Below are 162,295 nucleotides of genomic sequence, written 5' to 3' on the forward strand. Positions count from 1 at the left end.
ACTGCTGCCAAAATCCCGAGAATGATAATGGCCACTATCAGTTCGATTAATGTAAACCCTTTCTTTGATCGAACGTTCATCGTTAACCTCCTTTTGATATAAGAGTCTTGCTGTAAAGCTATCCTACCATCCCTTCCCAAACTGACCCGGTCTGTCCGTTCCTCCAGCTGTGTAGGTGAAGAGGTATGTTGAGCCGCCGACAGTTATTGTTCCACCCGTACCAGCACTGTGCCATGTGACAGAGGCACCTTCAACCTGTGCGGAAAGGACAACATCTCTTAAAGTATAGGTTGTGCCTTTGAGGAGATAGTTTGAAAAGAGTATAGTCTCCGCACCGCGAAGGGCTCCTAAGATAGCATCTGCCGTCGCATCTGCTGCATGTTTTCTTAGATCCAAATATCTGGGAATCGCAATGGCCGCAAGGATTCCGAGGATGATAATAATGATTATGAGCTCAATCAAAGTAAAACCCTTTGTGTTTCTCATGGAAACCTCCGTTTAGTTTTTTGTCTCTTACTTTGCAATTTTTATTCCCTCCTTGGAGCCTAATGAGTTAAACCTGTTACCAGTTTGACTACGAATTTTTGCCACAATTTTTTGAGACCGTCAACAAAAATTGTAGCTACGCTCTATTTTTCGGCCAAAAAAGCCATCTTATGATCCAAAGTGGCAAAAAATTTGAGATATAATATGGAACCATTGAAACCTTTTAGCCTTTTTATTCCCGTATTCAACGAAGAGGATCTATTAGAAACTAACACTGAGATCGTAAAATCCTACCTTTCAAGGAGACACTTCACCTACGAAATAGTCATAGTCGATAATGGTTCAACAGACAGTACATCTGAAATTGGAAGAGATTTAATGAAAAAGTATAAAGAGGTTAGGTTTTACACAGTCCCTAAAAGAGGACCTGGATACGCTTTAAAAAGGGCGCTTTTTGAGTTCAGATATGAAAATGTAGTGTTTATCGATATCGACCTTTCGATCAATCTTTCCTTCATAGAAGAAGCAGCAAGTCTTCTTGACAGTTATACGGTCGTTATAGGATCAAAGAAAAGGGGGAAAGACCAAAGAAATATCTTAAGAGTCTTTGCTGGGTCCTTATTTGTTCGGTTTGTCCAATTAATCCTCGGTCTCCCTTATAGCGATTATTCTATAGGAGGAAAGGCATTTAGAAAGAGCTTCCTTTTGGAGAATATAAGACTCATAGATGACCGCACAAACTACGTCCTCTCACTCATATATGCCGCCTATAAGAAGGGTGAAAGAATTATCGAGATTCCTGTTTTTTGCGACGACAAAAGGAAGAGCCGCTTCAGTCTCTTATCCGAAATCTTTTATAGATCTTACATGGTTTCAAAGCTGAGACTTGGTAAAGTTTTAAAAAAACCATAGTGCGGGCACGCAATTTACGTGCTAAAAAGCGCAAATCAAAAGAGGGGCTTTTTTGTAAGTTCCAAGTATTCAAGGATAGCTATAAGACAGAGAAGGCCCATTCCAATAAGTCCAAGAACGGTAAGAAGATCAATCCAATTAACCCTTTTTCCCATAAAAATGAGCAATTAACTTCCTAGCAAGTTTTGTGCCTTTTTTATTTCAGAAGATCAAATTCTGGTAGATGGATGGCCGTTTAATCTTGATGTGCGTTTTTTAAGGACTAAAATTACGAGAAAGCCGAGGGAGAGAAAAAAATATAGATCTCCCATCGTGTGAATCCAAGATCTGTCAAATTTTATAGATACGAAGCCACTTTCTGGAATAACAAGCATGAAGGATGGCGCGCAAAGATATACTTTTTTTGCTCCCTCCACCCGAAAAAGAGGATGGTAGCTTACCCTCACTAGATGTGGGTGGCCTATAAGAGGGGTCTCAAACTGAATCTCTTCCGGTCTCTGAGTGACCCTTATCGTGAATCGGCTAAGCGGAAAGCAAAGCGGTCTTCGCGGTATGTTTTTTATATCTTCTGTTTCGAGTCTAAACCTTACATCATCTTTTTCGGCGAGTATCAAGGGAACATCCAAGTTTTGAGGATCTTTAAACCATTCGTAAAAGTCCTTCTTCCAATTTTTACCCCTGTAAACTACAGGTTCCATCGTTACAGGCTTTACGAGAATGTAGTCTGTTGTCTTAACCTTGTATATCTCTATATCGCCGATTTTTGCCAAAGGCTCGTAGTAGTCCGGAAACTTCCTAATTTCCTCCTTTACTTTGTCGCTTTTTACTATGTAGTGGGTTACTCCAAACATCGATAGATGCATAGATGCGGTTTTTAAGTCGAGGTTTGCCACAGGATACTGCCAGAAAGGAGCGGATATTTCCTTTGATATCTCTGACTGGATGTAAAAGACGTAAGGCGAAGTGATGGAAGACTGCATGTAGAGCCCTTCAAGCGTATCCCTTCCCGTAAACATCTTCATAAGTTCAAATATGCGGACCGTGCCATACTTGTCGTAGCTTAAAGAGTGCTCGTAGACGACCCTTCCACCGTCGTGTAGTTCTTTGAGCTTTTCAAATATTCTCACAAGCTCAGGATATGCAGGTTTACTTTCAATTCCAGAATAGTTCCACTCGATCCATTTGGGTATGTAGGTCGTGTTGAACCTCAAAAAGACTGCAGTAAAAAGAAAAAACAGAATGACGTACTTCATCTTTGCGATGCCAAGTCTTTTTGTCCACAAAACAGAGGGCAAAAGCAAAAAGTACTGGGCAAAGGTCAAAAACCTTATGTCTCCGAGCCCTATTGGATACGCGATAAAATAGAGAAAAACTGAGACGGAAAAAGAATAAAGGAGGAAACGTACACTCTTTTCTTTAAAGAAGTAAAAAAAGGCAGCAAAAGACAAGGCAAAAAAAGGCACCATGTGTGGAGGAAGGACTTCCCTTATCGATCCAAAATGCCACTTAAACATAAAAGGTGTAGTGTAAGGCAAATTGTAAAGGAAGGGGATGAACCAGTACGCCATAAATCCGACTCCCAAAAGGTAGAACTTGAAAAGGTAGAGAAGCTCTTTAATAGGGGTCCTTTTTAGAAGAAAGAATGTGCTAATAAGAAGAAAGGTAAAAAGTGTGTAACCGTGACTGAGACCCATGATGGCGAAAAGAACTGAGTTAAGGATGAGGTGTCTTTCTTTTTCAATGCCGTAAAAGATAAAACCCAAAAGGGCCACAAAAACTGAAAAACTGAAAGAAAATGCGAATTCTCCGGCAAGGGTAGAAGGTATGTTTCCTCCCCACATCGTGTTTTCTTCGTTAAAGAGGAAATAAAGCGAAAGAATTGAGGAGAAAAGGCAGATCGACCTTTCAAACCCAAGAAGTGAAAATAAAAGATAAGTCGCAATCGGCAAAAAAAGCGAACCTAGAATCGTCGTAAGTTTAAAAGCAACTTGAGGAGGCAGAAATTCAGAAAGCATGGATGCTAAAAAAAATGGCAGAGGAAAGTAATGGTAAAATATCGGAAATCCAGCGTAATTACCCATAAAATAACCCATGATCTTACCATTCGGTAAAAGATACTCCTTCATGTACTTGAAAGCCATGTAATGGGAAGGCGTATCACCGCCTGCAGGGATAGTTTCTAAAAAGATAAGGTTCGGGTTAAACGTTGCAAAAAGGTAAGCAAAAATTCCCGCAAGAACGAAAAAACTAAAAACCATGACAAATGGAGTTCAAAAAATTTCAGGTGGCTTAGGTGGCGGTATTTCGGGAGGCGGTATAGGCCCAATCTGTGGACGACAAAACCAGCAGTTTCGATTGTTGCCACACTTCACAGGACTACAGAGACCGTCGCACAAATTCAGACATTCAGCAAGAGAGCTGTAATAGCCACAGTTCCTACAGGGTGTAAGGGTAGTCGTCGTCGTTGTCGTTGTAGTCGTTGTGGTAGTTGTTGTGGTTGTAGTCGTAGTTGTAGTAGTAGTTGTGGTTGTAGTCGTAGTCGTTGTAGTGGTTGTTGTGGTTGTAGTCGTAGTTGTTGTAGTCGTAGTCGTAGAAGTAGTTGTCGTTGTAGTCGTTGTCGGTACCTCTTCTACCGGACACTCTATATTTGGATAAGCCAAAGAAGATCCAGGTCGATCCATTCGATAAGCAAACGTGTATTTTTTTATCCTGACTTCCAGTGTTAGGTCACTAAAACTCACTATCTCCGCACCAAGATCGATCTGGGATAAAAGATCCCCCATCGTATAAGAGTAATTGGGACCCAAAAAAGCGGATCTGGCATAAAGGATTGAATTTGCACTCCTTAAGGCGGAACAGATCTTATTTGCCTGGGCGTATGCGGCACTTTTTGTGAAGTCCAAATACTTAATGAAAGCCACATAGGAAAGTATCCCAATGCTGACTATGATTATGAGAAGCTCTATTAGAGTTATTCCTCTTTTGTTAACCATCCGGACTTTACTTGGGTAATCTTTAAGCAATTTCTGTACCATTACAGGTTGGAAACGTCTATACCGTGCTTTTTTATTCTATACCAGATGCTTCTTTCCGAGATACCTAAAATGGAGGCTGCCTTTTTCTGATTCCCCTTTGTAGCCTTTAATGCCTCAATTATACGTTTCCTCTCCAGTTCTTCTATCTGCTCATCGAGGGAAGTCCCTTCCGTGTAATGTTTCTTCGTTCTTTCCCTCATGTGTATCGGGAGATCTTCTAGGGTGACATAGCCATCTTCAGATACCGAAACCGCGCTTTTTAAACAGGCCAAAAGCTCCCTTACATTTCCTGGCCACGCGTAGTTGAGAAGGTATTCTTTAGCCTCTTTTGATATTCCAAGCTTCCTCCCCAGATCCTTTTCAAGCTCCAAAAGAAAATGGTCGATCAACGGACCTATGTCTTCTTTTCTCTTCCGCAAAGGAGGCACATCTATCACAACACCTGAAAGTCTGTAGTAAAGGTCCGGCCTGAATTTTCCTTCGCCCATGGCTTCTATGAGATTTTTATTTGTGGCGGATATGATTCTCACATCAAGCTTAACTTTTTTCGTGCTTCCAAGCCTTTCTAGCTCCTTTGTTTCAACGACCCTAAGTATCTTTGCCTGCAAATTAGGACCCATCTCTCCGATTTCGTCTAAAAAGAGCGTACCTTTCTCCGCCAACTCAAATTTACCCTTTTTTTCACGGACCGCACCTGTAAATGCTCCTTTTTCGAAGCCGAAAAGTTCGCTTTCGAGAAGGGTTTCGGGGATGGATGCGCAATTTACCGGAACAAATTCCCCCTTCCTGTTAGACAGTTTGTGGATGAGTCTAGCTACAACTTCCTTTCCAACACCAGTCTCCCCCGTTATCAGAACGGGAACATCTGTCTCCGCAACTCTTTCGGCAAGCCTTATGACTTCTTTCATCATTTCGCTTTTAACAACTATACCGTGGTAAGTGGTAGCATCATGCCATTCCTTCTTTTTTAACTTTGCCTCCTTCTCAATTTCCCTTTTTGCGAGTGCCCTTTTTACAACTACTTTGAGCTCTTCAAGAGAGATGGGTTTCACAAAAAAGTCAATAGCTCCCTTTTCGATAGCAAGCATGGCGTTCTTTTTGGTTCCGTACGCTGTGATAACTATGATAGGAGCATCCGTAAACCTTTTTATCTCCTCTATCGCAGAAAGGCCATCTATACCAGGAAGCTTTATGTCGATGAGTACAAGATCCGTATCTTCTTTAATGGACGAACTTGCTTTCTCGTAGCTTTCGAAGGAGAGGACTCTATGGCCTTCCCGTCGTAACGCTTCCTCTATGAAGAACCTAACTCCGCTGTCATCCTCGATAAGTATGATCTCTTTCAATTGATCCTTACCTCTTCGGAAGCACTATTCTAAATTCAGTTCCTCCATCAGTATTGACCTCTATGTGACCATTGTGAAGCTTTACATTCTTTTCGGCAATAAAGAGGCCAAGCCCACGACCCTCTTTTTTTGTAGTATAGAAAGGTCGAAATAGAAGTTTTTTCTCCTCTTCGCCGATTTTTGAGCTTTGGTTATATACGGAGATAGAGATGGGATCACCGTCCTCTATTTTTACCTGCAGATACCCAGCATTCCTTTCAGCCTCAAACGCATTTTTTATAATGTTGTATACTGCTTGGTAGATCTTATTTTTGTCGCCTACGAAATGGGCATGTTTTTCAGCAAGAAAAGTTGAGCGGACAGTAGGAAATTCTCTCTTCAGAGATTCGTACGCCTCTTCTACTACATGAGTAAGATCAAATTCTTCAATTGAAGGCTCTGTGTCTGTAAAGTCTAAAAGCTCTTTCGTGAAGGCATCTATCCTTTTTGTGGCCTCAAGAATCCTTCTAAGATAGAGTTCCTCTTCGGGGTCCGCCTTCTCCAAAAGAAGCTGTGCCATTCCAACGACAGTACTTAGTGGATTTCTCACCTCATGGGCTATAACGAGTGCCATAAAGCCAAGGGGAATTATATATTCGAGTCTCTCGATGGTGGCAATCTTATGCTCGTTTTCGGTCTTGGATGCGTTTAGCTTTGCCTCTGCCACAAGCTTTTCGATCAATTCGTAAATCTCTATCATTCTTCCTTTCATCTTTTTCGGGCCTAGACCATATAAGCTATCCAATTTTCTCACCATGTCTTTTATGGGAGCTGTCATGGCAAAAAGGACAAGAAACACAAGAAAAGCACAAACTGCTGATATTCCTAGTAGAAGAATTTCGGGATACGAAACGTAAGCTGCTACATTTAGAGTGAAAAGGCCAATAAGAATGCAAACGAGAAAGACTAAGACAGGCACAAGGGTTGTTATGTTATATCTTAAATTTTTGGGGTCTCTAAAAAGCCGCAATCATCCTCCCGTCATCCTTACGGCCTGTATCATATTCCACCAGGGCATAAGCACTGCCAGAGCGAGAAAGAGAATCATAATAGATAAGGTTGCCGTCATAATGGGCTCTATCCATGCAGAAAGGCGGCTTATTGAGTATGTGACTTCACGATCGTAATGGGTCGATACCTCTTTTAGCATCTCCTCGAGGGCACCCGTTTCTTCTCCTGTTTGGACTAGATGAACAACGAGTGTGGGAAAGATCCCACTCTCTTTTAAAGGCTTGGAGATACCCCTCCCTTTCTCTATTTTCGTGCTTATCTCAGTTATCTTTTGGGCGATAAATTCGTTTCCAACTGTCTTTGAGACGACCTCAAATGTTCTCATTATGGGAACACCAGCCCTTATCATGTTCTCGAACATATAAGCAAACCTGCTCATGCAGATCTTCAATAGTATAGGGCCTATGATTGGAATTTTAAGTTTCAGCCTATCGAATAAGAGTCTACCAGTAGGAGTACGACTGTAAAAGTATAGGACGATCCCTAAAAGAACGAGAAGAGGAAAAATTAAGGGGCCGTAAGTCTGGACCAGACTGTTTATTAAAAGCATCATTCTCGTAGGAAGGGGAAGTTCCATTTTGAAGCCCTGAAAGAGTGCTGCAAAACGAGGAATTACAAAGGTTACAAGTACGAAAAAAGCAACTGCGATTCCTAAAGAGACCATTAAAGGATAGCGCATGGCACTTTTAAGCATCTCTTTGGTCTTCATCTGGAATTCGAGGATACCTGCAAGTCTTTCCAGTACGTCATCGAGGACACCCCCAACCTCTCCGGCTCTTACCATGCTTATATAAAGCTCGGAAAAGATATCCTTGTGCTTTGAGATGGCATCCGATAGACTCATTCCCCTGTCGATATCCTGAGAGATCTGTCTTATGGCTCTTTTCAGCTTCAAATTGGCCGTCTGTTCTTCGAGGCCCCTAAGACCGGAAATTAGAGGAATACCGGATCTTATAACGGTCTGAAGCTGTCTTGTGAAGAAGATAAGGTCATCGTCCTTTACTTTCTGAAAGCGGACCAAAACCTCCTTTAAGTCTAAAAAAGACCTCTCTTCAACAACTGACACAGGAATAAGACCCATGCTGTCAAGCTGAGAATACACAAGTACCTTTGTATCAGCCTCCATTGAGCCTACAATCAGACTTCCTTTTTCGTCTCTTGCTCTATAGAAGAATCTAGGCATAGTTTAATCCACCTGGACAGAGGACAGAGCTTCCTCGAGACTTGTAATTCCAAAGGCCACTTTCTTTAAAGCATCCTCCTTCATCTCAGTCATTCCCCTTTCTTTTGCCACATTTCTTATCGCATCGCTTGAGGCCTTTCTCATGACAAGCTCCCTTAAATGTTCATCCATGATCAAGATCTCAAAGATACCTATTCTTCCTCTGTACCCCGTATCTTTGCAGTTAGGACATCCCTTCGGTCTGAAGATAGAAATATCATCGGGAAGCCCGTGCTTTATGAGTACTTCTTTAGGCGGACTGTAAATCTCTTTGCATTCATTGCAAAGCCTGCGAATAAGCCTTTGAGCTATAACACATGTGACGGAGGATGCTACGAGAAAAGGCTCAATCCCCATCTCTATTAGTCTTGTCAGTGCGGATGGCGCATCGTTTGTGTGGAAAGTCGAAAGAACGATATGGCCAGTGAGCGCTGCATGAATCGCAACCTCTGCCGTTTCTCTATCCCTTATCTCACCTACCATTATTATATCAGGGTCCTGCCTTAAGATAGCCCTTAAGCCCTGGTCGAATGTAAACCCAGCTTTTACATTTATCTGAGCCTGCGTTATGTTTTCAATCGTGTACTCAACAGGATCCTCTATAGTTACGATGTTTTTTTCCTCGGTGTTCAAATAATTGAGAATGGCGTAGAGAGTTGTAGTTTTTCCGGAGCCTGTAGGACCTGTGGCCAAAATGAAACCGTAAGGCTTTTTGATGACCCTTTTTAGTCTTTCCACATCTTGGTCGAGAAGACCGATCCTATCTATTCCGTAAAGCGATGCTGTCTTATCAAGAAGTCTCATAACTACTTTTTCTCCGTAAATCGAAGGATAAGTTGAGACTCTGATACTCACCTCTTTTCCATCCTCTTTCACGTCGAACCTTCCATCTTGCGGAATCCTCGTCTTTGCTATATCCATGTTTGCCATGATCTTTATTCTCGAAACAATGGGAAGGTACATCTTCTTTGGAGGCGATGGTATCTCTCTAAGTTTCCCGTCTATCCTCATCCTTATTCTCATGAATTTTTCATACGGCTCTATGTGCACGTCCGAGGCATTATCGGATATGGCTTGCGATATTAGGCTATTTACGAACCTGATAACCGGTTCCTCCTCTGAAACATCAAGGACTTGTGTTTCAATTTCCTCTTTGATTTCTTCTACTTCTTCTTTTTTCGTTATCTCTTCCAGAGTCTCCTCAACCAATGTCTTAATCCCGTAATACTTTTGCAATGCCCTTTTTATCTGGGATTCAGTTGTGAGGAACACTTCAATCTCCATCTTCGTTATACGAGATATTTCGTCTAAAGCTGCAATATCAAGGGGGTCTGCGGTTGCAATTCTAAGCACGTTTGACTTTCTCCCTATCGGAATTATGGTGTACGTTTTTGCAAGATCTGGCGGCACAAGCTTTAGGACATCGGCGTCGATCTCAAGATCGTCCAAATTCACAACCGGAACTTTAAGCTGTTTTGTTAAGGCATCGACAATGTCTTTTTCAGTCAGAATCCCCATTCTAACAAGGATTCTTCCCAATTTTTCTCCGTATTTTCTTTGCTCCGAGATAGCCCTTGTAAGTTCTTCCTCTTTTAATTTTCCTGCATCAATAAGGATCTCCCCCAATCTCTTTCTTGGCATAATTTATGCTCTCACGTACTCGACTATCCTTGCAACGAAGGTGGCTTCTTCTTTAGTGATCTGTCTTTTCCGCAAAAGCTCACTTAAAGAGTCTTCCATCGTTTGCATACCATACTCCCTTCCAAGTTCCATGGCGGAGTACAGCTGATATGTCTTTCCCTCCCTTATCAAGTTCCTTATGGCAGGTGTACAGATAAGGATCTCACATGCCGGAATCCTTCCACCACCGACTCTTTTTAGAAGTCTTTGGCTTACTACTGCTTCAAGTGTTATCGAGAGCTGGGAGCGTATCTGCGCTTGTTGATGGGGCGGAAAGACATCGATTATCCTGTCAACAGTTTGGGGAGCAGAGGTCGTATGGAGTGTGGAGAATACGAGATGGCCTGTTTCGGCCGCGGTTATAGCCGCTTGCATCGTTTCAAGATCCCTCATTTCACCGATGAGAATGACATCAGGATCCTGCCTTAGGACATGCTTTAAGGCATTTGCAAAAGAATGGGTGTCCTCTCCAACCTCCCTTTGAGAGATGACAGACTTTTGGGGAATGTATACGTACTCTATGGGATCCTCAACCGTAACAATGTGGACAGACCTTTCCTCGTTTATTTGATTTATCATAGAAGCCAGGGTGGTGGACTTTCCAGAGCCGGTAGGACCGGTAACTAGAATAAGCCCGCTCTGTCTGCGCGTAAGATCTCTAAGTATGGGAGGTAGGCCTAAATCCTCAAGTCTCGGTATCCTATAAGGAATACAACGGATTGCTAAAGCGATACTGCCCCTTTGCATATAAACGTTTATTCTAAACCTGGCCCTCCCTTTGAATTCGTACGCAAAATCGAGCTCTTTTTCCTCAAAAAACTTCTTCTTTTTTTCTCTTGTCAGCAATTCCTCTAGAAATGAAGTAAGATCCGATGAAGTCAAAGGCCCCGATCGCATAGGTACAAGATCGCCATCAATTCTAAATGTAGGGGGCAGATTCTCAATAAGATGTAGATCCGAGGCGCCTTTCCTCACAGTTTCTTCCAGAAGCTCGATAATACTCAGTGCCAATCGGTACCTCCTCAGAAAAATCTCATATTCCTCAGAAAGATCTGCTTTATATCGCTATCGAAGTGGACTCCCACTATCCTCACTACCTGACCAGAAAAATTGCGGGGTATATTTATTGTGACGGAATGCCAGTCTTCATCCAGAATGAGCTCTAAAGGAGGATTCGGAAACTCAATTTGCTCTGATGTAGAAAAGGTTAGAAATATCCCAAAGGAATAGCCAGGCTTTACGACCCGGACATCCTTTATGAGATACTCCATTGAGAAAAAAGCTTTAAGTGTAAAACCGTCCTTTTTACCGTGTATTATTGAGTAATCGATTATGAAATTTCTGTCCACAGCTTTATAGAACTGACCTTCCATAAAAAGGAGGCCCGACGGGGTGTACATCAAAAAGCCAGAAGAATCCAAAAATTGCATTTCAGAAGAGTCGATCTGATAAAGAACGTTTTGCTTTTCTATACTTAGGGTTCCCCTCTTTCTATAAGAGGCGGATGTTGTGGGTCTTACCTCTCTTATCTTTTCTATGAAAACCTTTTCTTCTCGAGCCTGTTCTAAAGCTTCAGGAATGGGGATATAGCCTTTTTTCGCAAGTTCTAAGATAGAGTCGTCAAACTTTATCATGCCCTCTTTTTTTTGGGACTCCATGAGAGATGGAACCTGGTGAATCTTTCCTTCGCGGATGAGATTTCTAACCCCGTCAGTAACCGTAAGAACTTCACAGGCGCATACGTACCCTTTCTTGTCGATTCTAGGAATAAGCCTTTGGGAGCATATGCCTAAAAGGACATTGGCAAGTTGGGCATAAATGGCGCTCTTCTGTTCGTCTGGAAAAAAATCGATTATTCGATTGAGTGTCTGCACTGCGTCTCTCGTATGGAGCGTCGAAAAGACGAGATGACCAGTTTCAGCAAGCTCTATTGTTACCTTCATAGACTCTCTATCCCTTATTTCTCCGACAAGGATCACATCAGGATCTTCCCTCAATACCCTTTTTAGAGCTTCATTGAACGATTTTGTATCCCTTCCCACTTCCCTTTGGCTTATAATCGAGCTTTTTGGCTTAAATACGAATTCTATAGGATCCTCGATCGTGACTATGTGGCAAGCTCGTTCCCTATTTATTAACTCGATGAGAGAAGCAAGCGTTGTGGATTTTCCAGAGCCCGTAACTCCTGTCACTAAAAATAGACCCTGTCTTTTTTTAGCAAATTCCTTTAGAAACTCGGGAAGAAGTAACTCATCAAAGGAGGGAACCTCTTCCGGGATCAAACGTAAAACCAAACCGAGGGCTCCGGATCTTACAAATCCATTAACTCTCAGTCTCGAAGAACCGACCTCAATACTGTAATCTATCTCTTTTTCAGCGATGAACCTCTCCTTCTGCCATTGAGTCAGATTCTTTTCAAGAAATGACTCCAAATGGCGCCTCTCTAAGGGACGACCGTTCAGGCTTTTAAGTCCGTCAGCTTTTAGTATCGGAGGAAGTCCCTCGAAGAGAAAGATACTTTTTGCGGCTTCTTTTTTCGCCCTCTCAATTATTTCCAGAAACCCTCTCAAGATAGTTCAACCTCTCGATAACAGCCCTTTTTTGTTCCTTTGATTCCCCTTCCCTTAAATAGGCCCGATAATACCTTATGGCCTCTTTGTGTTCACCCCTTTCGTCTTTTATTAGGGCTAAAGCAAGATAAAGATTTGGATCCCTTACACCCTTTTCGATGAGTGGAAGTAGAACTCTTTCTGCCTCCGCATATTTCTTTTCGGATCTAAGTAAGTGCGAAAGATTTATGTACGGTTCAATCCCGCCTCCAAGTTCGATGGCTTTTTTGAAGTACTCTTCGGCTAGTTTCTTTTCCCCTTCTTGCGCAAGGACAATTCCTATATTGTTGTAAGCCTTGGGATAATCGGCCTTAAAGCTTAGACTCCTTCCAAAAAGGGAAAGGGCTTCTTTTTTTCTACCCTCTTTAAGATAGATGAGACCTAAATTGTTTAACGCTTCCACATGATCCTGCTTCTGTGCGAGAATCTCATAGTATATCCTCTTTGCCTCTTCTAACTTCCCTTTCTCAGCGAGAATCTGAGCCTCAGCAAAAAGTGTATTTAACCTTTCCATGTCGATTCTTTCCACGTTTAACTTCCTTGCCGTATCCAAAGAAGAACTTTCAGCGCTTTGAGGAACTAAAGCCTCCGCCTTTTCTGTTTTTGGAACCATCCGCGAAGGGGGTTTTTTGGATTTAGGAGAGGTCTTTATAGGTTTGGTTTTTGCGATCTCTCTCTTTTCGGGTTCAATTTTCTGAGCAGGAATTTCTTTTTTTTCTACTTTCTCTATTTCGACTTTAGGAGACGTATTAGGAGCCTTAGCAACTTCTGGAATGGTTCTAATCTCGCGTGTCTCTTCGATCCTTGTCTTCTCAATTGTGCTAAGCCCTTTATGAAGGAGAAAGAGTGCTGCCAACCCCAAAAATAGTAAAAGGAAGATCGATAAAGAAAGGGTTCTCCTTTTTTTCTCAGAGACACGACCCGAAAAGGGGATTCTGGCTTCTAGCTTTTTTCTTTCCTCTTCGGCCTTTTTTAACACATCAAGGATAAAACTCATAATGTTTCCTTTCCGTAAACTATCTTAGGCGTCAAAAGGATCACAAGCTCCGTCCGAACTCTTTCTTTAGATTTCGTTTTAAAAATCGGTCCAATAAGCGGGAGATTCATGGCCCCTTTTAGCCCAGTTTCGCTGTCTATAGTCTTGTCCTTTATAAGACCCCCAATAACGACGGATTCACCCTCTTTTACCCTAATTAACGTATCGACCTCCCTTACGGCAAGAATTGGAGCTGTGACCGTCATTCCAGCCTGGGTTGACTGTGCAAGTCCAACTTTTTCGGTAAGCACAGGATGGATATTCATCGTTATGTTTCCATCCCCGTCGATCTGAGGAATAACATCCAGTACAAGACCAACTGTTACGTATCTCGGCGTAGTTGTCGCCGTAGCCGGAGCCCCAGGAGTCACAACTATTGAGGATTCAAAAAAGACATCTTCAGTCGCAACTTTAATAACAGCTCTTTGGTTATTGAGGGTAGCTATCCTCGGATTGGAGATGATGTTTACCTTGCCGTAGGTCCTCAAAAGATCCACAAAAGCCTCAAACTTCGTTCCGGATATTATGCCAAACCTGAAATACTGGCTCGGTGGGGCAGGGAGTTGATCTTCCGGAACCCTGGGAATGTTGAAGTACCTGGTTTGAGGTGAAACTAGAATCTGTTCAGCATTCATCCTTATATCGTTCCATTTTGCGTTTATGTAAGCCCAGTTTACACCCTCCTTTGATGCCTCGTTAAGTTCAACCTCAATTATCCTTGCCTCAATCATAACCTGTCTTTGAATAGAGGCTTGTAAGGCCTCGAGAAAAAGGGCTATGTTTTTTTGGTTTCTAGGATAATCCATAACTATAACCAAAGATGCCTCTTTATTGAGGATCAGTTTTCCATCTGGGGACAAAAACTCTCTTAAGTTCGCTTCTAGTAACTTAAAAATGTCGGACTCTGTTTCGCTTTCTATTCGAATCGCCTCTTCTTTCGCCGTCCTTTCAGTTCCGGTCGTTCCCCTTAGTGTACTTAATCCCCTTTTTCTTAACGCTACGTAGTTTACAGGATAAACTTTCGTTTCTATCTGTGGTTTGGAGACGTAAAGTGTCCTCTCTTCTATCTTGAATGCAAAGTTTAAAGGGCCGAGAATGTATTCAAGAGCCTTCTCGAGAGTCACGTTTTTAAGATCGACAGTTATCTTTCCTTGAACCTCAGGAGAGATCACAACGTTAAAGTTCGTTTGTTTGCCTATCGCTTTGAGTACGTCTCTTACATCGGCCTCGCGGAGGGCAAAAGAGAAGACCTCCCTCGGTCCCTCTATGACTATCTTCTTTTCCCTTTCCGGTTGAGGAAGATAGGGGACAGAGATTTCGGGAGGCTGGATCTTGTCCCTTTCAACTCTTTCTTTTTTAGTTGTGGCGCAAAAAGAGAGGAAAAAAATTATAAAAAGGGTGATAAAAAGGCGCCCTGCCATGGTGCCTCCTATTCTTTTTCAAGTAAAATTGTTCTTCTCGACCCCTTACCCTCGAGACTCACGCTCTCTCTTCCTATGTCCACCACCTTCTCTCCGGTTTTTATTATATCACCTTTTGATACGATCTCATCGCCAATTATGGCCAGCCTACCTTTTTTCCCCTCGATTATCGCGTAAAGTTTGATGGGTACATCCGGGATCTTTCTTTCCTCTTCGGAACTTGTCTTTTTTTTCTCTTCCACGTAAAAGGGATCTCGCCCCCAGCTTTCAAAATAGGTTATTGAAACCTGTGTCTCAACTTTTGGCATCGCTGGCAGAGGACTGATGAGAGTTGTTATAGTTACAGGGTCTGGAACATTACCTACTTGACTTTTCTTCTGGACTTTTTTCGGCTCAGCAAAAACAAAAAGATAGACTGATAAAAGGACGGAGCCCAAAAATACAAATAGAACAGGCTTGCTTACCTTCATATTTCCCCTTTAAGCGCCTTTATTTCAAGAACCATCTGAGCCCTCACATATTTGCTGTCCTTTTCATCTACTGAAATTTTTCCCTTAACTACCCCTTTTATGGCAGGGTTTTTTTCAAGATTTTCCAAAAAGATTCCAACATCGAGGAATCTTCCCTTGACAGTTATCTCGAACGAGGGATAGATGAGCACCTTTCCTTCTAGACTCTTCAGGGAATTAAAAAGACCAGTAATACTTTCTACAACAAGCCCCCTTTTTTTTGCCTCCTGAGCTATTTCCCGGATTAAAAAAGGCGTCTGTCCGAATTCTGGAATTTTAGCCTTGACCTCCTTTAGCATACCTTCCATATCCTTTCTTTGACTAGTAAGTTTAATAATCACCTCCGTTTCCCTCTCTATCTTTGCTCTTTCATCTTTGAGCTCTTTGAGCTTTTTCTTACCCCCTTCGATCTTTGATGAGAAAGGGAAGTAGACTGTAACTAGCCATACGACTAAGAAGAGACAGGGAAAGAGAAGATAAAGATAAGCGGTCTTAAACTTCAATTCTTTCCTCCATAATCCCTGTAAGGGAAAACTCCAAAATTTTGTGGTCTTCACTCTCTTTCAGTCGTTTTTCAGAAACTTGAATGTCTTTCAGAATGCCGCGCTTCTCAAGGAGCATGATAAACCTAAAGAGGGATTCCTCAATGGTTGCGGGTTCGCCCACTGCGAAACCTTTTATAAGAACGGTGTACACGTTTTTGGTCTTATCCTTTTCGAAGGCAAGTTCCTTTAGATACACCCTTTCAGGCGTAAGATTTGAGATAGCCTTCAAAAGATAGACGAACGTTTTATTCTTTTTTTTTGCCTCAGATAAGATCTGCCCCATTTCACTGAGGTTCCCTGGCGTAATACCAGTATTCCTAAGAAGAAACTCCCGTTTTTCGTTTAGTAATTTCGTCTCTGCCTTAAGGTTAATTTCTAGGAATCTCAGTTTACTGTAGAGGCTAAATGAGAGAAAAAGAAAGACAGTAGCCAAAGCAACGGACAAGCCGATTCCAACCCTCTTTAGTCTCATATCTCTTTTCCATTCAGTTTTTTCGGGAGGAAGGAGATTCAAAACTTTCTCTGGCTTCTTTGTAAGGGCGACAAAGTATGCGGGCAAGAAAGACTCTTCCACATCAGCATATAAAAGAAGGGGTTCAACACTCATAGGCAACATTTCTTTGAATCGTTCTTCGAGCCCAGGTATCATGGAACCCCTGCCGGTGAGGTAGAGGTGTTCACACACTTCCGTAGGGTATCTCTGGTTATAAACGTTTATCGTCCTTTCGAGTTCTCCTGATAGCCTCTCCAGAGGGGGAAGGAGATAGGGTTCGGTCTCAGGCGTAAACCCTTTTTCAGTTTTGAGAGTTTCCGCTTCCTCGAAACTGAGACCGAGACCCATTACTAATGAATCCGTAAAGCTTTCGCCGGCTGTGAGTATCTCCCGGACAAAAGAGAGTCTGTTATTTCTAAAAATATACAGGCCTGTTAGCCTCCCGCCTATATCTATTATTCCGAAATTCTTTCTTTCCCTTTTTAGAGCCTTGGCAATCTCGGAATAAGGTGCAAGCGGATCGGTAATGAGAGAGATATTTTTAAAACCTTGCTCTTCAAAAATACCGATGAGTCTTTCAACGAACTCCCTTTTTACACCGACAAAGTACATCTCCTCCCTTCTTATTCCCTTTTCATCTACAGGACCGATTGAGCCGTAATGGAATATGTAGGTATCGAGGGGCTCACCGAGTACTTTGGGAAGGGACCACTTTACGGCTTCTTTGAGCTCTTCTTTAGGAAGAGGAGGAAGGGTGAAGGTTCTTTTGACGATCTCGGTTGTGGTGATCGTGAGCCTTATCTCAAAATCCGTACCCTCCTTCTCCTTTATATCCGCAAGTATGGATGGGAGATCGTCCAACGAGCCGGAATAAGGATATATGCCTTTTGCCCTGACTACACCTTTTTTCCTAATGATAACATACTTTACGGAAGTCGAACCTATGTCTATAGAGAGGATCTGCATTTTCTATCCTTTAATACTTCACTTTTCACAGGTCGGGATCTTCTCAGGATCGATAGTGAATCTCGAAACATAAAAGGTGGAGGATGCGAGATCGTCCTTCCAGAAAACCTTCAGATGATGGGCAACTTTGAAGTTCCAGCTTTTTAGATTTAGGATGATAGATATTCGGGTGTCAGTTGAAGCTGGCATCTCATAGTAAGGGACTATATTGAAAAAGAGGGTCGCATAACGCGTGTCCGGAATCCTTACACATTTATCTTTTCCCTCCTTACAGGGCGCCTCTTCACAACCTTTCTTTTCGCAGGGAGGACAGACGCCTTCTCTGCATCTTGTATCGTTTTCAGCACTGTAAACTAAAACCTGTCTTCCCGGTTTTTCCTCGAAGGCGATGCTTAAAAGACATGTGGAACAGTTTTTGTCCTCAATGCTTAAATCTATTCTCCATATGTAAATTTTTGAGCCGGTGTTATTGAGGATAGGGATTCTAAAGTCATCCTGACCCCGAATCTTACAGGGGAGATTGTTGGGAAATAGGCTTACCCCTCCTTGGAGGTAACCTGTAAATCCTTCAAGTCTCACTTCCCTCTTTCCAAGACCGGAAGAGGCTGTGCTCGTAAGAGAGTTACTATTCGGATCGTAATTTACCGTAACTACACCCCTTCCTAAGTTGATAGTCCTCGGAAATACCGATTGTGGATTTTCAATAAAGGAGTACCCCTTATCATGGGCGTACCTTATGGAAAACTCTATTCCTGCATTCGCAAGGCATAGGGCTTCGAAAGATCTGGCCTCTATTGGATATGATCTCATCTTAGAGCTCATAAAGGAGACGACCCCTGCGCCCAGAATTCCGCTTACGACAATTATGGCGATAAGTACTACTAGGGATATTCCTTTTTTATCTGATAACATCCTCGTATCCTCCGTGAAAACTCCTTCCCCTAAAATAGCGCGCATTTTTCACATTCTTGGGACATACCGTTGAAGCCACACTCAAAGAAAGATCTTCTTTTTGGAGCCTGATCGTTATTTCAAAGTAAGGATCCTGATTTGTTCCTCCCCCTTTGTATCTCACCCTGAAATCACTCACATTGCTCACAAGGACCTTTCCTTCGGGGTAAGGCGGTCTTGGAAACGTATCTGCCATGGAAGCCCTCATTAGCCGGTTGCCCCGAAAGTAAAATATAACGTATTTCTTTGTCTGACCCGGAAGAAGCGGGTCTTCTGGAGTGGGATGGGCTAGTTCAAATACGAGAGCTTGAGATTCTAGAACATTTGGGTTCGGCAAGAAGTTTGGCTCAAGGAGTGTGATATCTACTTTTGCGTCCCTTAGTTCCCTCGTTATCCTTTCTAAAGCGTAGGTAGCCTCTTCATGGAGCTCCCTCGCAGATCCTAAAGTTGCGTATGTCTTGGACTGGAAGTATAAAAAACCGAAGAAAAAGATCGAAAGGATGGAAAGTAGGAGAGCGGTAATAACAAGTTCAATAAGCGTTAAGCCTGTACTACTCTTCATCTAGGGGCCTTTTTGAAACGAGCGTGGTTACCAAAAATTCTACGCCCTTCGGTTCTTTAACGTAGAGCTCTATGAGTTTGTACTTTGTTTCCGTTTGGGATTCTACAAAGGTTATCGATTGTCCCGATTCGACGTATCTTACAAACTTGATAGAACACTTCCATCTGTACGTGGGCTCACCAGAGAAAGGCACGTAACCTGAGGGACAGTCATTGGCGGAGATACTGTCGAAGGACTTGCTCGTTATTTCTTCGAGTTTGGACTCCGCAAGGAATCTGGCTTTAACGATCGATTCGGGTTTTGCCGCGTCCTTTAGAACAGTATGGTACGCGATAAATGTAAAAGGCACAAAAATTCCCGCAACTACGATGAAGACTAAAAGCTCAGTGAGGCTCAATCCGGAACTATTCGATCTTTCCGGTGACGGCATAGATTCTTATGGCCTTGCCTCCTGAAAGATAGATGTATCGGTCATGGGAATCAGGAAAATCGGGTTCTCCCAATGTGTTAAAAACGAGCGCATTGCCCGGAAGCGTTGTTCTTTCAACTACCGTGCCCTCGGGAAGTCTTTTTCTCTCACCATCTATGAAGTACTCACCGGTGCCAGGGTAAAACTGAACAGTTTTTTTTGCCAGTTGGCCCATAGTGATTAACTGAACCGATCTTATGTCAGCAACGAGCTGATCGTAGGCTGTCTCTGCCAAATAGTCGGTTTTGGAGAAATACCTGTACCCGACCGCCAAAGAGAGTACCGCGACAGCAGCAATAAGAATCAGAAGTTCAGTAAGAGTGAATCCCTTCGTCAAATGAGTGATACAATTATAACAAAGTCTTGCCATTTTGAGAAACATTATTATAAGATTTGGGTGTGACTCAAGACTTTCCCATCTACTGCGAATACTTCGGATTCAAAGAGAAACCTTTTAGCCTCACGCCTGACGAAGAGTTCTTCTTCGAATCAAAAAGTCATAGGGATGTGATTGATTATCTTCGGTTCTTTTTGCGGCAGAGAGAGAGCGTGGCTTTAGTTTTGGGAGATGTGGGAACGGGAAAGACGATGACATCGAGGAAGTTCATAACGGGCCTCGACACAAGGACTTACAACACGGCTTTGATTCTAAATCCCATTCTTTCCGAACTTGAGTTTATGCAAGAGCTCATGAGGGAGTTTAGGATTCAGTTTTCTAAGGGCGAGTCATTGCGGGATCTCTACGAGAGGTTCCAGAATTTTTTGCTGAACGAGTTTAAAAATGGGAAGATGACGGTCTGCGTAATCGATGAGGCCCAGCTTCTTCCGGATAGCACACTCGATTTTATAAGGGTCCTTTCGAATTTTGAAACTGACAAAGAAAAACTGCTGCATGTCATATTCTTTGCCCAAAAAGAATTTATGGACCGGTTAAAAGACGAAGAGATGAGGTATCTTGCCCAGAGGATAACCGTTGCTACTGAACTTCGGCCATTGGACGAAGAGGAGGTTGGCTCTTATGTCACTTACAGGCTTTATAAGGCAGGGCTTACAAGGAATCTTAGGATCGAAAAGAGTGGGTCGAGAGCCATATATAGGTACACAGGCGGAAATCCGAGGCTCATAAATCTTTTGTGTGACAGAGTCCTTCTACTCCTTTATCTTCGCTCGAAGGATATAATAGACGAAAAGGTGGTACAGGAAGCAGCAAAAGAAGAGACGTTAAGGCACCTTATGTTACCAAGAAACGGAAGAAAAGTGGTTAGACTTCCGCTTATCATTATTCTCCTTCTTGCCATTTTCGGTTTAGTATACGCGTACCTTCCAAAGTTAAATGTGGTTTTCACGGCCCTCCTCAGGTAGCTGGCTATTTAGAGTTTCTTTACGAGAGCCTCAAAGCTTATTCTTGGACAGAAAGCTATAAGAGGATCAGAGAGCTTTCGATTTTCTTCTATTATCTTTGGTAAATAGTGAGATATACCTTGTTGCCGTATCGGCACATAATGCGACGATCATTTTGCCTTTGTTCTCTTTTAACTTCCCTATTTCACAGGCCGCATGCACTACTGCCCCGGAAGATATACCGGCAAGTATACCTTCTTCCCTTATTAGCCTCTTCATCATGCCGATTGCATCCTCATCCTTTACCTTCACTATCTGATCTATAAGCTCAATTTTTAGAACCTCGGGTACGAACCCAGCACCAATACCTTGTATGATGTGACTTCCGGGCAAACCTCCGGAGAGGACAGCGGAAGCTTCCGGCTCGACGGCGTATATTTTAATCGATGGTTTCTTTTGCTTTAAAGCCTCCGCAACCCCCGTTATTGTGCCACCTGTTCCAACACCCGCCACGAATATGTCAATTCTTCCATCCGTATCTCTCCATATCTCTTCTGCCGTAGTAATTTTATGTATTTCAGGGTTTGCTGGGTTTTTAAACTGATCTAGCATTATGTAGTTTGGGTTTTCGTTTACGAGCTCCTCGGCCTTTTCGATAGCGCCCCTCATGCCTTTGGAATTGGGTGTAAGGATTACTTCGGCGCCTAATAGTTCAAGAAGGGCGATCCTCTCTTTAGACATGTTATCCGGCATGGTTATAACGAGTCTTATCCCTTTCGCGGCACAGACAAAAGCAAGTGCAATTCCCGTATTTCCGCTTGTGGGTTCAACTATAACTGTATCTTTCTTTATAAGCCCTTTTTCTATAGCATTAAGAACCATAGAGAGGCCTATCCTATCCTTTAAACTCCCCGAGGGATTAAAAAACTCAAGTTTGGCAACTATCTCTGCATCGATCCCGTTTGTTATCTTATTTAGTCTTACAAGGGGCGTGTTTCCAACCAGGGATGTAATATCATTGGCTATACCTCGTCTGATTCCAAAAAGATCTGTACCTTTGTAATTTAGGGTAAGGACTGAATCTTCAGTTAATTTTCTTTTTCGTTTCATAGATCCTCAAAGACAGAAGGCGCATGTTCCTTTAAAATCTTCAACATTTCTTCAGCAACTTTTCTTATTTCCCACTGGGCAGATTCGGCCTTTCTAAGCGAGATTATGTGTCTTAGCTCCCTAAAGTTTGCGGTGAGCACTATCTCTGTTTCAGTCGCATTAGGAAGAACGAATCGTGCGTCTTCATTCTTTATACCTAACTCTTTGAGTCTTACATAGGTCTTCTTTGCGGTCTCCATGAACTCTTCAAAGACCTTTTTTGCTTCGGAATTTTCCTCTATAGATGGTGGGAGGACGTAGGAAAAATTCTTCTCGTCCACGTATCTTTGAGATTTTTGGGTAAACGAGCACAACCTGTGCCGTACGAGCTGGTGCGAACATGCCCTTGAAATTCCGGAGATTCTAAAAGTAGCATAAGCGTGTTCCAGAACCGAATGGTGACCACTCCTTCTTAACATTCTGACAAACTCTCTATGGGAGCCCTTTTTTATTTTACCGAATGACTGGTATGCGGTTCTACCTGCAAGTTCAATGAGTCTTTCCGCGTCAGGAGTTATAAATAGAAGTTCCACCTTCAAGGCTTTCTTCAAACTAAAAGAGAGAGTGCCCTAAGAATACTCTTCGTTGCCTCGTATCCAGTCTCGATATTCTCTATGGATATTCTCTCATTCACACCGTGCATCCTCATTATCTCATCTTTTGTCAAAACTATGGGGAAAAATCCATATGAAGGCACACCCCTTGATCTAAAGTACCTAAGATCGGTAGCCCCGGTTGTCATGTATGGAAGAACAGGAATTGGGCCAAAAATTTTCTTTATCTCGGATTCAAGTGTCTTAAAGTACCTAGTATTATAGTTCGAATAGAAAGCCTGAGCTGTTGATTCTCCAACCGGAACGACTTCAACGTTCTTTCCGACTATTTTTTTTATCTTTGCATAAAATTTATCTTGCCTCTCCTGCGGTAAAATACGGGCATCGAATGCGGCTTCTGCTTCTGTTGGTATTACATTCACCTTTTCCCCACCTCTAAGGATCGTACAGGTCACAGTGTTTTTAAGAAGGGCCGACATTACAGGGTTTTCATCTAAGAAATTCAAAAAACACCTTCTTTTGAGTGCACTTTTTATATCTTTGTAAACCATGCCGTTTATCGTTCTGCCTTTTAGTATTCCGTCTATGTAACGTCTGGCAACTGGATAGAGCTTTATCGGCCACTTATACGCGATTATTCTTGATGCAGCCTCTATGATCTTTTCATTCGGATTATCCTTGTGGGGTGTTGAACCATGCCCTCCAGTTCCTTTTGCCTTTAGGTAGAATTGGCTCACCTTCTTTTCAGTGACGGATATTTGAGCGTGAAAAGCCTCTCCTTCCTTTATTATGAAACCACCCTCACTCAGGACAAACTCAGCATTAGCAAGGGATTCCTTTTTTTCAAGAACCAACTTTACACCAAGTTTACCCCCTGTCTCCTCGTCGCAGGTTGCAAGGTAGACTATATCCCTTTCGGGTACGAGACCCTCTTTAGCAAATTCTATAAAGGCGAAAAGCTGACAGAGGGCAGGGACTTTCATGTCTATGGCGCCCCTTCCATATAAATAGCCGTCTTTTATTTCTCCGCCAAAAGGGTCGACTTCCCATTCTTCAGGTTTTGCAGGAACAGTATCGACATGGCATAAAATGACGATAGGCGTATCAGAACGCTTACCTCTTATTCTGGCATAAAGATTTGCACGTTTTGGGGCGGCTTTTAGGATCTCAGTCTCTATTCCTTCTTTCCTTAAAAAAGATTCGAGATAAAGGATGGACTCCTCTTCTTCTCCTGGAGGGTTTACCGACTTAAGGCAAAGAAACTCCCTGGCTCTTTCAATGAGATCACCACGTTCCATTGAGACGGAATTTAAAAGCTACTTCTTCTTCGTCTTTTTCGTAGAAGTCTTCTTCTCAGTCTGGCTCTTTTTGGAACTTTTTGCCTTGCAAGCCATCTTTGACCTCCCAAATTTTTCTTGCATCTTATTGGAAAAGGCGGACTTTGTCAATAGGAAATTTGCAATTTACTAGATTTGCTGAGTCATTTTGAGAGCTCGCGTTAAATGAGCCTAAGTCTTTCCACTATTTCTTCTATATCGGGGACCTCCGTTATAGGGTAAACTTTTATGAAGGCTAATTTTCCATCCTCGGATACAATCAGGTTTGCTCTTTCCGAAAAGCCTTCCTTAAGTCTTAGAAGACCAAGTCTCATTGCAAAACCACCGTGCGGCCAGAAATCACAGAGCATGCGAAGCTTTTTTATTCCTAGAGCCTCAGCCCAGGCCTTTTTACAAAAAACGCTGTCCACGCTTATTCCAACGGGTATTGTATTTAATTCGAGAAATCTGTCGTAGTTTTTTTCAAGTGAGAGCATCTGATCTCTGCAAACAGGCGTCCAGGCAAGGGGATGAAAGGAAAGTAAAAGCTTTTTGTCCCTGTGATCCGAAGTTTTAAAAATTTGATCGTTTTGATCTTTAAGCTCGAAATCCCCAATTATGTGTCCGACTTCTATCATATTTTACCTCCCTTTAGTGTATCTATCCATCCTGAGAAAAACTATAAAGCCTTTTAGCCTCTCTTTTGTCTGCTCGTCAGTTAAATTTCCCGACTCATCGAATTTCGTCTCGGCATTTGGAACCACAATTTCTGGCTGATTCGGGACGTGAGCATCAAAAAAGACAAAGACCTGCCTTAGATGATAGTGTACTCGTGCTGTCCCAAACATTCCTAAAAATCTTGAGGGCCAGTCTATAGCGTTTTTTAAGTCCCCAAAAGAAGAATAGTTGTATTCGAAAGTGGCAATCATGATAGCGTCACTTTCTTTTATTTTTTGCTTAAGTGTCTTGACTTTTTTCGAAATTTCTAGATCCATTTCCTGGTTAAACAATTGGATGCTTTAAAAGATCGAATATCTCCATTTTTGCCTCATGAGGTAATAGCCTAGATACTGCATCGAGAAGCCTCTTATTGCTTTTCCCCTCTTATGTTTTTTAGATTTTCTAGCAGAGACTCCCAGTTTTGAAAGCTCTGACATGTACTCTGTTTGCAGACTGTAATCCCTGGAATCCTTTTTCTAACTACAAATTTAAATGGCCAGAAAAAGCCAAGACTTTTATCGAAGAAATTTTCTGTTTCGATCTTTAAGATTCCTTCTTTATGCGAATAAAGGCCAAGGAGGTACGAATGAGAGAGAATAGGGTTTTTCGAAATTACCTCACTGAATGCCTCAAGACTTTTCTCAGCCATTTCATAAAAGAAGTAATCTCCCGTGAGAGCGTATAGAAGACCGAAAAGATACGGAGCTATCCCGTTTGCTGAGCGATTAGGTTGGTCCTGGATATCTTTTCTCTTTATGGAGAGTAGCCCTGTTCCTAGATTTTCCTCTGAATCGAAAAATCCGAAATCTTCGTTGTCCCAAAAGCGTTTTAAAGCTTCTTTGGTGACATTTATTGCATACTCTAGATACCTTTTCCTTCCTGTAACTTCGAAAAGAGAAAGGAGGGCCATCGCAAAAAAGAGATAATCCTCTGAAAATCCGAACACCCTGGGTGAGTGGAAAATTCTTTCGCTCTCTCTGTTCTCGTCTAGGATTCTTTGCACTGTTTTTTTTGCTGATTGAACTGCCCAGGGATCTTTAAAAACTTTATAGAACTCACATAACGCATCCACCATGAGCGCGTTCCATCCAGTATAGATGGTTTTATCGAAGGGTGGAATTTTTCGATACTTTTCCCTGTATGTTAACATCTTTGCCTTAAGAAGCCTTATCCTTTCTTTGAGATTCCTTTCATCGATTCTTAGCTCTTTGGCTAGATCTTCCTCTTTTATTGCAACATGAAGAACATTTTTTTTCGGATTTGTAGGCATCCTTCCTTTTGTCTCAAACCCGAAATAGGTTTTTGCTAGCTCAACTTCTTCCAAAGATAGACATGCTTTTAGATCATCTAGAGAGAAAGTGTAGTAGTTTCCCTGCTCGATCTCCCCAATGTCTGCAGCCTGCGATGCATAAAAACCACCTTTTCTACTTGACCCAAACCGCTTATAGTAATTAACGATGCCAAAAGCGACGTCTCTGTAAAGGTCCTTTTTAAAGATCTGATATGCTAAAGTATAGATTTTCAAAAGTTCTGCGTTATCGGGAAGCATCTTTTCGAAGTGTGGAAATATCCACTCTTCGTCCACAGAGTACCTAAAAAATCCCCCAAGAAGGTGATCGTAAATTCCGCCATAGGCCATCCGTTCAAGCGAAACCTCGAGAGCATTTCTCACTCTCTTTTTTATTTCTACATCATCCGTAAGAACGTAATGGTACATCAAAAGCTCTAAAGCCGATGCGTGATGGAATTTGGGTATGCCCAAAAAGCCGCCATTTACGTAGTCGATACTTTCAAGAGTCGCTGATATACCGGTCTCCAAAAGATTAGAAGTTATTTTTCCTGGCTTTTGACTCTTTGACAGATTTTCAAGCTGCTTCAAAATTTCCTTTGTTGATTCTTTGATATCCTCTCTTTTCTGTCTCCAAAGTGTAAGAATCACGGTTAGCAATGACCTAAACCCCATGATTCCCCATCTGTCGTGGGGCGGGAAATAAGTTCCACCGTAAAAGGGTTGCCCAGAGGGCGTAAGAAAGACTGTGAGGGGCCATCCTCCATTTCCAGTCGTAAGGACAACAAAATCCTGGTAGCGCTTGTCGATGTCTGGTCTTTCATCTCTATCAACCTTTATGGGGATGAAATTCTCATTTATAATTTTTGCTATCTCCGGGTCTTCAAAACTCTCTTTGGCCATAATATGACACCAGTGGCACCATGCCGCACCGATCGAAAGAAGGATCGGTTTGTCCTCTTTTTGAGCCCTATCGAAAGCGTCTTTGCCCCATTCGTACCAGGTAATGGACTCCGATGAACTCGTAATGGAATAAGGCCTACGAGGCTTTGAAGTTTGAATGTCTTTTGCTCTGCCTTTTATGGTAATCTCCTATTTTTTTTCAATTTTCTTACCATATCATAAACGCACTTTCATATGAACTATGTTTTGGATTCTAGCAAAAATCTTCTTACTCAAGGAGAACTGGAAAACACTGTGCATTTCAACGGTTTTTAAATCGTCACGATAGTTTAAAAAAGGCGATGTTTTCTCAGTCAACATTCTTTATCTTTCTCACAAGGGATTTGGCCATTTCGAAGTCAAATTTCTGTCTTACGAGTGGTTCATTTTTTAGGACAGGAATTTTCTCCTCTAAAGTCGGTTTTTCCTTCCTATAAAATATGCCTACTGGTATGCGATCTCCCCACTCTAAAGCCTTCTCAAAAGCCTTAATTCTGTCATGGACCGGATGACTTAACTCTATTTTGTACACTCTTTCTTTATACCAGCTATAAGTGTTCACCCGGTTGAAAGTAACACACGGTTGAAGGATATCGAGAAAGCTAAACCCTCTATGTTTTACTGCCTCCTTTATCAACTCCTTTAAATCGTCCGGTAAGCCGGCAAAACCACGAGCAACAAAGCTGGCATCAAGGGCAATTGCCAATGCCACCGGATTTAAAGGCTCGGAAAGAGTCCCGTATGGCTGCGCTTTGGTCAAAACACCTTGACTTGTTGTTGGTGAGGCCTGACCCTTTGTTAGTCCATAGACCTGGTTGTTGTGAACCATAAGCTTTATATTCGGATTCCTTCTTATTGCGTGAATTAAATGGTTCCCACCTTCCCCGTAACAATCCCCATCTCCTGCAACTGCAAAGACTACAAGAGAATGGTTTGCCAATTTTATTCCGGTAGCCACAGGCAAGGTTCTACCATGTAGACCGTTAAAAGTGTTACAGCGAGTGTAATGCGGAAACTTTCCGGCTTGACCTATGCCTGAGACTATGACGACCATGTGGGGCTCGATCCCTAGTTCCACCATTGCGGAGTTAAAGGCCTTAAGGATTGCGTAATTTCCGCATCCTGGGCACCACGCAGGCGTCTTACCTTTAAAGTCATTCAATGTGAGCATAGATACGTTCTACGAGATCTTCTACCCCAAATGGTCTTCCGTCGAAGCGATTGATATTTCTGTGAACAGCAAGGCCCGTCTCCATTCTTAAGAGTTTTGCGAATTGACTTGTGGCATTCTGCTCAACATTGATAAGTATTCTCTTCTTCTTTAAGAACTCCAGCCAGTGACCCTCGTAGGGCAAGGGATACATCTCTTTAAAATGGACCATAGAGATGGGAAAGTCCTTTAAGATCCTGTCTATAGCTTCTTTCACCACTCCGTAAGTGGATCCCCAGCATAAAACTGCGATGTCAGCCCCCACATCGCCGTATACCGTCGGTTCATCTATCTCCCGCCTAATTAAGGTCAATTTTTTAAAGAGTCTCTTCTCCACCATTCTCTTTCTCAATTCCCTGTCCTCTGTTATATGGCCTTCTTCATCGTGCTCGTCGCTATCAGTCACAACGAGATGTCGAGCATCGCCGGGGACCCCAAGAGGTGATACGCCGGTATCGGTGAATAGATGCCTTTTGTATCCTTTTTGATTCTCGAATGAGGCACCTCTAAGTCTCATGTCCATGTATCTTAGGCTTTCAAGATCGAGAGAGTCGAATGTCCACTGCGAGTCCGCAAGATACTGGTCAGAAAGGATTATTACCGGAACTTGATACTTTTCGGACAAATGGAAAGCTTTGTTTGTAAGGTAAAAAGCCTCCAGCGGAGTGCCGGGAGCAAAGATAATCCTTGAGAATTCGCCATGGCCGGCAAATAATGCAAAAAGTAAATCTGCGGCCTCAGTCTTTGTCGGTAGACCGGTTGCGGGTCCCGGCCTCTGAGCAAGTACTATAACAAGGGGGGTCTCTGTCATTCCGGCAAGGGATAGCCCCTCCACCATAAGTGCAAAACCACCCCCTGATGTGGCTGTCATTGATCTTACACCTGCGAAGGATGCCCCAATGACCATGTTTATGGCTGCGATCTCGTCCTCTGCCTGTTCGACTATACAGCCGAAGGTGAGCGAATGTTCGGCAACGTAATTGAGTATCCCAGTAGATGGGGTCATGGGATATCCAGAATAGAATTTGAGCCCTGAAACCAAAGCACCCAATGCTATGGCTTCGTTTCCTGAGATCAAGATCTTTCTTGGTCGTGGTTCTGGCAGACGAAAAGGGCACATAATGCAGGCTTTGATCGCGTAATCGTATCCTGCCTGGGCAGCCTCTACGTTTTTGGCAACCGTTTCGAATCCCTTTTTTGCGAAAATATTTGTTACGACACCTAAAAGAATCTCCCTTTTCACTCCCAGGATCCCACATACGGCCCCTATGGCAGCAATGTTAGAAGCTATATCAGGACCACCAGTTTCTCTCGCTATTTTTAGAAATGGAACATCTATGGAACGAGAGTCCGAAATTTTCGTTTTTAGGATTTGAGAATCATAAAGGATCTGACCTATCTCTGAGAGTTCTGGTGTGTGAAGTCTAACACTTTCATAATCGAACGCCAAAAGTATGTCGACTTTCTCTTTTGGACACATAACTGAGTCTTCGGAGATCCTTATCTGGTAAAAATTATGTCCTCCTCTGATACGGGATTCGTAATCCTGATGAGAAAAGACATGAAGGCCGGACGCAGCAAAAATCTGACAGAGCGTCTCGCCTACGGTCTGGACGCCCTGTCCGGCCTCACCCCCTATCTTGATCGAATAATTCATGATGAGCGAGAATAATCTTAATCTTAAAATTTTTCTAGTGTCAATCTTAATTTGTGGGGCTAAATCCTGGAAGCTTTCGAAGTCTATAGGTGAATTTTCCCAGAGAAAGAGTCTTCATGTAACTAAAAAAGCCAGGGACTTGATCCCTGGCTTTTTTAGTTACTCTATTTTGATCTTTATCTCTTTCCTTTTAGCCTCTTCTGCCTTAGGCAGAATTATTTTTAAAACACCGTCTTTGTAGGTCGCCTTGATCTTATCCGTTTGAACTTCCCCCGGTAGCTCGATAGACCTTACGAAGCTGCCGTAGGACCTTTCAACGAAATGATAGTTCTCAGTCTCCTCCTCCTTCTCTTGCTTTTTCTCTCCCTTCACTGTGAGCACATTTTCAGTAAGCGAGATGTCTATATTTTTCGGATCGATCCCAGGAAGCTCAGCCTTGACGACGTAATTGTTCTTTGTCTCAGAAAAATCTATTGAAGGCATCCATTCCGAAATTCCCGTCCTTCTTACGGGCTTTCTCTCGAAGAAGGATTCCCAAAGTTCATCCATCTCCTTCCGTATCCTTTCAAGCTCTCTGAAAGGTCTCCAAGGAGTTATTTCCCATGCCATACTGTCGCCTCCTTTCTTTATTTTTGTTTTTTTGTAAATCCAAGTAAATTCTAATTCGCCGATCTTTTTTGTCAAGAGGTCTTCGGATTTACACTTTTTTACAACGAAGAATTTAGACTAGACGGAAGGGTGGAAAGAGTCCGTAATTATACGCGAAAGATAGGATCGGGCTTTAATATCTATTCTTGGGAGCCTTTTTTTATGGCGTTATAGAGATCCTCTCCCAGACACTCTTTTGCGTACTGGCAGTACTCCACGCAAGAGTTCAAGTCGTTGTAAATAGTAAAACCGCACTTTCTGCACGTGGCCTTAAAATCGATGGAAGCTATCTCTATTTCTGCGCCACAGTTTGGACAATCCCTTATCTCCAGGGTTGGTGTTTTAATGTTGGCTACCCCAGGGCATTCGTAAACCATTTTTAACCTCCAGCTATATTTTGGGGAAATTATAATTGGAGATTCGTTCGATCTCCTTGACTTAAGTCAAAAATACCAAGTGCTATCTTTTCAAGTCCTGATGGGTCAAGAATCTCTATCTTATTACCCCGAACCTTTAGAAGCCGTGCTTTTGCCATTTTTGAGAATACTCTTGATAGAGTTTCTGGGATCGTTCCGAGAAAACTGGCTATTTCAGATTTTTTTACGTCGAGTGCCACGACATTCCCCTTTTTCTCTGCGATAAAAAGCAAATAAGTGGATAACCTTTGGGCTATATTTTTTAAAGCTAAACTATCTATCAAGCGTACAAACTCTTTTAACCGGTAGGCAAAAAGAGCCATGATGTTTAGTGCCATTTGGGGATCCTCTTGGATGAGTTTAAGAAAAGGTAACCTGGGCAGAAGGTAGATTATGGATTCGCTTAAAGATTCAGCATTTGCCGGAAAAGCCTCGCCCAAAAACGCTGCCACTTCCCCAAAGATCTCTCCCTCAGTTATGAAGTGGAGTACCTGCTCTTTTCCGTCCGGAGACAATTTAAATACCTTCACTTTCCCGCGGTTTAAGATGTAGACCCCGTTTGCCGTGTCTCCCTCCTTAAAAATCATCTGACCCTTTGCGAATCTTTTCACTTCCAATATCGGAATGACCCTTTCTATTTGGGAATCAGTCAAGTGTTTGAATAGGATGACCTTTCTTAGAAAGGTGGTGTCTACTGACACAGGCTTTTTATATCCGGTTTAGAATTTACAAGTCAATAGATTGTGAAAAACTAACGGAATCGTAACCCCTAAGAACTCCCTAATTGATCTTAGAAAGCTCCTCTTTGATGACGAAACCGTATTTGAAATTTGCACTGAATGGAACCCTTTTTTTTGATATACTATTCGTAAAAAAGGAAGGGGGTTAGAAGATGCTTTTTATGAATATATGCACATGGGCACCGGAAGATGAAAAAGAGGTAGAGAGGAGAAGAAAGAACTGGAGATGGCCAAAGAGCGTAAAAGTCATCTGCGAATTTTTGGATCTTCAAGGATGCAGGGCGATAAATGTGATCGATACCGATGCCAAAGGACTCATCGAAAGTAGAGCAGAATGGATCGATATAGTAGAGTTTGAGACGTTTCCCGTACTTCCCTTCGGCGAAAGCAAAGATCTTCTAAAGAGACTGGGGCTAGAATAACAAAAAGTGAAGATAGTTATAATAGGTGCGGGAGAAGTAGGGTACCAGATAGCTGATAAGCTATCGAAAGAGGGCCACGACATCGTTGTTGTTGAGAAAGACAGGGAGAGGTGTCAAAAAATCGAAGAGTCCATAGATGTCGCGGTAATACATGGAGATGGGGCAAGCCAGTCAACTCTTTATGAGGCGGGAGCAAAGTCTGCTGATATGCTCATTGCTGCGACATCGGTGGACGAAGTCAACCTCCTCTCCTGCCTTATTGCCTCCAAATTGGGCGTAAGAAGGAAGATCGCTAGAGTTAGAAATCCGGAATACTACAGCGAGTCTTCAGTTCTAAAGAAGGAAGATTTGGGTGTCGACCTCATGATAAACCCTGAATTTGAGGTGGCAGAGGAGATAACGAGGTTGCTTATAAGGTCCGTTGCTTCAGAGATCATAGAATTCGAGGACGGAAAGATTCTTATGGTAGGTTTGAAAGTGGACCAGGATGCTCCAATAATCAACAAACAGCTTAAGTCTTTGGGAACGGAAAACCAAAGGAAAAAATTCCGAGTCGTTGCCATATGCAAGAACAACAAGACCATAATCCCACACGGAGATGAATACATAAGTAAAAATGATCAGGTTTTCGTTGTGACAAAAAGGGAAGGACTCGATGAACTTTTGGAGATGGCAGGGAAAAAGGATAGCGCTTTGAAGAAGGTCATGATTCTGGGAGGGGGAAGGATAGGGAGAAAGGTAGCTGAAAACTTGGAAAAAAGAGATATAAAAGTGACCCTTTTGGAATCAGATAGGGAAAGGTCATTGGAAGTGGCAAGTGCCCTCAAAAAATGTACAGTGATAAACTTGAATGGAGCGGAGATAGATGCACTTGCAAGAGAGGGGATTACGAACATGGATGCCCTCGTAGCCACAACGTCAGACGATGAGACAAACATAATTACTTGCCTTTTTGCAAAGCATTTGGGAATAAAAAAGACGATAGCCCTTGTGAATAAGACCGTTTACATGCCCCTTATGCCTGTTATTGGAATCGACTCCACAGTTAACGTTAGATTATCTACCGCAAATGCCATTCTACGCTTTTTAAGAAAGGGGGATGTTGTTTCGGTTGCAACCTTCCACGGGATAGACGCAGAGGCGATCGAAATAAAGGTGGGAAGGGATAGTAAAATGGTAAATAAGCCATTAAAAGAATTGAAGTTTCCAGAAGGCTCGCTTGTCGCTGCAATAATAAAAGAGAATGAAGTTATTGTGCCATATGGAGATACAGTCATTGAGCCGGGAAATAGGGTTATCCTATTTGCCCTACCCCATGCAATTCATGATCTCGAAGAAAGATTCTGATTACAAGGAAAGGAATTGAAATTTTCTCGAGTCTTTTGCACTCTGGGAAGACTCTGGGTAGTTTTCAGCTGTTTTTTACTATTGCCTATCCCTTTCTCCCTTTACTATAACGAGGGTACAGCCCTTTCGTTTCTGCTTGTCGCTTTCTTAATCGCAGGAATGGGTTTATCGTTTTCCTTCATCTTTAGAACATCGGAAGAGATCTCGGTAAAAGAAGGGCTAGCAATAGTGGCTTTGGGATGGATTAGCATTTCCTTTTTTGGCGCAATACCTTTCATCCTTACCGGATCTATCCCTTCTTTGACCGACGCTTTTTTCGAAAGTATCTCTGGATTTACTACCACAGGAGCAAGCATTTTAAATGACATTGAATCTCTTCCTAAAAGCGTTCTCCTTTGGCGAAACCTCATCCAATGGCTCGGTGGAATGGGGGTTATCGCCATAGCCGTTGCAGTTTTACCCTTTATAGGGGTTGGTGGATTTCAGCTTTTCAAGGCTGAAGCTCCAGGACCGACAAAAGACAAGATATCTCCTAGGATAAGTCAAACCGCAAAGTTGCTTTGGGGTATATACCTTCTTTTCACACTGCTTGAGATCCTCCTCATCCTTGTTGGAGGGTTGGATCTTTTCGATGCTCTCTGTATAACATTTGGAACGATGGCAACTGGCGGTTACGCACCCTATAACGAGAGTATTGGTGCTTTTAATTCTCCATACCTACATTACATCATCACCGTGTTTATGTTTGTCGCGGCAACGAACTTCAACCTCCATTATCTTGCGCTTACGGGAAGGCCATCCTCTTACATAAAGAGCACAGAGTTCAAGTTCTACGTCTCCCTTGTCGGGTTGGCAACTTCTGGAACTCTTCTCATAAGATACTTGGAAGGCCATAAGTTCGACGAAGAATTAATACGACATTCCCTATTTCAGGTAATCTCTATATTGACAACAACGGGATTCGTAACAGAGGATTACGAATTGTGGCCTTTTAATGCTCAATTTATCCTTCTTATACTTATGTTTATCGGGGGATGCTCTAGTTCTACGGGTGGTGCGATAAAAAACATTAGGATATGCGTGATGCTTAAATTTCTTTTGGTCAGCTTGAAAAAAATATTTAGGCCCCACGGTATATTCCCAATAAGGGTCGACACAAAGGTGGTCGACGATAGAGTTGTACTAAGCATAATAGCCTTCATCCTGCTTTACATGATGCTTTTTATACTAGGAGTTTTGATCTTAACCTTTCAGGATGTGAACATAGATACAGCCATCGGTGCGGTTGCTGCAACCCTCGGGAACGTTGGGCCTGGGATTGGAAGCGTGGGACCTACAGAAAATTATTCCCATCTGCCTACCATATCCAAATGGTTTTTGTCATTTTTGATGCTCGCTGGCCGTCTCGAGCTTTATGCAGTGCTTGTGCTTTTTGTTCCAGATTTCTGGAGAGACTAAAGGTTTACCCGGTTTTCCCTGCCTTCCTTAAGTCTTCTTATATTCTCCCTGTGCCTTAAAAAGATAAGCGCGACAAAAAGAGAAGCCATAAAGACTACCTCTTTTCTTTCGCCCAACAAAAAGAGTATAAACGGAAAACTAAAGGAGGAGACAAGCGAAGCTAAAGAGACGTATCTCCAGAGAAAAAAAACGAAGACAAAAATAAAAATGGCATATAAAGTAGCGTGAGGATTGAAAAAGAGGAAGGCACCAAGGGCAGGTGCGACTCCTTTTCCTCCTCTGAATTTAAGCCATATGGGAAAAGAATGGCCCAAAAATGAAGCAAAGCCCATGGATATTGAGAAGAGCGGATCGAGATTTGAGATTCGCCCGAAAAGCACGGGTAGCCCGGCCTTCAAAAGATCGCAAAGAAGGGTCAAGAAACCGAGCCTTTTTCCTACTGCCCGCATGACATTTGTTGCACCTATATTTCCACTTCCGACCTTTCTCGGATCCACCCCCTTAAGTTTTGAAAGTATAAGACCGAAGGGTATTGAACCCAAAAGGTAAGAAAGGGAAAGATAAAAAACGTAAAGCTTCGGATCACCCATCCATCATCTAAGCCTTCCTTATGGCACAAAGAAGGGATTTAAGCTCGGGATAGCCCATGATAGGTTCTCTCACCTTCGTGTCCGTAAGTAGATTAACATTAGCCTCCTTAGGCCAGCCATGGGGAACACACACTACACCTTCCATCACCCTATCTGTGACCTGAGCTTTTAGCTTTATTTGACCTCTCGGAGTCTCAATAATTATGTCGTCTCCGTCCTCTATTCCATACTTTTTCGCCGTCTCGATCCCAATCTCAGCCTTAGGTTCTGGACTTTTCTCCCTAAGTTTTTTTACGTTTCTAAACTGGCCATGGGTAAAGTAAAGGTCCCTGATTCCGGTTGTGAGAATAAGCGGATACTTCTTTAGTAGCTCGGGTGTTGAGACGGGGCTTATGTGCGGCTCAATGTATACGGGAAGTGGGTCGTGACCAGCCTGTTCCATCGCAGTGCTATAAATTTCTATCTTCTTTGTGGGTGTTGCAAATTCACCTTCCTTTATCCCGTACTCCTTTTTTTGATAAAAATCACCTTCAGGCTTCACATTTAAGAGATAGTTAAAATCGAATCCCGATGGTCTAACCTCAAAATCCACAAGTTCCTCTTCACTCTGCCAAGGAAAATCCTTTTCCATGCCAAGTCTCTTCGAAAGTTCCTTAAAGAATTTCCATTCCGATACACTTTCTCCTAGTGGTTCTATGGCTTTTTTGCGCAGCATAAGATAAGGAAGGCAATGGCAGACGTTGTAAGAATATGCAAGCCCCCATTTTTCAAGATGAGAGGAGGCAGGAAGGAAATAGTGAGCGAGTTCTGCCGTCTCGGTCATAAACATGTCTAGTACAACGAGGAGTTCTAGTTTTGAGAAAGCCTCCTTAAAAGCGTTTGAATCGGGCATGGACACAACCGGATTTCCAGCAATTATTAAAAATGCCTTTATCTTTTCTGGTATGCTCTCAGGTACAAGGGTAATTACGCCGTAAGGACTCTTTCTTCCCCAAACCTCGTAAAAGAGAGGATACTCATCCGCACCAAGAGGTTTGTCATCTATCGTTGAGCCAACATTTCCCAACCTTAAGCGCGGACTTATGACCCAGCCTCCAGGAACATTGATGTTGCCTGTGATAGTCTGGAGGATTGCGAAGGCTCTGCTATTGTGTGTTCCGCTTGCCGTCTGATCCTGGGTGTTCGTACCCTGGTATATCCCAGCGCCCTTTGTTTTTGCAAAAAGCCTTGCCAGTTTAATTATGTCTTCGCTTTTGACCCCTGTGATCTTCTCCGCCCATTGAGGAGTGTAGCTTTTTATATGCTCTTTAAGTTTTTCAAAGCCAAAGGTGTACTTTTCCACAAATTCTTTGTCGTATAAGTCTTCGTTAATGATGACATTTATGAGAGCGAGTGCTAAAGCTCCGTCTGTCCCGGGTCTTATTGGAATGTACATGTGTGCTTGATCTGCAAATGGAATCCTCCTGGGGTCGATAACGACAATCTTTGCGCCCTTTTTTAGATTCTCTGTTATCGAGAGATAAAGAGGAAAATCGGAAGCATGGGGGTTATGACCCCATAAAATGTAAAGGTTCGAGTCGAGCTCCTCTGTAGGATACTTCCCGAATGTTATCTGCCTTGCCCTTATCCTCATCCTGTAACATATGCTTTCAACAGAGAAAAAGTTGGGAGACCCGAAAGTGAATGCAAACCTCTGAGTAAGCCCAGCTATCTCGTAGTTTTCAACACCCACCGAACCGCTAAAAACACCCAATGCCCTAGGGCCATACTTTTCCTTTATCTCCAATAACTTTTGAGATATCTCTCTCAATGCCTGATCCCACGATATCCTCTCCCACTTATTTCCAACCCTCTTCATTGGATAGAGGATCCTTTCGGGATGGTAAATAGTATCAAGCATCGCTTCGCCCTTCGGGCATAGTTTACCTCTATTCAATGGATGGGATTCGAGACCCTCCACCTTTTTTGCAACTCCATCTTCCACGTAGACTCTCACTCCGCAGCTGTGGTAGCACAATGTACAATCTGTAAGCACCTCTTTTGTGGTGGCCATTTTTACCTCCCGGTTATTTAACTTGAACGTGACTATCTTTTAACAGAATTCCTTGTACATGGCAAGCCTTTTAGGCGCATGTTGTTGACTTTTAGACTGTAATTGGGGAATATCTTTAGCTAATGACGAAAAAAGAGCTAGAAAGGCTAAAGAAAATAAGAAACATTGGGATCGTTGCCCACATAGATGCCGGAAAGACAACCGTTACTGAGAGGATCCTCTACTACACTGGAAAGACCTATAAAATGGGTGAAGTTCACGAAGGAACGGCGGTTATGGATTACTTACCTCAAGAACAGGAAAGGGGTATAACTATTACGTCGGCCTGTACCACGTGCTACTGGAAGGATCATGAGATTCAGCTTATCGATACACCTGGTCATGTAGATTTTACGATAGAGGTTGAGAGATCTTTGCGAGTACTCGATGGGATGATCGCTGTCTTTTGTGGAGTTGGCGGAGTCGAACCACAGTCCGAAACCGTATGGCACCAGGCGGACAGGTACCGGATACCACGTATCGCCTTTGTAAATAAGCTAGACAGGGTTGGATCCGACTTTTTTAACGTAATAGACATGATGGTTGAAAAATTGGGTGCCAATCCTTTACCTGTCCAGATCCCGCTAGGAAAAGAGGATAGTTTTTCGGGCGTTGTGGACCTTACATCAATGAAGGCCATAGTTTGGGATGAAGAGAGTCTAGGCGCAGTTTACCATTATGTTGATATACCAGAAGAACTTAAGGACCTGTCTTTCAGCTACAGGGAAAAGCTCATAGACGCGATATCCCTAATAGATGACAAAATCATGGAGCTTTATCTTTCGGGGGAGGAAATTCCGGAGTCTTTAATCCATGAGGCTATAAGGAAGGGGACCCTATCGATGAAACTCGTCCCGGTCTTTTGTGGAGCTGCGCTTAAAAACAAAGGTATTCAACCTCTTCTTGATGGTGTGGTGAGATATCTCCCTTCTCCGCTTGACGTACCGCCTGTGAAAGGGAAAAATCCAAAAACAGGAGAGGAAGAAACAAGATTGCCTTCACCGGATGAAGATTTTACAGCCCTTGCCTTCAAGGTAATTATGGAAGAAGGAAGAAAGCTTATATACATAAGGATATATTCGGGAGAAATAAAAACGGGGGACGATGTTTTAAACGTTAATCTCGGCAGGAAGGAGAAGATTTCGAGGATCTACAGGATCCATGCAAACCAAAAGGAAAGAATAGATTATGCAAAGGTCGGAGCGATAGTTGGAATTGTGGGTCCAAAAGACACATCAACCGGTCATACGCTCACAAAGAATAAAGAGATCTTACTTGAACCCATAAATGCCTATCAGCCTGTCATATCCATTGCGGTTGAGCCCAAAAAGAATGCGGACCAGGAAAAGCTTATTACGATACTAAAAAGGATAGCGGAAGAGGACCCCACTTTTTACGTCAAGTCAGACGAAGATTCTTTACAAACTATCGTCTCAGGTATGGGAGAGCTCCACTTGGACGTCATAATGAGGAGGGTTAGGGAGGAGTTTGGAGTTGACATACACGTTGGCAAACCTCAGGTCATATTTAAGGAGACGATAGAAAATGAGGTCTACATAGAGAACAGCTTCGAAAAGACTATAAATAACGTGCTTTACAGAGGGACTGTTAAGTTAAGAATCGCCCCCGACGAGAGAGGAAAGGGACTAAACGTTTTTTCTGGGATTGGAATGGACCACCCAGCTTATAACTATCTTGAGGCAATAGAAGAGGGAATTTATGAAGCAGCGAATACCGGTGTGCTTAAAGGTTATCCGGTTACGGACATAAGGGTGTACATTCTCGATGCGTCCTTCAACAACCCAGAATTTGCAAGGCTGACGCTTAAGATGGCTGCCCACGAAGGTTTTAGAAAGGGCTGTATGGAAGCCTCACCTGTGCTTCTTTATCCTGTCATGTCTTTGAGTGTTACAACTCCCAACGAGTTTCTTGGAGATATAATAAATGACCTAAATGTGAGGAAGTGCCAGATAAAAAACATAATAACTAAAGAGAAAATAGCGATAATCGAGGCTTACGCACCTCTTACAGAAATGTTCGGTTATTCTACGGACATAAGATCTCTAACACAAGGAAGAGCATCATTTACCATGTATTTTTCCCATTATGACGCCATAGAGTATGAAAAGGGTTAATTATGCCGAAAAGTTACATATGGTCGGAGAGGGAAAGGAAGCTTTAAATCCAGAGAGAATCAAAGCGTATCTAACGACAACGAAAATAGGCAGAAAGATCGTGTATAGAAGGGTAATAGAGTCCACGAATACATATGCTTTGAATCTTGCAAAAAGAGGTGAGGAGGAAGGTACCTGTGTTGTTTCTGATATGCAGACTAAAGGAAGAGGAAGGCTCGAAAGGAAGTGGTTCTCACCTCCAAATGAAAACATTTACATGTCGATTATCCTTAGGCCCAAGGTTTTACAAGATCAAATTTACAATCTGGCCTTCCTTTCTTGCCTTGCGGTTTATGACGTGGTAAAGCCTATCTTAGAATCGGAGCCCGCACTTAAATGGCCTAACGACGTACTCATCAAGGGAAAAAAAGTGAGCGGAACGCTTATTGAGATTGCCCATGGATCCGAAACTTTGGATTTCGCAGTGGTAGGTATCGGTCTTAATGTGAATATGGAGGAAGAAGATCTGCCCCAAGATTTAAAAGGAGTGGCAACTTCTCTTTACATTGAGACCAAAAAAAAACACAGTCGGGACCTTATCTGTGCAAATCTCATAAACAACTTTGAAAAGTACTACTTGAAGTTTTTAGAAGAAGGTCCGGATGTAATACGCATACTTTGGGAGGAGAAAGCCAAAATTAGAGGAAGAGTTTTAACCCTCCAAGAAGGGGAGAAAGTGATCTTAGGGATATGTGAGGGTTTAAACGAGAAAGGAGGCCTCGTAATTAAAACTGAAAGGGGCACAGAGGTAGTATACACTGGTGATCTTAAAGCGATGTCATGGTCCTAGTAATAGATATTGGGAATACAAACATAGTGTTTGGCGTCTATGATGGAGAAAATCTTGTCGAGCATTATAGGCTCGGAACAGATATCGACAAAACGGTAGACGAATACGCCATCCTCACAAATAGTTTACTCTCCGTGAGAAAATTAAGTTTTGAAAACATAGATGGCGCAATTATATCCAGCGTTGTTCCGCCTCTTCTTGTGACGTTTCAGGCGCTCTGTGAAAAGTATATGGGAGTAAAGCCCATAGTGGTTGAACCTGGTATAAGGACAGGGATGCCGATACTTTATGAGAATCCGGCTGAACTAGGGGCAGATAGAATAGTGAACGCCGTTGCCGGATATGAGAGGTATAAAAAAGCATTGATCGTAATAGATTTCGGAACTGCCACAACTTTCGACTATGTGACTCCAGAGGGGGAGTTTGCGGGTGGAGCGATAGTTCCGGGACTAATGATCTCTCTTGAGGCCCTTTTCGAGAAAGCTTCAAAGCTTCCGAGGGTGGAACTTGCCATACCGAAGTCGGTTATAGGGAAAAACACGATCCAGGCCATGCAAGCGGGTATTATATTCGGATACGCAAGTCTGGTGGACGGAATCGTAAAAAAAATGAAGGATGAGGTGAAAACAGAGCCTTACGTTGTGGCAACAGGTGGTTTTTCGAAGTTGATATCTCGTGTTTCCAAGACAGTAGACGAGGTGGACGAATTTTTAACCCTTAGGGGACTAAAGATCCTCTACGATAAAAACAAGGATCTTTGTAAGAGAAAAACAAAAAGGGGAAAATGAAGAATTTAAAGACAGTTGTTGCTTTTCTTTTGCTATTCTTTTTCCTCTTTGGATGTTCTCCGGGAAAACGGAAGGTCTCATACGAAGACGAAGGAAAACCAGCATACGGTGATGCTTTAATCACCGCGTCATTGGGGGAGCCTACTAATTTGATCCCAATTCTTACTACCGATGCCCCTTCTCACGATGTGGCGGCACGAATCTACAACGGGCTCGTAAAATATGACAAGGATCTAAGAATAGTTGGAGATCTTGCCGAATCCTGGAGTGTATCGCGGGACAACCTTATTATAACGTTTCGACTAAAAAAAAACGTTAAATGGCACGATGGAAAGCCATTCACGGCAAAGGACGTTCTTTACACCTACAAAGTCATAACGGACCCCAAGACCCCCACAGCTTACTCAAGTGATTTTCTTGAGGTAAAAAAGGCAGAAGTCATAGACGATTACACATTCAGAGTTACTTATCACAGACCTTTTGCACCAGGGCTTATAAGCTGGGCCATCTCTATTCTTCCCTCACACCTTCTCGATGGTCAGGACATAACGAGGTCCCCCCTTCTTAGAAATCCAATCGGCACAGGTCCCTACAAATTCAAAGAATGGGTAGCAGGACAGAGAATTGTACTTCTAGCAAACGAAGACTACTTCGGTGGAAGACCTTACATAGAAAGACACATCATAAGGTTTATTCCGGATTCTGCGAGCATGTTTCTGGAGCTTAAAAACTCTCGTATTGACATGATGGGGCTTTCTCCGCTTCAGTACTTAAGACAGACCGATTATCCAGCCTTCAAAAGGGAATTCAATAAGTATCAGTATCTGTCTTTTAGCTACGTTTATTTAGGGTATAATCTCAAACACCCTTTCTTTAAAGAAAAGGCCGTAAGACAGGCTTTGACTCATGCCATAGATAAAAGAGAGATAATCGAAGGTGTCCTTTTAGGGCAGGGGATCGAAGCCCATGGACCCTACAAACCTGACATGTGGGCTTACAACCCACAAGTAAAGAGATACGAGTACGACAAGGAAAAGGCGAAAAAGCTTCTTGAAAGTTGTGGATTTGTAAGGGGAAAAGACGGAATACTAGAAAAGGACGGAAAAAGATTTGAATTTACAATACTTGTCAACCAGGGGAACGATGTAAGGATAAGGTGCGCGGAACTGATTCAAAAAAGACTTGCGGAGATCGGAGTTAAGGTAAAAATAAGGGTACTCGAATGGGCAAGCCTAATAAATGAGTTCATAGATAAGAGGAACTTTGAAGCTGTCATTCTAGGATGGACCATTCCCCACGATCCCGATCTTTTCGACATATGGCACTCTTCAAAACAGGGAAAAAAGGAGTTGAACTTCATTTCTTTCGAGAATAAAGAGGTGGACGAACTTCTAGTTCGCGCAAGACACACCTTCAACATAGAAGAAAGAAAAAGATACTACTTTAGGTTTCAGGAGATCTTGGCTGAGGAACAGCCTTATACCTTTTTATTCATCCCTTATGCTAACGTGGCGATCCACAAAAGGATAAAAGGTGTTTCGCCCGCTCCTTTAGGGATAACATACAACATGGAAAAATGGTACGTTCCTTACGAACAGATGAGGTATAAAAGCCATGTTACGGTTTATCCTTAAGCGGGTCTTATTACTTTTCCCGATGCTAATAGGCATCACCCTCGTTTCTTTCTTCGTAATTCGTCTTGCTCCTGGTGAGCCAGGAATGATGGAATTAGAGATGACCCCTAAGATTTCTAAAGAAGCAAGAGAAAGGATAAGGGCTTACTACGGCCTCGATAAACCCATCCACGTCCAGTATTGGCTTTGGCTCAAAAGAATCGTAAAGCTAGACTTTGGAATCTCTTTTAGTCCAGACAGAAGGCCCGTAATCGAAAAGATCAAAGAGAGGCTTCCAATTACAGTGCTCATAAATGTCACTTCCATGGTTATTATATTTTTGGTCGGAATACCTATAGGTGTATACTGCGCAAGATATAAGGATTCGTTTCTAGATAGATCACTTACAGCTTTTGTCTTTGCGGGCTACGCCGCTCCCACCTTTTGGATTGCCCTCCTCCTCATGATCGTTTTCGGTGTGTATCTAGAACTCTTACCCATATCTGGCATCAGATCACTCAATTTTGAAGAGTTGACTCCTTTGGAAAAGGTTTTGGATGTGGCAAAGCATCTTCTGCTTCCAGTCTTTGTATCTGCTTTAGGAGGGATTGCGGGAATCTCAAGGTTTATGAAGAACAGCCTTTTGGAGGTTTTAAGCCAAGATTACATAAGGACAGCCTATGCAAAAGGTTTGCCGGAAAAGCTCGTTCTTAGAAAGCATGCGTTAAGAAACGCTCTCCTTCCAGTAATCACTATTCTTGGGCTTTCGATTCCAGGACTCATAGGTGGTAGCGTGATATTTGAAAGTATCTTTTCCATACCAGGGATGGGTCAACTGTTTTACATGAGCGTTATGGCTAGGGACTATCCCACCATAATGGGGATCCTTGTCATAGGAGCCTTTCTTACTTTGGTCGGTAATCTTCTCGCAGATATAGCGTACGCCATATTTGACCCAAGAATAAGAGCGGAATAGACGACGTCATTTTTCTTCTATTGAAATGTGTGGAATAGACCTCAAATTTTTGAGAAAGAATTCCCTTTTCTCTCTTGGAAAGTAAACGTTGTATGTGCCTTTTGGAAGAGAATACTTCCTCATGTGGAGGTTTAAGTATCGGAAGGCCCGATACGGAAGGCCCATGGAGCTTGCAAGGATTGATGTGTGGAGTTCCTTGTCTAGTCGAATAGTTATCGAATCGATTGAAAGCTCCTTGTAGCCATCCTTTTCATCCACTTTTATCCCGTATCTTTCTCTGTTTTCGAAAATCTCTTTTAAAGCCACGATCCTAAAAATGTACCTTTCTGTTTCTTCAGGAAGGTAAAGATCGAAGAAGTCTTTTGTGTTTTGATTCTGAATAGCCTCTTTTACCCTTTTTAATCCTGCGTTGTACGCAGCGCAGGCCAAAAACCAGTCCTTGAACTCCTCGTGCAATTTTTTAAGATGTAGGAGCGCTATTTGGGTGGATCTCACAATGTCGTATCTCTCATCTATGGTATCGTTTATTATCAGCCCTTCCTGTTTTCCTGTCTCTTTTATAAACTGCCATAATCCTTGTGCTTCTGCCTTCGATACTGCCCGCGGATTAAGGTAGCTTTCAGCAATAACAAGGTAGATTAGATCATGATGGAGTCCTATTCTTTTGATCTCTTCTTCGATGAGCCTTCTGTACTGAAAGTATCTTTTGACAATAATGTAAAGAAGCCCTCTTTTGTCCAGAAATTGGAAAAATTCCCGCTCGAACCTTTCTTTTATATCGTCTCTCGAAAGATCGATCTTTGTATCGAAAAGGTAGAGAGTGTGCCTTAGATGGGTTATTGTGTATAAATCTCTTTCACTTTTTTCCGGTTTTGGATAGGCGGAAGACGAAAGAATAAAAAGGGCAGTGAGAAGGGATAAATATAAAGGAACAATCCGCATCGAGTCTTTTAGGCAAGCTCCTTTATCATCCTATTTAAAACCCCGAGCCTTGTGGCCATTCTCTCGATTACATTTTTGAGATCATACTCGATGTCACCCATCCCGAGCTTTGGGTCGAGAGTTTTTTTATGGATTCTCTCCAGATCCTTCTTCCAAAACTCTATAATTTCTGCCTCTTTTTTTAAAAGTTCAAGTTCCATTCTTTTTCTCAATAACCTTATCTCCTTTTCACCGATCTCCACTCCGTCTCCTCCTCAATTCATCCATCTTTACCATAAGAGACCCAACCTCGTAAAGTAGGTAAGTCGGTCCTGCGAGAAGAAGCATGTTATAAACATCGGGTGTAGGTGTTATGACTGCCGCAAATATCGTGATAAGTAAGATGGCCAATCTCCTATGTTTTGCCAGTGTATCATACTTTATCAGTCCGAGCTTACGGAGTAGGAGAAGGAGAATGGGGGTTTGAAAAGTAAGGCCAAAAGCGAAAATAAATGCTCCGGAAAAGACGATGTATCTTTCTATTGAGATGAAAGGTTTTACGTGTTCGCCTCCATATCCCAAAAGAAACATGATTCCAGATTTGAGCACAAATAGATAGCAGAAGAGAGACCCTAAGTAGAATAGAACGCCAGCCGCCAAAAAGTAGTAAAAGCTGATTCTGAATGTGGGTTTGAGGTTCTTCCACACTATAAAAAGGATAAAGGGAACAGAAAAAAAAGTTCCGGAAAGCAAAGCAAGTTCTACCATAGAGAAGAAGACTTCTGGAAGAGTGAAATAGTAAAGCTTTATACCGACTACTTTTGTGAGCAGAGAAAAAAGATCTTTGGCAAAAAAAAAGCTGACTAGAGAGACGATCCCGATTACTAGAAGAGAGTGAAGTACAGACCTTCTAACCCCTCCAAGAAAAACTATCAATCTTTCCCTTTCCATTTGGAGTCTAGTCTTTTTTTAGAGTTGAACCGAAATGTCTCTGGAATGCCTCTTCGACGAGATTTTTCACTTCTTCCCGGAATTTCTCGTATCTTATTAAAAAAGCTTTACCCTTTTCCGTAACTGAAGAACCACCCCCTCTTTTCCCTCCGCTTTTCCTCTCTAAGAGTTTGAAGCCGAGTCTTTGCTCGCAGTTATCTATGATTTGCCAGGCTTTCCTGTAAGAGATTCCCATATTTTTTGCCGCTTTGGAGAGGGAACCTGTCTTTTCTACGTGTTTTAAGAGGTTATAGGGTCCTTCTCCGAAGGCTTTACCACCTTCGTCGAGCCATATTCGATATAAAGCTTTCATATACGAATTGTAAAGTATGAGGGGGACAGTGTCAATTTTTTGTTGAAAAGGAAGGCCCTATGGTAGAAAATAGATTTTAGTAGACGAAAAGTGAAGTCAAGAGCGCGAGGTTTTAAATCGCAGTCTTTTTAGGCTTTTTTGCCGCTTTTACGGGATTTTATCAGAATTCTGGGAGGTCCGCATGGCAGAGATAAAAAGCTCAATTGAGATAGCGATGGAAAAGACGAAACATCTCATCATGAGCGAGGAGGAAAGAAGGGAGCAGGAAAGAAAGGATTTGGAAAATAGAACCAGGATCACACTTAGAAAATTCAAGGAGAAATACCTAGATAGGGACGATGTTATACGAGAGTTTGAAAGCCTAAAAGACAAATCGCAAAAAAAAATCTTCATTGAGGTTCTTTTAGACGAACTTGACCCCATGGAAGAAAGTGAGCACATACTTTCGATCCTTGAACTCATAGATGAGAGGACAAAGAGGATGGTTGAGGAGATCCTAAGTTCGACGAAGAAGGCTTTCAAAGAAGAACTTGAAAAAAGAGAGATGATCGTTCGAGAAAGGATCAGACAGAGACTGAAAGAGGAGGGACTTGAAGGGGATTCAATAATAATAAACATTAGCTCCTGGCCCGAATACGATGAAGCGTTAAGCGAGGTTCAAAATATTTTCAGAAGAAGAATGGAGACCTGGAAAGAGAGAGTTCTTTCCGAGCTCCCCATCTAGTATGTCTTCAAAGAAGATAGTTCTTACAGGCAGACCAGGTGTGGGTAAAACGACGATAGTCAAAAACGTTGTGAAAGCCCTCGGTGGATCGGTTCTTGGCTTCTGGACAGAGGAAATAAGGGATCCCGAAGGCGTAAAAAGAATCGGATTCAGCCTAAACACTACGGAGGGTGAAAGGATTGTATTTTCTAGTGTTAATATAGTCTCTCCTTTCAAGGTTGGAAAATACGGGGTCGATGTTTTAATTTTCGAAAAACATGCCCTACCGCTTCTTAAAAAGGCTAAAAAAGAAAAAAAGAGCCTGATTGTAATAGACGAGATTGGAAAAATGGAGCTTTTTTCGAACAAATTCGCAGAAATAGCCGAAAAAATAGTCTTCGAATGCGAAAATCCCTTCCTCGGAACTATACCCTCTTTCGACGTTCATCCTTTGGTTCATAAAATAAGGAATTCTAGAAAGGTCACGCTATTTCACGTAAGTGAGAGAACGCGAGCCTATATTGGAAAAGAGATTCTCATGCTTTTTACGAATTTAAGTGGTTCTCCAGATACAGTAGAATCTCAGTTAGGTTCTTAAAGAGAAGAAGGTCGAAATTTCGATTCCACGGGTACTCGATACCTAAAGCCATGATACCAAAACTTTTAGCCTTCTCATGGACGAACGGTGAATCGTCAACGACAAGATCGACTGAGCCAAAAAGCACGGTCTTGTCGTAACTTAAGTGGAGTTCATCGAAGGGGAGGTCGTGCTTTTTGAGCCATCTTAAAGTGGCCTCCTCTGCACTTCTATTTCTGTGGCTTCCTATCACTATTTTTAGCCCGAGCGCCCTTATCCCTTCTAAAAACCTCTTTGCATCCGGAAAAACCCCATACTCGTCTTGTCTTTTGTGTATTTCCTCTATAACACCGTAAAAAACTTCGGCGGAAACGTAATCTTTAAAAAAGTCCCATCTTAACCAGGATTGAGGAGGCGGCACTGATGGGTTTATAAGTTTAAGTTTCTCATAAAGGAGGGGTGCAAAGTCCCAAAGGGTGTTATCGATGTCGATTAAAGCCCGCCTTATCTTTTCATTAGAAAATTGGGAAGCCATAGCGCAATCTCAGGAAAGAGAAATAAAAGGACAAGCGCAAGGACGAGGGCAGAAAGAAAAGGAACAACACCCCTGTATATTGTTCCGAACTTAAGACCTGTTATGTTACCGAGTATGAAAACGTATATTGCAATAGGCGGAATCAGTCCTCCGATCATCAAAGTTACACAGATCATAATACCGAACCATGTGGGATCATAGCCGAGCGCAACGACTGTCGGAAAAAAGACAGGGGTAGCAAGAACCATGAATGCTAGATCATCCATAATTGAACCGCCAATAAGGTAAAAAAAGACTATAACCACCATTATAAGCGTTTTTTCAACGGGCAACCCGGCTGCCCATTTTGCGGCAATCATTGGGATCTCTGTTATGGCCAGAAAATGACCGAAGATTGTGGAACCTGCTATAAGCATAAGGACCATGATCGACGTTCTGAGAGCCCCTTTAAGAGACCTACAGAGCATGTCGAAATTGACTTCCCTTCTTACGAGAGCGAGCAAAAACATAGAGACTGTGCCAATCGTTCCAGCCTCAGTGGGGCTAAAAAAGCCGGTTATCATCCCACCTATGACAATTCCAAATATGATAACTATAATCAAAGCCTCAGGTACAGCGGAAAGCCTTTCCTTCCAGGTAGCCTTCTCGGCCCGTGGTGCAACATCCGGTTTGATTAGTACCCAGCCGGCAACAACAAGCATAAAGAGTAATGCAATCATGAGGGATGGCACTATTCCAGCAACAAAGAGTCTACCTATCGATTCTTCAACCTGGATCCCGTAAATAATAAGCACGGTGCTCGGTGGAAGAATCATCCCAAGCGTGCTTACGGATGCTATAGTTCCTGAGGATAGTTCCTTTTTGTAGTTGTATCTGTCCATCTCAGGCATGGCGAGATTGGAAAAAGTACCTATCGTTGCAAGGCTTGAACCAGACATAGCCTTAAAAGCCGTTGCTCCAACTATAGTTGTCATTGCAAGCCCGCCTGGTATATGACCGAACCACGTGTGGGCTCCCTGGTACAACCTTTTTGCTATGTTTGTATTGGAGGCTATCTCGCCCATGAGTATAAAAAGGGGGATAACCGTATAACTATAAGTTGTGAACGTATCAAAGAAATCCTTGATTACAAGATTCGATGCAGCGGAAAATCCCATAAGTTTCGTAAAGCCTATAAATCCTGCAATTATCATACAATAGGCCATTTCAAGGCCGGTTAGGAATAGAAATAGTAGTAAGAGAATGCAATATATTCCGACTTCGACATCGGTCATCGCTTTTCTCCTTTTGTCTTTATCCTTTCGATTAAATCAGAAAAGATGACAAGACTTTGGATAAAAAAACTGAAAGAAAGCGCAAAAGCGAAAGGATAGTAAGGGATCCGGAAACTCGCTGTCCTCTCCCCGGAACGCTTTACATCGAATCCGTAAATAAAGAAGTTATAGGCGATAAAGAGAAAGAGGATGACACCGATGATTCTAGTAATTATGGTTATGACCCTTTTTTTTCTGGGGTCGATTCTCTCGATTACTAAATCAACTAAAACCTGCGCCCCAAGCAATGTCCCATATGGAACAGCGAAGGAGAAGACTATACACCCGCCATATTGGATAATTTCCATTGAACCCGTAATAGGATAGCCAAAATTTCTCAAAATCACATCGATAAGAGTAAGGATAACCATGAAAGAAAGGCAAGCCCCTGAAATGACGTACATGTATCTACTTACTGTCGAAGAAAAATCTTTGAAAGTGGTCATGATCTCCCCCAAAAAAGAAGGGGAGGGTTACCCCTCCCCGGCTCGCCAATTCTTAGTACTTGAAGGTCCGTAGAAAATCCTGGCAGAACTTTAAAGCCTCATCCCCTGGGAGGCCCTTAGCCTTTGTAGTCTTTACGTATTCGTCGAGTATCGGTTTCATTTTTTTTGCCGTCTCTTCCTCTTCCTGTTTCGATACTGTCACAAACTTCACTCCCTTGCTGATGGCGAAATCTTTTGCCTTTTTGTCGAGCTCAACCCACTGTTTTCCTATTCTGTCGTTGAATTCATCGCTTATCTTCTCTATGGCCTTCTGATCCTCAGGAGAAAGTTTATTCCATTTTTCCTTATTCATAATCACATACTGGGACGTAAGATAAGATATGGCGAAGTTTTCAATTACTGTTGAGACAACCTCAGCGATCCTAAAGCCCTGAAGAGCTTCAAGCGGAAAAAGAGTTCCGTCAACAACTCCTCTAGATAGCGCATCGTAAACCTCAGTAACAGGCATGGTTACCGGAGCTGCACCCAAAGCTTTAACTATCGGTGCGTTTTCCGCATTGGCCCTAATTCTTAAACCCTTTATATCTTCTGTGGAATTCGCAGGTTTTTTGGTAAAGATAAATCCCGGTGCTGCACCATGGAGGAAAAGGACCTTTACGTCATCGAATTCTTTAGGTCTGAACTTCTTATAATAAGCATTTGCAAGTTTACTTCCCTGATATCCATCCTTATATCCGAGGGGCAACTGCAACACCTCTGAAAGGGGAAGCCTTCCCGGAGAGTATGCTAAAAGGGCAGTACCGATATCCACAACACCTTTCACAGTGTTATCGTATACTTGCATGGGTGGCGAAAGCGTATTACTTGCAAATACCGTGACAGTAACCCGTCCGTTGGTGGCCTTTTCTATTTCCTTTCCGAACTCTTCAAAAAGCTTGGTGTGTGGATGATGCGGTGGCCACATGACAGAAAGTCGAAGCTTCATCTGAGCATAGGAAGAACTAACAAGCGCAAAGAGAAACGTAGCAAGGGCAAAAAAGAGAATCAACCTTGTCCTAGTCATAGATCCCTCCTTCGGCATTGATTTTTGCATAAATAACAGTTTTTTGTACGAAGAGTCAAGAAGTTAATGAATGTTTGTAATCAGGCAGTGATCGAAGAGATTGAAGTTTTTGCCTTGACACGAAAAATGACTGTGTAATAGAATGAAAGTGAAAAAAAGCACAAGGTCGGCAATGGGACCTAGTAGAGGATGGATAGTTACTCTATCCGGGACAGTTATCAATTTAGCGCTTGGGGTTCTCTACTCCTGGAGCGTATTTAAGGGCGCAATACCAGAAAGCTGGGGATGGACGAATGCGGAAAAGGCGCTCCCCTATGCTGTCGCATGCTTTGTCTTTTCCTTGTCTATGATACCCGCAGGAAGACTCCAGGACAGAATAGGACCGAGATGGGTTGCCACAATGGGTGGGATATTGATCGGCCTTGGCTTTGTGGTGGCATCTCTTTCAGGATCTTCTTCAACTGGCTTTATTTTGGGTTTCGGGATCCTTGGGGGCATGGGAATAGGATTTGGGTATGCCTCTGCAACTCCTGCCGCTGTAAAATGGTTTCCGCCTGAAAAAACGGGTTTGATAACAGGAATCGTTGTATCAGGCTTTGGGCTTGCCTCCGTATACATAGCACCACTTGCATCATGGCTTTTACAGCTTTACACGTTGCCCCAAGCGATGATGATCTTCGGAATTGCCTTTTTTATTGTTGTCTTAGGGGTCTCCCAGCTTCTTAGTGATCCTCCGGAAAGATCTAGTCCCCCTAGAGTTACGTATGCGGGTGTACACCAAAATGAGTCTTCATGGCGTGAAATGCTCTCAACTAGAGAGTTTTACGTCCTCTGGATAACCTATTTTATCGGAGCAGGTACGGGCCTTACATTTATAAGTTTTGCCCAGGATCTAGGTAAAAAGTCTTTAGGAGAACTGGCTTTTTTAGCTGTTGCGGTTTTGGCCTTTGGGAATGCGGCAGGAAGAATTATGGCGGGTTTTATATCAGATAAAATGGGAAGAGAGAGAACCATATTCTATTTTCTTCTGGCTCAAGCTCTTACAGTTTTCTTACTCTACCTTGTTAAGGAAGGTACAAATTGGATTCTCCTTCTTTTGATAACCCTTTTTCTAGGTGCCAACTACGGATCGAATCTTTCGCTCTTTCCGTCTGCCACAAAGGATTACTTTGGGATTAGGAACTTCGGGATGAATTACGGCATTCTTTTCACCTCGTGGGGGTTTGCAGGCCTTATTCTACCGTGGGTTGGAGGAAAGATAAAGGATGTGACAGGAGAAACCGACCTTACGTTTTTCATTTTAATAGCCCTTTTACTTTTTGGTGCGAGCCTTATTAAAATCAATAAACCTTCGAAGAGAGAAAAATAAGGAGGTAAGCTATGGATAAAGACGTAAAGATCACATCCATTATGGACGAAAGGAGGGTCTTTTATCCTCCTGAAGAGTTAAGGGCCCATGCGCGAATAAAGAGTAGAGAAGAGTACGAAAGGATCTACAAGAGATCGATTGAGGATCGAGAAGGTTTCTGGAGTGAGATCGCAAGCGAGCTTTTCTGGTTCAAAAAGTGGGATAAGGTAAACGAGGAAGATTTTCCAAAAGCAAAGATCCAGTGGTTTATTGGGGGAAAGACTAACATTTCGTATAACTGTCTTGATGTGCAGATAAATAAGGGTCGGGGAGAAAAGACAGCACTTATATGGCAGGGAGAGCCTGAAGAGGAAGTAAAAAAGTACACTTATTCGGAGCTTCTCAAAGAAGTTTCAAGGTTCGCAAACGTTCTCAAAAAAAAGGGTGTAAAGAAAGGAGATCGGGTTGCCATTTACATGCCAATGGTTGCAGAGCTTCCTATTGCTCTTCTTGCGTGTGCTAGAATAGGGGCAATCCACACGGTTGTTTTTGGAGGGTTTTCGGCTGAAGCGCTCCACGATAGGGTCTTGGATTCTGGAGCAAAGATGATAATTACTGCGAATGGTTACTGGAGATCAGGAAGGGTAGTGAACTCTAAAGCAAATGTTGACAGAGCCTGCGAGCTTTGCGCCCAAAAGGGACATAAGGTGGAAAACGTAATAGTTCTAAGAAGGCTTAGTGATTTTGATGTCCCTATGGTTGAGGGAAGGGACACTTGGTGGCATGAGGAGATTTCGGCGCCTGATATACAAGATGATTGTCCAGCCGAAGTCATGGATGCAGAAGATCCTCTATTTATCCTTTACACTTCAGGGACGACAGGAAAACCGAAAGGGGTTCTACATACAACTGGCGGATACATGGTTTATGTTTACGTAACGATGCAGTACCACTTTGATTTGAAGGAGAACGATATCTTCTGGTGCACGGCAGATATCGGGTGGGTGACAGGACATTCCTACGTCGTATATGGTCCGCTTCTTAACGGAGTTACAACGATCGTCTTCGAAGGTGTGCCGACCTATCCTCAACCGGATAGATTCTGGCATATCATAGAAAAATTCAAGGTCACTGTATTTTACACGGCACCAACCGCAATCAGAGCCTGCATGAGGGAAGGTGATGAGTGGCCGAATAAACACGACCTATCGTCCCTTAGGGTACTCGGGTCTGTTGGAGAACCTATAAATCCGGAGGCGTGGATCTGGTACTATAAGGTCATTGGAAAGGAAAGATGTCCTATCTCGGATTGCTGGTGGCAGACTGAAACTGGCGGGCACTTAATTGCTCCTATGCCTGGTGCGTGGCCTTTAAAGCCAGGTTCTGCGACCCTGCCATTTTTCGGTGTAGAACCTGTAGTTTTAAGACCAAGGGCGACACCCACTAGTCCTCCACAAGAGGCGGATATAAACGAAGGTGGCGAACTCTGTATAAAGAGGAGCTGGCCCGGAATAATGCGGGGGGTTTATGGGGACCCCAATGCGTTTTACGAAAGGTATTTTACGCAGCAACCAGGCTTCTATTATACGGGTGATGGTGCGAGAAAGGATGAAGACGGTTACTTCTGGCTCATGGGTAGAATCGATGACGTGGTAAATGTGTCTGGACACAGGATAGGAACAGCAGAGGTGGAAAGTGCCCTTGTGTCCCATCCGGCAGTCGCGGAAGCGGCCGTTGTGGGATACCCGCACGAGATCAAAGGAGAAGATCTTTATGCCTTTGTGATCCTCAAACAAGGTTATGATCCCTCCGATGAACTAAGAAAGGAACTAATAAACCATGTAAGAAAGGAGATAGGTCCGATCGCAACCCCTGGTAAGCTGCAGTTCGTCCCTGGTCTTCCGAAAACGAGATCCGGAAAGATAATGAGAAGAATCTTAAGAAAAATCGCATCCGGAGAGATAGACCAGATAGGGGATACAACAACCCTCGCCGAGCCTTCGGTTGTCGAAGAGATAATAAAGGGTAGACTATAAGTAGAAGGCCCGCCAAAGGCGGGCCCCATTACTTTTTTTTTAAAAAAAGTTCTTGATAAGGCGTTCTTTTTATGTTAGTGGATAATGCTTGTGAAATTGAGGATTATCTCGTTTCTTATCCTTCTTTTCCTATTTGTCAATCCGGTAGAGGCAAAAAAAGAGATAAAGGATTGCTTTAAGTGCCATACGGATTTCGAAGAAAGAGAATACGCTTTGTCTGTCCATGGGCAATTTTCATGCCTTGTTTGCCATAAAGACCTAAAAGTCGAAACTCACATAAAGGAGAGAAGACCAGAAAAAAGTGCGTGGAGGAGGTCTCTAAACGAGACGTGTCAGATGTGCCATGACTCCAAAACAATCTTTGCAAAAGCCGAACACCGAAAAGTATCAGATCAGCTTTTATGCACAGACTGCCACAATCCGCATCTTTCTAAGTCGATGAGGACGGAAAAGAAAGCCAAGTCAGAACGGGCTTACTGTCTTATTTGTCACGGCAATAAAGGCCTGAAGATGAGATTCCAAAATGGGGAAGAGATTTCCATCTATGTGGATGAAAAGCGATTTTTGAAGTCCGCTCACGGGAAAAACCCCTGTTCTTTTTGTCATCTTGGATTTTCAAAGGATAGGCATCCTAAGGGACAGTACGAGAGTAAAATGGATTTTGTACATAAACTCTCCTTTTCAGCCTGCGCAAGGTGCCACGTGGATGAGTGCAAGAGGTTTGAGAGATGTGTACACGGCGCCCTAGCCAGGAAAAAAGAAAAAAGTGCTCCTTTATGTTCAGATTGTCACAATCCCCATTATGTAACAAAAATAAAGAAGGACGATATGGAGCTCCATTTAACCTCATGTATCAGATGTCACAAAGATGTCTACGATGCATATAAAGAAAGTGTCCACTACAAAGCCTGGGAAAAGGGAAAGAAGGATGCCCCCCTATGTACCGGCTGCCATAAACCCCATGATGTTCTTGTTACATCCTTCAATCTCAGAAACAATGAAGTGTGCTTTGAATGTCACAAAGAAATCGAAAAGGCTCACACTGACTGGTTCTATAACCCGCCCTTTAAGTCGCAATCCTTTGTGAAGTTCCATTTCGAACTTATAACTTGCAATGTTTGCCATGCCAAGAACAAAGAGGGGGCCGTGTATCTCCATCCGCACGACAAGAAAAGTAGAGATCCAATAACGATTGAAGATATGAAAAACCTACTTGGAATCGACAAGGAAAAATTGGGACCCTATCTAGACAAAAATAGGGACGGATATGTAGAAAGTCGGGAACTTTGGGAGATCTTCGATGACCTTTTAAGGAGGGGAGTAACACTTACGCTAATAGGGTGGATGGATGTTAGGGATCCTATACTTTCGCATTTTACGGAGCCAAAGGAGAAGGCTTTAAGGAGTTGTGAGGTGTGTCACAGAGCAGATTCACCCTTTTTCAGAGACGCGTTTTTATTATTCAGGGACGAATATGGTTGGCCCTTCGTTTTTAAGGCCCATAAAGATGTTCTTAGCACTAAAAGCACACTATCGCCCCTTTCCGAATTTTACGTCTTCGGAAGCACAAGGCTCGCAATAGTCGATTTTCTATTGATCGTTTCAGTTTTTGGGGCTTTACTCGTTCCGGCAATCCATATCACTTTGAGGATACTTACGAGGAAATGGAGAAAAAGGGGTCTTTTGCATGAATAGACGGGTTTACTTACATCCACTCCCCGTCCGGATCTGGCACTGGATAAACGCCATATGTTTCTTTGTTCTTATGCTTACGGGACTTCAGATGAGGTATGGAGACGTGTTCGAGATTATATCATTTAGAACCGCGGTTAGCCTTCACAACATATTCGGTTTTGTTTTGATAGGTAACTTCATTTTCTGGGCAGTCTACTACCATGCGACAGGAAAGATATTCACCCTATATATTCCGGCAAAACCGGGAGAAATTGGAAAGTTCTTAATAGACCTTATAAGACAATCAGTTTACTACGGTTATGGACTCCTAATTGGAGACCGGAATCCCCACGAACCTAAACCAGAAAGTAAGTTCAACCCGCTCCAAAAAATTTCGTACCATTTTGTAATGCTATTTATGCCTGTCCAGATCATAACGGGATTAATGCTTTGGAATCCAGCTTACTTTTCAAAATGGATAAACCTCTTAGGAGGAATTTTAATAGTCGACACTATCCACGTCTTTCTCACCATTTTTTATCTGGCTTTCATTGTGGTACATCTATACTTTGCCACACTCGGTCCTACGCCTCTGGCCCATATAAAAGCTATGTTCATCACGGGTTACGAAGAGGAACACTAAAATTTGATGTACGACGAAACTAAGGAGAAACTTTTGACGCTCAGAGAGACTATTCGAGAGATGGGAAGAGTGCTTATTGCCTATTCCGGAGGAATGGACAGTACTTTTCTTGCAAAACTTTCTTTAGATTGCTTGGGGAAAGAAAATGTTCTTTTGGTTACAGCAAGATCACCTTTCTTTCCCGAAAGGGAAATAAAAGATGCTGAAAAAACTGCAAGATTTTTGGGAGCAGACCACATAATAATAGAGCATAACGAGCTGGAAGTAGAAGCAATAGTGGAGAATTCTCTAGAGAGATGTTATCACTGTAAAAGAGAACTTTTCGAAAAACTTTTAAAAATGGCGACAAAATTCAAAAAAGAATATGTGTTAGACGGGACGACGAAAGACGACGAAGGTGATTTCCGACCCGGCATTAGGGCGCTTAGAGAGCTAGGTATCAGAAGTCCCCTTTCTGAATGTGGATTGACAAAAAGGGAGATAAAGGCGCTTTCAGAAGAGATGAACTTACCAACACAGAATAAACCATCCTTTGCTTGTCTGGCGTCCCGTTTCCCCTACGGGCAGAGAATAACAGAAGAAAAACTCCGTATGGTCAATACCGCGGAAGAGCTTCTTTTGGAAATGGGATTTAGGGTTGTAAGGGTAAGGCACTACGGAGAATTAGCCAGAATAGAAGTCGGCGAAGATGAGATAAACCGTTTTATGAGTTCGGAGCTAAGAAAAAAAGTTGTTGAGAGCTTGAAAGGTTTAGGGTATGTGTATGTCACGCTGGACCTACGCGGGTTTAGAAGTGGCTCAATGAATGAAGCCATAAAATATGGGGGGGGAAATGGGAGAGTACGATGAGGAAAGAGAAAGGCTTTCTTGGAGAGAGATCGACAGATTAAGGGACAGAAGCAAACACGTCCGTAAAGAAGAGAAAAGAGAGAGACCGCAAAAGCTGGACCGCTGGAAAACCAAAAGGGCAAAAGAGGCTTTAGAGAGACTCCTAAAAGGAGAAAAGGGGACGCTTGAGCATGACAAACTTTATAACAAAATTCACGCTTCTTACGGGACGGAAAGCTTTTTGAAAAATGTCAAAGCTTACATTGACAAGTATGGACTGCCCGATGATGCGTCGACTCTCATGCTAATCATGGATACGAAAGATGAAAAAATTATACTCGCAGCTTTGGAGAAACTTAAATCAATGTATCACCACCTCCCAGAGAGAACGAAGGAGGATGTCCGAAGAAAAGTATCGATCTTGCGTTTCACCGAAAAATCGACTGAGGTCCGGGAAGAAGCTTTGGCATTCCTCGAAGAGCTAAAGGGTCCTTAAAACCTTACACGCGCCTTAGGAAGTCTCTAAATGAAAACCTCTTTACTACTTTAAGTCTACCATCCTTTCTAATAAGAACGATCGATGGTAATTTTATCCCGTTGAAAGTGTTATTTTTCACGATAGTGTAATGGACCATATCCGTAAATACGAGTTTTTTCCCTACATAGAGGGGTTCATCAAAAGAATAATCGCCAATTATATCTCCCGCTAGACAGCTTACGCCGCCTATTCGATAGGTGTATGGTTTCACGTATGGTTCTGACGATCCCACAATGTTAGGTCTATAAGGCATAAGGAGAACATCAGGAAGATGGGCCTCGGCGGACCCATCTATAATCGCTATATTCATGCCATTTTTTACGATATCTAAAACGGACGTTACATAGTACCCACATTCGAGGACACTTGCTTCTCCAGGCTCTAAGTAAATCTCCACACCGTAAGTCCCCTTGAAATCCTCGATGAGGCGTATTAGAAGTTCAATATCGTAATCGTCTCTCGTTATATGGTGGCCTCCCCCAAAACTTACCCATTTTACGTTTTTGAGATAGGGTCCGAAATTCATCGTAAAGTGCTCGATTATCCTGGCTAAAACATCAGAATTCTGTTCGCACATGGCATGAAAATGTATGCCATCGATGAGATCTTTGTATTTTGGGTACTCTTCTTCGAATACTTCTCGAACAACCCCAAGTCTAGAATTTGGAGCGCAAGGATCGTACATCCTAGTTTTGACTTCTGAATATCCCGGATTTACCCTTATCCCAACCTGTTTGTTCGATTCCTTGACTCTGCGGGCGAATCTCTCGACTAGGTTAAATGAGTTAAAGATGACAACATCTGAAAACCTAATGATACCCTCTATTTGATCTTCGGGATAAGCCGCACCAAATGTGTGAACCTCTTTTTTAAATTTCTCCTTTCCAAGTCTCGCCTCGTAAAGACCGCTTGCGCATACACCATCCAAATACTTTCGCATAATATGGAAAACATAATAACCAGCGTAAGCTTTAAGAGCATGTAAGATCCGACAACCGGTTCTGTCTTTAACATAGCGCATAACTTTCATGTTCTCTTCGATCAGCAATTCATCTATGACGTAAGACGGGGTTTCTACATTTTCCAAAAGGGAGAGGAAAAGATCGAGCCTCTCCCGAAAGAGATTTCTTCTTCTTACCTTTATGGTATCGGTCGCCTCCATATCTTTTAAGGCGTATCGGGTAATGGTTCCCAATCGACGACCTTCCAAGGCAGACCGTATCGATTCATCGCGTCCATAAACTTATCAGGATCGAGCTGTTCCACATTGTAAACTCCAGGGGCAAGCCATTCTCCACTAAGAAGCATCATCGCCCCTATCATAGCGGGCACGCCAGCCGTATAGGCTATTGCCTGGGTACCCGTCTCCCTATAAGCCTCCTCGTGGTCACAAACGTTGTATATGTATTTTGTGATCACCTTTCCATCCTTTTTGCCGGTCATAACGTTTCCTATCACCGTTTTCCCTTTATACCTAGGACCCAAAGAGATCGGGGAAGGAAGAAGAGTCTTCAAGAATCTCAGAGGGATTATCTTGTGACCTTCATATTCTACAGGATCTATCCTTGTAAGCCCCACGTTTTTGAGTACCCTTAAATGATTGAGGTAGCTTTCTGAAAAGGTCATCCAGAACCTGGCCCTCTTTACGCCTTTTATGTGGATAACTAGGGATTCAAGTTCTTCGTGGGCTATGAGATAACTCTCTCTCGGCCCTACCTCCGGATAATTAAATGTAAAGTGTATCGCGTTTTCGTCGATTATCGAAGGGGTCTCTATCCATCTTCCTTCCTGCCAGTAGCGTCCTTTTTGTAGGACCTCCCTTATGTTAAGTTCCGGATTAAAATTTGTAGCAAAAGGTAGGCCGTGAGTTCCCCCGTTACAGTCGAGAATGTCTATGTAGTTTATTTCATCGAATAAATGCTTTTGGGCGTACGCGGCATAAACGTTTGTTACTCCAGGATCGAATCCGCATCCCAGAATCCCCATTATCCCTCTTTTTTTGAATTTCTCGTCGAAAGCCCACTGCCAGCTGTACTCATAATAGGCCTCTTCTAAGGCCTCGTAGCTTGCTGTATCAAGATAATGGACTCCTGTTTGGAGACAAGCCTCCATAATATTTAGGTCATGGTATGTAAGCGCTAAGTTAATGACGATGTCGGGTTTGTACTTTTCTATTAAATCCACAAGCTCGTCCACCTTATCCGCGTCCACCCGAGCTACCTCTATGTCTCTCTGGTATTTGCTTCTTATTGCTTCTCTTATGGCCTCACATTTAGTGATGTCTCTACTTGCAACGATTATCTCTTTGAAATATTCAGGATTTTGGGCACATTTGTGTGCACAAACAGTGGCTACTGCGCCTGCTCCTATTATGAGTACCCTTCCTTTCATTCTGCCCTCCTTTCGAAGATTTTTTTATGCCATAAGCAGAATAAGCTCTCTTACCACCTTCGCCGCGCATATGGAGGAGACAAAGGTGGGATCATAGTCCGGTGCAAGCTCAACTAAGTCTGCCCCCACAATATCCATACCAGACATGGATTGTAGGTACTCCATAATATCGTGGAAAAAGAGTCCACCAGGCTCAGGAGTTGTTACGCCGGGAACGAGAGAGGGATCGAGAACATCCATGTCGAATGTTATGTAAGTAGGAGTTCGAAAATCGATCTCCTCCTTTAGCAAATTCGGCGACCTTACCAACTTTCCCAATTTGAATTCTTCCTCTGTTCCTGAACGGACGCCAATGTGGAAGACTTTCTCGATCCCCAGTTCCTTTATCCTTTTCATAACGGTTGCATGGCAAAGCTCCATACCTTCGTAAGAGTTTCGCAAGTCCCAGTGGGCATCAAAATGAATTATCTGCAAACCGTTCACATGTTGTTTCAAAGCCTTCACTATCGGATAGGTTATAAGATGTTCTCCGCCCAAAAAGATGGTCTTTTTAGAATCTTGAAGAAGCTCCAAGGTTCGTCTCTCTATAAGCTTCAGTGATTCCTTAAGATCAGAAGGGATAAGTGGCATGTTGCCGACATCCGAGAGCTTCACTTCCCTAAGATCCCTCCTAAGATAAGGACTGTAGGTTTCGAGGGTCCAAGAAGCCCTCCTTATAGTTTCGGGAGCGAACCTTGTGCCGCCTCTGAAACTGGATGTAATATCCAACGGGCATCCAACAAGCACAATTTCCGAACCCTCATAATCATTCTGGGCTCCCATGTATTTGGCATTATCCGGGGTTTCTAGTCCCAAAGCACAACCCCCGCAAATACAGCCCCGATCTCTTTGACCCTATGCGTAGAGGATATGTACTTTATCTCCTTAATTTTTCTTTTTCTCATCTCCATTCCCTTTTCCACCATCTTTTTTACTTTTTCAACGACGAAACTCTCCTCTTCCTTTGCAGAGTATTCCATTATAAGACCTGCTTGCGTTTCGTCTTCTGGTATCCCGATCGCAACTGCAGCCGAGATTATCTCACCAGGTACAGTGCTTGATATAGTAGCGTACGCAACAGGTACTAGGGCACCCTGTGGTAGCGGAAGGGGAGGATTTATCTCCTTGCAAGCTGGAGGAAGGATACTTGACATTTTGACTATGTTTGTGTCGCCGATACCTGAAGCGAGGAGAGCACCGTCGAAGGCATTAAGGACTGAAAAGCCTTCAGAATGGCCACTTACAAGAAAGTACTTAGTCGGGGTTTTTACAATCATCTTCCCACCTCCTTGGCATTCCAAACTTCATCGTAAATCCCTAGAAGTTTGGTGGTGAGGAAACCCAGAGAATCTGGGCCCTCTTTTTTTTCCTATTGGCAATGTAATGTTTTTTATTAGCCTTAAAGTAAAAGCACTCTCCCTTTTTCAGCTTGTATATCTTTCCGCCGTAGACGAGCTCTACACTTCCAGAAAGAACAAAACCGAACTCCTCACCCTCGTGAGGCTCTTCATCTGGAGTTTTTTCTCCAGGATCCAGTTCTAAAAGCCCCGGATCCATTCGCCTGTTCTGTGCTGCAGGAACGAGGATCTTAAAAGACCTCACATTTTCCATCTCCATATCAACTCTGTCTTTGTGCTTGAAGGTTATCTTCTCATCAAAAGTTTCGTCAAAAAAAGTGGACGGTTTTTCATCCAGAGCATCGAGTATCCCTATGAGGCTTTCAACTGATAGGGATGTGAGATTCCTTTCGACTTGGGAGATAAAACCTTTGGTAAGACCGGCCCGGATTGCGAGCTCTTCTTGAGTCAGATTCTTCGCCTGTCTCAGCATCCTTATTCTTTCGCCTATGCTAACATTTTTCATTGTAGCAGTATAGTAAAACCGAAAGTTTATATTATTAAACGGAATTGAATCACGGTTTGTCAAGTAGAATTTTATTTAACGGAAAGGTACATTATGCTAAACTAAATGAGAAAGTGAAGTCAAAAGGCAAAGACTTAATAACGAACTTCCTAGAAGAAAAAGGAGTAAAAGAGGTCTTTTCCGTACCGGGCGTCCATTCGATTCCTCTCGCGGAATCGTTGTTATCGAGAGGGATCAAAATCATAAATGCTCGTTGTGAAAGAAGCCTTATCTTCATGGCTGATGGCTACGCAAGGGCATCAAAAAAAACGGCAATTGTCGTGCTTACCCCCGGTCCGGGTCTTTGCAATTCCGTTCTTGGCTGTTTTGAGGCTTTCTCCTCCCAGGTTCCGATCCTTCTTATTCACATGGACACCGACAGAGTCGAGAAAGAAATTGGTGTACTTCATGAGTTAAAAGAGCCCGAAAGAATCTTCGAAGGGATAACAAAGAAAATTATTCGGGTAACCGAGCCAGTAAAACTCTTTTCCTCCCTTGAAAATGCGTTCAAAGAGACCAAAAGAGGAAGATGGGGACCCGTTTTGGTTTCCATACCTTTTGTTTTACTCGAGAAAGATATTAAGTGCGATTTTCAAGAAGAAGAGACGGAAGAGAAAGGAGAGGGTCCTGGGGAATTCTGTAGTAAGTTCAAAGAGCTTATGAAAGAGAAAAAAAGGCCTTTAATAATTGCAGGTTCGAACGTAATGATAGAGGCCGCAAAAGAAACTTTCGACAGAATATGTATGGAAGGCCGCATCCCTTTACTTACCACAACAGGGGGCAAAGGGGTTGTGGATGAGCGAAAGCCCTATGCATTTGGGAATGTCATGCAAAGGGGTTTAGTAAGACGGATGCTGGAAGAAGCAGATATCGTGATAGCCGTAGGGACAAGGCTTAGGGAGCAAGACACGAAAAGGAGGGGAATAAAATTCCGAAACCTTGTCCAGTTAGATGTGGATGGGGCATGGTTCAATAAAAACTTTAAGGCAGCCCTCACCTTTATTGGAGAACCAGAGACGTTACTCGATGTGTTAAGCGAGGTCCTTTCTGGCATAAAATCTGATTGGCGAATCGATGAACTAAAAAAAACGTACAGGGAGGAAATTGAAAAGAAAAGGGAAAATCTGGGATTTAGGGTCATAGAAACTATAAGAAAAGCCATCCCGCCAGAAACAATCACAGTTTGGGACTTAAGCATGCTTTCTTACTGGGCAGAATACTGTTTTCCGGTCTATGAGCAGAGAACCTTCTTGATTTCCAGAGGTTCGTCGACAATATTTTACGGCTTGCCTGCCGCAATTGGAGCTAAGCTCGCAGTCCCAGAAAGGCCATGCCTTTCCGTCTCTGGCGATGGTGGAATACTTCCGTCCATAGCAGAACTTTCCACGTTAACAAAGTACAGAGTTCCTGTAATTGTTCTAATCTATAACAACTTAAGCTTTGGAATTTTAGAACGGATGATGGAAAAAAGGTACGGGTTTAAAGGATCGATGGACCTTGAAAATCCGGATTTTTTAAAAATTGCGGAGGCTTTCGGGTTAAAAGGGGCCAGAGCTAAAACTGAAGAGGAGATTCTAAATATCCTAAGAAAAGTGAACTGGGATGAGCCACTTGTTATTGAGGTTTCCATGCCCGGCTTTGCTCTGCCTTGGGAATTCTAGGCTTGTTGCACATTATCACTTGTTATGTTAAAAAAAACCATGCCAGTCCTAAGGGTTGCTATTGCCCAGATAAATTCAAAGGTGGGCGATATCTTGGGCAATGCGCAAAAGATCGCTTCTTTTATTGAGAAATCTAAAGACTTTGGAGCAGATCTCGTTATATTTCCCGAGTTTTCCGTAACAGGTTCCCCTGCTTACGATCTATTCACCTGCAAGAGTTTTGTAAAAGAAGCGGAAAAAGGCATAGAATATCTTTTGCCACACACAAATGGTATAGTTGCGGTAATTCCATCCGTCAGGCTTTTTGGAGACTCGCTATTTAATTCAGCCTATATCATTTCAAAAGGGGGCGTTCTTAAATCTTACGAGAAAAGGCGAATAAAAAGGCTTACCCATCTCGATGAGACCAGATACTTTCATCCGGGTGATAGGCCATGTGTCGTAAGTGTTGGTGGCGTACAACTAGAGATTCTTATGGGAGAAGAGTTTACGGATTACGAAAAGCGAAAGGATACACCCTTGATTTTGGTTTTGGATTCCTCGATCTATAGGGTCGGAGAGATAGACAAGAAAAGAGAGGCCCTAAAGAAATCATTTCCCGATCTTCATTTTTGTTACGTGAACCTTGTGGGTGGACAGGATGAGTGGATTTTTTACGGTGGAAGCTTTGTAGGTTACGGTGAAAGAATCCTATCTGAAGCAAAGACTTTTGAAGAGGACTTAATCTTTTTTGACTTCGAACTTAGAGGAGAAGTTTCGCTTTTTGAGGAGAAAGTTTCTAAAAAGGATTATGAAAAACCTATAGTACCGTTACGTGGAAGCCCTCCAAAGGATGTTCTTGAAGAAGAGATACTGAAAGCACTTATTCTTGCAACGAAGGACTATGCCCATAAAAACGGGTTTCAGACTGCCTGCCTCGGTATAAGCGGGGGGATCGATTCTGCCCTCACCGCGTATATAGCCTCTCGGGCATTGGGTTCTCAGAACGTAACTGGTCTTTTTATGCCGAGCCGTTATACGGCTAAAGAAAGTTATGAAGATGCAAAACAACTTGCCCGTAACCTCCAAATAGAGCTTTTGGAAGTACCAATAGATGGTTTAATTGAATCCTATTTCAATCTTCTAAAGGGAATACTAGTTGAAGAATTGAGAGAGGTTACAGTAGAAAACATACAGGCAAGAATAAGGGCTAACCTACTTATGGCCTTTTCAAACAACAAAGGAGCGCTTGTCCTTACGACTTCGAATAAATCCGAACTTGCAACGGGCTATTTTACTCTTTACGGAGATTCCGCCGGGGGTTTCGCGGTCTTAAAGGACGTGCCTAAAACTTTAATTTACAGGCTATGCGAATACGTAAACAAAAAAGAAGGGCGTTTCATCATTCCAAAAAGGGTGCTTGAAAAGGAACCGAGTGCTGAGCTTAAGTTTAATCAGAAAGACACAGATGAGCTACCTCCCTATCATGTCCTCGATTCATTAATCGAAGAGTACATCGAAGGAAAAATGGGTGGTTTGGAAGTTGAGAACAAGCCTCTGCTTGAGACTGTAAAGGAGACTCTCATGAGGTTCTTTAAGAACGAATACAAAAGGAGGCAAGCACCGTGCGGTCCCACAATTTCTTTAAGGTCTCTGGGAAGAGACTCTGATTTCCCCATCACGAATCTTTGGAGGTATCGGGAATGGAGCTTGTAAAAGAATCGTTAGAGGAAGGGGTTTATACAATTATTCTTAATAGGCCCGACAAAAGGAATGCCCTAAATAGCGACCTTTTAAAATCCTTAAAGAAATCTGTCTATAACGCGGAAAAGACAGATTCATCTATCGTAGTTCTTAGAGGTTCGGGAAATTTCTTTTCCGCGGGAGGGGACATAAAGGAGTTTGTGGATGCCCATGATTCGAAAGCCCGCATTGACGGAATGGCTATGATATTAAACGAAATCATAAAAAAGATCAGAACTATGCCAAAGATATGGATTTCAGTAATCGAAGGAGGGATAGTAGGAGCCGGAATAGGTCTTGCTCTTGCTTGCGATTTAACGATAGCATCAAAAAGCTCTTACCTCAATTTGGGTTACAGGAGGATAGGCTTAACCCCGGATGGGGGCGTAACTATATTTCTATCAAGGATACTGGGACTAAAAAGGACGAACGAACTCTATCTTTTGTCTGAAAATATACCCATTGAGAAGGCGTACGACATGGGTCTTATAAACTTTGTCGTAGAGGATAGAGATTTAGATTCGGTTCTCCAAAAATTAATAGCCGATCTCAAAGCCTTGCCCCTACACGTTTTAGGCCCGTATAAAGAGCTCATAAACGCGAGCATATTCCCGGATCTTTCGACTCTTCTTGAGAAAGAGAGGTATTTTGTTTCCGAAATGGCAGACGAACCATCATTCAAAGAGACGATCAAAAAATTCCTCACCAAAAAAGGATAAGCGATGCATGAGTGGGCAGTTGCGGAATCGATTGTCCTTACGGTCCTCAAAGAGGCTGAAAAAAATGGAATGAGATTCCTTGACCGGATAGTCTTGCGGATCGGCGAGCTCCAAAGGATGGAAAAGGATATTTTGTGCTTCGCCATGGAGAGCATCTTTAGGCATTACGGATACGAACTTTCCGAAAAGAACTTCGACATATTAGAAGAACCCGCCTTTTTTAAGTGCCATGTCTGTGAGACGGAATGGCCATATGTGGAGGTACTAAGATCAATGGGTGAAGAGGAAAAGGAATTTATCCACTTCATACCTGAGGTGGCTCACGGGTTCATAAAATGTCCATCCTGCGGAAGCTCAGATTTTGAACTTGAAAGAGGAAGGGGTGTAGTTATCGAGTCTATAAGCGGGAGAATATGCTAGATCCAAGACTGTCAGTGATTGAAAAGAGACTTTCAAATATAGGTGAGATAATAGCTATCTCCGGTGGAAAAGGGGGGGTAGGAAAGACCACAGTGGCCTGCCTTCTTGCACTTTTTCTTTCCAAGAGAGAAAAAAGGGTAGGACTATTCGACATGGACTTTTACGGACCATCCACACACGTTATCCTGGGAATTGATGACGTCCATGTTGAAGAGGATAGGGGGATCATTCCTCCTCAATGGAATGGGATTTCATACATGTGTATCTCTTTATTTACCAAAGGGAACCCTCTTCCTATGCGGGGAAAAGATTTATCTAACGCAATATTGGAGTTCCTTTCCACTACGATCTGGAAAAAGCTCGATTATCTGATCCTTGATTTACCTCCAGGAACAGGCGAAGTTACGCTCGAAGTTTTAAGGTTTTTAAAAAAGGCCAGGTTTTTGCTCACAACAACTCCTTCGAAAGTGGCAAAAGAGGTACTGAAAAAAGAGATAGCCATTCTTAAAGGAAGGGGAATCGAAATAATAGGAGTTATTGAGAACCAAAAAATAGATAAAGAATCACAGGATCTCTGTTTTTTAGACCATGTTCCTATCCTGGGAACCCTTCCTTTCGACGAAAATTTTGAGAAAGCCTTGGGTTCGGTGGATAAGATTCTTGCCACCGATCTTTATGCCAGAGCGGAAAAGCTCTTCCAAGATATTTTTTTTAGCGATGGCCGGTAGCTCGGAAGCTATACGGTATCTTATAAAAGTTCATGGGACAGTCCAGGGAGTCGGATTCAGACCTTACGTTTACCAGCATGCGAGGGAGTTCAATCTAACGGGGAAAGTCTTCAATTCCAGTGAAGGCGTTGTGATAGATGTGGAGGGTAAAAAAGAAAAACTTTTTCGTTTTTTGGAACTTCTGCGAAAAAACCCCCCTCCTTTGGCAAAAATTGAAAATATAGAGTTTGAGGAGCTGCCAGTATGTAACTACACTTCATTCGTCATAGTTGAAAGTGAAAAAGACAAAGAAAGGAAGGCCCTTATTCCTCCAGATGTGGCAACATGTAATGATTGCAAAACCGATATTCTGAACCCCAAAGACAGAAGGTACATGTATCCTTTTACGAATTGCACAAACTGCGGTCCGAGGTTTACGATAGTCTATTCGATTCCCTATGATAGAGACAAAACATCGATGAAAAAATTCGTCATGTGTTCGGATTGCGAAAGGGAGTATCACGACCCTAAAGATCGGAGGTTTCACGCTCAACCGACATGCTGTCCAAGGTGTGGTCCAAAAGTATGGGTTGCGAATAGAGAAGGAATTAAAGTTGCCGATGAGAATAACTGGTTACAATTCGTTTGGGAGAAATTACAGGAGGGAAAAATAATTGCGTTAAAAAGCCTTGGCGGTTTCCATCTTGCATGCGATGCAAAAAACGAAGACGTAGTACAAGAGTTGAGATTAAGAAAGAGAAGGCCAAAAAAACCTTTCGCGGTCATGTGTAAAGACAAAGAGACTGTAAAAAAGTATTGCCTTCTCTCGGAAGAGGAGGAAAGACTTCTTACATCTTGTCACGCTCCGATTGTCGTTCTAAAAAGGAGAATAGATTGTGATCTTCCGGATATTCTTGCCCCTGGTATTAAGACCCTCGGTGTAATGCTCCCTTACACGCCTCTCCACATATTGCTTTTTTTAGGTCCATTCGAAGTACTTGTTATGACAAGTGGAAATGTCTCGGAACTCCCAATCGTCATAAGTAATGAGGAGGCAGTGACAAAGCTTGGAAAGATATGCGATTTTTTTGTCTTTCACGAAAGGGATATAGTTAACCGGTGTGATGATTCAGTCGTCAAATTAGTAGACAATAATGTCCAGTTTTTCAGGCTCTCTAGAGGATATGTCCCAGAACCGATAACCCTTCCCTTTGTGGCACCAAAAGTAACTGTGGGAATAGGTGGAGAAATGAAGAATAATATTTGTATCATAAAAAACGATAAAGCTTTTATGAGCCAATACGTGGGCGAAATAGACACAGAGGAGGGCCGGGAAAATCTCCTAAACTGTTTTAGGAACCTATGTAGACTTTTAGACGTTTCACCTAAAGCGATAGCCTTTGACCTTCACCCGAATTACCTTTCTAGTTCTTTTGCCAAATCCTTGCCTGCCGAGATTCATTTTGGATGCCAACACCACCACGCCCATATGGTGAGCTGTATGGCAGAAAACTGTTTAGATGAAAAAGAAGTGATAGGTGTTGTACTTGATGGAACAGGTTACGGAACTGATGGAAACCTTTGGGGCTTTGAGATCCTTCTTGGGAACTACAGAACTTACGAAAGACTTTTTCATCTTGCATACTGTCCACTACCTGGAGGCGAAATAGCAATTCGGGAACCTTGGAGAATGGCCATAAGCTATCTCTATTCTTTTTTGGGGGAAGAGGGACTATACTGGGCTGAAAAGATTTTTGGAAAGGAAAGGACCGCGCTTATAGTTGAGGTCTTAAAAAAGGGGTTCAACAATCCTTTATCCTCAGGATGTGGGAGACTTTTTGATGCGGTATCAGCTATGGTCGGTTTATGCGAAAAAACGAGTTATGAGGGACAGGCTGCGATCGAACTTGCCGAACTTGTGCAAACCTTTGAGGGTGATGAAATGGAAGATCGGTACGATTTTGAGATAGTAAATGGGGTTATTTATCCGGATAAGGTGATCTTGGGGGTCGTTCGCGAAAGGGTCTCTGGTCGATCTGCCGAGTTTATATCCCATAAGTTCCATAACACCGTAGTTGAGATTATAAAGGAATGTGTGAAAATGGCTAGCGCTCAAAGAAACGTAAAAAGGGTTGTGCTTAGCGGGGGCACGTTTCACAATGACTTTATTCTAAAGAAGACAAAAAGAATTTTAAAAGATTTGGGGTTAGAAGTGTACTTCCACACAAAAGTTCCCCCAAATGACGGAGGAATAGCCTTGGGTCAGGCTGCTATACTTGCCGCAAAAATAAAGGAGGGTGAGGATGTGCCTGGGAATTCCTGCTTTGGTCTTAGATGTGAATGAGGATGAAAATTGGGCACTTGTAGATTCTAACGGAGCGGTCTTCAAAGTCCATCTCCACATCCTGGATGAGGAAGTAAAAAAGGGTGATTACGTGATGGTCCACGCGGGGTTTGCAATAGGAAAGATAGAAAAGGAAGATGCAAAGATGCGATTGGAGATGCTAAGGGAGATAATCTACTATGGTCGATGAATGGGTAAAAGATCTAATCGATGAAGTTTTGTCTTTAAGTAGAAGTCTTAAAGAAAAACTTGGGCGAAGAATAAAGATCATGGAAGTATGCGGTACGCATACGATGGTTATCTCGAAAAGCGGAATAAGATCCCTCTTTTCTGAAACGGTAGAACTTATAAGTGGTCCTGGTTGTCCAGTTTGTGTCACGGACCAGATGGACATTGACAAAATAATCCTTTATGCTCAGATGGACAATATAACCCTTTGTACGTTTGGTGATATGATTAAGGTTCCAGGCTCTCTATCTTCGCTTGAGAAAGAAAGAGCCAAGGGCGCTCGAATTGAAGTCTTTTATTCTCCTAGTGATGCCTTAAATTATGCCAAGGACCACCCAGACGAAGAGATCGTATTTGTGGGAATAGGCTTTGAGACCACAATTCCCCTTCTTGCGCATTGTATCCTTGAGGCAAAAAGGCAAAGACTACAGAATTTTTCTTTATTTTCGCTACACAAGTGCCTTCCTCCTGCGATGAAGGCGCTTCTTGATGATCCAGAGATTTCGCTGGACGGACTTATCCTTCCAGGTCACGTTTGCACAATCACAGGGTCGAGGGCGTTCGAATTCATAGCCGACGATTATAGAATACCCTGCTGTGTTTCTGGTTTTGAGCCTACAGATGTCATTGAGGCGATAGGCATCATTTTAGCTCACATAAAAAGAGAAGAAGCTAAAGTTGAGATAGGGTACAAAAGACTCGTTAAACCTGAGGGTAACTTAACTGCAAAGCGAGCTATTTATACGGTATTTGAGCCTTCGGATGCGCGTTGGAGAGGGTTTGGGGAGATCCCGGGAAGCGGTTTGAAGATAAAAGAAGAGTATAGGGATTTCGATGCGGAGGCTAAATTTCCGCTACCGGAGGTGGAATCAGTCCCGGAGAGAAAAGGTTGTATATGCGGGGATATAGTCAAAGGGAAAAAGATACCCACCGATTGTAGTCTCTTTTCAAAAGTCTGTAATCCTAAAGAGCCATTTGGCCCCTGTATGGTTTCTCAAGAGGGAGCCTGTGCAGCCTATTACAACTATGGGGGATAGCCAATGAAAACGAAAGATGTCATTCTCCTTTCGCACGGTGATGGTGGGTTACTCACGCACGAGCTCTTGGAACAGTACTTCCTGCCGTATATCGGGAATGAACTCCTCCTCCAGATGGACGATGCGACCGCGGTCGATTTAAAAAGCGAAAAGATAGTCATAACGACGGATAGTTACGTTGTGGATCCAATCTTCTTTCCTGGCGGGGACATAGGTAAGCTCTCTGTTTTTGGCACGGTTAACGATCTTTCAGTTTCAGGTGCAAAACCCCTCTATATCGCAGCTTCTTTTATTATGGAAGAGGGGCTCGAACTGGAGATTCTTGAAAAGATCGTAATTTCTATGTCTTACGCGTGTAAAGAGGCAAATGTGAGCATAATAGCAGGGGATACAAAAGTTGTTGGTAGAAACCAAGTTGACAAGATATTTATAACCACAACCGGAATTGGAGTTCGCTTAAACGGGGTAAGACTCGGAAAGATGTATATAGAACCCGATGATTCAATAATCGTGAGCGGGCCTCTTGGGAATCATGGGCTTTGCATACTGCTTGAACGGGGAAACTTTAACTTTAGGACAAAGATTGTAAGTGACTGTGCTCCTTTAAATGGCGTAATAGAGAGGATTCTCAAAGAATTCAAAAAGGTAAAATACATGAGAGATCTAACAAGAGGCGGCCTTGCCACTTGTCTCAAAGAGATAGCATCATCCATAGGTAGTGTAGACTTCCTATTAGAAGAAGCTGACATCCCGATCGATGAGGAGGTAAAGGGGATATGTGAGACCTTAGGTTTAGATCCGCTCTATCTCGCAAACGAAGGGAAATTTGTGCTTTTCATTGGAAGAGACGAAGCTCAGAGTGTCTTGAATTTTATGAGAGATGAACTTGGGCTTAAAGGAGCATCGAAGATAGGGGTAGTGAGAGAAGGGAGTGGAAACGTATTTATGAAAACATTAATCGGCGGGACAAGAAGGCTAAACATGCTCTCTGGAACTCCTCTTCCTAGAATTTGTTAAAGATTTCTTCCAAATGAAGGTTGATTTTTGAAACCTAAAGGAGGAATCTATGGCAGTAATAAGAGATGTTCTTGCAAGGGAAGTTTTGGATAGCAGGGGAAATCCAACTGTGGAAGTAGAAGTTATACTGGAAGATGGTACGAGAGGATGCGCTATCGTTCCTTCCGGTGCTTCCAAAGGAGAAAGGGAAGCTTTAGAACTGAGGGACGGGGATGAGAATAGGTACAAAGGGAAAGGTGTCACAAAGGCTATAGAGAACGTAAAAAGGATAATCGGACCGAATATAAAAGGGATGTCTGCCTTAGACCAGCTTTCCATCGATAATCGTTTGCTTGAGCTCGATGGAACGGAAAACAAAAGTAAACTCGGTGCCAATGCTATTCTTGGAGTCTCTCTCGCTGTAGCAAGGGCAGGGGCGAACTATTTGGATCTTCCGCTTTATAGGTACATAGGAGGGATTAGGGCACGGGAAATACCAGTTCCTCTTATGAACGTTATAAACGGAGGGGTTCACGCCCAAAACGATCTCGACATACAGGAGTTCATGATCGTTCCTGTGGGTTCGGAAACTTTGAAGGATGCCCTAAGAATAGGGGCGGAAGTATTTCATACCTTAAAGACTATTCTTGCTGAGAAGGGCCATTCGACTGGTGTGGGAGATGAAGGAGGCTTTGCGCCGAATTTGAAAAGAACGGAAGAAGCTCTAGATTTTCTCATGCTTGCTGTGGAGAGAGCGAAGTACAAGCCAGGGGAAGATGTTCTTTTTGCGCTCGATTCAGCATCCAGCGAATTTTATAGAGACGGCAAATACTACCTCGATGGCAAGACCTTCGATACCTACGGACTGTGCGAATATTACGAATCATTGCTCGATAGGTACCCTATCGTTTCAATAGAAGATGCATTTGCACAGAACGATAAAGAAGGTTGGAAACTCTTCACAAAAAGATGTTCCCAAAGAATACAGATCGTGGGTGATGACGTGTTTGTGACGAATCCAAAGATCCTCTCGGAGGGGATAAAGGAAGGGATAGCAAATAGCGTGCTTGTGAAGCCTAATCAAATAGGCACACTTACAGAGACACTCGTTACAGTTGAAATGGCAAAAAGGGCTGGTTATACGTGTGTGATTTCCCACAGATCTGGAGAGACCGAAGATACATTTATTGCAGATCTTGCTGTTGCAGTGAATGCCGGACAGATAAAAGCAGGATCAATATCGAGAAGTGAAAGGGTTGCAAAGTACAATCGGCTTTTGAGAATAGAGGAAGAGCTGGGTGAGAACGCAATCTTCGGTGGAAAAAAGGTTTTCTGGAGTAGAAGGTGATAAGACTGCGTTACGGCAGAGGTTTCGTAGATTTTTCAATTCCTGAAAAGTGGCTCGTACGCCAAATAGAAATAGAGAGAAAAAAGCCCATCCTCTCTCTCGAGGAAAAGCTCATTGACAAGCTTGAAAATCCCGTAGGTGAAAGACCTTTTTCAGTGTGGATAAAAGACTTCGAGAAAGTCCTTGTGATTGTTCCAGACATAACAAGATATGCCGGTGTCTGTCTAATTTTGCCCCTAATTTATAGAAAGTACCTAAAAGGAAAGGATGTTACGATCCTTTTCGCTTTAGGAAATCACAGAAAGCATAGTGAATCTGAAAAAATGGAGATCTTAGGTGAAGAAATATACAAAAGCGTACCGTCCAAAGACCATGACTGCTACGACGACCGAGAACTGACCTTTTTCGGGTACACTAGTTCCAAAGTTCCAGTTTATCTTAACCGACTGGTTCGGATATGTGACTGTTTGGTTGTATTCGGTTCCATAAACTTCCATTATCTCGCGGGATTTGGTGGGGGAAGGAAGGCTCTAATTCCAGGGATTGCAGGGTATGAAACGATAATAGGGGTGCACAGAACAGTCTTTAAAGAGAAGGGTAAGCACGAACTCGCCCGTCCGGGGATACTGGATGGAAACCCTATGCACGAAGAGATAATTTCAGGACTTAAACTCATTGAGAAACCCATGTTTCTTATAAATACGGTTGTTGAAGAGAAAGACATAGTAGCCATCTTCTGCGGAAATATAGAAAAGGCACATAAAAGGGGATGTGAGTGGTACTTAAAGGAGTACTCTTTTGAAGTGGAAAAGAAAGCGGACGTAATTATAGTCTCATCGGGCGGTTATCCGAAAGACATAAACTTCATCCAAACCCATAAGTCGATGGAGCACGCTATCGGCGGTTTAAAAAAGGACGGATACCTCATCACAGTTGGTGCGTGTGAGGATGGGATCGGCAATGAGCATTTTTTAAAGTTCTTCGAGTATGGAGGGATCGATGAAATGGAAAAGGCTGTCAGGGGATCGGACAAAGTTTACTCCCAGACAGCTTATGCGACAAGACTCAAATCCGAGTACTGTCAAATAGTTCTCGTCTCCGAACTTTCCGAAGAATCGGTTGTGAAGATGGGTATCATTCCGAAAAGAACAGTTGACGAAGCCATAAAACTTATAGATGACGGAAGAGAGAAACTGTGCTACATAATCCCGGACGGTTCACAGACTTTACTCTTATATGGAGGAGGGAAAAATGGAGTGTAACGTTGAAAAGAATCTAACTTTTTGCACATGCACCTACGAGCCTTGTTCGAGAAAGGGAAGGTGCTGTGAATGTGTCATATACCATAGAAAGAAAAAAGAGCTTCCAGGCTGCTTTTTTTCAAAAGAGGCTGAAAGAACCTACGACCGCTCAATAAGGAGGTTCATTCTGGACAATAGCTGAGTCATATATACTCTGGTTCTTTCACAATCACAGTTTTTGCTTTGGTGTCAATGGCTCTTACGAAGTCTTCTACCATCGGAATTAGAATCTCCGTCTCCTTTCCAATTACTAAAACAGGGTTTGCGCCAGTATGGATAATCTCTTTAACTTCCCCAAGGATCCTTCCCTCTTCGTTTTTTACGAGCGAACCAATGATTTGGTATTCGTAGTATTCATCCTCCCTTAAGGGAGGAAGGTCCTCTTCTTTTACCTCAAGGATTTTACCCTTTAAAGCTTCAGCCGAGGTTCTGTCTGATATTTCCTGAAATTTTATTATAAACCTTCCTTCTCTGAACTTTACCCTCTCTACGGTGAGTTTAACTTTTTGTCCAGCCGAACCGTAGTACAACGAGGTGTATCTTTTAAATTCTTCGTACACCTCGTTGTAGTAAAGGAACTTCACTTCGCCTTTTATACCGTGCGCGGAGAGAACTTTACCGACCGGTATATAAAGGCTCATTCAATTATCTCGAGCACAGCTCTCTTTTTGACCTTCGTGGAGGCTGCGCTCAGGATGGTCCTCATCGCTCTTGCGGTCCGTCCCTGCTTCCCTATGACCTTACCTAGGTCCTCCTTTGAAACGTTGAGTTCGATGACAGAGGTTTTCTCTCCTTCAATCTCCGAAACCCTTACCTGATCAGGATGATCGACCAAGGCCTTCGCAATGTACTCGATCAACTCTTTTAACACGGCTCCACCTCCATCCTTATTTTTGTGTTAATTCGCTCAAAATTCCTTCTCTTTTGAAGATGTTTTTTACAGTCTCCGTGGGACGAGCACCTTTTTTATACCATTCTATAATTTTTTCCCTGTCGAGGACAATTTTTGAAGGATTGGAAAGAGGATCATAGAACCCAACCTTTTCGATAAATCTACCATCCCTTGGCGCCCTGGAATCGGCAACCACAATCCTGTAGAATGGTCTCTTTTTCGTTCCAAAACGTGCAAGCCTAAACCTAACTGCCAAGATAACACCTCCTCACGGAAAAGGTATTTTCGACCCAAAACCTTTAAAGCTGCCTTTGGAAAGGCTCTTAATCATTTTTTTCAGCTCGCTATACTTTCTTAGGAGCTCATTTACATCCTGAACGGTCGTTCCGCTACCTTTTGCTATCCTCAGTCTTCTACTGCCATCTATTATGTGAGGATAGAGCCTTTCCTTTTTCGTCATAGAGTTTATTATCGCCTCCATCTTTTTCAACTCTTTTTCCGTCTCTTCGATCTTCACAATCTTCTTGAACTTTGAAAAACCAGGAATCATACTGAGAACCGACTCTAAAGATCCGAGTTTTCTCAATTGTATGATCTGTTCCTTGAAATCCTCGAGAGTAAATTCGTCTCTCTTGAGTTTTCTTTCAAGCTCCTTCGCTTTTCTTTCTTCAAAAGCTTCTTGAGCCTTTTCAACGAGAGTGATTATGTCACCCATCCCCAGGATGCGGGAAGCTATCCTTTCTGGATGGAACTGCTCTATGGCATCGAGTTTCTCACCTGTGCCTATGAACTTGATCGGTTTGCCAACGGTTGCCCTTATCGAAAGCGCAGCCCCACCCCGGGCGTCTCCATCAAGTTTTGTAAGGATAAAGCCGGTTACACCTATTTTCTCGTCAAAGGCCTTCGCAATATTTACGGCATCCTGGCCTGTCATGCCATCGAGAACTAAAAGAACTTCTGAAGGGGAAAGCACATTTTTCTGTTCCACGAGTTCCGAAAGAAGCTCCTCATCTATATGAAGCCTTCCGGCCGTATCTATTATCAAGACATCACAGTAGCTCTTTATCGCGTACTCTTTTAGGCTCGCAAGCTTTGAGTCGGAGTAAAAAGGAACGTTTATCTGGGAAGCGAGCTTTTTTAGCTGATCGATAGCGGCAGGTCTTCTTACGTCAGTCGCTACGAGCAATGGCCTTCTACCCTTCTTTTTTAGAAATAGAGCTAGCTTTCCGGCTGTTGTGGTTTTTCCTGATCCCTGAAGCCCAATTAACATAATGGAATGCGGAGAAGGACCCGAAAAACTAAGGGGTACATTCGAACCTCCAAGTAACTCGCGAAGCTCATCGTAGACGATCTTAACAAATAGTTGACCTGGGGTTATGCTTGTTAGTACTCCCTGCCCTATGGCCTTATCTTTAACCTTATCCAGGAACTCCTTTACTACTTTATAGTTGACATCGGCCTCAAGTAAGGCGACCCTTACATCTCTTAAGGCCTCTTTTATGTTGTCCTCTGTTAGTTTTCCGTGCCCTTTTACCTTCTTTATTATCGACTCAAACCTTTCCTGCAATCTTTCGAACATGACTCATAATCTTAATAGAAAAGCCAGGATTAGTCAACGGGTGGCCTTTATGCTTCATTTTTTATCAGGGAATTGAAAGGTTTTAAAGATTCGTTGTATTATTCTTTTCGAAAGGAGAGAGAACATGAACCGAAAGATAAAGATCTTATTTAGCAGCTCCCTCATAGTCATATTCCTTTTGGGCTTCATACTGGGAGCCCACGGCAAAAGGACAGAAAGACCGGCAGAAAAAGAGGAGATTTACGAATACCTAAAGACTTTTTCCCATGTCATAGAACTTGTAAAGAAGAACTATGTGGAAGATGTGAAAGATAGAGATATCGTGTATTCCGCAATAAAAGGGATACTGGGATCTTTGGATCCCCACTCCGCATTTCTAGATCCGGAGACGTACAAAGAGATGCAAAGCGAAACTAAAGGGGAATTTGGAGGGATAGGTATAGAGATCACGATAAAGGATGGGCTTCCTACCGTTATAACCGCAATAGAGGATACACCAGCAAGTAAAGCAGGGCTTCAACCTGGTGACCACATACTGAGGATAGATGGAAAGTCCACAAAGAATATGGGCCTTATGGAAGTAGTTCGGTTAATAAGGGGAGAAAAGGGAAAGCCTGTAACGCTCACCATCATGAGGGAAGGATTTACATCGCCTAAAGACATAACTATTGTCAGGGACATAATAAGGGTAAAGAGTGTAAAACATCGTCTGATCGAAAAAGAATACGGCTACATAAAAATAACCCAGTTCCAGGAAAGGACATTGGAGGATTTGAGAAAAGCTATAAATGAGCTGACAAAAAGTTCAGGAGGTATAAAAGGGCTCGTTCTAGATCTGAGAAACAATCCCGGAGGACTTTTGGATCAGGCTGTTTCTGTGGCAGATGAGTTTTTAAAGGAAGGACTTATCGTATCGATTGAGGGAAGAAACAGAGAGAGCAAGATGAGGTTCTTTGCTGAGAAAGAGGATGCTTATTTGGGTCCTCTCGTTGTTCTCGTGAATGAGGGGAGTGCAAGCGCATCAGAGATCGTTGCGGGGGCGTTGCAGGATCATAAGCGAGCAATTATAGTCGGAACGAAGACATTCGGAAAAGGTTCTGTGCAAACGATCTTTCCTTTGGGTGATGGATCTGCCGTAAAGCTCACAACGGCAAAGTATTTTACCCCGAAGGGAAGATCCATACAGAAGGAAGGTATAACACCGGATATCACAATCGAAAAGGATATTGGAAGAATAAGAAGCCAGGATAGAAAAGATAAAGATGTGAGAAGGCAGGAAGATGATTCTAAAGAAGATCAGGAAGATTTCCAGCTTTATATGGCCATGCAGATACTTAAAAGCTGGGATTCACTAAGGGGTAAATGACGGCTTATTTAAAGAACAATCCTAGTCCTGCCAAGTCTGGGTCTTCCAATCGATTCTTATGGAGTTACCGAATTCTTGAGTAAAAATAATTTAAACCTCTCTTTGCTTGATATTTGAACCCTCTTCCTTTAAGATTTCTTAAAAAAATTGGGAGGTGGCATGTGAAACCAATAAAAGTTTCCGAGGATCTGTATTGGGTTGGAGCGATAGACTACGGTGTTAGGGATTTTCACGGATACGTAACTAAGAATGGCACGACTTACAACAACTACCTTCTCGTAGACAGGGACGTTACACTTTTTGATGCTGTACACAAGGACTTTTTCCACGTGAGCATCGACAACATCCGTAGTATAGTCGATCCGAAAGAGATAAAGAATTTTGTCGTAAACCACATTGAGCCTGATCATTCCGGTGCGATTGAGGCTTTTCTCAGAGAGATGCCTCAAGCGACTGTCTTCATAACAGAAAGAGGAAAAAAGGGATTAAAAAGGATGTTCGATATTCCGGAAGAGAGGATCAAGGTCGTAAAGAACGGAGAAAGCCTCAACACAGGAAAATACACCCTTTTATTTATAGAAACGCCGATGCTTCACTGGCCAGACTCGATGGTCACATACATAACCGAACTTAAAACGCTTATAACCCAAGACGCATTCGGTTTTCACTTTGCCTCCACGTGTCGGTTCGATGATGAGTTTGTGAAAACGTACTCAGAGTATGAGCTCGAAGATGCCATTTACGACTACTACGCGAACATACTTATGCCATTTGGAAATCTGATTCTTAAAAAGGTCGAAGATATAACGAAACTAGGGATAGAGATAAAGATCATCGCTCCTGATCATGGAGTAATCTGGAGGAGTAATCCGGAAAAGGTTTTAAAACTCTATACCCAAATGGCAGAAGGTAAAGCCGAATGTTCGATAACGATAATCTACGATACCATGTGGCACGCAACGGAACGAATGGTCTTTCCAATAGTTAAAGGAATCGAGGACGAGGGTGTAAAAACGAAGGTTGTAAAGCTTAGATCGAGTCCTATGAGTGAAGCAGTTAAAGAATTCTGGAAAGGAAGAGGAATGCTTGTTGGGACACCAACCTTGAACAATTCAATGTTTCCATCGGTTGCAGAGTTCCTCTATTACCTTTCCGGGCTGAAACCCCGCCTAAGAATGGCAGGAGCTTTTGGAAGCTACGGATGGTCAGGAGGTGGGGTAAAGGATGCATACGAGTATCTAAAAAAGATGGGGCTTGAGACTGTGGAACCTGGCATTGAGATAAACTACGGACCCACAGAAGAGGACAAAAAGGCATGTTACGAATTCGGTAGGACATTCGCCAAAAAAGTTAGGGAGTATCACAGATCAATTGAAGGGAAATAACACTCTAGCCGAGAAAGATTTATCCCCCCTCCTTTCTCTTGATGAAGGAGAGGAGGGGATCGTTGAGAGGATCCTTGGTGGGGAACGGCTGATCGCCCGACTTGCGGGACTTGGAATTACAGAAGGTGTCCACCTAAAAGTAACGAGGAACATTCAAGGACTCCTAATAGTTATCGCGAGTGATACTCGTATCGCATTGGGAAGGGGGGAAGCAAAAAAGATACTTGTAAAAAAGCTCGAAACCAAAAAAGAGGAGAGTATCGAAAAGAAGCATCTTCTCGTTGCCCTCGCAGGCCAGCCTAATGTGGGAAAATCGACAGTCTTCAACGTTCTTACGGGTCTTTCTCAACACATAGGCAACTGGCCTGGAAAAACAGTTGAAAAAAAAGAAGGCATCTACACATCCGATGGAGTAACGATGACCATTGTAGACCTTCCTGGGACGTACAGCTTGAGTTCTTTTTCGGAAGAGGAGAAAATAGCGAGGGACTTCATACTTAAAGAAAAACCAGATGTGATAGCCTTGATCGTTAATGCACAGGCCCTTGAAAGGAGCCTTTATCTCTTGTCAGAACTTCTCCTTCTTGGCCCTCCGGTCGTACTGGGAGTCAACATGCTCGATGTGGCGGAAGCCCAAGGAATAAACGTGGATATCGAGGCCTTAAGGGAATCACTTGGGATTCCAGTAGTTCCGATGATTGCAACGAAAAACAAGGGGATTAAAGAACTTGTGCGCGAAATCAGAAAAGTCGCGGAAAAGAAAGTAACTTATAGACCGAAATTGCCTGAAGTTGCCAAAAACCATGCGGAAATGTTCGAGAATCTTTTAAAGTTACTCGATGACCACATCCCGGAAACCTACCCTAAGGCCTGGGTTGCAACAAAACTCATGGAAGGCGACAGAGATGTGACAGAGGAAGTTGAGAGAAATGTTCCCATCGCCGTCTGGAATGAGATAAAAAAGATCCTTACAGAGCACGAAGACGCTTTACGGGCAGTGGTTGGTGGTAGATACGATTGGATAGAGAAAGTAACAAGATCTGCGATAAAGAGATTCAAACCGGGACAGGTTCTTTTAACGGACAGGATCGACCATATTCTTACCTATCCAATGTTTGGAATTCCTGTGCTTATCGGTGTTCTTGGATTGGTCTTCGGTTTGACATATAAATTAGGACTTCCCATACAGACATTGCTGGAGACGGCGTTCGTTAACCTTGGAAAAACTCTAGAACCTTTTCTTAAAGTTGGACCTAGCTGGGTGGAAGGGCTTTTCATTGAAGGGATTCTGGCTGGGGTTGGATCTGTCCTGTCCTTTGTGCCAATACTCATCATATTCTTCGTCGCCCTCTCCTTCCTTGAAGATACAGGTTACATAGCAAGAGTGGCCTTCGTTATGGACAGATTCATGCACGTGCTCGGATTACACGGAAAAAGCTTCTTACCTTTATGTCTTGGCTTCGGTTGCAATGTTCCGGCAGTGCTTGCGAGCCGCATTGTTGAGTCGAGGAAGGCACAGCTTCTCACAATATTTTTAAGTCCTTTTGTTCCTTGTGTTGGTCGGCTAAGTGTTTTGACGTTTCTGTGCGGGGCTATCTTCTTTGAAAAAGCAGCGTTAATAATGTGGCTTTTGGTTACGGTAAACATACTTGTACTGGTATCTGTGGGAATAGTCTTCAGTAAATTCCTCAAGCTTGAATCCATCCCATTTATCATGGAGTTACCTTTATACCACAAGCCGAGTTTCAAGAATATTTTTGCTGCAGTGACGGGCAGGGTACTCTCCTTTGTGAAAAAGGCAGGGAGTGTAATCTTGATCTTCTCAGTGGTCCTTTGGGTTCTTTCGAGCTTTCCCGGAAAGGATCTGGAGGAGAGTTACCTAGCGAAGATTGGAAAAGGGATGGAGAGTATAGGCCATGTTTTTGGGCTCGACTGGAAACTCACAGTCGCCCTCATCTCCAGCGTTGTTGCAAAGGAAAACAGTATTGCCACCCTCGGGATCCTCTACGGAGCAGGTGAAGAGGGGCTTAGAAAAGTTATATCCGAAAACATAAAAAGACCGTCATTGCTCTCCTTTTTGGTGATCCTTATGCTCTTTCTTCCCTGTGTGCCCACATCTGCTGTGCTTATGACTGAGATCGGAAGTAAAAGATGGTTTTTGGTTCTCTTCTCTGTTATGCTCTGTGTTTCTTTGGGCGCAGGCTTTTTAGCCTATAGGATTGCCCTCCTTTTTGAACTTTGATGCTGTCACGAGTCGAGCTTTAGCTTGAAGCCTCTAGTCTTCTTTTCAGTTTCTTCTTTTGTGATCTGGGCCATCTTTATCTTAAGCCTCATGTCATTTGGGCTGTCTGCGTACGCAATGGCGTTATTTTGGTCGACCTTTCCTTGCATGTAAAGTTCGAATATGTGCTGGTCGAAAGTTTGCATCCCTTCATTTGTGGACTGAGCCATGGCCTCTTTGAGAAGTCCTATCTCACCCTTAAGGATCAAATCTTTTACTCTGGCTGAATCCAAGAGGATCTCAACGGCTGCAACCCTTTTTCCATCAACACCCGGGATTAACCTCTGGGATATTATCGCTCTAAGATTCAAAGACAACTGCATGTATATCTGGAGGTGCCTTTCTACTGGGAAAAAATTTATTATCCGTTCTATTGCCTGATTCGCGTTATTGGCATGGAGTGTTCCCATACAGAGATGGCCTGTCTCGGCAAAAGTAATGGCATGTTCCATCGTCTCTCTATCCCTGATCTCCCCGATAAGTATCACATCTGGTGCCTGTCTTAAAGTGTTCTTCAAAGCGTTGAAGAAAGAGTGTGTGTCGAATCCAACCTCCCTCTGGGTAATGACACTCATTTTGTGTTCGTGGACGAACTCTATTGGATCCTCTATGGTTACTATATGTCCCCTCTGATTTGAGTTTCTGTAGTCTATCATGGCTGCAAGGGTAGTAGATTTTCCGCTCCCTGTCCCTCCAACAACTAAGACAAGCCCCCTTTTGCTCATGGCGATGTCTTTGAATATCTGAGGAAGCCCCAGTTCATCTATAGACTTTATCTGGGTCTTTATCTGTCTTATGACAAGCCCAACGTAAGATTTCTGTCTAAATACGTTTACCCTGAATCTGCCAAGTTCAGGATAGAAAAGGGCGAGATTCATTTCGAGCTCGTTTATAAACTCTTTTTTTTGTCTCTCATTCATTACTGAGAAGGCTATGCTTTCAGTCTCTTGAGGAGAAAGCGGTGGCTCATCGTAAGGATAGGTTTCACCCTCAATCCTGAACATAGGAGGAACTCCGACCGTTATGTATATGTCGGAGGCATCCTTCTCAACCATATACCTAAGGTATTTTTTTAGATCCCTCTCCATCTTACCTCCCCTGTGGCAAATAAAAGGCTACCTCTTCTTTAGTGACGAGATTCTTGGCCAAAAGTTCTTGACAAGCTGCCTCCATCGTCTGCATCCCGATTGCCCTACTTGTCTGCATAATTGAAGGGATCTGGGCGATTTTTCCTTCCCTTATTAAGTTTCTCACCGCAGGTGTTCCAAGCATTATTTCAAAGGCTGCAACTCTCCCTTTACCATCCTTCCTCTTAAAAAGAACCTGCGAAATGACAGCCTGAATCGATTCCGCAAACATTGCCCTGACTTGGGCCTGTTGAGCAGGGGGAAAAACGTCTATTATTCGATCTACGGTTTTCGGAGCTCCACTAGTATGTAAAGTTCCGAAAACTAGATGGCCAGTTTCTGCTGCGGTCAATGCCAATGAGATTGTCTCCAGATCCCTCATTTCTCCAACCAGTATTACGTCCGGATCTTCCCTTAAGGCGCTTCTTAGTGCATTGGCGAAGCTTTTCGTGTGGGGTCCTAGTTCGCGCTGGTTAACCAGGCAATTTTTAGATTTGTGTACAAACTCTATGGGGTCCTCAATGGTAAGTATATGACCCTTTTCGTGGGTGTTTATATAGTCAATTATTGCAGCAAGGGTTGTCGATTTACCACTACCCGTTGGGCCAGTAACAAGTACCAGACCCTTTTCTAAACTCGCAATCTCCGCAAAGACTTTTGGCAAATTAAGTTCTTCAAAGGTCGGTATCTTCATAGGTATCGTTCGAAAAACCGCAGCATCGCCACGGAGCTGACGAAAAACGTTGACTCTAAATCTTGCTATATCTCCCAGTGCAAAAGAAAAATCGAGCTCGAAATTCTCTTCATAAATCTTTCTCTGCTGATCATTCATTATGTCGTAAATCATTCTGTGCACTTCGTCCTTGTCTAGAGGAGGCATCTCCAACTTTCTCATATCCCCGTGGATCCTTATCATTGGAGGTTCACCAGCCGACAAATGGAGATCGGAGCCTTGGTTTTCAACCATGAATAAAAGAAGTTCAGATATATCCATCGTTACACCCCCTTATCGATCCTAACCCCAATTCTTCTGCTTCAGAGACACCGGGAAGGTCACTTAAGCTTTTTAGACCAAACGATTCTAAGAAAATCTCTGTGGTCTCAAAGACCGTTGAGGACAAAGCCTTATTTTTGCCCGAAACCCTAATAAACCCCTTTTCGAGGAGCCCTTTTAAGGCTCTCGATGAATCGACCCCCCTTAATCTATCTATCTCCTTCTTCGTTATAGGTTGCTTGTAAGCTACTATTGCAAGAGTTTCGAGCATAGATTTTGTAAGGATCGGTTCTCTTTTTTTCACAAACCTTTCGATATACGTTGCGTAAGTTTTTTTAGTCCTCATATGGTAGCCTGTTGCAACCTCAACGATCTCTATAGGTCTTCCATTCTCTTTGTACTCTTTTACTAGTTCATCCAAAGCCTGCTTTATATCTTGGGGATCAAATTCGGGAAGCCTCTTTGCAATTAATGAGAAAGAGATAGGTTTTGAACTCACAAAGAGTATTGCCTCTAATATCGTCTTTAGGTTCAAGTCTCAGACCCCAAAAAAAGCCGTACTTCTTCCTCTATCTTTCGGATCTCTTCTGGAAAGACAAACCATTTTAGATACTTCTCTTTCGAAAACCAGGTAATCTGTCTTTTCGCATAATTTCGCGTCTTTTTCTTGATTATTCTTACCATATCCGTGTACGAAAGTTCACCCTTCAGGTACCGCAGGATGTCTGAATATCCTATGGCCCTCATCGGCTTTATATCCTCTGGAAAGTCCATCGAAAGTATGGACCTTACCTCTTCTATCCATCCATTGGCCAGCATCCTATCCACCCTTTCCGAAATCCGAAAGTAGAGTTCTTTTCTTTCACGGTGTAATCCAAGAAATAAAGCGTCGTATCTCAATTCTTTAAAACCGTGAATTTTTTCCCATTCGGACATCTTTCTACCTGTCGTGTAATAGACTTCCAATGCCCTAACTATCCTTATTCTGTCCTTGGGGCTTATCTTTTTTGCGTACTCTGAATCTATCATTAGGAGTTTTTCATAGAGAGCGAAAGGATCTCGTAAATAATTTTCGCTCAGTCTCCTTCTCAGATCCTTGTCCTTTTTGGCCTCAAAAAGGCCAAAGAGTAAGGCTCTTATGTAGAGACCTGTTCCTCCAACTACAATTGGTATTTTTCCCCTACCTTTTATGTCCTCTATAGCAGAATCTGCCAATTCCACAAATCTTTTGGCGTCAAATTCTTCATCTGGCTCGACCACATCTACTAAGTGGTGGGGAACGGTTTTTCTTAAAGCCGGATCAGGTTTTGCCGTTCCTATATCGAAGTACTTATATACTTGTAAAGAGTCAGCATTTATGATTTCGCCACCGTACTTTTTGGCTAGATATATACCGAGATCAGACTTTCCAGAACAGGTTGGCCCGCCGATAACTATTATCTTTGGAAGGTTTGAAGGATTCCGCGACATTGGAATATAATAATACACTCAAATGTACTCGAGGCACCTGAAAATTGCAATAGTGCTACTGCTTATACCTGTCTTACTTGGGGTTGGATTCGCCTATTCCCTTGTGAACTATCTCGAGATTCCAGACGTAAAACAGCTAGAAAGCTTCCGTCCTAGATCTACGACCAGACTTTACTCCGACGACGGAACGCTTTTTGCAGAACTCTTCGTCGAAAAGAGGATACCAATCCCTTTAAGCGAAATGCCTAATCACCTGAAGTACGCCTTCATAGCAGCGGAAGATATTCGGTTTTACAAGCACTTTGGCATTGACATTAGAGGTATATTCCGGGCCCTCTACAATAATCTTGTAAAAGGTAGGATTGTAGAGGGTGGCTCCACCATAACCCAACAGCTTGCCAGAAATCTCTACCTTACACCTGAGAAAACTTTAAAGAGAAAGATAGAAGAGGCACTTCTCGCAATCCAGATAGAGAGGACCTATTCGAAAGACGAGATACTGGCAATGTATTTGAACCTCATATATCTTGGTGAAGGTTGCTATGGAGTTGAAGCGGCAAGTTACGCCTATTTCGGAAAAAAGGCGAAAGATTTGACCCTTCCTGAGGCGGCAACTCTTGCGGCTCTAACAAAATCCCCATCCAAGCTTTCGCCATTTAAAAACCCGGAAAGGATCTTGGCCAGACGGAACTACGTTTTAAAGAGAATGTACGAGGGTGGTTTCATAACAAAAGCGCAGTATGAGCAAGCGTCAAAAACCCCTCTCAATGTGTCTCAGAGGAGGATGTATGAAAAGAAGACCGGTTACTTCGTAGAATACGTAAAAGACATCCTAGAGGAGCAACTCGAAAAGAAGGATCTAATATACACTGGTGGGATGAGCATACACACAACGATAAATCTTAAGATGACGGATTACGCTTACGAGGCTATCTCTAAAGGTTTGAACCTCTATAAGGCAAGACATCCGAATGCAAAGGAGCTTCCTGAAGTGGCCCTTTTGGCAGTGGAAGTAAAGACAGGTGATATAAAGGTCATGGTAGGCGGAAAGGATTTCGTCGTTTCACCATTCAATCGAGTCTACCAGGCCCGAAGACAACCCGGAAGTGCATTTAAACCTATCATTTACCTTGCGGCTCTTGAGAAAGGACTATCTCCCGATCATGTCCTTTTGGATGCACCTATCTCATATAAGGATTCCACAACTGGCAGAGTTTGGGCACCAAAGAATTACAAAGACGAGTATCACGGATACGTATCAATGAGAAGGGCTCTCGAACTCTCCCTTAACACTGCTACCGTAAGACTATTGGAAAATGTAGGTCTGGATAGTGTTTTGGATGTTGCAAAAAGACTCGGAATCAAAAGTGAGCTCGAAAGGAATCTCTCGTTAGCCTTAGGAACCTGTGACGTAACACCAATTGAGCTTGCTAAAGCTTATCTAACCATAGCAAGACTCGGTTCGAAAATTGAACTTCGGGCAATAAAGGAGGTAAGAGACATACACGGTGAGATCATAATCCCAAACGAAGAGGACGAAGAAGAGAAGGTTGTTGAAGAGGATGTCGCAGGAGAACTGATATCGATGATGGAAGGGGTTATAAAGAATGGAACAGCAAAACTTGCAAGTCGACTACCCTATAAGCTTGCGGGCAAAACCGGAACTACTGACGATTTCAGGGATGCCTGGTTCGTAGGTTTTTCCCCTGACCTTCTATGTCTTGTATGGGTAGGTTATGACAGAGGAAAAAAGTTAGGCAGCGGAGAATCGGGAGCCCAGGCTGCCCTTCCTATTTGGGTTGAATTTATGTCTAAAGTTCTGCCAATGTACGAACGGAAAGAATTTGAAGGTCCGTAATGGCCCCACCGGTAGATCTCATAAAAACAGGGATCAGCGAAGAGATAGGTTACAGGGATAGTTACGAAGACGAATACGCTATCTACAGGTTCTCAGATCTTTGCTTCTTCAGTGCGGAAATTTACGATGGACACGGCGGAAAAATGGCTGCTCAGGTAGCCTCAGAGATGCTCACTCCCTATTTCATCCATCTCCTTAGGACAAGAAAAGAAGAAGATCCGATAAGTCTTATAGAGGAAGCGTATCTTGCCGTCGATTCTTACCTCGTTGAAAAAAAAGTAGCAAGCGGTACGACCGCCGCAATATTATACGTATGGGAAGACCGGTTTTATGCCTCCAATGCGGGAGATTCAAAAATAGTAATCGGGACAGAAAACGGCGTAGAAGTCTTAACTAGGGATCACAAGCCATACTTCCCAAAGGAGAAAGAGAGGATCGAAAAGATGGGAGGAAGGGTCATAACGTATGACATCCCAAGGGTTCAAGGGATTCTTGCCATTTCAAGGGCTTTAGGCGATCCTTATCTCAAACCTTACGTCATAGCCAATCCGAGGATCGTGGAAGGATACCTTTCTAAGGAGAACGATTATGCTATTGTCGCATGCGACGGGGTATGGGACGTACTTGAACCTGAGGATGTGATAGATATAGCTCGCAGAAAAAAGGAAGCAGACGAAATAGCCCAAAGCATAGTCCAAAAGTCGCTAAACCTTGGATCGATGGATAATATCACTGTAGTTGTTGTGGATCTCAGGGATTATACCGATAAGTTAGAAAGGACGAAGATGAATATTTTACGGGTTTGGGAGAGGGAAGGATAAGGTGAAAGTCGTTCCTCCAGTATTCTTACATTCGCTAGGATGAGAGATGTAGCGACAGACACTTGTATCTCCCGGACAGACATCCTTTTCCGTTGGGATATGGATACACCTTTCGCTCTTTACTGATATGTCGAAACCGTATTTCAGAGAGTATCTCTTTATCATGAATAGTTCTAACCCTTTACCCCCAGCTCCGAAATCGTAAGGTCTTTTCGATCTATACAATTCTGTAGCCTCCGTGTGGAAGAGGCCATCGAATATATGGGCCAAATTCTCGCTTGTTATGCCAACGCCCGTGTCCTTTATGTGGATTAAGATATTTTCGTCATTTCTTTCTACTTCAACAGAGATCATACCGCCATCTGGGGTATTTTCTATAGCGTTCTTTAAGATCCCTTCGAGAGTGGTTTGGAGGATCTTTTGATTTATTTTCAAACTCATACCTTCACCATTTTTCAAAAACAGATCGACCTCTCTGTGTCCTATTTTTTCTTTCGTTGTCGTAATCAGCTTTTTAAGGAAAGGCCCAAGTTCCACGTCATGTACATCGTCGCTTTCGCCGATAATGACTTTACTTAGCCAATCTTTTATAGCATCCCAGTAAAATCTAATTGCCTGAGGTATCTCCCTCATCCTCTCAAGCCTTCTTAAAAAATCTTCCATCTCTAGGGTAAGGGATACGCTCTGAAATTCTGTCTGGGATCTAAATATCTCGTCAGTTTCTCTTGATATCTCCAAAAGCCTTGTTACGTTTCTCTCCATAGCTTCTACAATCTCCCTGAAGGTCTCAAATAAGCCCATCTCCTTCAGTCTCTTCTTCATTATCCTTATGTTCCCCAAAAGGACCGATGTTGGGGTTTTAAGTTCATGGGATATGTGGTCTATAGCCTTAGACTTGATCCTATTTAGTCTTTCCAGTTCGTCTTTGGACCTCCTTAGAGCTTCCTCGGCCTCTATCCGTTCCGTTATGTCTTCAAAAGCTATTATATGTTCTTTCGTTGCGAGCCGCACGGGAATGAAGTTGACTATCCTTTTTTCGTTATCCTTAGTTTGGACGGTAAAGATTCTAGGAAACTTCTGTCCGGTCTGTGTGTTTCTTACGTTTTCGATCCACCCCGAAATAACCATTTTCCTTGTCTCATGATCTGGGAAAAGTCTTCTCAAAAATGTTCTGCCATCTGGAACGTCTTTTATATCGTAGCCGAATATCTCTTTGAATTTCGGATTGACGTATTTGAAAACCCCATTCTCACTGATTAGTGCTATCCCGATGGGAGCATTCTCAAGAAGTGTGTTTAGCCTTTCCTTTTCCTCTCTTAACAATTTTTCAGATTCCTTTCTTTTCGTTATGTCCCTTAAATAAAAGAGATGAGCTTGCCTACCTTTAAAACTTATACTCGCTACTGAGACCTCGATGTAAATGACTCTTCCCGTCTTTGTTATTCCTCTGAATTCGTAACCTTTAGGGAGAGAATCACCTTCCGCTATTTTGGTAGTTATACTTTCCACAACTTCGTGGTCTTCAGGGTAGACAACGGAGACTACGGGCCTTCCTATGATCTCTTCCGGACTTTCATACTCAAAGATCTTGACAAACCTTTTATTGACAAATAAAAAGGTAGAATCTGATACAATGGCTACACCGTCATTTGAGTTCTCTATGGCTATCCGGTATCTTTCCTCACTTTCACGCAAAGCTTCCTCTGCGAGTTTTCTCTCCGTAACATCCTGCATTGTGCCTTCGTAGTAAAGGGTTTTACCATTCTGGTCCTTTATAGCCCTCATATTGATAGATATCCATTGGATAGAACCATCCCGTTTACGCATTTTGACTTCGAAATTGTTCACCTTACCTTCTTTTTCGACAAGCTCTAAGAGTCTTTGCCTGTCTTTCGGATCAACGTAAAGATCACGGGCAAGATCCTTAATCTCCCTTATCATCTCTTCGGGAGAGGAAAATCCGTGGATCTTTGCAAAAGAGGGATTGGCGTTGAGTATTTTTCCATCCGGGGTTGTCTGAAAAATACCCTCTGTTGCGTTTTCGAATATATTTCTAAACTTTTTTTCTACCTCTTTAAGTTCAGCCTCTCTCTTTTTTAGTTCCAAAATGGAGTTTTCGAGCTCAGCTATTTTTTTCTTAAGTGATTCAATCTCCTGCGTGCTTTGTATCTCTCTCATGTTCGTCACCGTCAAGCTTTAATTATAAGAAAGTTTTTTCCATTTTCAAACTCGGTACCGAACTTGTCATTTCGGTCCCATTGGGCTATTATTAATCCAAACTTCCCCATGAGCTTCGGTATCCTTGTAATAGACGACGAAGATGGAATAAGAAGGATTCTAAAAAGGTTACTCGAGGAAGACGGGCACCGGGTTTACACTGCCAAGACAGGTGAAGAGGGTATAGCCGTAGTAAGAGAGAATCTGGAAAGTATAGACGTTGTCATATGTGATCTCATAATGCCCGGACTCGATGGACTAAGGACAATAGAGGAAATTAACAAACTGAACCATGGAATTGCCAAGATAGTACTTACCGGATACGGAACAGTGGAGATGAGTATAAGAGCAATAGAACTGGGGGTTGACGGGTTTATTACAAAACCTTTCGAGAATAGGTTTCTTAAGCTCAAGGTGAAGGAATGTTACATAAAAAGGAGGATAAAACAGTTCATACAGCCAGATATTCTAGAAAAGCTTATAAAACAGCCTGATCATCTATCTCCCAGACTCTCGCACGTAACGATTCTTTTTTCTGATGTTAGAGGTTTTAGTCAGTTGGCCCTTTCTATCCACCCTCTTGAACTGGCCCAGCTTATGAACAGGTACTACTTCGAGCCAATAAGCGAAATCATCACAAAATACGGCGGGCTTTTAGACAAATACATCGGAGATAGCGTAATGGCTATCTTTGGCGCACCGATTGAATTGGACAGACACGAGGAAAGTGCCGTATTATGCGCAATAGATATAGTTCGGAAGATGAGAGAAAATGGGGGTATCCTAAAAGTCGGCATTGGTATAAGCACTGGTTATGCCATAACAGGCATATTTGGTTCGGCGAAAAAAAGAGAATACACCGCCTTCGGAACACCCGTTAACATTGCTGCCAGATTACAAAAAATGGCAAGAGCATGGGAAATTCTCATAACCGAAGAAACTAAAGCAAAATTACGGTCTAATTTTCCTTTTGAAAAGGCTGGTACTATTTCCGTAAAGGAAGGTTCTGCCCCGACTGTTTTTTATAGATTCTTAGATAATGGTCAGGTTTAACGACATCCTAGAGGAAGTTCAAAAGTACAATCCGAACGCGGACTTTGAGCTACTTAAAAAAGCGTACGTCTTTTCCGCACAAGCCCACAGGGGAAAACTAAGACTTTCCGGAGAACCGTACCTCGTCCATCCGCTAGCTGTTGCATACATCCTGGCAAAAATGAATCTTGACATTCCAAGCATCGTTTCTGGACTATTACACGACACGATAGAAGACACGCACGTAAAGAAAGAAGATATAGAGCAACATTTCGGGTCCGAGATCGCCTCCCTCGTAGATGGTGTTACAAAGATAAGCAGGATAGATGTAAAACCACACGAGGACACAAAGGCAGAGACACTAAGGAAAATGATAGTGGCAATGGGCAAAGACATAAGGGTCATCCTGATTAAATTGGCCGATAGGTATCACAATATGCAGACGCTCAATTTCATGCCGTGGCAGAAGCAGGTGGAGATTGCAAAGGAGACTTTAGAAATATACGCGCCTCTAGCACATAGGCTTGGTATAGAATGGCTTAAGGGAGAATTGGAGGATCTTGCATTCAAGTATCTCTATCCAAAAGAGTACAAAAGCATAACGGACAGGCTAAAAAGGACTAGAAAGGAAACGGAAGCATACATAAATGAAGTAGTAACTGCCGTTAAGGAGAAATTCCACGAGTACAAGCTAGAGGCTGAAATTCAAGGAAGGGTAAAGCGAGTATATAGCATCTACCGAAAGATGAAGCAGGAAAACAAAGATTTAGAAGATATATACGATCTAATAGCGTTCAGGGTCATAGTTGATACGGTAAAAGAATGTTACCTTGCACTCGGAATAATCCATTCTTTCTTCAAACCGATTCCTGGCAAGTTTACCGATTACATAGCCATGCCAAAATCTAACATGTATCAGTCGCTCCACACAAAAGTGATAGGATTGCACGGCGAAAAGATCGAATTTCAGATACGAACAAAAGAGATGCACAAAATAGCTGAAGAAGGTATAGCTGCCCACTGGAAGTACAAGGAAGGCAAAGTCTTCGATCCAAAAGAGGAGAAGATTTTCTCGTGGCTTAGAAGGATGATAGAATCGATAAGCGAGCTCAAAGATGGCAAAGAGATAATGGAAGCGGTAGCAGAGGATCTTTTCCCCGAAGAGATATACGTTTTTACTCCAAAAGGTGATGTAAAGGAATTACCCAGGGATTCAACACCTATCGATTTCGCCTACGCGATTCACACGGAGCTTGGTCACCACTGTGTTGGTGCAAAGGTGAACGGGCGGCTCGTCCCTTTAAAATACAAGCTCAAAAGTGGCGATACGGTCGAAATAATAACATCTCCTTCTCAGACACCGAGCAAAGACTGGTTAGCATTTGTGAAAACGTCACGGGCAAAAACCAAGATACGACAGTTTTTAAAAGCGAAACAGAGGGAACAGAGTATAGAACTGGGAAAGAGTTTACTCGAAAAAGAATGTTTGAGGAAGAATCTAAGTCTCTCCAAGATTATAAAGTCCGGAGAACTAAAAAATGTGGCAAAAGAGTTCGGGTTTGAGGAGGTGGATGATCTTTTTGCCTCCATTGGGTACGGACTCTATACCCCGCTGCAGGTACTCGGTAGACTATTGCCAGAATCTGAAAAGCAGACTAGTCCAGCGAAAGTTGCAAAAGAGAAAAATAAGGTAAGAGAAGCTCCAATCAGAGTAAAAGGGGTCGATGGCCTTGTTGTTAGGTTTGCGCGTTGTTGTAGCCCTATCCCGGGCGATAAAATATTCGGTTTTATAACGAGGGGGAGGGGCCTTACGATTCACACGGAGGACTGCCCCAATTGTCACTCGTACGATGAACAGAGGAAAATAGACGTGATCTGGGATTCGGAGGAAGGGAAGACATATCCTGTGAAACTGAGAATCTACGGAATAGACAGAAAGGGGCTTCTCTCAGACATAAGTACCGCGATAAGCACAAACAAAGTGAACATACTCAACGCTCATGCGATGTCCTATCCTGACAAAACGGCAGTAGGGATTTATGAGGTTGAGATTGAAAACTTATCCCAACTGAACCGAATGATAAAGTCCATCCTTAGGATCAAAGGTGTAAAAAGCGTCGAAAGGTTAAGACACTGATCATATAGCCTTCTGAACTTTCCCCCTCTTTATACACTTGGTACAGACCCTTGCTTTTCTTTTTGTCTTTCCATCGATTATGGTTATGTTTTGTAAATTCGGAAGCCATACCCTCTTTGTCCTATTATTGGCATGGGATACATTGTAGCCGACCTGCCTTCCTTTTCCACAAATTTCACAGGTCCTTGCCATGACTCCTCCGAGCGCGTAGATCTTGAAGTTTCGTATTTTATAACTTGTCTCATACCATGTCAAGTAAGCCCTATACGATTCCAAAAAACCGTGCGGACTTATAGAGCGTATCTATAATGTAGTCCAGTTCGGTCTTTGTAAATGCCCGAACAACTGTGAACCTGAGTCTCGAGGTGTTGGGAGGCACGGTTGGCGGTCTTATGGCTTGTATGAAAAGACCCTTCGACATGAGCATCCTCTGGAGCTTAACAGTCGTTCTGTCATCGCCGACGATTATTGGTATTATTGGTCCAACACTTTCTTTTAGATTAAAACCTAAAGAGGTTAATCGGTCTCTCACGTAGTTTACGTTTTCCCAAAGTTGTCTAACTAATTCTTTATCCCCCCTTATTAAATTGAGAGCTTTATGTGCGGCCGCAACGATCGAAGGAGGAAGAGCCGTCGTATACATGAAAGTTTTTGCCCTGTTTATTAAAAGTCGAATGGTATACGGATCGGAAAACACAGCCCCTCCAAAAGAGCCCAAAGCCTTTCCTAATGTGGCCATATGGATGTCGGCTGAGCCTTTTATCCCTAAGGCCTCTTCAACTCCAGAGCCGTCCTCGCCAAAGACACCGGTTCCGTGAGCATCGTCTACGATCGTGTAAAGCCCGTACCTCTCTTTTAAAGCCAAAATCTCCTTCAAGGGTGCTATGTCACCATCCATGCTGAAGATACTTTCTGTAACTATAAAGCCTTTTCCGTCTCTTTTTAACTCTTTTTTTATTAAGTCCTCCAAATGGTTTACGTCTCTGTGTCTATATATGACTTTTTTTGCCTTTGAGAGCCTCACCGCGTATATGAGACTCGAATGGTTAAGCTCATCTGTAAAGATCGTGTCCTTTTCGGTTGTGATGGTCGGTATTATTCCCATGTTTGCCATGTATCCACAAGAAAAGACAAGACACTTCTTGTAGCCTTTAAAATCGGCGAAATCTCTCTCAAAGATCTTTAGAATGTCTACACTTCCAGAAAGGCTTCTCGACGAACAGGAGCCAGCTCCGTACTCAAGGAGAGCATCCTTTGCGGCTTGAAGAACTACGGGATGGACATGGAGGGATAAGTAACTATTAGAACATAGATTGAGATACTCTTTGCCGTTGTACAGTATTTTTGTTGCGGATACCGGTTTTATGTACCTTAAGACCCTATAGTTTCCGGACTCTTTTATTTCGGATAAGATCGATTTTATACGATCGTACATGGCCGTAAATTTTACAGGCTTGGAATTTTAAGTTCAACTCAAAAAGGTTAAGACCCTTTTATGAGGTGCACGTTTCCTATCCTTACGTTTTTTAGTCCCTGAGCTTTTGCTGCCTCAAAACACGCCATTATGAGATCACGACTGACGAATGGAAGATCGTTCATGTAAAAATGGGGGTAAAAGGCTAAAATCGCGTAAGGGATCTTATCGTTTATCTCTGCGATAAGACCTGCTATTTTGGCGATCTCGTCCTCCTCCACGTAACCTGGCACAACAAGGGTACTTGCCACAACAGGCGGGGGTTCTGGCCTCAAAGAGAATCTTTTGGCAACTGAGATAAAATTCGCGAAGGTGAGCTCGTTATCCATACCGGTTATCGCCCTGTGTATCTTTTTGTCGTAAGCTTTAAGATCGAATTTTATGCATCCGCCACTCCTAAGGCAAAGCTCAAAGGCCTCATCGAGAAGGGCAGGGTTCATGGATCCATTAGTCTCGAAACATATCCTTAGGATCCTGTTTTTACTCTTTTTTAGCGCCAGTTTTGAGAAAGCTATTGCAAAAGGCATCTGGCAGCTAGGATCACCCCCGAAAAAACAGATACAACTAGTCTTATCGTCGATCTCCTCAAGCAATGTTTCTTTGCTAACTCGAATGGACTTTTTCGTTTCAATGCGATAATGCCAGTTTTGGCAGTAAAGGCAGTTAAAAGAACACGCACAGAAAAAAACGGCAAGATTTTTGTAACCGTATTCGGGCCCTTTTCTGTAAGCGTGCTTTGGATATCCAGTTCCGGTTCCCCCTGCACAAACCCAGTCGGCGACGCAATTGGTAGGCAGAGGATCGTGATAGAATTGGAGATTTGCGTAATCCTGGGTATAAGTGAGAAAATGCTTTTCCTTTTCTCTTAAGCCACAGTATCCTCTGTCCAAATCTCCAATTACGCACTCATTTCCACATATGTTGCATCTCACACCACCTTCTGACTTGGGAGGCTTCTTCGGAAGGCCAAACTTAGTTCTCGATAGTTCGTGGGCCTTCTCAATGTGTTCTAAAGCTTCGTCCTTCTCGATTATGCAACTTTTACAGACACCTAAAAAGGAGGAAATATCTCTATTTTTTTTACCGCACAGTTGGCATAAACCCACGTTTTTAATTATAGTTCATTTTTTCACATTTTTCTTGACAAAGAAATTCTACATAACATAACTTTTTCGCGTAAAAGAGCCAGTCTATTTTTCGAAAGGAGGAAAAATGGGAGAAGTTTTGGAGGTTCCTGCAATATGGATACAGGCTGCAGGATGTACAGGATGTTCCATATCGATTCTTAACGCGGACTACCCTAATATAAAGAATCTTCTCATCGATGAGGTTCTTCCTAAAAAGCACATAAATCTGAGATTCCATCCAAACATCATGGCAGGACAGGGTGAGGCAATCCTTGAGGTGCTAAAGGAGACAAGTACGGAAAAAAAAGGAAAGTATCTTCTTATCATTGAGGGGGCAGTCCCCACAAAGGATAACGGCATATACGGTGTTATTGGGGAAAGGGAAGGAAAACCAATAACGATGCTCGAATGGATAAGAGAACTATCCGCCTCGGCAATGGCCGTTGCAGCATTAGGGTCCTGTGCTACTTTTGGGGGTATCCCAAAAGCTAGGCCCAATCCGACCGGTTGTAAGTCTGTGGGAGAAATCTTAGAAGAGTACGGAATTAAGACACCCTATGTTAACATCCCCGGCTGTCCTCCCCACCCAGATTGGTTTGTCGGTACTCTGGCAAGCATCTTATTGATGGGGCTTCCAAGGGAAGAGGATCTCGATGAGCTGAGAAGACCGAAGCTATTCTTCTCCCAGACGATTCATGAGAACTGTCCAAGAAGGGCTTACTACGATGAGAGAAAGTTTGCAAAAAAGTTTGGAGAACCTGGCTGCCTTTATGAGCTTGGATGCAGGGGACCTGTCACGTACTCAGATTGTCCGGTAAGAATGTGGAACGGCAGAGTAAATTGGTGTGTCGGATCGGGCGCAACGTGCATCGGATGTTGTTCAGAGGGATTCCTCGATGAGATCTCTCCGATTTACGTCAAATTAGAAGAAGCTGAATTTCCCAAGGAGGTATAAATGGGAAGGATAGTTATAGATCCTTTAACACGTATAGAAGGCCACCTAAAGATTGAAGTGGAGATAGAAGGTGGCACTGTGGTTCAGGCTAATAGTTCTGGGATGCTATTTAGAGGCTTAGAGATAATACTTAAAGGGAGGGACCCAAGGGATGCTCAGACTATAACGCAGAGGGTATGCGGAGTCTGTCCCACTCCCCATGCCATGGCGGCAGCCCTTAACCTCGATTCGGCTTTCGGAATCGACGATAAAATTCCCGACAACGGTAGGATCATAAGGAATCTGATTCTTGGAGCTTCCGAACTGTCCGACCATGTTCTCCACTTTTATCATTTGTCTTCCCTCGATTATGTTGATGTGACGAAGATCAAAAGTTACGAGGGTAAAGATCCTTTTCTTACCTCGATAAAGAACTTCATAAATAGAGGAGAACTCAGCCCCTTTGTTCCGAGGTATGAGGGGGATTATAGACTACCAGACAAATTGAACGAGGCTTTGGTAAGCCATTACATTGAAGCACTCAACATAAGACGGAAAGGCCAGGAAATGGTTGCGATTTTCGGTGGAAAGATGCCGCATAATGTTGGGATACTTCCAGGGGGTGTGGCATCGATTCCTACGCCAGATAATATCTCAAGCTTTTTATGGAGGCTAAAAGAGATAAAAGGATTTATTGAAAATGTGTACCTTCCCGATGTGATTGCTCTTGCTAAAGTATATTCGGACTATTTTGAAATCGGAAAGGGTTGCGGAAGACTCCTATCATTTGGAGTGTACGACCTAGAAGGAAAGGAAAAAGATCTCACAAAAAGAAAGAGGTTCTATTCTTCCGGAAGAACTGACACGAGCATGACCTATTCGGAAATTGATCCTTCAAAGATCGCGGAGTATGTAAAGTACTCTTTTTACGAAGATTCATCCACAGCCAGACATCCGAAGGACGGAATCACGGCTCCGAAACCAGAAAAAGCCGGTGCGTATTCATGGCTAAAATCTCCAAGATACGATGGGATGGTCTATGAAGTGGGTCCCCTTGCCAGAATAATGGTGAACTACGCAAAGGGGAACGAGAAAGTGAGGAAACTTGTGGATTCTACTCTTTCTGAAATTGGTGTGAAGCTGGAAAACATGTTCTCAACGATGGGCAGACATCTGGCTCGGGCACTAGAGACGAAGCTTCTTAGTGAAGTTATGGAAGATTGGGTTTTGAGTTTAAAGATAGGAGAGCCGTGCTACGTACCTTATGAGATTCCGGAAGAATCGGAAGGCATAGGACTACTTGAGGCAGCCCGGGGTGCATTGTGCCATGCCATAAGGATAAAGGAAGGAAAGATCGAAAACTATCAGGTGATAACGCCTTCAACCTGGAACGTTTCACCAAAGGATGACAAGGATCAACCTGGAGCCCTTGAACAGGCGTTAATAGGGACAAAGATAAAGGATGAAAAAAACCCGTTCGAGATTGTAAGGATAGTAAGGTCTTTTGATCCCTGCCTAGCCTGTTCCATCCACTTGATAGATGCACGGGGAAAAGAAAGAACGGCTTTTCGTATAACATAAGGAGGATGGGAGATGCTTATTTCGAAACAGAAACCCCTTGAAGAAATTATGGAATACATAGAGGGAGAAAAGAAAGTATTTTTAGTCGGATGTAAGGGATGCGCAGAGGGTTGGGAGAGCGGAGGAGAAAGGGAGATATTAGAAATGAAAAAAAAGCTTGAGGAAAAAGGAAAGATAGTTACAGGACACGTTGTTGTAGATATGCTCTGTGATAAGGCACTTTCAGCAATTAAGTTGAAAAATTTCAAAAAGAAGATAGACGAGGCAGACTCCTTGATAGTATTTACAGACGGGGCTGGAGTCCAAGTGGTAGCTGAACTCGTAAAAAAGATGGTTCATCCAGGGTGTAATACGATATCATCAGGAGGAGCCCACGCTGAATGGAAAGGTGCTGAAAGGTGTATGGAATGTGGAAATTGTGTCCTCGAATACACAGGAGGGTTATGTCCTATCGCCAGGTGTTCAAAGCATATACTTAATGGACCATGCGGTGGTTCCCAATACGGAAAATGCGAGGTTGACGAGACTATCCCGTGCGTATGGCACCTAATATACGAAAGGTTGAAGGAGATCGGTCGGTTAGATAAGATGGAGATGTTCGTAGCTCCTAAAGACTGGAGTTTAAGCCTTATAGCCGGTCCGCCTGTAAAAAGGTTCTAGGAGGTAAGAAATGAAGACGAAAAGTAACCTTGAGAGGGTTTTGAACGCCGGTTATTTTGCAGTTACGGCAGAAGTCGGTCCACCCCAGAGCGCGGATCCCGAAGTTATAAGAAAGAAGGCCAAGCTTCTTTCCGGTTACGTAGACGGGTTTAACGTCACAGACGGTCAAACTGCGGTCGTAAGAATGGCAAGCTGGGCCGCCTGCTTGATCGGAAAGGAGTTTGGGCTAGATCCAATAGTGCAGATGACCTGCCGTGACAGAAATAGAATTGCACTACAAATGGACATATTGGGTATAGCGGCTTTAGGTATAAATAATGTCCTCTGCCTTACGGGTGATCACCCGAAGTTCGGCAACCATCCCCATGCTAAAGGTGTCTACGATATAGATTCTGTACAGCTCATAAAGATCGTAAAGGATATGAGGGACGAAAAAAAGTTTCAGAATGGAGAACCGATTCCTTACGAGCCGAGACTCTTTATAGGTGCTGCCGAGAATCCTTTTGCTGATCCTTTTGAATTCAGAGTCCTAAGACTCAAAAAGAAAATTGAGGCAGGTGCTGATTTTATTCAGACGCAGATAATTTACAATGTCCCCAAGTTCAAAGAGTGGATGAAGAGGGTGTGCGACTTGGGCTTACACGAGAAAGTCAAGATTATAGCGGGCGTATCGCCGTTAAAATCTGTAGGTGCTGCAAAATACATGAAGACAAAGATACCGGGAATGGATGTGCCCGACGAGATAATTACAAGACTCCAAGGCGTTCCCAAGGATCAGGTGCCAAAGGAAGGGATAAGGATTTGCGTGGACATAATAAACGAGCTCAAAGAGGTTAAAGGTGTAGCAGGAGTCCACATAATGGCTATAGAGTGGGAAGAGACTGTACCGGAGATCGTGGAAGCGGCAAACCTCTATCCAAGACCTAAGTTCTAAACTTTGACGATTCCCTTCTTTATGGCGTACTTTATAAGCTCCACCTTCTTTTTAAGGTGGAGTTTCTCCATTATTTTCGCTTTGTGGGTCTCAACTGTTCTTGGAGAAATAAAAAGGATCTGTGCTATTTCCTTGTCAGAGTAACCTTCCCCGATGAGCTTTAGTATCTGTGTCTCTCTTTCCGTCAAAGTTTCGTATGGAGTCTTTTCAAGCCTCTTATCTCTATAGTCCTCTATAAGGAGTTTTGCAACGGAAGGCGAGAAATAGGCTCCTCCCGTGTAGACTGCCCTTATTGCCTGAACGAGCTCTGTGGAAGCCGCCTTTTTGCTTACGAACCCTTTTGCCCCTGCCCTTATTGAGTCTAAGAGTTCATCTTTCCCTTCGTACTGGGTGAGCATAATTACTTTTGTTCCTCTAAATCTCGAAATTATCCTTCTTGTCGTTTCAATCCCGTCGATCCCAGGCATCGAGATATCCATAAGAATTATATCTGGTTCCAGTTCTTGGGTTTTCTTTTGGGCCTCGATTCCATTCTCAGCCTCCCCCACTACTTGCAAATCGGCACATAAAGAGAGAAGGCTTTTTATTCCGTCCCTCACCATCGTGTGATCATCAACTATAAGTATCTTTATCTTCCTCATCACTCGTTCCTTTTTTTCTGGGCACATATACGTTTATCCTTGTTCCCATACCTGGACTCGACTCTATGTTGCACCTTCCACCAACGAGTCTAACCCGCTCTTTCATCCCAAATAGTCCTGCGCCCCTTCCCCCTTCTTCTATAGTCTTTATCTCATGTACGTTGAATCCCATACCATCGTCCTCTATTACTAATTTGTACTCTTTGTCTTCCGAAGAAAAGATAATTCTTGCTTTTTTTGCCCGCGAATGTCTCACTATGTTGCTCAAAGCTTCTTGAGTTATTCTAAATAGAGCAAGCTCAGTCTCAGAAGAGAGTCTCTCTCGTAATTCCTCAAAACGGATCTCTGTTTCGATTCCTTTAGGTTTTAAATTTGTTTCGACCAAGTGGTTTATAGCTGCAAAAAGACCCAAAGTATCTAGAAGGGTAGGTCGAAGCTCCCTTATGATCCTCGTAAGCTCCACACTTGCGCTTACAGCTATAGCATGGGATTTTTTGATAAGTTCTCTTACTTCGGAAGTGAGTCCCTCCTCCTCAATCATATTCTTTATAGCCTGAAGGTTAAGAGAGAGAGCCGTAAGATTCTGGCTAGTCTCATCATGAAGCTCTCTAGCTATTCTTTTCCTTTCTTCTTCCTGTATAACAAGGGCAACCTGAAGAAGTTTTCTATACCTTTCCCTGGCGTTTGTCAGATTCTCGTAGAGTCTTGCCTGTTCTATTGCCATACCTAACTGGTGCCCAACCGAAGAAAGGAGGTACATATCCTCCCTGGTGAACCTTTTAGGAATCGTGCTCATGACGTTTAGAACCCCCACCACCTTTTCTTTTGCCTTAAGAGGAACACTTATCAGTGACCTTATGCCCTCAGCGCAAAGAGTTGTCGACTCCGGGACCTCCCCTAGTAATATTGGACTTCCCTCTTCGGCAACTCTCCCAGAAACTCCCTCACCCTTTCTTACTTCCCTTCCCTCTATGATGCCCAAAGAGAAACCCTTCCAGACCTCGTATCTTAAGACAGATCTCTCTTCGTCAAGAAGCATAATCCCGCCGATAGACCCGTCGAATATGTCTAGGATTGTACTGAGAGCTGTCTCTAAGATAATTCTCAGGTCCTTAAGTCCGCTTACGGCCCTAGATATTTTGCTTATGGCATCAAGATGGTTATGATGGATCATTATTTGCTTTTCGAGTTGCCTTTCTGCACTCACATCCCTGCGTAGCTCCAAAAACTCCGTGTCAGAGATCGGCCATATGGACACTTTTATGTACTTTGGATAAGGATCCTCAGACGTGGTGTACGGGTAGGTAATAAAAAACGATCTTTTTTCCCGTATAATCCTAGGTAAGGGGCACTCCCAAAGAGGGTGATCACATGGCATATCCCTCTTTTCTAAAAGTTCGAAGCATCTACCGTCCGCTTTTGGGATCCTCGAGGCCAAAGTGTTGTTCAAAAATAGGACACGGTAGTCCCTTGTAAAGACGAAGGCTTCATCCTCTATGAGGTTTAGAAGCTCGTACAAAGTCGAACCCTCAATTACAATATTACCAACTCCACCATATGATCACAACATTTAGGCTGCCCTTTCCAACCGCTTTCCTGCGTAAACCTGTCTTATTCCGGATATGAGCCTCTCTGAGGCAGACCTTTTTGGAATAAATCCGTAAGCTCCCACTTCTTCCGCCTTGAGTATGTTCTCTTCATCGTCATACTGGGTGAGCATTATCACCTTCGTTTCCGGCCTTTCCTTTATTATTCTTTTTGCCGCCTCAAGACCATTCATGACAGGCATAACAATGTCCATTATTACCACATCTGGGAGGAGACTTAGGGTTTTCTCGACCGCTTCCAACCCATTTTCAGCCTCCCCCACAACCTCTATATCTTTTTGAAGCTTAAGAACCACTTTTAACCCATCTCGAACTACCGTATGGTCATCTACAATTAGCACTTTAATCCTTCTCGAGGCTCTTTCGATGAGGACTAGAATCCTGGGAATGAGAGCAGAAGGTTCAATCGGTTTTGTCACATAGTCATCAGCGTCCATTTGCACTCCCTCGTCCATGCTCCACCCTTCCGTAAGTCTTTTTTCTAAAGGAGCATCTATCACAATGAGAGGGACATCCTTAAACCTAGGATGTTCCCTTATGAAGCGGTGAAGGTGAAAGGCGTCACCTCTTGGAGTTAACGTGCCAAGTATTATGAAATCTGGTTTATCCTGTGTAAGTTTCTTTTCGGCCTCATGTTTGTGGAAGGCAGTGACAACGGAAAAGCCATTTGCCTCAAGTGTCCTTTTAAACGCATCCAAAAACTCTTTTTCGTCGTCTACGATCATTATCTTTTTTTTGTTTTCCATAAGTCCTCCTTTTCTATAATCCGGAAGCCTCCAAAACTTCCGGTATTATGTGTTCTCTTCCGATGGCCATTATGTGAATTCCTTGGCAGAGGTTTTCTTCCTTTATCTTCCGGATGGTACGAGATGCTATCTCTATTCCTTTTTTTTCGGCGGCTTGCCTATCTAAACCCCTTAATTCCTCAAGTACTTCTGATGGTACCCGTATTCCCGGGACGTTCTCATTCATGTAAAGAGCCATCTTGTAGGAAAAAAGCACAATTATGCCCGCTAATATCTTTACCGGAAATTGTCTAGCATACTGCATGAACTTTCTTAATGACGAAACATCGTATATACCTTGAGTTTGAAAGAAACGAGCTCCCGATTCGACCTTCTTTTCGAACTTGAAAAGTTGCGGCTCAATGGGGTCCGCTTCTGGATTACAGGAGGCACCAATAAAAAACTCGACCTTTCCAGAGAGCTTGGACCCGGAAAGATCGTAGCCACTCTCAAGGGTCTTTATCGTCCGTATAAGCTGCACGGAATCGAGGTCAAAAACAGGCTTCGCATCTTTGTGATCCCCAATCTCCACCGCATCACCCGTAAGACAGAGAACGTTTTTAATTCCCCTAGAGTATGCGAAAAGAAGGTCGGCTTGGAGGGCAATCCTATTTCTGTCCCTGCAAGTCATCTGAAGGATTGGCTCTCCGCCCATCTCCTTTATAAGTAGACATACTCCTAAGGATGGATACCTCATCACAGAACTTTGATGGTCGGTGACATTTAAAGCGTCGACCCTGTCTTTGAGCAGTTCAATGATCTTTTTTGTGTGGGAAAGATCGCTGCCTTTTGGTGGACCAACCTCGGCTGTGACAACGAACTTCTTTGAGTTCAATTTTTCTTCAAATAAAGAGATCGCCATAAGCTGTCTTCAAGCTATCATAACCCGTTTCGGCTTTTTCTTTAGACTATATTCCCTTGGAGGTACGTAAGTTCTCAAAGTTTGGACTCTGCCTAACTTCAGTAACCTCTCGTAGATCATTATCCATCCGCAGTCCATCTCTCTATCCACCTCGCACTTTCCATCTTTTGATCCACCACATGGCCCATTCAATATCCCCTTCGCGCATCTCGTTATGGGACATATCCCACCTGTTTCATAAAGTCTGCAATCACCGCAGCCTGCGCATCGCTCATCCCAGATGCCAAGTTTAGAAGAAGAGCCCATAAAAAGGGTGTTCAGACCTGGAATACAGACAACGTGTGGAAAAAACTCGGCCAAAACCTGAACACCCACTCCGCATGCGAGTGTAAGAATTGCATCGACTTCATAAGATTTGCCTTTTATAGCCTCGAGGAATTCATTATCACACTGCCTTTTTACCGTATACTCGTGGAATCTTTTCCCATCCAGAAGACCCTTTGTTTGAGCGACTCTCAGTGCGGAGTGTATGAGTGCAACCTCCCTCTCTCCTCCACTGTTACATACCGTAACGCACGTTCCGCAACCGAGTATCAAAATACTATCGTACGGGGCCAAAAACCCTATTATTTCTTCGATCGGTTTTCTTGTTGCAACTATCATCTTTCCCCCGTCAATGTTCGTTTAAGGATTATCTTGCTTACAACTTCTATAAAATCGTCCAGGGTTTTTCCCACATCTTTTTCCGACCCACTAAATAGCCTTATTCTTTCCGGTTCTAACCCCAGACCCTGTATAATCTCTTTTGCCCTTTCAGCTTTAAGTTTCGCGAACATTTCTGTATTCTGTCTTGCACATCTCTCTTCCCCACAGGCCGCAATAAATACGCCCTGGGCATTAAGCTCAAAGGCCTCTACTATGTGCTCAGTTTCCAGTTTCCCGATGCATAGAACCGGAACTATATGTACCCCTGTCTTCGGAATGCTAAAAAATCGTGCCAAACTGCCCTCTCCAAAGAGACCGTACTGGCACACAAATCCAACGATGTAAAAACTTTTTTCTCTTGTTGGACGGGATGAAAGATAAAGTAACTCGAGTTCTATCTGACGCCTATCTGACGGTTTACGAAGGAAGATCGCTTTTGCGGGACATTCGCTTACGCAAATGCCACAAGCGACGCACTCGGAGGCGGGTATTTCGACGTCCCCTTTTTCGTCCACAAATGGACTACTATAAGGACACACTCTCACACATCTAAGACAGCTTGCGCACTTTTCCTTATGGAGAATTTCTGCGCCAATACCGCACCTTAAGCATCTTTTTGCTTCCAAAAAAGCGCTTTTCCAGTCGTAGACGAGCTCAAATGGTTCGAATCTCTCTATCCTTTCCTCCTTTGGCTTAAGAGGGGGCTCGATCCTCGATATTTTCCTTATCATCTCAACGGTCCTCGGATTCATCTCGTCCCGCACTTTCTCCTTCTTTTTTTTGTCCTCAAGGGGGTATCTCATCCGGAGATAGTCATCTATTCTTTTTGCCGCTTTCTTTCCTGTGGCTAGTGCTTCTACAACTGATGCTGGACCGGTGACAGCATCTCCTCCGGCAAAAACACCCTCTCTACTGGTTGTAAGTGTTACAGGATCAACTTTTATAGTCCCCCTTTCCACATGGAGATGAAAATCTTCTGGGATCTTTGGCATCTGGCCAATGGCAAAGATAACCATATCGGTCTCATGAAAATAAGTCTCCGATTCGTCGAACTTGGGATTGAACCTTTTCTGTTCGTCAAATACAGAGAGGCATCTTATAAGTTTGAGACCCTTTACGCTTCGTTCTTCTGTGATCACAGCTTTTACCCCAAAACCCGGGTGGATTATGACTCCCTCGTCCTCACACAGTTTTATCTCGTCTTTTCCAGCAGGCATCTCTTCTTTTCTTTCGAGACATACGATATCGACTCTTTTTGCTCCAAGTCTTATGGCAGCCAAAGCGCAGTCCGCGGCAACTCCTCCCCCACCGACAACAGTTACACGTTCTTTTACCTTCATTTTAAGACCCAAATTTATCTCCCTTAGAAAGGATATGCCATCTACTACGCCATCGGTATCCTCTCCTTCTATTCCAAGCTTTCTTCCTTGGTGGGCACCTACGGTCACGAAAATGGCTTTGTAACCTTTTTCAAAAAGGAGATCCAAGGAGGTTACAGGAGTGTTCACCCTTATCTCTATGCCCATCTGGGTAAGTCTTTCGATCTCCAGATCGAGCATCTTTTTAGGGAGCCTAAATTCTGGTATACCAACCCTTAACATTCCTCCTGGCTCGCTTAAAGCTTCAAAGATCGTGACAGGGTAACCGAGGATCCTGAGGTAGTAAGCACAGGAAAGGCCCGCCGGACCTGAGCCTACTATCGCTATCCTCTCCTGATATTTGTCTTCCACTTTTTCCCTCACCATCCGGTCACCACCGAATTCAACGGCGAACCTCTTTAGAGCCCTTATCGCTATGGGTTTATCGATCCACCTTCTTCGACATTTTTCTTCACATTTGTGAGGACACACAAATGCGCAAATGGAAGGGAAAGGATTTTTATCCCTTATCACCCTTAAAGCCTCCATTATCCTTCCCTGTGCTATTAGATCCACGTACTCCCTTATGTCCTGATCTAGCGGACAAGCATCCTGACAGGGAGGGATGAGCGTTCTGTCTTCAATACTATGCACTCTTTTTACCATCGAGAATATGATAGCCTTTTAAGATTCCACTTCAATCCGTAAAAACCCGTATCCTCAAACCGTATTCTACCGGATCCACTACCGTGGCGAGGGGCTGAAATTGTATACAAATCTCTTGACATGGGACCGGTGTGGGTATATAGTGATGGAAAATTGTATACAGATTAAGGGGGATTAAATGGAATTTTATGAACTCTTCAGCAGACTTACTGTTCTCTCGTTAGAGCAGGCCACCGTTCTTCCCTATTTGACTTACAGGCTCGCAATGGATGGTGCGAGGGTTATAAGGATAGAACATCCCATATACGGTGATCCAAATAGGAGAGTAGGCGATAACGTCTTAGGCGAAGACCGGATGTATACTTACTTTTTGCCTATCAACTGCAATAAGGAATGCATCACACTCGATCTTTCGGTCCCCGAAGGGCAGGAAATATTTAAAAACCTCATAAAGAAACTCAACGTCGACATTTTTTTGACGAATCAGCTTCCCAGAAATTACAAGAAACTGGGTATCGACTACGAGTCAATAAAGGCGATAAAGGAAGACATAATTTGGGTTGGCCTTACTGGGTTTGGACCGGAGAGTAACGAACCCGCATACGACCCAATCCTTCAGGCGAGGGGTGGGCTTATGGAGCTCACAGGAGAGAAAGACGGTCCCCCATATGTTTTAGGAATTCCTTTGCCAGATATGGGTGCGAGTGAGCATGCTTACGGTCTGATTATGAAGGCCCTGTATAGGAGGGCATTAACAAAGGAGGGCGCAAGAATAGATGTTTCTATGTTTCAGAGCACAGTTTCTTGGCTTACAGTTCCAATAACCTTAACAAAATCCTTCAACAGAAAGATAACGAGAAGGGGAAATACGCACGAGTTTTTCGCTCCTGTAAGTGTGTACAAAACGATGGACGGTTACGTTTACATAGCGGTGGGTAACGATCTTCAGTGGGAAAGAATGTTAAAGATCCCCGGTTTTGAAGTACTTGCAAAACCAGAATACGAAAGGAATGAGGGGAGAATAAAGGATGTGAAGAATCTGAATGCCAAAATCGAGGAGATAACAAAGACTTACACGACTGAAGAGCTGATAAAATTATTCACTGAAGCTACTATTCCGATATCTAAGGTGAATACAATTGAAGAGGTCATAGAAGATCCCTACGTTAAAGGAGAGATTCTCGAAGCTTGTGATGAAAAGACGGGGCTTACTATCTATTTGGCCCCACTACCCTATACGACAGATTACGTAAAAATGAAGGGAAAGAAAGTTAAATTTCCTCCACGTTTCGGAGAACATAACGAAAAGATCTACTGCGAGACCCTTGGCTATCCTAAGTCTTACATAGAGGAACTTAGGGCAAAAAAAATAATTTGAGGTTTAGTATGCAGCCTGAAGAGGCTAGGCTAAAACTCAGAAAAGGGAAATCGTTAAGAGAACAAGTGTATAAAAAACTTAAAGAGAGCATTTTAGATGGCACTTTTGAAGCTCACAAAAGACTCATTGAGGAAAAACTTGCAGACCAGCTTGGTACGAGCAGAACTCCAGTAAGAGAGGCGATCCAAAAGCTTGAAAAAGAGGGTTTAATTTATAGGCTTCCGAAAGGCGGTTTTGCTGTAAGCTCCATTTCGGACGATGACATAGAGGAGGTATTTGAAATAAGGAGCATTCTCGAAGGATATGCGGGCTATCTTGCAACAAAAAGAATAACTCAAGAAGAGCTGACTTCCCTTGAAGAGATCGTAAAAAAGGGGGAGGAGTCTCTAAGAAAAAACGACTTTGAAGCTTTAGTTAAGCTTAACACGGAGTTTCACGACAGGCTTTACAGGGCTTCAAAAAGCAAACTACTATATAGGATCATAAATGACCTTAAGGACTTCATCTACAGGTTCCGTGTAGTCATTTTTCGACACAGACCCCTAGTAGAGATCTCACTTAAAGACCACAGGGAAATGATAGAGCTTATGAAGACGGGAAGCGCAAAGAAGGTGGAGTCTCTTATAAGAAAGCACATAATTAGGGGCAAAAAACTCGTAAAGAAGGCACTAAAGGAAGAGACAAAAAAGGGTTAAAGGATGAAGAACGTAAGTGCTGATGAACTTGCGAATAGGATACTCTCTGGTGATGAAAGAGTAGCCTCGCGTGTTATCTCCCTTATCGAGAATGGAGACGAAAAGGGTTTTCAAGTTGTCTCATACCTTTACCCGAAGACAGGGAAGGCCTTTCGGATAGGTGTTACAGGGTCAACAGGTGCCGGAAAGAGCACAATAGTGGACAAAATAGCCTTGGCCTATGGGCAGATGGGGAAAAAAATAGGAGTCATTGCCATAGATCCGACTAGCATAAAATCGAAGGGAGCATTTTTCGGAGACAGGCTCAGGTTCAAAAACGCGGAAAAGATAGAGGGGATTTTCATAAGGTCTATGGCTCACAGGGGATTCTCGGGAGGGATATCGAAGGCCGCACTGGGAGCTGAGCTTGTGCTTGAAGCCTTGGGCAAAGAAATAATCATAGTGGAAAGCGTAGGTGTTGGCCAAACCGAACTTGGCATCTCCTATGTGTCGGATGTTGTAATTACCGTGCTAACCCCAGATTTTGGCGATGAGATTCAGCTGATGAAAGCGGGACTTTTGGACATCGGGGATATTGTTGTGATGAACAAAATGGACCTTCCGGGTGCGGAGGAAAAGGCCAAGGATTTGCTTGCCTATCTCGAAAGTATAAAAAAAGATAGCCAGATGTCGGTTATTAAAGTGATTGGTAAAACGGGTGAAGGGATAGAAAGACTCATAAAAATTCTCGAAAAAAAGAGAGAGACGTTAAAAGAGGATGGAATAGAAAAGACAAAGGCTCTCGTTCTTGCATTTGCAAAGGAAGAACTTACAAAGAGTGTAGAAAAATTAATAGAAAAGGATCCGGAATGTGTAAGGCTCATTGAAGATGTTCAAAAGAGAAGGAAGGATCCCTATTCTATTTCCCGAATGATAGTCTCCATTCTTGTAGGAGACGGAAGATCCCGTAAATAGAAGCGGGAGGAGTGGATGATAAAGGTACTTATAGCAAAGCCTGGCCTAGATGGTCACGATCGGGGTGCTAAAGTCGTGGCGCTTGCCTTAAAAGAGGCGGGGATGGAGGTTGTCTATTCGGGATTACATAAAACGATAGATCAGATAGTAAGTATGGCTATCCAGGAAGATGTTGACGTAATAGGACTTTCGATAATGAGTGGTGCCCATATTCCCCTTACAAGGAAACTCATGGAAAAGCTAAAGGAATTGGGTATTGAGGACAAAAAAGTATTCGTGGGTGGAGTGATCCCGTCAAAGGACATACCGAAATTGAAAGAAATGGGGGTTACAGGAGTCTTCCCAGGGGGAACCCCCCTCGAGGAGATAGTGAAAGCGATAAAAGCCTCAGTGAATAAGTAGGAGGAACTGGATGTCAACCGCGAGATACATAAAGGACGACAAGGATCAGATCCTGGATGTCATTTACGAGTCCGGAATTCATGTAAAACCTGTCTATACTCCGAAGGATTTGGAAGAGATCGGGTTTTCATACGAAGAGGATCTAAACGACCCAGGTAAGTTTCCGTTTACAAGGGGTATCCATGCTTTGGGTTACAGGTCGAGGGCCTGGACGACAAGACAATATACCGGATTCGGTACACCAAAAGAAACAAATGAGAGATTCAAGTTCATGATTGCGCATGGCCAGACGGGATTGAATGTGGCTTTTGATCTACCGACGCAGATGGGGTACGACTCAGACGATCCTATGGCGGAGGGTGAAGTTGGAAGGGTCGGAATGGCAGTAGACACAATAAGGGACTTTGAGATCGCCTTTGATGGGATTGAACTTGACAGAATAGGTGTGGGGCTCACAATAAATGCCGTTGCCTCAATTATACTTGCCATGTTTCAAACGGTGGCAGAGAAGTACGGATACGATCCTAAAACAGTTTCAGCAACTCCACAGAACGATATCCTAAAGGAGATGATAGGACGAGGTGCCTGGATATTCCCTGTGGAGCATGGGGTAAGACTTACAGGGGATGTGATCGAGTACTGTATTAAGGCTATGCCAAAGACTAATCCCGTAAGTGTCTGCGGTTACCACATAAGGGAGTCAGGGGCAACACCAGCCCAAGAGATAGCATACGCTTTTTTGATAGCCTTTGCCTATATAGATAACGTGAAGGAAAGGGGTTATGAGCCTGACGAATTTGTTGGTGGTTTTACCTTCAATTTCAACGTCTTCGGAAACATGTGGGAGCAGATAGCAAAGTTCAGGGCTGCGAGAAAGCTTTGGGCAAAACTTTTAAAGGAAAGGTACAATGTGAAGAAAGAAAGGAACCTCTTTCTCAGGGGGATATTTGGAGGAGGAGGTTACGGTCTCACAAAGGCACAGCCCGAAAATAATATCGTAAGAGGGGCGTACTACGCACTTGTTGCTGCCCTTTCCGGAGCCCAAACAACCGCCCTTTGTAGTTACGATGAGGCCTATACCATACCAACACCCCATTCAGCCCTTATATCTTTAAGGACGCTCCAGATACTTATGGATGAAGTTGGATTGAGGGATACGGTTGATCCCCTTGCAGGAAGCTATTTTATTGAGACCCTAACTAAGCAGATGGAGGAGAAGATCTTAGAGGAGATGGAGAAGATAGAAAAGTATGGTGGCATAATAAAAGCCATATCCGATGGGTTTATCCAGAGGATGCTTGCAAGGCAAGCTTACGAAATCGAAAAAGGCATAGAAAGGGGTGAGCTTTTAAAAGTGGGTGTTAACATATACGTTGAGGGAGAGCCTAAAGAAGTGGAGCTCCACGAGTATAACGAAGAATCTGCAAGAATCCAGATAGAAAGCTTAAAAGAGATAAAGAGGACAAGGTCCCAAAAAGAAGTGGCAAAGACGTTAAAAGAGCTTGAGAGTGCAACAAGAAGCGGAAAAAACGTGATGCCTTATCTTCTGGAATGTTGCAAAGCGTATTGCACCCTTGGAGAGATGACTTCAGTGTTCAGGGAGATCTTTGGAGAGTTCCAGGAACCATCCATATTTTAGGTTTAATTTGCTGGAGGATTGCAGGTGGAGAGAAGTTTTAGGCTTGGATGTGATATAGGAGGTACTTTCACAGACTTCGTGCTATTAGATGATGTAACAGGCGAAATCTTTACCGCAAAATGCTTAACTACACCGAAAGACCCATCTCTCGCCGTAGAGGAAGGCATAAGGATACTTTCGAAAAAAGTTCCAGGATTTATCTCTGAGCTTAAAGAGTTCATACACGGAACAACACTCGTTATAAACTCAATAATAGAAAGAAAGGGGGCAAAGACCGGTCTTATAACGACAAAAGGCTTTAGAGACGTACTAGAGATAGGAAGGGAGATAAGATACGCTCCATACGATATCTTTGCCGAATTCCCAAAACCCCTTGTGCCAAGGCGGCTCCGGATGGAACTAGACGAGAGAATAAGGAGTGACGGTTCCATCCTCAAACCCCTTGATGTTAAAGAAGCGAGGGAGGTAGTACGAAAGCTCGTAAGTATGGGTGTTGAATCAATAGCTGTCTGCCTTTTGAACTCCTTCGAAAATCCCGTACACGAAAAGATGATAGAGGAAATAATAAAAGAGGAGGCACCCTGGGTTTCCACTTCCATCTCTTACAAAGTCCTTCCCCAGATAAGGGAATACGAAAGGACAAGCACAACCGTAACTAATGCCTACGTCAAACCGTTAACGGAAAAGTACTTATCGAACCTCAAAGAAAGACTCTCTAGACTTGGTTTTAAAGGTAGACTCTTTATAATGCTAAGTAGCGGAGGAATAACCTCCGTAGAGATAGCGAAGGAGTTTCCGGTAAGGATAATAGAATCCGGTCCAGTAGCAGCAGTTATCGCGGCTCAGTATTACGGCAGACACTTTAACATTTCCGAAATGTTCTGCTTCGATATGGGAGGCACTACCGCAAAATCATGTCTAATCCAGAAGGGTGAGGCAGGGGTCGTTCCCACTTTTGAAGTGGGAAGGGTTCAAAGGTTCATGAAAGGGAGTGGACTTACTATCCAAGTACCTGTTGTGGATCTCATGGAGATAGGGGCCGGTGGGGGAAGTATCGCTAAGATCAGCCGTATGGGTACTTTGCAAGTAGGGCCGGAGAGTGCTGGAGCAGACCCCGGGCCCATCTGTTACGATAGGGGAGGGGAAGAGCCCTGTGTGACAGATGCCGATCTACTCCTTGGATATCTAGATGAGAACTATTTTTTGGGTGGCGAAATGAGGCTAAATAGGAAGAAGGCAGAAAAAGGGATAGAAGAAAAGATAGCGAAGCCTTTGGGTGTGAGTTTAAAAAAGGCGATATGGGGAATACATGATCTTATAAACGAAACGATGGCTGCTGCTGCAAAAACCCATATAGCAGAGAAAGGGGGAAATCCAAAGATAGTTACAATTGCCGCATTCGGCGGTGCAGGCCCCGTCCACGCTTACGGGCTTGCAAAGAAACTCGGAGCGAAAAGGATCATGGTGCCTCCAAATGCGGGTTGTGGCTCGGCCATGGGGTTTTTTACTGCTCCCAGGGCCTTCGACACATTAATTAGCCATAAAGTATCTTTGGGCAAGGCCGATTTGTACGCCATAGAGGAAACTTTAAGAAAACTTGAAAAAGAGGCGGAATCAACGTTAAAGGGAGAGTACTCTCAAGAACCTGTCCGCTTTATAAGATCTGTGGATATGAGGTTTGTAGGACAGGGCTCTGAGATATCGATTCCAGTTCCTTCAAAGCCATTTTACACATTCACAAAGGAAGAGATAAGAAGGATGTTTGACGAAGAGTACCAAAGACTTTACGGAAGAACGTACCCCGAATCGGAGATCGAGTTTATAAATTTTAAGGTAAGAGCTGAGTTGCCTATAAAACTCCTTAAACTTTCGAAGCTCCAAAGAACCGACGGACAAAGCGTAGAATCTGCCATAAAGGGCAAAAGATTAGCTTTTTCTTCGATCGTTAAAGACTTCATACAGTTTACCGTTTATGACAGGTATAAGTTACCTCCTGGCTCAAAATTTTTTGGTCCGGCGATAATAGAAGAAAGAGAATCGACTATTGTTGCAGGAGAGGACACAGAGATTACGGTGGACGAGTATGGTTTCGTCTGGATAGAGATAAGGGGCTGACAGTATGGGTGATGGATTTGACCCGATCACTATAGAGATCCTCTGGCGAAGGCTCATATCGATTGTGGATGAGGCGGACTCGGCAGTTGCGAGGACAGCCTTTTCTAGCCTTTTGAGGGATGCCCACGATTACACGTGTATGTTCACAGATCGATTTGGAAGAGAACTCGCCCAAGGAACTTTTGCAACTCCAGGACAATCGGGGGCAATGGCCCTGGGGATAAAAAAACTAATAAACAGTTTCCCGGAAGGTTATTTTGAGCCCGGAGACGTAATTATCACGAACGATCCGTGGATTCTCGCTGGCCACCTAAACGATGTTTGCGTTTTAAGCCCCATATACTTTAAGGATAGGCTTGTAGCATATACGGCTTGCGTATTCCATCACTCCGACATAGGAGGTAGAGTCTCCTCCGATAACCACGACGTTTTTGAAGAAGGACTCTTTATACCTCCCGTAAAGCTATACGAAAGAGGGGTTTTGAACCGGGCAATAATGGACATCATCCGGTGGAATGTGAGAACACCTGAAGAGGTTATAGGGGATATAAGGTCACAGATAGCGGCAAATCACGTATGTGCGGAAAAGATAAAACAGATGCTTGAGGAGACAGGACTTGATACTTTGGATGATCTGGCAGAGGAGATAATCACGATCACCGAAAAAAGTATAAGGGAGGAGATAGGAAAGATCCCTGATGGAGTGTATTTTTCGGAGGGAAGGATAGAACAACCGAAAGGAAAAGAGGATGTGATAATTAAAGCAAAGGTTGAGATTTCAGGTACAGATATCATAGTTGATCTCGATGGTTCCTCACCACAGGTCGATTGGGGTGGGAATGTTGTGTACAATTTCACGTATGCATACGTTTTCATGGCAATAAAGAGCATGTTTGCTCCGGATATCCCGAATAACGAAGGATGTGCAAGACCGATAAAACTCTATGCCCCCTACGGGTCTGTAGTCAACTGTAAATTTCCAGCTGCCTGCGCGGCAAGGATGCAAATAGGGCACTTTCTAACAGAGATAATCTACAGAGCCTTTGCTGAAGTTCTGCCGGATAGGGTGATTGCAGGTTCGGGTGGGACACCCGCCGCCATGAACGTATTCTACGGCAGAAGGAGGGACGGGACACCATGGCACTCGGTTATTATAAGAGGCGGAGGTATGGGGGCAAGTGCAAAAAGCGATGGCAAACACGTTTTCATATTTCCGGCGAATGGGGCGAATACTCCTGTTGAAATTTTCGAAAACGACACTCCCATCATAGTTGAAAAACGCGAGCTGATCACTGATTCGGGCGGTCCCGGAAGATCAAGGGGCGGGCTTGGAAAAAGGGAAGTTTTTAGAGTTCCCGATGACGAATATGCACCTTTGCCGCCTGTCAATCTTGGAATTCAGGCAGGAAGATACGTGTATCCTCCTGAAGGGCTTTTTGGGGGCAAACCAGGAAGAAAGGGTGCATTTCTTGTAAACGGAAAGGAAGGAAATCCCTACGGGCTTACCCGGCTCAATCCAGGAGACGTTGTGATTATCGATGCACCGGGAGGGGGAGGCTATGGAGATCCCTTTGAGAGGGATTGTGAGCTCGTACTGAACGATGTTATAGAAGGTTACGTTAGTTTGGAGAGTGCTCGTGATGACTATGGAGTATACATAGATCCGGAAACCCTTCAAATCGACTGGGAGAGAACCAAAGAGCTGAGAAAGAAAAAAACAACTGATGGAGGTCCGCATGGAGAGACCCTTTGACACAAAAGTCAAAAGCGAAGAGGAACTTCGGCAGTTGCAACTTAAGGGACTTAAGTGGACCGTGAATCACGCCTATTACGGATCTCCAGCATATAAGAAGAAGTTTGACGAAGCCAAAGTAAGACCAGAGGACATAAAAAGCCTAGATGACTTAAAGCGTCTCCCATTTACAACTACGAAAGATTTACAAGAAGGATATCCTTTTCCACTCCTTTGTGTTCCAATGGAAAAAGTGATAAGGATCCACGCATCTTCTGGAACGACGGGCAAAAGGAAGGTAATATGCTATACGAGAAAGGATGTTGAGGACTGGGCTGACATGTTTGCTAGGTGTTACGCTTATGCTGGTTGCACAAAGGAAGATAGGATCCAAATAGCCGTTGGGTACGGGGTCTGGACAGCAGGATGGGGTTTTCAGAATGGGTGTGAGAGATTCGGTGCTATGAGTATACCTATTGGGCCTGGAAATATTGACATGCAATGCCAATTCCTGGAAGACTTCGGAAGTACAGTTTTGTGCTGCACAGCGTCCATGGCGCTCCTTATGGCGGAAGAGATAGACAAAAGGAACCTTAGGGGAAAGATAAAACTGAAAAAAATTATCTTTGGTTCTGAGAGATCGAGTGATGCCATGAGAAGGAAGATATCAGAACTTTCCGGGGTTCCTTTGGACGAACTCTACGATATTCCTGGAATGACGGAACTTTACGGACCCGGTACAGGGCTTGACTGCAAATACCACAAAGGGATCCACTACTGGGCAGATTACTACATCTTAGAGATCCTAAATCCCGAAACATTGGAACCGGTGGAACCCGGAGAAGTTGGAGAGATGGTTGTAACGACCCTTTGGAAAGAGGCTGTTCCTTTAATCCGCTATAGAACGAGGGATTTGACAAGATTTATACCTGAGAAGTGCCCGTGTGGGAGTCTCATGCCAATGCACGACAGAATCCTTGGAAGATCGGACGACATGTTCATATTTAGAGGAGTAAACATCTATCCCAGCCATATTGATGAGATTCTTTCGAAGATCCCTGAGGTGGGAAGCGAGTATCAGGTACACCTAATAAGAAAAGAAGATGGAAAGGACTACATGACCCTTAGGGTGGAAAGGGCAAAAGAGCTACATCAAAGGTCTGATCTTGATGAAAGGATAAAACAGGTTATAGGAGAAAGAATAAAGAGTGAGATCATGGTGAGTTGTGATATCGAAATCGTTGATTATGGAAGCCTTCCAAGATCAGAAAGGAAGACAAAAAGGGTGTTTGACAATAGGGAGTGAACAATAAGGAGGAAGATGTGAAAAAATTCGACTACCATTTGCCAAAGACCTTGGATGAGGCTTTGAATCTTTTCGCCAGTCTTAAAAACTGTAAATACGTAGCCGGTGGGACGGATGTCTTTGTAGACATCAAAAGGAAGAAGATAGCGCCCGACAATCTCATCTCTTTAAGGAACATTGAGGCTTTAAAAATTATAGAGAAAAACGGTGGAATAAGAATAGGAAGTTGTGTGACCCATGAAGAGATACTCAAAAATGAAGACATAAAAAGGCATTACACGGCGCTACACGACGCGGTAAAAAGGCTCGGCTCAAAGCAGATAAGGAACGTAGCTACAATAGGCGGAAACATCTGTAATGCTGCACCTTCCGCCGATACGGCTTGTCCACTTTTGGTCTTCGATTGCGTAGTAGGAATCTACGGAAAGAAAGGCGAAAGAAAACTCTCTTTGGACGAATTCTTTCTCGGTCCGGGAATGGTATCTAAAGAAGAAGACGAAATCGTGACATTTTTTGAGCTTTGTTATCTTCCCAAATATTCCGGATCGGCATACATAAAGCTCACAAGACGGGAGGCTATGGATCTTGCAATAGTAAGTGTTGCATCAAGACTCACCTTTGATTTGGAAGAGGATATTTTAAAAGTGAAAGAGACGATTGCAAATAGCGATTTAAAAGACATGGAAGAGAAGATTGCTAATTTAGGAATCAAAGTAAAACAAGCGAGAATAGCCATGGGAGTTGCGGCTCCGACCCCCCTAAGGGCTAAGGAAGCGGAAACTTATCTATTGGGGAAAGTTTTGGACAGAGACAAAATATATGAGGCAAGTGAGATTGCATCCTCAGTCGCTAGGCCCAGGGATACGATAAGAGGTGAAGCCGAATATAGAAGGGAGATGATTAAAGTTTTAACGAGAAGAACTCTTCTCCTCTCAGTTAAAAGGGGACTCGGTTTGGAATAAAAAACTAAACTTACGAAAAGGAGCTTACATGAAAAAGAAAATAGAATTCAACCTGAACGGAGAAAACATAACTGTCGAAGTTGAGCCATACTGGAGCCTTTTATACCTCCTTCGGAACATTTTAAAACTCAAAGGCACAAAGGAAGGATGCGGATACGGGGAATGTGGAGCATGTACGGTAGTAGTTGACGGTTTGGCCGTAAACTCTTGCCTTTACCCTGTTATGGAGTTGGAAGGAAAAAAAGTAATAACGATTGAGGGGGTGTCGAAGAACGGGAAGCTCCATCCAATACAAAAAGCGTTCATCGAAGAGGGTGCAATCCAGTGCGGGTTCTGTACCCCAGGGATGGTGATGTCAGCCTATGCGCTTTATGAAGAAAAGAGAGAATATGACGAAGAGGACATAAAGGAAGCAATAGAGGGGAATCTTTGCAGGTGTACAGGATACGTAAAGATAATCGATGCTATAAAGGCCGTAAAAGGGGGGAAATATGAATTTTAACTTTGTGGGCCAAAAAATACCAAAAAAAGATGCGCCATTTAAAGTCACTGGTCAGGCGATTTACATAGACGATGTCGAACTTCCAGGCATGCTTCATGGAAAGATCCTTTACAGCAAGTACCCCCATGCCAGGATCCTGAACATAGATACTTCGAAGGCTGAAAGGCTTCCTGGCGTGAAAGCGGTGATTACGGCAAAAGACTTTCCACCTGGTTTCAGGATAGGTTTTATGAGGGACAACCCCCCTCTTAAAGGTAACAAAGTTCTATCGACGAGGGATGAGATCGCGGCGGTATGTGCCACTGATCCAGATGTGGCAGAAGAGGCTTTAAGCCTTATAGATGTGGAATACGAGGTTCTAAATCCTGTATTTGATCCCTTTTACGCTATAAGGGAGGATGCGCCAATCCTCCATGAGGAGTTTGGTTCTAATGTGCTTAATCTTCCTTGGAAGCTCGTCTGCGGAGATGTGGAAAGAGCAAAGATGGAGTCAGCGTACGTTGTGGAGGATACTTTTACTACTCAGTGGGTGACCCACTGCTGTCTGGCCACAAGTGGTTGTGTTGCCTATTTTGATGTTAATAACAATTTAACGATGTACAGTAATACTCAGATACCTTCTTTGGCCCAGAACCAGTTCCTTGAAGCCCTTTTAGCATTTGGACTCAAAAACAAAAGGGTGAGAATCATCCAGGTAACCATAGGTGGCGGGTTTGGAAGTAAGCTCGATACTTACCCATATGAGTATATAGCTATCCTTCTCGCCCTAAAGACTAGAAAACCTGTAAAGATAGTATTTTCGAGAGATGAAGAGTTTTTTGCAACCTCACCCAGGCAATGTACTGTAACTAGGATATCTCAAGGATGTACTAAGGAAGGTAGACTTACTTTCAGGGAAGTGGAGATGATCCTCGACAACGGAGCTTACACTTCTTGGGGAGCAACAACCCCATCGGTTATGATGATGCCTATCTCTTCTCTCTATAAAGTTCCTAACGTGAAGTACACGGCAAAGTGCGTCTACACGAATAACACTTACTGTCAGGCAATGAGAGGTTACGGAAATCCACAAGCCACTTTTGCTATCGAGTCTTCTTTAGACCATCTGGCAGAAGTGGCGAATATAGACCCGCTCGACATAAGAAGGATAAATGCCAACGAACCGGGAGAGATAACCCCACAAGGTTTTAAAGTCACAACATGCGGACTAAGGGAATGTATAGAAGAGGTGGCAAAGAGGCTGAACTGGCACGAAAGAAGGAAGAAAGGTAAAAATAGAAGAGGAGTCGGGATGGCTTCACTTATTCACGTGGGAGGCGGAGCAAGAGTTTACAAGTCTGACGGTTGTGGAACCATAATCAAAATGGACGATTTCGGAAAGGTCGACGTTTTCACAGGGGCAAGTGACATTGGTCAAGGTGCGGATACGGTTATCGCCCAGATTGTGGCTGAAGAACTTGGGGTTTCTGTGGAAGATGTGAACGTTATCCACAATGATACAGATGTGTGTCCGTGGGATGTGGGCGTGCATGCGAGTAGAACCACCTTTGTTGCTGGAAATTCAGCCCTTTACGCAGCACGAAAGATAAAGTTAAAGCTAGTGGAGATTATATCGAATCTCTTAGAGATTCCACCGGAGGATGTCGAAATAAAAAACGGCGTAGGTTTTTCAAAAACAGATCCCAAAAAAAGTATTCCACTGGCCAAAGCACTAAGGAGGGCGCATTTTACGACTGGGGGTTCAATTCTTATGGCCGAACACTTCTACGATCCTGAAAATGAAAACTACGATAAAGAGTTCAGAGGGAACCTCTCTTCAGCCTATTCTTACGGGACTCATGGTGTCGAAGTGGAAGTGGATACAGAAACTGGTAAGGTTAAAATTTTAAAGTACGTAGCTGCCCATGACGTTGGGCGTGCGATAAATCCACTTTTGCTTGAAGGGCAGATATATGGGGCCGTCCTTCAGGGTATAGGTTTTGCCCTATCCGAGAGACTAATCTATGAGAACGGATACCTCATGAACGGAAATTTTCTCGACTATAAGATACTCACAGCCAGAGACGTAGTCCCCATAGAGACTGTAATAGTTGAAACCGATGAGAAAAAAGGTCCTTTTGGTGCAAAAGGGATCGGAGAACCAGGGCTTGTCCCAACGGCACCGGCAATAGCCAATGCCATATACGACGCAATAGGCGTAAGGATAAGAGACCTTCCTATAACTCCGGAAAAGATCTTAAAGGCCCTAAAGGAGAAAGAAGATAGAGGGGAACGTTAGTCCTTAAATGTTTCCTCACACAGTGAAACACTAAGGAGGGCAAGCAAACTTCCTATAAACAGAACTAGGATCACCCACTCATACGGACCAAACGGGGTTCGTCCGAAATTCTTCGAAATATCCACAATGTATCCCAAAAGGGGTTGAAATACTACCCCACCTAGAAAAGGGAACATGTTTATAGTCCCCATCGATACGCCAGAGATTTCGGAGGGAAAACGTTCTCTTATTGAGATTACCGCAATGGTACCTACGGAACTTACTGTAGTCCCCATAATGAAAAAGATGAGAAACAGTGAAAAGGCATCTAACTTTTTTGAAAAAGTAAGAAGGGTGAGCCATGAAAGAGAGTTAAGAATGGACGTATAAACGAGTACTTTTTTTCTGCTCTTGAGTATCTTATCAGAGATATGACCCATCACAGGACCCATAGTAACCATGGCAAAAGCGATCATGGAGAGGATATTTCCCGAATCTACAACGGTGAATGAGTACGTCTCCATAAGATAGGGGCCAGCCCATAGACCGAAAAATCCAAAGAGGGCACCTCCTCTTATGAAGAACCAAAAGGCGATACCTATAAAATGCCGGTCCCTCAGGATCATTTTTAGGTCTGAAAAGAGTGATCTTAGCGATTGAGATTCGGATCTTTCTCTTTTTTGCGTAAAATCTTCGATTATTAAGAAGGTAAGTAAAGTCAAAGAGAGAATGATCACTCCAAGCAGAACAAAAGTCGTTCTAAACCCGATCTCCTCTAAAATGTAGGCTAAGGGAAATGTGGCCAAGAACCAGCCAAGCCCGCCCAGGGTCATAAGCACTCCCGAGACTCGACCGATCTCGGTGGGCAAAAAATATTCGGTCAAGATCTTCATGGAAGTTACAAAGACAACGGAGACCCCAAGACCCACAAGGGTTCTAAAAACGATAGCCATCTCGAAAGAGTCTGATAGACCAAACATAATGGTAGAGATGGCGGCTATGATCCCAAAGAGTGTGAGGGTTTTTTTAGGTCCCCATGAATCGTTGAGAAACCCGCAGGGCACCTGCATAAGGCCGTAGGTGTAAAAATAGGTGGAAGAGAGCATGCCCATGGAGGTGGCTGAGATTTTAAAAGTTTCCATAAGTTCCTGGGCTAAAACAGCAGGACAAACCCTTTGGAAATAAGCCAGAAGATACTGTATTCCGAGGATCCAGAAGGTGAGCCATCTTTTTTTCCTGCCTTTCATGGGTAATATAATACTAAACGCTTTCTCCTATTTAAAGGATCAACGTATTGACTGGAAGGGTAAATGGTGATAAAGTGAAACTATGTTCGGACTTGGCCTTCCAGAACTCATAGTTATCCTTGTTATTGTGCTTTTGATCTTTGGGGCGGGGAAACTTCCCGAAATAGGTTCTGCAATCGGCAAAAGTATTAAGAACTTCAAAAGGGCCACGAAGGGATTGGACGAAATAGACATCACCCCACCCAAGGATGAAAAGGAAAAAGAGAAGGAACAGCTAAAATCGTCATAGAAAAAGTCTATTTGGGCATAGGTTCGAATTTAGGCGATTCGCGTAGCCTATGTTTGGAAGCCGTAAGAAGGCTGAGTAAAGTTTCTGGTTTTACTTTACGTAAAGTATCATCCCTTTACATCACATCTCCTGTAGGTTACTATTCACAGAACGATTTTGTGAACATGGCAGTACTGGGCGAGTATTTGGGAACACCTAAAGATTTGCTTTGCGAGATAAAACAGATTGAGAAAGAGATGGGCAGGAAGGAAGGTCCAAGATGGGGGCCCAGAACCATAGACATCGATATTCTCCTATTCGGGAATCTTATCCTTGAAGACGATGATCTTAAAATCCCGCATCCTGAACTCCACAGAAGGAGGTTCGCCATAATCCCCCTTCTGGAGATAGAAAAAGACCTACTCCATCCCCTTTTTAACAAAAAACTCAAGGATATCCTTTTGGGGATAGATAGATCCCAGAAGGTTCGTTTCCTCGAAAGGATAGATCTTTCAAACCTCAAAGGTTTGGAAAGTTTTTAGGTCTTATGGAGAAGAAAGAAAGGCGAATAATAAATGAGATGAGGTCTATTGGAAGGGACCTTTTCTTAAGAGGTCTTGTCGGCTCCCACTCGGGTAATATGAGCGTCTTAGTTGATGAGGAGATCTATATAACTCGAACGAAATCGATGTTGGGAAGGCTAAAGAGAGAAGACATAGTAAGGGTACCTCTCGTTAAGTTAACGGAGGAGGTACTGAAAATAGCCTCTTCCGAAATTTCTGTCCATTTATCGATTTACAAAAATACAGATGCGAAAGCGATACTACATGCCCATCCGCCTTATGCAGTCATTTTATCCCTTATCTCGGAAGAAATCGAAGTGAATCCATGTGATTACGAGGGGAAACTAATTTTAGGATCTTTTCATATTTTGAGTACTGAAGGGCTAAGCAAAGAAGAAAGAGCAGAAAGGATCGCCTTTTCGTTGCAAAAAAGCAAAGCTGTCGTAGAAAAAGGACACGGAAGTTTTGCAAAAGGAGATAGCTTGGAGGAAGCTTACATGTACACGACAAGCCTTGAGTCTTCCTCCTTCTTTCAGTATCATTTAGAGACTCTAGTTAAACGGAGGGGCCGATGAAATTCTTTATCGATACTGCAAATGTGGATGAAATAAAAAAAGGCATAGAGATGGGGCTTGTAGATGGGGTAACCACGAACCCGACCCTCATCGCAAAGGAAAAAAAGGAACCTTTCGCGTTAATCAGAGAGATTCTATCGATCGTCGATGGACCGGTAAGCCTAGAAGTGATATCAGAGAATAGCCAAGGAATGTGTGAAGAAGCGGAAAGACTCGCATCTTTTGGCCCGAACGTTGTCATAAAAATACCAATGACAGAAGAGGGAGTGAAAGCAGTAAAATACTTATCGAAAAAAGGCATAAAGACAAATGTTACGCTTATCTTCCATCCTACTCAGGCCCTTATCGCAGCAAAAGCCGGTGCAACTTACGTGAGCCCTTTTATAGGAAGGCTCGATGACATATCTACCAGGGGTATGAACATTGTAAGGGACATAAAAAAGATCTTTGCGAATTACAATTTTCAAACTGAGATTATAGTCGCAAGCGTGAGAAACCCGATTCACGTTCTTGAAGCAGCTCTTATCGGCGCAGACATCGCAACAATCCCCTATTCGGTCCTTAGAGAGCTAATCAAGCATCCATTAACCGATATAGGGATCCAGAGATTCTTAAAGGACTGGGAATCTATAAAGAAAGAGAAAGAGACAAATTAGGATATTAGTCTTCGATTATCGAGCGAGTTTTTTATGGTCTGGGGGTCCGCATACACTATATCGCCACCTGCAGGAATACCGGATGCAATCCTTGTTACTTTCACATTCATCTCCTTTAGCTGGTCTGCGATGTAGTATGCGGTTGTGTTACCTTCCAGCGTAAGGTTAGTTGCGATGACAACCTCTGTTATCTTTGAGTTTTTTACCCTTTCGATTAGTTCTTGAATCCTTAAATTCTCAGGACCTATGCCTTCTAAGGGGTTTATTACCCCATGCAGGACGTGGTAGGTAAAAACGCCCGGATAAGCCTGCTCCATCACCATAACATGAGCAGGTTCTTCAACAACACATATTTTCGATTTGTCCCTCTTCTCATCTTTACAGATAAGACAGGGCTCCATGTCCGTTATGTTTAAGCAGACGGAGCAGAGTTTTATTTTTTCCTTGATGTCGACTATGCTTTGGGCGAGATCCTTAACGTAGTCATCCTTGGAGTTCAAAAGAAAAAAAGCGAGTCTCGTTGCAGTCTTTCTTCCTATTCCTGGGAGTTTTGTTAAATTTTCGATCAACTTTTCGACTACTTGCGGGTAAGCCATCTTCTCAGAATGGATAAAATGGAAGATTAAGCCCCCCAAGCCCTGCTAAATTAGCGATCTTTTCTTTAACCATCTCCCTTGATTTGTTAAGACCCTCGTTAATCGCTGCAACGATAAGGTCCTCTATAAGCTCTTTGTCACCCTCCTGCCATACCTCATCCGAGATTTTGATCGAAACAACCTCCTGCTTTCCATTGACGACACATGTGACCATTCCTCCACCAGACTGAGCTTCCACTTTCTTTTCCGCCACCTCTTCTTGGAGCTTTTGGAACTGCTCCTGGATCTTTTTTGCCTGCTTTAGGATTTCGCTTAAAGCCTTATTCATGGCTCCTCCTCAAGATTAAATATCCTTTCAGCCTCCCTTATATACTCATCTAAAATGTTTTTTTTCAATTCTTTCTTTTCGATAAGCACAATCTCTACGTCTTTTCCAGTCTTTTCTTTGTAGGTAGCCACAAGTCCCGGAACGAAAGACGAATCCTCGGCGAAAATCTTTAAAGCCTCATCGAAAAAGATCGTTATTTTCCCCTCCTCTATCTCGACATCCTGTAAATCTAAAACCTTTCCAAGTAGTGCATCCTTCTCTTTGACCCATCCTATGAAATCTTCTTTTGTAACTCTGTCGTAAGATGTCCTTCGTTCCTCATTTTGTTTTCCTAGGGTTGATGCCTTTTCCTGTGGTGAAAGGAGCTTTTGAATCGTTCTTAGCTTGCCCAGATTATAAAGGTTTATGTAAAGGACCTCAAGGGCTATCTTTGGAAAACTTCCTTTTAAGAGATCCTCGTTGACCAAAAGGTAGTTAAGCATATTTTGGATTTCGTAATATTCGATTTTGGAAATAACACTTTGGATCCTTTGAAACTCATCATCAGAAACGTAGATAAAGTCCGGTTTTCCGTGATAAAGCTTAGTAAGTAGCATCTTTCTCAAAAGACCTACAAGACCTTTATAGATTTGGCTCGCCTCATACCCTTTCTTTAAGCCATCGTCGATCATGGTGAGTCCAAAAAGGACATCCCCTTTTATCAACGAATCGACGAGCTCAAAAATGAAACGCTTCTCTACTATTCCCAAAAGCTCAATCACTTCTTTTTCTTTGACCGATCCATTGCCATATGCTATCGCTTTGTCAAGGATAGACTCCGCATCCCGTAAACTACCGTCTGCCTCTTCACCTATGTAGTGAAGGGCACTTTCCTCGTAAGGAATCCCTTCTTGGTCACATATCTTTTTAAGCTTGGCTATTATTTCGCTCTCAAGGATTCTTCGAAAGTCGAACCTTTGACACCTAGACATAATAGTCTGAGGGATTTTTTGCGGTTCTGTAGTTGCAAGGATGAATATGTTATGGCCAGGTGGTTCCTCAAGCGTTTTTAAAAAAGCATCCTTGGCCTCTCCTGTAAGCATATGGGCTTCGTCCAAAATATAAACTTTGTACCTTGCGATAAGTGGGGCGTATTTGACCATTTCTCTGAGTTCCCGAATGTCGTCTATTCTTCTCGTTGAGGCCGCATCTATTTCATGTACGTCCACAAAGTTTCCGTTATTTATGGATACGCAAACTTCACACCGGTCACAGGGATCAGGGGTAGGTCCATCCAAGCAGTTCACTGCCTTTGCCAGGATCCTCGCAAGGGAAGTCTTTCCCACACCCCTAGGTCCTGTAAATAGATAGGCGTGGCCGATCCTACCGAATTTTATAGAGTTTTTTATAGTTGTGACGATGTGAGGTTGGCCTATTATATCTTCGAATTTTTTGGGTCTCCATCTTCTTGCGATTACTGTGTAAGCCATTTGGAACGTTACGGGGCGCCAGGCTTACTGCGGCATACAGCTCGGTTACTACCGCTGCTTTCTTCCGAACCTCGCGGGGTTCATAACCTCGCTTATGCGCAGAGCCTGGCTAAAATTATCTTACCATAGATGACACAATTAAAGAAAATCTCTAGGATTGAGACCTTTCTTGACAGGTGTTTCGACGTTTCCGCATAATTAATGGGATGAAGAAATACATCCTTTACAAAGATACTTCTCCAAAAAAAATTTCGATAGACTATGAAAAAGATCTAAACGAAGAGCAGCTAAGGGTTGTCAACCATAAAGAAGGACCCGTTCTTGTTATCGCTGGTGCAGGAAGCGGAAAAACAAGGGTAGTTACCTATCGGGTGGCGCGACTTTTAGAAGACGGTGTTCCTCCCCATAATATTTTGCTTTTAACCTTCACGAACAAAGCCGCGAGGGAGATGCTCCACAGGGTTGAACATCTCCTAAAGATAGACACTAGATCAATTTGGGGTGGCACTTTTCATCACATAGGTAATATGATCCTTAGGATTCATTCGGACCTTTTGGGTTTGGATAAGGATTTTACAATTTTCGACAACGAGGACGCTAAAGATCTTATAGAGATAGTGCTCAAAGAGATGGGTCTTTCGGGAAAGGGGTACCCTTTTCCTAAGGGGACCGTCCTAAAAGAGATATTTAGTTACGCGATAAACACATTAAGTTCAATAGAGGAGGCTATTCTTGAAAGATACCCCTACCTCTACCACCTAAAGGACGAGATCGTAGAAGTTTATGAGAACTATTCGAAAAAGAAGAAAAAGACTAAGGCTGTCGATTTCGATGATTTACTTTACCTATGGCATAAGATCCTAAAAGATCACGAGGACTTAAGAAAATATTATGCAAAGAAATTCGCCTACATTCTCGTGGATGAATATCAGGACACGAATAAGATCCAGGCAGAGATAATAGACTTTATGGGCCTAATAAACAGGAATGTCATGGTTGTTGGAGACGATGCTCAAAGCATCTATTCCTTCAGAGGGGCCAATTTCAGAAACATCTTTGATTTTCCAAAAAGATACGAGGACTGCACGGTCTACAAACTGGAGACGAATTACAGAAGTACGCCAGAAATACTTAACTTCGCTAATGAATCAATCTCTCACAACCTAAGACAATTCAAAAAAGTCCTAAAAAGTGTTAAAAGGTCAGGTCTCATACCTGTTGTTACAGGACTGAAAGATGTTGTACAGCAGGCAGAATTTGTGGCGCAAAGGATACTCGAACTCAAAGACGAGGGGATACCGTTTAATGAGATTGCCGTTCTTTACAGAGCACATTACCATTCGATGGAGATCCAGATGGAGTTGACGAGGCGTGATATACCGTTTGAGGTAAGAAGTGGACTTAAGTTCTTTGAACAGGCCCACATAAAGGACGTAGTCTCGTTCCTTAGGGTTTGTGTAAACGAAAAAGATGAGATTTCGTGGAAAAGGCTTTTAAAGATATTCCCAAGAGTTGGTAAAAAAACGGCTGAACAAATCTTCGACTACATCTCCTCTTACGAAAGACCCGTTGACCTCTTCATAGAAAAAAGGATAGGAGAGAAATTAAAGAAGATCCCAAAAGAAACGATAGAACTCTGGTCAGAACTATTTAGGGATCTTCGCGATCTCAAAAGTAAAGAGGCCCCTTCCGAGATGATAAATGCCGTTATACGAAAGATCTACGGAGAGTATTTGAAGTACAACTATCCAGACTACGAATCGAGACTAGACGATCTTGAACAGCTTTCAAACTTTGCGAGTAAGTATTACTCGGTTGAGACTTTTCTCTCAGAACTCTCCCTCATGAGTGGACTACATGGTGAAGAATCCATATACCCCGGATCAGATGAGGAAAGGGTTATTCTTAGCACAATCCATCAAGCCAAAGGTCTCGAATGGAGGGTGGTATTCGTCGTTTGGTGTGTGGAGGGAAGGTTTCCGAATTCTAAGTCAATGGATGAGGAGGCTATAGAAGAGGAAAGGAGACTTTTTTACGTTGCCTGTACAAGGGCCATGGATGAACTTTACGTTTGCTATCCCATGACGTACTATGAGAAGGCTATTGGATATGTGATATTAAGACCTTCCAGATTCATAACAGAACTCAATCCTTCTGTCTATGAAGAGTGGGATGTTTCTGAGAGTTTCTAAGTTTTGGCCTCTGCCCAATTCTTTCCAAAGCCTATAGACACCTTCAAAGGAACATCCAAAGTCGCAACGTTTTCCATTTCCTCACGAACAAGCCTTTCCATAATCTCCTTCTCATCCTCTTTCACTTCAAAGAGAAGTTCGTCGTGGATTTGTAGTATCAGACGAGAGCCAAGACCTAGTTCCTTCTTTCTGCTGTGGATATTTACCATGGCCATTTTTATTAGGTCGGCTGCTGTTCCCTGTATAGGCGTATTCATAGCGAGTCTTACGCCAAGTTGTTTTATTTTTTGGTCAGGATTATAAAGCTCGGGGATGTAACGAATCCTTCCATAATAGGTTCTAACATACCCCGTCCTTTCTGCCTCTTTAATAACCATGTCCATGTATTCTTTTACCTGGCGGTGCATTCTAAAGAAGTCATCTATATATCTTTGGGCTTCACTTTGCAAGATGCCCAATTCTTTTGAAAGACCGTATGCGCTTATGCCGTAAATTATTCCGAAGTTAACCGTCTTGGCAATTCTTCTCATCTCTGGTGTCACTTCTTCCTCTTTTACTTTGAAGAACTCTCGAGCCACGTTTGTGTGTATATCTTCTCCGTTTTTAAACGCGCGAATGAGAGTCTCATCGTGTGAAAGATGAGCCAAAACCCTAAGTTCTATCTGGGAATAGTCCGCAGACATAATAAAGAAGCCCTCTTCAGCGATAAATGCTTCCCTTATCTTTTTCCCTTCTTCTCCTCTTATCGGTATGTTCTGAAGGTTCGGATTACTTGTGCTTATTCGACCTGTCGCAACGTTTGTCTGGTTAAAGGATGCGTGGATCCTTTGGGTTTTTGGATGGATCCAGAGAGGAAGCACATCTATGTATGTGTTTTTTAGCTTACTTAGCGTTCTATACTCTAAAAGGTTCGGAATTATAGGATGTACGTCTATGAGTTCTTCAAGCACATCCATATCTGTGGAATAGCCTTTCTTCGTTTTCTTTAAGGGACGGAGATTAAGCTTTCCAAAAAGCACATTCGATAGCTGTTTATGCGAGTTGATATTAAATTCCTCGCCCGCAAGCTCGTAAATTCTTTGAGCTATCTCTTTCAACTTAAAATCCATTTCAGAAGAGAATTTGAGAAGTTTTTCCCTATCCACCTTAACGCCAGTCTTTTCCATCTCCGACAAGACCTCAACGAGCGGCATCTCCACATGGTAAAAGAGGAACTCGAGATTAAGCTCTGCCATCTTTCGAGCCAGAAGATCTTTTACATCGAAGAGACCTTTTGCTAGCTGAAAGAATTTATGCTTCTCCACCTTGCTCGGTATATTCAGGTCCAAATGTTCCTCAAGAATCGTTTCAATGCTTAGGTCCCTTTTTAGCGGATCTATAAGGTAAGCGGAAATGGCTATGTCGAAGGCTTTTTTTGAATCTATATCTATTTCCGAAAGCAAAAAATCCTTCATGTTATAGAGAATTACCTCTTTTGCCTTTCCAACGATCTTTAAGACATCGTCTTTTTTTTCTGAGTAACTCACATTTTTTCCGTCATAGACGGCAAAAGCTTTAAATTCGGGAAAGGGAGATGAGGGTCCCCTTTCAAATTTGACAAAAAGCCCAAAGGACTCTCCCTGTAGGATATCAAGTTCGACCTCGTCTATTAATTCTGGCTCTTTTTCTTCGAGTTCTATTTCCCTGTATAAGGATGTGAATTCAAGCTCTCTAAAGAGAGCTTTTAGCCTTTTTTTGTCAGGTGTTACCGTATAGTTTAACGAAAGATCGGGTATGGGGACATCACTTCTTATCTCTAAAAGCCTTTTGCTTAAGAAAGCCAAATCCTTCCCTTCTTCAAGTTTTTTTCTTAATGAATCTTTTTTTACCTCATCTATCCTTTCGTAAAGGTTCTCAAGATTACCGAACTCCTGTATCAGTAACTTTGCGGTTTTCTCTCCAATTCCTGGTACCCCTGGAATATTATCGGAAGTATCGCCAGAAAGTGCCAGAAGATCACATATGGAAGAGGGAGGTACCCCAAACTTCTCCCTCACTTCCTTTTCCCCGTATATAATCTCTTTCATAGTGTCGTAGACGAAGACATTTTTTTGCACAAACTGCATAAGATCCTTGTCACCGGTCACAATGTAAATTTCGAAGTCCTTGTCTTTTAACCTTTCCACTATCGTCCCTATTATGTCATCGGCTTCATAACCTTCGACCTCAATCATTTTTATACCTAAAGCCTCAATAATCGACTTTACATATGGGATCTGAACGGAAAGATTATCTGGCATAGGCCTTCTTTGAGCCTTGTACTCTTTCGATATCTTGTGCCTGAATGATGGTACCTTAGAATCGAAGACTACGAATAGAAGATCCGGCTTCTGTTCTTTTAAAAGTTTAAGGATCATGTTAGTCATGGCGTATGTGGCGTTTGTAGGGACGCCCCTTGATGTTGCAAGGAAAGGGGTGGCGTAGTAAGCCCTGTAGAGAAAGGAGTTCCCATCAACAAGGAAAAGTTTTCTCAAATCTTTAAAGCTCATAATGGAAATACAGTTTTTATTTTGAAGACCCTCTTTTCAGGAAAGCGGTAAATTTTTATATTGAACCTTTTTTCGATATCTTCGAGGAATCTCTCTATCTCTTCTAAACTTTCCCCACTTATAGTAAACCAGAGGTTTGGGTTTCCATCCCTTTCGTAATTGTGGGTCACTCCTCTGTGCTTATTTATCTCGTTTGCGACCTCTTCAAGCCGACTATCTTCCACGTAGGCCCCGCAAAGAAAGCTTTTAAGTTTTAGGTTTTTTCTTTCAAGGACAGGACCTATCCGCCGTATAAAGCCCTTCTCTTTGAGATTTTTCACCCTGAGATAGGCCTCGTCCTCTGTTAAACCGAGCCTCTTTCCTATCTCTAAAAAAGGCCTCTCTTCGAGGGGAAACTCCTCTTGAATGAGGTTTAATAGATCCTTGTCAATCTGATCTAAATCTTCCTTTCCCACCTTTTTCGCAATTACTTAAAGCAGCCGAGCTGGCAGCTGATTATCTTTATTTTGAGTTCGTTGAGTATCTCGCCTACCTTTATAGGAGGCACCTTTTCCTCATCTGCTATTTCTAAAGCCTTCTTGCAGGTTATTCTTCCGTCTTCCTGATGTTCCATCAGCTTCTTTTTCACTTTGTCCAGATCCATATTTACCCCTCCCAATCTTAAATTGTACATCAGCAAATATAGACTCATCAAGCCTCGGCAACGCAAAGAGGATCAAAAAGACAAGTTTTATAAATCTTTCCTTGAAAAATCGACTGTAAAGATCTATTATACTTGCCGGAGGTGCAAATATGCCAATAGTAGATGAACTAAAGAAAAGAACCGAAGAGAGTTTGAAAACCTTAAAAGAGGTTGCAGAGGACATAGCCCAGAACTTGGAGATCAAAGCAAAGATAACGAAAAAGAAATATCTGGACATTGGAAGACTCAAAAAATCGATAAGCGATTTTTATTCCGAGATAGGTGAATACGTATATGACCAGTACTTGTCGGGAAAGCCCATAGATATGGAGACGCCATTTATAAGGGAGAGGGTGGAAGAGATAAATAGAATGAAAAAGAGGATAAAGGATATCGAAGAAGAGATAGAGGAGCTAAGAAGGATTCACAAGGAAGGGAAAAGAGAGACCCTTTAAAGATATTTCTGGATCAAGATTTCAGCAATCTGAACCGCGTTAAGGGCTGCCCCTTTTCTCAAATTGTCGGCGACAATCCACATGTTAAGTCCGTGTTCGACAGTGTCATCCCTCCTTATCCTCCCCACAAAGACTTCATCCTTACCAGCCGCATTTATTGCCAAGGGATACAGGTTCTTTGAAGGGTTGTCTACTACTTTAACACCGGGAGCCTTTCTTAAAATACTTCTTGCTTTTTCTGGTGTTATCTTCCTTTCGAACTCTACATTCACAGATTCGGAATGCCCATAAAAAACAGGAACCCTAACAGTTGTTGCGGTAACCTTTATAGAGTAGTCCTCCATTATCTTTTTCGTCTCGTTAACCATCTTCATCTCTTCCTTTGTATAGCCGTTTTCAAGGAAAACGTCTATGTGGGGAAGGCAGTTAAAGGCGATCTGGTGCGGATAGACCTTTTTTTCAACCTTCCTATTCGCAAAAAGGGCTCTCACCTGCTCTTCTAGTTCGAATATGGCTTTTTTCCCTGTTCCAGAAACTGATTGATAAGTTGAAACGACTATCCTTTTTATCTTTGCATAGTCGTGCAACGGTTTAAGTACGACAACCATCTGAATTGTGGAACAGTTTGGATTTGCGATTATGTTTCTTTTTTTGTAGTCAGCTATAGCATGGGCATTTACCTCGGGAACCACAAGAGGAACGTCAGGCTCCATTCTAAACGCACTTGTATTGTCTATAACGCAAGCACCGGCATCAGCAGCTATTGGAGCGTACTTTAAACTTACAGCCCCACCGGCTGAAAAAAGGGCGATATCCACATCCCTAAATGAGTCCTCCTTTAGGACATCGACCGGGATCTCCTCACCTTTATATTCTAGGGACTTTCCCAAACTTCTTTCAGATGCCAGAAGTTTTAAATTTTTCACAGGAAACCTTCTCTCCTCCAAAATCTTTACCATCTCGTTACCAACGGCACCTGTGGCCCCAACTATTGCAACGTTGTACTCTTTCATCTCATCCTCCTTCTATTCCCAATCTCTTTTTTAAATAGTTGAGGAGCCCGCCAGATTCAATAAGTTCGATCATAAATGGCGGAATAGGTTTTGTCCTAAATTCCCTATCCTTCGTGACTATGAGACCCTCTTTTACATCCACAGCTATTTCATCTCCTTCCTTCACGTACTCGTAAAGATCCGATTCCAAAAGGAGAAGACCCTTGTTGAAGGCATTTCTATAAAAAATCCTCGCAAAGCTTTTGGCTATCACAAGGGGTACCCCTAGACCTAGGATTGCAATAGGAGCATGTTCCCTTGAGGAACCGCACCCAAAATTAGAACCTGCTACAATTATGTCACCCCTTTTTACTTTTTTTGCAAAATCAGGATCTATGGGCTCCATGCAATGAGTGGCGAGTAAGGTCGGATCCGTGTACACAAGGTAACGGGCGGGAATTATCACATCGGTGTCTATGTTATCCCCGAATTTGAAAACCCTTCCTTTGAACTTCATAAAACCTCCTCCGGGTGAGCTATCCGTCCCATAATAGCGGAAGCTGCAGCAACAGCGGGGCCGCTAAGATAAACCTCACTCTCAGGATGGCCCATTCTGCCTATAAAATTTCGATTCGTCGTGGATAGTGCCCTTTCGCCTTTTGCTAAAACACCCATGTGCCCTCCCAAACAGGGACCACAGGTAGGCGGAGAAACGATACAGCCTGCCTCCAAGAATGTTTCTATAAATCCCATTCTTAGTGCATCCAAGTAAATCTTGGGTGTGGAGGGGATTACTATGCACCGTACCCCGTCGGCTATTTTCTTTCCCGCCATTATCTCTGCCGCAAGCTTAAAATCCTCAAGCCTCCCATTAGTGCAGGATCCTATAACCACCTGATCGATGGATACTCCGTTCAGTTCCTCAACATTGCGAACGTTAGAAGGTAGATGGGGGCAAGCAACCTTAAGCCCTATTTGGCCAACATCTATCTCTATAACGTTTTTGTACTTTGCATCCGGGTCACTTCCAAAAATTTTAAATCCGCGGAAAGTTTTGTCCTTTACGTAGGAGAGAGTCACTTCATCCACGTAGAAAATGCCATTTTTTGCGCCTGCCTCCACACTCATGTTGGCAACTGTAAAACGGGAGTCCATACTTAAACTCGAGATGGCCTCTCCTGCGAACTCCATTGCACAGTATAAAGCCCCATCCACACCTATCAAACCAATTATATGCAAAATGAGATCCTTTCCAGTTACCCACTTTTTCCACTTTCCGTAGCAAACGAATTTGATCGTCTCCGGCACCTTAAACCACAAGTATCCAGTGGCCATAGCAAACGTAAAATCGCTACTTCCAACACCTGTTGCGAAAGAACCTAGTGCACCGTATGTGCATGTGTGACTGTCAGCCCCTATTACAACATCTCCTGGCATAACGAGACCTTTTTCAGGAAGTAACGCGTGTTCGATCCCACAGAGCCCACCGTCATAGACATGCTTGATCCCAAACTTTTTTGCAAATTCCTTTATTCTTCTACAGTTCTCTGCCGTTTGGATGTCCTTATTAGGAGTGAAATGGTCTAGTACGAAGACGATCTTTTCGGGATCGAATACGGTTTTTAACCCGATCTTCTCGAACTCCTCTATCGAGAGTGGGGCGGTTATATCATTTGCCAGGGCGAGATCGATTTTTGCCTCTATTATCTCCCCTGGTTCCACATACTTTTTTCCGGAATGGAAAGCGAGAATTTTTTCGGTAATCGTCATTCCCATAGCTACCCCTTCTTCTGCTTCATGAATTCAAGTTTATTGAGAGCGTTAAGATAAGCCTTCGCACTTGCCACAATGATGTCTGTATCTATCCCTTTCCCTACAACAGATATCCCCTTTTCTTCGAGTTTTACGAAAACCTCGCCTTGGGCATCCATGTCCTTGGTTATGGAGTTAACCGAGTATTTTACTAGTTTGCTCTGAGTCTTTACAAGCTTTTTTATGACCTTGTATGTGGCATCCACCGGTCCAACACCCGTTGCCACATCCTGATGTACCACTCCATCTATTTCTATCTTCACTGTCGCTGTTGGGACGGTCATGTTTCCACAAGTTACGTTAAGATAGACAAGCTTATACTTTTCCGGTATCTTGTAAATCTCGTCCATTATTATCGTCTGTATATCTTCGTCGTAGACGTGCTTTTTTATATCTGCAAGAGCCTTAAATCTCTTAAATGCTATGTTTAACTCTTTTTCGTTGAGATCGAAACCCAATTCCTTTATCTTCTCTCTAAATGCGTGTCTCCCAGAATGTTTTCCCAAAACGAGTGTGCTTTTTGGAATTCCAACAGATTCAGGAGTCATTATCTCGTACGTAAGTTTGGCTTTTAAAAGCCCATCCTGGTGAATTCCTGACTCGTGGGCAAAAGCGTTTGCCCCAACAATAGCCTTGTTCGGCTGGACAGGTATACCGGTTATGGTGGTAACTAGCCTGCTTGTGGGATATATCTTCTCAGTCCTTATGTTGGTGTAGACGGAAAAAATGTCTTTACGAGTTTTAAGAATCATCGCTATCTCTTCTAGCGAGGCGTTTCCTGCCCTTTCACCTATACCATTTATTGTACATTCCACCTGCCTTGCACCGTTTTTTATCGCGGCTATTGAATTTGCAGTTGCAAGGCCGAGATCGTTGTGGCAGTGGACGCTGATTATGGCGTTAGATATGTTAGAAACATTTTCCTTTATGTATCTTACGAGTTTTCCGAATTCATCGGGTACCGCGTATCCCACTGTATCGGGAATGTTGATGACCGTTGCACCGGCATCGATTGCTTCCTCAAAGATCCGTACTAGGAAGTCCCAATCGCTTCTTGTCGCATCCATTGCTGAAAACTCAACGTTGGAAGTGTACTTTTTTGCCCTCTTTACAGATCTTACGGCCAATGCCAGAACCTCGTCTTTCGTTTTTCTCAGCTGATGTTTTAGATGAATGTCGGAAGTCGAAATAAACGTATGGATCCTTGGCATTTTCGCATTTTTTATGGCTTCCCACGCTCTATCTATATCTTCATCGTTTGCTCTGGCTAAAGCTGCAACTTCACACTCGGTTATATTTTCCGCTATGAGTCTTACAGCCTCGAAGTCTCCTTCGGATGCCTGTGGAAAACCTGCCTCTATAATGTCGACACCTAAAGCCTCAAGCTGCTTTGCGACTCGCAACTTCTCCTGGGGATTCATGGTGTATCCAGGAGACTGTTCTCCATCCCTTAAAGTTGTGTCGAAGATAAAGACCCTCTCTTCCATGGCAACTCTCCGGAAAATTTTTTTTCTATTAAGGCTAAGATCGTTGAGAAAAACTCTTTTTCCTCTTCTATCGCCATCTCAACGGTTAAATAGTAGAAATTGTCCGGTATTTCTTGTGCTTCAAGTTTTTGAGCGTCCTTCTCTGTAGTCACGTAAATATCCGCGTGGTTCCTCAAAATTCTTTTGATATCTTTCGGTTTATAGTTATAGTGATCGGGAAAAGAGATTGCAGACTTTATCTTTGCACCAATTGACATCAGCAACTCGAAAAAGGAATCATTATCGGCAAGTCCGGAGAATGCGACAACCTCCTTTCCCTTTAGATATCGATAGTCAATGTAAGTCTTATTCTTTATGTTACAAAGGTTGAGGGCTTTTAAGCTTGAATTAAAAACGGGCTTAGAATCGAAAAGGTGCTTTGGTAACTTATAAGGACCTTTAACCTTCCCATTTAAGATTACAATGTCGGATCGCGCAATCCTATCAAACGGTTCCCTCATGGGACCAAGCGGAAAAAGATCGAAGTTTTCCATGTTAGTTTTGAAAACAACTATCTCCACGTCTTTCTTTAACCCACGTACCTGAAATCCGTCATCGAGGATAGCGATGTCCGCGCCGCATTCAAAGACGGCTTTTTTTATCGCTTTGATCCTGTCTTTTCCCACTATAACCGGACATCTCAAATTTTTGGCAAGTAAAAGGGCCTCATCACCACACTCTTGAGCTAAATGAATTTTAGGATCAACCAAAAAGATACCCCGTTTCTTTCTTCCGTATCCGCGTGTGATAATGGCCACCCTAAACCCGCTTTCTTTGAATAATGAAGCTATCTTCATAACAAGGGGGGTCTTGCCTTGGCCTCCAATAGTTAAGTTTCCAACACTTACGACTGGACATGGAGCCATATTCAATCTTTTGAACCTAAAGGACAATTCCCAAAGTGAAAGCCCGTATTTATAAAGAAGGGAAATCAAAAAAAGAACACCCCTAAGGAAGGGGATCCTTTTCGACTTTTTGTGCCAAAAGTCCTGGAAGAAGAGGCGCATGTTCTGGAAGTCTATACCAAATGAGGGGAAAAATCAATAATTCCGCAGGGTTCCGAGCAATAAAAAGTACTTGAAGCCTGGCCCCTTTAGTGATAAATTTCACTCGCACAAATAAGGAGGTGTTCTTATGTGTGAAGCTTGCTCTTGCATGAACCCTCAAGAACTAGTAAGTCACCCGGAGGAATGTACCCCGGAAAAGATCAAAGAATGCCACGGGGATACAGATACCCATCCTTGTGAAGAGCAAAATACTGAATAAGATTTAAAAAAGTTTGACACTTAGAGCATAAAAGGAAAAACAAAGTCAAACTTTTTTTCTATTCTTATTTCAAGTAAGATCTCCTTTACTTGAGATTCCAAACTGATAGCCGACTGGTTAAGGATTCTTATTGACACGAGTCACATTAAAGTGTTATTTTTTTCCAAAAAGTATTAAGATCCAAAATGCTTAAAATGGAAGACTATCCGTACCTTTCAGAATGCATAAAATTTCATGGTCATCTGTGCCCGGGTCTTTCGCTTGGTTACAAAGCATCAATTATTGCTATGGAAGAAATGAAAGTTAAAAAATTAGAAGATGAGATCGTAGCTATCGTAGAGAACGATTCCTGTTTTGTAGACAGCGTCCAGGTTATAACGGGCTGCACATTAGGAAAGGGTAACCTAATTATAAAAGATCACGGAAAGATGGTCCTAAATGTCCTTTCAAGAAAGACGAAAAAGGGCCTAAGAGTCGCTCTAAGATACGGAAGCCCCTTCTTTTTACTTTTGGATGATGTGTTACCCCTTGCGGACAAAGTCTTTTCTGGGTGCGCAACTTGCGAAGAGAAAGAGAGATTTTTCACCTTACAAAAAGAGAGGGCCTATAAGGTGCTCAAGGCCAGTATTGATGAGCTTTTCTCTGTGAGAGTCGTTGAGTTCGAAATCCCGCCCTTTGCGCGAATAGTAAGGTCAGAGCCATGTTCAGTCTGTAACGAACCTGTGATGGTCCTAAAGATGGAGACTAAGGATGGAAAGAGGGTGTGCAAAGTATGCGCTTTAGCTTTGGAAGAGAGGAATCTATAGGAGATTTAGCCTCGAACTTTTACGAAACTTTAAGCACAAAGCGAAAAAGGATATCGATCCTCCTTTTATTCTTCCTTTTTTCCTCTTTCGTTTTCTTTCTCATTACAGGATCTTATGGAATAGACGTTGTCTCTTTAGTGTACGCCATTTTTGGAAAGGAAAAAGGAACAATCTCCCATATAGTCTGGCAGATAAGAATTCCAAGACTTCTCGGCACAATACTCAGCGGGGCCGGTCTTGGGCTGTGTGGATGTGTGTTGCAAAACGTTTTGAAGAATCCACTTGTTTCCCCTTCCACATTGGGGCTTACCCAGGGTGCGGCGTTTGGCGCGTCCTTCGCCATTATCTTTTTGGGTGCGGGTATGCAGCATAGAACAGGGGAGGGGGTAACGATCTTTTCTTACTCACCGGTCATCGCGTGTGCTTTTTGCGGTTCTATGGCAGCAATGCTTTTAATCTATGCTATCTCGTCGCTTAGAGGGGCGACCAGAGAGGTTGTGGTTCTTGCCGGTGTTGCTATAAGCTCCTTTTTTTCTGCGTTGACCATGTTTATCCAATACTTCGCGGAGGATGTACAGGTTGCCGCTTCTTTATTTTGGACTTTCGGAGATGTGGGAAAGGCCACTTGGAAGAACGTCCCTATTCTTTTGGCCTTCTTTATTCCTTGCTTTATCTATCTCCTTATAAGGTCTGGCGATTTGAACGCTCTAAAATGGGGAGACGATGTGGCAAAGACGCTTGGGGTAAGACCTAAAACTTTAAGGATACACGTATTTTTAATCAGTTCACTTCTTTCTGCCGTTATAACTTCATTTCTGGGTATAATAGCGTTCGTTGGCTTACTATCTCCTCATATAGGAAGACTTTTTCTTGGCGAAGACGAAAGGTTTTTAGTTCCAGCATCGGCTCTGATCGGGGCTTTCATCCTTGTCGTCTCCGACATTTTGGCGAGGAGGATAATCGCACCGAACGTACTCCCCGTTGGCATTGTAACCTCATTTTTTGGAGCTCCCTTCTTTGTGTATTTGCTTTTAAGGTATAGACATGGAAATTTTAGTTGAAGGCCTTTCATTTTCGTACAATAGTAGACCGATACTGGAAAACATAGAATTTCACTTAGACGAGGGTGAGATCCTCTCAATTTTAGGTCCTAACGGTTCAGGTAAGACGACTCTACTTAAAGTGCTGGCATCAATATTTGCGCCGAAAAAAGGTACTGTGCTTGTCGATGGCAAAGAGCTAAAAAAGATAAGTGCGGAGGAGAGGGCGAAGATTTTAGGCTATGTTCCGCAAAAATCTGAGGGGTTCGACATTACTGTTTTTGAGGCGGTGCTTTCGGGAAGAAAACCATACATTGGTTTTAGGGTAAAGAAGGAGGATATAGAAGTTGTCGAAGAGGTAATCAGAGTTATGGAACTTTCTGAGCTAAGCTCAAGGTCGATAACGAGAATAAGTGGAGGTGAGTTTCAAAAGGTAATAATCGCAAGAGCACTGGCTCAGAGACCGAAGGTTCTTTTACTCGACGAACCTTTGTCCCATCTCGATCTTAGAAATCAGATGGAGATTGCCTCCCTAATTAGAAAGGTAACCAAAGAACTTAGGCTTGTCACAATTTTTGTCCTTCACGATATAAATCTTGCAATCCGCTACTCCGACCTTTTCATGTTTTTGAAAAAGGGGCAAATAGAGGCTTTCGGAAGAAAAGAGGTCCTCACAAGGGAAAACGTAAAAAGAGTTTTCGGGGTGGAGGTTGAAATAATTGATTTGCACGGCCTACCTTATTTTATCGTGAAAGAAGGAGAAGGATACGAAAAAGAGTGGATAAAAGCGCAATAAAAGAATTCTGGGATAGAAAGGCCAGAAATTATCCTAATCCGTTCGAGAAAAAGACTCTCGAATGGACACAAAGCGTCTTAAAAAGGGTAAGAGATCAGGGCGTGACTTTTTTTGGAAAGAGTGTCCTAGATATCGGATGCGGTAAAGGTGCTTACACTTTACCCATTTCGTATGAGGCAAGTTATGTCCTGGGGCTCGACTGTTCTTCTAGCATGCTTGAGACCCTTACAATGGAAGCCGAAAGGAGGGGTATGAAAAATGTGGACGTATTACACGGCTTCTGGGAGGATTTGGAACCAGAAAGGATGAATCTTTTTAAAAGATTTGACATAGTCATGGCTATGATGGCCCCATGTGTAAGAAATGAAAGAGATATTTTGAAGATGGAGGCTTGCTCAAAGGAATGGCTCATATATCTCGGGTGGGAAAAGAGAAAGAACGAGCTTATGGAAAAAGTGCTCGCAATGCACGGTATAGAGTGGAATTGCCGGTCTTTAGCTTTCTCATTGTGTGTAATCTTAGAAAGGCTAAGAAGAAAACCTCATTTTGAGTTTTTCGATCGTACATTAACCGTCAGAATGTGTATGGAAGAGGCACTCCATGAACTATGTAACTACATCGAGCTTTACGGAAAGAAGCCAAAAAAGGATTTAGTCGAAAAAGAACTTAAAAAGCACATAAAATCTGGCTACGTAGAACAAAAGACAGATGCCGAGGTGGCACTGATACTTTGGAAAGTACCGAAGGAGGAAGGACTATGAAGAAGCTATTTTTTACGATTGTTATTATTTTTACGCTCTTTGCAACTTCTGAATCTAAAGAAATCGTAGACCTTTTAGGCAGGAAAGTTAAAGTCACGGATAACGTGGAAAGATTAGTCGCCATAGGACCAGGTGCGTTAAGGCTAGTTATTTATCTTTCTGGTCTTGAAAAAGTTGTCGGCGTCGAACGAGTAGAGAAGGGAGGATTTGTGCCTTACGGTAGGCCATACACTTTGGCGATAAGGGAAAAAGTGAAACATTTACCGCTTATCGGAGAGGGTGGCCCTGGAAAATTGCCAGATTTTGAGGCAATCATAAGCGTAAGACCGGATGTAATCTTCGCAATCGGATTCGAAGGACACATCTTAGACATGATACAGGAAAAGACAAGAATACCGGTTGTGGGGCTCCACTATGGGGCCTTAGGAGAATTGAAAGAAAGTAAGTTTTATGATTCTTTGAAATTAGTCGCATCGCTCCTCAAAAAGGAAAATAGATTGAAGGAGATAGAGGAATTCTTAAAAAGAACCGAAGCCTATTTTTTCCAGAGGACGAAAAGCCAAAAAGAAAGACCTCGCGCTTACGCAGGTGGAATTGGATTTAGGGGCCAGCACGGAATAACATCTACTGAGGCAGGATTTTTGCCCTTTAAATTAGCCAACGTGAAAAACGTGGCCGACGAAGTGGCAAAAGATGGCCATCTCTTTATAGAGAAAGAGAGACTTTTGGTTTGGAATCCGGATTACATCTTTGTCGATGTGAATGGACTCTCGATTTTTGAAAAGGAATTTTTGGAGACACCAACCCTTTTTATGAACCTTAAGGCTTTTAAGGAAGGGAGGGTCTACACGATCTTACCCTACAATTACTACAACACAAACGTAGAACTCGCCATATCTGATGCGTACTTCGTAGCAAAGGTCGTTTATCCAGACCAATTCAAAGACGTAAATATCGATGAAGAGTCCGCAAGGGTAATTCGTTTCTTTGTGGGAGAATCTGTCTATCCGGAGATAAAGAAGAATTTTGGAAGGTACGGAAGACTAGTAGTTGAAAAAGGAAAGATCAATATAGTCGAGTAGTCTTTCTCACAGATAGATTTTGGGGTAAAAGAACCCCTTCTCTAAGCACAAATACCTTGTTCGAAACAGTTTCGATTAATGTTCTATCGTGGGATACGACTACATAGGTTTTTGCGTTTTCCGTTAGAAATCTCAAAACTTTTTCCGTGTAAAACTCATCGAGACCAGCTGATGGTTCATCGAGCATATAGCAGATGGGCTTCATTGCGATTATTGTTGCGAGAGCAACAAGTCTCTTTTCGCCTTCTGAAAGCCTTGCGGAAATCCTGTTCTTTAGGTAACTGATTCCAAGCATACTTAGCGTTTCATCGACTATTCCATCAACCTCCCGTTTAGGCACGCCAAGATTTAAAGGCCCGAAAGCTACATCCTCCTTCACCAAAGGGCAGAACAGTTGATTGTCCGAGTTCTGAAAGAGAAGCCCTATCTTTTGGCGGACCTCTAAAAAATCCTTTTCTTTCTCTCTTACCTTTCCAAGAATCTCTAAAGTACCTTCCTCTGGTTTAAGTAACCCCATTATAATGTGGAGCAGGGTAGTCTTTCCTGAACCGTTTGGCCCAATAAGACCTATTCTGTCTCCCTCATATACTTCGAAGTTTATGTCTTTGAGAACAGGCCTCGAGTCGTATCTAAAAGAGACATTCCTAACTCTTATTAACGGTTCTTTCAACTCAATACCTCGAGAAGAACAAATATTCCCACTGAGATTCCAGCAAAAACCACATCATTCTTTTTTGTGGGGAGATCTTCCGAGAAAGGAAAGTTACCCTTAAATCCCCTGCATAGCATTGCTTTATATATTTCTTCTGCCCTTTCATAACTTTTGTGAAGCATCCCTCCAATCATATACGCGTAAGTTTTGTACGTCAATAAATTAGTTTTTGGAACAAAGCCCCTGCACATAACGGCCCTTTTTACATTTGAGTATTCCTCGTGTATGACAGTGAGATAACGGTAAAAGAGGAAGAACAGAGTCACAAGTTTTGAAGGAACTTTAAATTTCAGCATAGCATGAGCAAGCATAAAAAGTGAGGAAGTAGAAAGAAGACCGATCGTGGCCAAAACTATTGCGTTACATTTAAAAGTTATCGATAGAGCCTTGTGTATGCCCTCGTAACTTAAAAGGAAAGGCCCAAAAGAAAGGTATTTCTCTCCCCCGTAGGTTAATGGAAAGAATATCCATACGAGCGCCAAAAACAGATTCGCTCCGATGAGTCTTGTGATTAAGAGCCTAAATTTGATTTTTGCAAGAAAGAGGAGGAAAGAAGCATATATCAAGTATGTAAGCTGAGTGGCATCCCCTTCTGATTTGGCGCAGAGAATACTAAAGACTGAGAAAACGATGATCTTTACCTTCGGATCCATCCTATGGAGGAAGCTATCCCCTTCGGAAAAAACTTCAAGATGCATTCTTCCTCCTTTTGAGCAGACTTATCAGTCCCCAGATGCCGAAGATGTATCCAATTCCTCCGATTATATCCCTCAGGCCTATTCTGTCCACATCCTTGCGGAGCTCCCTTATTTCAGTTTTTAGCTCATGGATCTTCGATTCAAGGACCTCATTAACTATTCTTCTCGTTTTCTCATCCTCTTCTTTTCTCGATATTTCCTTTTCGTTTCCTCGGAGCGTGTATTGAGCTCTGTGTCCTCCACTTAAATTAACTACTATTCTGAGATCTCCCTTTTCTTTAGTGGCAAAGCTATAGCGACCGTGAGAATCGGTTTGGGTCTCCAGTATCTTTTTTTCTCCAGCATAAACCTCCACCTTTGCATTTTTACAGGGACTACCCCCAACAAAGTAACATTCTCCGACAATCTTGTCACCTTCTCTATAAGCGAGGGTCGTTACCCTGTGGGCATAACTTAAGGAACGAGAAAAGATAAATACGATCGAAAGGATAATTAAAAGTTGCCACTTTAAACTCTTTTCCATCCTAGCACCTCCGGTTTCACCTTTTTTAGGTAGACTAGAATGAATCCGCTTATAAGTCCTTCGATTAAAGCGAGGGGTAGGTGTGTGCTGACAAGACTCACTACGACCCCAAAAAAAGCCTTGGTGGTAAGAATGAGGGCGAAGCTTACAAAGAGAATGGAGAGGAAAATCGCTAAAATTCCACTTAGGCATCCCGCAATGAAGACTCTTTTTATTCCATTCCCGAGGAAGCCCCTAAAGCAGTAATGGACTATAACTGAAGGCATGGCGAGAATGAAGGTGTTCGTTCCAAGAGTCGTAAGTCCTCCATACTGAAAGATTATGGCCTGAAGCAAAAGGGCTATGGATAAGGAAGGAAATGATGCCCACCCCAGAAGCAAACCTAAAAGCCCGTTCAATACAAGATGAGCCGAGACAGGACCAACTGGCACATGGATTAAGGATGCAACAAAAAAAGCGGATGACAGAACGGCAACCTTCGGAATGTCTTTATCCTTTATTGTTTTTAGCCCGATTGCGATCCCGGATGCGGCAAGTATTGCCCCTCCCACAAGAACGGAAGGAGAAACGACACCTTCTGAAATGTGCATTTTAATTCAGCTCCCTGGCTTAAACGAATTTCTCTTTTAGAACATTTAAGAAATCTTTTTTGTCTTTACCTTTTGTCCGAAATGTATAGTCAAGGTAAGGTTTCATATCTAAAAGCTTACATTCAGTCTAGCGCCTAAGATATTCCCTGCTCTCTTTGTAGCCTCTTTGAGGTTTTCAGAGATGTACTGATAATCGAAAGTGATGTCGGAGCTCAAAAATTTGTATTCCAATAGGTGTAACTTGAAATAGGCTTCAAAAACGTTTGTTCTTTTAACGTCTTCTTTTCTTTTCGGACTTTTAAGATAGGCGTAGCCCATACCTATCTCATCTTTTGCCCTCTTCCAAGCCTTGCCGCTAAAATTTAATCCGAAGGAGAGCATGTTTTTATAATCTACTTTTGCTGAGTCACTTTGAGTGCCGAGGCGGAAGAACGCATTCATAATTTCTTTTACGATTTCCTGGTCGAAAGAGAGCCCAAACCCTCTAAGTCGTTTGTAATTTTGGCCTTCCCAGTCCTCAAACCTTTTGTTCGTAGTGTATCCGTAAATTCTATAGTTTCCATCCCCAATCCCAGTTGATAAATTCACCCCAAGCTGTGCCCCAACCCAGCTATAGGACTTTTTTGGCAAAAGCTCATTTTCGTTTTTTGAAGACATTCCGACGATTCTAAAGCTAGATCTCTTGCCAAGAAATTCTAAAGCGCCTCCCCAATCATAACTTGGAAGGTTCGCAAGGGGATTCCTCACAAAGGCCTCATTCATGAACTGGCCTATCTCATCTCCTGCGTACTCGTTCTCGTCTATGAAAGTTGCGGAATCGATTATTCCTCCCGTAAACCTTAAAGATAAATCGCCTTTTAGCTTGAAAGTGCGAGCATACCAGACTTCCAGGAGGTTATCCCTTCCACGGCCATTTATATCCCTTAGATCCCTCTCGAGGTTATCGGCGTTACACGATACATAAAATGGATAGCGTGAATACGATGAAAGTCCGCTTCCCTCGGCGAAGCTCACCTTCAAAAAGAACTGGTCCTCCTCCCTGGGCATGTACTCTAGGCTGATATCCAAAGCGGCAGAAACTCTCCCTTTCTGAGGGACTTCCCCTCTAGATCTGTCCAGTGATTGAAAGACTGAAGTTAAAGCTCCTGAAACCTTGAAAGACTTTGTTATCTCTGCGGAATAGACGAAAAATGGAAAAAGCAGAAGAAAGATAACTATTACCGATCTTCTCACAAACACCTCCTTGGGTTATCACTTGAAAAGTAAATAATTTTGTGACACTTTTTTTATATGAGTAGTATCATTATCACGTGGCTAAAGATAAGTCAAGAAATTTAGCCGAGTTTCAGAACCAGATGTAGCATGGATTTGGCTTTATTGCCAGTAAAAAGAAGTCTTTTGGGACCTAGACGATTTTTTTTCTGCAGACGAGGTATATTTCGGAACTTGTCCTTCTTGAAGCCTGGGGTTTGAAAACAATGACCTCTTTAAAGATTGAGGAAAGATCTTTCCTTTGTTTTCCGAACTCTTCTGTGAAGAAGGACTTATAGATAAGATTTCCCCCTTTCCTTAGAGCCTTCGTAACTATTTCTTTTGTTGCCTCGTAAACCCTTTTTAAATTCTCCTCATCGGACTCCTTAATACCTGTTATGTTTGGGGAAATATCGGATGTTATCACATCAAAATACGATATCCCCAGCTCATTCATAAGATCCTGAACATTGATATCGAAAAGATCTGCCTTTTTGATTATGACGTTTCTTTCTGAAAACGGTCTGGTATCCAGAATGTCTATTCCCACGACAAGTCCTTCGTCTCCGACTATCTCTCTTATCACCTGAAGAAAACCTCCGGGCGCACACCCAAGATCGAGAGCCTTATCACCTCTCCTTAGTACGTTATACCTTTTTTGGATCTCGATTAACTTGTATGCACTTCTTGCCCTGTAACCCTCCCTCTTTGCTTTAAGAAAAAATGTGTCCTTAAGAACGAATCTTCCCATGAAGGGACCTTAAGAACTCTTGAGGGGTAATAAGGATCCTATAGGAATGCTCTCCGGGTTGGTACTTAAAAAGGATAGACTTTTCCAAAAAGTGAACGATTGCGTCCCTAAAAGTTTCATCGTTTCTGAGAAGGTTAAGTATTGACTTCGCGTAAATTTTATCACCGAGCATATAAAGTACGTAGGAATAGTCCTCGAGCACACGTCTTATGTCATCCTTGAGGGGTTTTAACCTCTCAGTCTTTGTAAGCCCGTATAAATACTCTTTTTTCCTTTCCTCCGTGATGTATCTGGGTACTAAGATTGAGGATTCGCCAATCGTCTCATAATTCTTTTTGTCCTCGTCTATCCCGTCCCAGTCAAAATGGAGGGCTTCGAAGATAGGGTGAGTTAAAGCCCTTTCAAATGGAATCTCTTCTCCTTCGCCAAGTAGTGAGTATAGATCGGAAGGTTTTGTGATCTCATTTTTAGGACTGGAGCGGGAAACTACGCTTTTTAGAGAATCGACTTCCTCTCTGTACTTTCCGGATTTCCTTGAGGCTTCATCTATAAGGTAATATGCGTAGTTCGCGGATATCTCCAAAAATATTATCTTCGAGGCCTCTAGTTTCCTTTTTGTATCCTTAAGCCAAATGTCGTATCTATCCTTTTCCATTTCGCCTAGCCTTATGCCGATAAGCCCATCTTTTAGCCCCATTATGGCGTTTGCGACAAAAAATGACCTCTTCTTTGATTTGGTGGAGAGGGCTACGATCCTTTTTAGTTCCCTATCGTAAGTTGAAAAGTAGGCTTTTAAGTTCCGATCCTCTTCTACTTTACGGATAACAGACGGTCCTTTCTCTTTTCTCTCTTCCACCTTAAGCCCAAAAGTTTTCAGGCGGAAGAGAACTCTCCTTATCTCCTTCCGCATTTTTTTATCCTTTTCTTCCTCCTCGAGGGCGACTAAAATTTTTAGGGCCTTTTCGTCTCTTTGATTGCCAAGGGAAGTGATTATTCTCAGTTTTTCTTCATCCGTTGAAGATAGATAAGTGTTTATTACGTCTTCCATCGTTTCTGCCCAAGCTTAAGTATACCACAAAAGTTATAGTCAGGCTTTAATCCTGGATGAGCCATTTTGAGTTGAAATCTTACTAATCGTGTGATAATTATACAAGGTTTCAAATTTGCACGTCTTTCAATCAGTATCAGGGTGCAGAGAAATCTGTCTGACACTGAGATGCGAAAGGCGGAAGATTAACCAGGAGGTATTAAATGTCCAACCTTACCATCAAACAACTTCTTGAGGCCGGCGTCCATTTCGGACACCAAACAAAGAGATGGAATCCAAAGATGAAGCCCTACATATTCGGCGCCAGAAACGGGATATACATAATCGATCTCCAAAAGACTTTAAAAATGTTCAAAGATGCTTACAACTTCATACGGGATGTGGCCTCAAGGAACGAACACATCCTTTTTGTGGGAACGAAAAAACAGGCGCAGGAAGCGATAGAAGAAGAAGCCAAAAGGTGTGGAGCGTTTTATGTGAATCATAGATGGCTCGGTGGCACGATGACAAACTTCCAAACGATCCAAAAAAGTATAGAGCGCTTAAAAAGGCTTGAAGAACTTAGAAACAGCGAGGTTTTCAAAAAGTTACCGAAGAAGGAGGCGGCAAGCATAGAAAGAACGATAGAGAAGCTTGAAAAGAATCTAGGCGGCATAAAGAATATGGACAGATTGCCAGGTGCGCTATACATTGTAGATCCTAAAAAAGAACACATAGCTGTGAAGGAGGCTAAAAAGCTTGGAATTCCAACGGTTGGAATTGTCGACACAAACTGTGATCCGGACGACATAGACTTTGTCATACCTGGAAATGACGATGCTATAAGGGCGATCAAACTCATTACGATGAAGATTGCGGATGCTGTCATAGAAGGGAAGATGATGTATGCTCAAGAGTTTGCTGGAAAAGAAACTGAAAAAGTTGAAACTAAAGTGGTCGTAGACGAGAGTCTCGCAGAAGAGACGTACGAAAAATATGAAGAATACTATGAGCGTGAGTGAGGGAGGCAGTATGGAGATAAAAGCCGAACTGGTAAAACAACTCCGAGAAAGAACCGGTGTTGGGCTTATGGATTGTAAGGAAGCTTTAAAACTTGCAAATGGTGACATAGAGAAAGCGATTGAGTATCTGAGGGAGAAAGGTCTTGCGAAGATCCAAAGAAGGATGGCCAAGAAAGCTCAGGACGGAATAATAGCTGCTTACATTCACACTGGCGGGAAGATAGGAGGAATGGTTGAAATTAACTGCGAGACCGATTTTGTAGCAAATACGAAGGAGTTCCAAGAATTGGCAAGGGACATCGCCATGCAGGTTGTGGCTACATCACCCCTATACGTGAAAAGGGATGATGTTCCCAAAGAGGTTATCGAAAAAGAAAGGGAGATTTATAAAAAACAGGCCCTCGATGCAGGCAAGCCTGAAAAGATTGCAGAAAAGATAGCGGAAGGGAAACTCGAAAAATTTTTCCAGGAAGTCTGTCTCTTAGAACAAGCCTACATAAAAAACCCTGAAATCACGGTCAAACACCTCTTAGATGATCTCATGATGAAGACTGGAGAGAAGATCGTTATCAATAGGTTTGTAAGGTTCCAGTTGGGAGAAAAAGACGAAGAATAGATCGATGAATACATACCGGAGATTCCTTTTGAAACTGAGCGGAGAACTCCTTTCTGGAGAGAAGGGCTTCGGAATTGACTGGGAAACCTTAGATTGGATAACCGAAGAGATAAAAGAGACCCTAAATCTTGGTTGCCAAATTGGAATTGTGATTGGTGGTGGAAACTTTATTAGAGGAATAGATTCTGCAACCCACGGAATAGAAAGAAAAAGGGCGGATTACATGGGGATGATCGCTACCTACTTAAACGCGATTGCAATAGAGGATTTTTTGGAGAAAAAAGGGGTAGAATCAAAAATTTACGGTTCTTTGGGTCTCCGGAATGCACTGGACACTTACGACAGCAAAGAAGTCCTCTCTTTTCTTAAAGAGGGAAGAGTCACCATATTTGCCGGTGGAACTGGAAATCCTTACTTTTCAACTGACACTGCGGCCGTCCTTAAAGCCTCAGAGCTAAAAGCTAACGCCGTCTTTAAGGCCACTAAGGTGGATGGCGTCTTCGACAAAGATCCTGCAATTCATAAAGATGCTAAATTTCTAAATCAAATATCGTATCTGGATGCGATAAAAATGCGGCTTCGCGTTATAGATCTTACGGCTTTGAGTCTTGCCATGGAACTCTGTATCCCCATCGTTGTCTTTAATATGAAAGTAAGAGGAAATCTTAAAAAAGTGGCGATGGGGGAGCCGATAGGTACTATCATCAGAGATTGGGAGGCTGTATGAAAGATGAACTTATGGAAGAACTGGAGACTAAATTAAAAAAGTCCCTCGAGGCGTTTAAGAAGGATCTTTCTAGGCTGAGAACGGGGGTTGCGTCCGTATCCCTGCTCGAAGACATCCGCATAAACTATTACAATCAACCAACTCCCATAAACCAAGTTGCCTCGCTCTCAGTTCCGGACAGTAGAACGGTGCTTATCCAGCCATGGGATACCTCTATTATAGGAGAAATAGAAAAGGCTATTCAGAAGTCGGATCTTGGGGTTAACCCGGTGTCTGACGGAAAGGTCATAAGGATAGTTTTGCCGAGACTCACAGAGGAGAGAAGGAAAGAGCTTGTAAAACAGGGAGGAAAGATGCTAGAGAACGCGAGAGTTGCCATGAGGAACGTAAGGAGAGAAATAAACGAAAAGTTAAAGAAAATGGAGAAGGACAAACTTTTGTCCAAAGACGATCTTTTCAAGAAACAGGAACTCGTCCAAAAAATCACTGACAAGTACATCGAGATGGCAGAAAAAGCCTTTTCTGAAAAGGAAAAGGAGATCATGGAGACTTAGTTCCCATTTCATGGAGATTTCCAAACTCCCAAAACACGTTGCCATAATTATGGATGGTAACGGTAGATGGGCCAAGATGAGAAATCTTCCAAGAATAGAAGGACACATAAACGGTCTGGAATCTGCGAAAGAGATTGTGAGAACAACAAGAGAACTTAACATACCTTACCTCACCCTTTACGCTTTTTCAAAAGAGAACTGGCAGAGACCAAAAAGCGAGATAGATCGACTTATCGAGCTTATGGGTGTCTACTTGGATAGGGAACTGCCATCGATGATGGAGAACGACATAAGATTTAAAGCAATAGGAGAGATTGAAGATTTTCCCGAAGAGATACAAAAAAAGCTTTTTTTTGTTATGGAAAAGACACAGCATAACAAAACCTTGACCCTTATCGTTGCCCTAAGTTACAGTGGGAGGCGAGAGATCATTCGGGCTGTAAAAAGAATTCTTGAAGAGTTTAGGTTGGGAAAAATAAGCGAGATAGACGAAGAAACTTTTAAAAAATACCTCTACACAGAAGATATCCCCGATCCCGACTTACTCATAAGAACTAGCGGAGAAAAGAGACTTAGCAATTTTTTGCTTTACCAGATGGCTTACACCGAGATATACGTCACTGACACTCTATGGCCCGACTTCAGAAGAAAAGAATACTTAGAAGCTCTTATGGACTACTCAAGAAGGGAGAGAAGATTCGGAAGAATAAAGGAAGATTAAGGTGAGCGATCTTAGATCAAGACTATTGGGTGCCGCAATCTTTGGACCAATCGTAATATCTGCCTTTTATTTTTTACCCCTTTTTCCGTTCTTTTTATTTATGTGTCTATTGGCCCTCATTTCCACATGGGAGATGGTAAGGATCTCAAAGCCTAAGATGGGATACCTATCTCTCCTTTTTGCCATGTTAAGCTTTCTCTTTTTGTACTTCAAAAGGTATGAGAGTTTCGTCCTTTATCTATTATTTTCAAGTCTTCTTTTTATCGCAGTGCACATTATGAGAAAAAAGGGAGATAAAAGCGATACACCCTCTCAGATCCTAAAAAGCGTTGGGATCAACATAGGGCTTTCCCTTTTTATCATTGTGCCATTCTATTACCTTTATGCCCTCAAAGAGCTTAACGATATTTATCCCCTTATCCTCCTATTCACCATCTGGGCAAGCGACATATGCGCCTATTTTGTGGGAAAAGGTTTTGGAAAACACGTAATCTGTCCAGATCTAAGCCCTAAAAAGACAGTCGAGGGTCTGGCTGGGGCCACCTTTGGTGCTTCGGTCGTTTTAGTTTGCTTTAGCAGGGTTTTAGAATACAGACCCGGCGAGGCTTTCCTTTTAGGCATAGTACTTGGTCTTATAGGACAGGCTGGCGATGTCTTCGAATCCGCTTTAAAGAGATACTTCGGTATTAAGGATTCTTCAAAATTGATACCCGGTCATGGCGGTCTCTTAGACAGAATGGACAGTTTTATCTTTACCGCTCCACTTTTTTACCGGATTTTGAGCTCTAAGTCTTAAAAGTGAAGAAAAAGGTCGTAATACTTGGTTCAACAGGGTCAATAGGAAAATCAACGTTAAGTGTTATAGAAGCCCAAAAGGAAAAATTCGAGATTGTGGGGTTGTCCTGTAAAGAGAACGTAAAAGCCCTAAACAGGCAGATAAAGAAGGTAAAACCGAAATTTGTCTGCGTCTTCGACGAGAAAAAGAAAAGGTTTGTTCGGGATGAGAACTGCACTGTCCTTACAGGTATGGAAGGTTTAATCGAAATGATCCACACAAACCCGGACATAGTTGTAAATGCCATTCCTGGCAGCCTAGGACTCACACCCACAATCGAGGCACTAGGGTCTTCAAAGGTTCTGGCCTTGGCCAATAAGGAGAGTATCGTGATGGCAGGTAGGATAATCGAAGGGTACGTTAAAAAAAACAACGTGAAGCTCATACCCGTTGATAGCGAACACTCCGCTCTTTATCAGCTTTTAAAAAAGACGAATAGAAATGAGGTTAAAAGCATCATACTTACCGCTTCCGGAGGCCCATTCAAAGATCTTTCAAAGAAAGATCTAAGAAAGGTAAAGCCTGAGGACGCGCTAAAGCACCCGGTATGGAAAATGGGAAAGAAAGTGACTCTCGATTCGGCGACTCTTATGAACAAAGGGCTTGAAATTATAGAAGCTAGGTGGCTTTTTGGGTTTGATTGGGATCGCATCCGGGTTGTTATACATCCAGAAAGCATACTCCATGGGCTTGTGGAGCTGGTTGACGATTCCTTCATAGGCTACATGTCCTTTCCCGACATGAGGATACCAATATCCTATGCTCTGAATGAGGAAGAAAGGCAGCCCGTTGGAATAAAAAGTCTAAGTATGGATAAACTCCTTAAAATGACCTTTTATCCTCCAGATCTTAAGAGGTTTCCAGCCCTTAAGCTTGCTTACGATGCATTAAGAGAAGGGGACAGTGCTCAGATATGTTTTAACACTTCCAACGAGGTTGTCTCTTCCGCCTTCCTTGAAAGAAAAGTTCGGTTCACAGATATACCTTTGATAGTTGAGAAGGTTCTCGAGACGCATCCTCGCATTCCTGTAATTGAGGACATTGAATGTGTTTGGGAAGTTTACAAATGGGCGAAAGCTTTCACTGAAAGGCTAATAAAAGAAAGGGCCAAATGATAGAGAGCGTAGTATACGGGCTTGTGACCTTAAGCATCCTCATATTCGTACACGAAGTCGGGCACTTTGTGGTAGCGAGGTTAGCGGGTATTAAGGTCATAACTTTCTCGATTGGCTTTGGTAAAAAACTTATAAGATGGAAGAGGGGCGAGACAGAATACGCAATTTCTCTTTTTCCTCTTGGTGGATATGTGAAGCTTTTGGGAGAATCCCCTGATGAGCCTCTCAAAGAAGATGACATACCGAGATCCTACATTCATAAACGCCCAATAGTTAAACTTTTTGTTGCCTTTTCTGGGCCACTAGCGAACTTCATCTTTGCTTTTTTAGTCTTTTTTACACTTCTTTCGACCGGTTACAAAGTCTTATCGACGAAGGTCGGAAAAGTCGAAAAGAGTTATCCGGCACACGAAGTGGGAATTGAGGCTGGAGACAGAATAGTAGAGATAGATGGAAAAAAAGTAGAAGAGTGGGGTGAGCTCACAGCCATCCTCGCTGCAAAAAAAGAAGGAGAAAGCGTAAATATCAAAGTGATGCGAAAGGACTCTATAAAAGAATTCACAGTAACTCCGAAAGTCGTAGAAGGGAAAAATATTTTCGGTGAAAGAGTTAAAAGGAAGGTTATAGGGATCGTGGCTTCGGATGAGTATATCATGAAGAGGGAACCGATACTTAGTGCTATTGAGAAGGGGGTTACCCAGACAGTGAATCTCACTGCTCTAACGTTGATGGGTATCTGGAAGCTCATAAGGGGGGTTATTTCGCCAAGCGAGATAGGTGGTCCCCTTATGATTATGGACGTCGCGGGAAAGCAGGCTAAGGAAGGTAAAAGGAATTTTCTTTACTTTCTCGGACTTATAAGCGTAAATCTCGCGATAATAAACCTTTTGCCAATTCCTGTACTGGACGGGGGCTATATAGTTCTACATCTTGTCGAGATGGTCTCAAGAAGAAGAATTTCGACAAGATGGATTGAGGTATCGCAAAGGATCGGAATAGGTCTTCTCGTTGGCATAATGGCTCTTGCCTTTTTCAACGATGTCATGAGGTTTTTCCGTGGAAAATAAACTCGTTTTAGCCATAGACAATTCATTGGAATACCTCTCTATTGCCATCTCGGCAGGAGAAGAGATTCTGGAAGAACGAAAAATAAAAGGCAGGGAGAGTCCGTCGCAGATTATAGCAGAGGAAGTTTTCGAAATGTTGAAAAAAAGGAACCTCAAAGCACAGGATCTAGGCCTTCTTGTCGGTACCACAGGTCCAGGTTCATTCACAGGGATAAGAGTAGCGCTTGGATTTTTAAAGGGCATGAAGATCGGTCTTGGGATACCGCTTGTGGGAGTGCCAACGCTGGACTGCATATCTTACGCTTTTTCCTTCATGGATGGATATCACATACTTCCGGTTTTGGACGCTAAAAAAGGAGAAGTCTTCTGCGCTCTATACTTCTCCTCGAGGGGACAATTACAGAGACTTTCCGCCTATGAGGCAAAAAAACCCGAAGAAATTAAAGAGATGTTAAGAAAGCCATGCTTTGTGGTCGGTTCTGGTGTTCCGCTTGTAAGTAGTAGCTTAAAAGGAGAAGGTGTGATCTTGGCAGAAAAAGTTTTAAGGCATGTACCTATGGCCGTCGCTATAAGACTTGGCCTTGAAAGGCAAAAAGTTGGGAGTGAAAATGTGGTTCCTGTTTATGGAAGAAGATCCGAGGCTGAGATAAAATTCAACCTCTATCTTACTTAAAAGACATAAGGATTTTTGTAGAGGGCTTTAGCAAAAGGAATTTCACAGGCATTTCAAGATAGTTCCTTTGCCATTAGGGTTAAACTATACGCCCGCAAAGATATCCTGCAATCCCTATAAGTAATCTTAACGTAAATTCTACAAATCTCTGCCAAAGGCCATCCCTTACGTAGCAATCTTACTCTAAGTCAGAACCTCTTTTTTCTTTACGAATAATTTTGGATCTGATGCCAGAAAAGCTCGTGCTAAATTATATGACTAAAAAGAGGAATCGGTCCCCACCTTTACTACTAAAGCGTGATTTCCTCTTTTTAATTTGGGGAGATACGGTTGTCAAAACCGTCTGTTTTAGAGGAGGAAAGTTTTTTACGCAGGCTGACTACTTACGGCTCTTTCTAACTTTGTTAGGCCACGATCCTTGAAGTACACAAAGGATACTCAAATATAGTTTATTTCTTTAAGTCACCTTGCAGTTATTAGGACTTCGGATGGCAAAAAGTGCAGATTTTCAAAAAGCGAGACAGTGTCACTACGGTGAGAACCTCTAAAATCCTTTCTTCGCGTTGAAGAATAATCCTTAAACTTCGTATCAGTGCTTTACGAAGAGTTCTCCATTTGTAGCCTATGAGGTTTGTATCTAAGACGATGGCTCTCTTTTTATTTATGATTGGTTTTTCGAATTCGGTAGTGTCGGTACGAGAGGATTCCAGTATTCTTCGAATTGACCTTCAAGTACTTCCAGGTTAATGAGTTTTCCGGCATCTTTTCCATTTACGGCCTAGGTGAGAGTTACTTTTTGCTCTTCTATATCGAGCTCTACTTTAAGTAAGGCTATTATGAAGCTCGTAAGGGTGTAATCGAGTTGAAACGGGTCTTGTCCAGACATAGCCTTTTCTTAAACGGTCAATTTGTGCCAAAAGATGTTTTATGGTCATGTCTAATTTTTCTTTGGTTCTGCAAAGTAGGAAACCACATTTAATCTTCCCATCGAAGCCTATTACTATACACGATTAAATCTCAGTGTAAGCTTCACCTCACTCGGTCCAATTACAATGGTACTCTGTGTTGAAAATAGCCTCACGCATTATAGCTTTGATTACGCCATCTTTTTGAATATATGCTCATCGTGTAAAACACAATATAACCGGGGAATCAGTTCTAAGTATTTTTTTTTAAAAACTCGTTCTCGATCACGAAGAAGCCTTCGCTTAAGCCTTCTTCAGGATCGCTTACTAGTTTTTCGCGTCTATTTTGGGAGACTCTTTAAGATTAAGGGTTTCTCTTAGGATAAGGGTATGGATTAGGAAATTCGTTTCTTTCATGCGCCATCTTAGAAACAATATGCCAGCTAAATCGTACTGATGTTCGTTTGTTTTTTTCTTAAAGTTTCCTTCTTAGCATAGAAAAGTGCCTGACCCTGTGTTATACTTAACTTTAATGGAGAGGGTCTTTTTCGAAAATAACTCGACAACCAAAATAGACGAAAGAGTTCTCAAAGCTATGCTTCCTTATTTTACGACTCACTTTGGTAACCCCTCATCCGTATTCACGAAAGAGGGGGATGAAGCGAGGAGGGCCATCGAAGACGCAAGAAAAAAAGTAGCTGATTTCTTAAACGCCGACCCCTCAGAAATAGTTTTTACTTCCTGTGCTACCGAATCGAACAACATAGCAATAAAAGGTCTTTCTCTTGCGAGAAAGAAAATCTCGAATAGAATCCTTTTTTCAGAAATCGAGCACTATTCTATTTTGAACCAGGCAGATTTTCTAAGAGACTTGGGCTTCGAAGTAGAGTACGTGAAAGTTGACAGATATGGCATAATCGATATGGATGACCTAAAAAAGAAGACAGACAAAGGGGCCATCCTTTTAGCTCTTATTCATGCAAGCCCAGAAATCGGGACGATCGAACCCCTAAAAGAAGTGGCAGCCTTTCTCAAAGAGAGGGACATACTTCTATATTCGGATTGCGTGGCGAGTGCGGGACGCGTCTTAATCGACGTTAAAGATTTAGGTATAGATGCTCTTACTATTTCGTCGCATTTAATACACGGTCCAAAGGGTGTTTCCGCCCTTTATCTAAAGAAGGGTATTGATATTGTGCCCATCATGCAGGGCGGTTATCAGGAGATGGGAATACGACCAGGAACCGAAAACGTTCCGGCGATAGTTGGATTTGGCGAGGCGTGTGTGTTGGCTAAGGAAGAGTTGGATGTTAGAAGGAGAAAGTTGTACGACCTGGGTAAGCTTCTCTGGGACGGGATAGCTTCAAGGATAGAACATGTTCACTTTACTGGCCACCCAGTAGAGAGGCTTCCAGGACACGTCAGTTTTTGGGTGGAATTTGTGGAAGGGGAAGCCTTACTTATGTGGCTTAATCTTAAAAGCGTCGCATCATCGAGTGGGAGCGCCTGTGCATCGAACATTTTTGCCAAATCTGAAGTAGGACTTAAGGCATCCCACGTACTTACCGCAATAGGGATTCCACCAGATGTCTGCCACGGTTCCATAACCTTCATGCTAAGTAAAGATAACACTTTGGAAGAAGTGGAATACGTTCTATCCGTTTTGCCTGAGGTTGTAAATAAGCTCAGAGAAATGTCCCCTCTTTACGAAAGGTTTAAGAAAGAGGGAAAGTATAGATAAGTCAAGGAGGATCGCATGGCAGGACCGTATAGTGAAAAGGTCATGGACCATTTCATGAATCCAAGAAACATGGGTGAGATTGAAAACGCGGACGGAATAGGGGAAGTAGGAAATCCAGTATGCGGAGACGTTATGAAGTTATACTTGAAGATAGAAAACGGTGTAATAGTCGACGCTAAATTCAAAACATTTGGATGTGGAGCCGCCATAGCTACAAGCAGTATAACTACGGAACTGATAAAGGGAAAGACGATTGAAGAAGCTTTAAAACTCACAAACGAAGCAGTAGCTGAAGCTTTAGGAGGACTCCCACCGGCTAAAATGCATTGCTCGGTACTTGCAGAGGAAGCCCTAAAAGCGGCAATAGAAGATTATAGAAAGAGGAAGAAGGAGCAATAAGTGACAGAAATATCCGTAAGAACGACAAAACGGGTGGAAGTAGTGAACATAACGAAGAAGATAGAAGAGGTAGTTAGAGGAAAGGAGGCAAAGCTCGTCCACGTCTTCGTTCCTCACACTACATGCGGGATCACAATAAATGAAGATGCGGATCCAAACGTGATGAGAGATGTACTTGAAGCTTTGGAGAGGATCGCCCCGCGAGATTTTCCGTATAAGCACACCGAGGGGAACGCGGATTCGCATATAAAATCGGTTCTTTGCGGTTCTTCTGTCACAGTCCCTGTAGCAGCGGGTAGACTCGTTCTTGGTACTTGGCAGGGCATATTCCTTATGGAATTCGATGGGCCAAGGGAGAGGAAGGTTCTGGTGACCCTCATATGAAGGTCCTTTCTTTTATCCCTTTACTCATCGTCCTTGCCATTTGCTTCGAGAATCCAGTCTTTGCGACTGAAAAGATCCAGTTACCCAAGGAATACGGTGTATACGTAAAGACGCCTAAAAAACTCGTAAGACTCATGCCCAACATAGTTTTCGACGAAGAGGGGATCTACTATATAGAGAGTCTTTCACCCCCTAGATTTCTTTTGAAAGACGTAGAGTACTTCATAATTTACGGGGAATACAATATTGATGTTCTCACCCTAAATCCCATGCAGCTTTTTAAGACCACTATCTTTGGGAAACAAAGGTACATGTTCGGTCCCGATATTCCAATTGAAGTAAAAGAGATGAGGGAAAAGATGTATACGGTTAAAGTAAAAGGGCTTCTCGGTAGGGGTTACTTCAGTCTTTGGATCGATGACAGCGCCTGGGACTTTATCGTGGAGTGAGATTTGACAGGGATTTCATTGTGGGTTAAACTGTCGATGGAAGTGCCAAGGCGCCTGGTGGGCCTCCTGGTCTTCAAAACCAGTGTACCGGCCAAAAGCTGGTAGGTGGGTTCGATTCCCATGCACTTCCGCCAAAAAGCTTAAAAGTCCACAAGTTCCATGGAGGAAAATTCAAAAAATAAGGCTTCGCCCAGAACGGTAATTCTGGGCATCGGCAATGTATTACTAAGTGATGAAGGTTTAGGTGTTTACGTCGTACACGAACTTTCTAAGCTCAATCTTCCCGAAAATGTAGAGGTAATGGATGGCGGAACATTGGGTTTCGGTTTGCTAGACATTGTATGCGAGGCTGACCGACTCATAATAGTTGATGCGATAAAGGGTGGGTGTGAGCCCGGTACTGTCTACCACATAAGTCTCGATGATCTTCAGAAGATGCCCAGGGGTACGTTCTGTTCTTTCCATGAAGTAGGGATACTCGACGTTCTGAGAGCTGCCGAGCTTCTCGGAAAAAGGCCGAAGACGGAAGTTTTTGGAATCGAGCCCAAGTCTCTCGAACTGAAGATGGAGCTCTCAGAGGAAATCAGGAATAAGGTGCCTAAACTCATAGATGCTATACTTACGTCTTTGACCGAGGAGCAAGGCTAAAAGCGAAAGGCGAGAGACGTACGGCAAAGAAGCTCGGCACATAGAAAACCTTTCTCAAATACCCTCCAAAATCACTGCTACTTCCGGGGCTGGGACTCAGCTGGTTTAAGATAGGCACTCCAATAACTCATACCTACAAACACGGCTCCGCCTATTATGTTACCGAGTGTTACAGGGAGAAGGTTTCTAACTAAAAAAGATCCCCAGGTTAGTTGACTCGATACCGAAGGATCGAGCTTTAGGCCCAGATCGGCTTTCAGAAAAATACCCGCCGGTATAAAGTACATGTTCGCTATACAGTGCTCAAATCCGATTGCCACAAACCCCATAATTGGAAAGAATATTGCAAATATCTTTCCAATTACCTGTCTAGATGCAAGAGCCATCCATACCGCAAGACAAACAAGCCAGTTACAGCCTATCCCTCTCACCAAGGCCTCAGTAAAGGAAAGACTGACCTTCTTTGAAGCTATCAGCACAGAATAGAGACCAAGTGCTCCGTCCCCCATCTTCCAGAGACCAGAAAAGTAAAAGATGAGGGCTAGAAAAATAGAACCCAAGAAATTGGCAAAGTAAACTAAACCCCACCTTTTCATCATGGCCGAAAAGGTGATCTCCCTTTGGAGAACACTCGATACCATGAGATTGTTGCCAGTAAAAAGCTCCGCTCCCGCTATGACAACCAGCATAAGGCCAAGACTAAAAACAGCACCGGACATGAATCTTGTGAAGCCAATCCCCATTTTTTCTGCCATGTCGAATGTTACAGCGGTGGATAAAAGTCCACCGAATCCTATGTAACATCCAGCTAAAACTCCGAGAACGAAGACAGCAACCCAGGGAGAGGTGGTTTTTCCAACACCTATCTTCGTTGCAACCGTCTCAGCTATCGTTTTAGGAGCAAGGTCTTCAATACTGGGAGTTGGAAAGCTCCAGGATTTTAGGACCTTTTCAAATCGACTTATAGTCTTTTTTTCGACCAAAATTTTGCGTTCTAGAGCTTTTTTTACCGCCTCCTTTATCTCATCAGGCGTAAACGGTTTGGGTACGTAATCCATAGCTCCCCTTTTTAAAGCCTCCGTTGCGCGACCCACACTGGGAAATCCGCTGATCATCACAAGGGCCGAGTCCGGGGCTCTTCTGTCGAGTTCTTCCACAACGTCCATGCCATCAAAACCAGGCATTTTCCAGTCCACAAGGATAACATCGAAAGGATGAGATGAGGCGATCTTTAGCCCTTCCTCTGGCTTGTCAGTTGTTACGACCTCAAAACCCTCCGCTGAGAAGATCTTTCGAACAGAATCTAGAACGATACTGTCATCATCTATGACAAGCATCCTCTTTTTCATTTCTTTTCTCCTTTTTTACCAGATTTCTGCACTCTGTTTGTGCTCGAACCACCTTCTCTGTTTTTCTGTGAGTTTTCCGAGATGTTTTTCTATCCATTCCATATCTCCCGTAAGGATTGCCAACTTTTCGGCCTGGGTAAGCTTGTATCCTTCAAGTGCTTCAACACCGTGGTACAGAAGTTGGGCTGCGAAGTTCGGGTCGTCGCCAGCCCTTTCAAGAACTTTTATGACTTCGTCCCTATTCATGAAGGAGTGTTCCTCTGGAGGTATGGTGGAAGCAATATCGAGAGCACTGTAGATAGCCTGCATAAGTTCATCAGGTGTAAACGGTTTTTCAAGGTAGTCCTGGGCACCGAGTTTCATTGCCTGGACCGCCGATTTGACAGTAGCATAGCCTGTGATCATTATGACCGGCATGGACGGCTTTGCCCTTTTTATGTCTCTTAATACCCTCATTCCGCCTATGTCCGGCATCCTTATGTCGGTAAGAACGATATCGTAATCTTTTGTCAAAGCGAGCTCGATACCTTCCCTTCCGCTCTGGGCGGTGTCAACCTCAAAATTCTTTTCCTTCAAAATTTTGGATACGCTTTTGAGAACTATCTGTTCGTCATCGATCACCAGAGCCTTCCTTTTCATTTTCTCCCCTCCTTAATACTTTTTGTATTTCCGAGAGGAGTTCTTCAGGCGTAAAAGGCTTGCCTATGAACCTGGAGGCTCCCGCCTTAAGACTCTCCTCTGCGGTCTCGTTGGTGTTATAACCGCTCATCGCTATTATTGGGGTATTCGGTCTCCTTCTTTTTAGTTCAGCAATAAGATAAGTCCCATCTTTGTACGGCATCTTAATATCCACTATGAAGAGGTCAAAACCCTTGTCGATTAAGCGAAGGGCTTCATCCGCCGATTCTGCAAGCTCACAGAGAAACCCTTCGGAGGAAAGGATCCTTTTGCAACTTAAAAGAACGACTTTGTCATCATCGACGACGAGAATCTTCTTACTCATTCTGTTCTCTGATTGGTAATTCAACTGTGAAGATACTTCCTTTACCAACTTCACTTTTCACTCGGATAGTACCTCCGTGTCTTTCCGTAACTCCCTTGGCCACTGCGAGTCCCAAACCCGTTCCTTGTCCGACTTCTTTGGTTGTAAAGAAGGGATCGAATATTCTTTCGAGGTTTTCCTGCGGAATACCACAC

General features: G+C 42.9%; 162 protein-coding genes, 1 tRNA gene, 1 other RNA gene and 1 pseudogene. 79 read left to right on the forward strand and 86 right to left on the reverse strand.

What is annotated here, in order from left to right:
- Positions 1-393: 393 nt before the first annotated feature.
- Positions 394-486 (reverse strand): annotated as a pseudogene (locus NZ583_03890) (prepilin-type N-terminal cleavage/methylation domain-containing protein).
- A 204-nt stretch (positions 487-690) separates the two neighbouring features.
- On the opposite strand from NZ583_03890, the gene NZ583_03895 reads away from it, so the two are divergent.
- Entirely contained in the window at positions 691-1,398 is a 708-nt protein-coding gene (locus NZ583_03895; protein ID MCS7280753.1) for a glycosyltransferase, read from the forward strand.
- Positions 1,399-1,607: 209 nt separating this feature from the next.
- Here the strand turns inward: NZ583_03895 and NZ583_03900 are convergent, their stop codons facing one another.
- From NZ583_03900 to NZ583_03980, 17 genes are read right to left on the reverse strand one after another with little or no spacing between them, the layout of a single operon-like run.
- Positions 1,608-3,656 carry a 6-pyruvoyl-tetrahydropterin synthase-related protein gene (locus NZ583_03900; protein MCS7280754.1) on the reverse strand — a complete coding sequence of 683 codons (2,049 nt, stop codon included), beginning with the start codon at positions 3,654-3,656 and terminating at the stop codon, positions 1,608-1,610.
- 12 nt (positions 3,657-3,668) lie between these two features.
- Entirely contained in the window at positions 3,669-4,391 is a 723-nt protein-coding gene (locus tag NZ583_03905; GenBank protein ID MCS7280755.1) for a hypothetical protein, read from the reverse strand.
- 41 nt (positions 4,392-4,432) lie between these two features.
- Positions 4,433-5,779 (reverse strand): sigma-54 dependent transcriptional regulator, encoded by a 1,347-nt coding sequence (locus tag NZ583_03910; GenBank protein ID MCS7280756.1) that lies wholly within the window; start codon positions 5,777-5,779, stop codon positions 4,433-4,435.
- A gap of 7 nt (positions 5,780-5,786) precedes the next feature.
- Positions 5,787-6,788: a HAMP domain-containing histidine kinase gene (locus NZ583_03915; protein ID MCS7280757.1), complete on the reverse strand. Its 1,002-nt coding sequence runs from the start codon at positions 6,786-6,788 to the stop codon at positions 5,787-5,789.
- Positions 6,789-8,012, reverse strand: a complete 1,224-nt coding sequence (locus tag NZ583_03920; GenBank protein MCS7280758.1) for a type II secretion system F family protein — start codon at positions 8,010-8,012, stop codon at positions 6,789-6,791.
- A 3-nt stretch (positions 8,013-8,015) separates the two neighbouring features.
- Positions 8,016-9,692 (reverse strand): ATPase, T2SS/T4P/T4SS family, encoded by a 1,677-nt coding sequence (locus tag NZ583_03925; protein ID MCS7280759.1) that lies wholly within the window; start codon positions 9,690-9,692, stop codon positions 8,016-8,018.
- A 3-nt stretch (positions 9,693-9,695) separates the two neighbouring features.
- A complete protein-coding gene (locus tag NZ583_03930) occupies positions 9,696-10,736 on the reverse strand; it encodes a type IV pilus twitching motility protein PilT (protein MCS7280760.1) in 1,041 nt (346 codons plus the stop codon).
- Positions 10,737-10,753: 17 nt separating this feature from the next.
- Positions 10,754-12,301 carry a PilT/PilU family type 4a pilus ATPase gene (locus NZ583_03935; protein MCS7280761.1) on the reverse strand — a complete coding sequence of 516 codons (1,548 nt, stop codon included), beginning with the start codon at positions 12,299-12,301 and terminating at the stop codon, positions 10,754-10,756.
- Positions 12,276-13,337 (reverse strand): tetratricopeptide repeat protein, encoded by a 1,062-nt coding sequence (locus NZ583_03940; protein MCS7280762.1) that lies wholly within the window; start codon positions 13,335-13,337, stop codon positions 12,276-12,278. Before NZ583_03940 ends, NZ583_03935 begins: the two co-directional genes overlap by 26 nt.
- The gene (locus tag NZ583_03945; GenBank protein MCS7280763.1) at positions 13,334-14,797 is read right to left on the reverse strand and encodes a secretin and TonB N-terminal domain-containing protein; all 1,464 of its coding nucleotides are present in this window, start codon (positions 14,795-14,797) and stop codon (positions 13,334-13,336) included. Before NZ583_03945 ends, NZ583_03940 begins: the two co-directional genes overlap by 4 nt.
- An 8-nt stretch (positions 14,798-14,805) precedes the next feature.
- Positions 14,806-15,267, reverse strand: a complete 462-nt coding sequence (locus tag NZ583_03950) for a hypothetical protein (GenBank protein ID MCS7280764.1) — start codon at positions 15,265-15,267, stop codon at positions 14,806-14,808.
- Entirely contained in the window at positions 15,264-15,809 is a 546-nt protein-coding gene (pilO, locus tag NZ583_03955) for a type 4a pilus biogenesis protein PilO (protein MCS7280765.1), read from the reverse strand. The genes NZ583_03950 and pilO overlap by 4 nt, the downstream gene beginning before the upstream one ends.
- Positions 15,799-17,310, reverse strand: coding sequence for a pilus assembly protein PilM (gene pilM / locus NZ583_03960; protein ID MCS7280766.1), 1,512 nt, complete (start codon positions 17,308-17,310; stop codon positions 15,799-15,801). The genes pilO and pilM overlap by 11 nt, the downstream gene beginning before the upstream one ends.
- 18 nt (positions 17,311-17,328) lie before the next feature.
- On the reverse strand, positions 17,329-18,222 hold the full coding sequence (locus NZ583_03965) for a hypothetical protein (protein ID MCS7280767.1): 894 nt from the start codon (positions 18,220-18,222) through the stop codon (positions 17,329-17,331).
- Complete coding sequence (locus tag NZ583_03970; GenBank protein MCS7280768.1) at positions 18,209-18,823, reverse strand: hypothetical protein; 615 nt, start codon at positions 18,821-18,823, stop codon at positions 18,209-18,211. The genes NZ583_03965 and NZ583_03970 overlap by 14 nt, the downstream gene beginning before the upstream one ends.
- On the reverse strand, positions 18,813-19,253 hold the full coding sequence (locus tag NZ583_03975; protein ID MCS7280769.1) for a hypothetical protein: 441 nt from the start codon (positions 19,251-19,253) through the stop codon (positions 18,813-18,815). The genes NZ583_03970 and NZ583_03975 overlap by 11 nt, the downstream gene beginning before the upstream one ends.
- Positions 19,228-19,662, reverse strand: a complete 435-nt coding sequence (locus NZ583_03980) for a hypothetical protein (GenBank protein MCS7280770.1) — start codon at positions 19,660-19,662, stop codon at positions 19,228-19,230. Before NZ583_03980 ends, NZ583_03975 begins: the two co-directional genes overlap by 26 nt.
- Before the next feature lie 29 nt (positions 19,663-19,691).
- Here NZ583_03980 and NZ583_03985 point away from each other — a divergent pair, with 29 nt between their 5' ends.
- Positions 19,692-20,654: an AAA family ATPase gene (locus tag NZ583_03985; GenBank protein MCS7280771.1), complete on the forward strand. Its 963-nt coding sequence runs from the start codon at positions 19,692-19,694 to the stop codon at positions 20,652-20,654.
- A gap of 66 nt (positions 20,655-20,720) precedes the next feature.
- On the opposite strand, the gene cysK is transcribed toward NZ583_03985, so the two are convergent.
- The 11 genes from cysK to NZ583_04040 form a co-directional block, all read right to left on the reverse strand.
- A complete protein-coding gene (gene cysK / locus NZ583_03990; GenBank protein ID MCS7280772.1) occupies positions 20,721-21,743 on the reverse strand; it encodes a cysteine synthase A in 1,023 nt (340 codons plus the stop codon).
- Positions 21,740-22,333 (reverse strand): FAD-dependent thymidylate synthase, encoded by a 594-nt coding sequence (thyX, locus tag NZ583_03995; GenBank protein ID MCS7280773.1) that lies wholly within the window; start codon positions 22,331-22,333, stop codon positions 21,740-21,742. Before thyX ends, cysK begins: the two co-directional genes overlap by 4 nt.
- On the reverse strand, positions 22,330-23,634 hold the full coding sequence (locus NZ583_04000; GenBank protein ID MCS7280774.1) for a M20/M25/M40 family metallo-hydrolase: 1,305 nt from the start codon (positions 23,632-23,634) through the stop codon (positions 22,330-22,332). The genes thyX and NZ583_04000 overlap by 4 nt, the downstream gene beginning before the upstream one ends.
- Before the next feature lie 200 nt (positions 23,635-23,834).
- Positions 23,835-24,290, reverse strand: a complete 456-nt coding sequence (locus NZ583_04005) for a redoxin domain-containing protein (protein ID MCS7280775.1) — start codon at positions 24,288-24,290, stop codon at positions 23,835-23,837.
- Positions 24,291-24,293: 3 nt separating this feature from the next.
- Positions 24,294-24,647, reverse strand: coding sequence for an NAD(P)H-dependent oxidoreductase (locus NZ583_04010; GenBank protein MCS7280776.1), 354 nt, complete (start codon positions 24,645-24,647; stop codon positions 24,294-24,296).
- Positions 24,648-24,739: 92 nt separating this feature from the next.
- Positions 24,740-26,722, reverse strand: coding sequence for a thioredoxin domain-containing protein (locus NZ583_04015; protein ID MCS7280777.1), 1,983 nt, complete (start codon positions 26,720-26,722; stop codon positions 24,740-24,742).
- A gap of 190 nt (positions 26,723-26,912) precedes the next feature.
- The gene (locus NZ583_04020; protein ID MCS7280778.1) at positions 26,913-27,773 is read right to left on the reverse strand and encodes a 2-oxoacid:ferredoxin oxidoreductase subunit beta; all 861 of its coding nucleotides are present in this window, start codon (positions 27,771-27,773) and stop codon (positions 26,913-26,915) included.
- On the reverse strand, positions 27,757-29,469 hold the full coding sequence (locus NZ583_04025) for a 2-oxoacid:acceptor oxidoreductase subunit alpha (protein ID MCS7280779.1): 1,713 nt from the start codon (positions 29,467-29,469) through the stop codon (positions 27,757-27,759). The genes NZ583_04020 and NZ583_04025 overlap by 17 nt, the downstream gene beginning before the upstream one ends.
- Before the next feature lie 159 nt (positions 29,470-29,628).
- Positions 29,629-30,078, reverse strand: coding sequence for an Hsp20/alpha crystallin family protein (locus tag NZ583_04030; GenBank protein ID MCS7280780.1), 450 nt, complete (start codon positions 30,076-30,078; stop codon positions 29,629-29,631).
- Between the two features lie 179 nt (positions 30,079-30,257).
- A complete protein-coding gene (locus tag NZ583_04035; GenBank protein MCS7280781.1) occupies positions 30,258-30,494 on the reverse strand; it encodes a hypothetical protein in 237 nt (78 codons plus the stop codon).
- Between the two features lie 29 nt (positions 30,495-30,523).
- Entirely contained in the window at positions 30,524-31,234 is a 711-nt protein-coding gene (locus tag NZ583_04040; GenBank protein MCS7280782.1) for a Crp/Fnr family transcriptional regulator, read from the reverse strand.
- A 191-nt stretch (positions 31,235-31,425) separates the two neighbouring features.
- On the opposite strand from NZ583_04040, the gene NZ583_04045 reads away from it, so the two are divergent.
- From NZ583_04045 to NZ583_04055, 3 genes are all read left to right on the forward strand, one after another.
- A complete protein-coding gene (locus NZ583_04045) occupies positions 31,426-31,695 on the forward strand; it encodes a hypothetical protein (GenBank protein MCS7280783.1) in 270 nt (89 codons plus the stop codon).
- Positions 31,696-31,701: 6 nt separating this feature from the next.
- Positions 31,702-33,042: a Trk system potassium transporter TrkA gene (gene trkA, locus NZ583_04050; protein MCS7280784.1), complete on the forward strand. Its 1,341-nt coding sequence runs from the start codon at positions 31,702-31,704 to the stop codon at positions 33,040-33,042.
- Positions 33,043-33,201: 159 nt separating this feature from the next.
- Positions 33,202-34,500, forward strand: coding sequence for a TrkH family potassium uptake protein (locus tag NZ583_04055; GenBank protein ID MCS7280785.1), 1,299 nt, complete (start codon positions 33,202-33,204; stop codon positions 34,498-34,500).
- Here NZ583_04055 and plsY read toward each other — a convergent pair.
- Together plsY and NZ583_04065 are read right to left on the reverse strand one after the other, a co-directional pair.
- Positions 34,497-35,090, reverse strand: a complete 594-nt coding sequence (gene plsY / locus NZ583_04060; GenBank protein MCS7280786.1) for a glycerol-3-phosphate 1-O-acyltransferase PlsY — start codon at positions 35,088-35,090, stop codon at positions 34,497-34,499. The genes NZ583_04055 and plsY overlap by 4 nt on opposite strands.
- A 7-nt stretch (positions 35,091-35,097) precedes the next feature.
- Positions 35,098-37,143, reverse strand: coding sequence for a molybdopterin-dependent oxidoreductase (locus NZ583_04065; GenBank protein ID MCS7280787.1), 2,046 nt, complete (start codon positions 37,141-37,143; stop codon positions 35,098-35,100).
- A gap of 122 nt (positions 37,144-37,265) precedes the next feature.
- Between NZ583_04065 and fusA the strand changes: the two genes are divergently transcribed.
- The 5 genes from fusA to NZ583_04090 are packed head-to-tail and all read left to right on the forward strand — an operon-like array spanning position 37,266 to position 43,523.
- Positions 37,266-39,317, forward strand: a complete 2,052-nt coding sequence (gene fusA / locus NZ583_04070) for an elongation factor G (GenBank protein MCS7280788.1) — start codon at positions 37,266-37,268, stop codon at positions 39,315-39,317.
- Positions 39,304-40,146 (forward strand): biotin--[acetyl-CoA-carboxylase] ligase, encoded by an 843-nt coding sequence (locus NZ583_04075; protein ID MCS7280789.1) that lies wholly within the window; start codon positions 39,304-39,306, stop codon positions 40,144-40,146. Before fusA ends, NZ583_04075 begins: the two co-directional genes overlap by 14 nt.
- Positions 40,137-40,934 (forward strand): type III pantothenate kinase, encoded by a 798-nt coding sequence (locus NZ583_04080; GenBank protein ID MCS7280790.1) that lies wholly within the window; start codon positions 40,137-40,139, stop codon positions 40,932-40,934. The genes NZ583_04075 and NZ583_04080 overlap by 10 nt, the downstream gene beginning before the upstream one ends.
- On the forward strand, positions 40,931-42,568 hold the full coding sequence (locus NZ583_04085; GenBank protein ID MCS7280791.1) for a peptide-binding protein: 1,638 nt from the start codon (positions 40,931-40,933) through the stop codon (positions 42,566-42,568). Before NZ583_04080 ends, NZ583_04085 begins: the two co-directional genes overlap by 4 nt.
- Complete coding sequence (locus NZ583_04090; protein ID MCS7280792.1) at positions 42,549-43,523, forward strand: ABC transporter permease; 975 nt, start codon at positions 42,549-42,551, stop codon at positions 43,521-43,523. The genes NZ583_04085 and NZ583_04090 overlap by 20 nt, the downstream gene beginning before the upstream one ends.
- 6 nt (positions 43,524-43,529) lie before the next feature.
- Here the strand turns inward: NZ583_04090 and NZ583_04095 are convergent, their stop codons facing one another.
- Genes NZ583_04095 through NZ583_04110 form a run of 4 tightly spaced genes read right to left on the reverse strand, consistent with a single transcriptional unit; the run spans position 43,530 to position 45,747 of the window.
- Positions 43,530-44,465, reverse strand: a complete 936-nt coding sequence (locus NZ583_04095) for a lytic transglycosylase domain-containing protein (protein MCS7280793.1) — start codon at positions 44,463-44,465, stop codon at positions 43,530-43,532.
- Positions 44,466-44,473: 8 nt separating this feature from the next.
- Positions 44,474-44,707 (reverse strand): hypothetical protein, encoded by a 234-nt coding sequence (locus NZ583_04100; protein MCS7280794.1) that lies wholly within the window; start codon positions 44,705-44,707, stop codon positions 44,474-44,476.
- Positions 44,694-45,395 (reverse strand): twin-arginine translocase subunit TatC, encoded by a 702-nt coding sequence (locus NZ583_04105; GenBank protein MCS7280795.1) that lies wholly within the window; start codon positions 45,393-45,395, stop codon positions 44,694-44,696. The genes NZ583_04100 and NZ583_04105 overlap by 14 nt, the downstream gene beginning before the upstream one ends.
- 7 nt (positions 45,396-45,402) lie before the next feature.
- A complete protein-coding gene (locus tag NZ583_04110; GenBank protein MCS7280796.1) occupies positions 45,403-45,747 on the reverse strand; it encodes a LysR family transcriptional regulator in 345 nt (114 codons plus the stop codon).
- Between the two features lie 181 nt (positions 45,748-45,928).
- Between NZ583_04110 and NZ583_04115 the strand changes: the two genes are divergently transcribed.
- Both NZ583_04115 and NZ583_04120 read left to right on the forward strand, forming a co-directional pair.
- Positions 45,929-46,471, forward strand: coding sequence for a hypothetical protein (locus NZ583_04115; protein ID MCS7280797.1), 543 nt, complete (start codon positions 45,929-45,931; stop codon positions 46,469-46,471).
- A gap of 1 nt (position 46,472) precedes the next feature.
- A complete protein-coding gene (locus tag NZ583_04120) occupies positions 46,473-47,048 on the forward strand; it encodes an NTPase (GenBank protein MCS7280798.1) in 576 nt (191 codons plus the stop codon).
- Here NZ583_04120 and NZ583_04125 read toward each other — a convergent pair.
- Genes NZ583_04125 through NZ583_04140 form a run of 4 tightly spaced genes read right to left on the reverse strand, consistent with a single transcriptional unit; the run spans position 46,996 to position 50,384 of the window.
- Positions 46,996-47,562 (reverse strand): hypothetical protein, encoded by a 567-nt coding sequence (locus NZ583_04125; GenBank protein MCS7280799.1) that lies wholly within the window; start codon positions 47,560-47,562, stop codon positions 46,996-46,998. The genes NZ583_04120 and NZ583_04125 overlap by 53 nt on opposite strands.
- On the reverse strand, positions 47,532-48,836 hold the full coding sequence (locus tag NZ583_04130; GenBank protein ID MCS7280800.1) for a TRAP transporter large permease: 1,305 nt from the start codon (positions 48,834-48,836) through the stop codon (positions 47,532-47,534). The genes NZ583_04125 and NZ583_04130 overlap by 31 nt, the downstream gene beginning before the upstream one ends.
- Entirely contained in the window at positions 48,833-49,321 is a 489-nt protein-coding gene (locus tag NZ583_04135; GenBank protein MCS7280801.1) for a TRAP transporter small permease, read from the reverse strand. The genes NZ583_04130 and NZ583_04135 overlap by 4 nt, the downstream gene beginning before the upstream one ends.
- A 52-nt stretch (positions 49,322-49,373) precedes the next feature.
- Positions 49,374-50,384 (reverse strand): TRAP transporter substrate-binding protein, encoded by a 1,011-nt coding sequence (locus NZ583_04140; GenBank protein MCS7280802.1) that lies wholly within the window; start codon positions 50,382-50,384, stop codon positions 49,374-49,376.
- Positions 50,385-50,526: 142 nt separating this feature from the next.
- Between NZ583_04140 and NZ583_04145 the strand changes: the two genes are divergently transcribed.
- The 6 genes from NZ583_04145 (at position 50,527) to NZ583_04170 (ending at position 57,409) form a co-directional block, all read left to right on the forward strand.
- The gene (locus NZ583_04145; protein MCS7280803.1) at positions 50,527-51,753 is read left to right on the forward strand and encodes an OFA family MFS transporter; all 1,227 of its coding nucleotides are present in this window, start codon (positions 50,527-50,529) and stop codon (positions 51,751-51,753) included.
- A gap of 11 nt (positions 51,754-51,764) precedes the next feature.
- The gene (gene acs, locus NZ583_04150; GenBank protein ID MCS7280804.1) at positions 51,765-53,768 is read left to right on the forward strand and encodes an acetate--CoA ligase; all 2,004 of its coding nucleotides are present in this window, start codon (positions 51,765-51,767) and stop codon (positions 53,766-53,768) included.
- 84 nt (positions 53,769-53,852) lie between these two features.
- Complete coding sequence (locus NZ583_04155; protein MCS7280805.1) at positions 53,853-55,463, forward strand: cytochrome c3 family protein; 1,611 nt, start codon at positions 53,853-53,855, stop codon at positions 55,461-55,463.
- Positions 55,456-56,085, forward strand: a complete 630-nt coding sequence (locus tag NZ583_04160) for a cytochrome b/b6 domain-containing protein (GenBank protein MCS7280806.1) — start codon at positions 55,456-55,458, stop codon at positions 56,083-56,085. Before NZ583_04155 ends, NZ583_04160 begins: the two co-directional genes overlap by 8 nt.
- A 6-nt stretch (positions 56,086-56,091) precedes the next feature.
- A complete protein-coding gene (gene larE, locus NZ583_04165) occupies positions 56,092-56,934 on the forward strand; it encodes an ATP-dependent sacrificial sulfur transferase LarE (GenBank protein MCS7280807.1) in 843 nt (280 codons plus the stop codon).
- Positions 56,918-57,409: a hypothetical protein gene (locus tag NZ583_04170; GenBank protein MCS7280808.1), complete on the forward strand. Its 492-nt coding sequence runs from the start codon at positions 56,918-56,920 to the stop codon at positions 57,407-57,409. Before larE ends, NZ583_04170 begins: the two co-directional genes overlap by 17 nt.
- 4 nt (positions 57,410-57,413) lie before the next feature.
- Here the strand turns inward: NZ583_04170 and nspC are convergent, their stop codons facing one another.
- Genes nspC through NZ583_04195 form a run of 5 tightly spaced genes read right to left on the reverse strand, consistent with a single transcriptional unit; the run spans position 57,414 to position 61,744 of the window.
- A complete protein-coding gene (gene nspC / locus NZ583_04175; GenBank protein MCS7280809.1) occupies positions 57,414-58,646 on the reverse strand; it encodes a carboxynorspermidine decarboxylase in 1,233 nt (410 codons plus the stop codon).
- A complete protein-coding gene (locus NZ583_04180) occupies positions 58,619-59,842 on the reverse strand; it encodes a saccharopine dehydrogenase family protein (GenBank protein ID MCS7280810.1) in 1,224 nt (407 codons plus the stop codon). Before NZ583_04180 ends, nspC begins: the two co-directional genes overlap by 28 nt.
- Positions 59,843-59,866: 24 nt before the next feature.
- Positions 59,867-60,697, reverse strand: coding sequence for an agmatinase (gene speB, locus NZ583_04185; protein ID MCS7280811.1), 831 nt, complete (start codon positions 60,695-60,697; stop codon positions 59,867-59,869).
- Entirely contained in the window at positions 60,688-61,158 is a 471-nt protein-coding gene (locus tag NZ583_04190; protein ID MCS7280812.1) for an arginine decarboxylase, pyruvoyl-dependent, read from the reverse strand. Before NZ583_04190 ends, speB begins: the two co-directional genes overlap by 10 nt.
- Positions 61,159-61,198: 40 nt before the next feature.
- Entirely contained in the window at positions 61,199-61,744 is a 546-nt protein-coding gene (locus tag NZ583_04195) for a cupin domain-containing protein (GenBank protein MCS7280813.1), read from the reverse strand.
- A 113-nt stretch (positions 61,745-61,857) separates the two neighbouring features.
- Here NZ583_04195 and NZ583_04200 point away from each other — a divergent pair, with 113 nt between their 5' ends.
- From NZ583_04200 to NZ583_04255, 12 genes are read left to right on the forward strand one after another with little or no spacing between them, the layout of a single operon-like run.
- The gene (locus NZ583_04200) at positions 61,858-63,444 is read left to right on the forward strand and encodes a thiamine pyrophosphate-binding protein (protein ID MCS7280814.1); all 1,587 of its coding nucleotides are present in this window, start codon (positions 61,858-61,860) and stop codon (positions 63,442-63,444) included.
- A 39-nt stretch (positions 63,445-63,483) separates the two neighbouring features.
- On the forward strand, positions 63,484-65,139 hold the full coding sequence (locus NZ583_04205; GenBank protein ID MCS7280815.1) for an NAD+ synthase: 1,656 nt from the start codon (positions 63,484-63,486) through the stop codon (positions 65,137-65,139).
- A complete protein-coding gene (locus NZ583_04210; GenBank protein MCS7280816.1) occupies positions 65,127-65,885 on the forward strand; it encodes an enoyl-CoA hydratase-related protein in 759 nt (252 codons plus the stop codon). Before NZ583_04205 ends, NZ583_04210 begins: the two co-directional genes overlap by 13 nt.
- Positions 65,886-65,888: 3 nt before the next feature.
- On the forward strand, positions 65,889-66,305 hold the full coding sequence (gene hypA, locus NZ583_04215) for a hydrogenase nickel incorporation protein HypA (GenBank protein ID MCS7280817.1): 417 nt from the start codon (positions 65,889-65,891) through the stop codon (positions 66,303-66,305).
- Complete coding sequence (locus tag NZ583_04220; protein MCS7280818.1) at positions 66,299-67,033, forward strand: P-loop NTPase; 735 nt, start codon at positions 66,299-66,301, stop codon at positions 67,031-67,033. The genes hypA and NZ583_04220 overlap by 7 nt, the downstream gene beginning before the upstream one ends.
- Complete coding sequence (gene hypF / locus NZ583_04225) at positions 67,023-69,356, forward strand: carbamoyltransferase HypF (protein MCS7280819.1); 2,334 nt, start codon at positions 67,023-67,025, stop codon at positions 69,354-69,356. Before NZ583_04220 ends, hypF begins: the two co-directional genes overlap by 11 nt.
- Positions 69,316-69,546 carry a HypC/HybG/HupF family hydrogenase formation chaperone gene (gene hypC / locus NZ583_04230; GenBank protein ID MCS7280820.1) on the forward strand — a complete coding sequence of 77 codons (231 nt, stop codon included), beginning with the start codon at positions 69,316-69,318 and terminating at the stop codon, positions 69,544-69,546. Before hypF ends, hypC begins: the two co-directional genes overlap by 41 nt.
- Complete coding sequence (hypD, locus tag NZ583_04235) at positions 69,536-70,621, forward strand: hydrogenase formation protein HypD (GenBank protein MCS7280821.1); 1,086 nt, start codon at positions 69,536-69,538, stop codon at positions 70,619-70,621. Before hypC ends, hypD begins: the two co-directional genes overlap by 11 nt.
- A 3-nt stretch (positions 70,622-70,624) precedes the next feature.
- Positions 70,625-71,638: a hydrogenase expression/formation protein HypE gene (gene hypE, locus NZ583_04240; GenBank protein MCS7280822.1), complete on the forward strand. Its 1,014-nt coding sequence runs from the start codon at positions 70,625-70,627 to the stop codon at positions 71,636-71,638.
- Positions 71,639-71,687: 49 nt separating this feature from the next.
- Positions 71,688-72,965, forward strand: coding sequence for a phosphopyruvate hydratase (eno, locus tag NZ583_04245; protein ID MCS7280823.1), 1,278 nt, complete (start codon positions 71,688-71,690; stop codon positions 72,963-72,965).
- Positions 72,962-74,227, forward strand: a complete 1,266-nt coding sequence (gene larA, locus NZ583_04250; protein MCS7280824.1) for a nickel-dependent lactate racemase — start codon at positions 72,962-72,964, stop codon at positions 74,225-74,227. The genes eno and larA overlap by 4 nt, the downstream gene beginning before the upstream one ends.
- Positions 74,217-74,408, forward strand: a complete 192-nt coding sequence (locus tag NZ583_04255; GenBank protein MCS7280825.1) for a DUF6485 family protein — start codon at positions 74,217-74,219, stop codon at positions 74,406-74,408. The genes larA and NZ583_04255 overlap by 11 nt, the downstream gene beginning before the upstream one ends.
- Before the next feature lies 1 nt (position 74,409).
- On the opposite strand, the gene rimM is transcribed toward NZ583_04255, so the two are convergent.
- From rimM to ffh, 4 genes are read right to left on the reverse strand one after another with little or no spacing between them, the layout of a single operon-like run.
- Entirely contained in the window at positions 74,410-74,907 is a 498-nt protein-coding gene (rimM, locus tag NZ583_04260) for a ribosome maturation factor RimM (GenBank protein ID MCS7280826.1), read from the reverse strand.
- Entirely contained in the window at positions 74,904-75,137 is a 234-nt protein-coding gene (locus NZ583_04265; protein MCS7280827.1) for a KH domain-containing protein, read from the reverse strand. Before NZ583_04265 ends, rimM begins: the two co-directional genes overlap by 4 nt.
- A gap of 16 nt (positions 75,138-75,153) precedes the next feature.
- Positions 75,154-75,414 (reverse strand): 30S ribosomal protein S16, encoded by a 261-nt coding sequence (gene rpsP, locus NZ583_04270; protein MCS7280828.1) that lies wholly within the window; start codon positions 75,412-75,414, stop codon positions 75,154-75,156.
- A 12-nt stretch (positions 75,415-75,426) separates the two neighbouring features.
- The gene (gene ffh / locus NZ583_04275; protein MCS7280829.1) at positions 75,427-76,737 is read right to left on the reverse strand and encodes a signal recognition particle protein; all 1,311 of its coding nucleotides are present in this window, start codon (positions 76,735-76,737) and stop codon (positions 75,427-75,429) included.
- A gap of 124 nt (positions 76,738-76,861) precedes the next feature.
- Here ffh and NZ583_04280 point away from each other — a divergent pair, with 124 nt between their 5' ends.
- The 3 genes from NZ583_04280 to feoB all read left to right on the forward strand — a co-directional run bounded on the left by NZ583_04280 (position 76,862) and on the right by feoB (position 81,730).
- The gene (locus tag NZ583_04280; protein MCS7280830.1) at positions 76,862-78,103 is read left to right on the forward strand and encodes a S41 family peptidase; all 1,242 of its coding nucleotides are present in this window, start codon (positions 76,862-76,864) and stop codon (positions 78,101-78,103) included.
- Between the two features lie 161 nt (positions 78,104-78,264).
- A complete protein-coding gene (locus NZ583_04285) occupies positions 78,265-79,488 on the forward strand; it encodes an FprA family A-type flavoprotein (protein ID MCS7280831.1) in 1,224 nt (407 codons plus the stop codon).
- Positions 79,475-81,730, forward strand: coding sequence for a ferrous iron transport protein B (gene feoB, locus NZ583_04290; protein MCS7280832.1), 2,256 nt, complete (start codon positions 79,475-79,477; stop codon positions 81,728-81,730). The genes NZ583_04285 and feoB overlap by 14 nt, the downstream gene beginning before the upstream one ends.
- Positions 81,731-81,735: 5 nt before the next feature.
- On the opposite strand, the gene NZ583_04295 is transcribed toward feoB, so the two are convergent.
- The 4 genes from NZ583_04295 to miaA are packed head-to-tail and all read right to left on the reverse strand — an operon-like array spanning position 81,736 to position 85,360.
- Entirely contained in the window at positions 81,736-82,857 is a 1,122-nt protein-coding gene (locus NZ583_04295; GenBank protein ID MCS7280833.1) for a PilT/PilU family type 4a pilus ATPase, read from the reverse strand.
- A 1-nt stretch (position 82,858) separates the two neighbouring features.
- Positions 82,859-83,890 carry a type IV pilus twitching motility protein PilT gene (locus tag NZ583_04300; GenBank protein MCS7280834.1) on the reverse strand — a complete coding sequence of 344 codons (1,032 nt, stop codon included), beginning with the start codon at positions 83,888-83,890 and terminating at the stop codon, positions 82,859-82,861.
- A complete protein-coding gene (scpB, locus tag NZ583_04305) occupies positions 83,877-84,425 on the reverse strand; it encodes an SMC-Scp complex subunit ScpB (GenBank protein ID MCS7280835.1) in 549 nt (182 codons plus the stop codon). Before scpB ends, NZ583_04300 begins: the two co-directional genes overlap by 14 nt.
- Positions 84,422-85,360, reverse strand: a complete 939-nt coding sequence (gene miaA, locus NZ583_04310) for a tRNA (adenosine(37)-N6)-dimethylallyltransferase MiaA (GenBank protein MCS7280836.1) — start codon at positions 85,358-85,360, stop codon at positions 84,422-84,424. Before miaA ends, scpB begins: the two co-directional genes overlap by 4 nt.
- 22 nt (positions 85,361-85,382) lie before the next feature.
- Here miaA and NZ583_04315 point away from each other — a divergent pair, with 22 nt between their 5' ends.
- Positions 85,383-87,218, forward strand: a complete 1,836-nt coding sequence (locus NZ583_04315; GenBank protein MCS7280837.1) for a PBP1A family penicillin-binding protein — start codon at positions 85,383-85,385, stop codon at positions 87,216-87,218.
- A complete protein-coding gene (locus tag NZ583_04320; protein ID MCS7280838.1) occupies positions 87,218-88,039 on the forward strand; it encodes a protein phosphatase 2C domain-containing protein in 822 nt (273 codons plus the stop codon). Before NZ583_04315 ends, NZ583_04320 begins: the two co-directional genes overlap by 1 nt.
- Here the strand turns inward: NZ583_04320 and NZ583_04325 are convergent.
- Positions 88,013-90,217, reverse strand: coding sequence for a PAS domain S-box protein (locus tag NZ583_04325; GenBank protein MCS7280839.1), 2,205 nt, complete (start codon positions 90,215-90,217; stop codon positions 88,013-88,015). The two genes, NZ583_04320 and NZ583_04325, sit on opposite strands and share 27 nt — an antisense overlap.
- Before the next feature lie 108 nt (positions 90,218-90,325).
- Here NZ583_04325 and NZ583_04330 point away from each other — a divergent pair, with 108 nt between their 5' ends.
- A complete protein-coding gene (locus NZ583_04330; protein MCS7280840.1) occupies positions 90,326-91,309 on the forward strand; it encodes an adenylate/guanylate cyclase domain-containing response regulator in 984 nt (327 codons plus the stop codon).
- A complete protein-coding gene (locus NZ583_04335) occupies positions 91,296-93,425 on the forward strand; it encodes a bifunctional (p)ppGpp synthetase/guanosine-3',5'-bis(diphosphate) 3'-pyrophosphohydrolase (protein ID MCS7280841.1) in 2,130 nt (709 codons plus the stop codon). The genes NZ583_04330 and NZ583_04335 overlap by 14 nt, the downstream gene beginning before the upstream one ends.
- Here NZ583_04335 and rpmB read toward each other — a convergent pair whose 3' ends face one another.
- From rpmB to NZ583_04350, 3 genes are all read right to left on the reverse strand, one after another.
- The gene (gene rpmB, locus NZ583_04340) at positions 93,426-93,617 is read right to left on the reverse strand and encodes a 50S ribosomal protein L28 (GenBank protein ID MCS7280842.1); all 192 of its coding nucleotides are present in this window, start codon (positions 93,615-93,617) and stop codon (positions 93,426-93,428) included.
- Between the two features lie 70 nt (positions 93,618-93,687).
- Positions 93,688-94,860, reverse strand: coding sequence for an 8-amino-7-oxononanoate synthase (locus NZ583_04345; protein MCS7280843.1), 1,173 nt, complete (start codon positions 94,858-94,860; stop codon positions 93,688-93,690).
- A 47-nt stretch (positions 94,861-94,907) separates the two neighbouring features.
- Entirely contained in the window at positions 94,908-96,005 is a 1,098-nt protein-coding gene (locus NZ583_04350; GenBank protein ID MCS7280844.1) for a radical SAM protein, read from the reverse strand.
- A 106-nt stretch (positions 96,006-96,111) separates the two neighbouring features.
- Here NZ583_04350 and NZ583_04355 point away from each other — a divergent pair, with 106 nt between their 5' ends.
- Genes NZ583_04355 through NZ583_04370 form a run of 4 tightly spaced genes read left to right on the forward strand, consistent with a single transcriptional unit; the run spans position 96,112 to position 100,135 of the window.
- Entirely contained in the window at positions 96,112-96,981 is an 870-nt protein-coding gene (locus NZ583_04355; GenBank protein ID MCS7280845.1) for a hydrogenase small subunit, read from the forward strand.
- Positions 96,982-98,541 (forward strand): nickel-dependent hydrogenase large subunit, encoded by a 1,560-nt coding sequence (locus NZ583_04360; GenBank protein MCS7280846.1) that lies wholly within the window; start codon positions 96,982-96,984, stop codon positions 98,539-98,541.
- 12 nt (positions 98,542-98,553) lie between these two features.
- Positions 98,554-99,201 (forward strand): methylenetetrahydrofolate reductase C-terminal domain-containing protein, encoded by a 648-nt coding sequence (locus NZ583_04365; GenBank protein MCS7280847.1) that lies wholly within the window; start codon positions 98,554-98,556, stop codon positions 99,199-99,201.
- A gap of 10 nt (positions 99,202-99,211) precedes the next feature.
- Positions 99,212-100,135: a methylenetetrahydrofolate reductase gene (locus NZ583_04370; protein MCS7280848.1), complete on the forward strand. Its 924-nt coding sequence runs from the start codon at positions 99,212-99,214 to the stop codon at positions 100,133-100,135.
- Here the strand turns inward: NZ583_04370 and NZ583_04375 are convergent.
- Genes NZ583_04375 through NZ583_04400 form a run of 6 tightly spaced genes read right to left on the reverse strand, consistent with a single transcriptional unit; the run spans position 100,132 to position 106,759 of the window.
- Complete coding sequence (locus NZ583_04375) at positions 100,132-100,776, reverse strand: response regulator transcription factor (GenBank protein ID MCS7280849.1); 645 nt, start codon at positions 100,774-100,776, stop codon at positions 100,132-100,134. The two genes, NZ583_04370 and NZ583_04375, sit on opposite strands and share 4 nt — an antisense overlap.
- On the reverse strand, positions 100,748-102,295 hold the full coding sequence (locus tag NZ583_04380; protein ID MCS7280850.1) for a GAF domain-containing sensor histidine kinase: 1,548 nt from the start codon (positions 102,293-102,295) through the stop codon (positions 100,748-100,750). The genes NZ583_04375 and NZ583_04380 overlap by 29 nt, the downstream gene beginning before the upstream one ends.
- 51 nt (positions 102,296-102,346) lie before the next feature.
- Entirely contained in the window at positions 102,347-103,129 is a 783-nt protein-coding gene (locus NZ583_04385; GenBank protein ID MCS7280851.1) for a response regulator, read from the reverse strand.
- Between the two features lie 13 nt (positions 103,130-103,142).
- Complete coding sequence (locus NZ583_04390; GenBank protein MCS7280852.1) at positions 103,143-104,030, reverse strand: methylenetetrahydrofolate reductase; 888 nt, start codon at positions 104,028-104,030, stop codon at positions 103,143-103,145.
- A 9-nt stretch (positions 104,031-104,039) separates the two neighbouring features.
- Entirely contained in the window at positions 104,040-104,693 is a 654-nt protein-coding gene (locus NZ583_04395; GenBank protein ID MCS7280853.1) for a methylenetetrahydrofolate reductase C-terminal domain-containing protein, read from the reverse strand.
- Positions 104,690-106,759: an FAD-dependent oxidoreductase gene (locus NZ583_04400; GenBank protein MCS7280854.1), complete on the reverse strand. Its 2,070-nt coding sequence runs from the start codon at positions 106,757-106,759 to the stop codon at positions 104,690-104,692. The genes NZ583_04395 and NZ583_04400 overlap by 4 nt, the downstream gene beginning before the upstream one ends.
- Before the next feature lie 178 nt (positions 106,760-106,937).
- On the opposite strand from NZ583_04400, the gene NZ583_04405 reads away from it, so the two are divergent.
- From NZ583_04405 to NZ583_04455, 11 genes are read left to right on the forward strand one after another with little or no spacing between them, the layout of a single operon-like run.
- A complete protein-coding gene (locus NZ583_04405) occupies positions 106,938-108,137 on the forward strand; it encodes a CoA transferase (GenBank protein ID MCS7280855.1) in 1,200 nt (399 codons plus the stop codon).
- Positions 108,138-108,145: 8 nt separating this feature from the next.
- Complete coding sequence (locus NZ583_04410) at positions 108,146-108,832, forward strand: GntR family transcriptional regulator (GenBank protein MCS7280856.1); 687 nt, start codon at positions 108,146-108,148, stop codon at positions 108,830-108,832.
- Between the two features lie 3 nt (positions 108,833-108,835).
- The gene (locus NZ583_04415; GenBank protein MCS7280857.1) at positions 108,836-109,786 is read left to right on the forward strand and encodes a methylmalonyl Co-A mutase-associated GTPase MeaB; all 951 of its coding nucleotides are present in this window, start codon (positions 108,836-108,838) and stop codon (positions 109,784-109,786) included.
- Between the two features lie 15 nt (positions 109,787-109,801).
- The gene (locus NZ583_04420) at positions 109,802-110,188 is read left to right on the forward strand and encodes a cobalamin B12-binding domain-containing protein (GenBank protein ID MCS7280858.1); all 387 of its coding nucleotides are present in this window, start codon (positions 109,802-109,804) and stop codon (positions 110,186-110,188) included.
- A gap of 10 nt (positions 110,189-110,198) precedes the next feature.
- Positions 110,199-111,827 (forward strand): methylmalonyl-CoA mutase family protein, encoded by a 1,629-nt coding sequence (locus NZ583_04425; GenBank protein MCS7280859.1) that lies wholly within the window; start codon positions 110,199-110,201, stop codon positions 111,825-111,827.
- A gap of 24 nt (positions 111,828-111,851) precedes the next feature.
- The gene (locus NZ583_04430; GenBank protein ID MCS7280860.1) at positions 111,852-113,942 is read left to right on the forward strand and encodes a hydantoinase/oxoprolinase family protein; all 2,091 of its coding nucleotides are present in this window, start codon (positions 111,852-111,854) and stop codon (positions 113,940-113,942) included.
- Between the two features lie 4 nt (positions 113,943-113,946).
- The gene (locus tag NZ583_04435; protein MCS7280861.1) at positions 113,947-115,695 is read left to right on the forward strand and encodes a hydantoinase B/oxoprolinase family protein; all 1,749 of its coding nucleotides are present in this window, start codon (positions 113,947-113,949) and stop codon (positions 115,693-115,695) included.
- On the forward strand, positions 115,679-116,980 hold the full coding sequence (locus tag NZ583_04440) for a phenylacetate--CoA ligase (protein ID MCS7280862.1): 1,302 nt from the start codon (positions 115,679-115,681) through the stop codon (positions 116,978-116,980). The genes NZ583_04435 and NZ583_04440 overlap by 17 nt, the downstream gene beginning before the upstream one ends.
- Before the next feature lie 17 nt (positions 116,981-116,997).
- Positions 116,998-117,942, forward strand: coding sequence for a xanthine dehydrogenase family protein subunit M (locus NZ583_04445; GenBank protein MCS7280863.1), 945 nt, complete (start codon positions 116,998-117,000; stop codon positions 117,940-117,942).
- Positions 117,943-117,970: 28 nt separating this feature from the next.
- Complete coding sequence (locus NZ583_04450; protein MCS7280864.1) at positions 117,971-118,444, forward strand: (2Fe-2S)-binding protein; 474 nt, start codon at positions 117,971-117,973, stop codon at positions 118,442-118,444.
- On the forward strand, positions 118,434-120,722 hold the full coding sequence (locus NZ583_04455) for a xanthine dehydrogenase family protein molybdopterin-binding subunit (protein ID MCS7280865.1): 2,289 nt from the start codon (positions 118,434-118,436) through the stop codon (positions 120,720-120,722). The genes NZ583_04450 and NZ583_04455 overlap by 11 nt, the downstream gene beginning before the upstream one ends.
- Here the strand turns inward: NZ583_04455 and NZ583_04460 are convergent.
- Positions 120,719-121,948, reverse strand: coding sequence for an MFS transporter (locus NZ583_04460; protein MCS7280866.1), 1,230 nt, complete (start codon positions 121,946-121,948; stop codon positions 120,719-120,721). The genes NZ583_04455 and NZ583_04460 overlap by 4 nt on opposite strands.
- An 82-nt stretch (positions 121,949-122,030) precedes the next feature.
- Here NZ583_04460 and NZ583_04465 point away from each other — a divergent pair, with 82 nt between their 5' ends.
- Genes NZ583_04465 through fsa form a run of 4 tightly spaced genes read left to right on the forward strand, consistent with a single transcriptional unit; the run spans position 122,031 to position 124,010 of the window.
- Positions 122,031-122,237 (forward strand): twin-arginine translocase TatA/TatE family subunit, encoded by a 207-nt coding sequence (locus NZ583_04465; protein MCS7280867.1) that lies wholly within the window; start codon positions 122,031-122,033, stop codon positions 122,235-122,237.
- An 11-nt stretch (positions 122,238-122,248) separates the two neighbouring features.
- Positions 122,249-122,758: a 2-amino-4-hydroxy-6-hydroxymethyldihydropteridine diphosphokinase gene (gene folK / locus NZ583_04470; protein MCS7280868.1), complete on the forward strand. Its 510-nt coding sequence runs from the start codon at positions 122,249-122,251 to the stop codon at positions 122,756-122,758.
- Between the two features lie 5 nt (positions 122,759-122,763).
- Positions 122,764-123,354: a class II aldolase/adducin family protein gene (locus NZ583_04475; GenBank protein ID MCS7280869.1), complete on the forward strand. Its 591-nt coding sequence runs from the start codon at positions 122,764-122,766 to the stop codon at positions 123,352-123,354.
- Positions 123,351-124,010: a fructose-6-phosphate aldolase gene (fsa, locus tag NZ583_04480; GenBank protein MCS7280870.1), complete on the forward strand. Its 660-nt coding sequence runs from the start codon at positions 123,351-123,353 to the stop codon at positions 124,008-124,010. Before NZ583_04475 ends, fsa begins: the two co-directional genes overlap by 4 nt.
- On the opposite strand, the gene recR is transcribed toward fsa, so the two are convergent.
- From recR to ffs, 4 genes are all read right to left on the reverse strand, one after another.
- Positions 124,007-124,606, reverse strand: coding sequence for a recombination mediator RecR (recR, locus tag NZ583_04485; protein ID MCS7280871.1), 600 nt, complete (start codon positions 124,604-124,606; stop codon positions 124,007-124,009). The genes fsa and recR overlap by 4 nt on opposite strands.
- A gap of 4 nt (positions 124,607-124,610) precedes the next feature.
- Positions 124,611-124,934, reverse strand: coding sequence for a YbaB/EbfC family nucleoid-associated protein (locus NZ583_04490; GenBank protein MCS7280872.1), 324 nt, complete (start codon positions 124,932-124,934; stop codon positions 124,611-124,613).
- Positions 124,931-126,403 (reverse strand): DNA polymerase III subunit gamma/tau, encoded by a 1,473-nt coding sequence (gene dnaX / locus NZ583_04495; GenBank protein ID MCS7280873.1) that lies wholly within the window; start codon positions 126,401-126,403, stop codon positions 124,931-124,933. Before dnaX ends, NZ583_04490 begins: the two co-directional genes overlap by 4 nt.
- A 13-nt stretch (positions 126,404-126,416) precedes the next feature.
- An RNA gene (gene ffs, locus NZ583_04500) (signal recognition particle sRNA small type) lies at positions 126,417-126,514 on the reverse strand.
- Positions 126,515-126,609: 95 nt separating this feature from the next.
- On the opposite strand from ffs, the gene NZ583_04505 reads away from it, so the two are divergent.
- The gene (locus NZ583_04505) at positions 126,610-128,595 is read left to right on the forward strand and encodes an ATP-dependent helicase (GenBank protein MCS7280874.1); all 1,986 of its coding nucleotides are present in this window, start codon (positions 126,610-126,612) and stop codon (positions 128,593-128,595) included.
- Here the strand turns inward: NZ583_04505 and polA are convergent.
- The 3 genes from polA to NZ583_04520 are packed head-to-tail and all read right to left on the reverse strand — an operon-like array spanning position 128,592 to position 131,766.
- Positions 128,592-131,123 (reverse strand): DNA polymerase I, encoded by a 2,532-nt coding sequence (polA, locus tag NZ583_04510; GenBank protein MCS7280875.1) that lies wholly within the window; start codon positions 131,121-131,123, stop codon positions 128,592-128,594. The two genes, NZ583_04505 and polA, sit on opposite strands and share 4 nt — an antisense overlap.
- Positions 131,120-131,578 carry an AsnC family transcriptional regulator gene (locus tag NZ583_04515; GenBank protein ID MCS7280876.1) on the reverse strand — a complete coding sequence of 153 codons (459 nt, stop codon included), beginning with the start codon at positions 131,576-131,578 and terminating at the stop codon, positions 131,120-131,122. The genes polA and NZ583_04515 overlap by 4 nt, the downstream gene beginning before the upstream one ends.
- Positions 131,579-131,589: 11 nt before the next feature.
- Positions 131,590-131,766 carry a hypothetical protein gene (locus NZ583_04520; GenBank protein ID MCS7280877.1) on the reverse strand — a complete coding sequence of 59 codons (177 nt, stop codon included), beginning with the start codon at positions 131,764-131,766 and terminating at the stop codon, positions 131,590-131,592.
- A 149-nt stretch (positions 131,767-131,915) separates the two neighbouring features.
- Here NZ583_04520 and NZ583_04525 point away from each other — a divergent pair, with 149 nt between their 5' ends.
- Entirely contained in the window at positions 131,916-132,260 is a 345-nt protein-coding gene (locus tag NZ583_04525) for a hypothetical protein (GenBank protein ID MCS7280878.1), read from the forward strand.
- On the opposite strand, the gene NZ583_04530 is transcribed toward NZ583_04525, so the two are convergent.
- The 5 genes from NZ583_04530 to lpxK are packed head-to-tail and all read right to left on the reverse strand — an operon-like array spanning position 132,257 to position 137,597.
- Positions 132,257-133,273, reverse strand: a complete 1,017-nt coding sequence (locus NZ583_04530; protein MCS7280879.1) for an aspartate-semialdehyde dehydrogenase — start codon at positions 133,271-133,273, stop codon at positions 132,257-132,259. The genes NZ583_04525 and NZ583_04530 overlap by 4 nt on opposite strands.
- A 1-nt stretch (position 133,274) precedes the next feature.
- A complete protein-coding gene (locus NZ583_04535) occupies positions 133,275-133,769 on the reverse strand; it encodes a 3-isopropylmalate dehydratase small subunit (GenBank protein MCS7280880.1) in 495 nt (164 codons plus the stop codon).
- On the reverse strand, positions 133,766-135,028 hold the full coding sequence (gene leuC / locus NZ583_04540; GenBank protein ID MCS7280881.1) for a 3-isopropylmalate dehydratase large subunit: 1,263 nt from the start codon (positions 135,026-135,028) through the stop codon (positions 133,766-133,768). The genes NZ583_04535 and leuC overlap by 4 nt, the downstream gene beginning before the upstream one ends.
- A gap of 2 nt (positions 135,029-135,030) precedes the next feature.
- Positions 135,031-136,551, reverse strand: coding sequence for a 2-isopropylmalate synthase (locus tag NZ583_04545; GenBank protein ID MCS7280882.1), 1,521 nt, complete (start codon positions 136,549-136,551; stop codon positions 135,031-135,033).
- A complete protein-coding gene (gene lpxK / locus NZ583_04550; protein ID MCS7280883.1) occupies positions 136,515-137,597 on the reverse strand; it encodes a tetraacyldisaccharide 4'-kinase in 1,083 nt (360 codons plus the stop codon). Before lpxK ends, NZ583_04545 begins: the two co-directional genes overlap by 37 nt.
- Positions 137,598-137,724: 127 nt before the next feature.
- On the opposite strand from lpxK, the gene NZ583_04555 reads away from it, so the two are divergent.
- The 6 genes from NZ583_04555 (at position 137,725) to NZ583_04580 (ending at position 142,341) form a co-directional block, all read left to right on the forward strand.
- Positions 137,725-137,856, forward strand: a complete 132-nt coding sequence (locus NZ583_04555; protein MCS7280884.1) for a hypothetical protein — start codon at positions 137,725-137,727, stop codon at positions 137,854-137,856.
- 185 nt (positions 137,857-138,041) lie between these two features.
- A complete protein-coding gene (locus NZ583_04560) occupies positions 138,042-138,662 on the forward strand; it encodes an FmdE family protein (protein ID MCS7280885.1) in 621 nt (206 codons plus the stop codon).
- A complete protein-coding gene (locus NZ583_04565; GenBank protein ID MCS7280886.1) occupies positions 138,629-139,723 on the forward strand; it encodes an iron ABC transporter permease in 1,095 nt (364 codons plus the stop codon). The genes NZ583_04560 and NZ583_04565 overlap by 34 nt, the downstream gene beginning before the upstream one ends.
- Entirely contained in the window at positions 139,707-140,498 is a 792-nt protein-coding gene (locus tag NZ583_04570; protein MCS7280887.1) for an ABC transporter ATP-binding protein, read from the forward strand. Before NZ583_04565 ends, NZ583_04570 begins: the two co-directional genes overlap by 17 nt.
- Positions 140,480-141,259 (forward strand): class I SAM-dependent methyltransferase, encoded by a 780-nt coding sequence (locus tag NZ583_04575; protein ID MCS7280888.1) that lies wholly within the window; start codon positions 140,480-140,482, stop codon positions 141,257-141,259. Before NZ583_04570 ends, NZ583_04575 begins: the two co-directional genes overlap by 19 nt.
- The gene (locus NZ583_04580) at positions 141,256-142,341 is read left to right on the forward strand and encodes an iron ABC transporter substrate-binding protein (GenBank protein MCS7280889.1); all 1,086 of its coding nucleotides are present in this window, start codon (positions 141,256-141,258) and stop codon (positions 142,339-142,341) included. The genes NZ583_04575 and NZ583_04580 overlap by 4 nt, the downstream gene beginning before the upstream one ends.
- Here NZ583_04580 and NZ583_04585 read toward each other — a convergent pair.
- The 7 genes from NZ583_04585 to NZ583_04615 form a co-directional block, all read right to left on the reverse strand.
- The gene (locus tag NZ583_04585) at positions 142,325-143,011 is read right to left on the reverse strand and encodes an energy-coupling factor ABC transporter ATP-binding protein (protein MCS7280890.1); all 687 of its coding nucleotides are present in this window, start codon (positions 143,009-143,011) and stop codon (positions 142,325-142,327) included. The genes NZ583_04580 and NZ583_04585 overlap by 17 nt on opposite strands.
- Positions 143,008-143,751, reverse strand: a complete 744-nt coding sequence (gene cbiQ / locus NZ583_04590) for a cobalt ECF transporter T component CbiQ (GenBank protein MCS7280891.1) — start codon at positions 143,749-143,751, stop codon at positions 143,008-143,010. The genes NZ583_04585 and cbiQ overlap by 4 nt, the downstream gene beginning before the upstream one ends.
- Complete coding sequence (locus NZ583_04595; GenBank protein MCS7280892.1) at positions 143,741-144,274, reverse strand: hypothetical protein; 534 nt, start codon at positions 144,272-144,274, stop codon at positions 143,741-143,743. The genes cbiQ and NZ583_04595 overlap by 11 nt, the downstream gene beginning before the upstream one ends.
- On the reverse strand, positions 144,259-144,864 hold the full coding sequence (gene cbiM / locus NZ583_04600; protein MCS7280893.1) for a cobalt transporter CbiM: 606 nt from the start codon (positions 144,862-144,864) through the stop codon (positions 144,259-144,261). The genes NZ583_04595 and cbiM overlap by 16 nt, the downstream gene beginning before the upstream one ends.
- A gap of 108 nt (positions 144,865-144,972) precedes the next feature.
- The gene (locus tag NZ583_04605) at positions 144,973-146,097 is read right to left on the reverse strand and encodes a carbohydrate porin (protein MCS7280894.1); all 1,125 of its coding nucleotides are present in this window, start codon (positions 146,095-146,097) and stop codon (positions 144,973-144,975) included.
- 172 nt (positions 146,098-146,269) lie between these two features.
- Entirely contained in the window at positions 146,270-146,866 is a 597-nt protein-coding gene (locus NZ583_04610; GenBank protein MCS7280895.1) for an SAM-dependent methyltransferase, read from the reverse strand.
- On the reverse strand, positions 146,847-147,914 hold the full coding sequence (locus tag NZ583_04615) for a hypothetical protein (GenBank protein MCS7280896.1): 1,068 nt from the start codon (positions 147,912-147,914) through the stop codon (positions 146,847-146,849). Before NZ583_04615 ends, NZ583_04610 begins: the two co-directional genes overlap by 20 nt.
- 203 nt (positions 147,915-148,117) lie before the next feature.
- Between NZ583_04615 and rpsB the strand changes: the two genes are divergently transcribed.
- The 15 genes from rpsB (at position 148,118) to NZ583_04690 (ending at position 159,749) form a co-directional block, all read left to right on the forward strand.
- Positions 148,118-148,915: a 30S ribosomal protein S2 gene (rpsB, locus tag NZ583_04620; GenBank protein MCS7280897.1), complete on the forward strand. Its 798-nt coding sequence runs from the start codon at positions 148,118-148,120 to the stop codon at positions 148,913-148,915.
- Positions 148,916-148,925: 10 nt separating this feature from the next.
- A complete protein-coding gene (tsf, locus tag NZ583_04625; GenBank protein MCS7280898.1) occupies positions 148,926-149,531 on the forward strand; it encodes a translation elongation factor Ts in 606 nt (201 codons plus the stop codon).
- 4 nt (positions 149,532-149,535) lie between these two features.
- On the forward strand, positions 149,536-150,258 hold the full coding sequence (pyrH, locus tag NZ583_04630; GenBank protein MCS7280899.1) for a UMP kinase: 723 nt from the start codon (positions 149,536-149,538) through the stop codon (positions 150,256-150,258).
- On the forward strand, positions 150,255-150,812 hold the full coding sequence (gene frr, locus NZ583_04635; protein ID MCS7280900.1) for a ribosome recycling factor: 558 nt from the start codon (positions 150,255-150,257) through the stop codon (positions 150,810-150,812). The genes pyrH and frr overlap by 4 nt, the downstream gene beginning before the upstream one ends.
- 10 nt (positions 150,813-150,822) lie before the next feature.
- A complete protein-coding gene (locus NZ583_04640) occupies positions 150,823-151,533 on the forward strand; it encodes an isoprenyl transferase (GenBank protein ID MCS7280901.1) in 711 nt (236 codons plus the stop codon).
- A 1-nt stretch (position 151,534) separates the two neighbouring features.
- On the forward strand, positions 151,535-152,329 hold the full coding sequence (locus tag NZ583_04645) for a phosphatidate cytidylyltransferase (GenBank protein MCS7280902.1): 795 nt from the start codon (positions 151,535-151,537) through the stop codon (positions 152,327-152,329).
- A gap of 2 nt (positions 152,330-152,331) precedes the next feature.
- Positions 152,332-153,483, forward strand: a complete 1,152-nt coding sequence (dxr, locus tag NZ583_04650) for a 1-deoxy-D-xylulose-5-phosphate reductoisomerase (protein MCS7280903.1) — start codon at positions 152,332-152,334, stop codon at positions 153,481-153,483.
- Positions 153,480-154,550, forward strand: coding sequence for an RIP metalloprotease RseP (gene rseP, locus NZ583_04655; GenBank protein MCS7280904.1), 1,071 nt, complete (start codon positions 153,480-153,482; stop codon positions 154,548-154,550). Before dxr ends, rseP begins: the two co-directional genes overlap by 4 nt.
- Positions 154,540-155,223 carry a tRNA (adenosine(37)-N6)-threonylcarbamoyltransferase complex dimerization subunit type 1 TsaB gene (tsaB, locus tag NZ583_04660; GenBank protein MCS7280905.1) on the forward strand — a complete coding sequence of 228 codons (684 nt, stop codon included), beginning with the start codon at positions 154,540-154,542 and terminating at the stop codon, positions 155,221-155,223. Before rseP ends, tsaB begins: the two co-directional genes overlap by 11 nt.
- Positions 155,224-156,660: 1,437 nt before the next feature.
- Positions 156,661-157,869, forward strand: coding sequence for a cysteine desulfurase (locus NZ583_04665; GenBank protein MCS7280906.1), 1,209 nt, complete (start codon positions 156,661-156,663; stop codon positions 157,867-157,869).
- 15 nt (positions 157,870-157,884) lie between these two features.
- Positions 157,885-158,268: a Fe-S cluster assembly scaffold protein NifU gene (gene nifU / locus NZ583_04670; protein ID MCS7280907.1), complete on the forward strand. Its 384-nt coding sequence runs from the start codon at positions 157,885-157,887 to the stop codon at positions 158,266-158,268.
- Positions 158,269-158,652 carry a secondary thiamine-phosphate synthase enzyme YjbQ gene (locus NZ583_04675; protein ID MCS7280908.1) on the forward strand — a complete coding sequence of 128 codons (384 nt, stop codon included), beginning with the start codon at positions 158,269-158,271 and terminating at the stop codon, positions 158,650-158,652.
- Entirely contained in the window at positions 158,649-159,101 is a 453-nt protein-coding gene (locus NZ583_04680) for a hypothetical protein (GenBank protein ID MCS7280909.1), read from the forward strand. Before NZ583_04675 ends, NZ583_04680 begins: the two co-directional genes overlap by 4 nt.
- 38 nt (positions 159,102-159,139) lie before the next feature.
- Positions 159,140-159,235: transfer RNA gene (locus NZ583_04685), tRNA-Sec, on the forward strand.
- 25 nt (positions 159,236-159,260) lie between these two features.
- Positions 159,261-159,749 (forward strand): HyaD/HybD family hydrogenase maturation endopeptidase, encoded by a 489-nt coding sequence (locus NZ583_04690; GenBank protein ID MCS7280910.1) that lies wholly within the window; start codon positions 159,261-159,263, stop codon positions 159,747-159,749.
- A 77-nt stretch (positions 159,750-159,826) separates the two neighbouring features.
- On the opposite strand, the gene NZ583_04695 is transcribed toward NZ583_04690, so the two are convergent.
- The 4 genes from NZ583_04695 to NZ583_04710 all read right to left on the reverse strand — a co-directional run.
- Positions 159,827-161,098: a formate/nitrite family transporter gene (locus tag NZ583_04695; GenBank protein ID MCS7280911.1), complete on the reverse strand. Its 1,272-nt coding sequence runs from the start codon at positions 161,096-161,098 to the stop codon at positions 159,827-159,829.
- A gap of 15 nt (positions 161,099-161,113) precedes the next feature.
- Positions 161,114-161,737: a response regulator gene (locus tag NZ583_04700; protein MCS7280912.1), complete on the reverse strand. Its 624-nt coding sequence runs from the start codon at positions 161,735-161,737 to the stop codon at positions 161,114-161,116.
- Positions 161,709-162,101 carry a response regulator gene (locus NZ583_04705; GenBank protein ID MCS7280913.1) on the reverse strand — a complete coding sequence of 131 codons (393 nt, stop codon included), beginning with the start codon at positions 162,099-162,101 and terminating at the stop codon, positions 161,709-161,711. Before NZ583_04705 ends, NZ583_04700 begins: the two co-directional genes overlap by 29 nt.
- Positions 162,094-162,295: ATP-binding protein (locus NZ583_04710; protein MCS7280914.1), on the reverse strand; the 202-nt coding region annotated here is incomplete at its 5' end. The genes NZ583_04705 and NZ583_04710, both read right to left, overlap by 8 nt.

Source organism: Thermodesulfobacteriota bacterium (genome assembly GCA_025062045.1).
In the GTDB taxonomy this organism is placed as follows: domain Bacteria; phylum Desulfobacterota; class Syntrophorhabdia; order Syntrophorhabdales; family JANXAF01; genus JANXAF01.

Excerpts from the sequence above, each read along its gene's own strand:
- NZ583_03895 (MCS7280753.1), top strand. The coding sequence starts at position 691 with ATGGAACCATTGAAACCTTTTAGCCTTTTTATTCCCGTATTCAACGAA.
- NZ583_03900 (MCS7280754.1), bottom strand. The coding sequence starts at position 3,656 with ATGGTTTTTAGTTTTTTCGTTCTTGCGGGAATTTTTGCTTACCTTTTT.
- NZ583_03905 (MCS7280755.1), bottom strand. The coding sequence starts at position 4,391 with ATGGTTAACAAAAGAGGAATAACTCTAATAGAGCTTCTCATAATCATA.
- NZ583_03920 (MCS7280758.1), bottom strand. The coding sequence starts at position 8,012 with ATGCCTAGATTCTTCTATAGAGCAAGAGACGAAAAAGGAAGTCTGATT.
- NZ583_03925 (MCS7280759.1), bottom strand. The coding sequence starts at position 9,692 with ATGCCAAGAAAGAGATTGGGGGAGATCCTTATTGATGCAGGAAAATTA.
- NZ583_03940 (MCS7280762.1), bottom strand. The coding sequence starts at position 13,337 with ATGAGTTTTATCCTTGATGTGTTAAAAAAGGCCGAAGAGGAAAGAAAA.
- NZ583_03945 (MCS7280763.1), bottom strand. The coding sequence starts at position 14,797 with ATGGCAGGGCGCCTTTTTATCACCCTTTTTATAATTTTTTTCCTCTCT.
- NZ583_03950 (MCS7280764.1), bottom strand. The coding sequence starts at position 15,267 with ATGAAGGTAAGCAAGCCTGTTCTATTTGTATTTTTGGGCTCCGTCCTT.
- pilM (MCS7280766.1), bottom strand. The coding sequence starts at position 17,310 with ATGCAGATCCTCTCTATAGACATAGGTTCGACTTCCGTAAAGTATGTT.
- NZ583_03965 (MCS7280767.1), bottom strand. The coding sequence starts at position 18,222 with ATGTTATCAGATAAAAAAGGAATATCCCTAGTAGTACTTATCGCCATA.
- NZ583_03970 (MCS7280768.1), bottom strand. The coding sequence starts at position 18,823 with ATGAAGAGTAGTACAGGCTTAACGCTTATTGAACTTGTTATTACCGCT.
- NZ583_03975 (MCS7280769.1), bottom strand. The coding sequence starts at position 19,253 with ATGCCGTCACCGGAAAGATCGAATAGTTCCGGATTGAGCCTCACTGAG.
- NZ583_03980 (MCS7280770.1), bottom strand. The coding sequence starts at position 19,662 with ATGGCAAGACTTTGTTATAATTGTATCACTCATTTGACGAAGGGATTC.
- cysK (MCS7280772.1), bottom strand. The coding sequence starts at position 21,743 with ATGAAACGAAAAAGAAAATTAACTGAAGATTCAGTCCTTACCCTAAAT.
- NZ583_04000 (MCS7280774.1), bottom strand. The coding sequence starts at position 23,634 with ATGGAACGTGGTGATCTCATTGAAAGAGCCAGGGAGTTTCTTTGCCTT.
- NZ583_04005 (MCS7280775.1), bottom strand. The coding sequence starts at position 24,290 with ATGATAGAAGTCGGACACATAATTGGGGATTTCGAGCTTAAAGATCAA.
- NZ583_04010 (MCS7280776.1), bottom strand. The coding sequence starts at position 24,647 with ATGGATCTAGAAATTTCGAAAAAAGTCAAGACACTTAAGCAAAAAATA.
- NZ583_04020 (MCS7280778.1), bottom strand. The coding sequence starts at position 27,773 with ATGCTCACATTGAATGACTTTAAAGGTAAGACGCCTGCGTGGTGCCCA.
- NZ583_04025 (MCS7280779.1), bottom strand. The coding sequence starts at position 29,469 with ATGAATTATTCGATCAAGATAGGGGGTGAGGCCGGACAGGGCGTCCAG.
- NZ583_04030 (MCS7280780.1), bottom strand. The coding sequence starts at position 30,078 with ATGGCATGGGAAATAACTCCTTGGAGACCTTTCAGAGAGCTTGAAAGG.
- NZ583_04035 (MCS7280781.1), bottom strand. The coding sequence starts at position 30,494 with ATGGTTTACGAATGCCCTGGGGTAGCCAACATTAAAACACCAACCCTG.
- NZ583_04045 (MCS7280783.1), top strand. The coding sequence starts at position 31,426 with ATGCTTTTTATGAATATATGCACATGGGCACCGGAAGATGAAAAAGAG.
- NZ583_04055 (MCS7280785.1), top strand. The coding sequence starts at position 33,202 with ATGGGTTTATCGTTTTCCTTCATCTTTAGAACATCGGAAGAGATCTCG.
- plsY (MCS7280786.1), bottom strand. The coding sequence starts at position 35,090 with ATGGGTGATCCGAAGCTTTACGTTTTTTATCTTTCCCTTTCTTACCTT.
- NZ583_04065 (MCS7280787.1), bottom strand. The coding sequence starts at position 37,143 with ATGGCCACCACAAAAGAGGTGCTTACAGATTGTACATTGTGCTACCAC.
- fusA (MCS7280788.1), top strand. The coding sequence starts at position 37,266 with ATGACGAAAAAAGAGCTAGAAAGGCTAAAGAAAATAAGAAACATTGGG.
- NZ583_04075 (MCS7280789.1), top strand. The coding sequence starts at position 39,304 with ATGAAAAGGGTTAATTATGCCGAAAAGTTACATATGGTCGGAGAGGGA.
- NZ583_04080 (MCS7280790.1), top strand. The coding sequence starts at position 40,137 with ATGGTCCTAGTAATAGATATTGGGAATACAAACATAGTGTTTGGCGTC.
- NZ583_04085 (MCS7280791.1), top strand. The coding sequence starts at position 40,931 with ATGAAGAATTTAAAGACAGTTGTTGCTTTTCTTTTGCTATTCTTTTTC.
- NZ583_04090 (MCS7280792.1), top strand. The coding sequence starts at position 42,549 with ATGTTACGGTTTATCCTTAAGCGGGTCTTATTACTTTTCCCGATGCTA.
- NZ583_04095 (MCS7280793.1), bottom strand. The coding sequence starts at position 44,465 with ATGCGGATTGTTCCTTTATATTTATCCCTTCTCACTGCCCTTTTTATT.
- NZ583_04105 (MCS7280795.1), bottom strand. The coding sequence starts at position 45,395 with ATGGAAAGGGAAAGATTGATAGTTTTTCTTGGAGGGGTTAGAAGGTCT.
- NZ583_04110 (MCS7280796.1), bottom strand. The coding sequence starts at position 45,747 with ATGAAAGCTTTATATCGAATATGGCTCGACGAAGGTGGTAAAGCCTTC.
- NZ583_04115 (MCS7280797.1), top strand. The coding sequence starts at position 45,929 with ATGGCAGAGATAAAAAGCTCAATTGAGATAGCGATGGAAAAGACGAAA.
- NZ583_04120 (MCS7280798.1), top strand. The coding sequence starts at position 46,473 with ATGTCTTCAAAGAAGATAGTTCTTACAGGCAGACCAGGTGTGGGTAAA.
- NZ583_04125 (MCS7280799.1), bottom strand. The coding sequence starts at position 47,562 with ATGGCTTCCCAATTTTCTAATGAAAAGATAAGGCGGGCTTTAATCGAC.
- NZ583_04130 (MCS7280800.1), bottom strand. The coding sequence starts at position 48,836 with ATGACCGATGTCGAAGTCGGAATATATTGCATTCTCTTACTACTATTT.
- NZ583_04135 (MCS7280801.1), bottom strand. The coding sequence starts at position 49,321 with ATGACCACTTTCAAAGATTTTTCTTCGACAGTAAGTAGATACATGTAC.
- NZ583_04140 (MCS7280802.1), bottom strand. The coding sequence starts at position 50,384 with ATGACTAGGACAAGGTTGATTCTCTTTTTTGCCCTTGCTACGTTTCTC.
- NZ583_04145 (MCS7280803.1), top strand. The coding sequence starts at position 50,527 with ATGAAAGTGAAAAAAAGCACAAGGTCGGCAATGGGACCTAGTAGAGGA.
- acs (MCS7280804.1), top strand. The coding sequence starts at position 51,765 with ATGGATAAAGACGTAAAGATCACATCCATTATGGACGAAAGGAGGGTC.
- NZ583_04155 (MCS7280805.1), top strand. The coding sequence starts at position 53,853 with ATGCTTGTGAAATTGAGGATTATCTCGTTTCTTATCCTTCTTTTCCTA.
- NZ583_04160 (MCS7280806.1), top strand. The coding sequence starts at position 55,456 with ATGAATAGACGGGTTTACTTACATCCACTCCCCGTCCGGATCTGGCAC.
- larE (MCS7280807.1), top strand. The coding sequence starts at position 56,092 with ATGTACGACGAAACTAAGGAGAAACTTTTGACGCTCAGAGAGACTATT.
- NZ583_04170 (MCS7280808.1), top strand. The coding sequence starts at position 56,918 with ATGGGAGAGTACGATGAGGAAAGAGAAAGGCTTTCTTGGAGAGAGATC.
- NZ583_04180 (MCS7280810.1), bottom strand. The coding sequence starts at position 59,842 with ATGAAAGGAAGGGTACTCATAATAGGAGCAGGCGCAGTAGCCACTGTT.
- NZ583_04190 (MCS7280812.1), bottom strand. The coding sequence starts at position 61,158 with ATGATTGTAAAAACCCCGACTAAGTACTTTCTTGTAAGTGGCCATTCT.
- NZ583_04195 (MCS7280813.1), bottom strand. The coding sequence starts at position 61,744 with ATGAAAAATGTTAGCATAGGCGAAAGAATAAGGATGCTGAGACAGGCG.
- NZ583_04205 (MCS7280815.1), top strand. The coding sequence starts at position 63,484 with ATGCCAGTCCTAAGGGTTGCTATTGCCCAGATAAATTCAAAGGTGGGC.
- NZ583_04210 (MCS7280816.1), top strand. The coding sequence starts at position 65,127 with ATGGAGCTTGTAAAAGAATCGTTAGAGGAAGGGGTTTATACAATTATT.
- hypA (MCS7280817.1), top strand. The coding sequence starts at position 65,889 with ATGCATGAGTGGGCAGTTGCGGAATCGATTGTCCTTACGGTCCTCAAA.
- NZ583_04220 (MCS7280818.1), top strand. The coding sequence starts at position 66,299 with ATGCTAGATCCAAGACTGTCAGTGATTGAAAAGAGACTTTCAAATATA.
- hypF (MCS7280819.1), top strand. The coding sequence starts at position 67,023 with ATGGCCGGTAGCTCGGAAGCTATACGGTATCTTATAAAAGTTCATGGG.
- hypC (MCS7280820.1), top strand. The coding sequence starts at position 69,316 with ATGTGCCTGGGAATTCCTGCTTTGGTCTTAGATGTGAATGAGGATGAA.
- hypD (MCS7280821.1), top strand. The coding sequence starts at position 69,536 with ATGGTCGATGAATGGGTAAAAGATCTAATCGATGAAGTTTTGTCTTTA.
- hypE (MCS7280822.1), top strand. The coding sequence starts at position 70,625 with ATGAAAACGAAAGATGTCATTCTCCTTTCGCACGGTGATGGTGGGTTA.
- eno (MCS7280823.1), top strand. The coding sequence starts at position 71,688 with ATGGCAGTAATAAGAGATGTTCTTGCAAGGGAAGTTTTGGATAGCAGG.
- NZ583_04255 (MCS7280825.1), top strand. The coding sequence starts at position 74,217 with ATGGAGTGTAACGTTGAAAAGAATCTAACTTTTTGCACATGCACCTAC.
- rimM (MCS7280826.1), bottom strand. The coding sequence starts at position 74,907 with ATGAGCCTTTATATACCGGTCGGTAAAGTTCTCTCCGCGCACGGTATA.
- ffh (MCS7280829.1), bottom strand. The coding sequence starts at position 76,737 with ATGTTCGAAAGATTGCAGGAAAGGTTTGAGTCGATAATAAAGAAGGTA.
- NZ583_04280 (MCS7280830.1), top strand. The coding sequence starts at position 76,862 with ATGAACCGAAAGATAAAGATCTTATTTAGCAGCTCCCTCATAGTCATA.
- NZ583_04295 (MCS7280833.1), bottom strand. The coding sequence starts at position 82,857 with ATGGAGAGGGATCTAAAAAAATACCTTAGGTATATGGTTGAGAAGGAT.
- NZ583_04300 (MCS7280834.1), bottom strand. The coding sequence starts at position 83,890 with ATGGATATATCTGAACTTCTTTTATTCATGGTTGAAAACCAAGGCTCC.
- miaA (MCS7280836.1), bottom strand. The coding sequence starts at position 85,360 with ATGTCGCGGAATCCTTCAAACCTTCCAAAGATAATAGTTATCGGCGGG.
- NZ583_04315 (MCS7280837.1), top strand. The coding sequence starts at position 85,383 with ATGTACTCGAGGCACCTGAAAATTGCAATAGTGCTACTGCTTATACCT.
- NZ583_04320 (MCS7280838.1), top strand. The coding sequence starts at position 87,218 with ATGGCCCCACCGGTAGATCTCATAAAAACAGGGATCAGCGAAGAGATA.
- NZ583_04325 (MCS7280839.1), bottom strand. The coding sequence starts at position 90,217 with ATGAGAGAGATACAAAGCACGCAGGAGATTGAATCACTTAAGAAAAAA.
- NZ583_04330 (MCS7280840.1), top strand. The coding sequence starts at position 90,326 with ATGAGCTTCGGTATCCTTGTAATAGACGACGAAGATGGAATAAGAAGG.
- NZ583_04335 (MCS7280841.1), top strand. The coding sequence starts at position 91,296 with ATGGTCAGGTTTAACGACATCCTAGAGGAAGTTCAAAAGTACAATCCG.
- rpmB (MCS7280842.1), bottom strand. The coding sequence starts at position 93,617 with ATGGCAAGGACCTGTGAAATTTGTGGAAAAGGAAGGCAGGTCGGCTAC.
- NZ583_04345 (MCS7280843.1), bottom strand. The coding sequence starts at position 94,860 with ATGTACGATCGTATAAAATCGATCTTATCCGAAATAAAAGAGTCCGGA.
- NZ583_04355 (MCS7280845.1), top strand. The coding sequence starts at position 96,112 with ATGGGAGAAGTTTTGGAGGTTCCTGCAATATGGATACAGGCTGCAGGA.
- NZ583_04360 (MCS7280846.1), top strand. The coding sequence starts at position 96,982 with ATGGGAAGGATAGTTATAGATCCTTTAACACGTATAGAAGGCCACCTA.
- NZ583_04365 (MCS7280847.1), top strand. The coding sequence starts at position 98,554 with ATGCTTATTTCGAAACAGAAACCCCTTGAAGAAATTATGGAATACATA.
- NZ583_04370 (MCS7280848.1), top strand. The coding sequence starts at position 99,212 with ATGAAGACGAAAAGTAACCTTGAGAGGGTTTTGAACGCCGGTTATTTT.
- NZ583_04375 (MCS7280849.1), bottom strand. The coding sequence starts at position 100,776 with ATGAGGAAGATAAAGATACTTATAGTTGATGATCACACGATGGTGAGG.
- NZ583_04385 (MCS7280851.1), bottom strand. The coding sequence starts at position 103,129 with ATGGAAAACAAAAAAAAGATAATGATCGTAGACGACGAAAAAGAGTTT.
- NZ583_04390 (MCS7280852.1), bottom strand. The coding sequence starts at position 104,030 with ATGGCGATCTCTTTATTTGAAGAAAAATTGAACTCAAAGAAGTTCGTT.
- NZ583_04395 (MCS7280853.1), bottom strand. The coding sequence starts at position 104,693 with ATGATAGTTGCAACAAGAAAACCGATCGAAGAAATAATAGGGTTTTTG.
- NZ583_04400 (MCS7280854.1), bottom strand. The coding sequence starts at position 106,759 with ATGGTAAAAAGAGTGCATAGTATTGAAGACAGAACGCTCATCCCTCCC.
- NZ583_04405 (MCS7280855.1), top strand. The coding sequence starts at position 106,938 with ATGGAATTTTATGAACTCTTCAGCAGACTTACTGTTCTCTCGTTAGAG.
- NZ583_04410 (MCS7280856.1), top strand. The coding sequence starts at position 108,146 with ATGCAGCCTGAAGAGGCTAGGCTAAAACTCAGAAAAGGGAAATCGTTA.
- NZ583_04415 (MCS7280857.1), top strand. The coding sequence starts at position 108,836 with ATGAAGAACGTAAGTGCTGATGAACTTGCGAATAGGATACTCTCTGGT.
- NZ583_04420 (MCS7280858.1), top strand. The coding sequence starts at position 109,802 with ATGATAAAGGTACTTATAGCAAAGCCTGGCCTAGATGGTCACGATCGG.
- NZ583_04425 (MCS7280859.1), top strand. The coding sequence starts at position 110,199 with ATGTCAACCGCGAGATACATAAAGGACGACAAGGATCAGATCCTGGAT.
- NZ583_04435 (MCS7280861.1), top strand. The coding sequence starts at position 113,947 with ATGGGTGATGGATTTGACCCGATCACTATAGAGATCCTCTGGCGAAGG.
- NZ583_04440 (MCS7280862.1), top strand. The coding sequence starts at position 115,679 with ATGGAGAGACCCTTTGACACAAAAGTCAAAAGCGAAGAGGAACTTCGG.
- NZ583_04450 (MCS7280864.1), top strand. The coding sequence starts at position 117,971 with ATGAAAAAGAAAATAGAATTCAACCTGAACGGAGAAAACATAACTGTC.
- NZ583_04455 (MCS7280865.1), top strand. The coding sequence starts at position 118,434 with ATGAATTTTAACTTTGTGGGCCAAAAAATACCAAAAAAAGATGCGCCA.
- NZ583_04460 (MCS7280866.1), bottom strand. The coding sequence starts at position 121,948 with ATGAAAGGCAGGAAAAAAAGATGGCTCACCTTCTGGATCCTCGGAATA.
- NZ583_04465 (MCS7280867.1), top strand. The coding sequence starts at position 122,031 with ATGTTCGGACTTGGCCTTCCAGAACTCATAGTTATCCTTGTTATTGTG.
- NZ583_04475 (MCS7280869.1), top strand. The coding sequence starts at position 122,764 with ATGGAGAAGAAAGAAAGGCGAATAATAAATGAGATGAGGTCTATTGGA.
- fsa (MCS7280870.1), top strand. The coding sequence starts at position 123,351 with ATGAAATTCTTTATCGATACTGCAAATGTGGATGAAATAAAAAAAGGC.
- recR (MCS7280871.1), bottom strand. The coding sequence starts at position 124,606 with ATGGCTTACCCGCAAGTAGTCGAAAAGTTGATCGAAAATTTAACAAAA.
- NZ583_04490 (MCS7280872.1), bottom strand. The coding sequence starts at position 124,934 with ATGAATAAGGCTTTAAGCGAAATCCTAAAGCAGGCAAAAAAGATCCAG.
- dnaX (MCS7280873.1), bottom strand. The coding sequence starts at position 126,403 with ATGGCTTACACAGTAATCGCAAGAAGATGGAGACCCAAAAAATTCGAA.
- NZ583_04505 (MCS7280874.1), top strand. The coding sequence starts at position 126,610 with ATGAAGAAATACATCCTTTACAAAGATACTTCTCCAAAAAAAATTTCG.
- polA (MCS7280875.1), bottom strand. The coding sequence starts at position 131,123 with ATGAGCTTTAAAGATTTGAGAAAACTTTTCCTTGTTGATGGGAACTCC.
- NZ583_04520 (MCS7280877.1), bottom strand. The coding sequence starts at position 131,766 with ATGGATCTGGACAAAGTGAAAAAGAAGCTGATGGAACATCAGGAAGAC.
- NZ583_04525 (MCS7280878.1), top strand. The coding sequence starts at position 131,916 with ATGCCAATAGTAGATGAACTAAAGAAAAGAACCGAAGAGAGTTTGAAA.
- NZ583_04530 (MCS7280879.1), bottom strand. The coding sequence starts at position 133,273 with ATGAAAGAGTACAACGTTGCAATAGTTGGGGCCACAGGTGCCGTTGGT.
- NZ583_04535 (MCS7280880.1), bottom strand. The coding sequence starts at position 133,769 with ATGAAGTTCAAAGGAAGGGTTTTCAAATTCGGGGATAACATAGACACC.
- leuC (MCS7280881.1), bottom strand. The coding sequence starts at position 135,028 with ATGGGAATGACGATTACCGAAAAAATTCTCGCTTTCCATTCCGGAAAA.
- NZ583_04545 (MCS7280882.1), bottom strand. The coding sequence starts at position 136,551 with ATGGAAGAGAGGGTCTTTATCTTCGACACAACTTTAAGGGATGGAGAA.
- lpxK (MCS7280883.1), bottom strand. The coding sequence starts at position 137,597 with ATGCGCCTCTTCTTCCAGGACTTTTGGCACAAAAAGTCGAAAAGGATC.
- NZ583_04555 (MCS7280884.1), top strand. The coding sequence starts at position 137,725 with ATGTGTGAAGCTTGCTCTTGCATGAACCCTCAAGAACTAGTAAGTCAC.
- NZ583_04560 (MCS7280885.1), top strand. The coding sequence starts at position 138,042 with ATGCTTAAAATGGAAGACTATCCGTACCTTTCAGAATGCATAAAATTT.
- NZ583_04565 (MCS7280886.1), top strand. The coding sequence starts at position 138,629 with ATGCGCTTTAGCTTTGGAAGAGAGGAATCTATAGGAGATTTAGCCTCG.
- NZ583_04570 (MCS7280887.1), top strand. The coding sequence starts at position 139,707 with ATGGAAATTTTAGTTGAAGGCCTTTCATTTTCGTACAATAGTAGACCG.
- NZ583_04580 (MCS7280889.1), top strand. The coding sequence starts at position 141,256 with ATGAAGAAGCTATTTTTTACGATTGTTATTATTTTTACGCTCTTTGCA.
- cbiQ (MCS7280891.1), bottom strand. The coding sequence starts at position 143,751 with ATGCATCTTGAAGTTTTTTCCGAAGGGGATAGCTTCCTCCATAGGATG.
- NZ583_04595 (MCS7280892.1), bottom strand. The coding sequence starts at position 144,274 with ATGGAAAAGAGTTTAAAGTGGCAACTTTTAATTATCCTTTCGATCGTA.
- cbiM (MCS7280893.1), bottom strand. The coding sequence starts at position 144,864 with ATGCACATTTCAGAAGGTGTCGTTTCTCCTTCCGTTCTTGTGGGAGGG.
- NZ583_04610 (MCS7280895.1), bottom strand. The coding sequence starts at position 146,866 with ATGGGAAGATTCGTTCTTAAGGACACATTTTTTCTTAAAGCAAAGAGG.
- NZ583_04615 (MCS7280896.1), bottom strand. The coding sequence starts at position 147,914 with ATGGAAGACGTAATAAACACTTATCTATCTTCAACGGATGAAGAAAAA.
- rpsB (MCS7280897.1), top strand. The coding sequence starts at position 148,118 with ATGTCCAACCTTACCATCAAACAACTTCTTGAGGCCGGCGTCCATTTC.
- tsf (MCS7280898.1), top strand. The coding sequence starts at position 148,926 with ATGGAGATAAAAGCCGAACTGGTAAAACAACTCCGAGAAAGAACCGGT.
- pyrH (MCS7280899.1), top strand. The coding sequence starts at position 149,536 with ATGAATACATACCGGAGATTCCTTTTGAAACTGAGCGGAGAACTCCTT.
- frr (MCS7280900.1), top strand. The coding sequence starts at position 150,255 with ATGAAAGATGAACTTATGGAAGAACTGGAGACTAAATTAAAAAAGTCC.
- NZ583_04640 (MCS7280901.1), top strand. The coding sequence starts at position 150,823 with ATGGAGATTTCCAAACTCCCAAAACACGTTGCCATAATTATGGATGGT.
- rseP (MCS7280904.1), top strand. The coding sequence starts at position 153,480 with ATGATAGAGAGCGTAGTATACGGGCTTGTGACCTTAAGCATCCTCATA.
- NZ583_04665 (MCS7280906.1), top strand. The coding sequence starts at position 156,661 with ATGGAGAGGGTCTTTTTCGAAAATAACTCGACAACCAAAATAGACGAA.
- nifU (MCS7280907.1), top strand. The coding sequence starts at position 157,885 with ATGGCAGGACCGTATAGTGAAAAGGTCATGGACCATTTCATGAATCCA.
- NZ583_04680 (MCS7280909.1), top strand. The coding sequence starts at position 158,649 with ATGAAGGTCCTTTCTTTTATCCCTTTACTCATCGTCCTTGCCATTTGC.
- NZ583_04690 (MCS7280910.1), top strand. The coding sequence starts at position 159,261 with ATGGAGGAAAATTCAAAAAATAAGGCTTCGCCCAGAACGGTAATTCTG.
- NZ583_04695 (MCS7280911.1), bottom strand. The coding sequence starts at position 161,098 with ATGAAAAAGAGGATGCTTGTCATAGATGATGACAGTATCGTTCTAGAT.
- NZ583_04700 (MCS7280912.1), bottom strand. The coding sequence starts at position 161,737 with ATGAAAAGGAAGGCTCTGGTGATCGATGACGAACAGATAGTTCTCAAA.
- NZ583_04705 (MCS7280913.1), bottom strand. The coding sequence starts at position 162,101 with ATGAGTAAGAAGATTCTCGTCGTCGATGATGACAAAGTCGTTCTTTTA.